We start from the raw sequence: 230,686 nt of genomic DNA, 5'->3' as shown, positions 1-230,686 counted from the left end.
GAATGCCAGGAGGAATGCCGAGATAATAAAATTAAAAGTTTCAAGTTTAAGGTTTCAAGTTAAGAGACCAAAACTTGAAACTTTTTTAATTACATAAATATTTAAGTTTCGCAAGTAACGTGAAACATGAAACTTTAAACCTGAAACAATAAAAATGCAACTACTAGACGGTAAAAAAACATCTAACGACATTAAAAACGAAATTGCAGCCGAAGTTCAATCCATAAAAGCAGCCGGAGGAAAAGTACCTCATTTAGCAGCCGTTTTAGTTGGAACAAACGGAGCAAGTTTAACTTACGTAGGAAGTAAAGTAAAATCATGTCAGGAAATCGGATTTGATTCAACTTTAGTAAGTCTGCCGGAAACAATTACCGAAGATGAACTGCTTGCTAAAATTAAAGAGCTAAACGAAGACGATAACTTAGACGGGTATATCGTGCAACTTCCTTTACCAAAACATATCGACGAGCAAAAAATCTTATTAGCAATCGATCCAGATAAAGACGTAGACGGATTTCACCCAACAAATTTTGGAAGAATGGCACTTGAAATGGAAAGTTTCATTCCGGCAACACCATTCGGAATTATGGAATTGTTAGAACGTTACAAAGTAGAAACTTCAGGAAAACATACCGTTGTAATTGGAAGAAGCCACATTGTAGGACGTCCAATGAGTATTTTAATGAGCCGTAAAGGAAATCCGGGAGATTCGACAGTTACCTTAACACACAGCCGTACTAAAAACTTAGAAGAATACACTAAAAATGCCGATATCATTATCACAGCTTTAGGTGTTCCTGAATTTTTAAAAGCAGATATGGTAAAAGATGGAGTAACGATTATCGACGTTGGAATTACTCGCGTAGATGATGCATCAAACCCAAAAGGATACGTTATAAAAGGAGATGTTGATTTTGACGGAGTAAGTAAAAAAGCATCGTTTATTACACCAGTTCCTGGTGGAGTAGGACCAATGACAATTGCAATGTTACTAAAAAATACACTTTTAGCACGTAAAATGAGAAGCCAAAAAAACAAGTAATTTGTTTCTAATATATTACAAAGCCTGTTCAAACGAACAGGCTTTGTTGTTTTTAATATATAATTAATACTTTAAAGTTTTGGTTCTTAAAAATAAAGGATACTTTTGCCACACTTAAAAAACACTTCTCCAAATGGACGATTATTATTCGTTAGTATTAAATTAAAAAGCAGCTTTTGAAATCTTTCAAAATGCTGCGTTAAAACCCTGTATTTTGAAATGAAAGCCTTTTACACAAACAACAACGGATTACTAGAAATACCAAAATGGACTCCAAACTGCTGGATCAACATTGAAGATCCATCAGAAATAGAAAAAAAATACTTACTAGAAGAACTTCAAATTCCCGAAGCTTTTTACAATGATATTGAAGATATCGATGAAAGACCCCGTATCGAAATCGAAGACGGCTGGACGCTTATCATCATGCGCGTTCCTATAAAAAGTAACGATATTAAACTCCCTTTTCAAACCATTCCGCTAGGCGTAATTTTTAAAAACGATGTCTGCGTAACCATAACTTTTTACAAAACAGAAATCATATATGATTTTATGTTGTATTCCCGACGCAAAAACATTCAGGTTAAAGACAATTTCGACTGGGTTTTGAGATTGCTTCTTTCATCAAGCGTTTGGTATTTGAAATACTTAAAACAAGTCAATCAAAAGATAAAACTGGCAGAAGATAATTTGGAGAAATCCATAAAAAATGAAGAATTGCAGGCATTGCTTCAAATCGAAAAATGCTTGGTTTTCTTTATTACATCATTAAAAGCAAACGACGTTTTGTTTCATCGAATAAAAAATCTAAGAGCATATAAAGCGAGCTACGACCCGGACTTGTTAGAAGATGTCGAAATCGAATTAAGCCAGGCGCAGGATACAGCCAATATTTACAGTAACATCTTAACCGGAATGATGGATGCTTACGCTTCTGTAATTTCGAATAATATGAATAATATCATGAAGCAAATGACTTCAATTTCTATCATATTAATGATTCCAACCCTAATTGCCAGTTTGTACGGAATGAACGTACCAAACGGTCTGGAAGAAAGTAAATACGGAATCTGGATTCTACTTTTAATCTCTGTAATCTTATCGACTTTCGGAGTCTTTTTATTCAAAAGAAGAAGATGGTTTTAAATTGAAATTTCACAATAATATAAAAGCCTGTTCATTACGAATGTTTTTTTTTGTTTCTATACTTTGGTCGGGCTATCCGCGCTACTTCGGTAGCCAGCTTCTATCCCTCACGCAACACTCAGGTAACGACAAATCCCGTTCCTACAAGGTTTTCAAAACCTTGTAGGTATTATTTCAAGATTGATTAAATGGTAGTCCCTACAGGACAAAAATTCGTGGCATATGTTTTTATCTACCGATATTTAATCTCTCCGAGATAATTCGCTATGAGTTGTAATATTTGTGAATGGAAAAAATTAATGTCAATAATTCGCATTTAATATTTAATTTCAGGGGAATACTCCGTTAGGAGTTATATATCGGTAGCAAAAAATATCGGTAGCATAATATTGATGCCTCCAGTAAAAATATCCCGTAGGGATTACACATTTCATCCCTATGAATCGCAATTCATTATTACACCCACAAATAAATTAAAATAAAAACTCATTTTTTTATTTGTCAATTCAAAATAAATAATAACTTTGTAATGCAAAGTACTTTAATTATGAATCAAAAGCACCAAGAAGATTTAGCACATATTCGTTCCATGATGGAGCGTTCTTCAAGATTTATATCGTTAAGCGGACTTTCAGGAGTTTTCGCAGGACTTTCGGCGTTAATAGGCGGATTATATGTCTATCAGCTTTTTAAAGTAAACGGAATAGAGTATTTTACTGATGAACATATAATATTATCTGGCAGCTTAGTTTCAGAATTAATCTGGATTGGCGTAATAATTTTAGTTTGTGCGTTTGTATTCGGAACCTTTTTTACGGTTAGAAAAAGCAAAAAATACAATTTACCAATTTGGACTTCTGCTACAAAAAACATGTTGTTTAATCTGGCAGTTCCGCTTGCAGCAGGAGGAATATTTTGTTTAGCATTAATATATCACGGATACTACGGTTTAGTAGCACCGTCTACTTTACTATTTTACGGACTAGCGGTTATCAATGCCGAAAAATATACATTTTCAGATATAAAGTATTTAGGATTTTCTGAACTTTTTCTAGGATGTATTTCGCTTTTTTATATTGGATATGGTTTAATATTTTGGATCTTAGGATTTGGTATCCTGCATATCGCATATGGATTGGTGATGTTCAAAAAATACAAATAACCCAATGGGAATTATTGATAAACTAAATAAAGATTTTGAAAGCCGTGTCAGACTGGGTATAATGTCCGTTCTGATGGTTAACGACTGGGTAGACTTTACCGAGATGAAAACGCTTTTAAATATCACCGATGGTAATTTAGCAAGTCATTCCTCTGCGTTGGAGAAATCTGAATATATCGAAGTTAAGAAAGAATTTGTTGGGAAAAAACCAAAAACATCTTATCAGGTAACACCGCTTGGCCGCGCGGCGTTCAAAGAACACCTTTCTTATCTCGAAAAATTAATGAAATCGTAATAACTATATTTTTTTACCTAAAAACTTTGAATTACAAAGTGCTTTTAAAAACTAAAGTCATGAAATTGCCGATAGTGTTTTTACAATTAGCAGATAAGGCAATTACATTTTTGACCAATAACAAATAAAAATCTACAAAAATGAAAAAACATCAAATTATTTTAGCTTGTACGGCGGTTTTTATACTGCTTTTTTACAATGAATCTGTCGGAATCAACATTTCTATTTTTGGAGTAATACTCACTCTGTTAATTAGTTATTTCTTTCAGGAAAAGTTTGTAAACAGATCACATCTTGTTCTTGTAATGACTTCTATTTTGTCTTGTTTCGCCTTTGCATGGTATGGAGACGCCGCTTCGTTTTTTGCTTTAGCATTATCAATTCTGTTTTTACAATTTAAAACGCAGGATGGAGAACTTAAAATCGTTCAGATTTTTCCCTTAATATTTCTAAACGGAATCACTACATTAGGACGTGTTTTTATATTTAACCAATGGCTTCCTGAACGAAAAATACACAATGACTTCGCTAAAAAACTAGTAGCGTTTGTAATTATTCCGTTAGTATTTCTTGGATTATTTTTTATCGTTTATTCTTTCGGGAGCAATCATTTCTCTTCATTATTTACTGATTATACATTAGATATCAATCTGCCGCAATTAATTGCGATGTGTATTTTGGGATTTTATATCTCATTCAGTTTTTGGAATTACTGGGTTCCGGATGTTTCTTATCAGTTCAACCCAAAACTAAACAATGAATTCACTAATATTTCTGAAGTAAAAAATCAAAGTACATTCTCATTTTTAGATTTAGATTTTGAAAGAAAGAGCGGCGTGATCACATTATTTATGTTGAATATTATGCTTCTAATTTTCATTGGAACATACAATTACGAACAATTTTTTGAAGTAGTCGAAAAAACTAATTTAAGCGCAGATACGCACGAACGTGTAAATGCAGTTATATTTTCAATTTTAATGGCAGTTGGCGTAATCTTATTTTATTTTAAAGGCGGATTTAATTTTGATGAAAAAGCAACAACATTAAAAAAACTGGCAAAAGTATGGATTATATTAAATGTAGTTTTAATTGTAAGTGCCATCGTTAAAAACTCAGAATATGTTTCTTTCTATGGTTTAACATACAAACGTCTCGGAGTTTATGCTTTTTTAATTTTGGCTATTATCGGTTTAGTTTATTCTTTCTTAAAAATAACGAAACAGAAAACAAATGCCTACCTTTTCAATCAAATGGTTTGGTATTTCTACGGAACAATTCTTTTATGTAGTTATGTAAATTGGGGAAATTTAGTAACCAGTTATAATATTTCGGTAAACAAAGGAGTAGAGCCAGTATTTTTAAGCGGATTAAATTTTAATGATGATGCTCGAAGAGACTATTTTGCAAAAAATAATCTAAGCGGAGGTTATGATGAAGGCATAAGAGAAGAATTAATTTCAAATTATCAAAATGCAGGTTTTTTATCTAAGGCTCTGTATTATGAATTTTTAGATAATAAGAAATAAATTAAAAAGTCCCATTTGAAATCTCAAATGGGACTTTTATTTAATTGTTATCACCTCTTTTTCTAAATCGGGGATCGTGTTTTGAAATAAATGTTGTTCTTCGATTAGAACTTTGACTTGGAGTTTCAACTTTAGGGAAACTCGCTTCTTCCGTTTTACTCGAAGGCTCAATTAACTGATTTAATTCTTTAATCTCAGCATCGGTTAAATCACGGTAACGCCCAACCGGAATATCCAAAGAAATATTGATGATTCGGATACGTTTAAGAGCCGTTACTTCGTAACCTAAATATTCAGACATTCTTCTAATCTGACGGTTTAAACCCTGAGTTAGAATTATTTTAAAAGTGTATTTGCTGATTTGTTCTACTTTACATTTTTTGGTAACGGTATCCAGAATCGGAACACCATTTCCCATTCGTTGTATAAAGCGATCTGTAATAGGTTTGTTTACCGTAACCGTATATTCTTTTTCGTGATTGTTTCTGGCGCGTAAAATCTTATTTACGATATCGCCGTCATTCGTCATAAAAATTAATCCTTCACTGGCTTTATCCAATCTTCCAATTGGGAAAATACGTTTCGGATAATTGATATAATCCACAATATTATTTCGAACTTCAAGATTGGTGGTGCATTCGATTCCAACCGGTTTGTTGAAAGCCAAATAAATCATTTTTTCGTGCTTTTCCACGATTAATTTTCCGTCTATGCGTACTTCATCATCTGGCGAAACTTTAGTTCCCATTTCCGGCACAGCGCCATTTATTGTTACACGTCCTTCTTCAATCAATTTATCGGCTTCACGACGAGAACAGTATCCCGTTTCACCAATAAATTTATTAAGACGTTTAAGATTTTCTTCCATACTGCAAAAGTAGGCAAAAAAATGATTTTAGATTTTAGAATTCAGATTTTAGATTTTTACAAGCAAAACTTAGAACCTTAGCAACTCAGAACCTCAGAACCTATAAAAGAACTTTGTCCCTTTGAACCTCTGCACCTTTGAACCTTTTCTCAGTCATGAAAAATCGAACTATCCTCAGGAGTTTCTTTTCTTTCAAACATTCCATAATCACGAACAACTGTTGCAATTCTTAAATGATAATCTTTAAAAACTTCATTTCGGCCTTTTGCCTGTGCAGCGCGATGCATTTCAAGATTTCTCCATTGCTGAATACTTTCTTCATCCCTCCAAAAAGATAAAGACAAAACTTTTCCGGGATCAGTAAAACTCTGAAATCGTTCTATCGAAATAAAACCTTCAATGTGGTCTAATTCAGGACGCAGACTTGCTGCGATATCAAGATATTCTTCTTTTTTTCCTTCGTTTGGAATAACTTCAAAAATTACAGCTATCATATTTTTATTTTTTTATTGTAATGAAATCCAGATTGTTTTTGGTAATCGGGTGTTAATCATTGGTTCGTATTGAATATTATTTTCTAAAATTTTTACGGTTTTAAATTCATTAAATAAAAACCATAAAGCTTCGGCAGCTAAATGAATGGAGAAATGTTTTGCCAGGCAAATATGTCCGCCAATTCCAAAAGTTAAGTTTTCGGCATTATTATTTCTTTCCATATCAAAATTGAACTCCTTTTCAAACTTTTTCGGATCTCGATTTGCCGATGCAAGTACAACCAAAATCGAATCATTTTTTTTAATTTGGCTTTCGCCGATAAAAATATCTTCAACAGCAATTCGTCTTGTATTATGAATTGGCGGATCGAACCGCAAAGTTTCAATAACCGATTTTTCAATTTCTCTTTTGCTGAAAAAAGTTTTATGATTAAGAATTTGTAATAATGAATTGCTCAAAATTCCTTTTCCGGCATCAAAACTCTGAATAAATAATCCGATTAAATTACTAATGCTTATTGTTTTAATTTCGCTAAACGAAAGAGAATTTGTTTCTGAAATTTTGGTTTGTATAGATTCGTAAAAATGCAATGAAGAGAGCTGTTTTTCAACAATTGAAAAGATTTCTGGCGTAGCTTCATTGATGTATTTTATCTGTTCTTCTGTTTTCTGCGGAAGCATTATTTTAACCAAAAACTCCATTTGGTTTGAGATAAAATCACAATCCTTTTCTTCAAAACCAAAACTTTTTAAAACAACTAAAACGGGCAGTTTTTTGCAAATAGAATTTACCCAATCCATTTTATTTTCGACTAAATTACTTTGTATTAATTGAGAAATGATTGAATTGATATCAACTGATTTCATGTTTGAAAATAATAGCATCGCGATTTCTTTTGAAATTTCATGCCGAATTCCATTTGATAATCGTGTCAGATTATTTAAAATTTCTAATGCCGTTTTATTCAGTTTTTGTTTATTGTCTGGATTTACTGGTGGAATCTCAGCTTTAGGATTTTTTAAAATCGAAACACAATCTTCATATGAATAAATCGCCCATATTTTATTTGTTTCATCCCAATAAACAGAGTTGTTTTCTAGCATGTTTTTATAGATCAAATAAGGATCGGCGGTATTAGATTGAAGAAATAAAGCAGAAATCATATGGAATGTTTTTAGCAAAGTTATTTAACTTTACAAAGCAATAGTTCATTCTGCACTTAACTATCGATATCAAAATGGAAGATCAATTTATAAAAACGGCATCTTTAATTGGCGACCCAACGCGTGCCTTAATTCTGTGGACTTTAATGGACGGAAGAGCTTTTACAGCGACAGAATTAGCAGTTAGTACAAATACTTCGCCGCAAAATATAAGTATGCATTTAGGAAAACTTCTCGATGCCGATTTGCTTTGTGTAGAAAAACAAGGCCGTCATAAATATTATAGATTTTCGAATAAGGAAGTTGCGTATGCGCTTGAAGCAATGGCAAATCTAGTTCCGAAGCCAGAAGTTTCTTCAAAAAAGAAAACCGAAAATTATCCTCCAATAAAATTCTGCAGAACTTGTTATGATCATTTAGCCGGAAAAATTGGAGTTGCTTTAACGGATAGTTTATTGGAACAAAAAATAGTTGTAGAAAAAAATAATGCGTTTGAAATTAGCAAGGAAGGAGAAAAATGGTTTTCTGATTTTGGAATTAATTTACAAGAAGCGCAAAAACAAAAAAGGATCTTTTTAAAACCTTGTCTGGATTGGAGTGAACGAAGAAATCACATTGCCGGTTCAGTAGGAACTTTGCTTTTCAACAAAATGATAAAGGAAGACTGGCTCAGAAAAACCGTTAATTCCAGAGCAATTACTATTACCGGAAAAGGAGAAAAGGAGCTGTTTAAGTATTTTAAAATTGTTGTTTAGATAATTTAGACTTCTTAGATTGTTAGAATTTTAGATTTTTCCGTAACGTTTGTCATTCCGAACGTGGACACGAGCGATAGCGAATTGGCGAAGCAATCTTCGCAAGAAACTCCCTTCCTAAAATCGCCAATCTTTGTAGAGCTACTTGTGAGTCCTTCGACTTCGCTCAGGATGACAAAAATGCGGTTTCAGTAAGAGAAACCTCTGAACCTTTGTCTCTTTGTACCTTCAAAAAGAAACTCAATCACTTTTTGATACAATTCATCATCATGCATTCCGTGGCCCAAGCCTTTGGTTTCAATAAACTGACTATTTTTCCAGTTGCTTGCTATTTTTTTTCCTTCTTCAAAAGCGACTATTTTATCTGAAGTATCATGTGCAATGAAACCAGGAATAGTAAATTGGGATGCAAATTTTTGCCCTGAAAAATCTTCCAGTTTAAAGTTGAAGCGATTTATGAATTTACTTTCTAAAAGAGGCAGCATTTTGGAATTCAAACTCAGCATTGAAATGTAATTGTCAATCAAAGTTTTTAAATCAGAAGGAGCGCCAAGAATAACCATTTTATTAATGCTCGTATTCGGAAATAAATATTGATGATAAACGCAGGCCGCACCTCCAATAGAATGTCCAATAATAATTTCAGGCTGATATTTTTCTACAGCTTTATTGATGAATTCGGCATAAAGCGGAACATTAAATTCTTTTCCGCTGCTTTGACCGTGGGCGGGAGCGTCAATTGCAATAATGGTACTTCCTGATTTTTGTAAATGGGGCAGTGTTTTTTTCCAGCGCGAGGCATTACTTTCCCAGCCGTGAACCAGTAAAATTTTGGTTTCATTTCCTTTCCAGATATAGGTTTGAAAATGATGTTCGTTATGGTGAAAAATTTCTGTTTCTGTATTTCTTAAAACTTTTGGAAGTGTTTCTTTTTTTAATCTCCCAATTCGGGGCTGACTAAAAAGAGCATAAGAAAGTTCCATGGCTTTTTGCGGACGCACATAACTCAAAAAGTTAATATAAGATCCAACGGATTTTAATGTAATAAAACGAATTCCTTTTTTAATTCCCAAAACTTAAAATTTTTTTCTAAAGGTAAAAAATGTTTTGCCACAGATTAAAAGGATTAAAAAGATTTTATTCAGCGTAAGAATAATTTAATCTGTGTTAATCCTTTTAATCTGTGGCAAAAAAATAATGGCAAAAAAAAGTCCCGATTAAATCGGGACCGTTTATTTAGAATTTTGAGAACAATTGTTCCATTTTTTCTTTTTCTTCTTCAGCTAATTGAGTATCAACTAAAATTCTTCCAGAGTGCTCATCAGTAATGATTTTCTTTCTAGAGGCGATTTCAACCTGAGTTTGTGGTGGAATCGTAAAGAAAGATCCTGCAGAAGCTCCTCTTTCGATAGAAACTACAGCTAATCCGTTACGAACACTGCTTCTGATTCTGTTGTAAGCAGCTAATAACCTGTCTTCGATTTGAGCTGAAAATTCAGCTGATTTCTCAGATAAGAAGATTTCTTCTTTTTGAGTTTCAGCCATAATAGCATCTAATTCAGATTTTTTATGTTTTAAATGAGAGCTTTTAGCATCAAGTTTTTCTTTTAAATTAGAAATAACTTCTTTTTTATGCTCGATAGAAGCTTTCATTTCTTTGATTTGCTTTTCAGCTAATTGAATTTCTAATTCCTGAAATTCAACTTCTTTTGTCAAAGAATTAAATTCTCTGTTGTTACGAACTGATTCTTGTTGTTTTGTGTATTTCTTGATAACCTCTTTATGCTCCTCAATAGCAATTTTCTTTGCTTTGATTTGCTCCTCAATCACTTCAAGTTCACTTTTCAGTTTCTCTGAACGAGTGCTCAAACCTGCAACTTCATCTTCTAAATCTTCAACCTCTAAAGGAAGTTCTCCTCTAACGTTTCTGATTTCGTCAATTCTAGAGTCAATAAGCTGTAAATCATATATTGCTCTTAACTTGTCCTCAACACTTAATTCTTTCGTATTCGTCATATTCTATAAGTACTTAACTGGATTTGTATTTTCTTCCGATAAAATGATCGCAAAATTAAGAATTTTTTTTCGAAGATAATCAACAATATAGTTTTTTGTATAGCGTTCGCTCTCAAAATGACCAATATCGGCCAAAAGTAACTTGTTTTCTGCTTCATAAAACTGATGATATTTTAAATCAGCAGTTAAAAAAGCATCGGCTCCAGCCTGAATTGCATTTTTTATAGCAAAGCTTCCTGAACCTCCCAGAACGGCTACTTTTTTTACTTTTTTCCCTGTAAAGGCAGAATGACGAATTCCGCGTGCAATCATAATTTCTTTTACATAAAGAAGAAACTCTTTCTCATCCATTTCATTCTCCAATTCCCCAATCATTCCTAAACCAATATTTTGATGTGAATTTTGAAGATCGTATATTTCATAAGCCACTTCTTCATAAATATGATTTGTTAAAAGAGCTTTTAAAACCTTAGATTGTAAATGTTTTTCAAAAATAACTTCGATTTTTATTTCGGTTCCGGTATGTAGTTTTCCTTTTTCTCCAATTACTGGATTGCTTTTTTCATTTCCTTTAAAAGTAAAAAAGCCTTCAGAATTAAAACTGCAGTTATCATAGTTTCCTATAGTTCCGGCACCGGCTTCAAACATGGCATTTCGAACTTTTTCCGAATTTTCAGGAACGGTATAAGTAACTAATTTTTGTAGAAATTGCTGTTTTGGAATTAAAATTTTGGTGTTTATTAAACCTAAGGTATTACAGAAAATATTGTTAACTCCCTGTGGATGATTGTCTAAAGCGGTATGAACGGCATAAATAGCAATATCATTTTTAATGGCTTTTAAAATAGCACGTTCGACATAGTTTTTGCCGGTAATTTTTTTAATTCCGGAAAATAAAATAGGGTGAAAGCAAACTACGAGATTGCAGTTTTTAGTTATGGCTTCTTCAATTACATTTTCCAATGCATCATGACAAACTAAAACTCCGTTACTTTCGTTTTCCGGATTTCCCACTAAAAGTCCCACATTGTCAAAATCTTCTGCATAGGCGAGAGGCGCCATTTCTTCTAGTACGGTTATGATGTCTTTGATCTTCATTTTTGTTTCAAGTTTTTTTGTTTCAGGTTTCAAGTTTTTTCAACAAGGATTAAACCTAAAACAAATTAACGAAGAAACATATCAACTTTAAAATATTTGATATTTTTTTGTAGAAATTAGTAATACTGGTAATACTTGAAATACGTGAAATACTAATTTTGTATCTTTGTATTTAAATCGATAAACATGACTACAATAACAATAAAAATTAACGAACGCACTAAAGCGGGAAAAGCTTTTATCGCTATGTCTGAATCTTTTTTTAAAAATGCAGATGGAATAGAGATTATTGAAACAGATTCAAAAAAAATTAAAAAAACAGAGAGTATATATAGTCCTGAATTTGTTGCGAAAATTAAAAAAGCAGAAGCAAATATTAAAAAAGGAAAAACGACAAGATTAAATCCTGATGATATATGGGGAAGTATTTTGTAGACTTTGAAGATATTGCTCGTAAGGATTTAAAAAATCACTATAAATCAGGAAATAAAGCTACTATTAAAAAAATTGAAAAAATACTTTTAGAATTAACGGAAAGTCCTTTTTCCGGAGAAGGACAGCCAGAAGAATTGAAATACAATTACGCAGGTTATTGGTCGAGAAAAATCAATAAAAAAGACCAACTAATTTATAGGGTAGAAGAGGAAATTGTGACTGTTATTATTGTTTCTGCAATGGGTCATTATTCAGATAAATAATTCTATGAACTTACTTCGAAAAATACTTTTCCCCTTCGCGATTCTATACGGATTCATTACCAGCATTCGCAATTTTCTTTTTGATAAAGGAATTCTAAAATCAACTTCATTTGATATTCCGGTTATTGCAGTTGGAAATTTAAGTGTAGGCGGAACTGGAAAAACACCCCAAATAGAATATTTGATTCGGTTATTAGCTGATAAATATAATGTGGCGACTTTAAGCCGAGGTTACAAAAGAAAATCGGAAGGTTTTGTTTTGGCAGATGATAATTCTAATGCTGAAATTCTAGGTGATGAACCTTTTCAGTTTTATCAAAAATTCCCAAATGTTCAGGTGGCGGTTGATGCCAATCGTACAAACGGAATTACACAATTGCTTTCGCAAAAAAATAAGCCACAGGTAATTTTATTAGACGACGCTTATCAGCACCGAAAAGTAAAAGCTGGATTTTATATTCTGCTGACTTCTTACGGCGATTTATATGCAGATGATTTTATGCTTCCAACAGGAAATTTAAGAGAAAGCAGAAGTGGATCTAACAGAGCTAATATCGTTGTGGTTACTAAATGCCCAAATACTTTATCAGAAGAAAAACAAGAAGAGATTCGTTTAAGGTTAAAACTAAATTGTTCACAGCAAATCTTCTTTACTTTTATTGATTACGATATTGTAATTTATGGTGAAAATGAAAAGCTTGCTGTTGATGAAATAAAATCAGAATCAAAGTTACTTTTAGCCGGAATTGCAAAACCAAAACCATTTTTTGATTATTTAAAAAATGAAAATGATGAATGTTTGACTTTTCCGGATCATCATCATTTTTCTGATGCCGATTTAGATTCCATTCAAAATAAGGCAAACGGAAGAAAAATTATTACAACTGAGAAAGATTATGTTCGTTTAAAAGATTCGAAACGGGTTTCTCAATTGTATTACCTGCCCATAAAAAGCACGTTCATCAATCACCAGCAAAATTTTGACGTTTCGATTTTAGAATATGTCAAAACAAACTAAGAACCTTAGCATCTCAGAATCTTAGTCCCTTTTAGATCAATCAAAAAACTTAGCAATTGTACTGTAAAATTCGTCAGGAACAAAAGGTTTTGTAATTACGTCGTTCATTCCAAAAGATAAAAGCATATCTCTGTTTTCGTCAAGCGAAATAGCAGTCAATGCAATAATAGGAGTTGTTTTATCGAAGTCTCTAATGTATTGTGTTGCAGTAGTTCCGTTAATTCCTGGTAAATGAACATCCATTAAAATCATGTCAAAACGTTTCACTTTTAAAAGCTCAACCGCATCTTCGCCATTGTCAATAATTTCACAAGTTATAGCTTTGTTTTCAAGCATTTTACGCGTAATCATTTGATTGATTTTGTTGTCTTCAATTAGTAAAATAGACTTGTGTTTTAATTGTTTGTCGTTATATGGTTTTTCTTCTGTAACAGCTTCCAAAGGTTCGTTATTAATTTTAAAATTTAATTTGAAAGTAAAAGTTGATCCTTTACCAACTTCACTTTTTAGTTTGATTTCGCCTCCTAAAAGTTCGATTAATTTTTTAACAATAGTAAGGCCTAATCCTGTGCCGCCGTATTTTCGGTTCACTTCAATAGAACCTTGAGAAAAACTTTCAAATACGGTTTGCAGTTTATCTTCGGGAATACCAATTCCGGTGTCGACTATCTCAAAATAAACGGTTGCATTTTCATCTTCCTGACCAAATAATTTAGCAATTACATTTACATTTCCGTTTTGTGTAAATTTTAATGCGTTGTTAATTAGGTTTAATATAATTTGAGATAATTTGGTTGGGTCGCCAATTAAATTGTCTGGAATGGCATCATCTATTTCCAGATTGAAATAGTTTTTATTAGCCGTTGCCAGTTCTTTTAAAGAGCTTTGAATATTAAAAAGCAATTCTTTTAAATTAAAACTAATGTTTTCGACTTCAACTTTAGTCGAGTCGATTTTATTAATTTCAAGAATTTCATTGATAAAAGTAGTAAGGTAATTTCCGGAGAATTTTAGAGATTCTAAATATTTTAACTGCGCTTTTTTCGGGTTATCTTCAAGAAGTAAATGCGTGATTCCGTTAATTGCATTTAACGGTGTCCGTAGTTCGTGACTTACAGTCGATAAAAATTCTGATCTTGCTTTTGATGCTTTTTCGGCTTTGTTTTTTGCCAAAATAAGTTCTTTATTTTTTTCTCTTAAAAGTAAATTATTCTGATTACGAATAATATTGTTTTTGTATAACGCCAGACTCAAAAGAGATAGAATCGAAATTAAGGCAATTGCTAAAATGCTGACTAATTTAGAATAGCGATACGTTTTAAGCTGGATTTTTTCTTCGCTTTCCCGCTTAAGTGTATTGTTTAAGGTTTGATTTTTTTTGAATTTTTGAAATTCGTTAAAATCTATTTTAGCATTTTTTAATTTTAGAATATAATTTTCTAATTGATAATGTTCATCTAAATAAGAATAAGCTAAATCAAAATTTTTGCTTTGTTTATAATATTGACTTATCGCTAAAGTTATTTTTGATTTTTGCGAAAGGTCGTTTGTTCTCTCCGTATAATCAAGAGCTTTTTCAAAATAAACCATGGCAGAATCATTCCGCTTAAGCTGCGTTTCAATTAATCCCAGTTGATAATAAGAATCACTTTTGGTTTTTAAGATTAATGGATTATCAGGCTCTCTGATGATTTTGCGGAAGGTCTTGGTCGCTTGATAAAAATTTTTATTTGTTTTAAATGCGATTGCTTTTTGATAGTCCAAGATTTCAGAACTATCAACAATACCAAGCTGTTTTAAAAGTTTTTGTGCTTTTGCATAATAAATATCTGCAGTTTTATAATCGCCTTTTGCGGTATTTACAGCGCCAATATATTGCAATGCTAAGATTTTGGTACAATTTGGTTTTACACTGTCAAAGGAAGAAACACTTTTGTGAAAGTTTTTTAACGCCTCGTCATATTTCCGCTGATTGTAGTAAATTTTTCCAAGCTTAAAAGTTTGGTTAGCTAAATTTTCAGGGATGTTATTAGTCTCACAAAAATCAATTGATTTTTTAGTGTAAAAAACAGCCTCATTGTACTCTTTGCTGTTAAGTTTTTTATTGGCCAGTTTATTATAATAGGAAATACTATCTGTATTCTGTTTGATTTGAGAATACAAAAATGAATTAAAAAAACAAACAACAGATAAAAGATAGTACTTCATGTATGGCAGTGCATTTACAATGAATTCTTATGTTCTTCTTATCAGTAAAATCAAATCAATTAATCTTGATGAATAGCCAATTTCATTATCATACCAACCCACAACTTTTACCATTTTATCAATGACAGAAGTTAATTGTGCGTCGAATAAGCACGAATGTGTATTGCCAATTATATCAACAGAAACGATAGGATCTTCTGTGTAATCTAATATTCCTTTTAAATTTGTTTTTGAGGCTTTTTGAAATGCAATGTTAATTTCTTCAATCGTAACAGCACGCTTAACATTGAACGTGATGTCTGTTAATGAACCATCTGGAACCGGAACACGAATGCCGCAGCCCCCGATTTTCTCATGCAATTTAGGAAAAATTTTTGTTAATGCCTTAGCTGCACCCGTAGTTGTTGGAACAATTGACTGACTTGCACCTCTGGCCCTGCGTAAATCCTTATGCGGCTGGTCATGAAGACTTTGGTCTGTTGTGTAAGAATGTATCGTTGTAATGTATGCTTGTTCAATTCCGCACAATTCTTCAATGATTTTTATCATCGGAGCGGCGTTGTTTGTTGTACAGCTTGCATTTGAAACGATATTTTCTGTTCCGTCTAATATATTTTCATTAACTCCAAGAACTACTGTTTTAATAGTGTCAACTTCTGATGGCGCAGAAAGTATCACTTTTTTTGCTCCGGCTTCAATATGTGCATTTAATTCTTCATGCGTTTTATATTTTCCGGTCGATTCAATTACAAAATCTATCGAATGGCTTTTCCAGTCCAGATTTGAAATGCTTTTTTCATGAAAAAATAAAATATGTTTTCCGTCTACAATAATTCCTGTTTCATCATAACTTACAGTAAAAGGCAGAACCCCATGTATACTGTCGTATTTTGTTAAATGCGACATGGTTTTATTGTCAGCAATATCATTAATCGCAACGACTTCAATTTCAGGATGGTTTATAAGGAGGCGGAATAAATTTCTTCCAATTCTTCCAAAACCATTAATAGCAATTCTTGTTTTCAATGTTTTGTTTATTTGTTTAACTGTTTAATCGTTAATTTGTTTAACCGTTATTCCGATTAAACGATTCACCAATTAAACAGTTAAACTTTTTTATAAAATATGTTTTTGTGCTTTGTATGAAGAACGAACAAGCGGTCCGCTTTCTACATGACGAAATCCTAATTCAAGACCAAATTTTTCGTATTTGGCAAATTGCTCTGGAGTAATAAATTCTTTTACAGGTAAATGTTTTTTACTTGGCTGTAAATATTGGCCAATAGTAACAACGTCAACATTTGCATTTCGTAAATCAGTCATAGTCTGGAAAACTTCTTCTTCGGTTTCACCAAGACCAAGCATGATTCCAGATTTAGTTCTGTTTATTCCTTTTTCTTTCAAATAACGTAAAACCTCTAAACTGCGATCATATTTTGCCTGAATACGAACTTCGCGTGTTAAACGACGAACGGTTTCAACATTATGAGAAACTACTTCAGGATTTGCTTCAACAATTCTGTCAATATTTCTTTCAATTCCCTGAAAGTCCGGAATCAAAGTTTCAAGAGTAGTATTTGGGTTCATTCTACGAATTGCTTTTACAGTTTCTATCCAAATGATAGAACCTCCGTCTTTTAAATCATCTCTGTCAACACTTGTAATTACAGCGTGTTTAATATTCATGATTTTTATAGAACGGGCTACTTTTTCAGGTTCGTCCCAATCTACCGTCTCCGGGCGTCCGGTTTTAACACCGCAAAAACCGCAGGAACGCGTGCAGACATTTCCTAAAATCATGAAAGTTGCTGTTCCTTCTCCCCAGCATTCTCCCATATTTGGGCAGCTTCCAGAGGTGCAGATCGTATTTAAGCTGTATTTATCAACTAAACCACGTAGTTCAGTATATTTTTGTCCAATTGGTAATTTTACCTTTAACCATTTCGGTTTTGCAGGCGGTATGTTTTCAATGACTGTTTCCATATATCATAAATCTGAATACAAAGATACGGAATGTTGTTTATTTGATGATTTGTTTGAAGTTTATTTTGATGATCTGAACTTTTGTTTTTTGTCTGGCAAATTGAAGATTATTTTATTATGAAGTTAAAAAGCTGCTTTTTGTGAAGTAAAACTGTTTTACATTGTGTTTTTTGTTTGTATTTTAAATCTTCACATATTAATAATCATAGTTGGTTGATTATTACTCGTTTAATTTTTATACCTTTAATTGTTATAAAATAAACTTAAAAGAATTTATTTTGAAATTTTATTTGTAATACATTTGGTGTTAAATTGTAAATTGAATTAGACATGAAAAAGAAAATTATCGTATTAGGGGTTTTGTTTGCCGCTTTTGGTTTTACAAAAATAAATGCACAGATTAATTTTGGTGAAAAAGCGATAGGAGCGGTTCAAAAAGGCGTAACGGCTTTCACATTGACAAATGCAGATGCAGCAACATTATCTAAAGAAGCGGTTAGAAAATTAGACTCTACCAATCAAGTAGCAGGACCAAATGATGGTTATGCTTTGCGATTAAACAGAGTTTTTGGAAAACATACAGCAGGCGATGGTTTTACTTTAAATTATAAAGTATATAAAGTAAAAGAAGTAAATGCTTTTGCAACCGCTGACGGAAGTGTTCGTGTATATTCAGGATTAATGGATATTATGGATGATAACGAATTATTAGCTGTAATTGGTCATGAAATTGGACACGTTGCTAATAATGACTCAAGAGATGCAATGCGTGCGGCTTACCAAAAAGAAGCTTTAATTGATGGTGCGTCATCACAATCTGCTAAAATATCTGCAGTAACAGACAGTCAGTTAGGGAAAATTGGAAGCGCTTTAATCGATAGCAAACACAGCCGTAAACAAGAAACCGAGGCTGATTTATACTCTTATAACTTCTTAAAGAAAAACGGTTATAATGTAAATGCCGAAGAATCTGCTTTTAGAATTTTAGCTAAAATGAGCGAAGGAGCAGAAGCTTCATTTATTGAGCAAATGATGAGTTCACATCCAGATTCTAAAAAAAGAGCAGATGATGCAAAAGCAAGAGCTGAAAAAGATGGAGTTTACAAACCATACGTTCAGCAAAAGATTGATAATACAGTTCCTAAAAAGACAACAACGAAAAAAACGACTACAAAGAAAACTACAACTAAGAAAAAATAGTTTTTGACATAAAATAAAAACGGCAGATTCAAATCTGCCGTTTTTTTATTCTATAAATTAACCTAAAACATGATGTGCTAAAACTTTTTGCACATCGTATACGTTTACAGATTTATTGAATTGTTTTACAATACTTGGATTTAACTCGCTTGAAACCCAGATTTTTAATTCAGCATCAAGATCAAATGTTCCCGCAGTTTCAACACTAAAACGAGTAATACTTTTGTAAGCAATAGATTTGTATTCAGTTTTGCTTCCTGTTAATCCTTGTACATCAACCAAGATTAATCTTTTATTGGTGAAGATAAAAGTATCTCGAATAAGTTTAAAACCCATTTCAATTTCTTCGTTATCCGTCAAAAGCTGACCGTATTTTTTAAGTAAATCTTCCTGACTTACTGTACCGGCATTGCCCATAAGAGCTGAAAATATTCCCATTTTATTGTTTTTAAAAGTTGATTAATTGTCTTTGAAATATCTTGTAAAAATAAGTAAAATGCAGAATAAAATTTTTTTCTAACCATTAAGAGATTAAGAAAAATTAAGTTGTACATTTAATATGAGTCTTAATTTCTCTTAATCTCTTAATGGTTAAATTTTATTTTTAATCATAAAAAAAGCAGAACCTAAATTCTGCTTTTCTTTTTCTATATTTTATTTTTATTCAGTTTGTCCTGTTTGTATTGTTATTGGAAGATTGTACGCTGTACGAACCGGTTTTCCAGCTAATATACCCGGAACCCATTTTGTTTTTAATGATTTTAAAACTCTAACAGCTTCTTTTCCCATTCCAAATCCTGGATCGTTTTTAACAATAATGTCAGTCATTGTACCGTCTTTTTCGATTACAAATGAAACATACACACGTAATGTTTTTTCTGCATCCAATTCTGGTTTTGTAAAGTTATTTCCAACATAGTTGTAAAACTTTTTAATTCCTCCAGGGAACTCTGGTAATTTGTCTAAAACGGCTACGTTAACAATTGTAGTTCCAGTATCTCCCGTATCAGCAATTGCAGGTTCTCCTCCAGTAGTCCCAGGTACTGCATTTACTACAGTTCCATCAGTTCCGTTAGCATTGTCAACATGAGGAGTGTTAGCTGTGTTAGGCGCAATGTCAGGTGTTGCCTGATTTGATGTAACCACAACCGGATTTACCAATTGACTTGATGTTACTGGTGCTGTTGCTGCCGGTGGAGTTGATTTCACAGGTGGAGCAACAGGATCCTTTATTTTTGGAACCACTATTGGATCAACATCTGTTAATACAGTAGGCACAAAAGGAACAGGTTCTTCAATGGGGTCAATTGTTCTAAATTTATTAAGCAACATCGATACACTTCCTATGGCGGTTAGTAACAACAAGGCCATAAATAATGCCGTAACTGTTGTTTTAGAATTTTCCTGGCGTAATTGGTACGCTCCGTATTCTTTGTTTTTGTTTTCGAAAACAAGATCGATCCACTTGTTTTCATAGATGCTTAATTTAGTCATGATTTTTGGATTTTAAGGTTAAGTAACTTTAAATCATACGCGATAGTGAATTGGGTTTAAGCAAACAACGTAGAAGTTGTTGTTTTAGTGTGTGAATAAATTATTTTTTTAAGAAAAAATATGATTATATCTTATTCTTTTCTTAAAGATAATAAATTATCTATTACGTTCAATGATTTCTGCCAATAATTTTTTAGCACGAAGTAATTTGACCTTTACGTTGCTTAAAGGCTCATTAATTTTGTCAGCAATTTCCTGATAGGACATTTCCTGAAAGTAGCGAAGGTGAATTACTTCCTGATAATGGGGTTTTAATTCTTTGATGCATAAAAGCAAACGGGAAAGGTTTTGCTCTTTAATTAATGCGTCTTCTGCAGATGGAGTAGTGTCGGCAATATTGTATGCCTGTTGGTCTTCAGTATCAGTGATCTCTATAAAAAGATTGGTTTTCTTTTTACGTAATAAATCAATATAAACATTTTTTGCAATGGCAATTAACCAAGTGTTAAACTGAAATTCCGGATTATAAGAACCTATTTTATCGAAAGCTTTTGAGAAAGTTTCAATGGTAATATCTTCTGCGGTAGTTTCATTTTCTGTACGTTTAAGCATAAAGCCATAAACTTCATTCCAAAAATAATCTAATAAAAAAGTAAAGGCGACCTGGTCACCTTTTTTTGCTTTTTCTATTTTAGAATTTATTTCCAATATACAGGTTTTGAAAAAATATTAGTTATAAAGATATTAATTTGCGTTACAATAAGCACAATTTCTAATACTGGAAACCAAATTTTAATATCATTTTCTTTAAGTTTTCCTGCAGAAAAACCAATTACAGTCCAAACTACAGTATAACGAGTTGCTAAAATTGCTGCAACAGCGATCCATTGAAATTGAAAAGCCAGCAGGATTATAACTGATAAAAAGAAAAATAATTGTGAAAAGAAGAAAAGTCCTAATTGAAATTTATCAAAAAACTTATAATGTTCAGCCGTAGAAACGTGTCTTCTTTTTTGTGTAAACCAGTCTTTAAAAGATTCTTTTGGTTTTGAATAAGTAAAACTTTCAGGTGTATACGATATTGCAGTATTCGATTTGTTTGCAGCCTGATTGATAAATAAATCATCATCGCCGGAACGAACCTGAATATGATCAATAAAACCATTTACATTAAAAAACTCATCTTTTTTATAAGCTAAATTTCGCCCAACTCCCATATACGGAAGTCCGGCTTTTGCCCATGAAAAATATTGAACAGCAGTTAATATCGTCTCAAAACGAATAATTTTATTTAATAAAGAATTTTCTATTTTTTCATAACCTCCGTAACCTAAAACAATAGTTTTTTCTGTATCAAATTGTGAAGTCATAGATGTGATCCAATCTTTTGAAGTTGGATAACAATCTGCATCTGTAAAAAGTAAATATTCTTTTTTTGCGGCTTTGATTCCTAAGGTTAAAGCGTATTTTTTATTTCCCCAAAAAGCTTCGTTATTTTCAACTTTAACCAAGCGAATGTTCGAATATTTTTGCTCAAATTCTTCAAAAACTTCAAGCGTTTCGTCGCTTGATGCATCGTCAATTAAAACAATTTCAAAATCAGGATAATTTTGCTCTGCTAATAAAGGAATAAATTTCTTTACGTTTTCTTCTTCATTTTTTGCACAGACAATAACAGAAACCGGAATATTCTTTGGCGTAACGTCTTGAGGTTTAGCAAAAGCAAATTTTCCAAAAATTCCTAAATAGTAGAAAAGCTGAATAAAAACAATGGCACTAAAAAAGTAAAGTAAAATTATAAGCATATGGTTTTAATGTCTGTTAATGTTCCAAATTTTGCGAGAACAAAGGTAGTTATGAATTCCTAATTTTCAATGTTTAATATCAATTTACTTTCGGCACTTTGACATTTCTTTTGCAATAGCAATAGACTGAGGGTTTTCAGTCTTTTCTAATTCCGAAATTATGTTTTTATAATTATGATCGTCGCGATTTTGAGACAATTTTTTAGTAGCCTGAATTTCATCAATTTCTATTTCAAAACCAAAAATCCCTCTGGCTTCGCGCATGGTTTTTTCAGATAAATTTTCAACACGAACAGGATTTTCAGAATTTGCTTCGTATTTGTCAACAAGCTTTTTTAGCTGTTCTACAGTTGAGCCGTAATCTACAATCTTGATTCTTCCGTAAACATGTACAGCTATATAGTTCCATGTTGGAACATTTTCATGATCGTACCAGGAAGATGAAATATAACTATGAGGACCTGTAAATACAGCCAAAACCTGATCGTTTTCTGCAAAACCTTCAGCTTGCGGATTCAGTTTAGAAATATGTCCCTGCAGGATTTCTTTTCCATCAGCATTAATTTCTAATTCTATCGGAATATGTGTTGCACATAATTTTCCGTTAGTCTGATTGATCAGGATTCCAAAACTATTTTCTTTTAAAAAAGTTCTGATTGATTCCGGATCTTCATCTTTATAGATTTCAGGTGTGTACATTTTGCGAATTTATTTTCAAGATTTCTTTGTTGCCGCATTCATTTTAGCATTAATATGAATTCTTGAAGTTTTCAAAACGAAGATAAAGATTTGCTGATAATTCAAAGGTACTTTCTATAACTTTTTCGGTTTTTGATGTGTTAATTTATAAGGAAAATTTTTTAATCTTCAATCTAAATTTCAGCTCAATTTTTTTGAGTTCAAATAAATCTGAATTACACTTAGGTATAAAATAGTAACTCCAATAAAAGTAAAAATTATTCCTTCGATCAAACACTGCGTTCCAAAGTCATCAGAGCAAAAAGTTCTGATGGGACGGAATAATTGAGAAATCATTTCTTTTCTGAAAAACTTAACCCTTAAGAGAATATATAATACAATTGCCACTATAATTGTATTTAAGGATGAAAGTTTGCTCTTCCAGTTTACAAAAGCAAGTATGCAGATTCCTATTAGTGAACCTAAAAATATCCAAACGTATACACTAGGCCAAAAGTTAAAAACGCCTTCATTTGCAGGTAATAATTTGTTCCAATATTGCGAATGTTGATATTGCGAATGAGTTTCTGCCCAGATGATTTTTTCAGATACAGTGTAAAATCTAAGCTGCAGAATACCATTAATCAGGAAAATCATTCCGAATATTTGGAGTAAAATAACTTTGATATTTAATTCTTTCATTAAGGTGTGGTTGGTAAGCTAGTAAAGTCTGAGTTTTTTTAAATCACATTCACTTCGGCTTCAATTTGAATGCCAAAGATTTCAAAAACGGTTTGCTGGACTTGTTTCGAAACATCTAAGATTTCCCGACCCGTTGCATTTCCGTAATTGACTAAAACCAAAGCCTGATTTTTATGAACTCCGGCATCGCCAAAACGTTTTCCTTTAAAGCCAGCCTGCTCAATAAGCCATCCTGCGGGAACTTTTACTTCGGTTGGAGAAACTTCGTAAAATTTCATTTCAGGGAATTTTTGATGAATTTTTTCAAAATCAGATTTCAATAAAATGGGGTTTTTAAAGAAACTGCCGCTGTTTCCTAATTCTTTAGGATCAGGTAATTTACTTTGCCTGATGGCAATTACAGCGTTGCTTACATCTTTTAAAGTAGGTTCAGAGATATTATTCTTAGCCAATTCAGCCAAAATATCTCCGTAAGATGTATTGATTTTATGATTGCGTTTTGTCAATTTATAAATTACCGAAGTAATAATAAATTGATCTTTAACTTCATGTTTAAAAATGCTTTCACGGTAACCAAAATTACATTCAGTATTAGTGAAAGTTTTTATTTGCTGCGTTTCAATGTTGATTGCCTCGCACGAAACAAAAGTATCTTTGATTTCAGTTCCGTAAGCACCAATGTTTTGAACCGGAGTTGTACCAACATTTCCCGGAATTAGGGACATATTTTCTAATCCGCCAAAATTATTGTCGATTGTCCAAAGTACGAAATCATGCCAGGTTTCACCAGCCTGACTTTCAACCCAAACAAAATCATCGTCCTCTTTAATGATTTTTTTTCCTTTTAAATCGATATGAATGACCAATGCGTCAATATCTTTTGTTAAAAGCATATTGCTCCCGCCGCCAAGAATAAATTTCTTCTCGTTTTTGTTTTCTTCTAAAATAGTTTTCAGTTCTTCAACTGAATGTACTGCGACAAAATTTTTGGCTTTGGCTTCAATACCGAAAGTATTGTAGTTTTTTAAAGAAAAATTGGATTGGATATGCATGTGTAAAAGGCTTTTTAATCTGAGGTCAAAAGTAAGGATTATAATTTATTTCAATTAAGTTTTAACCTTAGAAAGTCTTTTTAAGCGAATTTACTTTATCGCTTCAATAAATTGCTGCATTTCTTTCATTGTTCCAATAGTAATTCTAGTCCATTTTCCGTTTTCTTCATAGATTTTGGTTCCCTCAATATTATTGGCTTCTAATTGTTTAAAGAAATCCTTTTTATAATTTTCAAGAGAAAAATAAATAAAATTAGAATAAGACGGAATGCAGGTTAAGTTAAGCCGCGTAAGTTGGTCAATCGTATATTTCTTAACTTCTTCATTTAAAGAATAAACTTCCCTAATAAACTTGTCATCATTTAAGGATGCCATAGCAGCAGCGGTTGATACCACACTAACAGATAAATTGGGAGATGATTTTAAAGCACTGAGTTCGTCAATAGTTGATGAAGCTGCAATGGCATAACCTATACGTGCGCCGGCTAAACCATGCATTTTTGAAAAGGTTTTAGTGATAATTAAATTTTTGTTTTCAATTACAAGACAGCTTAGTGATTGTTCTTTTGTGAAATCGATATAAGCTTCATCTACAAAAACAATTGCATTTTTAGATGCTTCTTTTACAAAAGAAACTAACTCTTCGTGATCGCATATTGTACCTGTTGGGTTATTAGGATTGCAGATATAAATCATTTTTGTATCTGAATCCATTGCTTTTAACATTGCCGCTAAATCATGTTTTTTATCTATAGTTAACGGAACCGTAATTTTTTTTATCCCTAATTTTTCAGAAGGAAATGTCCAATAGTTAAAAGTTGTTTCGGCAAGTATGTAATTTCCCTTTTTTAAAGCAGTATGTTGAAGAACCAAATCTAAAATTTCTGTTGAACCTGCACCTAATAGAATATTATGATCTGAAACATTATTCTTTTTTGCAATAAGAGAAATTAATTCTCCTGAAAGATTCCAACCGTATCGATTACTGCTATTGATGCTTTTTTGCATTGCAATACGAGCGAGTGGAGAAGGACCATAAGGATTTTCATTTGATCGTAATAATATAGGAGATTTGTCTACATCCAAAGGAATATAATTTTCTGGCGAAGGATTTGCAAATGTTTCAAATGAAGTTAAACCTAATCCTATTGTGCCTAAACCTACTTGTTTTAACCAATTTCTTCTATTGCTCATATTACTTAAGAATTAAATTACACAATCCGTTATAATAGTATGTCGTGGAGATTGAGGAAAAGTTACGATGTGGTTTTTTAACCGCAAAGACACAAGGTTTGCGCAAAGTTCGCTAAGCTTGGTTTTTATTGTGTGAATGCCTGAAAGTTTTTTTGGTTAAAAACAGGCTTCTATAAAAATTACACCATTATAATTTGCTATACCGGCTTGGAAATCTTCTATTTTTGATAAAAGAGATTCTGCATTTTGGCTGAAATAATGAATTGAATCGCTGTACATTTTAGAATAATCACTATTCATGTCTTTTAAAGTCTCAAAAAATAAACATGCAGCTTCTTTTAGTTCTGTTTTTCCTTCTACACTTTCTAGCTTGTTAATTAATTCAAGCTGTTCTTTTGTATTAGTTTCTGTGTTAGAAATTATAAACTTAGTCATTAAGAAGGTTAAAAAATCTAATACTAAATTCATTTCTTCTGTATTTGAAGGAGTGTCTAATTCTTTCCAAAAATTGTCTTTTTTAATTGTACTATAGTAGTTGTTTATACCATTGGTACCAAAAAAGAATAAATCATTTTCGAATCTAGTGTTAAAAGATTCAATTTCTTCTAAGCCTAATTCAATAAGAAATTTATCAATGTCTTCATTATCATTATAATATTTATGTACCCAATCCATTATTGCCTCAAATTCAGAAGGGTTAATTTTGTAAAAATCTGTTTTTACTTTGAAAATTAATTGTTCAAATGAAATTTTTGTAAAAATTGAATTTTGGGTTATTTCAATTACATAATCTCTGAAGTTGGTAATTTGTTTGTCTTTAAAATGATATAATTGTTTAGGTTGCAATTTTATATCATTCAGTTTTGATAATAATGTAACGGATGTTTTATTCTTGTCGACTTTATAATAGTTGTAATGTCCACTCATTTATCTTGTGATTTTATATAGAAATAAGATTTTATTTGTTCAGCAACTCATGATATCGATCAGCAATAACTTTCATGTTAATATCATAATTAGCATTTTCCTCTACAAATTTTCTATTTCGAATAATGGCCTCATTTCGGGATTCAGGATTTTCAAAAGACCAAATTAATTCATTGGAAAGCATTTCAATATCGTCGATTGTAATTAATTGTCCGTTTTGTCGATGCGTAATCCAGCTTTGATTTCCCTCAATATCAGAAACTACAGGATAACAATTACAAGCCATGGCTTCAAATAATGATGCCGAAACCCCTTCGGTAATTGGCATGCTGATGTAAATATTCGATTGCTGTAATAATTTAGGAAGTTCAGTATTTGGGATTCTTCCTGTAAAAATTACTTTGTTTTCGATTTGCAGTTCTTTGGCTAAATCTTTTAAAAACTGCAATCTTGTTCCGTCGCCAACAATAGTCAGCGAAAAATCAATTCCCTTTTGGTGTAAAATGCCAAATGCTTTTAAAATAGAATCATGTCGGTATTCCGGCTGCAGCGAACGAGTGACAATTGCTTCAATTTTATTTGAATAGTTTGTTGAAGGTGTAAAAAGCGATAAATCAATCCCTTTCGGAAGAACCAAAACTTTGCTCATGTCAACGCCAATTTCTTTCATAGAAATGGTCATAACTGGTCCCCAAGCATGAATTAAATGCGCTTTTTTGAAAGCATATTTCTGAATAAACTTTTTAAATGGATATAAAATAGAATTTTCCGGCCATAAATCAGTTCGGCCCTGCTGTGCGATTGCTATAGTTTTTGAACCGGATAAAGCGGCAAGAAATCCATAACTTGTAGTTCTTTCGGCAATAACCATATCGGGTTTTTCATTTCTGATTATTTTTCGAATAGAAACAGGAGCGAAGAAATATTCTAAAATACGTTTGAATCGGTTGAGTTTTGAATTACTTGGAGATTGAAGCTCCCAGGTGATAATTTCAAAATTGCCAAATTCTTTCAGGCCTTTCATCCATGTTATAGCGTCGGCACGATACGATTCTCCAAGAAAAAGTATTTTTCTTTTCATTCATTAAGTTTTTTTGCCACAGATTAAAAAGATTAAAAGGATTTGTAGTAAAGTTGCCACGAATTGCACAAATTTCCACAAATTTTTAATTGTGATTGGTTTAATTTTGACAAAGTTTTAAACTTTGTCAAAGTCATTAATTTGTGCTAATTTGTGTAATTCGTGGCGAAAAAAAAATCATTTTAATCTTTTTAATCTGTGGCAGATAAAATTAAAATTCTTCCTCAGTGTCTAAAGCACGATTTATGAATTCGTTTAAAGGTTTTAAAGCAATCAGTTTTTTACTCATTTTTGAAACGAAATCTTTTTGAGTCACTTCAGAAATATCATATTTTTGAGACGCTGTAAAACTTTTCAGTTTTAAAAACTCAATTGCCGGATGATCTTTTTCATAACCTCTCGGCGGATTTTTAAGCGAATTATTTTCATCAACATCTAAACTTCCAAATTCTTTCTTAAAGTTTTTATCGGCTACAATTGCTTCCAAATCATCATGGAAAAAAGCAATTTCCTTGCGGACTTTTTTTAAATCTTCTGCTTCAGGCGAATAAAATCCTCCTGCTATAAAACTAGCTCCTTTTTCAATGTGAACATAATATCCAGAACGGTTTAAGCCTTTTGCGCCAGATGAAAGCCAGACACCTAAATGTGCTTTATAAGGAGATTTGTCTTTAGAAAAACGAATATCACGGTTAATTCTAAAAGTACAATTTTTAACTTCCAATAATTCCAGCGAAGGATCCAGAGGTTTCATTACATCCAGAAAATCACTCACTAACTGGTGATAATCTTTTTTGAAGATTTCATAACGTTTTTTATTGTCCTGAAACCAATCTCTATTGTTGTTCTTTTTTAAATCGTCTAAAAATTGCAATGATTCTTTCGTAAGCATATTATGTGTTTTTATTGCAGTTGTTTTAAGTTCGCCACTAATTACACGAATTTACACTAATTTTTTAATTGCTTATCGCTCAACTTTGACAAAGTTTTGATTCGTGAAAATTCGTGGAATTAGTGGCAAAAAAACTTTACAAATTAAATATCTTATAAGTTTGATGTGTCGATTTTACAATCGCTTCGGTTCTTTCCGGATGCGTATCTGAAATAAAAAGCTGTCCAAAAGTTTCACTGTTTACCATTTCGACAATTTTGGCAACACGGGTTTCGTCCAGTTTATCAAAAATATCATCAAAAAGTAAAATGGGTTTTACACCACTTTGTTTTTTTAAAAATTCAAACTGGGCCAGTTTCAGCGCAATCAAAAAAGATTTTTGCTGTCCCTGCGATCCGAATTTTTTTATAGGATGTGAATCAATTTCAAAAGATAAATCATCTTTATGAATTCCGGAACTTGTATAATGCAGCGCGCGGTCTTTATTGATATTTTCCTGTAAAAGCGTTAATAAATCTTTTTCGAACAAATGACTTTCATAAACCAGCTGAACCGTTTCTTCAGAACCCGTTATTGCTTGATGATGTATATTAAATATAGGTATAAATTGTTCCAGGAAATCTTTTCTCTTTTCAAAAATCGATTTGCCGTATTCATTTAACTGCTCATTATATATAGATAAGGTATCATTGTCAAAAGTATGATTGAGTGCAAAATATTTCAAAAGCGCATTTCGCTGTACAATTACTTTTTGATATTGAATAAGCTGATGCAGATAAGTAGAATCTAACTGCGAAATAACACTGTCCATAAACTTACGGCGTGTTTCACTTCCTTCAACAATTAAATCACGGTCGGCCGGAGAAATAATTACCAGCGGAATAAAACCAATATGATCTGAAAATTTATCGTAAGCCTTTCCGTTTCTTTTTAAAATCTTCTTTTGCCCTTTTTTTAAACTGCAGACAATTTGTTCTGTTCTGTCGTTTTTTTCTAATTCGGCATCAATAACAAAAAACTCCTCTCCGTGTTTGATATTTTGAACCGCCAGCGGATTAAAATAACTTTTTCCGTAAGCCAAATGATAAATGGCATCAAGGACATTGGTTTTTCCAATTCCGTTTTTTCCAACAAAACAATTGATCTTGATGTCGAAATCAAAACTGGCTTCAGAGAAATTTTTATAATTGAATAAAGAAATTTTGTTTAAATGCATTTTAAGAGACGCTAAAAAGATAAAATTTGATGTTGTTCCATGTAATTCTTTCGAACTTTTTTGTCTGCCACAGATTAAAATGATTAAGAAGATTTTTTGCATAGACTTTTAATCTGTGTTAATCTGTAAAATCTGTGGCTAAAACCAAGTTCTAGCTCAGAAAAGTATAATTTGAAATCATCAAAAATTTGAGGGTGCAAATTATCGAAAATTATCGATATAAAGGACTTTTGGTGCGTTTCAAGTTGATTTATTTTGGTGCTGAGGTGAAAGGAGTTAGCATTATTAAAAATATTTGTTTTAAAATAGTGATAAAATTGATTTTTTTTGCCTCAGTTTCAAGAAAAATTTTATTTTTGCCGTTCACTAAATTAATTTTAAATGGCTACTTACAATAAAAGAGGATATAAAGCACCAAAAGAGAAGGAAGTTAAAGAAGTAAATGAAGAACAACAGGTAATCATTGACGAAAAAGACAGCACAACAGCTGGTGTTTTTTCTAAATTAGACGAAACTGCTTCAAGAACTGAGGATTGGGTTGCTAAAAATCAAAAAATCATTATTGGTTTAGTTGCTGGTATTGCAGTTGCTACTATTGGTTATTTGGCTTACCAAAAATTTATTGAAAATCCTAAACAAGACGAAGCTGCAAACGAAATGTTTGTTGCACAACAGAACTTTCAAAAGGCTGTTGATGGTGTTGCAAGTGATTCATTATATAAATTAGCATTAAACGGATCTGAAGGTAAATTCGGATTTGTGAAAATCGCTGACGAATATTCTGGAACTGACGCTGGAAATTTAGCAAATTACTATGCTGGTATGGCATATTTAAATACAGGTAAATTTGATGATGCTATTAAGTATTTAGGAGAATTTAAATCAGATGATTTAATCTTAAGTGCTTTATCAAAAGGAGCAATTGGAGACGCTTACTCTCAAAAAAACAATCAAAAAGAAGCTTTAGACTATTATGTAAAAGCTGCTGAAGCTAACAAAAACGATTTTACAACACCTCGTTTCTTGTTAAAAGCTGCTAAAACTGCTATCGCTTTAGGTCAAAAAGAAGATGCTTTAAAATATTTAAACGATATTAAAGACAACTTCGATTCAACTCCAGAAGCTGGTGCTGTTGATGCTTTGATTGGATTAGCGCAATAATAAAATTTCTAGAGTTCAGATTTTAGATTTTAGATTCGTATTTTAGCAATCTGAAATCTATATTCAAAAATCTAAAATTTAAAGATGGCTACCGAAAATAAAAATTTATCAGAATACGATAAAAACACAATCCCAAATGCGAAAGACTTTCGATTTGGGATTGTTGTTTCTGAGTGGAACGATGTTATAACAGAAGGACTTTACAATGGCGCTTTTGACGCACTAGTTGATTGTGATGTTCCTGCGCAGCAAATTATTCGCTGGAATGTACCAGGGAGTTTTGAACTTATTTATGGCGCAAAAAAAATGCTGCAGACACAAAACGTTGATGCTGTAATCGTAATTGGATGTGTAATTCAAGGAGAAACCAAACACTTTGATTTTGTTTGTGAAGGTGTAACGCAGGGAATTAAAGATTTGAATGTTCAAACTGATATTCCGGTTATTTTTTGTGTTTTAACAGATAATAACATGCAGCAGTCAATTGACAGAAGCGGCGGCGTTCACGGAAACAAAGGAACAGAAGCTGCAATTGCTGCCATAAAAATGGCATACATTCGTCAGCAGGCCTCTATCTCGCATGCTTTCAAACAGCCTTTATTAACTTCTGGTGCACTTCAGATAGAAGATTCTCCAAGAAAGATAGAGAACGAGTAAAAACACATTTGTTTTAAAAATATTAAAACCTATACTGTGTCACAATAGTATAGGTTTTTTGTTTTTTTTATGATTTCACATATTCAAAAAGCCAATAGAAATTCACTAAATTTGTGCTGCTTGGTTTAGATTTAAATCAAAAATCTTAAATCGTTAATCTACAATCTAAAATTTTCAATGTCGAGTATTATTCAATTACTTCCTGATCACGTTGCTAACCAAATTGCTGCTGGAGAAGTGGTTCAAAGACCCGCTTCAGTCGTAAAAGAGCTGTTAGAAAATGCTGTTGATGCAAAGGCAACTGATATTAAATTGATTATAAAAGACGCCGGCAAATCATTAGTTCAGGTTGTTGATAATGGTGTAGGAATGACCGTTACAGATGCGCGTTTGTGTTTTGAACGTCATGCTACATCAAAAATACGTCAGGCCGAAGATTTATTTTCACTTGCTACCAAAGGTTTTCGCGGCGAAGCATTAGCTTCTATTGCGGCAATTGCGCATATGGAAATGAAAACAAAACAAGAACAGGACGAACTAGGAACACATATTATTATCGAGGGAAGTAAATTTGTTTCGCAGGAAGTGGCAGTTTTACCAAAAGGAACATCATTTGCGGTTAAAAACCTGTTTTTTAATATTCCGGCACGTCGTAATTTCTTAAAATCAGATACAGTTGAATTTCGCCATGTTATGGATGAATTTCAGCGTGTAGCTTTAGCACATCCAAATATTCATTTTAGTTTTTATCATAACGGAAGCGAATTGTATAATCTTCCCGCAGCAGGATATCGCCAGCGTATCGTTGGGATTATGTCTGGTAAAACCAATGAAAAATTAGTTCCTGTAAATGAAGATACAGAAATTATAAATGTTCAGGGATTTGTCTGTAAACCAGAATTTGCCAAGAAAAATAGGGGAGAACAATTCTTTTTTGTAAACGATCGATTCATTAAAAGCGGTTATCTGCATCATGCAGTTATGGCGGCTTACGACGGACTTTTGAAAGATGGTTCTCAGCCAAGTTATTTCTTATATCTGCAAGTTCCTCCAAACACAATCGATATCAATATCCATCCCACAAAAACCGAAATTAAGTTTGATGATGAACAAGCCTTATATGCTATTTTAAGAGCTTCGATCAAACATAGTTTGGGACAGTTTAATGTCGCTCCGGTTTTAGATTTTGACAGAGATTCAAATTTAGATACACCTTATCATTATAAAGATGTCGAAGCAGAAGTGCCAACAATTCAGGTTGATGGAACTTTTAATCCGTTTACAGATGATAAAACCAATCAGCATTATGCAAAAGCGGGTTCAGGATCAAGTTCTGGATATAGCTCTGGATCTTCTTCCTCTTCAAATTCATCTTCGTCTTATTCTGGCTACTCAAAAAGAGTAGAACCAACGGTAAGCTGGGAGAGTTTGTATGTTGGTTTAGATGTAGAAAATGCCGAAAGTACCGAAAGCTCGCCATTTACATTCGAAAATGAAGAAGTAACATCTTCTTTATTTAATGATGATGAAGTTGAACAGGCAACTCAGAAAACGTATCAAATTCATAAAAAATATATTGTTTCGCCAATAAAATCAGGAATGATAATCGTTGACCAGCAGCGTGCGCATCAACGTATTTTATACGAACAATTTTTGTTGAATATGACTGTGAATCAGGCTTCAAGTCAGAAATTGCTTTTTCCTTTAGATTTATTTTATTCTTCTACAGAAATGAAATTAATTGAAGAATTAAAACCTTCGTTAGAAACAACCGGATTTATTTTTGAAGAAGCCAAAACAGACCATATTGTAATTTCGGGAATTCCGGTAAACATTACCGAAAGCGAAGTTTCTCTTGTAATTGAACAATTATTAAGCGATTTGCAAGACGGAATTCCGGCAAGCAGTTACAGTCAAAATGATACCATTGCCAAATCGATGGCAAAAAGTTTAGCGGTTAAAACAGGATCTTATTTAACCGAAAAAGAACAAGATAATCTGGTAAACGGTTTGTTTGCATGTAAAGATCCTAATATTTCACCTTTTCAAAAACCTACCTTCATTACCATGCGTGTTGAAGATATAGATAAAAAGTTTGCCTTATGATGAACATGACTCCAGTGGTTAAACAACTGCTAATTATTAATATTATATTTTTTATTGGTGCTCAATTGGTGCCGGTTTCGTATGAATATTTCGCGCTCTTTTTTCCGGAAAACCCTGGATTTAAAGTTTGGCAGCCCATAACGCATATGTTTATGCACGGCGGATTTACTCACATTGCATTCAATATGTTTGCATTGTATTCATTTGGATCAACATTAGAACATTTTTGGGGAGCAAAGAAGTTTTTGTTTTTCTATATTTCTTGTGGTTTGGGAGCGGCTTTAGTAAATTTTGCTGTAAATTATTATTTCTATCAGGATGGTTTAAATATTTTATTGGCAAATGGTTATCAAAAAGTTGATATTCTTAATTTGTTAAATAGTGGTAGAATAGATACAAGATGGGAGCAGGTTTTAACAGTTTCAGAATTTAAGCATTTCACGAGTGCCTATGTGGGAACTGTTGTAGGCGCGTCTGGTGCTATTTATGGTTTACTTGTAGCATTTACTTTTATGTTTCCTAATGCTGAACTTGGAATTTTGTTTATACCTATTCCAATAAAGGCTAAATATTTTGTGCCAATTTATATGTTATTATTTGATGGTTTTTTTGGGATTTTTGGAAGTTCTTTTATGGGAATAGATTCTGGAATAGCTCATTACGCTCATATTGGTGGGGCTTTGTTTGGATTTTTGATTATGTGGTACTGGAAAAAAAATCAGTTTAATAACAATCGATGGAATTAATTTTTAACTTTAATTAAATTTAAAAACCAAAAGAAGACTTTATGAATATTCTTGACGATTTGAAACTTCAATATAAATTAGGCGGCATCGCAATGCAGGTTATTTATTGGAACATCGCCTGTTTTCTTATTTCGCTAATTTTTTTCTATCAGTTTTCTACCGGTCAGTTTGTTTTTCCAAATTGGCTTGCATTATCATCAGATCCTCAGGTTTTCATGTTTAAACCGTGGACATTTTTAACCTATGCATTTTTCCACTTCGGATTTTTGCATTTGTTATTTAATATGATGGTTTTAAACTTTGCAAGCAATTTGTTTCTGACCTTCTTTACTCAAAAACAATATTTAGGATTATATATTTTAGGCGCAATTTTTTCGGGAATTGTTTTTGCTTTAAGTTTTTACGTTTTAGGAACTTCTGCTTCAATAGTTGGTGCATCTGCCGCTATTATGGCAATTTTAGTTGCTGCAACAACTTATCAGCCATTAATGAATGTTAGATTATTTCTTTTTGGAAATGTTAAGCTCTGGCACATTACTGGTGTAATTTTACTTTTAGATTTAATGCAGCTGCGCCTTGAAAATATGGGCGGGCATATTTCGCATTTAGCCGGAGCTTTTTTCGGTTTCATTTTTATTAAACTGCTTCAAAACGGAACAGATTTAAGTATTATTGTTTCTAAAGTATTAGACTTTTTTGCTAATCTTTTTAGAAAATCCCCAACGACCCCATTTACAAAAGTTCATAAAAATTACAAAAAACCTACAGAAAAAGTTACATCAAGAATTGTTACAAAAGACAAAACGCAGCAGCAAATTGATGAGATTTTAGATAAAATCAGCCAGTCTGGATATGACTGTTTGACAAAAGAAGAAAAAGAGTTTTTATTTAAAGCAGGAAAATAATCCTTAGCAAGAAAATATGAAAAACCTTTCGTGGTTTAATAAAATAATGTTCTTTTTGAATATAGTACTGACTGTGCTTACATTTAGTGTCTATATTTTGCCTTTTTTAGCACCTAAGAGCTTTCCGCTTTTATCGGTGCTTACTTTGTTCATGCCGGCCTTTTTTGTGGCAAATGGACTCTTCTTTTTATACTGGGCAATTCAATTTAAAAAACGCCTTATTTTATCTGGTTTGGTTTTGCTTACCGGAATTACTTTTATCAGCAAATTCTATAAATTCTCTGCCAAAGAATATGTAAAAGACGAAAGAGATTTCTCTGTAATGAGTTATAATGTGCGTCTTTTTAATGTCTTTAAATGGCTGGATCGCGATGATATTCCAGAAAATATAAAAACATTTATTGATGAAAAAGATCCTGATATTTTATGTGTTCAGGAATATTCTAACTCGGCACATTTGGATTTAAAAGTCTATCCGCACCGTTATATTTTTATTGAAGGAAACCAAATTAAGACGGGACAAGCCATCTTTTCTAAATTTCCTATTATCGACGAAGGAAATATTATTTTTCCAAAATCAGATAATAATGTAGTTTATGCTGATATTAAACGAGGAAAAGACATTATTCGCGTTTATAATATGCACCTGCAGTCTATAAAAATTTCTCCGGATGTAAGTGAGATTTCTGATGATATTGATAAAGTAAACCAGCAAAAATCACAGCGTATTTATGCTCGAATCAGTAAAGGTTTTACGCAGCAGCAGGAGCAGGCTGAAATTTTTAAGGAGCATATAAAGAAATGCAAATACCCGATTATTATTTGCGGAGACATGAATAACAGTCCATTTTCATACGTTTACCGAAATATTAAGGGAAAACTCAAAGATGCTTTTGAAGAAGCAGGAGAAGGCTTTGGAGCCACTTATAAGTTTAAATATTACCCAGCCCGAATTGATTATATTTTTACCGATACTAAAATGAAAGTAAAGCAGTTTGAAAGCTTTTCCGATTTCGAAAATTCCGATCATTACCCAATAATGACGAGACTTTCGATTGATCAATTTTAGATTATTTTCTGCGTTTTTAAATAATCCATTGCAAATTTCCCTTCGTTAAAAAGCAAATCTAAAACACTTAAATTGTTGATAAAACCATGTTTGTCATCAAAAACCTGAGTGTATTTTTCAAAAGAATTTTGATCTTTTTTTCCGTTTGCCAAATATCTGAAATCAGAAATGTTTTCAACTACATGAAAATATTCAGCCGTTTTGCCAAATTCTATTTTCATTCGAAGACATTTTGTAACGATATCAAAAACTTCCATGTTTAAATCCATCAGGAAAGTATGTTTCTTTTCGAAAATAGGCACGATATCGTCTTCAAAATACTCAAAGAACGGCGAACTTCTATAAGCGGCTTCTAAGGATTTAAAATGCTGTTTCTGCCAGTCAAATTCGTTTTCAATCAATACATCTTTTGTCTTTTGATGCGCAGATTTAGAATGCTTAACAGGAATGTTTAATAATTGAATTCCATTCGGACTATAGATATAAGTTCTGTTTCTATTCGTCTGTTTTTGAAAATTATCTTCCATTTCAAAAGTTATACTCTCAGATTGAGCCATAACTGCAAAGTGGCTAATTGATGGGAAATAAGTAGGAAGTAATAAGGAATTCATAGTGTGTCTAAAGTTTTAAAGTCAAAAGTCAAAAGTCATAAAACAAGTTTTGAAGCTTGGCTTTATGACTTTAGACTTTTAAACGTTTGGCTATATTTGTTTAAAAGTTTCAGGTTTCAAGTTTCAGGTTGTGAGAACTTGAAACTTGAAACCTGAAACAAAAATAACTTTTTTTTAATTATGCTTTATTCTGTTTTCTTTTTCTCCAGAAGAATTCTCCAACAAAGTATAGTGCAAGAATAATTAGGAAATATTTGAAATACGATTGCGGTTGTCCTTCACCGTCAACAGTTGTGAAAACTCTGCTCCAGCGAATTTTGTTGATACCTTTTCCGTTAGTATCCCAGCTCATCCAGATGAAAACTGGTTTTCCTACGATGTGATTTTCAGGAACGTAACCCCAATAACGACTATCTTCAGAGTTGTGACGATTGTCTCCCATCATCCAATAGTAATTTTGTTTGAAGGTATAAGTATTAGTTTCTTTTCCGTTAATGATAAATTTAGAACCGCTTAACTCTAAAGTATTTCCTTCATAGTTGGTGATAATGTCTTTGTAAAATGGAAGAGATGTATTTGTTAAAGCAACTGTTTTACCAGCCTCAGGAATGTAAATTGGACCAAAATTATCCTGATTCCATTTGTTAATATGCGGGAAAAGAGCATTGTCATTTCCTTTGTCAATCTCTCTTTTTACAGCAGTAACGCCGGGAGTGTTTTTCAAACGCTCAGCACTTGCTTCTGTTAAAGCTCTAAAATAAAGCGTATCTCTTTTTTCAGTTCTAAAACCTGCCGGGTCTGTAATGTCTAATTCTTTAAATAAAGATTCAAAATCAATAGATGTTTTTCCGTCTAAAGCTACAGAATAAGAATATTGAGGTTTTGCTCTTTCTGGTAAAATAAGTTTTTTTCCGTTGATGAAAACAAAGCCGTCTTTAATTGATAAACTGTCGCCAGGAATACCAACACATCTTTTTACATAGTTTGATTTCTTATCGATTGGCTTAATAACGCCAGGTCTTCCTTTTGGTTCATAAAAATAATGTACCGTGTCAACCGGCCAGTTGAATACCACAATGTCATTTCTTTTTATCTGTTCAAAAGCAGGAAGCCTGAAATATGGTAATTGCGGCCAGCTTAAATAAGATTTTCTTTTTGTTAATGGAATAGAGTCATGAACCATTGGCAATGCAATAGTAGTCATAGGAACTCTTGGGCCATAATTTACTTTACTTACGAATAAGAAATCCCCAATTAATAATGATTTCTCTAACGAAGAAGTTGGGATTGTATAAGGCTGAATAACGTAAGTATGAACTAAAGTTGCAACAATAATTGCAAAAAGTAAAGAGCTTACAGTATCAGCTGTTTTGTTTTCAGGAGTTAATTTTCTGTCAGCGTTATATTCTAATTTCTGTGTGTAGTTTACATAATAGATATAAAAGCCAAGAGTAAAGATTCCTAAAATAGTATCTAAAGTTGATTTTTTACCAAAGGTTCTAAGTGTTTCAACCCAAACAACCGGAAACATAATCAAGTTAATAATTGGAATGAAAAGTAATAATGTCCACCAGGTTGGGCGGCTGATAATTTTCATTAAAATAATTGAATTATATACCGGAATTGCCGCTTCCCAGCTTTTTCTTCCTGCTGTTTGATACAATTTCCAAGTACCAACGAAATGAATAATTTGAACAGCTAAGAAAAATACGAACCAAGAGTAAAGAGTCATAATATAGTATTTTAAGTTTCAAATTCGGGATTGAATATTTGTTTAACCCAGAACTTTTATCAATTTATTGTAAGTTTAATACATCTTTCATAGTGAAAATTCCCTGCTTTCCAGCAAGCCATTCTGCAGCGATAACAGCGCCAAGGGCAAAACCTTCACGATTGTGAGCAGTATGTTTAATTTCAATGCTGTCGATAGCAGAGTCGTAGTTTACGGTATGTGTACCCGGAACTTCTCCAATTCTTTTAGCTTCAATATGAATTTCACCTTTTTTTGCTTCGTCTAATGTCCAGTTAGAATAATCACTGTTTTGAATAACGCCTTGTGCTAAAGAAATTGCAGTTCCGCTTGGTGCATCCAATTTGTGAATGTGGTGGATTTCTTCCATCGTAACTTTATAAGAATCAAATTGATTCATGATTTTGGCTAAATATTCATTTAACCCAAAGAAGATATTCACGCCCAGACTGAAATTTGAACTGGAGATAAAACCTCCTTTTTTCTCGTTGCAAAGCGCAATCATTTCATCATAATGTTCCAGCCATCCTGTTGTTCCGGAAACTACAGGAACATTAGCATTAAAAGATGCAGAAATATTGTCGACTGCCGCTGACGGAACACTAAAGTCAATCGCAACATTTGCAGTCGAAAGTCCGTCGTATGTATTGAATTCGTCTTTCTTTAAAACAATTTCATGACCTCTTTCTAAAGCAATTCGTTCAATTACTTTACCCATTTTTCCGTATCCTAAAAGCGCAATTTTCATTTTGTATGTATTTGTGAGTTTTTAAATAAAAGAAACTATTTAAAAACGATAATTAAAAGTTAGTCCGACATTTGGTTTAAATGTTACATCGGCGGGGTAAATTTCTGGACGAAGTGATAATCTTTCGTTTACGTTAAATTGAATCAAAGCCGCATCAACATTGGCATCGATAATATTTAAAACATAAAAACCAACAACAAATAAGGCAGATAAATCCCTGTTTCGCTGATAAAATTTCTGACCGGCAATAAGTCTGCTTTCGTCAAGAAATTGGTATTTATCATCATTATAGCCTTCAAGTCTTCGTTTGTAGGCATCGCGATAATCATGATATTTTTTATTGTTATCAATATAAAAGTATAAACTCGTACCAATTGCTCCGTAAACAAGCGGAACTTTCCAGTATTTTTTATTGTATACCTGACCCAAACCAGGTAAAATAGCCGAATAAAAAGCTGCTTTTGCAGGTGTAAGCGGATCTATTTCTATTAATGCAGTTGTGTCTTTAACGACTAAAACCGTGTCTTTTTTTACCTGGGCAAAAAGAGAAACGGTTCCTATGAGAAAGAACAATAGACTTATGGGGACAATTTTATTCACTATCCGTTTATTAATTTTATAATTCGATTAAAGTCGGCCTCAGAATTAAAAGGAATTGTGATTTTTCCTTTTCCGTTACCAGCGACTTTTATATCAACTTTCGAACCAAAATAATCATTGAAAGTATTTTTTTGTGTTTCTCTAACCACAAATGAAGATTCAGCTTTAGGTTTTCCTTCTGCTTTTGGCTGCTGACCTTCGTGATAATTTTTAACTAAAGCTTCAGTTTCACGAACAGACAAATTTTGACTTACGATTTTTTGGTAAATATCAGTCTGTACGTCTAAATCTTCAATATTAATAATAGCACGGCCGTGTCCCATACTAATGAAACCATCGCGAATACCAGTTTGAATAATTGGATCCAGTTTTAAAAGACGTAAATAATTGGCAATTGTAGAACGTTTTTTTCCAACGCGCTCGCTCATTTGCTCTTGTGTTAATTGAATTTCGTCAATTAAACGCTGGTAAGAAAGTGCGATCTCGATTGGGTCTAAGTCATGGCGCTGAATGTTTTCAACCAATGCCATAACAAGGGACTCATTGTCATTAGCAATACGAATGTATGCCGGAACATGAGTTAAGCCAACTAAAGTTGAAGCACGTAAACGACGTTCTCCAGAAATTAACTGGTATTTATTAAAGTCTAATTTTCGAACAGTAATAGGTTGAATTACACCAAGTTCTTTAATAGAAGTGGCTAATTCGCGTAATGATTCTTCATTAAAATTGCTTCTAGGCTGAAACGGATTTATTTCGATAGCACTTATTTCAAGCTCAATAATATTTCCAACAACCTTATCAGCATTTTTGTCTTCTACTGATGTAATGTCGTTTTCCGGATCTTTTAATAACGCTGATAATCCTCTTCCTAAGGCTTGTTTTTTAATTGCTTTTGTCATAAAAACTATTTACTGTTTTTCTTTATAATTTCTTGAGCTAAATTAATGTAATTAACCGCACCTTTACTTGTAGCATCATAATTAATGATACTTTCTCCAAAACTTGGTGCTTCACTTAATTTAACATTTCGCTGAATAACGGTATCAAAAACCATATCGTTAAAGTGTTTTTGAACCTCTTCAACTACCTGATTAGATAAACGTAATCTTGAATCATACATTGTAAGTAATAATCCTTCAATGTCAAGATCAGGGTTATGAATTTTTTGAATACTTTTTATAGTGTTCAATAATTTCCCTAATCCTTCAAGTGCAAAATATTCACATTGAATTGGAATTACTACTGAGTCGGCAGCTGTTAAAGCATTCAAGGTTAATAAACCTAATGAAGGCGCACAGTCGATAATGATGAAATCATATTCTTCTTTTGCTTCTTCTAATGCTTTTTTAAGCATATACTCACGGTTTTCTTTGTCGACCAATTCGATTTCGATAGCAACAAGGTCAATGTGAGCAGGGATCACGTCAACATTTGGAGCCGAACATTTTAAAATGGCTTCTTTGGGTGTTATTGTATGTTCAAGAATTTGGTAAGTTCCAAGTTCAACAGATTCTACGTCAATTCCAAGGCCAGATGTAGCATTAGCCTGAGGATCAGCATCGATCAATAATACTTTTTTCTCTAAAACACCTAATGAGGCTGCAAGATTTACAGATGTTGTAGTTTTTCCAACGCCTCCTTTTTGATTAGCAATCGCAATGATTTTGCCCATTTATTTTCTGAATTTTGAACCGTAAAAATACAATTATTTATGGTTTTTGAAAATCTATTTTGTTAACATTTATGAAACTTCGCTTAATCGTTGTTTCGTGCGTGTTCGGCAGAAATTAATTTGAGTTTTGAGTATAATTACAGACCAGATTTTGGTCATGATGAAAGTTGTTTTTGCAGTAAAAGCGAACGAATTTAAAATTTGCTTTGTAGAAATGATCTCATTCTGTTTTCTTTTCTAAAATATCAATAATAAAAAATAATGAACAGGGTTTTTATTTTATAATCTCAATTTTTACATAAACTAAGCCGCTTTTTATATTTGAAGCAATGTTCATAAAAGCCCTTTTGCTTAAGTCAATTTCTCTTCCTTTAATAAAAGGTCCTCTGTCTGTAACTACTAATATAACGCATTTGTTATTTTTTTCGTTTGTGACCCTGAGTTTTGTGCCAAAAGGAAGTTTTTTATGGGCAGCAGTCAAATCATCATTGTTGAATCTTGTACCGCTTGCTGTTTTTCTTCCGTTAAATTTATCATGATAATAAGAGGCATGCGCATTTTCTTTATATAAGATATATTGGTCGTTTTCAGTGCTTGGATCTGTATCAATTGAATTTTCTTGTGCTGCGGCTGCTGCTGAAAAGGCTAAAGCAATATAGAGTAGTATTATTTTCATTTTCTAATTTCTATTGGGGGGCAAAAAAAATCTATTATAAAAAAATGAGAATATGGTATACGGTTTATTTATGTTATTAAAAGGCATATTTAAGCTCGTTGTATAGTTTTTGATAAGAAAATTGAAAGATACAGGTTAAAGATTATGACTATTTTAGAAACCCTAAAAACTATTAAACCAAAAACAATTTTTATGATTAAAAAGTTAACCTCAGTATTTACTGCATTTGCGTTTATGCTGATTCTATGCAGTTTTGCACCATCCAATTCATCTAATAAAAAAGTACAAGAGAATAAAATAGAAGGTAAAATTGTTTACAACAAGAAAAAACATAACATAACATTATCGTGGCCGGCATTTGGCTCTTCGGGAAATTATGTGATTACAAGAGGAGGAAGTCGTCTGGCATCCCATTTTGTGTCTGTGAACTCAACTTCTAAATTAACCTTTACAGATAATAAACGGAATAAAGATAAATACGAGAACTATTATAAAATAACTCGTAACGATATAACAATACTGCTTTCGTTAGAGAATCAAATTTTTGGAAGTAATATGTATTTCTACGATCGAAAATATGAAAAAGCTGAAACCGCACGAATTGATATTAATTCACAATTTAGTGCTATTGGTTTGGGTGGAGCAAATGGTGAGTGGACAACAAAACGTCAGGCATATTATTTAAAAACAAATATTGATGGTCAGACTTACGATTCAGGCGGATCGGGTTCTGCATCATCGGCAGAGGCTAACTCAATAGAATTAGGGTTTTATTCTCACATTGGAGGTTTGGGCAAAGTGCCGTCAGACGTTAAATTGGGTTCTATTTTTACAAGGCCTCACCTTTCGGGCGGAGCAAATGCTACGTGTACATTTTGGCGTTCTGTAGAAAATGTAGAAGTAATGCGGGATTTTGCATGGACAGTTTCTCAATCAACCAGTGCACGAAGAATGCTGATTGAAAGTACTTCGAAATATATTTCAGATATTGGAAACACCAACTTTTGGGGCAGCGGTGGTTTTATTGCTGATACTCATTATACATCAAACAGACCAAATTGGGCTGGACAGCAGCAATGGTATACCAGAAATGCTATTTTTCCTTCTGGTTCCGGAGCTATGGGCGGTTCCTATAATATGGTTTGGCAAGGCTGCGTTAATCCTCCGCAAGCAGATGATACCAATTCTCCAATTCCTAATACGCCTATTATAAGAGAAAAACCTTTTCTTTTTATAGATAACGATGGTGAATACAAAGTGTTTGTTCCGGCATGGCAAAAAGATAGAGTAGGAGTTTCGTGGTCGTCAACAGACATGGGTAAAGGAAAAGTTCAAGATTTGCTTACTGATTGGTATGTTGCTAAAGAAGGCGACACCGATGTTGAAATCAATAATGCGTTAAAAGCAGGTAAAAATGTGTTTTTTACTCCAGGGCATTATGCGTTGAATGCTCCTATCCAAGTAAATAGAAAAGATGCGATTCTTTTGGGTGCTGGTATAGCTTCGGTAACATTAGAGCCTACTGAGAAAAATACTTGGGGATGTATTTATGCTGATGACAAGGACGGAATTATCATTGCCGGACTTCTTACAGATTCATTTAATAGTACAACGTATCAGGTTAGAATTGGTGAAGAAGGAGCAAAAGCAGACCATGCTGCAAATCCTATCTTGCTGTCAGATATTACTTGTAGAGTAGGCGGGGTTCAGTCAAAAAATATTCAAATACATACTGCTATGCAAATAAACAGCAGTAATGTTGTGGGCGACCATTTCTGGTTGTGGCGTGCTGATCATGGTTCGCAGAAAGGCGGAGATCTACGCTGGGTAAGAGACAGATGTAAAAACGGACTTATCGTTACGGGGAATGATGTTACGCTTTATGCACTGTTTACAGAACATTTTCAGGAATATGAAGTTTTATGGTTAGGAGAACGCGGCAGAACTTATTTCTTCCAAAATGAACCGCCATACGATGCTCCAAATCAAGCAAGCTGGAGCTGTCAAGGAGGTAAAGTTGATGGCTATGCAGCATTTAAAATAGCCAATACTGTAAAAGATTATCATAGTATAGGAATGGGGTCTTATGCCGTTTTTACAGGAACTGATGGCAATGTGAATAAAAAAAATGGCTTTGAAGCGCCTAATAACCCAAATGTGAAATTGGAGAAAATGTGTATTACTCGTTTTGCTGGTCCGGGAAATATTCAAAATGTTATTAATGGTATTGGCGGAAGCACAGCAACTGGTGTAAAGCGTGTGGCATTATACAATAATGGCGAAGGTACACAGCCTTTCGACGAAGAATTTAATTTGCCTAATCGTGAATCGTATCCTGCGTATATTGATATGGAGAAATAAATAAGATATAGATATTTGAAATAAAAAACCTCTGGAGGACGATTGTCTTCAGAGGTTTTGTCTTTTAATATAGTCCACGGTTTCAACCGTGGGGACGCATTATATTATTCATGATACGTTTCTCGTAGTTGAAACCACGGGCTATATTTTAAATGAGATAAATTTTAGAAATTAGGAATTTTGAGATTGATTTGGTTTTCAGTTTGTTGCAAAAAAAAAAGTCTTTCTAGTAAATGATTATGGATTATAAATGCCAAAATGCAAGATAGATTAAGCAATAACAAAACAAATTCCCCTGTTATTGATTGGCAAGTAAAAGCATCTTTTTTTCCTTACGTAACGTTTCACCCGTAAAATTGTCCGTTTGACTTTATTTTTTATGACTCTTAAGAAACTGTCCTATTACTTTCGCAAGCAATATCTTAAAATTTAAATAATGATTCAAATGAAAAAAAACGGTCTTTGATTTTAAGATTACTTTAAAAAATCAAAACAACAAAATTGCCATTAAGGTAAAATATATGTAATCGGATAAAAACAAAGTAAAACTTAAAATTATGAAAATTAAAACAATCTTTATTAAATTAATTCCTGTAAGGGTAATGGCTATTACATTCCTGATATTTTTATCATCTTGTGATAATAATGAAGTTGATCCTTTTGGTTCAGCACACCTTAAAGTTGTAAATGCTGCGCCCAACTCAGGTTCTCAAAAATTTGTTATGGCCAATATTCCTTATATTGGTAATCTGGATTATCTAGAGCATTCGGTGTCGTATCATGATGTAGCGGTGGGAAACAATCTGGTAAGCCAGTTTAGAGATGAAAATGATAATGATTTATATGCTTCAGAAGAACTTGATCTGGATGATGACAAAAGATATACAGTATATCTAACAGGTGAATCAAGAAATGATGCAGAAGTGAGGCTTTATGAGGATAATATAACCGCTCCAGCCAGTGGGAAAGCTAAGGTCAAATTTATTCATTTAAGTGGCGGTGCTCCTGCAAACGTTGATTTTATTGACGCTCAAGGCAATAACCTTGCTTTAAATGTTGCGCGTTACAGTCAAAGTGGTTACTCTGAAATTAATGCAGGTTTATTAGGTATTCAAGTACGCAGCAGCGGGGGATCTGAAAATCTGGCAACCCTACAAGCAACTGATTTTGTTGCTGGAAAAGTTTATACCGTTTTTATAGCAGGATCTTCTTCATCAGGATATACAATCAAACAGATTTCACATAATTAAAATAGTATGGACTAAAAACTAGTTCTTTCAACCATAATTGGGTGAGATAAAGAGAAACCCCTCTTAAATTATACGATTTAAGAGGGGTTGACTGTTTTTAGAAGACTTTTGTATGGCTGGCAGGATTCGAACCTGCGGCCTTCCCGATTTCCAATCGGGACGCGATAACTAGACTACTCTATAATTGATACTCGAAATCTATATCTTGAAGATATCTTTTTGCGCCTCGTTTTTTTATTTTAGTTTCTAAAGCCACTGCTTCAGATCTTGAATTTAGTTGAATTGTATAAATGATATTCCACGGTGCGCCACTTTTTGTAGATAATGATTGCCTGGCATTATGTCTTCTAAGTCTATTCTCGATGTCATTTGTCTGGCTAATATAGAATTTTTCTTTTGTAGCGCTTAAAGAATATAAACGAAAAACATAGAGAAATAAATTAAAGAAAACAAAAAAGCCGAACATTTCTGTTCGGCTTTGTCGGGGTGGCAGGATTCGAACCTGCGGCCTCCTGCTCCCAAAGCAGGCGCGATAACCGGGCTACGCTACACCCCGTAGCATTTGCTTATGGATCGTTACTGTGGTCTTCCCGCCTTAGAGCGGGACACGATAACCGGGCTACGCTACACCCCGAAGATGTATTTGTTGTAGTACCCGAAAGCGGATGCAAAGATATAAATAAAATTTGTTTACAAAAGGAAAAAATGAAAATAAATAAAACTTATTTTAACATAGCTATTTCAGATTTATTTTCGGTGTTATTTTTTATAATAAAGTTTACATTTGCATCACAAAAAAACAATACACATTATGTCAGATACAATCGAAAAAATTAAATGCCTTATTATAGGTTCTGGCCCTGCAGGTTATACTGCAGCTATTTATGCTGCCAGAGCAAACATGAATCCGATTTTATATCAAGGTATGCAGCCTGGAGGTCAATTGACAACGACTAATGAAGTAGAAAATTTCCCTGGTTATGTTGATGGTGTTACAGGACCAGAAATGATGGTTCAGTTACAAGAACAAGCAAAACGTTTTGGTGCTGATATTCGTGATGGCTGGGCTACAAAGGTTGATTTTTCTGGAGATATTCATAAAGTTTGGATTAACGATTCAATCGAATTGCACTGTGAAACTGTTATTATTTCTACAGGTGCTACAGCTAAATATTTAGGATTACCATCAGAGCAGCACTATTTAAATATGGGAGGCGGAGTTTCTGCCTGCGCTGTCTGCGACGGATTTTTCTACCGTAACCAAGAAGTTGTAATTGTTGGAGCAGGAGATTCTGCTTGCGAAGAAGCACATTACTTATCTAAACTTTGTAAAAAAGTAACAATGTTAGTAAGAAGTGAGAAATTCAGAGCTTCAAAAATTATGGAAGAACGCGTTCGTAAAACAGAAAATATTGAGATTTTAATGAATCACGATACTGTTGAAGTTTTAGGAGATTCAAATGTAGTGCATGCTATTAAAGCTTTAAATAAAACAACTGGTGAGACTATTGAAATTCCTGCAACAGGATTTTTTGTAGCAATTGGTCACAAACCAAACACAGATATCTTTAAAGATTACATCACTCTTGACGAAACAGGTTATATCATAAATACACCAGGAACTTCTAATACAAATGTAGCAGGTGTTTTCGTAGCCGGAGATGCTGCAGACCACGTTTACCGTCAGGCAATTACTGCTGCAGGGACTGGTTGTATGGCTGCACTTGACGCAGAACGTTATTTAGCTTCTAAGGAATAAGTTTTTTAGTTTCAGGTTTCAGGTTTTCTTTGTTTCAAGTTTTCTGGAGTCTATAAAACAGCAATAAAAAAATCCCAGTCTAAATTTTAGACTGGGATTTTTTTATAATTAAGGTTCCTAATTTCAACTTGAAACCTGAAACAAGAAAAACTTGAAACAAATTACTTAATCTTCTTAATCAGCTTAGCTTCTTCAGAGAAACGGGTTAATTCGATTTTTGGATTTCCAAATAAAGATAATTCCGCTTTATCTCCAACGGCAATAGAAACAGTAGTTTCGGCTAGGATACTTCCAACAGAACTACTTTCGGCAGTTACATTAGCATCTTTCAAAGTAAATTTTGTTCCGTTGAAAACCGAATTATTATCTAAACGTATTGTTGCTTTTTCGGCAATTCCTTCAATAGCAGCATTTGCTTTTTGGTACAAGTCACATTTAAATTTAATAGCAGAAACCAAAGTTTTAATAGAAGCACTTTTGCTCAATTGTAAACTTCCGTCGTCAGCTTTTAAGTTTAACTCTGTTTTTGATTTGTCATCAGCAATTAAATTGAATTTTTTTGAATTGACATTCAGATATAATCTGGAATAATCAAAACTACTAAAAGTGATGTCATCTAATTGAACTTCCTGAATGGCATAAATTTTTGCTTCATTTTTTGCAATTACTTTCGTTAGTGAACTCGTATAAGTGACTTTTACAGAAAGCTTTTTGAAAATTGTACTTTCTTTTGATGTATATAAACGAAGCGTTTTATCTCTTAAATCCATTCCAATGATTTCATGAAGATTATCATCTGCTTCAATTTTGATTTCGTTTTTCTCACCTTTTTCAAGATAAACTTCAATATTATCATCGGCTTCAAGAGCATCAAAACTTCCTACGTCCTTAATAGAGGTAGTTACAATTTTAGAACCTTTTACTTTTTCTCTTTTTTGAGCAAAAGTTAATGTTGTAACCAAAAGCAATAGGAATAGGGCTGTATTTTTTTTCATTTATTCTAGATTTGATTTTGGCAAATATAAAAAAATCATCCACTTTAGATGAATGATTTTTTTTATATTTAACAGTTTAGAGATTTTCACTTTGACTAACGGTTCCTCCGGAACTTGTCTCTTTATTGATCGTTTTTGGAACATTATTATAGTTAATATTTCCACCGCTGCTCGCTTGTGCTTTCAGACTTAAAATAGGATGAACGCTTGTCACTGACCCGCTTGAAACTTCTGCATCAACATCATTTGCTAATAATTTTCCGGCTTCGATTGAAGATCCGCTAGAAGCTGAAGTCTGCACTTTTAATGCTTTTCCTTTAATGTCGATTGAGCTTCCGCTGCTTGAATTACAAGAAATATTATCAGACTCTACATCTACATGCATAGACGCTGCACTTGAAGTTTCTAACTCTATGTTTTCTCCTTGAAGTGTATTTTTACTTAACACACTCGCAGCGCTCGATGCCTCGATTTTACCAACATGAGGCATTTTTACGGTTACTTTTTTCTGAGTTACATTACGGAAAGAACTGAATTTGCATTCAATGATCAAAGTCCCGTTTTCAACTTTTGTAATGATTTCTTTCTGCAGATTATCATCAGCTTCAACTGTAATGTCTACCGAATCAGATTGCTGAATAACTAAATCTATTGCATTGCTTACTTCGATGTTTTTAAAATCTCCCTGAACAATTCTTTTTTCAGTCGTTACATTGCCGCTCCCTTCAATTGTATTCAGGTTAAGGTTATTACATGAAGCAAACAATAGTGCAGTAATTGTGGCAATAACAAATTTCGTAATATGAATGATTATTTTTATCATGGCTTAGTTAATTTTAATTATAACTCCGTTTTTATCAGTGGTTAGCTTTCCGTTAGTTTTTTTACCGTTTAAAATTTCTTTTCCATTTACTTTAATAGAAACTTCGTTTATGGTATCTTTTTCAATATGATTTTCTTCATTATAATCTCCGTCATGATCTTCATCGCCCATTTCTTCTGCTGGACAGTTCAAACATTTAATTTTTGAACCTTCTACTTTATAGTTGTAATTTCCGCTAAAGTGCAAGTCAAAGAAATTATCGTCAGTATCATCATATTCTTGTATTGATGCATCTGGTTTAAATAATTGACCTTCTGGTAAATATAAGAACACATCAACTTCCTGACCTCTGAATTTGTTTTTAACATCTGTCAGAAAATAATTATCCAAAATTAAACGATTTCCACTAATCTGGTATTTAAAATTGATTTTTTCTGCTCTTTTTTTAGCGTTAGTTAATGAATTTCCTCTAGCGCTTTTTTCTATCTGAATATAAGGAGAAGCTTCGTCAGTACGTAAAACGTGTAAACGTACATCTGTTGAATAGATTAAATCATTTCCAGCTGAATCCTGTACAAATTGAAAATCTCCGTGACGATATAAATCTTTAGCGTAATAGTCATTGTATCTGAATTTTACATACAAAGTATCTTTTGGAGTAATGGCAATTATTTTCTTTTCTACCACTTTATTGTCGCGAGAGATCTCTGTAGCTTGTTTAATTCCAATACTAATTGCGATTGCAACAGCAATAATCCATACGGCTAACAAAGTATATTTTGTAATGTTACCAATTGATTTTAAGTTTGGAGACAACAATTTAAATCCTAATAATGTTAAGAAGAAAAACGGAATTCCAACGGCAAAAAGCATTAATAAACCAAAAGACCAAATAGGATATTCTGTAAAGTTTCCGGCTTCAATAAAGTTCTGCCAAGGGAAATCAACAAAAGCATTCGTTCCCAAGGTAAAAACCCCAACCATTAACATGATTAAAACTGCAATACCAGACATGATTAAAACTACTCCTAAAAATTTAGCGAAGATTTTAAAAACCGTCATGATAAAGTCTCCAAATGAACTACTTATTCTCTCAGCTCCCGACTTTACCTGGTTTCCCATTTTATCATAATCTGCATTTTTAAATTTCTCAGATAATGAATCTATTTCTTCGCGAACTTTTTTTTCGATGTTCGAAATCGTAACCGGTTCTCCTGTCATCTCTAATTTTTCAGAAGTTGTAACAGCCTCAGGCGTTACAATCCAAAGAACGAAATAAGCTAAAATCCCAGTTCCAAAACCTGCAAAAACAAAGATTAAGAATACGATTTTGATCCATACAGCATCAATTCCAAAATAGTGTCCTAATCCTGTTGCAACACCGCCAATCATACCATTTTCTTTGTCACGGTATAATTTTTTGTGACTTCTTCCTCTATAATTATTAAAAGACTGATTTGATTTTTCTTCCTCGTCAATGATATAGTCTTCAGGTTGTCCCATCACCGCAATCACTTCGTCAACGTCTTTCAGTCCAACAACATGTTTCTCGCTTTTTTGTTTTTCTGTTAATAATTCAGAAACACGCATTTCGATATCTTTAATAATTTCATCCTGTCCAGACGAGTTGTTAAGTGATCGTTTTATAGCGTCAAAATAGCGTGTCAATTTTAAATATGCATCTTCATCGATGTGAAAAAACATACCGCCTAAGTTAATATTTACTGTTTTGTTCATGACTTATTGATTTTGATTGGTGATTAGTTTTACGGCGTCAGATAATTCTGTCCAGGTACCGCTAAGTTCGTTTAAAAATGTTTGCCCTATTTCGGTTAATCCATAATATTTTCTTGGTGGTCCAGATGTCGATTCTTCCCATCGATAATTTAGTAAACCGTCGTTTTTCAATCTAGTTAAAAGCGGATAAACTGTTCCCTCAACAACTAGTAATTTAGCGTTTTTTAAAGTGTCTAATATTTCAGATGTATATGCGTCTTTTTCTTTTAGAACAGATAAGATGCAAAACTCAAGAACACCTTTGCGCATCTGTGCTTTTGTGTTTTCAATGTTCATAATTTCATTTTGTTTTTTTTAGATTGAACAATTCGTTTTTTGATTGATGATAATTGATTGATGATTGATTGTTTTTGTGCTATAACCTTTAATCTTTTTGTCACACTGAGCGAAGTCGAAGTGTTACTTTATAAAAGGAATCGTTAGCGGATATTTATATAATTCTCCGTTTGAAGCTTTTATCGAAGCATAAATCACTAAAAAGAATTCAACAAATTTTAAAAGTCCAAAAAGTACCACTGCCGTAGCTCCAATACTTAAAAGGCCAATGTTTCCTTCAAAATTGAAATTTCTGATGTAGAAATCTTCATTGTCATTAAAAACAGCTTCGATTGGAAGGTTTTGTAAAAAAACCGTAACAAAAACCGGGATTGCAATTAAAGCTAAGATTAACGTGTAAAGCAATAAACTTAACTGAAAGTTCAAAGCTTGTTTTCCGTGATGATCTACAAACTCCGATTTGTCTTTATAACTTGACCAAATGATGATTGGAAAAATATAATTTCCAAACGGAATAATGTATTGACTTAATGTACTTAAATGTGCGAATGCCGAAGTATTCTTTTCTGATGATTTTTCCATGATGAGTGGTTTTGATTGAATGATTAAAAGCATATAGTAATTTCTTATGCAAATATATATCTAAAAGACAGTATCTTGTTTTGCATAGTACTAATTATTAACAAAATTTTAACAAAGTTAAAATGAATTTTAGAAGTATAAATAATTGAAAATCATTGTAAAGCATTGATTTTACTGGCAGTTTTATAAAGTAATATCAATTTATTGTGCATGCATAGTTTTTTTGTATTTTTACATAAAAAATATATCAAATGGCAATATCTGTATCTAAACTTAACAAATTTGTATTATTCAAATTACCGTCGGCATACTTTTGCGGCGTACGTGTAAAAGCAATTGATAATGACAGATGTGTAGTAAGTGTAAAACACCGCTGGATTAATCAAAACCCTTTTAATTCGATGTATTTCGCAGTTCAGGCAATGGCTGCCGAGTTAACAACAGGCGCCTTGGTTATTTCACAAATAGAACAAAGCGGTAAAAAAATCTCAATGCTTGTCGCTAATAATAAAGGGAACTTCACCAAAAAAGCGACAGGAAGAATAACTTTTGTGTGCAATGACGGACATTTAATTGCCGAAGCCATTCAGCAGACCATCGCAACAGGCGAGGGACAGACTTTCTGGATGAAATCTATTGGAACTAATGAAGAAGGCGTTCAGGTTTCAGAAATGGATTTTGAATGGAGCGTTAGATTGAAATAATTTTTTACCACGAATTTCCCGAATTTCCACGAATTTTAAAGTTTTAAGTCTATACTGCATTCAATGTAGATAAATAATTCGTGGAAATTCGGGAAATTCGTGGCGAAAACAAACATAAAGAAAGACCTCAAGCAATTGAGGTCTTTTTTGTATTTATTTGTTTGTCAGTAAGCTTTGTTGTGTTTTGTTGTTTTTTTGAACTTTTTCTTTTATAATTTTATTTTATAATTTCTGCTCTATAAAAATTCAGTCTGCTAATTTTATCTTCATTTATCAATACTAGTTTTGTATCTAAATTAAATTACATTTGTAAGATAAATATTTCATAATAGAAAAGCGGAATTTTATCAAGTTGTTTAAATCTTCAGGATTTACAATTAATTTTTTGATTTATCTTTTTAATAGTATTTATCTAAAAAAGTAAAGTATATGGATGATAAAAAACAAATATTTCAGACGGTTACCCAAAAACGCTGGAAAACATTTCAATGGTCAAGCAGGCTTATTTTGTTTCTTCTTATTTTAATGGTTCCCATTTTCTTTATCACTTTAAAAAGAGGATTGAAACCGCCTTTGCCGCTTTTGGCCAACAGCAGTCGAGCCGGACATAGCCTTGAAAACCCCATTACACCAAAAGATTTAAGTGATAAAGAACTCAAAAAGTTTAAAGGCTTTGATTATTTTTTAAGAGAAAAAAAGAAAATAGAAAAATTACGAAAACAGCCAATTGCACCAAAAACAACTGAAGAAGTTCGGGCTGCTTTTTATGTCGACTGGGATCCGCAGAGTTTATTTTCACTCCAAAAAAATATTGACAAACTCAATATGGTGATTCCTGAATGGTTTTTTATTGATCCCAAAACCGATTTGCTGCGAACAGAAATTGATACGGCAGCATTGAAAGTAATGAAAAAAGGGAAAGTAAAAATCCTTCCGTTAATCAACAACATTAACGAATCTTTAGGTGAAGGCGAATTTGACGGTGATCTTATTCACCGCATTCTTCATGATAAAAATAAAAGAGAAAGGCTAATTAATGATATTGTAAAAGCATTAAAAAAATATGATTTACAAGGAATTAATATCGATTTTGAAGAGTTTAAAGAAAACAGCGATGAACCTATAATTGCTTTTCAAAAAGCCTTATACGAAAAACTGCATCCGCTGGGTTATCTTGTTTCGCAGGATATTATGGCATCAGACGATGATTTTAATGTAAAAGCATTGGCAAAATACAATGATTATATGTTTTTGATGGCTTATGATGAACATTATGCCGGCAGTGTTCCGGGAGACGTCAGCAGTCAGAAATGGATAGAACGTATCGTAGACAAAACGGCACAGGAAATTCCATCAGAAAAAATTATTCTTTGCTTTGCCGGTTATGGTTACGACTGGCAGGAAAAACAAGAAGGCGAAACCATAACTTACGATCAGGCAATTGCCATTGCAAAGCAGCATAATGCTGTGATAAAGTTTGATAATAACAGTTACAGTAATTCTTATAGTTATAAAGATAGTAATGGTAAAAAACATGTTGTCAATTTTGAAGATGCTGCCACTAATTTTAATACCATAAGGTTTAGTGACGAATATGGTTTGGGAGGAACTGCTTTGTGGCGCTTAGGAAGCGAAGATCAGCGTTTGTGGAGTTTTTATCAGCGAAGCTTAACAGACGAAAGCATCAATAAAAAGCCTTTCGATTTTAATATAATGAAACGTGTCGATACCCGAATCGAAAGTCCCGCTTATATTGGAGATGGCGAAATATTAAATGTTATTGCAGCTCCTGCAGCGGGGAAAATAGAATTAGAAATCAATAATGACGAAGACATTATTACGGAACAGAAATATGTAGAATTACCTACCAAATATGTAATCAGCAAATTTGGAAATGTAAACAAACAAGTCATTTTAACTTTTGATGACGGACCGGATCCTACTTATACGCCTCAGATTTTAGATATTTTAAAAAGAGAAAAAGTACCCGCAGTATTTTTTGTAATTGGTATTCAGGGAGAAAATAATATCCCGCTGCTGCAAAGAATTTATAAAGAAGGCCACGAAATAGGCAATCATACTTTTACACACCCAAATATTGCTTTGGTAAGTCCGGAACGAGCTGCCAAAGAAATGGAAACGACTCGATTATTAATCGAAGCTGTTACCGGAAAAAGTACAGTACTTTTTAGAGCGCCTTATAATGCAGATGCTGAGCCCACAACAGAAGCTGAACTAAAACCAATTGCCTTAAGCAAAGCACAAAATTATTATACCGTTGGAGAAAGTATCGACCCAAATGATTGGGAAAAAGGCGTAAGTGCCGATTCGGTTTACATTAGAACCATAAAACAATATGAAGCAAATCCCGATAAAGGAATTATTTTGCTTCACGATGCAGGCGGAAACAGAGAAGCTACCGTTATAGCGCTGCCGAGAATTATTAAATATTTTAAAGACAGACACATTCAGTTTACAACTGTTGCTCATTTGCTTGGTAAAACCAAAGACGAAATTATGCCAGAAGCAAAAGGTCCTTTTATTTCAGTCGATAATTTTATTTTTGATTTCGGATATTGGTTTGGACATTTTATTACGGCGACATTTTGGGTGGCTATTTTTCTGGGTTTTTTCCGCATTGCATTAATGGCAATTATGGCTTTTATTAAAAAATGGAAAGATCATAAATACCCGCCGGTTTATAAACCTTCAAATGGAGTTCTTCCAAAAGTGAGTATTATTGTTCCGGCTTATAACGAAGAAATAAATGCGGTTAAAACTATCGAAAATTTATTGGGTCAGGATTATCCGGATTTTGATATTGTTTTTGTAGATGATGGATCGAAAGACAAAACTTTTGCCATGATTAATGAAGCCTTTGGCAATAATCCAAAAGTAAAAGTCAATACCAAACCAAACGGAGGGAAGGCATCTGCCTTAAATTACGGAATTAAGTTAACCCAAAATGAGTATGTGGTTTGCATAGATGCAGATACGCAGCTAAAAACCGATGCCATTTCACAATTGATGAAAGGTTTTACCATTCAGTTAAAAAATAATGAGGAAATTGGTGCTATTGCCGGAAATGTAAAAGTGGGTAACGAAAATACAATGCTTACTAAATGGCAGAGTATTGAATATACAACCGCACAGAATTTTGATCGCAGGGCTTTTGATTTAATAAACGGAATTACGGTTGTTCCCGGAGCAATTGGTGCCTTTAAGAAAGAAGCAATTGAAAAAGCAGGAGGTTTTACAACCGATACACTTGCAGAAGACTGCGATTTAACAATTCGTATTTTAAGAAACGATTACCGCATTATAAATTGTATCGAAGCCGTTGCAATAACAGAAGCTCCGGAAAGTTTGAAAGAGTTTATGAAACAGCGTTTTCGTTGGAGTTATGGGATTATGCAGGCTTTTTTTAAAAACAGGGATGCGTGCTTTAATCCAAGATATAAAGGATTAGGAATGGTCGCATTACCAAACATCCTTCTCTTTCAAATCGTTTTGCCAATCTTTGCGCCTTTGGCAGATTTAATTCTTATTTTAAGTTTAATCTGGAATTTCAATGATCCGGATAGTCTTCATAAAATATTGGTTTATTATATCGCTTTTATGCTGGTAGATATGCTGGTTAGCGTGATTGCTTTTATTTTTGAAAAAGAAAAACTGACTAAATTAATATGGTTAATTCCGCAGCGATTTGTGTACAGACAATTAATGTATGTAATTTTATTTAGAGTATTAAGAAGAGCTATAAAAGGCGAAAGCCAAAGTTGGGGAGTACTTACCAGAACTGGAAATGTAGCAACGGTGAAATAGTTTTTTTGCCACAGATTAAAAGGATTAAAAAGATTTCTGAGTGAAGAACTTTGACAAAGTTGGACGAGTTTTTCGCCACGAATTACACGAATTTACACAAATTTTTAAAGTTTGAATCTAAAAAAATTAATTCGTGAAAATTCGTGTAATTCGTGGCGAAAAAAAACACCATAAAAAAGGCCTCAAATATTTGAGGCCTTTTAAATTTAATGCATGTTGCGATTATTTCTTAGCGCAGCATTTTTTGTCTTTTTTTGAATCTGTTTTTTTACAGCAAGATTCTTTTTTAGCTTTTTCTTTCTTAGCAGGCGTAGTATCCTGAGCTTGTAATCCAATTGTAAATAAAGCGATGGCTAAAACGGTAAATAATTTTTGCATTTTTTGTATAATTTAATTGTTAGTATTTTTCGTTTTTTGATTGAAGATGTTAGTTCAAATATAATACGATTTAGTTTTGGAAATTGTCAACAATAAGTTAATGTAGAAATGTTTATGTAGTCCCTACGGGACAATTTTAAAAGGGTTTATTTTTTCTACCGATATTTTATCTGTACGAGATATTTTCTAGTAAACACTCCGTTAGGAGTATGATATTGTGAGAAAAGGAAATAGTTTTACCAATATCTTATCTGCAGCAGATTGTTAATAGATTTCTAATAAATACTCCGTTAGGAGTATAAGGTCGGTAGAAAAATAAAATCCCTAAAAAATGTCCCGTAGGGACTACACCTCTTTAATAATTCAAATTAACCCCAAAACCAATTCCCATATCGCTGTCATAATGCGTCGTGATTCCAAAGTTTCGACCAACAATATATTTCAATCCCGCCATATATTCTTTATCGGTATTCCACATCAAATTCATTCGTAAACGTTTGGAAAGCGGAATATCTTTTCGTTCAAACTGCACTCTCACATTTCCATCGGTATACATTTCAACTTGGGCTTTTACAAGCATTGGCAAAGTATATTCAATACCTGCGCTAAAAACCGAACGATTGTCTTTGGTGTTACTTTGCCCAAAGAGATTTTGTTCCTGTTCGTCCATTCCCATTTTTCGGTATCGCCAGTCAAAACCTATAAAAGGCATAAACCATTGCATTTTACCAATATATCGGCCAACATGCGTTTCCGTTTCATAACCGTGTTTATCGTTATAACCCAATCTCCATTCTGTTCCAATGCTCCAGCGCGTGTTGCTGTACATCGCTTCTCCGTCATTTCCGTTGGAAGCAAAATCATTTTCGGCCATAAAATGAAACATTCGATCGTCCATTTTTAGCATTTTATAAGCCATTTCAGGATGATGAATCAACGGATTTGGAGCCGAATTTTCATAAGTAAAAATACGTCCCATTCCGGCCATCATGTGATATAAGATGTGACAATGAAAAAACCAGTCGCCATCGGCATTGGCCTGAAACTCGATTGTATCGGTTTCCATTGGCATAATATCGATCACATTTTTTAGCGGAGAATAATCGCCATGTTCGTTTAAAATCCTAAAATCATGTCCGTGTAAATGCATTGGGTGGCGCATCATCGATCCGTTGTATAATACAATCCTGACGTTTTCTCCTTTTTTAATTAAAATTTTATCCGTTTCAGAAACTACTTTATTATCTAAACTCCAAACATAACGGTTCATATTTCCAGATAATGTAAAACGTAATTCTTTTACCGGAGCGTCTTTTGGAAGTGTTGTTTTGGTTGGAGATTTTAACATTCCATAATTCAAGGTCGTGATCTGGGCCGTTTCTGTGGTATCGCTGGACATTTTCATATCGTCGTCCATTTTCATGCCTTCCATATTATGCATCGAATGATCTTCAGTTTTTGCAGATTCTTCTTCGCCGGAAATTTCAGGATACATTACAGCATTCATGTCCATTTTGTTCAGCGACATATTCATACCCATATCATTCATTTCGCCGTTCATCTTCATCATGTCATTCATCATTTTCATCCCTTCAAAATATTTTAATTTCGGGAGATGAGAAACAGATTGTTTGGTCCCTTCACCTAAAAATAAAGAAGCAGATCCGGTTCTGTCTTCGGCTGTAGCCAAAAAAGCAAAGGATTTTTTATCTTCAGGAATCGTAACCACAACGTCGTAAGTTTCAGAAACGGCAATAATTAAACGGTCCACTTCTACGGGCTCAACGTCGTTTCCGTCGCTCGCCACAACCGTTATTTTTCCTCCGCCATACGTCAGCCAGAAATAGCTTGAAGCACCTCCGTTTGCAATTCGTAATCGAACTTTCTCTCCCGCTTTAAACTGCGAAAGCTGGTCTTCATTTTTTCCGTTAATCAAGAACTTTTCATAATAAACATCACTCACGTCCATGGCATTCATACGTTTCCATTCGTTGGTGACTTTGGTCGAAAACTGGTCTTTTTTAATCGCCTCGGCATAACTCTGCGTTGTACCTTTTTTTATGGCAAACCAATCGTTGGCATTATGAAGCATTCGCTGAACATTTTCCGGTTTGAGATCTGTCCATTCACTTAAAATAACCGGAACAGTAGGCAAATCGTCAATACCTTTTCTAAAAGTCGAATCGTCTTTCTTTTTATTAATAATGAAAAGTCCGTATAAACCAATTTGTTCCTGCAATCCCGAATGGCTGTGATACCAATACGTTCCGTTCTGGATAATTGGGAAAGTATATTTGTGTGTAGTTCCTGGTTTTATAGGCATTTGCGTTAAATATGGAACACCGTCTTCTTTATTCGGAAGAAATAATCCGTGCCAATGCAAGGCTGTATCTTCATTTTTTAAATCGTTATGCACATAAATTTCGGCAATATCGCCTTCCGTAAAAGTTAATGTCGGCATCGGAATTTGTCCGTTAACGGTAAGTGCGCGTTTTTCTTTTCCCGAAAAATTCACAATAGTATCACGAACGTGTAAATCATAACGAACTACTTTTTGAGCTTTTGCACTAAAAGCAATTAAAAAGACAAGTAAAATAGTATGTAGTTTCATATCGATTTTTTAAAGGTTGAGGTTTCGCAATCGCAAAGCATTTACAATTACCGAAACTGAACTTAAACTCATAGCCAGCGCCGCTAACATTGGCGAGAGCAAAATCCCAAATACAGGATATAAAATTCCCGCTGCAATGGGTACTCCCAAAACATTGTATATAAAAGCAAAAAATAGGTTTTGCTTAATGTTTTTCATAACTGAAAAGCTCAGTTTTTTAGCTTTTACAATTCCGTTTAAATCGCCTTTTACAAGCGTTATTTTGGCACTTTCAATAGCAACATCAGTTCCTGTTCCCATTGCAATTCCAATATCAGCTTTAGCTAAAGCCGGAGCATCGTTAATTCCATCGCCGGCCATCGCCACCACTTTTCCTTCGGCTTGCAAACGTTCAATTTCTCTCAGTTTATCTTCTGGAAGACAATCCGCTTTAAAAGAACTTAAATGAAGCTGATCTGCCACTGCTTTGGCTGTATTTTTATTATCACCCGTAAGCATGATAACTTCAACACCCTGATCAATTAAATCTTTAATTGCTTTTGCGCTGTTTGTTTTTATGGCATCTGTAATAGTTACGTAACCCGAAACAATATTGTTTACCGCGATGTATGAAACTGTCTTTCCCAGATTTTGTTCGGCTGTAATTTTACTTTCAAAATCATCAGAAATCAAAGCGTTTATCTGCTCCATTAGTTTTTTATTTCCTAATGCAATTTTTGAATTATTTACGGTTCCTAAAACTCCTTTTCCGGCAACAGCTTCAAAATCGGGAACTTCAAGTAAAGATTGATTTTTGTCTTTGGCAAAATTTACAACGGCTTGCGCCAAAGGATGTTCGCTGTGCTGATTTAGCGAAGCAATGTTTTGCAATAGAATATCTTCGTTATTATCAATTGCATAAATTTTTTCGACAGTTGGTTTTCCTTCTGTAATTGTTCCGGTTTTGTCGGTAATTAAAACATCGATTTTATTCATGTTTTCAAGCGCTTCGGCATTTTTAATTAAAATCCCGTGCTGAGCACCTTTTCCAACTCCTACCATAACCGACATTGGAGTCGCCAATCCTAAAGCACAAGGACAGGCAATAATTAAAACGGCAATCGCATTGATTAATCCGTAGATATAAGAAGGTTCAGGGCCAAATTTTGCCCAGACAATAAAAGTCAATATAGAAATGGCAACAACCGTTGGAACAAAATATTTGGCAACACGGTCAGCTAGTTTTTGAATTGGCGCTCTCGAACGGCTGGCATCATTAACCATTTGAATAATCTGCGAAAGCAAAGTTTCTGAACCTACTTTTTCGGCAGTCATAACAAATGATTTTGTTCCGTTTATAGTTCCCGAAATTACAGTATCGCCCGTTTTTTTGTCAACCGGAATAGGTTCTCCGGTAATCATGGCTTCGTCAATACTGCTTTCGCCAGAAGTTATTTTTCCGTCAACCGGAATTTTTTCTCCCGGTTTTACTCGTAATAGATCCCCCTTTTTAATATCGTGAATGGAGATGGTTCTGTCAGTTCCGTTTTCTACCAAAGTAGCTTCCGTTGGCGCTAATTTTAGTAATGCTTTAATCGCACCATTGGTTTGTCCGTGCGCTTTGGCTTCTAATAATTGCCCCAATAGAACCAAAGTTATAATAACGGTCGCAGCTTCAAAATAAAGATGAATGGTTCCGTGATGCGATTTAAATTCGGACGGAAAAAGATCCGGAAAGAACATTCCCGCAACGCTGAATATAAATGCGACGCTGGTTCCAATACCTATTAAGGTAAACATATTGAGATTCCAAGTAATAATTGATTTATAAGCGCGAACAAAAAACATCCATCCGGCATAAAACAAAACCGGAATTGAAAACAGAAACTGAACCCAGTTCCATTTTTCAATCGACATGATTTTAAAAAGCGGATTATCTGGAATCATTTCTGACATTGAAATAATGAAAATAGGAAGTGTGAACAATGTCGCAATTTTCATTTTCCTTAGTAAGTCAGTATAGGTTTTGTTTTCTTCAGATTCAGATGCCTGCATTGGCACTAAATCCATTCCGCAGATTGGACAGTCACCGGGTTCATTAGAAATAACTTCAGGATGCATTGGGCAGGTAAATTGTGTTCCAATAGCAATTTGAGGCACCAAATCCATTCCGCAAACCGGACAATCCCCAGGTTTGTTATAGGTTTTATCGCCTTCGCAATGCATCGGGCAGTAAAAAACTCCGGTTGTATTATGAGGAATTACTGTTTTTTCTTTTTTATGTGAATGTGCCGAATGATCTTCTTTTTTATGACTTGAACAACATGATTTTACTTCAGACTCGTCTTTTTTAGGAGAATCCATTTCTATAGTATATTTTCCAACGGCAGATAAAACTTCCTGAAATTTTTCAGTTGGAACATGTTTTTCCATCGTTATGGCTGCCAATGGCGGATCTAACGTTACTTCGGCGTGAATTCCTTCTACTTCATTTAGCGTTTTTTCGACTTTGGTTCGGCAGCCATTGCAAGACATTCCTGAAATTATATATTGATGAGTCATTGTTTTTCGTTTTTAAGGTATTACAATGCAAATTTCCGAAGTAAGATTTACAACGGTTTGTATAATTTTGAGAATGATTTGTAAGATTTACTAAAAGGGTTTTTTTAACGCAAAGAGCGCTAAGGTTTTTGGATATGTTGGGTTTTGTAAAAAGTGCAAAGTTCGCAAAGCTTTGTTGGAATAACTTTGCGAACTTTGCGGTTAAAATTTTTGCTATCGAAGAAAACTGCATGATTTTTGTATCTTTGTAATAATAAAATTAAGATTATGACAACTATAACTATAAATGAAAAAACAAAAGCTGGCAAAACATTGCTTGAGCTTGCGAAGTTGTTAGCTGTTACAAATAAAGGGGTAAAAATAGAAGAGGATGAAAGTCCTTATAATCCTGAGTTTGTGGCTGAGATTCAAAAACGATATGCAGATTATAAAAGTGGGAAATCTAAAACAATAACGGTTGATCCGAATGATATATGGGGAAGTTTAGGGTTGAAATAATTCCAGAGGCTAAAGAAGAAATTTCTAAACATTTAAAATCAGGAAACCAAGCGAGTATAAAAAAAATTGCAAAAATTTTAGAAGAACTTAGTGAAACTCCATTTGAAGGAGTCGGGAAACCAGAAGCATTAAAGCATCAATTTTCAGGATTTTGGTCTAGGGAAATAAATAAAAAAGACAGACTTGTATATAGTGTCGAGGAAGAAATTGTAACAGTTGTTGTGATTTCGGCAATGGGACATTACTCAGATAAATAAAAAAACGTGCTAAAACTTTTAGTGCGTTTTTTTTTTCACCGCAAAGTTCGCGAAGTTTTTTAAATATGCTGGGCTTTATAAAAAGCGCAAAGTTCGCAAAGCTTTGTCTAAAATAACTTTGCGAACTTTGCGGTTAAAAAAATTACAAATTCTCTATTTGAATACGTTTTTTATCTTTCAACTGTTTGAAATAGGTAGGAGTAAAACCCGTAATTTTCTTGAACTGATTGCTTAAATGCGCTACGTTGCTGTAGTTTAAAAGATCTGCGATTTCACTTAAAGACAATTCATTGTAAATCAATAACTCTTTTACCTTTTCTATTTTCTGACTGATAAAATACTTTTCAATTGTAGTATTTTCAATTTCAGAGAAAAGATTGCTTAGCGAATTATAATCCTGATGAAGGTTTTCGACTAAATAATCAGATAAATTGATTTTGAGTTCGTTGTTTTTATGATGAACCAAATCGACAATAAGATTTTTTATTTTCTCGATGGTTTTGGTTTTTTTATCATCCAGTAAATCAAAGCCCAGAGTCTGCAGATTTTTAAGCAAAACCTCTTTTTGAGAATCGTTGAGGTCATCTTGCAGTTCAACTTCGCCTAATTCGACAGAAATAGTCTGAAGTCCGAGTTTTTCAAACTCAGACTTCACAACCATTTTACAGCGGGCGCACACCATGTTTTTGATGTAGAGCTTCATATTTATTTGATGGTTTCTACCACGTTTCCGCAAGTTAACATCGAAGAACCGTAATATGGATTCTTAACTGCTTTTTCTTTGCTTAACCAGTCGGCATCGGCCATTGGGCAATATTGTTTGTAGACAACATCAGTTGATTTTGAAACTTTAATTAAAGTATACGTGTTTTTTGAAAGCGATTTAAAAGTCTCACGCTGCTTTTTTAAATCCGTTGTAGTCGAAATACTTTTAGCATCGGCAGTTAGTTTTTTTACCACTTTCATCCAGGCCGTATGTTCGTCAGTTTTTAATTTGTCCATTTTTATGGCAGTGATCGCGTCTAATAAATCTTTGGCTTTCGCCGAAGTTGTTTTTGCATCGCTTTTAATTAAAGCATCTTTTACAGTAAAATAAGCATCATAAACAGATTGCAATTGACTTGAATCAGCGATTTCAATTCCTGTTTCTGTTGTTTTTATTGTATTGGGCTGAATTGTATTTGCAGTAAATAATAATGTGATTATTGCTGCTATAGTTGATATTGAATTTTTCATTGTATGTAAATTTTGATAGAGAATTTAATTTTTCTCTAAGTTAAATAATTTAGGATGTTTTAATCTCGCAAAGTCGCAGAGACGCAAAGTTTTGTATTTCTTCGAGCCTTTGTGCCTTAGCGGCAAAACACTATTATGGCTGTCAGAAATAGAATTAGTTTATTTTAGGAATTAACCAAATAGAGGTAAAACCATCAGAAATGCTGGCGGTTTTATAGTAAGATATAGATCTCTCAGGCGAGAAATTAAAGAGGTTATTTTCGAATTCAAATTCGTTTGTGGTAAGCAGACTAAATTGCAAAGCAGTAGTTGTACAGCTCGAATGATCGCATTTTCCGCTGCAGCCGTGCTGATCTTTAGAATCATGACCTTTCTTGCAGCAACCTTCCTGACAAGAATGGGATTTTTCTTTTTTAGAAGCAGCTTTTTTTTCGCATGAAGTTTTTTCAGAAGATTTTCCACACGCATAACCTGAATTGGACATCAAAAAGAAGCCAAGAGTTAAAAGGAAAAATAATATGTGAATTTTTTTCTTCAATGAAAATGCTTTGGAATTACAAATTTAGATATTTTTTTTAAGAGCTGTTACTTATTTAAGATTTCAAATTTTATGTTTTCTTAAAATCAGTCGGTTTCATGTTTTTCTTCTTTTTAAAATAATTAGAAAGATGGCTTTCGTCAGTAAAACCAAATTCGTAAGCAATTTGTTTTATAGAAAGTCTGTCGTTATGAATACGTTTTTCAATTAAACTTGTTCGCAGATTATTAATGTATTCGCGATAACTGATAGAAAAAGTCCTTTTGAAATAAGCGCTGAAATAACTTTGTGCAATATTAAAATGTGCTGCAATAACTTTTATCTGAACTAATTTTGGATGATAAATATTCTGATGTATATAAGAAGTGATTTGCTCATTATCAATAGAATTTCCTTTAACAACGAGATTCATACCACGCATGGTTTCTTTGATTAGTCCAAAAATCGAAAGAATCTGATAAAATACAATGGGAGAAGTCGAGACATCGGTTTTACAATTATAAGCAGCAATGTTCTCGATAGTATTTTTTAATATAGTTTTACAAGGATCATCTAATTTAAGAACCATTTCTTTGAGTGTTTTATCACGCATAAAACTTTCCGGAGTATGAATTAAAAAATCATCACAGGTAAGGTTCTGTTTGGAGTTAAAATAATTATCCGTAAACTTAATATAGAAAAATCGGGTACTTTTTTTAATGTCAAAATAATGCTCATCTTCGGGCGAAATCACAAATAAATCTCCTGCTTTGTACGGAAGCAGGTTTTTGTTGAGGTGATGAACGCCATTTCCTTTCTTAATATATATGATTTCATAATAGGTATGAGTGTGCGGCGGCAGATGGAATTTTTCATCTTCGAACTCATCAATTACGAGTGTTTTAAATTGATTTAATTTAGGCATGTCTTAATTTTACAATTTTATGTTGTAAATGTACAACTTTTTTAAAATTTAACGGTGTTAAATTTGCATCGTAGAAAGTCTTTCCCTTTCTCATGAAATCAAAATGAAAAAAAGTCTTATTGCACTCTCTTTTGGAGGTTTAACAATCGGTATAACCGAATTTGTAATGATGGGTCTTCTTCCTGATATCGCTTCAGATATGAAAGTTAGTATTCCTGTTGCCGGATATTTAATTTCTGCTTATGCACTTGGAGTCGTTATTGGCGCTCCTTTATTAGTAATACTTGGAAGAAATTTTCCACCTAAAAAAATGCTTTTAATTTTAGCTTTAATGTTAACGGTTTTTAACGCGCTTTCGATTATTGCACCTTCTTATAATTTTTTATTTGCTTCGCGATTTTTATCGGGATTACCGCATGGAGCGTTTTTTGGAGTGGGTGCGGTAGTTGCAAGCCGCTTGGCTGATAAAGGAAAAGAAGCACAGGCGATCGCGATTATGTTTTCGGGTTTAACCCTGGCTAATTTAATTGGAGTTCCAATCGGAACTTACATTGGACATAATTTTATCTGGCGTTATACTTTTGTATTAATTGCCATTGTGGGTCTGTTAACCTTTTTGCTTATTTCTTTATGGATGCCAAAGCTGGATAAAGGTGAAACGGTAAATATGAAAAAACAGTTAGAGTTTTTCAAAAGAACCGAAGCTTGGCTGATTATCGGAATTACTGCCATTGGTTTTGGAGGATTATTTGCCTGGATTAGTTATATCGCTCCTTTATTAATTAATGTTTCGAAATTTGGCGAAGGCGATGTTTCGTATATTTTAATTCTTGCAGGTCTTGGAATGGTAGTTGGAAATTTTGCCGGAGGAAAACTGGCAGATAAATATTCGCCTGCACCAACCACTTTAGCATTGTTGTTTGTCATGTCAATCGATTTGGTTTTGGTTTACTTCTTCTCATCAAATCAATATGTTTCTTTGTTTTTAACATTCTTAACGGGTGCTATTTCTTTCTCTGTTATTGCGCCAATTCAAATGTTGATGATACGAACTGCAAAAGGAGCAGAGATGATTGCTTCGGCTTCTTTGCAAGGAAGTTTTAATATCGGAAACGCTTTAGGAGCTTTCTTAGGCGGATTACCTTTAACAGCCGGATACAGTTACGAATCTCCAAATCTTATAGGAGTTGGAATGTCTATTGTTGGAATGCTGATAACAGTAACATTAATCAAAATACGCAAGAACGATTTGAGGCTTCAAAGTGCATAAATTTTATATCTCTATAAATATCAAACCCTTAGATTATTTCTAAGGGTTTTTTTATGCCCAAAATTTATTTTAGGATTTGTTTAGGGTTTTGAATGCTTGTTTTAGAACTGTAATAGATACACAAAAACAAGTTGTAGATTCCTTTTTTGAAAGAAAAACTTGTTAAAAATGATGTCTGTTAAAAATTTTATTTGATTTTTTCAGCCACATTAAATGTTGAAAATACACTTAAAAATTTATTAAATTGTAAGCTTGTAATCGATTGTTTTTTTAGATAAAATCGTAACAAATCATTGAATTAAGATAATATATTTAATATTTATATATCGATAAAATTACATAAGTCGTATAAAAAAGCTATTTTATTCTTGATATATAATTCTATTTATGAAATTTTTATGAATTTTAATTTTTTATATTAAAAAAATATCTATGTTTGTGTAATCGATTACAACTTTTTTAAACATAGTTAATGAAAGTTTCTATTCTTACAAAAATAGAATGATTAAAATTCCAAAATAGTATAGACATACTCTTTGTTGTTAATGGCAGAGACTGGGCTTGCAAACAAAAAAAGAAACCACAAAAACCACTTTTAAACAATTTACTAACTTAAACAAACAACCATGAATTTTAAAGATTTATTAAACAAGGGAGCAAATCATTGCTTTGCATTTGTTTTTTTATTGTGCTTGCTGTTGAGCAATCGAGCGAATGCTCAGACAGTGACAATAGAAGGAACCGTTAAAGATGCAGCAGGACTTTCTTTACCAGGGGTTAATGTACTGGAGAAAGGAACGAAGAACGGAACTTCTACAGATTTTGACGGCCACTATAAATTAAAATTAACCAATCCAAAAGCGGTTTTAAGCTTTTCATTTATAGGATTTAAAAGTATTGAAATACCTACAGAAGGGAAAGCCAAAGTAAATGCAACAATGTCTGAAGACTCAAATAACCTAAACGAGGTTGTTGTAATTGGATATGGGACTTCAAAAAAATCTGATTTAACGGGTGCGGTGGCTACATTTTCTGGAAATGAAATGCGTAAAATTCCTGTTCCTAACGTAGCAGAAGCTTTAACAGGACGTATAGCAGGGGTTCAGGTAACTTCTTCTGAAGGTTCGCCAGATTCAAACGTGCAGATTAGAATTCGTGGAAACGGATCTTTAACGCAGGATGCTTCGCCGTTATACATTGTAGACGGTTTTCCGGTAAACAATATTAATGACATTTCTTCTTCGGATATTGATACGATGACCATATTAAAAGATGCATCATCTACAGCAATTTATGGTTCAAGAGGAGCTTATGGGGTTGTTATTGTTACGACTAAAAAAGGTAAAGATGGTAAAGTCACCGTAAACTATAACATGTTTTACGGTATGAAAAAAATAGCCAATACGATTGATGTTACAGCTCCGGAAGATTATGTGAAATGGCAGTATGAGTACGCTTTACTTAAAGATAACACTGATTTAAGTTCGTATGAAAAATACTTTGGATCATGGCAGGATTATGACATGTACAAAGGCATGAAAGGTAATGACTGGCAAAGACAGGTTTTTGGGCGTACAGGAGAAGTTCAAAGCCGTGACTTATCTATTCGCGGTGGTTCAGACAAAATGAACTATAATTTCAATTATGCTCATTATGATGAAAAAGCGATCATGAACGGGTCAGATTTTAATAGAAATAACTTATCGCTGGCTTTAAACAGTAAAGCTTCTGATAAAGTTGATTTGAGTTTTACAATGCGTTACTCAGATACTGAAATTAATGGCGGAGGAATGAACGAGCAAAATGAGGTTTCATCTGCAGATTCGCGTTTAAAAAATATTGTGGGATACGCTCCAATTCCGGTTCCGGGTTTAACAACTGATGATACAGATGAAGCAGTTTCTGATAATCTCGTACATCCTTTTGTGGCTATTGCTGATACGGATCGCCAGCAGTTTAGAAAAAACTTTAATATGCTGGGAAGTTTTTCATGGAAACTTACTTCAGATTTAGTGTTTAAAACAGAATTAGGCTGGGATAATTACAATTATTTAGACTATCGTTATTTTGGACGCTCAACTTATTATGTAAAAAATAATCCGGCGGCAGAAAGACAAGGTATGCCTGCTATGATAATGGGAGACAGAAAAGATACTCGTTTTAGAAATGTCAATACGCTGAACTATGATTTGAAAAAATTCGTTGGAGAAAATCATAGTTTAAAATTACTTTTTGGTGAAGAGTCTATTGAATATAAAAGAAATGATGTAAACACTGCCATTCATGGATATCCATTAACTTTTGGTTTAGATCAGGCGAAAAAATTAACGACTCAGGGAACACCTGTTTCAGTGGATAATTTCTATTTCCCGGATGATAAATTACTTTCATTCTTTGGTCGTGTAAATTACGATTATAAAGATCGTTACCTTTTTACAGCAACATATCGTGCCGATGGTTCAAGTAAATTTTTAGGCGATAATAAATGGGGATTTTTCCCGGCGGCTGCGGCAGCGTGGAAAATTTCGGGAGAAGAATTTATGAAAAATGCTTCATGGGTTAATTTGCTTAAACTTAGAGTAAGTTATGGTGAAGCAGGAAACAATAATATTCCAACTGGACAAATGGTTCAGAGTTTTACTTCAACCACATCTACATGGATTAATGGTGTTGATAATTACTGGGCACCTTCTAAAACAATGGCCAACCCAGATTTGAAATGGGAAACTACTGTTACTCAAAACTTAGGTTTAGATTTCGATTTGTTTAAAAATCGTGTTACAGGATCTGTTGAGGTGTATAAAAACATTACAAAAGATTTATTGATCAACTTTCCAATTTCTGGAGGATATGATTTTCAGTTCAGAAACATGGGTGAAGTTCAAAACAGCGGAGTTGAAGCCACTTTAAATCTTAACCTAATTGAAAGAGAGAAATTCGGCGTAAGCTTATCGCTTAATGCTGGATTCAACACCAATAAAATTAACTCACTTGGTGTAATGAGCAACTTTGGTGCAAGTTCTGGATGGGCTTCAACGGCTATTGGAAATGATTATTTAGTAAACGTAGGTCAGTCAATAGGTGTTATGTACGGATATAAAAGTGACGGACGTTACGAAGTATCTGATTTCAATTATAATGCAGGAGCTTACACTTTAAAAACCGGAGTGCCAGATGGTACTACAATTGTTGGGCCTATGAAACCAGGTGCAATGAAATTGAAAGATATTGACGGCGATGGTAAAGTAAATGCAAACGACCTTACTGTTATAGGAAATGCTAACCCAAAAACTACAGGTGGTTTTGTACTGAATGCAAATGCGTATGGATTTGATCTTTCTGCAGCATTTAACTACAGCATTGGAAATGATGTCTATAATGCAAATAAAGTTGAATTTTCTACTTCAATTCCAAATGGACAATATAGAAATTTAGATACTGAAATGGCTGACGGGACAAGATGGACAAACTTTGATCCTAACACAGGACAATTAGTAACAGATCCTGCAGCACTTACTGCCTTAAATGCAAATACTACAATGTGGTCTCCTTATATGCCGCGTTATGTTTTTAGTGACTGGGCTGTTGAAGACGGGTCTTTTTTAAGACTTAATACTTTGAGTTTAGGTTATACTACACCAAATGATTTAACTTCTGCTTTAGGCATTTCTAAGTTAAGATTTTACTTAACTGCCAGTAACGTATTTGTCTGGACAAAATATACCGGACAAGATCCTGAAGCTTCAACAAGAAGAAATACACCGTTGACTCCTGGGGTTGATTATTCAGCTTATCCAAGAAGCAGACAGTTGATATTTGGTTTAAACCTTAATTTTTAATTCAGTAAAACTTTCACAAGATGAAACATAAAATAGTAATCGCAGGAATGTTTGTTGCAAGTCTTTTTTGTTCTTGCTCAGATGACTACTTAGATGCTCCGGCACAATCAACATTAGACGAATCAGTTATTTTTTCCAGTCCTGATTTAGCTGCAGGAGCAGTAGACGGAATTAAAATTCCGTTTGCAGAAACTAACTCTTACAGAGGTCGTTTTCTTCCTTTTTATGGATTAAACACCGATGTAGAATGGTATAACTCTTCACAAACCGTAAGTGATGCATCAGATTTATGTACGTATGATGCAAAGGCAAATAACTCTCAAATGAATACAACCAACAATGCATGGGCAATGATGTATTCAGGAATTGAGCGTGCCAATCTTTGTGTTCGCGGTTTACGTACTTATGGCAACCCAACACCGGGATCAGACTTAGGGTATTTATTAGGTGAGGCTTTAACATTGAGAGCTATTTATTATGCTGATTTGGTAAAAGCTTTTGGAGATGTTCCGTATCGATTTGAGCCATTAACAAATGAAACACTTTATATAGGAAAAACAAGCCGTGACGAAATTTACAAGCAGTTGCTTAAAGATTTAGCTGAAGCTGCAACATTAGTACCGTGGCCTGGAGAAACTACAGCAACAAGCAGTGTAGAAAGAATCAATAAAGCATTCGTAAAAGGATTCCGTGCTCGTTTAGCAATGGCTGCGAGCGGTTATCAGCAATATCCTGACGGAGTAAGAAGAAGTACAGATCCGCAGCTTTCTGTTGCCAATATGTACGCATTGGCATTAGCAGAATCCCGTTCGGTAATTGAAAGCGGATCTGCACATTTAGAATCTTCTTTCGAAACATTTTGGAAAAAATACAATCAGGAATATTTAGTAGCAGGTGGAGAGTCATTGTGGGAACTTCCATTTTCAGAAGGTAGAGGACGTATGTTATTTACATTTGCTGTTCGCCATACTACAAACGATCAATTTCATGCTAATGGACCAAACCGCGGAGGAACTGCCGGACCGCTTCCTTTCGTTTTTTACGATTATGATCAGGCAGATACACGTAGAGATGTAACCTGCGTTCCGTACAAATATGGAACAGCTGTAAATAATATTGCAAAACAAGAATTAGGGACTTTAAATACATGGTATTTTGGAAAATACCGTTATGAGTGGATGACACGTTTTGTGACTTCAACAAACGATGATGGTGTAAACAAAATTTATATGCGTTATGCCGAGGTTCTTTTAATAGCGGCAGAAGCAGCAAACGAATTAGAAGGTCCAAGCGCAGCAGCTCCGTATTTAAAAGAAATCCGCAGAAGAGCATTTCCTGCAGCAGCTCAGCCAGTAAAAGTTGATGCTTATGTAAATGCCCTAACAAGCAAAGATGCTATGTTTAAAGCATTGGTAGAAGAAAATAAATTTGAGTTTACAGGAGAAATGGAACGTAAACAAGCTCTTATTCGCTGGAATCTTCTTAAAACAAAATTAGACGAAGCTAAAGTTAAAATGACAAACTTATCGCAGCGTTTAGGAGAATATGCCACAGTGCCAACAACCTTATATTATAAATTTAAAGCCGATAACGTGAGCTTAGATATTTACGGATTAAACCGTGGAGAAACTGTTGATCCGGGAGCGGCTTACTCTTCTGTTGCATGGACATGGACAGGTGCCGCTACAGATACAAAAATCAATAGTTTGTATAAAGCCGGCGTGAATCCTGATAACAAACAATTCTGGCCAATTTGGCAAGTGTTTATTGACGGAAGTAACGGCAAATTAACTAATGATTAGGGTTATTAATCTCATACAATTATTTATTAATTATAAGGCATCATGTTTATGAAAACAAAATATATAATAAAAGGATTAATAGCTTCAATCGTATTGACAGCTGTTATTTCAGGCTGTGAAAGTTATAACGAAGAAGTTATAGACAGCATAAATGAAAGCAGGGAATTTTCTCCAATTGGTTTAACAGCAAAAGTGAGAAACCAGACTACAGTTGAATTAAACTGGTCAGTAAAAGAAGAAGAAAATCCAGATCATTATGTAGTAGAATTTAGCGCAGATGATCCGGACTTTAAAACCATTTTTAAAACCATTAAGGTTACACCTGAACAATTACCAATTCAGGTAGCTTTAGAAGGAGAAACAGTTTATTCTATCAGGGTAAAAGCAGTTGGTTCAACAGGATTAGAAGACTCAAAATGGTCTGTTGTAACCGCAACTACGCTTTCAGAACAAATTTTCTTCCCGGTTCAGGATGCTGATATCGATGCTAAATTTGTTACCTTGAGGTGGACACCAAATAGCAATGTTACACAAATTTCTGTTGCTCCGGGCAATATCATCCATACTATAACACCTGCAGAAAAAACGGCAGGAGCCGCAACAGTAAACGGACTTACTGGTGAAACAGACTATACAGCAACATTGTTAAACGGAACCAAAACGAGAGGAACGGCGACTTTTACAACTGGAATCGATATTACGAATGGAATTGTAGTGAATCCGGGAGATGATTTAGAAGCAAGCATTGCAGCCGCGCCTGCAGGTTCAAGATTATTGTTAATGCCGGGAACTTTTAGTACTACTGGAGAAATAATTTTAAATAAATCACTTATTATAAGAGGATTAAAAACAGGTGATAAGCCAAAACTAAATGTCAAGTTTACAGTCAATCCGGGAGTTGCAAACCTTTCGTTGGTAGATTTAGATTTGAATGGAACAGGGATGACAAATGCAGCTGTAATAACAATTGCCGGAGCAGCATCAACTTATGGAGATATTTTAATTAGTAAAAGTACTATTCATGACTATACCCGTGCATTAATTGCTGCCAACGTAACAAATGCAAAAGTGACATCATTTACGGTTGATAACAGTATTGTTAAAAATGTAAATACAAATGTTGGTGCTGATTTTATCGATTTCAGAAATACCTACATTGCAAGCATAGTGCTTAAAAACAGCACATTCGACAGTTGTTCTACAGGTCGTGATTTTATTAGAGTCGATGCAGCAGCTAATGTGTCTGGAACAGGTTTAGTAACCAATACTTTAATTGATAAATGTACATTGTATAACGTATCAAATACTGCAGCTCCAAAAAGAATCTTATACATTAGATTCTTAGATAATGCTTCAACAGTAAAAAATACTTTGATAGCCGGGACAACAGCGATTTATACCAATCAGGCGAATACAGTTCAACCAGTTTTTAGTAAAACCTATTATTACAACGCCCCAAGTTTTATGGATGCAACGATTCCTTTAAATAAAATCGATGCCTCAGGAACTACAGCAGATCCGCAGTTTGTAAATGCAGCAGGAAGTGACTTTACAGTAAAAAATCAAACCCTGATCGACAACCAAATTGGAGACCCACGCTGGTTAGATTAATATTCATTTTTTTCATATTTAGTTTAAAAGGGATGCCAAAACAGCATCCCTTTTTATATAAAATAAACCCGTTCCAATCTGCGAAAATCCGCGTGCCAATTACACACAAACCGAGACTGAAAACTGCGACTGAAAACTCATTCAATCTCCAAGTCAAACTTTTCCAGCAAACCCGCAAGAGCAATATGCGAAACCTTAGTTCCTTTAATTTTATTTTCAGAAGGATCAAAAGCGTAATTTTGAGACGATCTAAAATCAGTCTTTTCCAGAATACATTCCACGAAAGTGGCATTCGATAAATCACAGTTTTTAAAAACCGCAAAAGACAAATCAGTATTCGAGAAATCAACATCTTTAACAGAGCAGTCAATAAAGCTCGTTTTCTTTAATTTCTTATAAATGAAAGTCGAATAATCTAAAAGGCAATCCTGAAAACTCATGGAAAACAAAAAGCTGTTACTCGCGCTGAAATCCAAACCCATCAGTTTACAGCCAATAAACTTGATATTTTTTAATCCCGTGTTTTTCAGAATCGCCAATGAAAGATTGCAGTTTTTAAAAGTAGAATCCAGAAAATCATTATGACTTAAATCGCTTTTAGAAAAGTTGCAATTGATGAATTCGCAGTTTACAAATTCAGTATTCGATAAACTCTGATCAGCATAATCTACCGTGTCAAAAGTTCGGTTTTGATATAATTTTGTTTCCATTAAATGGTATGAAGAAATTGAAAAACGGGAGAAATGAACTTGATTTTATTCTAATTCGATACAATCAAAAATGCCGTTGTTTTGAATTAAATTAGGAATATCAAGTTCGCTGTCGATTCTTAAAATATTATCGCAGTCCTCGAGATCAAAATTCCATAAAGAATTTGGGAGTAATTCCTGAAGCAGGGCAGAAGCCGACTCAAACTTGGATCGACTGTCAACGGAAGTTTTAAAAACATAAATCATAATATGCATTTTTTGAGATGCAAATTTCAGAAAAATGTATTGTTATTTATTAGGATGCAATAATCAATAATTAGGATTTATCAATCATTTTTCGATATTGAATAGGACTAATTCCTTCATGTTTTTTGAAAAACCGACTAAAGTACGATTGGTCTTCAAGTCCCACTTGTATGGCAATTTCACTTACAGAAAGTGTAGTTTGAAACAATAGATATTTAGCTTCCAGCAATATGGTCTCGTCAATCCATTTTGCTGCCGATTTTCCGGTAACCGTTCGAACAGATTTATTCAAATGATTTGGCGTAACACTGAGCAGTGAAGCATAATAATGAACAAAATGATGGGTTTTAATATGCTCATGAATCAGTTCTTTGAACTTATTGGTAATAACCTCTGCGGCCAAAATACTTTTAGCACTCTTAACCGAATTTTTATTCATTTCATAAAACAAAGCAATCAAATACGACTGAACAATATTCAAATTTGCAGTTGTTGTTTCAGAATATTCTCTTTGAAGACGTTCTAAAACAGCAGTAACATTTGCTACATCTTCTGAAGCTAAAGTAATTTTTGGGTTTCCGGAAATTTTCATGAAATCAAATTCATTAAGCATTTCGCGGCTGCCGTATTTTCCAATTAAAATATCGGGATGAAACTGGCAGATGTAGCCTTTGTGTATACTATTTACATTGTCAAGGGAAAAAATCTGACCAGCTGGAACCATAATCATTTCGTTATCGGTAGTAATGTATTCCTGATAACCCAATTTCATAACATGCTGACCCGAAGAAATAAAAATTAAAGTATGACAAGAATGTTTTGATGGCGGCACCGGATATTGCATCTGCATAATTTCCTCAATCTCCAAACAGAAAAAATGATCTGAATTTGATTTGAAAAGCAAATGAATAGGATTGTCCTCTCCCAGAAACTTCTCTCGAAATCTTGAAGGATTATAGGTTTTTATTTTCTCAGTTGTCTTGGCGCTCATACTTAATAATACAATCTAAAATCAAGTAATTTGCAAAGCGCATAATGTTTTTGGTACAAATCTTCTACCACTTCCGTAAGATCATCGTTTTCCTGATACAAACTAAAAAATGCTTTGTCGATTGTACTGCAGCTGGCGATTTTATTATAAGTTGATCCGTAACCCGAAATGGCACGCGCGCCGGTAATATCCAGAAAGTATTGCGCTTCTTCGTTGTTGAGGTCGAGTCTTTTTTTATTGGCAAAATGAATAATTTTTCCTTTCATCTTTCCTTCAAAAAGTTCAGCTATTTCTTCGAGGCTGTAATAATAATCATGAAGACAAATGTTGTTTTCCTGCCCCGGCATTACAAGATAAATGATTTCATAATCCTTAAAATTATGATCGTCATAAAGCAGGGTATTCAAGCTTTCCTCCAAACCTTCAATCGTATCGCAGGCTTTATAAATACTTGCAATTCCCTGGTCAATAGCAATTTCTTCCAGATTTTTAACCACATCAGTAGTTATAACGGTATCTACGTCCTGTACGCCTTCAAGGCAGAAAATAAATTTTTCATTATCCATACAAATGTCTTTTCGGTTCTTGGGGAAACTGCTTTTGACAAATATATTTTTTTATATGGAAAAACCGCTATTTGATTGGGATTTTAACGTGGTTTTTAGAATTAGAAGAAATACATTAAATAGAAAAAGTTTTTAAATGTATTTTTGCTGACTGAAAATCCAAATTAAACATGATCAAAATTAATCAAAACCAATCTTTTACCATCGACGATATATTATTCTCTTTTGCTCTTGAATCTGAAGCGGCAGAAGTTTTTAAAAACTACAATACATTGATTACAGGAATTGGAAAAGTTAATGCAGCGTATGAATTGTCTAAAGCTATTCAAAATAAAAAGCCTTCATTAATAGTTAATTTAGGATCTGCTGGAAGCAGCTTTTTCCAAAAAGGAGACGTTATCTGCTGTACTAAATTTGTACAAAGAGATATGGATGTTCAGGGATTAGGTTATGCACAATATGAAACGCCATTATCTGGACTGCCTACAGTTTTGGAATATGGTTTGAAAATGGATAACCTGAAAGAAGGAATTTGCGGAACTGGCGATAATTTTGAAATGGGACATTGCTCAGATGCCTATAATGTTGTAGATATGGAAGGCTATGTTTTAGCCATGATTGCAATGAAAGAGAATATTCCGTTTTTATGTCTCAAATACATTTCTGATGGTGCCGATGATAATGCTGCCGAAGACTGGTTTGTTCAGGTGCATAAAGCAGCCGTAGCTTACGGTAAGATTTTGGGATTGAATAATGAAGAGACTTTAGTATAGTTTTAAATTAAAGATTAGTCTTTTTAAAAATGCAAAGTTGTTGATTGTTTAATGTAGCTCATTACAAAAGAACTCTGAACCTTACTAATATTTGGAATCGTCGAAAGCTTTTGAATAAAAACATTAAAAGCCTCGGGGTCTTTGACTACAACTTTTAATATGTAGTCGAAAATTCCTCCCGTAACATATCCTTCTACAACTTCATCGAGTGCAGCAACTTGTCGGGAAAACTCTTCTACGAACTCTAAACGCTGGCTGATTAATGAAACATTGATAATTACGGTGAAGTTTAAGCCTACTTTCTTTGGATCAACAATAGCAACGTAATCTTTAATATAACCTTCATTTTCCAGTTTTTTTATCCGGTCGTATACAGAAGTACGGGACATGTTTAATCTTTCTGTTAAGTCAGTAATGTCAAATCTTGCATTTTTTTGAAGGATTCGAAGTAATTCAATTTCTTGTTTGCTTAATTCTTGCATTGGATTTTTTCCAGTTAAATTATAAAAAATAATCTAATTTAGAACAAAATTCGAAATTATAAATACTTTAAAGGAATTAATACATATTTATTTGTAAAATATATATCATTGTTCTGTAATTAATACTTTTGTCAGGACAAAACAAAATTTTACTTTAAAAATGAATAAATATATTATCATCGTAGCATTGGGTGCATTAAGTTTTGGAATGCTTTCTTCTTTTGCTAAAATTGCCTACGGACAAGGTTATACACCTGGTGAAATAACATTGGCACAAGCTTTTTTCGGAACATTAATTTTATGGACAATTGTATTTTTTAGAAAAATAAAAAATGGACAGAAGCTGCAGTTAAACTGGAAATTACTTTTGGCCGGAACTTCAATGGGATCTTCAGCTTATACATATTATCTTTCGGTAGCTTATATTCCTGCATCTTTAGCAATAGTTTTATTAATGCAGATTACCTGGCTTAGTATTTTAATTGAATGGATATTTTTCAAAAAGAAACCAAGTGCAGTAGAAATTTTTTCAGCAGTTTTTATAATTTTCGGAACTGTTTTGGCTGGCAACCTTATGGATTTAAAGAATTTGAATATTTCGATTACAGGAGTTCTACTAAGTTTGTTATCAGCAATACTTTACACACTTTATATTGTTTTTACAAGTAAAATTGGAAAAGAAACGCCTATGTTTGAGAAAAGTGCTCTAATGACAAGCGGTTCGGCGATGATTATTTTTCTAATTAATTATGAGTCAATTACAACAAGTACACATTTAGATTTCGGGTTATTGCAATGGGGAACTTTTTTAGCAGTATTTGGAACTGTAATTCCGCCAATTTGTTTTACAGTCGGAATGCCAAAAATTGGTGTCGGATTAAGTTCTGTATTATTAACTTTAGAGCTGCCTGCGGCGGTTTTTTGTGCACATATTATTTTGGGTGAAAAAGTATCTTTTATGCAAATCATAGGTATTGCAATAATGCTTGGTGCAATTGTGTATCTTAATATATCCAAAGCAAAAAAAGAAAAAGCAATTCAAAAACAAACTATCACATGTTGATTGATATAAACGGAAGTAATCTTTATGTTGAGTTTCATAATAATTTTGAAAATCGACCAGTAATTGTCTTTTTGCATGATTCTTTAGGCTGTGTTGAACTCTGGAGAGATTTTCCAAAGCAGCTTGCCGAAATTTCTAAATGTAATGTTTTAATCTATGATCGTTTGGGTTATGGAAAATCTGATTCGATGAACACTTATATCAGACCCGTAAATTATTTAGAGTTAGAAGCCGATATTTTAAATGATTTACTAGAAACTCTAAAAATAGAAAATGCTGTTTTGTTTGGACACAGCGATGGAGGCTCAATTGCATTAATCGCAGCCAGTAAATATAAAAACAGAGTTAAAGCATTAATCTGCGAAGCTGCACATATTTTTGTTGAAGATATTACGCTGCAGGGAATTCGGGAAGCTGTTCATACTTATGAAACTACAAATCTGCCTTTAAGGCTTGGGAAATACCATGGCAAAAAAACAGAAACAATATTTAAGGCTTGGACAGAAACCTGGCTTCGAAATGATTTTAGAGATTGGAATATTGAATATTTACTGCCAAAAATCGATTCGCCTCTTTTATTTATTCAGGGTGAAAGTGATGAATATGGAACTTTAGAGCAGGTCAATAAAACTATAAATTTGGCAGGCGGAAAATCTGAGAAATATATTATTCCTGAGACTGGACACACACCGCATAAAGAAGCAGCAGAATTGGTTATAAACAAAGTCACATTATTTATTAAAAACAGCTATTAAGCCGCTTTTTTCACACATTGTTTTTGTTCTAAAAGCTTAATCTGCTCCACTGAACAAAGAATTTGTTCCCTAAGATCATTTCTATAGACTTCAATCAAATAATGAAAAGTCATTTCTTTCATTGCAGATTTTTTGATAAGCCCTTTTTTAAAATCTAATTTTCTTTCTAATACAATAGCCCTGTAAGATCTCCCGCTTAAAGTTGTGTAGGATACATCTTGTCCTTTTTCAAAATTCATTGCTTTAGCTTTTTTGATTCTTTTAATTTTATTCGCTAATACAGTAGTCTCAATTTTATCAAAAAAAGAATTGAAAAATAATCTTAAGGGGGTTATAAAAATTTTTCATAACTGTTAGTGCAATGTATAAATATTCAAAAATTTTGGACCAGGTATTTATACCTGTTTTTAAACTTTAACTCATTTATTTTGAGCGAGATAATTATTAAGAAAAGCTTTGTTATTGTTAGCTTTAGCCTGAAAATTTGATACAATTTAGAACAGTGATTTTCAACTCTTCTCGATGCCAAATTCCTAATTTTGAAATGATGAAATTTCATTCCAAAAACAAAAAAACGTCAAAATGGTACACGAAAGAGTGATGGAGAAACTGGCTATTTTAGCCGATGCAGCAAAATATGATGTTTCGTGTTCGTCCAGTGGCAGTAAGCGAGAAAATAAAGGCAAAGGACTTGGCGATGCAATGGGAAAAGGAATCTGCCATGCGTATACCGAAGACGGTCGCTGTGTTTCGCTGCTTAAAATTTTACTGACCAATCATTGTATTTTCAACTGTGCGTATTGCGTGAGCAGAAAAAGCAATGATGTAAAACGCGCTGCTTTCACTGTTCAGGAAGTGGTGGATTTGACGATTGGTTTTTACCGAAGAAATTATATCGAAGGTTTGTTTTTGAGTTCGGGTATTTTTGATAATCCCGATTATACAATGGAACGTTTGGTGAGAATCGTAAAGAAACTTCGGTTAGAAGAAAACTTTAATGGATACATTCATTTAAAAGCGATTCCGGGCGCGAGCGACGAATTACTAAAAGAAGCAGGACTTTATGCAGATCGTTTAAGTGTAAATGTCGAAATGCCAACAGAACAAAGTCTTAAACTATTGGCTCCCGATAAAAATCATATTGATGTGATTAAACCAATGGAATATCTCAAAAATGAAATTGTTGGTTATAAAGAAGAAAAAAAGCTAAACTACAAAGCGCCGCTTTTTGCTCCGGCGGGCCAAAGTACGCAAATGGTAATTGGTGCAACCAAAGAAAATGACATGGAAATTCTAGGAATGGCCAATTATTTCTACGAACAAATGAACATGAAACGTGTTTATTATTCCGGATATGTGCCAATAAGTTATGACAATCGGCTTCCGGCAATTGGTACGCCTGTTCCCATGATTCGGGAAAATCGATTGTATCAGGCCGATTGGCTACTTCGCTTTTACGGATTTAATGTCAATGAAATTGTAGGTTTCGATCAGCCGAATCTTGATTTGGATATTGATCCAAAACTAGGCTGGGCTTTGCGAAATCTGAATCAATTTCCAGTTGATATCAATACCGCCGATTTAGAATTGATTCTCCGAATTCCCGGAATTGGAGTTTCAAGCGCGCATAAAATTGTCTCCGCGAGAAAATTTAAAAGATTGCAACCCGAAGATTTACAGAAATTAGGAATCGCTTACAGCAGGTCAAAATACTTTTTGGCTTTTGCTTCGCCTTTTCAATTACAGCGGGATTTAACTTCTATTCAAATAAAAGATCATATTTTGAATACACAGAAAAGCAAATACAAAAATGATTTCTCAAATCAGCTTTCTTTATTTTAAACGAAATGACACAAATAATTTACGATAGTACTTTTGAAGGCTGGCTTTCGGCTGTATTTGAAATTTACGAACTTAAACTCGATGATATTGTTTTTGCTAAAAGCGAAGTCTCAAATGCGTTGCTTTTTTCGAATAAACATTTGGTAACAACAGATTTAGTAAAAGCAAAACGGGTTTTAAACGGATTAAAACAAAAGCTTTCAAAAGAAGGTTTTGCAAATATTTACAGAGCATTTTTATCTGAAATTGATAAAATTGACGAAACCTTATTTCAATACGTAAAATATATTTTTTCGAGTTCCATAAATGTGGAAAGGGATTTATCTAATTTACCAGTTTTAGAAGTTAGAAAAGCCGCTCATTTAACGGGAAGAGAAAGCCACCGAATGGAAGCGTTTGTCAGGTTTAAATTGACCAAAGACAATTTGTATTACGCAATTGTCGAACCCGACTGCGATGTTTTGCCTTTGATAGAAAGTCATTTTAAAAACCGTTATGCCGATCAACGCTGGTTAATTTATGATGCCAAACGCAAATACGGCATTTATTATGATCTCGAAAATACAACATCGGTACAATTGGAGTTTAATGCTGATACCAATTCCTCTAAATTTTTAGCCGAAATATGCGACGACAACGAGGAGTTTTTTCAGAATTTATGGCGCCGTTATTTCAGCAGCGTCAATATCGAATCCAGAAAAAATACCAAACTGCATTTACAGCATATGCCAAAACGTTATTGGAAAAATTTGACGGAGAAAATTCCGAATTTAAAAAGATAATAATTTGGACGAATTTAATCTTCTAAAGGCAAAACTATCTTACAATCCATAAACGAAATTTCCGGATTCCATTGAATCGTCCAGTCGCACATTTGTTTTAAAACCGGAAGAAAAGATTTTCCTTTTTCTGTTAAGGAATATTCTACTCTTGGCGGTACTTCTCCAAATTTCTGTCTCAAAATAAAACCATCCTCTTCAAGTTCACGAAGCTGATCGGTTAATACTTTTCTCGAAACACCTTCCATAAAGAAAAGTAGTTTTCCAAAACGCACACTTTTATTAGCCAATAAGTATAGGATAAGAGGCTTCCATTTAGTGCCAATTATATTTATGGTGTGAAGCATTGAGCAAGAATCTTTGTTCTCAAGTAGTTTTCGTGCCATAAGTTACTTTTTAGTTACCGCAATTTTTCTTAAATCAATTTACATTAGTTGCAAATATAAACTATTGATAGTTTATTTGTAGAACTATTGGAAACAAAAGTAGTTAAGAAATAGTAATAAGCCATTTTTCTGCAGAAAAAACGACTGAAAAACATGAAAAATTATGGAGACAAATAATGAAGAAATGGTCAAAGGATTAACAACATCCGAAATAGAATCAATCAAAACCTTTTATGCGCTTTGGGGAACAAAACAGCCGGAATTATTAGATAAAATCTGTACGCCGGACTGGAAAGATATGCCGCTTTTACCCAATCAGGCAGCAGGTCCAAAAGGTTTACAAGATATTATTAAAGGTTTTACAACTGATTTTCCCGATATCGAAATCAATATTTTAGAAATTTTCGGAACGCATGAACGTGCGGCGGTAAGAGCTGAAATTGTATTTACACATAATAAAGAATTGATAGGTATACCGGCAACGAGCAAAAAAGTGTCGGTCGCAATACATGAATTTCATTATTTAAAAGATGGAAAAATAACACATACCTGGCATTTAGAAGACTGGTTTGGTTTACTAATGCAAAGCGGCGGATTTAAACCCAATAATTAATTTAAGATAAAAACGAAATGAACAAGTTATATAAAACAGCTGTAATAACAGGAATTAGCAGCGGAATAGGTTTAGCATTGACTAAAAAATTACTAACTGAAAATTTTAATGTAATAGGAACAACAAGGTCAGGAAAGTTAGATGATTTTTCGCATTCGAATTTAAAAGTAATTCCATTAGAAGCGACAAATCAGGAAAGTAGAGAGAACGCTATTAAAGAAATTTTAGCCATTACAAAAGATATTGATTTACTGGTAAATAACGCTGGAATTGCTCCCGATGCTTTTTCAAATCAACCTGATTTTGATTCCTTTACCGAAACCATTAATACAAATGTGACGAGTGTAATTTTCTTTACAGAATCATTATTAAAAAATATTAAAACGGGCGGAAAAATTGCTTTTATTTCAAGCAGTATGGGATTATTAAAAAATGCAGCTCCAAACGGAACAGCTTATCGATTATCAAAAAATGCGATCAATATGTATGCAGCAATGTTGGCAACCAGAGTAATTGATGAAGAAATTACTGTAACACCAATTCATCCGGGCTGGGTCCAAACTAAATTAGGAGGAAACCAAGCGCCATTTACTACACAAGATTCTGCAGACGGAATTTATAATGCCATTCTTTTAAACACAGCATCAGGTAAATTTTGGGATATTACCATTCCTGGTTTAGATTAATTATTCTGAGTTTTAAAACTATAAAGCCCTTAAACAAATCAATGTTTAAGGGTTTTGTTTTTCTGAGTTAAGACTTTATAGTAATTGTAATTTCTTTTCTTTTTTTCTGTTTATAAGCGAAGGCTGTTCAAAATAAGAGGTTAGTTCTAAGGAATAAATGACGCTGGTAATTTTCCATTTGCCGTCTCTTTTTATTAGAGTTAAATATTTACCTCCAAAATTGGTCATTTTATTATCGGCCCAAAAACTATAATCCATTGTTACGGCGGCGACAGTTCCATCTTCAATAATATGAATGTTGTTAAATTTATCTTCGGTAGATTGGTGGCGGAATAAACTTCTCATAAAACCTTTATAACTTCCGGAAAAATAATTCGATCGGGCTTTTTCTTTTCCGTTTGTTTCTATTTCTTTATTTTGTGATTTATCCATAAGCGCAGCGCACCAAGTAACAGTTCCGTCATTAAATAAATCGTAAAACGCGATAGAATCTCTTTTAATCACGCTTTCGCTGTACTTTTCTATAATGACATTTATTTCTTTTTTGTTATCTGTTTTTTGCTGTGCGTTTGTATTTTGAATTAGAATCAAACAACCAAAAATCAATGGTTTTATATGTTTCATTTTTCTAATTTTATACGATTATGAATCAGTTTGTATTCAATAGTTAATCCTTCATAACCGTACGCATCAGCTTTCATTTCTTCGATTGCCGTATAACTTACGGGATGAATCCCACCTAATCGAAGTGCCAACGCCTTGTGAACAGCATCGATATAATTGGCTTTATCGTTTTTTAGATTAGTAGAATCGGAAATTTTAATCGTAAGATGAAAACTTTTTGTTTGTAAATCTCCCAGCGATTCAGAATTAATAAACCAAAAATTCTCTGGAACAAATGATACCGTTACAACCGTAACTTCGGGTTTTTTATTCAGCACCTTTTTGGTAAGGCCGCTAATAATTACCGCTAATTCTTTTGCTAAAGCAGCATCTTCCTTGCCGCTGACTTTTAAACTTATAATAGGCATACTTCAAATATTTAATAATTAATGAAGTACAAAGCTCATTATAACAGCAGACTTATTTATTGATGTATGTTAAGAGTTTTATTCGGCTTAAAGACTCCGGTTTAATTCCTAAATAGGAGGCAATATGGTATTGCGGTACTTTTTGCTCAATTTCGGGATAAAGCTTTCTGATCATTTCTAATCTTTCGGCAGCAGAATTTTTTAGGAAAGATGTTTCTCTTTTACATTTTCTGATGAAATAATTATCAGAGATGTATTTAGCAAGTTTTAAATAATTAGGGTCTTTTTCGATCAACGAATGAAACTGCTTATGTGTGATGTAATATAATTCAACATCGGTTAAAGCTTCTATATTACAGTTTGTTGGCATTTGTGTTAAAAAACTCGTATATGCACTGGCAAAACTATTTTCGAGATAAAAATCGTTATTAAATTCTCCGTCATTATTTTGCACATACGATCTCAAGGTTCCCGAAATCACGATAGCAATAAAATCACAAACAGAACCTTCCTGAATTAAATGTTGTTTTTTCCTGAGGGTTTTAAGATGCAATTCTTTTAAGAATTCTTCAAAATGATCGGAACTTAATCCTAAGGTTTCGGTGAAAATAGCGCGTAGTGATTCCATTACTAATTGGTATAGAATAATCTGGGTAAAGATAAAGTAATCTCACTTTAGTGCTGATTGAATAAAAGAAAAATTTGTTACTTACTCTTCTTCAAAGCATCCAGCAATTCCACCATATCAACCACGCCATAAGTAGACGAATAATCAGAAACAGCATAAGGTAATATCAAACTATTATTGTGAATAATAGCCCCGCAGGAATACACCACATTCGGAACATAACCTTCGCGTTCGTCTTCAAGCGGAGAAAGCAAAGGCTCGCTAAGTCTTCCAATTTCTTTTGACGGATCATCAAGATCAAAAAGTGACGCGCCAATGCAATAACGGCGCATTGTACCAACACCGTGCGTAATAACAAGCCAGCCTTCTTCTGTCCAAAGCGGAGAACCGCAATTTCCTATTTGGGTAAGTTCCCAGGTGTAACGCGGCTGCTGTAATAAAACGGGATTGTTCCATTGCGTTGCGCGGTTCGAATACATAATGTAATTGTTTACACCGTCGATTCGGGCAAGCATGGCATATTTTCCTTTTATTTTTCTTGGAAACAAAGCGAGGTTTTTATTTTGGGCGCCTTCTCCGTGTAAAGGCATTACTCTAAAAGAATAAAAGTCTTCTGTAGAAATCAGTTTTGGTAAAATAGCATGACCATTGTAGGCAGTATAAGTTGCCATTACACGAACAGAATCATCATCATCCGTAAAACGGACAAAACGCGCATCTTCAATTCCGCGGCTTTCAGAGTCGGATATTGGGAAAATAACACGTTCGGTAATATCAGAATCGTGTTTGAATTGCAAATCATAAAATGAATTGGCTAACCAAAGAATTTCTTCGAGCGCAACTCTTCTTTCCTGAAGAATTATCGGATCGCTTAAAGCCGTAGTCAGTAAATTTTTAAGAATAGCAAACTCAAATTCATCCGGCAAACCCTGCATGATTTGATCGATATATTTGTCCTGCGTATGCATTTCGATCAGCTTAGTCAAAAAGCGCTCTTTATTGAATAAAGTTTTATGTTCAATTTCAGCCTTGTCAATATGATGGCCAATTTTCATGATCTGCAAATTGTTGTCTCTGTCCAGAATTCCTCGTCTAAAAACAATAGATGAAATATGGCCTTCGCCCGTAGCACGAAAAGAAATAATAACTCGTTTTTCGCCAACTTCTAAACCCGACTGATCAAAATCTTCTACAATGGAGGGATTAAAAATGGCTGCAGATTCTATCGCATATTCCATAGTACAATAAGAACCAATAAGCATTTTTCGATTCAAAGACATCGCTTCATAATCGACCTGCATGGCTTCGATAATAGGCCTGATTTTTTCGCAGTGTCTAAAAAATATAGCCGAAATATTGCGATGACGTCTGGCAAATTCACGAAGCGTCTGCTCTAAAGTTTCCAACACTTGTTTTTCATCCAATGTCATAATCCGAAGTACCATTTGCTGGGTTCGTTCATAACCGTTCATAAAATATCGGGCAACAACTCTTCTGGAATCTGGGGTGAATTTTATACTTTTTCGGACTACTGATACTCGCATAGTTTTGTTTTTTTAGTACAATGAGTAAGTGGATTTTCTAGTGTTAGAAAAATTACTTCGGGTATAATTTGTTTTGAAAAATCTAGAAATAAACCGCATAAATACGGTGGTATTAGTTCTAATTCTATAACAAGTTAATGATTTTGGTAACTAAAAAAAACTTTTTTATGAACTATTTGGCTGTGTTTTCTTTCTCTATTTATTTTAAAAGGATATCAGAGTTCAAAGTTTAAACTACAGATGGCTCTCTGTATTGCTCTATAAAAGCATTTAGTGCTTTAGAATGGAGTTCTTCATTTCGGTAAACTAATAAAGTTGTCATTGTGTTCAACTCTTTGCTTACCGGAAAAGTTTTTATATTCCTGCCGCTGTAATACGTATTAATTACTTCTTCTGGGAGAATGCTGATTCCTAAACCTGCTTCAACAAAATTGATAATTCCTTCAATTGAATTAAGCACGGTGCTTTTGTAGCGCGTGATTCCTTTTGAACTTAACCAGGTTTCAAGTCTGGATCTAAAAACACAGCCTTTTTCAAAAACTACAATTTTTAAAGGATCTTCGTTAAGAATATCTTCCAATTTATTTGTTCCAGATGGAGAAAGTATAAGCAGCTTTTCGTTGCGCACGACTACTTGTTCCAGTTCGGGAATATTTATTGGCGCTATAACAAACGCAGCATCCAATTTATAATTTAATACATCATGAACAAGTGTCGATAATGCTGCCGAATGAAACTCAAGTTCAACCGCAGGATAATTTTCGCTAAAACTATTAATAATATCAGGCGCTTTTAATGCCATCGTAGTTTCAATACAGCCAATACGTACCGTTCCTCCAATCTGATCTGAATTCTGAATATCATTTTTTGCGTCATTCAACAGATTTCCTATTTTCTTGGCATATTTTAATAATGTTTCGCCGGCTTCCGTAAGTACAACTTTGCGGGAAACTCTTTTGAAAAGTTCGGTTTCAAATTCTTCTTCCAGACTTTTTATGCGCGCCGTAACATTCGATTGTACGGTAAAAGTAGCTTCTGCAGCTTTTGTAAAGCTTCCGAGTGTTGCGGCAGCTTCAAATATTTTAAGATCATTACTATTCATAACATCATTATTAGTGATTAATATGATCACAACATATCATATTTAGATATCAAAAATACAAAGTAAATTTGTGTCAAACAATTGAAAATATGAAAAACACAATTAAGTCTGCAGTGCTAATATTGACTTTAACAGCGCTGCCCGGAATAGATGCAAATGCACAAGAAAAATCTTCTGCAGCAAAAAGTAATACTGAAATTCAGGCAGTACATTTTAATACCACAAAGGTAGACGGCCTGAATATTTTTTATCGTGAAGCGGGCCCAAAAGATGCGCCAGTTGTATTATTGCTTCATGGATATCCAACTTCATCGCATATGTATAGAAACCTGATTCCTATTTTAAGTAAAAAATACCGTGTGATTGCTCCAGATTTACCTGGATTTGGTTATTCTGATGCGCCAGATCATACGCAGTTTGCCTACACTTTTGATAATTTGGCTAAAACAATGCAGGGCTTTATCGATCAGCTTGGTTTAAAACGTTTTGCGATTTATGTATTTGATTACGGAGCGCCAACGGGTTTTAGACTTGCTTTGGCAAATCCGGAAAAAATTACGGGAATCATCTCTCAAAACGGAAATGCGTATGAAGAAGGTTTAAGCAGCGAATGGAATCCAATTCAGAAATATTGGAAAGAGCCAACACAAGCCAATCGTGACGCACTTAATATTTTTGTTTCTAAAGAAGTTACCCAGTTTCAATACTTTCACGGAGTAGCGGATAAAAGTCTTATTGCTCCAGAAACTTATATACTGGATCAGCACTTTTTAGATCGTCTGGGAAATATTGAAATTCAGCTTGATCTTGTAAAAGATTACAGAACTAATGTGGCACTTTATCCAAAATTTCAGGAATATTTTAGAACTAAAAAACCAATGATTCTGGCTGTTTGGGGAGATAAAGATCCTTATTTTTTACCTGCCGGAGCAAAAGCGTATAAAAAAGACAATCCAAATGCTGAGGTAAAATTTTATGATACCGGACATTTTGCGCTTGAAACACATGTAAACGAAATAGGAAATGATATTTTAAAATTTCTTGCTAAACTTCCTAAATAAGACGAAAACTTTTTAGTCTTAATAAAAAAACAGCCCCAACTAGGGGCTGTTTTTTTATTGTTAAATCTAAAGATATCGCAGTTTTTCTTCTTCAATATCCAGATAATGCATCTGCCTGCGAATAATAGATTCATCTAAAGTCTGGTCTTCTTTATTTCTATTGATGAGCCATTGTCTCTGCTGATTTAATAAATCAAGATAAATATGTTTAAGATCCTGACTTATCGATTCATCATCGATTCCTTTAATATGCTGTTCCCATTTTTGAATAAGATGCTGCAATGAAGTGTTATTTTCTACCTGACCGTCATAATTCGTTTTTAAATAGTGTAAAGCAAATTCAGCTAATTCTTGTCGTATTTGATGATAAGCTTCTTCACGAGGTACATCATAGATATTAGGGAGTTTAATTTTTCGGATAAAATAAGGAAGCGTTAATCCCTGAATTAATAAAGTCAAAAGAATAACTATAAAAGTGATAAATAAAATAAGATTTCGCTGCGGAAACCCATTGCCATTATTCAAATAAACGGGTATAGATAATGCCGCTGCCAATGATACAACGCCACGCATTCCCGTCCAGCCGAGAATAAAAGGCGTTTTGTAACCGGGATGTCTTCTGTCGGCAACTGTGATAAAATTTCGGGCAATTAAGGTGACAATTACCGCACCGTAAGAAGATATCATTCGGCTTACAATTAAAACAACCGTAATTAGTACGCCATATCCAATTGCTGTTAAAAGACTTACACCTTCAAGTCCTTTTGTAATTTGGGGTAAATCTAAACCAATCAGCATAAAGACCAATCCGTTTAAAATAAAACAAAGACTTTCCCAAACATTTACGCCTTGTATCCGCGATCTGCTGCTCAAAAAACGATGTCGGTTATTAGACAAAAGCAATCCGCAGCTTACAACTGCTAAGACTCCTGAACTATGAACTTCTTCAGCCGCCAGATAAATAATGTATGGCGTTAATAAGGACAGCACAATATCGGCATTAGCATCTGTTGGCAGGTATTTGTGCGCTTTCATAAAAAGCCAGCCAATTAATAAACCAATGGCAACGCCGCCAAAAATCATCCAGCTAAAACTAATTGCTGCTTTATAAAATATAAACTGCTCGGTCGCTACGGCAATCATCGCAAATCTGAAAATAATCAGGGACGAAGCATCATTCAATAAACTTTCGCCTTCTAATATGGACGAAATGGTTTTGGGTACCTTAACAAATTTTAAAATCGCTCCGGCACTTACGGCATCCGGCGGTGAAACAATTCCGCCCAAAACAAAACCTAGCGCTAATGAAAATCCGGGAATAATATAATTAGCCACTAATGCGACTGAAAGGGCCGAGATAAAAACGACAATAAAAGCAAAACTTGTAATAATTCGCCGCCAGCGCCACAACTCTTTCCATGAAATTGTCCACGCTGCTTCGTATAATAGAGGAGGAAGGAAAATAAAAAAGATAAGTTCCGGCTCAATATTTATAGCGGGAATGCCCGGAATAAAACTGATCACCAATCCTGCCAATACTAAAAGTACAGGATAAGCTACTTTTATTTTATTGCCCAGCATAATGAGCAATAAAATGATAATTAAAAGACCGAGATAAAATGGAAAGTCGTCCAGCATTCGTTTAGTTTAGGTTTCTATATTCAATTGGTGTGTAACCGGTATTCTTTTTAAACATTCGGTTGAAATGCTGCGGATATTTAAACCCTAATTCTGAGGCAATCTGACTAACTGATTTTTCTGCATCGAAAATTCGTTCTTTGGCCAGATTTATCAACTTAAGATGAATGTGTTCCTGAGCCGATTTCCCTGTTTCTTTTTTGATTAAATCTCCAAAATAATTAGAAGAAAGATGCAAATGATCTGCAAAATAGCCAACAGAAGGCAGTCCTGAATCTTGTGCCATTTCTGATTGAAAATAATCGTTTAACAAATTCTCAAATTTTGATAAAATATCAGAATTGATGTTTTCGCGGGTTATAAACTGTCTGTCATAAAAACGCACGCAATGATTTAAAAGCAAATCAATTGTATTGCTTATAATATTTTTGCTGTGTTTATCAATAGACTGGCTTAATTCATATTCTAATTTACTAAATAAATCTTTTATGATTTGCTGTTCTTTTAACGATAAATGAAGCGCTTCATGCGAATCATAAGAAAAAAACGAATATTGATTTATATTTTTAGCCAGAGCAGTTCCCTTTATCAAATCAGGATGAAAAAGTAAGGTCAAACCTGTCGATTTATAATTGTCTGTATTATTAACCTCAAGCACTTGTCCGGGTGCTACAAAAACCATTGTACCATCATCGTAGTCGTAATTATTACGTCCGTATTTTAATTCGCCGCAATGACCTGCTTTTAAAAATACAGCATAAAAACCGAAGTGCAGGCGCGTATTATTGGGTAATGCGTTACTATTAGAATTATCAAAAACACTAATTAAAGGATGCTGCGTTTCAACACCTTTTAACTGATTGTACTGTGTAACTTGTTCTAGTTTTAATTGGTCCATGATCTATTTAAAAAAAATATCTACACAAATATACTATTCAGATTCTTAATAACTTAGCGTGATTATTCAAATCAGTAAAAATGGTAATAATAGCAGTAATCTGTATTATATACGACTGGTTTTATTAAAGGAAATTTGTACTGTTAAAAATAACAATAAACTTTTATATAAATAAAATCATGGAAAAGAGAATATTAGGAACACAAGGATTAGAGGTTTCTGCATTAGGATTGGGCTGTATGGGATTAAGCTTTGCTTACGGTACAGCGATAGATAAAGAACATGGGATAAAATTAATTAGAGAAGCATACGAACAGGGAATTACTTTTTTTGATACTGCTGAAGCTTATGGTATTGCCAATGAAGAACTGGTAGGAGAGGCTCTGGCCCCGTTTCGAAAAGATGTTGTTATTGCAACCAAATTTGGTTTTAAAGGCGGACAGGCTTTTAACGGACAAGACAGCAGACCAGAAAATATCAGGGCTGTTGCCGAAGAATCTTTAAGACGTTTAAAAACGGATGTTATTGATTTGTTTTACCAGCATAGAGTCGATCAAAATGTGCCGATTGAAGATGTTGCTGGAACGGTTAAAGATTTGATCCAAGAAGGAAAAGTAAAATACTTTGGAATGTCTGAAGCAGGTGCAGCATCAATTAGAAAAGCACATGCCGTTCAACCGGTATCTGCTTTACAAAGTGAATATTCTATTTGGTGGAGAGAACCAGAATTAGAAGTTTTACCGGTATTAGAAGAATTAGGAATTGGTTTTGTACCGTTTAGTCCGTTGGGAAGAGGGTTTTTAACTGGAGCAATAACTGAAAGCACCAGTTTTGAAGCTACAGATTTTAGAAATAATTTACCTCGTTTTAGTGAAGAAAACCGAAAAGCGAATCAAAAGTTAGTTGATTTATTATCTGTAATTGCTTCTCAAAAACAGGCAACTCCTGCACAAATCGCATTGGGCTGGCTTTTGGCACAAAAACCTTGGATTGCTCCAATTCCGGGAACAACAAAATCACACCGATTAACAGAAAACATTGGCGGAGCTTCCATTAATTTATCTGTAGATGATGTGAAAAAAATTGATGATGCTTTTGCTCAAACTACCATTCAGGGAGATCGTTATCCTGCTCAGTTGCAGCAAACAGTAGGGAAATAATCATTTAAAAACATAAAAGTGCTAAATTGAAAAATTTAGCACTTTTAAATAACTAACAACCATGAACTAAAAAAAGTATTACATTTTTGTAAGCGACAGGTTAAAACTTACATTTACTTTATCTGCAACTTTTTTAGAAACCAGTTTTGGAATTTCAATATCAAAGTCTTCTGCTTTTGCCTCAAAACTTCCTGTTACTGTAATCTTATCATCAGATTTTGAAATTTTGGCATTTGCAGTAATTTTTTTTGTTTTTCCGTGCAGCGTTAAATCTCCCGAAATTTTAACTGCTTTAGCTGTTGATGAAAGTTTTGAAGCATCAAAATCTTCGATTTTTCCTTTAAATGATGCTTTTGGAAACTTATCCGATTCTACATAATTTTCATTAAAATGTTCTTCCATTAAGGCCACTTTAAACCGAAATCCTTTCATAAGTGTTAACACTGCAATATCTCCCGTTCCTGAATCTAAAATGGCTGATGTGTTTTTGTTTTCTGCAGCAACTTCCTCAAAAGAAGCAACAGAAGCTTCAAACTTTAAGTTTCCTGTTTTTGTCGCATATTTTTGTGCCGAAACATGAAATATTCCAACAAATAAAAATAGCAGTATAATTTGTTTTTTCATTTTCTATTGATTTAATTTTCACTTTCTAATAATCCATCCGTATTCCATTGCAGAATTGTATTTATTTTATCCTGAGGCATTCTGCCTCCTTTTGGCATTTGTCCAGAAGCTCCGTTTGGACGCTGGATTCTGTCTAATAAATCTGTATTTAATACGGCGTTTTTAACTTGCGCATAAGTTACTAAAGGTGTAAAACTTGCTTCACCACTTGGGCTGTGGCAGGCAATGCAGTTTGCATCAATAATAGATTTAACATTAGCATTGTAAGTAACTTTGCCTACTATTACAACCGGGTCTTCCTGCAGACTTTCATAAGTGTTCGATTCACAGCCGTATAAGGATAATATAATACCAGATAAGAAGATATATTTTTTCATATTGTATACTTTTTAAAAAACTCTATATAAATTAAATCCAAAGAAAAAATCGCCTTTTCCCCAATCGCCGGCTGCATTTGTCAAATAACCGCTTTCAGTCATAGATTGCGAATTCGTAAAAATTAATTGAAAAACGTGGCCACCGGTTTCTATGTCCAGGCCAACAGATAATGGATTGTTATAAAAAGAAGGTTTATTGAAATTCGCACCGTATTCAAGATTTAGAGAAAGTCTTTTGGTTAATTTTAATCTTCCGCCGGCGCTTAACGTAAATTGATCATCGTTTTCATTATCCGGATTGTATAAGTTTTTATGGATGAATGAAGGTGCCAGTTCCAGAGATAATCTATTAGAGAATTTTCTTGAAATCAAAAGCTGATTGATATACGTTAATCGGTCAGAAAACCCAATTTTAGGATAATCGTCTTTTTTTAATCCGCTGTTAATATCGATTGTATTGTAGCCCACAATGTCAAACGGAAATTCGTCGTTTTGTCTGGCAAGTCGATATTTAACCGATGTTTCGTAAATTTTTAGCAAAGTATGGCGTGATGCGCTTACAGAAAGCCAATCGGTTACACCATAAATCCCACCAATTTTTGTAGTGGCATCATCAAAACCAAAAAATTCAGAGATTCCGCCTTTTACCGAACCAAATCGATGCGATATAACAATATAGAGCTCTTTTTTGGCCGCTAGTTTTGTCGATTGCAGTGTAATAATCTGCAGCGCTTTAAAAGTGGCAGTTGCGTTTTTATCAACTACTTGTGTCGAGTCCAGACTGTTAAGTAAATCTTCTTGAGCATTAGCATATAAGCAGATTAAAAAGCTGGCAATTAAGAATATTTTTTTCATATTTAGTGTTGTTGTATACTGCATTGATCTAATTTTACGACTCCGAATAAATCATCATAACCTATACATCTTCCTTTTATATTGATTTGTTTATTCATGTAATTTGTTTTTACTATTTCATTCATTTTACAAAATGCTTTTCCGTCAATTACCATCGAAGAATCAGTAACTTCTGTAGCTGTTCCTTCAATTTCAATTGTTTTATTTAAGTATTTTGAATCTGCCAGCGAAGCATTTTTCGCATACTGGCTTTCTAAATTTTTAGCAGAAATAGTAACTATTGATTTTTCATTATTGATGTCCCTGGCATCTTTGTAAATAATGTTTTGATAGATGTAATAGGGGCCAAAACTTATTACTAACAACACTACCAAAATTGTGATTTTTCTTTTTGTACTCATGTCAATTTTATTATTTTAAATTTTACAGCAGTGTATCAGAATTTCTTTTTATTATTTCAAATTAGTTCAATTTCAATTGGATTAATTTGAAATTAAATGTCCATTATAAACACAATTAAAGAATGTTAAGGTTCTTATATCGCAAGCGGTATGTCTTTTACAGGAACCGGCCAAACACCAGGAGCAGGGAAACTGATTCCTTTGTTAGCGCCTCTTACGTTTGCATCTTGTCCAAAATAATACAAAGGCCAGCCGTTGTAAACCAATTGTGATTTTCCAAATACGGTAATAACAGAAAATTTAGATTTGTCAAGAACAGAAGGAACTACAATTTTGTCTGTTTCATATATCGGCCAGACTGCATTGTTTGAAAAATCTGCATTTGTGAAATTATTTTTCTTGAAATTATCATTTTTAAAAGTATACAGTGTAATTCCTTTAGCATCAGTAAAGTATGTTGTAACACCATCTCCAACCGTATAATCTGATTTGTAGTTTTTACCGTCATGCCCAACAAGCTGGCTTCTTACAATCATGATAGAATAATCTGGTTTTGCAATAAACCAAATACCGCCAATTCCGTCTCCTCCTGTTTTTCCGGCAGCTTCTGGTGTATTGGTTACGTTTCCATATCCATCATCTCCAGAACTTGGTGAGTAATAGTATAAAGGCCATCCTTTGTAAGTAACTTGTTTTTGTGTACCAACACTAACAGTTCCAAAATCTGATAATGATAATCCTGCACCCAATTTATCTGCAGTTAAATTATCTACAAAAAATGGAGGCCAAACTTTTAGACAGTCACCAGTACAAGATACTTGTCCATTTGCATCTGTTGAGAAAAAATATAGAGATCTTCCGTCTTTATCTACAAGGTAAGAGCCTAATGTAGTACTTGCAGCAAGGCTAACAGCTTTTTTGACTTCTGGAGTTGGAGGATTATTATTTCCACCATTGTCCCCACTGTCTCCACTGTCACTACTGCAGCTTAAAAAGAAGGTTGTAATTACAAGAGCTGCAGCGAATTTAAGTTGTTTTAGTTTCATTGTTTTTAATTTAAGTTATTTCGAAAAAGAAATAAAAAACTTTACAGAAATAGTAAAGTGATTTGTTTTAATGATTGTACATCAAGATGCTGCTCATGTTTTTAATGAATCTCGTTCAATAAATTGTTTACTGCTACGAACTGTCATAAAAAATATAACCTTGATGGTACGGTATCAAGTTTTTTAAGAGAATCATTTTTTACTCTTTTGATAGATTCAATAGTAAAACAGTTTTGATAAAGATTACCCTACCAAAAAAATGATGTTTTTGTGAAAAAAAATGAAAAGAAGTACAGGATTTTTTAGAATCCCTGTCTGAATAAAGTTAAAATGAAACCCTAAAACTCATGTTTGGAGTTCTTTGCAGTGAAAAAGTTTCGACTTCTTCTATAGAATTTGTCAGCGAACTTATTCTGTAATATTCGCTGATTTCATTTTTTCTGTTTAGGATATTTAAAATAGAAATACCTAATTTGTATTGAATGCCATTGGCAGTTTCCCATTTGTAGGTTGAGGAAAAGTTAACCTGCGAAAAAATATGCACGTTGCTGCTGTTGGGTCTGTTATAAACCAATATAGGATTTGAATGGTCAATTTGAGAATTATCAGGCGGAGTTTTTGGTCTGCCCGAAGTCCATTTTGTTCCCAAAGCAATTTTAAAATTGTTTTTCTCATAAATTCCTGCCCATGATGCGGTATGCATTAGCTCAAAATTGTTAGGAAAAATTGGGTATTCGTAAGTAGAAAATTTATAATTATTATGATTATACGTATAGCTTAACCAAGTCAAAAAATGGTTCATTTTTTTTTGAATAAGCATTTCTGTTCCCCATACTTCATAGTCGCCGGTAATTTTAACAAACTCTAACTGGTTTTGAAAACCCTGGCTGGAAGTTGTAATTCCGACTACTTTTTTATAAAAATTTTCAATATCAAAAAGCCAGCTATTTTTTGTATAAGATAAGTTTAAAGATATTTGTCTGCTTTTTTGGATAGGGATTGTTGTGTTATTAGAGATAGTCCAGCGCCTTTTTTCAATTCCAAAATAATCTTTTTGTAAATTAATGATTTGTTGTGAATTTTGGCTTTTTAGTTCGCCCAGCAGTTCTGCATTTAGACTTTTGGTTATACCATAGCTAAACTGCATTCGCGGCTCTACAATATATTTTTTAAATTTTTCAATATAATTAATACGGGTTCCTGCCGTAAAATATATTCTGGAAATTGTATCGTTGTATTTTCCTTCTAAAATTAAGGCATGGGTTCTCAGTACTTCTTTCACTCTGCGATAAAAATCAGGATTAGTTACCTGCTCTAGGTTAGTAACGCCAATTTCGTTAAATTGATACCCATCGTTAAAGGTAAATTTAGGGTTAATGATATGGTTGTTCTCTAAATTAAAACCATTATTATATACAGTATTTTCCTGAACAACAATTTGATCTTCAAGGGTCGTTCTTTGATTGGCGCGAAGTTCGTAAGCTGAGTTATAGATGTTAATTTTAGTTGTATTGAAGCTGTTCCAGTTTCTTTTCCATGCTAAATTCCCGCCATAATTCTGCTGGCGTAAAATATTATTTTCAGATCTGTTTATGTCATTTAAAGTTGCACTTTGAAAAACTTCCAGGTTGTCTTTAATCGTAATAAGATCTAATACTATTTGGTCTTTAGTTCCTATTTTCTGAACATATTTTAGTGTAGCATCGTAAAAACCAAATTTCTTGTCACTTTGATAATCGACATTTTGTTTATTTGAAAAATCAGTAATTGTAGTGTTTTGAAATACTTTATCGAAATATTCTTTATACGTAGGTGTTTCTACAAAATCAGTAATCGATTTACGTGCCGAAATTTCGATATAACTTTTTTTCGAAAGATTGTATTTTCCATAAATATCAGCATTAATCATATTGATTCCTGCGCTAAACGAGTTTTTTTCAGCCGTTTCAGGAGTAGACGAAATAGCCACAACGCTGGAAACACTTTCTCCGTAAAAAGCAGAACTTCCGTTTTTATAAATAGAAATAGTATGTGCCAAATTAGGATTGAATGCCGATATTAAACCAAAAAAATGTCCCGTTTGAAACATTCGTATACCATTCCATAAAAATAAATTCTGGTCGTGTGTACCGCCGCGAACGTTAATGCTCGAAACGCTTTCATCAATACTGTTTACACCCGGAATTTGCTGCATAGTTTGCAAAGCATCGGGTTCGATAAGCCCGGGAAGAATACCAAATTTCTTAGGTTTAATTTCAAATGATCCATCTTTGCTTTTTGAAATCCCCGAAGCCAGAATGGCGTTGGTTTTAATTTCCTGAAGCTGCGTGATTTCCGGTTCTAAAAATAGTTGAAGACAATCTTTAGAGTCGGTATTGTCTGCGGTCATTTTTTTAGTTTCAAACCCTACGTGGCTGATTAAAAATATGTTTTTGTCTTCTTTTTTAAATTCAAAATAACCGTTTGCATCCGATGAAACCTGAGTTTTATTAGAGAGACTAATATTAGCGTTTTCAATTGGTTTTTTATCCGTATTAGAATAAACATAACCACATATTAGTGATTCTTCATTTTCTTTTTTATAAACATTAATGAATTTATTGCTTATGTTTTCAAAAGATAAATGGGTTTTTTGAGCCAGATATTCCAGTTTTTCTGTTAAAGAAAGTGATTTTTTTGGTGGAACTAATTCCAGTCCGGCGATATTATCCTCAGTATAATTAAAGCTAACCTGATGCTGTTGTTCAATCTCAATTATTATTTTTTTAAAAGGCACAAGTTTCCCTTTGTCCTGAGCAAAAACGTTTAGGACAAGGAAAAATAGACAAAACAAAAAATGAAATCGTTTTGAGAGCAACATTTATTTTTCGTCAAAAATTATTTTATTTTTTGAGACTTGTTTTGCCTCTAAATGATAAGTTGTACTAATAATCTGCAATGTTGTGTTTAAATCTTTAGCGGGTAACTTCCCTGTAAATAATGATGTTGTATCTTTTGTATTTAATTCGATTGTAATATTATATTGTCTTTCAACTTCGTCTAAAAGGCTTCTGATATTTTCTTTATAAAAACATAGTTGATTGCCAATCCATTCCGGCTGCGTTGAACTTACGTCTATTTTAACTTGTTTTCCGTTTTCAAAACTAACGCTTTGTCCGTGAGTTAATAAAATTTGAGTATCAGCATAATTTACTTTTACACGTCCTTCATAACACACAACATCAAATCTGTTTTTTCTAGCTTTAACGTTAAATTGAGTTCCTAAAACCGTTACTTTTCCAAGATTGGTCTGTACTTCAAATTTTCGTCCTTTGGCTACTCTAAAATAAGCTTCTCCTTTTAATTCCAAATGTCTGTTGTTGTCCCAGTTCCATTTTTTATACTTTATTTCAGAACCGGAATTTAATACTACTTCAGAATTATCAGGTAATGAAAAAGTAGTCTTTTTTCCAAAATCTGCCGTCTCTGTTTGAGGTATTAAAACTTTCATCGCAAACGTAATACCAAGTGCCAGAACAAATACAGCAGCAGCTCTAAATGCCCATTTTTTGTATAGCGGAATTACTTTTGGAGCCGCTTTTTTCTGGCTCAAAATGTTCGACAACATCGCGTTTTGATCAAAATCACCTACTTCCAAATGAGCTGTATAATCTTTAATTTTTTGGTATTTTTCAAAATCGGGACTTGTCTCAAATTGAGTTAATTCATCCGGAGATAAATCATTGTTGAGCCATTTTGCTAATAAGCGATTTTTTTTCATTGTATTGTATTATATCATTAAAACAATTAAAACTAAATTTACCCTACTTTTTTTATAAATCAATTTCTTTGCGTAAACTTAACAAAGCTAGATGAATGCGTTTTTCTACAGCCTTTACACTAATATTTAAGTCTGCGGCAATTTCGCTGTATTTTTTTCCGTCAATTCTATGCATTAAAAAAGCTTCACGCTGTTTTTCGTTTAAGTTTTCAATAGCTTTCAAAAGTTTAGTCTGAAATTGTTTTTCTTCCAGGATATATTCGGGACTTTCATTTGTTTTATCTAAACCTGTGAAATTTTTTTCATACTTTAAAACCACTTTCTGATGTGCAATTTCGTTGAGACTGTTGTTATTGGCAACTGTATAAACATATGATTTTGCTTTTTCCAGCGGTATAGATGCACAGTTTTGCCAAAGTTTTACAAATGCTTCCTGTGCTACATCTTCTGCCTGATTGACATTGCCAAATTTGTAAAAAAGAAAATTTCGAAGTGCTACTATATGACTTTTGAAAAAAGACGAAAAAATTATTTCATCGCAGGTATTTAATTGGTTTTTAACTGGCATTTATATTTTCAATTGGTTGGTACAAAAGTATTTCTTTTTAGTATAAGTAGGGTAAAAGCAATGCGGATTGTTTTATAGAAGAATAAAATGTTATTGGCTTTTGATAATTTAGTATTAAAAGCGGCCGAAACCCTTAATATTAATTTATTTAAAACCAGTTTCTTTAAATTTATTACCTTTGTAAAAATATAAATATGCTCCCTTTTAAAAAATATTTATCAATAGCAGTTTTCTTTTTTTTATTGTCTTGTCAACACGAATCTGATGATCAGGATGATAATAATGCGCAAGGAACAATTACGAATGCTTCTCCTCTTACTTCGTATATGCAAAGAGTTGCAATGGTTCAGACGGTGCAGGATAATGTAATTGACGGATCTACTTATTGTATGATAAAGTTTCCTTACACCGTTACGGTTAACAACGAACAAATTGCAGTTAACAGTGCTGCTGATTATCAAAAAGTAATAGATAATATTAATGCAAGTAATACTGATGATGATATTGTAAATATAACTTTTCCGGTAACGATGGTATACTATAATTACTATGAAAAGTTTATTCCTGACCAAGCAGATTTTGATTCTTTAATTGATTACTGGAATCAATATCCTGATCTTTTATCTAAAATTAACGGACTAAATATCAATTATCCGATAACAATAAATATTTATAACAGCGCTAATCAAATAGGAAGTTCTCAAACGATTATAAGCGATCAGGCCTTTTTTAATTTTATTAAAAATTTGAATGCCAGTCAGTATATTTCTTTAAAATATCCAATTTCGATAGTAGATTACCATGGCCAAACGAAAACCATTAGCAATAATCTGGATTTCGAAAATGCTATAAAATATGCAATTGATTACTGCCCGGAAAACAATATTGTAACGCTTGATTTGAATGAAGTAATTACGAAAGGTTCCTGGGATATTCCGTATTATTTTGATGATTCTGAAAAAACTTCCTCTTACAGCGGTTATTCCTTTGTGTTTAAAAGTGATAACTCTGTAGTAGCTACAAAAGCAGGAACTTCAGAAACGGGTCAATGGGAAAGTACCGTACAAAATAATGTTAGAGAATTAAAACTGACTTTTAGTTCAGCGTTACTGAGTAAATTGAATAACAGCTGGAAATTGTTTGAATTTAATAACTCGCAGATTAGATTGCGCGATATAAGCAGCAGTACCAATTATCTTTACTTTGAAAAGATATAAATTCTTATTCAATCTCAATTTTAAATAGAGTAGATCTTAAATTTACTTTACTTGTATTAAGTATAAAATAATACTAAGATTATTTTATACTTAATACAAAGTTGAGCCTATAAACTTATGCTTTTGTCAAAACAAAAAGAGCCAGACTTTTAAAACATAAATCTACAAACTACACCCCCAATTAATAATTAAAATTTTAAAAACAAATGAAAAAAAAGCTTTTGACAATGGCCTTAATGGCAGTATTTCTAATTTCTTGTAATCAAGGTAATAAACAAGAAGAAAAAACACAGCCTGTATCTCATGTAATGACGAAAGAAGAACAAATAAGACTTACACCTGATGAAGTTTTACAACAATTTATCGATGGTAACAAAAGATTTCGAAGAGGTATTACAACAGTAAGGGATCATAGTGAACAGGTTCGTAAATCTGCCCCGGGACAGTTTCCAAAGGCTGTTATATTAAGCTGTTTAGACAGCCGTGTGCCGGTCGAAGATGTTTTTGATCAGGGTCTGGGTGATGTATTTGTAGGTCGCGTGGCAGGAAATTTTGTAAATGAAGACCAGTTAGGCAGTATGGAATTTGCCTGTAAATTAGCCGGAGCTAAACTCGTTTTAGTTATGGGACACCAGCATTGTGGTGCAATAAAAGGAGCTATCGATGATGTAAAACTTGGAAACATAACTGCTATGCTGGCAAAAATTAAACCGGCTGTAAAGATGAGCCAAGATTTTCAAGGCAAAAAAATATCTAAAAATGATGAATATGTAAAGTACGTTGCAGAAAATAATGTAAAATATGCGATCCAGCAAATCAGAGAAAAAAGTCCTATTCTAAAAGAAATGGAAGATAAAGGAGAAATAAAAATTGTTGGGGTATTTTATAACCTTACTGACGGAACTTTAGAGTTTTTAAAATAATGAAAAGAAATACAATACTATTTTTCACGGTTATTTTGTTCATTTTTGCTCAATACACATTTGGGCAAAATACTCGCTTGAATACCAAAAACACTATTGGCTGGTACAACTATTTTGGTACTTTCAAATTGTCTGAGAAATTTGGATTGCATACCGAGTATCAATGGCGCAGAGATAACGTAATAACGGATTGGCAGCAAAGCCTTTTAAGAGTTGGTATTAACTACAATTTAAATCCGCGTGTTTTATTTAGAGTTGGTTATGCATGGATTGAAACCTTTCCTTACGGAGAATACCCAATTAATGGCTTAGGCAGAGATTTTACTGAACATAGAATTTTTGAAATGATACAATTATCCTATAAGGAAGGTATTGTCGATTTTTCTCATCGCTTTATGCTGGAACAAAGATTTGTAGGAAGATATAGTTCTCCAGATATTACAAATGAAGATGAGTTTCCTTTATTCAATAGAATGCGTTATATGATAAGAATGCAGGTTCCTTTAAAAGGAAATGAAATTAAAGACAAAACGCCTTACGTTGCGCTTTATGATGAAATTTTTGTTGGTTTTGGAAAAAACGTAACTAACAATGTATTTGATCAAAATAGATTAGGGGTATTATTAGGATATCGCTTTAATAAAACCGTTAGGATAGAAGCTGGATACCTTAATCAAATTTTACAGTTTGGACGACAAATTAATTCACAAAATGTATTTCAAACCAATAGCGGTTTAATTGTAAATGCAAATTTCAATATAGATTTGACTCATAATACTAAATAAGCTCCTAAAGTTTATTTATTGCGAATAAAAACTAAAAATCTCCATTAGCAATAATGGGGATTTTTTAGTTATAAAAAAAGGACCACACAATTTGGTTTGAATCGTGCGGTCAAATCAAGTTAACTAATCAGAAATTATTATTAATTGGGCGTAAAGGTCAAATAATCTAAATTCATATTACCGTTTTCTACGATATGTAAAGTGAGCAATTGCTTTCCTTTTTCTAATTTAATTGTACCAATATTTTGAGAACTGTTCCAATGATGCCATTGTCTCCAGGCAACAGGATCTTTATCATCGTGGGTAGAAACAATTTTCATGTTTCCGGTAGCGTCTTTTCCGTTTACAGCAATAGAAATTGTTCCGTCTCCGTTTGCCGTATATAAAACACCAATTTTATAAGTGCCGGATTTTTTAACCTCAACCGTATAATTAATCCATTCCGTTGGCTGCGTCCAGCCCACATAAAGCTGTTTCATTTTAATCGGAACTTTGGTGTAAGGCGTATCGTCAATACTGTCTGTTTTGGTATACGAAATATCAACACCTTCTTTTAGTCGGAACTCGTTTAAAGGATTTCCGTTTACCGGATTCAATTTTCCGCTTCCGTTATTAACGGCATCAGTATCGTGATACGAAACGCCTTCGCCTCCCAAATCATAAAACTCACATTCTATTTTTCCGGGAATTTGCTGCGTTTTAAAAGGTTTTGGCTTTTCAGCCGATGATTGAGCAAACGTTGAAAAACAATTTACCAAAACAAAAACATTCAGAAAAAATAATACCTTTTTCATAGTAGTCAATTTAGAACTAACGTATTTCTAAAGTTGCGATAGAATGCGCAAGGCTCGTTATTTTTGAAGCTTTTCCTTTTATCCATAGAAAATATTCTACGTCATTATCAGTTTGGTTCATTACCACAACTTCAAGATTATTATCCTGATTTACAAAAGCTGTAGACAAAAGTTTATTGCTGCTCGAATTACAAGCCACACGTTTTGCACCCGGTTTAATGAATTTAGAAAAATGCCCTAAATAGTAATATCCGTTCGTGTAAATCAATTTTCCGGTTTTTAAATCAGCGTGAATAGGAGACATGCAAAAGTTTTGAACGTGATTTGGTCCGCCTCTTTCATCCAGCAAAATATTCCAGTCTGTCCAGGCAACCGTTCCAATGTTGAAATCGTTTATCATCGACATTCCGTATTTTTCACCGTAACTCCATTCCGTTAATAATTTTTGATCAAAATCTGCCGCGCAGCCTTCCGTAAGAATAAGTGGTTTGTCTGGAAAAGCTTCTGCAACGCGGCGTTCGCCTTCAAAGTTCATTCCGTTTTTCATCCAGTCTTCGTACCAGTGATATCCAACTCCCCAAACATATTTTGCAGCATCTTTATCTTCTAAAACAGTACTAACACGCTGATACATTAAATCACGATTGTGATCCCACATAATCAGTTTCTTTTTAGATAAACCTGCTTTTTGCATCGTTGGTCCAAGAAAGTTTTTTATAAAATCACGTTCTTCCTCCGCAGTAAAAATGCACGACTCCCATTTTTGAATCGCCATTGGTTCATTTTGAACAGTATAACCCCAAATAGGAATTCCTTCTTTTTCGTATTCATTAATAAACTTCACAAAAAAGTTAGCCCAGCTTTGGTGGTATTCTGGTTTTAAAGTTCCGCCCTGTAAAACATTATTGTTGGTTTTCATCCACGCCGGCGGACTCCAAGGTGAAGCATATAAAGTTAATTTTCCTCCGGCTTTTGCAATAGCTTCTTTAATCAAAGGAATCCTGTATTTTCTGTCGTGGCTGATATCAAAGGTTTTTAAATCTTTGTCGCCTTCCGCAATATAACTGTAAATATCACTTGAGAAATCACAGCTTTGCATATTCGTACGGGCCAAAGTATAACCAATTCCTTTGTCTTTATCGTAATAAGCCATCAGGATTTCTTCTTGTTTATCTTTTGGAAGTGCGTAAAAAACTTCTGCGGAAGCGTCAGTAAGTGCGCCGCCAATTCCTAACAAAGTTTGATACGTTTTTGAAGGATCAACAAAAACAGAAGTTTCTTTTTCTGTTGGCTGGGGTTTATCAAAAAACGATAAAGTTTCGGTTTTTGTTAGTTTATTCTCGGTGTTTTTTGCCGTTACAAAAACGGTTACACTCTTATAATCGGGTGCTTTAGTCTGCTTTTTCTGCGCCGTTAAACTTGCCGCCAGAAAACTGGATAACATGATGGTCAGGCATGTGTTGAATTGGTATGTTTTCATAATTATGGTTAAATAGTTAGTATCGTTTTAGGCTAGAATGTTATCAATTTTCTGAAGCTCATCTGCAGAAAAAGCAGTGTTTTTAAGACAGCCAACAGAATCTAAAACCTGTTCTGGTTTGCTTGCGCCAATGATAACCGAACTGATACGTTTGTCTTTTAAAACCCATGACAATGCCATTTGCGCCAAGCTTTGTCCGCGCTCTAATGCCATTTCATTTAGCAGACGAACTTTTGCAATATTCTCCGGCGTAATTGCGTCTTCTTCAATTGCTCCGTTTCCACGGTGTGCATTTGCTCGTGAATTTTCAGGAATTCCGTTTAAATATTTATTGGTAAGAAGCCCTTGTGCCAAAGGCGAAAAAGCGATGCCGCCAACTCCGTTAGTTCCCAAAACATCCAGTAAACCGTTTTCGATAGTACGCTCCAGCATCGAATATTTAGGCTGATGAATTAAACAAGGCGTTCCTAATTCTTTCAGAATTTTAATTGCATTTTGAGTTTCTTCAGGATCGTAGCTCGAAATACCCACATAAAGTGCTTTTCCCTGACGTACAATTATGTCAAGTACTGCCATAGTTTCTTCTAATGGCGTATTTGGATCTGGTCTGTGATGATAAAAAATATCCACATAATCTAATCCGAGGCGGGAAAGACTCTGATCTAAACTCGCAACTAAATGTTTTTTTGATCCCCAATCGCCGTAAGGGCCATCCCACATAGGCCATCCAGCTTTGGTAGAAATCACAAGTTCATCACGGAAAGGTTTGAAATCTTCTTTAAATAATTGACCAAAAGTCTGCTCTGCAGATCCCGCCGGCGGACCATAATTATTGGCCAAATCAAAATGACTTATACCATTATCAAATGCAGTGTGCAATATTTTACGGGCGTTTTCGATATTGTCAATCGCGCCAAAGTTGTGCCACAAACCAAGAGAAAGGGCAGGCAGCATTAATCCGCTTTTACCGCTGCGGCGGTATTCCATTTTTTGATATCGGTTTGAATCAGGTATGTAACTCATATTTTTGTGCTGAATTTTTATATTTTTTTAAATGCTTTAATTACAATTTCTAAATCGCTAGTGCCTCTAAAGCCGCTAAAACCAACAGAAAGTTTTGTTCCGTCGGATAAGGTTAAAGGTTGTCCGCCCTGCCAGCCAATAAGATCTGGAGCGTCAATTCCGTTCGCATTTTCATCTACAATATTATTAAAAACCAATTTTTCATAATCTCCCGTTTTTACTCCGGTAAGCCAAACCTGACTCGCTTTTGTCCACGCAATTTTATACGATTGTCTTTTTCTGGCTTTATCATTTCCGTACATGCGGCCATAAACGGTTCCTTCTTCGTCAATAATACATACGGCTACATTTCCGTTTGAAATTACTTTGTCTTCCTGAACGTCCATGTAGCTGGGGATCAGATCTTCAATAGCCAATAAAGCTAAAGCAATTCTTAAGTGTAGAATTTGATCATTCATTATTTTGATTTATAAAATGTTAGGGATTCAAAGATGAAATAATTTGTTTCCTCATTTCTTAAACTAGATCAAGAAATATTAATAAATAAATCATCTTATATTTACATCTTGTAAATCAGTAAAACAATGTTTCAAAGAATACGAGAATATCTTTCAAGGTCTGTCCGCCTTTCTGAAAAAGAGATTAAAATTTTTGAAAACAGTCTGGAATTGAGACTGATTCCAAAAAAAACAATCTTATTACAGGCTGGCGAAGTATGCAATTTTGAAGCTTACATTAATAAAGGCTGTATTCGTGAATATTTTATTGATGATGCAGGAATTGAACTTACACTGCAATTTGCAACCGAAGATTGGTGGGTAAGTGATATTACCAGTTTTGAAGATCAGATTCCGAGTGATATGTATATTGAAACGCTTGAAGATTGCGAATTATTGGTTTTAACCCGTCAGTCTAAAGAGAATTTGATAAACGAAGTTCCGCAATTAGAAAGAATGTTTCGTTTGATGATTCAAAGGCATTTATCGAAATTGCAAAAACGATTGTTTAAAACCGTTTCTTCAACGGCAATGGATCAATATATTGAATTTGTAACGCGTTATCCAACAATTTCGCAAAGAGTTTCACAGCAGTATATCGCTTCTTATTTAGGAATTACACCTGAATTTTTAAGCAGATTGCGTGCGAAGCATTTAAAGAATGGCTAGAGTAGTTAGGATTTTTTTTAATCTGAATTTATTTTGGACGATTTGTAAGGTATTCGAACTTTGTTTTTCCACGTAGTTTAAATACCTTTTCACTTAGTATTCTTCCAGATTTCCTTATTTCAACAACCGAATCGTTTTTATCATAATAGTATTCAGTAAGGAATTCAATATATTCATTTGGATCATTTGTTTTGGAATAGCTACTGTCTCTTTTGCTAAACAGTTTATTATTGGAATAATATTTATAAAATACTTTCATTTTGTTTTTCTTGCTGAAAACGTAAACGTCTGTATTCAATTTTTTTGATTTATCGTAAGCGTAGTTATGAACTTCCAATGTGTCGCCATCTTCAATAATTGTTTTCTTAGAGATTAAATTGTTTTTATACTCATAAAATATTTCCTGGCGAGGGTAAATTTCTTTAATAAGTTTTTTGTCCCGATTATAGGTAAAATAAGAAGTCGTGTCATTTTCATCCAATATAAAACGAAGATTTCCATTTAAGTCATAAATGCGTTTTTCATTTATAACTTTTGCTAAACCTTTCCCTTCTCTTTTATAGACTGATTTTATATTTATAAGTTTATTATTCTGGTCATAAAAAAGAAATGAATTATTGTCAATATTTATTATTCTATTGTATTTATCAAAAACTTTAAACTGTTTTCTCTCTAAGTGTAAATGATTATTTTCATCTAAGTCTTTTTCTGTTGTTGTAATTCTAAAGTTTTCGTTCTTTTGAGATTCAGAAATGAGATTGTTTTCTTCAATGTTACCACAAGAAATAAAAAGGATGCAAAAAATAACAAAGACTATATTTTTGTTCATTGTATATTAATAAGCCTTAATTCCAAATCTCATTCATTTCTGTCAAAATAATAGGTTTTCTATCAGTAACAATAATCGTATGTTCGTGCTGCGCCATAAAACCACCTTTATTTCCAACCATTGTCCAGCCGTCTTGCAGAGTTTCGGCAATTGTAGAAGTTGTTGAGATAAAAGTTTCAATGGCAACTACAGAATTTTTCTTAAATCTGGTTAAGTTAAATTTATCTCTGTAATTGGCAATTTCGTGTGGTGCTTCATGAAGACCTCTTCCAATACCGTGACCAGTTAAATTTTTGATGACTTTGTAACCTCTTTTCTTGGCTTCGGTTTCCATTATAAAACCAATATCAGAAATACGAACGCCGCCTTTTATATTGTGAATTGCTTTATGCAGAATTTCTTTTGAAGCTTCAATCAATTTTTGATGACGGTTTATATCTTCTCCAATAACAAACGAACCTCCATTATCTGAAAAAAAACCGTTTAATTCTGCCGAAACATCAATATTGATTAAATCGCCTTCTTTCAATATTCTTTTATCAGAAGGAATTCCGTGGCAAAATTCTTTGTTTACGCTGATACAAGTCCAGCCGGGAAATCCATATGTTACATATGGTGCCGATTTTGCGCCTAAATCATTCAGGATTTTTCCGCCGTAATCGTCTAATTCTTTTGTTGAAATTCCGGGTTTGGCATAATTTCTCATTTCTCTTAAAGCGTATGCTACAGCTTCGCTTGCCTTTTTCATTCCGATTAATTCTGCTTCTGTTGTTATGGACATGGTATTTTAAGTTAAGCTCCCGCTAAGATACAACTATTTTTATTTGTTGCTTATTCCGGCTGATAAGTCAATTCTACAACTCCAGATTTAAAAACTCTGGTATCAATTAGTTTTAAGCCAATACGTTTTGATAAATTTTCAAATAAAGGCTTTCCCGAACCTAAAGCAACCGGATGAACAGAAATTTTGTAAATATCAATAAGGTTTAAGTTTATAAAGGTCTTGATAAGACTTGCCCCGCCATACAGCCAGATATCTTTACCTTCCTGATTTTTTATTTCGGCTACTTTACGGGCAATATCCGAAGAAATAAAAACTGCATTTTCATCATTTCGATTTTGGCTCGAAAAAACAAATTTGGTTTTAGAATGAATGCTCTTCCATATTTCTTTTTCATCAGGATCAGCATTTTCATCTGCCTGAAAATTTCCCCATGCATCATAACTTATTCTTCCGTAAAATATAGTGTCGATGCTATTGAGGAAGGCATCAAAATTCATGTCGTCATCCATTATACACCAATCAATTTCTCCATTTGGACCTTCAATAAATCCGTCTAATGTAGCCGCAAGGTTTAGAATTACTTTTTTCATATGTACAGGTTTATATACAAAAGTAAAAATAGAATTCTAGACTTTCTTCATCGATTTTAAAATGCTGAAAATTTTTTAGTTTTGTTTTTTTACACCAGGTATTTTCCATTTCCCATTCACCATTTCTTCTTTCGGCCAATAAACCCTCAGCATTAAATTAAAACTAGCTTTTGGGGCAGGCAGCCAGTTGTTTTGCTTGTCATTACCGGGATTTTCGTTTTGGATATAAATATCTATAGAACCATCACTGTTTTTCTTTAATGGATTTCTGTCGCCAATGGAGTAACGATTTATAGAATTGTCATAAAAAAATCCTGTAGCATCATAAAGTGTTAAACTCCAAAAAGCATTGGTAGGTGGAGTCTGGTCTTTATCAAAATGTAAAATGTATTTATTTTTGGTACCATCATAAGGATTGTTGTTGATGTCAACAGTCGAAGAAGGATACATTGCATCTTTATCGAGATTAGCGCCCCAGCCTGTATAGGCGACTCCGGCACGAAATTTATAATTTGTACCATAATTCCCTAATCCACGTTCTAATGACCAGCCATTAACAGCTTTGCTTGAACCAAAACCATTTTTAAGCATTTCTGTTTTTGCCCAATCTGAGATTACATTTATAGAGTCCTGTACCGCTTTTGAGAATTTTGAAATCTCAAACTTGGCGCCGGGAGCAATACCAACAAGGGCTAGCTTTTTTACAATTACTGAGTCTGCAGCGGCAGGCGGATTAGTAACGAGTAATTTGTTGAATGTATTAAAGAATTCTTCTGCAGACATATCCATTACGGCATCTCCGGGAGCTTTACGGTGAATTGCAGGATCGATTGTTCCTTTTGGTGGAGTATAGGGTTTCCCGTAGGCACTTAATGGTGTAATTTTGTATCCTTCTTGTATTTTTCTAACAATATCTGCTCCATCTTTTGGACTATTAACTTGTGTTCGTCCAAGCAATACAATCATATTTGTTGGAGCTTTTACCTGCTGCATTCCTGAAGGGACCTGACCATTCCATCCAGGTCCTGTAATTAAATAAGTTTGGGCTTCAGTACCGGTGCTTCTTTTTCCCGGTGAAAAAAATACGTTTGACCATGCGTCCAGCATTGGTACGAGGTAATATCGATTATTTGTATTGGGAATCTGGAATACTAACGGTTCTTTTTCTAAATTCATCCAGGATGAGGTGTAATAAGTATCGACATTCATTCTAATAACGGTATGATCCTTAGCATCCGGAAAATGACTTGCACTCACCAATTGATTTATAGGAGCTCGCATAGGTCCATTATCAACGACAATTTTTTCAGTATTAGTCATTACTCGCTGAGTGGCATAAAATAGTATAACAGGATATGCAAATTCATAGCCTCCTCTTACTGTTTGAATTATTTGCTCATCACTTAGAGTTTCATTATTTTTTTCGGAGATAGATTTTTTTTCTGTTTTGTTGCAGGCGATAAAAGCTATCATGCAAACTGATAAAAGAATTTTTTTGTTCATAAATATGGTTTTTAAATTTATAAAGCATTTTAAAAATTTCTATTCTCTTTTTAAAACCGTTGTAATTTTTTAATTCATTTTATGGGGTGTATTTTCTTGTAATTATCTGCATAGTAGTTCTTTGTAAGAAGAATAGTATTAGCTAATTTAGGAAATAATTATGAGGAATCGATGGATTAGTATTATTTTTTTTGGGAAGTATGGTGTTGTCTATTAGTTAGTTAAGTTTATATTTTCTTCATCGATTTTAAAATATCAGATGGCGAAAACCCATATTTCTTTTTAAAAGCAAAAGAAAAATGGGAGAGATCTTCAAAACCAAGATCAAGATAAATGTCCGAAGGTTTTTTGCCTTTCTTTTCCATTAAAAAATAACCTTCTTTTAGTCTACGCTGAATGAGCCAGCGGCTTGGAGTATCTGAAAAAATGGAAGCAAAATCACGTTTGAAAGCCGAAATACTTCTTCCGGTTAAATACGCAAAACGTTCCATGCTGATATTAAACTTATAATTACGGTTCATATAAGCTTCTAAATCTATTTTTTCCGGCGGCGCAAAATCAAATAAAATGTCTGTCAATTGCGGATTTTCTTTTAGAAGAATCAAAAGCAATTCTTCCCGTTTTATATTCGAAAAAGTCTCGTCGATTTCGCCGCCATCATTATAATAAGGCATTAAGGAAAGAATGAAATTCGGAACCAGATTTGTTTTCTTTAAAGCAAAAAATGCCGCTTCATCTTCACTTTTTTGAGCTTTGGTTTTATGTTTTGCGGCAAAAGTTTTTAAAAACTCAGTATCAAAAATTACCACGACTTTTTCAAATTCTCCGTTTTGTTTTTGTTTGTTGTATCGTGCGAGATGATTTTTTCGGGCAATGCAGTATTCGCCTGGTTTTAAGTTGTATTTACTAACTCCGTCATAACCTTCAATAGTGCCTTTTGCCAGATACAAAAAGAAATGTTCTGCAATAAAATGTTCCGGCGATATTTCGGGACCTATATAACAACTTTTGATTTCTGTATATTTCATAAAGCGTTTATTTTTCAGGATTAGTTTTCCACCATTGTTGGAATACTTTAGGACTATCAAAATTAACGATTTCTCCCATAATAGGCGTAATCAGCGGAATGTGATATTTTTCATTTAAACGAGTGATCTCATTTAACGGTTCGTTCCATCTATGTTTAGCCAATGCAAATTTCGAATTATGAACCGGAACAACACTTTTGGCGTTTAGATCTTTCGCGGCTTGAAGAGTTTCTTCGGGAAGCATGTGGATATAATGCCAAGCTTTATTGTATTGTCCGTTTTCCATAATGGCAACATCGATTGGACCAAATTTCTTTCCGATTTCGGCAAAATGTGTATCGTAACCGCCATCGCCGCTGTAAAATACTTTCATTTTGGGAGAACTAATTAAATATGACGCCCATAAAGATTGGTTTTGTGTGAATCCGCGACCAGATTTATGTCTTGCCGGAAGTGTATGAATCGTGAAATCTTTTCCAACCGTGATGGAATCGTTCCAGTCTTCTTCTATAATCTTATTTTTAGGATATCCCCAGCGTTCAAAATGCGCGCCAACACCCAAACCGCAAATTACAGTTTTGACTTTATCTTTTAATGCCAAAACAGTTTCATAATCAAGATGATCGTAATGATCGTGAGAAATCAGCAGATAATCAATTTCGGGTAAATCCTCAACATGATACGAATTTGTTCCTGCAAAAACGGTTACACTATTCGGAATAGGCGATGCATTATCGCTAAAAATAGGATCGATTAAAATTTTCTTACCATCAATTTGCAAAAGGGTAGAAGAATGCCCAAACCAAACCAACAAATTCTGATCTGCCGGTAAATGTTTCAAATCTCTTTTTACCGACGGAATTTTGCCGGTAGGTTCAGTTGGAACTTTTTTATCAAAAAGCTGTTTTCGTATTACGCCCCAAAAAGTATAACCGGGCGCAAATGTTGGTGTGTAAGTATTATTTTGAAATTCTCCATTTTTATAATGAGATGATTTTTCAATTCGAGCCATACTTTCGTCTGAAGGTAAACTTCCAAATGTTGCTTTTTGCATATACAACCAAGTACTGAAACCAAGAATCAGAATTAGTATTACGAGAACAATTAGTATTCTTTTGATAATTTTTAGAATTCGCTTTTTCATTTTTAGTTCGCGGCTTTTTTAATGTCAATTGCTTCCAATATTTTTTGAGAGAATCCGAATCGTGCTGTCGAAATCATGGCGCGGCCAATTTCTCTGGTTTCGCAGCCTGTGTAAAATAATCCCATAATCGGGTACAGGAATTTGATGTATTTATTAAATCCTTTTAAGTGAATTTGCGTTGGATCCGGTTTCATTAATCCCGGACGGAAATTGTATTGTGCTTTGAAAGACATTTTTTGCAAAGCATTTTCTGTTTTTCCTTTTACACGCGCCCACATTACTTTTCCGTTTTCAGAACTATCGGTGTGCGATCCCGAAATAAAATTGAAAACAAGATTCGGATTTTGGTTGAGAACAACTTCTGCAAAATGTATTGTTGTATCATAAGTAATATAAGTGTATTGGGCTTCATCAAGTCCTACGCTGCTAATTCCGGCGCAATAAAAACACGCATCATAACCAGAAAGCTTGGTATCATCGCTTTTCAGCGAAAGAAAATCAGGAACAAGATATTCCGTTAGTTTAGGATGCGATTTTCCGCTTGGTTTTCTTCCCACATATAATATTGATTCTACTTGATTATTTTCAAGGCATTCTATTAAAACGCCTTCGCCAACCATTCCGGTGACACCGGTAATAATTACTTTCATCTTTTATATTTTAAGAGATTTCCATTTTATTAAACTTATGACTGTGGCGGTTATCGCTTCTTCATTGCTTCGGGGTTTCCAGCCTAATATTGTTTTTGCTTTTTCGTTGCTGGCATTCCGATAAACACCAACTAAAGGCAAAATCGCTTTTGCCTGATCGTTAAATAATGCCGTTATACGTATTATAAAGGTAGGTAAAGATTTTGTCGATGCCTTTTCGGTTACATACGGCATTTTTTCTTTCAGCAGTTTTACTATTTCCATTAAGGACATCGTGCCGCCGGATAATGCCAGAAATCGCTGTCCTTTTGCATCGGGGCTTTCCATTGCCAAAATGTGTAATTCGGCAGCATCTCTTACGTCGACAATTCCTAATCGAATATCCGGAATTGCTTTCATCGAACCGTCTAATATCTTTTTAAGCAATTCAAAACCACTCGATAAATCAGGATATAAGGAAGGTCCAAAAATTCCCATAGGGTTTACTACAGAAAGCTCTAATGCACCGCCTTCATTTTTCATAAAATTCCAAGCAGCTTGTTCTGCCAGAACTTTAGATTTATTGTATGTTGAAAGTCCTTTTTCGTTAGGGTTTGTCCAGCTTTCTTCAGTAATAAGTGAATTTTTATCTTTATGACTGTAGCCGACAGCTCCAAAGTTAGAAGTCATTACAACACGTTTTACACCTGCGTTTCTTGCAGCTTTTAGTACACGTAAAGTGCCGTCAACGGCTGGGCGAATCATTTCGTCTTCGTTTTTGGGTAATCTTAAAAATATAGGCGAGGCGATGTGCAAAATGTAATCGCAATCGATCATAGCTTCTGTCCAGTTAGTATCACTGGTTAAATCAGCTTCAATAAATTCTAAATCACTAAAATCTGTAATGCCGCCGTTTTCGAGCATTTCAAAAATCTTTTCTTTGCCTTTTAGCGAGCGAACAGTTGTTCTCACTTTGTAACCACGATTGAGTAATTGCAAAATGCTGTGTATAGCAACAAAGCCTGTTCCGCCGGTAACTAATACTTTTTGATTGGAATTTATCATCGATTGTATTTTTATAGGGCAAATTTCAGGAGAATGCAGAGAAGTTATTTTGTTGAAAAGTCCAAAGTTATTTTGTTGAGAGGTTCAGAATGCTGAAAACGAAACGAATGGGCTTTTGTGAAAAAATCTTATATTCGCTTGAACTTACAAAGAGGAACCAATGTCTAAAGAAATAATTTTATTTAAAAACTTACACGAAACCTATAAAAATATGGGACTTCCTGTAAACGAAATTATTGACAATGATGGTTTAACAATCAACAATTTAAAAGATCTGCATCCGGTACTGCCTTTTAAATCGATTGGATATAGGCCGAGTTATTTTTCTTTTTTATTTGTAAAAGATGCAAAAGGAAAATATACAACAGATGATGTTTCGTTTACGACAGAACAGGGAACGGTATATTTTACAAATCCGGGGCATTTTAAATCTTTTGAATGGGATGAGATTACTGATGTTTATTTGATAACGGTTACAGAAAGCTTTTTAAAAGAAAATGTTCATACGGATATCTTCAAAGAATTTCCTTTTTTATTGTCGGAAACAGTTTATCCGAGAAACTTGAATGAAACCGATTTTAAAGAGTTTGAAACAATTTATCTTCAAATGGAAAAAGAATTTGCTTCGACATCTTCCATAAAAAATAAAGTAATTGGCAGTTTTTTGGTCATTTTACTTTTGAAGATAAAAGAAGCTTTTTGGAACAATTATAACCCGATATACGAAGGAAATAAAAGTTCTCAAATTGTAAAAAACTTCAAGAAAAACCTCGAACAGCATTTTAGGGAATTGCTGGACGGAAAAACGGATAAACAGCTTCGGGTAAAGGATTATGCTTTGGCACAAAATCTTCATGAAAATTATCTTAACAATGTTATTAAAAGTAAAACCGGAAAATCAGTTAGTAACTGGATTTCGGAAAAATTGATTGCAGAAGCAAAATCGCTTTTAAAAAATTCCACGCTTTCCATTAAAGAGATTGCCTATAAATTGGGTTTTATAGAAACTTCGCATTTTAGTAATTACTTCAAAAAAAACACTAAAACCTCGCCTGAGGAATATAGAAAGTCTGCCGATTTATAGCATGCTTTGAAATTTGCATTTCAATCTGTAATCTTCGCAACAGCCACCTTCCTGTCTATTTGCAATTTTGTACTGTCGATAATGACATAACAAAATTTATAAATAATCATGGAAAATTTAAAAGACAAAGTAGTTTTAATTACAGGTTCATCAAGAGGAATTGGAGCCACAATTGCATTAAAAGTATCTCAGGCCGGAGCAAAAGTTATTATCAATTATGCAGGAGGTAAAGAACCTGCCGAAAAACTGGCTCAGGAAATCATTTCTAACGGAGGCGAGGCTTTGGCCATTAAAGCAGACGTAAGCAATTCTGCAGAAGTTAAAAATCTTTTTGACGAAAGTATCGCGCATTTTGGCAAAATCGATGTTTTGATTAACAACGCTGGTATTATGATTACCAAATTAATCAAGGATACTACAGATGAAGATTTTGACCGTCACTTTAATATCAATGTTAAAGGAACTTTTAATACGATGCGTGAAGCGGCTACAAAACTGGCTGATAACGGAAGTATTATCAATTTTTCGACTTCTGTAAATCGTATTATGCTTCCGGGTTACGCGACTTATGTAGCCACAAAATCTGCTGTGGAGCAATTGACAAGAGTTTTTTCTAAAGAAATTGGTTCAAGAGGAATTAACGTAAACTCCGTTTCGCCCGGACCAACAAACACAGAATTATTCACAAACGGAAAATCGGAAGAAGTGATCGCAAGATTAGCGTCATTATCAGCATTCAACAGAATTGGAGAAACAAATGATATTGCAAATGTTGTGGTATTCCTTGCTTCTGACGATGCAAAATGGATCAATGCGCAAAATATTGGTGTTAACGGCGGAATGGCTTAATCTTAAAATTAAAAATTATGAAAACATACATAAACGCAATAATATTAGGATTGTTTGGCGCTGCTGCCGTTACGGTTTCATTCATGTTACAATGGCCAACGTGGACGATGTTCCTGGCTTGGGTAAGTTATTATTTATTCGGAAAATCAATTAAAACTTCTATTCCGGTCTTCGTACAAATAATCTTCGGAATACTGATGGGAGTTGGAATAATGGTTTCGGCGAAATTTTTTGAAAGCTTCATTGGAGTTGCAGGTTTTCAACTGGCTGTATTTTTATTCATTGGTTCATTAGCTTTTTTATCCAAAATAGAAGGTTTAAAAAGTATTCCGGCTTGGTTTATCGGATTGATTATCATTTTCGGAGTACATCCGGAACTTGAATTTGTGGCTATTGTCAGCCTTCTGATTCCGGTAATTGCAGGATTTACATTTGCCTGGCTCAATGATTCTTCACTTCAAATCGTATCAAAATCATTCAACAATTAAAATTTAAAAATCATGAAAATATTAAATAATAAAGTGGCAGTAATTACAGGTTCTGCCAGAGGTTTAGGAAAAGCTATTGCAGAAAGATATGCATCATTAGGTGCTAATATTGTAATTAATTATTCAAAAGACAAAGCTTCTGCAGATGAAGTAGTGTCAAACATTACGGCTATGGGCGTAAAAGTAATTGCTGTTCAGGCCGATGTAAGTGTAGTTGCCGATATCGAAAGATTATTTGAAGAAGCTATTAAAGCTTTTGGAAAAATTGATATTGTTGTTGCTAATGCCGGAATCGAAATGGTAGAAACTCCGGTTGCAGAATTTACAGAATCTCAGTTTGATAAGCTTTTTTCTATCAATACAAAAGGAGCTTATTTCACAATGCAGCAAGCCGCGAAAAAAGTAGAAAACAACGGAAGGATAATTTATATTGCTTCAAGTACAACAGCTTTTCCAATTCCGGGAATGGCGATTTATGGCGGAAGTAAAACTACGCCGCGTTATATGGTCGATGTTTTATCTAAAGAAATTGGACATAAAGGAATTACGGTTAATACGATTATTCCGTTTGCTGTAGATCATTCGGGAATTTTTGCAGATGAAAACAGTTATCCTGAATTAAGAAAATCATTAATCGACAGCTGTCCAATGGGAAGATTGGCAGAAGTGGAAGATGTAGCTAATATTGCTGAATTTTTTGCAAGTGATTTATCTTCTTTCGTAAACGGCCAGCATTTACTGGTAAACGGCGGGGCAAATCAATAATAAACTTTGATTGAGGAATCTTCAAAGTGTTTTAAAAAAGTCAGATTTTTTGTTTATCAAAATCTGACTTTTTTATTTTTATTCTAATTACAGACTTAAATCCAAAAATCTATTCTATTTTAGGAAGAAATTTGGCAGAAATTAAATACATGTAAAATTCTACATTCGCCAAGTCAAAATTCAAACTATGGAGTACTTTATACTTTTTATCTTATTTGTCTGTGTTATCGTCCTGTTTAATAGTCTTTCGAAAGTAAAGGAAGAAAACGAACATCTGGATTCTCTTTATAGAAAAAGCAGAGAAGATTACAATTCTTTAAAAAATGAAATTAGTGAGATTAAAAAACAGATTTCCCAATTTGGTTTTACTGCTGATTTACCGCAAAAAATTGAAATTGAAGAAATTCCTGCACCAGTAGTTGAAATTTCACCTCCAATTCCAGATCCTGTTAATAGTCTTGATGTTCTTCAAGATGAACAAAATAGGATTAATGAAGAAGCTTTAGAGAAAATTGCTTTAAGCTTTGATTCGCAAGGAATTCCTGTTCGTGACACCAACAAAATTGTTGAAGAGAAAGAAACTCCTGCCCCGATAGAAAATATCGAAACACAGTCAATTCCTGAATTTGAAAAACAAACGGAACCTCAGCATAAGGAAGAAGAAGTGTATGTAGAAAGTGCTTTTTCAATTTTTATAAAAAAACTAGAACAGCAGTTTGCCGAAAACTGGACAGGAATTTTAGGAACCGCCATAATGGTTTTAGGAATTGGTTATTTAAGCATTTATACAGCTTTGAAGGTTTCGCCAATGTTTAGGGTTTTAATTCTTTGGCTTTATTCTGGAGTTTTAGTGGGTTCTTATTTCTTTTTAAAGAAAAAAGAAAAATGGTTTAAAACGGGACTTTGGCTTCGCAGTGCCGGAGCAAGTTTGTTTTTGTTTGGATGTTTTGGCGCTTCGCAAATTCCCGCGCTTACTTTTATAGAAAGTATTCCGCTCGCTTATTCACTCATTGGGGTTGGAATTGCCATAAATTTATATGTAGGGTATATTATAAAACAACAAACCTTTTTATCGCTTCATGTCATTTTAAGTATTTTGGTTTTATGCGTTATTCCCGAAAAACTTCTGATTAAATTTTTGCTGGCAGCTTTAACCGCGACGGCGGGAATTATTTTAGCGTATAAAGAAAAATGGGAATATCATTTATTGATCGTTATTTCTGCCTTTATAATATTTGATATTTGGTTTACACAAGGAGTACATAGTCTCAGTCCGTCTCAAAATATATTTGCGATATTGGGCATTATTTTGGTTTCAGTAAGTTGTATGTACATGCAATACCGAAGCATTTATGCGAATACACGCTTTGACCGAATTGCTTTTATAACACATCTTACGAACTGGATTTTATTTGCTTTAGGTTTAATTTTGCATTCAACCGGAAGTAAAATCAAAATATTTGTTTTGTTTGCTGCGGGAATTCTTTGCCTTTTTGCTGCTCTTTTTGCCAGAAAGAAAAAGATTTTCTGGCTGTATCATTTAGACGGAATGGTTTCATTTTTACTTTTCTCATTAAGTATTATTATGCTTAACGACTGGAAAGTAGGTTTTGATGTTATTGCTTGCGTATTATACTTTTTGGTTATCACTTGTTTATTTATCGTTTACAAAAGCGGAGAAACTTTGCTGCATAAAATATTTTTAGGGCTTAATCACATTTTAGGTTTAATCATTTTTGGATTCTTTATTGTGCAGGTTAATGCACCTTTTGAGCAAACGAATAGCACCAGTACTTTTGTGTCGTTGATTGTTATGACTTTAATTACATTAATCGTTCCTGTTTTCTGCGCTGTAAAAAAGGAGTTCTTAGAAATTGATTCTTTAATTGTTAAGAAAGATTTGAGCTTAAACGGAATTTTCTCTGTGCTGTTCTCTGCATTGTTTTTTGTAAGCTGGTATCATACGATCGAAATTTCGTTTTATTATCCTCTTGTGTTTTTTGCTTTATTATGGTGTTTATTACGATTCAAATTCAAAACCAATACTTTTGATTTAGGACGATTCCTATTTTTAAACACAACTATAATTGCAGGTTTACTATTAATTTTCCAAAACTCTAAATCTAATTTAGACCTGGTTTTTGCTTTAGGAATTATTGCTGTGATAACCTTTAACTGGTTTGTAAAATTATTTTATACAAATGAGCATACCATAAAAACCATTGGGATTATTGGTGTAAATGCTTTATTAGTTTTGTTTAATTATAAATATTTAGCGGGTTATGATATTATTCAAATTTTCGGATTATTTACTGCTGCGCTGCTAAATCACGAATTTCTTTGGATTCAGTTTAAACGAAAATCACTTTCTAATGACAATCAAGTATTGTTATATCTTTTTTGTCTTGCTTTTTCAATATTCGGAAGTGCCTTGTTTTTATACAATACCCAGTTTTTAAATAATACCGAAATTGCTCTAACCGCCGTTGGGCTTTCTGTTATCGAAGTTTACATTTTGTTTGCAGATAAAATCAGGAATAAATCGAATGAAGAAATTTTAGACTGGAAAAATTTCGGCACACTAAATTCTGAATTCATTCTTTTTAATGCATTGGTTTTTGGATTCTCTTGTATTCAAATAGATTATATTCCGGTTTATTTAGGAAGTTTAGCGTTGGTCACTTTTTGGATTTTCCAAAAAACCGAAAAAATGAAACGCTATAATATCTATTCTTTTATACTGTTGATAGGCTGCGTGCTTTTAAGTATTTATTTAGCTGTTTTTGATGCAGATAAAGGGTTGAATAAAAATATACTTTATATCACACAAACAATAAGTGTTTTGATATCTGCCGCTTATAGTTATCTGCAGATGAAGAGTCAGAAAGAACAAGGGAAAATGTTTATTGCAATTTTACCTCTTATTCAAAACTTATGGATAATTGCTTTATTATTTATTCAGGTAGAAATAGTCTATCTGCCTTTACTATTTATGTTTTTGGCAATTCTTAATTTTGGTTTGATTTTATACAAAAAAATAGAATTGGTTTCAGAATCAATATTGGTTATTGGGCTTTTATCTATTTTAACTTCTGTGTATTACAGTATCAAAGTACTCAATCATTTTACTTTGCAGGATTGGGTTTTACAACTTTCGGCAATTGTATTATTGATTGTTTTAGTTTTTCTGACAAAGAAAAAAGAGTTTATTAAATCCTTGCTGCTAGATTACCAAATAGCGGTAAATATCTGGCTTTCTATTATTATGTTTTCCCAGTTGGAACATAAATGGCTTCCTGTATTTTGGGCGGCGACAGCTATTGTGAATCTATTGCTTTATTATAAAAAAATAGGGAACAAAAAAGAAATCAGCATTGTTTACTATTTGCTGGCTAACTTTCATTTAGCTTTTGTAAGCTTTAATTATTTCGAAGCTAAATTTGAATTCGTTTATTTGATCATATTTGCTCTGCTTGCTTTGTATATTTTTATCATTTACAAATACATTGAAGATTTCAAATTAAGAAATAGTATTATTATTTATCCGGCTACTTTTAGCATCGGATTGTTTTTATTTCTTTCGTTTGATAAAGGAATCTTGACCTTCTTCTGGATTTTAGAATCTTTAGGATTGCTGATCCTCGGAATTATCCTGAAAGAAAAATATTTCCGTTACGTTTCACTTTCCTTAGTTGGTGTCTGTGTAATTCGATTAATGTTTTTCGATTTATCAAATGCCGATTTCCTTATAAGAGCATTAGTTTTACTGGGCGTTGGAGTAGTGCTTTTAGTAATGAATACATTATTTAAAAAATACAAAGAACGATTTGATTAAAAATAATACTAAAAAGAAGCCCTTAAATAGAAATATTTAAGGGCTTCTTTTTTATAGGGAACTTTATTTATTCTTCGTTTTCTAAATTATCAACAGCCGAAATCTGATCCAGAATATTAGTCTGATTCGGCGAAATGTAATTTTTATTTTCCGGAGGAGTTTCTTTCTTAAACAAAAGATCTAATGCGTGGTAAAGTTTTAATAAAACATCTTTGTCTTCTTTTGCAATATCTAAGGCAGTATTAAAATTAAAAACATAATTATTCGAATTGCGTACTTCTACTTTTATCGTTTTTGATGTAATTTTAAATTTAACTATGTCCATGCTGTTTATTTTGCTTAATGAAATTGCAAAGTTATTGTAATTAATTGTATAAATAAAAATATGAATAATTTAAAATAACAAGTTGAGGTTCTGATTTGCAAAATAAAAAATCCCGATTTTCATTTTGAAGTGAAAATCGGGATTTTTTTAAGAAGTAACTATTTATTTTTTCACAAACTTAAAGTTTTGAACCTTATTATCTGCCGATGAAACTTTTACCACATAAACACCTTTTGCAAGATTGTTTACCGGAATTTCAGAACTAATCATATCTTCAGCAGCCAAAGATGTTTTTGATACTTCTTTACCAGATATATCGTATACTGAAATAACAGCAGGTCCGCTAATCGTATGATCAAATTTAATCCTGAAAGTTGTTGAAGCAGGATTAGGGAAAATATAGTTTGTAGCAGCAATTCCCCAGTTAAAGTCAGGAGTGCTCAAAATTGGGCCGTCATAAATAGCATACAAAGCAGCATCGGCCTGAGGAAGCTGAGCACTTAATGTACCTTGTGCCGTACTTACTGTCCCGGAATATAGTTCTTTAACGTTATAAGTTCCAGAACCTAAGCCAATTCGGCTTAAACTAATATTGTTTGTTGTCGCAGCATTGCTGTAATTAAATACGGCAACATAAGTAACATTGTTGTGTGTTGCGTAGAAAATATTCGCGGCATTGTATCCCGTATTACCATCAGACGGAATAAAATGCATATCATTACGGGCTGCATCCATAACATCATCATTTTGTAAAAGATTCTGTCCTGTAGCTTTCCATGCACCTGCAACAGAAAAATCATCACCCGTTGTAACAGTTCCTGTTACCACACTGCTTAATAATCTCGCACGATTTTGCCCGATAGAAGAATTACCAAACACAACATGATCTGCATCCAGATAATCATAAATCTGATTTTGCCACCAGCCATAAGTTGTACTGTTTAAAGTATACTCAGTATCGCTGATTGTGCTGTACGCATCACAAGCAATACGACGCACATGAACAAACGGACCGGTTGCTAAATTTGGAGAAATCGCAGCCTCAACCAGCATTGTTCCGTTAATTTCATCAACTAAATATTTCATACCTTCTTGATACGCTTCCATACCCGTATGAATTTGGTAATTTACAAAGCTGTCTGCTTCGACACTAGCGTGAGTCAAAAAGTCAATTTTAACCATTTCAAAACCTGCTGCTTTAAAGCGATTTATAAAATATTTTATTCTGGCTTTAGTTCCCGGACTTGTCGGGTCCATTGCATACGCACCATCCAGTTCAAGTGGAGCTCCGTTAACCATTGTCCAACATTGATTGTAATTGTATGAACTTCCTTCAACCTGACGATTGTATTTTCCCCAATCCACAAAAGGAGCCCAATAAATACCCGCTTTAAAACCTTTGCTTTTTGCATACGTAACAAACTGTGCAAGTTGAGCATCGGTCATATTATCCCAATAAGAATCAAGATCTATAAATAAAGTATTGTCTTGCGTTTTGAATGCAGGGCAGTCATCATGAAAATAATCTACAACTGCTTTTGCTTTCGTTAAATTTATACTAGTCTGCATGGCGCCCCAGCTATTCCAGCCGATAGGTTTTGGTGCCGTCCAGTCAAAAATATATTTGGGCTGCAATGCGGCATTTGCCTGAGCAAATTCTTCAAAACCTGTTCTCCAGTCGTCACCCGCATTTATCATTACTTTAGGCGAAGGACAGCTTGTTTGACCCACATTTACCCAGCCATGACCACGTTTATCCCTTGTTATATCTTGCTTTGTCCATCCTGCTATAACCGAAACATAAGCAGATGATGCACCGCCGCCATTTACTGTAATACCTGTTTTCCATTTTGTATGTTCAAGAGAGCCAATAACCAAACCTTTACGATTGGTATTATTGTAGATATTCGTAACCTCAGATGCAGTAAAATCAGCCGAGTTTAAAGCGTTAGCATTATAGCGAATCCAGGCATCATTATCATAAGGAACAAATACAGCTCTGGTATCGCCTGTACCAAAATTTGGCGTTACCTGATAACTTGTTAAAGGAGACATTCTATAACAGTTCGATCCATTTCCGGTAAGTACAACTTGTACCGCTACATATTCTTTATTAGTATATGTATAAAATATTTGCTGCATACCTAAAGTATAATTACCGCTTAACGTAAAAATATGTTTTGTTCCGCTTCCAATATTATCTGTAAATGGTGCTGATGTGTAAGCAGCTGTAGCAAAGTTACCGCTCAAATACTGCTGATCACTATTTGCGTAAGCAGATGCATTCGTAATAACCGTAGCTCCATTAAATTTTACACTATATGTTTTCGTAGCTAAATTGTAAACGATACTATTGTTTGTACCAAAAGTAATAGTTTGAAGACTCGAAGAACTAAGCGGCGTTAAAACAAACTTATCTAAATTGGGCGCCCATGAATTTGTATTGTCCCAAAGCAGTGTTGTGGTTCCGCTGTTTAGATAAACGCTTATGTTTTTAGACGCGGCAGTACTCCATCCGCCGCTTGGATCACACGGAATTGATATTGCTGAAGCTGAACCGGCCGTTAATCGAATGGTACGCGGATCTCCGGTACAATAAAATAATTGAAGATTGTACAAACCCGCAGCCGAAACCGTAACATTTGTAGATACACTGCTGTTGCCTCCCAAATTGCCGACAATTTTGCCGGAACAGGAATCGCAGTTTTGTATGTCAGCGCTATTAGTACGTGTACCGTTTTCAAACTCATAAGTCTGAGCTGAAGTATATAACGCTATAAAGAGCATTGCAGTGGTAAACAATGCCTTAATAAATAATCTTTGTTTTGTAATTTTTTCTTGCATAATAATTTTGGTTTAGACAGTTAGAATGCAGTACTATACTATACTGTGCTACAATGATAAGAAAAATAATAATATATTGTTAAAAATTTGAGGTATTTTATTTTTGAAGCTGCCAGAATTATGTTTTTCGTTTTTAAATAATCTTTAAAATAAGTATGGATAAATTGAATAATCAATTTGGTGAAAAATAGAAAACAAGCATTGAAGTTGGAATATTTTGACCAAAGAGAAGCGTAATATTGTGGATATCTATCGTGCTATTTTTTGAAATTATTTGAAAAAATTGTAAAATTTACAATTATTCAGGAAATAAAAATTTCTTTCGGCTGCGTTAGCTGCAAATTGAATACATTAGTAGCTATATGCTTTATTTTTAAGGGGAAAGCAAGATTGAAATGCTAATTTTTTAATCGTATAAATTATTTTTTAATGCCTTTTCAAAAGAAGATTTAGTGAAATATTTTTTGAAGTGCTTGCGAAATAAATTTTAATTTGTATCATTGTAGTATAGAATAGTATAATAACCAAAATAACCATTTAATGAAATCCAATTTTTTTCTGTTCAAAAATGTGTTTTTGTCCATTTTGTTTGTGGCATTTTTCTTTAATTCGGCTTTAGCTCAAAAAGACATTAAAATGATTTTTGGGAAAAACGGAATCATAACTTATGAAGCAAAACAAAAAACAATTGCCGTTAGCCAATCTGGGAAAACTATTTTTTCAGATGCCAAAGCTTCAGTTATTGTAAATGGTAAAACAATTTCGGTTACTGATTACTCAGAGGCAGTTTTATCAAAAGAAACTTTGAATGATAATTTAGGAAAAGGAACAAAATACTCACTTACTTATACGGATAAAAATAACCCAACTCTAATCCAAAACTTCTATACTTATAACAATCAGTCCTATTTTATAACTCAAATCGAAATTTTAGGCGCAGGGCAGCAAATCGCAGCCAATTATATTTCGCCATTAGATTTAGGGAAAATCAGTTTTGATAAAATAGAAAATCTGCAAACTGTTTTTGTTCCTTATGATAATGATGCCTTTATCAGTTATAATTCAAAAAAGTTAGATACAATTTCGAATAATACAAGTGCCGAAGTTGGAATTTTATTCAATAATACTTCCAGAAATGGTTTTATTATAGATTCTCTGGAACATACGGTTTGGAAAAGTGCCGTAAAAACTACCAATAAAAAACCAGAAACTTTATTTTCTGCATGGGCAGGATATGCTGAAAAAGAAATTACACGCGACAGTATTGCACACGGTTTGGTAAAAGGCAATAAAGTTTTATCTCCAAAATTCTTTGTGGGTTATTATTCAGATTGGCGAAATGGTATGGAAGAATATGCTAAAACGAACCGCATTGTAGAAAAGCCTTATGTTTTTGAGTGGGACAAACCAACTCCGGTCGGATGGAACAGCTGGGGCGTTTTGATGGAGAAAATTAATTTTGAAAATACGACAAAGGTTGCAGACTTTTTTGCAAAAGAAATCCCGCAGTTTAGAGTAGGAAATACGGCTTATATCGATTTAGATTCTTTTTGGGACAATATGGTAAAAGGCGGTTTTACGGGAGATTTCAGCAAATTAAAAGAATTCGCAGATTATTGTAAAAGTAAAGGTTTAGAACCGGGAGCATATTGGGCGCCTTTTACAGATTGGGGATGGAAAGATGGCCCAAACCGCAAAGCCGAAGGAAGTGATTATACTTTTGGAGAGATGTGGACCAAAACCGGAAACACCTATTTTGATTTTGACGGCGCCAGAGCGATTGACCCAACACATCCGGGAACATTGAAGCGTGTTGATTATGTCATTAATAAACTAAAAGCGTGCGGTTTTAAAATGATCAAAATTGACTTTTTAGGTCACGCTGCCGCAGAATCTACTTCGTTTTACGATAAAAATGTTACTACAGGAATGCAGGCTTACAAAGTGGGAATGGAACATTTGGTAAATGCATTAGACGGACAAATGCTTATTTATGCTGCTATTTCCCCAAACATGGCAACATCTCGTTATGCCCACGTCCGTCGTATTGCATGCGATGCCTGGAAAACAATCGAACATACTCAATACACGCTGAATAGCGTAAATTATGGCTGGTGGCAGACTTATTCCTATGATTATATTGATGCCGATCATGTGGTTTTTGCAGATGTAACAGAAGGAGAGAACCGCGCCCGATTAATTTCGGCAGTTATTACAGGAACTTTAATTACCGGAGACGATTACAGTAAAGATGGAATTTGGAGCGTACGTGCAAAAGAATGGCTTCAAAATAAAGAACTGCTTAAAATTGTTTCTCACGGAGTCGCTTTTCGTCCGGTAGAAGGAAATACAGGAAAACATACCACAGAAGTTTTCGAACAAAAAATAGGAAACGATTGGTATATAGCGGTTTTAAATTATGGTAGCACACCTAAAAATTATTCGCTTTCTCTGGAAAGATTGGGTATAAAAAAGGGTAATTATCAACTGCAGAATCTTTTTACAAATCAAAATACTAATGTAAAAAATAATATAAATGTAAGTCTTGGTTCTAAAGATGCTCATTTGTACAAAATCATAAATCGTTAATTGAATGTATATGAAAAGACATTTTTTTAAGAAAACCATTTTAGTTGTATCGTTGGTGATACTTTCGGTAAATGCAGTAAATGCTGCCGTAACACTGCCTTCTTTTTTTACAGATAATATGGTATTGCAGCAAAAAAGCGCAGTTCCGTTTTGGGGAGAAAGTGATAAGCAATCCGTTTCGGTTACAACTTCTTGGGATAAAAAAACATATAAAGCCAATGTTGTAAATGGCAAATGGAATGTGGTTTTAAAAACGCCTGTTTACGGCGGACCGTATTCTATTGCTATAAATGACGGAGATGTAAAAGCGCTTCAAAATATTTTAATTGGTGAAGTCTGGCTGTGTTCCGGGCAAAGCAATATGGAAATGCCTCTTGAAGGATGGGGAAAAATAGATAATTATAAAGAAGAAATTCAAAACGCTGATTTCCCTCAAATACGATTATTACAAGCCGAACATATTGAAAGTACTTTACCATTAAATACATTAAAAGTACAGCACGACGGCTGGAATGTATGCAGTCCAAAAACAATTGCCGACTTTAGCGCAACAGCTTATTTTTTTGCCAGAAAGATTTACAAAGAAAAAAAGATTCCGATAGGATTAATTCATTCTTCGTGGGGAGGAACGCTTATAGAAGCCTGGACAAGTTCTGGAGCGTTAAGTACAATTCATGATTTTGATACCGAAATCGAAGCCATGAAATCTGAAACGAACAGAGAAGCTTTACAGCAAAAATACAATGCTGATTTAGCTATTTGGGAAAAACAAGTTGCAAATGCCGACAAAGGAATGCAGCAGGAAAAAGCAATTTGGGCAACAGAAAACTTTGATGATACATCTTGGAAAATCATGAAACTGCCTTCTTTTTTTGACAGCAACGGATTAGCCAATTTTGATGGAATAATCTGGTTTAGAAAAAAGTTTACAATCTCTGATAATAGTAAAGATTTTAACCTGAGTTATTATGCAGATGATGATGATATACTTTGGATAAATGGAAATTATGTTGGCGAAACCAAAGGTTATAATGTAGAGCGTCGTTATACAATTCCGGCTAAGTTTCTGAAAAAAGGCGAAAACACCATCACAATCAGAGTTTTTGACGGAGCAGGAAACGGAGGAGTTTATGCCGATGAAAAAATTACATTAAAATCTGAAAATGAAACTCTTTCGTTAGCCGGAGACTGGAAATATAATATTGGTGCAGACAGTAAAGATTTACCGGAAAAACCGTATTTGGCGCAAGGACAAAACAGACCAAGTGCGATTTATAATGCGATGATTTCACCTTTATTAGATTATAAAATAAAAGGAGTAATCTGGTATCAGGGAGAAAGCAATGCGGAAAGAGCTTTTCAATATCAAAAATTATTACCGCTATTGATAAACGACTGGAGAGCTAAATTTAAAGATAAAAACCTTCCGTTTTTGTTTGTCCAGCTGGCTAATTATAAACAGCAAAAACAACAGCCGGATAATTCAGATTGGGCAGAGTTACGAGAAGCACAATTCATGGCTTTGAAACTGCCAAATACTGGAATGGCTGTAACAACCGATATTGGAAACGGAGAAGACATTCATCCAAAAAATAAACAAGATGTAGGCGGACGTTTGGCAAATATTGCTTTGGCAAAAGTTTACAATACTAAAATTGATTATTCGGGGCCGCTTTATAAATCGTATTCTGTTAAAGCAAATGTGATTACGATCGATTTTGATTTTAATGAAAATATAAAAGCAAAAGACAATTCTTTAAAAGGATTTTCAATTGCAGGAGCAGACCAAAAATTTCATTGGGCAGAAGCCAAAATTGTCAACGGAAAAGTAGAAGTATATGCACAGGAAGTTCCGAATCCGGTTTCGGTGCGATACAATTGGGCAGACAATCCAAACGGAAATTTAACCAATGCCTCGGGATTGCCGGCTTCTTCTTTTAGAACCGATAACTGGGAAGGAATTACACAAAAAAAGAAATAAGAAAATAACACATAATAAAATGAAAAAACACATTATCACTTTAAGGCAGTCTTTTGCGATAGCATTTTTTATTCTCTCGAGTTATTGTTCAGTAACTGCACAGCAGATTATTACAGTAAAAACAAAAAACAACGCATTGGTTTTACAAGTAACTCCGGGAAAAGAAATAAACACTATTTATTTAGGAGAAAAACTGGCAAACGATTCAGATTACACAAAAATACAAGCTCAGTTTCGTCAGGGAACAGATTACTCGGGTATTTATAATGCAGCTTATACGGCATCGGGATCTAAAAATTTGTTAGAACCTGCCATTACCGTAACGCACGCTGACGGAAATACTTCGCTTGATTTGTTATACGTAAGTCATGAAACAAACAAAATTAGTACAGGAGTTTTTCAAACTGATATTACGCTAAAAGATCCTGTTTATCCGGTTGAGGTTCATTTGTTTATCCAGTCTTATTTTGACAATGATGTAATCGAGCAGTGGACAACCATTCAGCATAACGAAAAAGCAAGTATTACTTTAAATAAATATGCTTCGGCTAATTTATATCTTAAAGGATATAATAACTTTTACCTGAACCAATATCATGGCGATTGGGCAAAAGAAATGCAGCCGGAAGAAACCAAGTTAACGCACGGAATCAAAGTGTTAGATTCTAAATTAGGATCTCGTGCTAATTTATTTCAACCTTCGGTATTTATGGTTTCTTTAGATAAACCAGCTTCAGAAGATGAAGGAAAAGTTTTGTTTGCAGGTTTAGAATGGTCAGGAAATTTTAGAACCGATTTAGAATTAGATCCGCTGAATAATCTTCGTGTTATTTCAGGAATTAATAATGCTGCGGCAGCTTATAAATTAGCTAAAAGTGAAGTATTTACAACGCCTAAATTTTGGTACACTTTTTCATCAAAAGGAAAAGGAACTGCAAGCCGTAATTTGCACGATTGGTCAAGAAGTCATAAAATCCTTGACGGAAAAGGAGATCGTTTAACTTTATTGAATAACTGGGAAGCGACTTATTTTAATTTTGATGAAGAAAAGCTTAAAGTGCTTATCGCCGATAGTAAAAAACTGGGTGTTGATATGTTTTTGTTAGATGATGGATGGTTCGGAAATACTTATCCACGTAATAATGATGACGCAGCTTTAGGAGATTGGGACGTGAACAAAAAGAAATTACCAAACGGAATTGGAACTTTGGTAAAAACAGCGAAAAACAATCAGGTAAAATTCGGAATTTGGATTGAGCCTGAAATGGTAAATCCAGCGAGTGATTTGTATAAAAAACATCCGGAATGGGTTATTAAACAACCGGGAAGAGCAGAACATTATTTCCGTAATCAATTGGTTTTAGACTTATCAAATCCAAAAGTTCAGGATTTTGTTTATGGAGTTGTTGATAATCTTTTTACTCAAAATCCAGAATTGGCTTATATCAAGTGGGATTGTAATGCAGTGATTTATAACGCCTATTCAGGTAATTTAAAAGACAATCAGAATAATTTTTATACGGATTATGTAAACGGACTTTATAAAGTTTTAGAACGCATTCGCGTAAAATATCCAAAAGTGCCAATGATGCTTTGTTCTGGCGGCGGCGGAAGAGTGGATTATGGAGCTTTAAAATACTTTACTGAATTCTGGCCAAGTGATAATACAGAGCCTTTAGAGCGTGTATACATGCAATGGGAATACTCGTATTTTTATCCGGCACTTACTATTGCTGCGCACGTTACAGACTGGGGAAAACAGTCTATAAAATACCGTACAGATGTTGCCATGATGGGAAGATTAGGTTTTGATATTGTGGTTAAAGATTTAAACGAAAAAGATTTAGCATTTACACAACAAGCCATCAAAAACTACAATGCATTAAGCGGAACAATCTGGCAGGGAGATCAATATCGTTTGCAAAATCCGTGGGGCAATGATGCAGCATCGGTAATGTTTGTGAATAAAAACGGAAACGAAGCCGTAATGTTTAGTTATTCGGTTAATTCAAGATACGAAGCCGGAACACATCTTCCGATAAAATTAAAAGGATTGCAAGCAGGACAAAACTACAAAGTAGAAGAAATCAATGTGTATCCAGATAAAAAAGCTTCTGTAGAAACAGCAGTTTATTCTGGTGATTTTTTAATGCAGGTTGGAATTAATCCAAATGTAACAGTATCAAATAACAGCGTTGTTTTAAAAATCACGAAGGCCTAAAATAAATTTCAAACATTAGTATATATTTGTACTATATATTTTCTAAATAAATACCTATTAAAACGTTTATGAAGCAAATTATTCAACAGATAAAAAACCTTGAATCAATTAATTCCCTATCCAAACACGAGCAGCTGGTTCAGGGAATAATTAATGCCATTGATGAAAAGGTAGTAACAAAAGGTGATCTGCTTCCATCTGTAAATACTTTTATAAGCGAACTGGGTTTTGCAAGAGAAACTATTGCCAAAGCTTATAAAGAACTTGTTCACAGAGGAATTATCGAATCAAAAAACCGACTTGGATATTTCGTTGCTACAAACGATGTAAAGCAAGAGTTGAAAGTGGCGCTGCTGATATTTGCATTTGATATTTTTCAGGAAACGTTTTATGAAAATTTCAGAAAAGGGCTTGGAAAAAATGTACAATTGGATATCTTTTTCCATCACAATAATTTTGATACGTTCGAAAATATTATTCAAAGTATAAAAGGAAAATACGGAATGTTTGTTATCGCTCCGATTCCGAATAAAAAAACACCGGATGTTTTAAAACAGCTGCCAACAAACAGAGTATTGCTGGTTGACCGTTTTATAGAAACAGATGAAGATTACAATTATGTTGCACAAGAGTTTGGAGATTCGTCATACAACGCTTTTGTGCAGCTTAAAGATAAAATTAAAAAGTACGATGAACTTGTTTTCTTCTTCAAGCCTTCGTCTGCAGAACCTAATGAAATTTTAAATTCATTTAAAAGATTCATGAAGGATTATGATATCAAAGGAGTTATAAAAGAAGAATACACCGCAGGTTCTCTGGAAAAAGGAAAAGTGTATTTTACGATTCACAATCTCGAACTTTGGGAAATGCTGAAAGACTCTAAAATAAAAGGACTTAAGATTGGTACAGACATTGGTTTTATTTCGCACAACGATGATATTGTAAAAGAAATCATCTTTGACGGTGTAACCACATTTTCTACAGATTTCTCTGAAATGGGAAAAAGAGCAGCTGATTTTGTGTTGAACAGAAAAAAGACACAAGAGATTATTCCAACAATTCTTATTGATAGAAATTCGTTGTAATTTATGAATGTTTTATCCATTGTTAGTTTTTTACTGATTACAGGTTTAGTCGCTGTTATTTCAGTCATAAAAACACGAAAAAGAAAGGTACAAACCACAAGCGGACTTTTTTTTGCAGATCATAACAATAACTTTTTTATAGTTGGAGGCGCTTTATTGCTCAGCAATATAAGCGCCAACCAATTTATAGGCGAAAACGAATCCATCTACACTAACAACATGAGCGTTATGGCTTGGGGCGTAAGTTCTGTGTTGGCCATGCTTCTTGTTGCCGAGTTTTTTCTGCCTATTTATTTTCGTACCGGAGCCATGACAATTCCGGATTATCTGGGAAAACGGTATGACGATTCGACTAAAAGACTCGTGTCGATTATCTTTTTATGCAGTTATATTGTCAATTTACTTCCGGCAGTATTATATGGCGGTGCAGTCGCTCTAACCGGAATGTTCAATTTTTTATATCCTTTAGAATTAACCTACTGGCAGAATATCTGGGTTATGGTTTGGCTGATAGGCCTTACAGGCTGCGCTTATTCGGTTTTAGGAGGTTTGCGAGCCATATCGATTAGTGATACCGTTTTAAGTATTGGCTTATTGACGATTGGTATTGCTTTTCCTTATTTTGGATTTAAATTTTTAGGAAATGGAGATTGGTTCAAAGGGCTTCATGTTTTACTTTCAGAACATAAAGAACATTTAAATTCTATTGGCGGACCAAAGGATGAAATTCCGTTAAGTACCATTTTTACAGGAATGTTTATAATGAATCTGTACTATTGGGGAATGGAGCAGTTTATTGTACAGCAGGCACTTTCGGCAAAAAGTTTATCACACAGTCAAAAAGGAATGGGACTTGCCTGTTTAGGAAAACTACTATGTCCTTTTATCATTAATATTCCCGGATTAGTTGGGGTTCATCTTTACCAAAATCTAGAAAATACAGCCGAAGTTTTCCCACTTGTTATCAAAGACACACTTCCCGGAGTTATGATTGGTTTAACGGCCGCAGTTGTTTTGGGAGCAGCAATTAGTACTTTTAATGCTGGACTTAATAGCAGCAGTACATTATTTGTGTTGAATCTTTATAAACCGTGGTTAGAGAAGAAAAACAAAGAAGTAACAGAGAAACATTTAGTTTATACCGGACGTAAATTCGAAATCATTGTATCGGCTTTAGCCATGTTTTCGGCTCCTTTTATATTGTTCAGCAAAGCTGGTTTTTATACTTATTTACAGCAATTGAGCGGTATGTTCTGCCTGCCTATTTTTACCATTATTCTGATTGGTTTTGTATTCAAGAAAGTACCGCCGCAGGCCGCAAAAATGGGAATGATATTTTTTATTTTAGGCTATATTACTTTTAACTACATATTCGATATTAAATTACATTATCTGCACATGCTGGCACTTTTATTTGTGCTTACTTCTGTATGCATGCTGCTGGTTTCTAAGTTTTATCCGAAATATAATTATGTCGAAATAAAATTAGAATCGGTTGAATTGTCGCCTTGGAAAAATCGCTATTGGTACTTTACTGCTTTAATAATTGGTATGGTGAGTATTTTTGTTTTGTTTTCGAAATGGGGGATAGCTTAGTTTTTAGGTGCTGAGGTTATAAGATTCTAAGGTTCTGAGTTTTTAGGGACAAAGCGACAAAGGTCCAAAGGGACAAAGGTTTATGTAGAGACGCACAGCAGTGCGTCTTGCGTAACGTAACCACAATATTTGATATACTTGACGTAGACGCACTGCTGTGCGCCTCTACGGATATGCGTTGTGGATATAATTAATTATAAAATTGACAATTCAAACATCCCAATTTTTTGTAGAGACGCACAGCAATGCGTCTTTTTTTATTCATATTTGGGTTGAAATATCTTGAAAATTGTTCAAAAAGGCCTTTTTGATTTTGCAGGTAAATTATACCTGTTTTCTTTGTTTTAGATTAAAACGCTATTCGGTTTTGTCTGAGATTTCTTTAAATTAATTATTCCTTTATTTTCTTTTTCCTTTTTAAAGCTTGGTATTTCTGTTAAAGCCGAAATAAATCATCAAAAAAAATATGAAATTCTTAAAACATAAATTTGGATGTAATGAAAATATTTGTATGTTTGTAATGTTGTAGTATAGTATAGTATAAGTCAATTCGTTTTCTCATATTTTAATGCTCAATAAAAAGAATAAAACTAACTCACTAATTTATTAACTAAAAAACCAAATTATTATGAGAATTGCAATAAGATACTTATGCTTCTTAGTAGTTATGATGTCAGTCGGGACACTTTACTCCCAAACCATAACCGGTAAAGTTACAGATAATGAAAATTTACCATTGCCGGGTGCCACAATTCTGGTAAAAGGTACACAGAATTCTACAGTAACAGACATAGATGGCAGTTATAAATTGTCAAACGTTAAATCCGGCTCAACTTTAGAGTTCAAGTTTATAGGATTTAATACGCAGACCGTTGCAGCCAATAAATCGGAAATTAATGTCTCTTTAATTCCAAGTCCACAGGAATTAAATGAAATAGTAATAGTTGGAGCCTCAATGAAAAAAGGAGATTTAACGGGTGCAGTAAGCAGCGTTTCTGGCGATAAGCTTAGAGAGGTTCCTACTCCAAACGTAGTGCAGGCGCTGCAAGGACGTGCCTCTGGAGTATATGTGCAGCAAAGTGCTGTGCCTGGTCAAACAGGTTCAATAAGAATTAGAGGTAATAACTCTTTGAACTTTGGCGGTAACCCAATATTTGTAATCGATGGTTTAGTTACCGACAGTAATTTTGAAAACATTAATCCTGACGATATTGCGAGTATGGAAGTTCTTAAAGATGCTTCTGCTACTGCACTATATGGTTCAAGAGCAGCTAATGGAGTAATCGTAATTACGACAAAAAAAGGTTCAAGATCGGGTGAAGCAAAAATACAGTATGATACATGGACAGGTGTATCTGAATTTGCAAAAACTATCCCGTTGATGAATGGCCAGCAGTTATTTGATCTAAGAGTTGATGCTTATGCAAATCGTTATATGGATGAGAATCCTGGAGCTGATCGTGCTGCTTATGTTAATCAAATTAAATCAGATGGTTCGACTGTATTTGCACCTTATGAACTGGAATCTTACAGAACTGGTAAAAGTTACAATTGGCTGGATCAGGTAACGCGTTCAGGTTTTCAAACAAATCATAATTTAAGTTTTAGCGGCGGGGGAGAAAAGGGAACTTATTTCGTAAGTTTTAATTATGTTAACCAGGAAGGACTTCTTAAAAATTCTGATTTTAAAAGATATAATGGAAAAATTAACCTTACGCAGGATTTAAAATCATGGCTGCAGTTTGGTACCAATACTACTTTTTCAAGAAGTAAGAGTGATTATCAGGAAGGCAGTGCTTTTGGTGTGGCATTGGGAGCAAATCCATTATTGCCTATAGACCCTAAGGCTACTTATCTTAGATACGGTGAAGTATTTGACCAAAACCTTTATAATCCGATAAAAAGTCTTGATATCATAAATACAAGTACACGTAATAGAATTACAAGCAGTAATTTTTTAAGTGCAAAACCAGTAAAAGGACTTGATATCAGAACCAATTTATCTGTAGATATTACAGATCAGGCAAATTTTGATTATGTACCAAGTTACACAGGACAGTCACTTAGAAATTCTATGAATGGGGAAGCGCACCACTATAGATATTCACAATTTAATTATCAGTGGGATAATACCGTAAGTTATAGCAAAGTTTTTGTTGCAAAGCATGACGTAAGTGTAATGGGAGGATTTTCTGTAATGAGTAATTCAGGAAATACTACTGATGTTAGAGCTCGCGGATTTGTTAGCGATGATTTGACCTATATGGCATTATCAGGAGCATATCAAAAAGATAATGCACAGTTAGGTTCGAATTTTACAGATTATTCAAACCAATCGTATTTTGCAAGAGCGAACTATACTTATGATGGCAAATATAATATTACAGGTACAATAAGAAGAGATGGTTCTTCTAAATTTGGTCCAAATAATAAGTGGGGAACTTTCCCTTCAATAGCAGGAAGCTGGGATATTGCTAAAGAAAATTTCCTTTCAGGATTTGAAAAATTAAATCAGCTTAAATTTCGTGTAGGTTACGGTATGGTGGGTAATCAAAATGTAGATGCTTACAGATATTTTGCCTTATATAATGCACAAGTTAGTAATAATTCTGGGACTTATGTGTCTGATAATTATATTGATAATTTTGATTTAAAATGGGAAAAACAAAAACAATTCAATGTTGGATTGGATGCTGGTTTCTTTCAAAACAGACTTACTGCAAGTGCTAATTATTTCCATATAAATAATGACGATCTTTTAATGCTGCGTAATATGCCGGTTTCATCTGGATATAAATATAAGCTGGATAATATTGGTTCTACAACTAATGAGGGTATAGAATTAGAACTTAGCGGTGACATTATTAAAAACAAAGATTTTAAATGGAATGTTTCTGCCAATATATCATCGGCAAAAAATAAGGTTACAAAACTTTATGGAGATGCTACAGAGATATACAACTTGGGTGGTTATAGTAACAATGAGATTCAGCGTACTGGAAACTTTTTCTTAGGTCAATCGGTAAACACAGTTTATGTATTTCAATATGATGGTATTGCACAGCAGGGAGAAAACCTTAGTGGAGTAAATTATGGAAGCCGAACTGTTCAGGCTGGGGATATTAAAATTAAAGACCGTAATGGTGATGGTGTAATAAACGATAAAGACAGATACGTGGTTGGTGATTTGAATCCTGATTATTATGGAGGTTTTTCTACAGATCTTAATTATAAAGGTTTTGCATTAAATGCAGTATTTGCTTATTCAATAGGAGGTAAAAGGCCAAGTGGTATTTACGAAAGTTATATGAACTCAGGAGGAATGAGTGCTGCACATACAGATCTTTTGGATCGTTGGACTCCAACCAATACCAATACAGATGTACCAAGAGCTTATTATGGAGGAGGAAGATACACTTTAGGTGAGACAGATAAGGCAATACAAGATGCTTCATTCCTAAGATTAAATGCACTTACATTATCGTATACATTACAAGATAAAGTTGCAGATAGTGTTTTTCTTAAAAATGTAAGGTTTTATGTAACGGGATCTAATCTATTTATTATAACTAAGTATAAAGGTTATGATCCTGAGGGAGGAGATTCTTATCCTTTATCTAGAATGGTAGTTATGGGATTAAATGTATCTCTTTAATCAAATTAATTTTAAAAATTATTTTTATGAAAGCAAAAATTATAGCCTTTATGGCCTTAGCAATATTATCAGCTTCCTGTTCTTCAGATTTTTTAGAAGAAGAGCCTAAAAGTTCACTTACTGCTGCACAGGCATATGGCAGTTTAGGTAAAATAGAGCCTGTTCTTTTGGGAGCTATAACGAATTGGAGAAATATGCAAAAAGACCGTGCAGGACTTTATGCTTCTCTAGGTACAGACGAAGCACAACAAGGAGCTTTGCAGGTAACCGGAGATGCAAACCAGGCGGGACTTGATTTATACAATGGTTTTTTAAGCCAGGAAAATCAGCCAATTGGGCAATTGTGGAATGACAGATGGCCAGTAATTGAAGTAGCTGCACAATCTGTTAGAGCATTATTGATCAATACCGAAGAAGATAGTGCAAAACGTGACCTTTTAATGGGCGAAGCTAGTTTTTTAAGAGCAACGTTAATGTTTGAACTTACGCAATATTGGGGCGAAATACCTATTAATGATAAAGCAAAAACTGCAGAATATGGTTTAAAACGTCAGCCTCTGAATTTAGTTTATTCTACTATAGTTGCCGATTTAGAAAGAGCAATTCAAAAACTTCCTGTAACACAAAGCAATCCTGCATTTCCTGCAAAAGGTGTAGCTCAGGCACTTTTAGGAAAAGTATATCTATATGCTCCAGAAGCGTCAGGATACCGTGATTTTACTAAAGCAAAGCAATGGTTTGAAGAAGTTATTAAATCTGGCAAGTACAGTTTACTGCCTAATTACGCAGATGTTTTTAGTCCGGATCATGCTAATTCTTCAGAATCTTTATATGAATGGCAGTATAATAATAACTGGCCTGATAACAACCAGATACAATGGCAGACAGGTTCAAGAGTTTTGGCAAATATGGACCAATATGCTTATTTTGGAGGTTATGACCTTATACTTCCTACTCAATATTGTTATAAAGACAAAACTGACGGAGGATTATGGGAAGCTGGTGATGTACGTAAAGCGGCGAGTATCCGTTATGATTTTACTTATAAGGGAGTTAAACCAACACTTCCTGCTGGTTTTGGCGGAGACGAATTGGATCCACACATTAAAAAATACGAAGATATTCGTGTAGATGGAAGACAATCGTTTTGGAATTCAGGAAAAAATAAAGCATACATCAGATACTCGGATGTATTACTTAACTACGCAGAATGTTTAAATGAATTAGGAAGCACACCAGAAGCCGAAGGATATGTTAATCAGGTTCGTACAAGAGCTTTTGGAGGAACATTACCTGCAGCAATGAAGTGGAGCGGACTTTCTCAATCTCAGTTTAGAGATCAAATTCTTGATGAACGTATGCGTGAATTAGCATTTGAAGGCTGGAGAAGAATGGATCTTATTCGTACAGGAAAATTGGTAGAATTAGTAAGTGTCCGCAACAAATGGGCAAAACAAAACGGTACAATTGCCGCATTTCATAACCGTTATCCTATTCCTATTGGAGAAATCAAGCTTAATGATGAGATAAACCCAGAAGATCAAAATCCTGGTTATTAATATCATTCAGACAAGTTTTTAAAATAGTTTTTATCGTTTGGTTATGTGATTTTTTGGTTAATAATCACAGTTTTTGATTTGTAATGCCATTTTGGGTATAGGTAATAAAACAGTCCTGAGAATTCTGTTAGAAAAACTTATTCCAAAATGGCATTCTTATTTTTAGTTACAATTTTTCATCATTCAAATAACAATATGAAATTCAATACAATTCAGGTTTATATCACTTTATTTGTTTTAAATGCCTTATCGTTCCATTTTTATGCTCAGAATAAAGTAAGTCTAAATTCTTCAGATATTGTCTGGAAAGTAAAACCGCAGGCAGAATTAGGAAAAGACAGCCTTAAAATAACTGCTGCAGATTATTCAGATAAAGACTGGGTAAAAGCAGTAGTTCCGGGTACGGTTTTTAATTCTTATGTAGTAAGCGGTTTAGAAAAAGACCCCAATTTTGGCGACAATATTTATCAGGTCGATAAATCAAAATACGACCGCAGTTTTTGGTATCGTTCAGAATTTAGTATTCCCGAAAATTTTACCAAAGAAATTATCTGGCTCAACTTTGAAGGAATCAATCGCGAAGGTGATATTTACCTCAACGGAAAAAAACTAGCCACGCTCAGCGGAATGATGCAGCGTGGTAAATTTGATGTTACAAAATTGGTGCATCGTAAAGCAAAAAATGTGCTGACGATTTTAGTAAGTATTCCAAAACAGCCTTTAAACAATTACGGAAGCCCAACATATATTTCAAGCGCCGGCTGGGACTGGATGCCGTATGTTCCGGGATTAAATTCAGGAATTACAGATGATGTATTTTTAAGCAATACAGATAAAGTAACAATTGCAGATCCTTGGGTTCATACAAATCTGCCAACTAACGCCCGTGCAGATTTAGATGTAAAAGTCGACCTTAAAAATTCATCTGCACAAAATCAGGAAGGAGTTTTAACAGGCGTAATAATGCCTGGAAATATTACTTTTTCTAAAAAAATAAGTCTTGATGCCAATGCAGTTACAAGTGTAAAATTAAGCAAAGAACAGTTTCCGGAACTTTCGATTCAAAATCCTAAATTATGGTGGCCAAATGGTTACGGAGATCCTAATTTATATACCTGCCAATTCACTTTTAAAATTGGAGATGTAGTTTCTGATTCCCAAAAAATAACTTTCGGAATCAAAAAGTATACTTACGATACAGAAGGCGGTGTTTTGCATATTTCGATTAACGGAAAACGCGTTTTTCTTAAAGGAGGAAATTGGGGAATGAGTGAGTATATGCTTCGCTGCAGAGGTGAAGAATACGACTTGAAAGTCAAACTTCACAAAGAAATGAATTACAATATTATTCGTAACTGGTTAGGATCAACAACAGATGATGAATTTTATCAGGCTTGTGATAAATATGGAATTATGGTTTGGGATGATTTTTGGCTAAATGCAAATCCGAATCTTCCTTTAGATATTCACGTTTTCAACAGCAATGTAATTGAGAAAATAAAACGAGTTAGAAATCATGCGAGTATCGCTATTTGGTGCGGTAACAATGAAGGTTTACCACAGCCTCCGCTTAATGGATGGATTGCTGAAAACATTAAAACTTTTGACAACAACGACCGTTATTATCAGCCTTGTTCTAATACAGGAAACTTAAGCGGCAGCGGGCTTTGGGGTAATAAAGATCCAAGGTTTTATTTTACAAAATATCCGGAACCTTATGTGGGAACAGGAGACGGCCCAAGCTGGGGTTTAAGATCAGAAATTGGTACAGCCGTTTTTCCGAATATAGAAAGTTTCAAAAAATTTATTCCCGAAAAAGACTGGTGGCCAAGAAACGATATGTGGGATAAACATTTCTTCGGACAAAAAGCCTTTAATGCTTCTCCCGATAATTATGATAAAAGCATAACAGAACGTTACGGCAAGCCAAATAATCTGGAAGAATACACCAGAAAAGCCCAATTATTAAATATCGAAACCAACAAAGCCATGTACGAAGGCTGGTTAGACCATATGTGGGAAGACGCTTCGGGGATAATGATCTGGATGAGTCAGTCCTCTTATCCAAGTATGGTTTGGCAGACTTACGATTATTACTATGATTTAACAGGAGCTTATTGGGGCGTAAAATCGGCTTGTGAACCTATGCATATTCAATGGAGTCCGGTAAATAATTCGGTAAAAGTAATCAATACCACCGGAACTGATTTCAAGAATTTGACTGCCGAAGCAACGGTTTATAATTTAGATGGAAAATCTGTAGCGAAGTTCAATCAAAATGCCATTGTAGATTCTTATTCAAATACAGCGACAGAAAGTTTTGTAATTCCGTTTTACTCTAATCAGAAAGATTTAGCGTTTCAAAAAAATGTTATTGCATCTTCAACAGATGGCGGAAACACTAAAGATATTACAGACGGCGATTCAAATACCCGCTGGGCAAGTAAATCAACAGATGACGAATGGGTTTATGTCGATCTTGAAAACGAATATATCATCAATCGCGTAGTTTTAAACTGGGAAAATGCATTCGGAAAAGAATATAAAATTCAAATAAGTACAGATGCCAAAAACTGGACAGATGTAAGTACGATTAAAGATGGAAAACAAGGACTTCAGAATATTTCGTTTGATGAAACAAAAGGCCGTTATGTTCGAATGTTGGGAATAAAAAGAGGTTCAGGCTGGGGATATTCCTTGTATGATTTCAAAGTTTTTGGAGCAGAAACTAATGCCGATACTTCAAGTTTAAGTCCGGTACATTTCATCCGATTAAAACTAAAAGATGCACAGAATAAAGTAATGAGTGAGAATTTTTATTGGAGAGGTTCTAATATGAAAGATTTCACAGAATTAAATAAATTGCCAAAAGCAAACGTAAATGTTTCCAGTAAAGTGGTAAAACAAAACGGGAAGTATGTTATTAAATCGAAGATTTCAAGCCCTTCAGGAATTGCATTCGGAATCCAGATACAAGCAGTAAATGAAAAATCCGGAACTCAAATATTACCCGCAATTGTAAGCGATAGTTACTTTACCTTGTTAAAAGGAGAGAGCAAAGAAGTTACAATAGAATTTGATGAATTAGCTTTAAAAAATGGAGAAAAACCAGTTGTAAAAGCGACTCCTTATAATAAATAATCAGTCTTAAATCCTGCAAGGTTTCCAAAACCTTGTAGGTATTTTTTAAGATTAGCACAAACAAAGCAACATGAATATCAAGAAATACAAAGCATTACTATTTATACTAATCCCCATTTTAGGTTATTCGCAAAATAATCCGTTAGAATTATGGTATAAAAAACCAGCCTCTCAATGGGAAGAAACATTACCCTTAGGAAACGGACGTTTAGGAATTATGCCCGACGGCGGTGTTACAACCGAAAAATTGGTTTTAAATGATATCACCCTTTGGAGCGGATCACCACAAGATGCCAACAATTACAAAGCATTTTCATTTCTGCCTCAAATAAGAGAATTGCTTTTAGCAGATAAAAATACTGAAGCCGAGAAATTGATCAATGAAAATTTTGTCTGCACAGGTCCGGGATCAGGAAGCGGAGACGGTGCAAATGTACAATTTGGGTGTTATCAGATTTTAGGAAATATGACCCTGAAATTTGATTACAAAACTAAATCGGAAGCCACAAATTACAGCCGAAACCTAAACATACAAACCGCAGCCTCAGCAACACAATTTACCATTGACGGAGTTACTTACAAACGTGAATATTTTGCAGGTTTTGGTGATGATGCCCTTTTTGTAAAACTGACTTCAAGTAAAAAAGGAAAACTAAATTTTACCGTACAGTTAGACCGACAAGAACATTTTAAAACGGCAAATGAAAACGACAATTCTCTTGTTATGACAGGGCAGCTGAATAATGGAATTGACGGAAAAGGAATGAAATATAAAGCCAAAGTAAAAGCTAAAACAAGAGATGGAACAGCTTTATATACCAATAATTTAGTTGAAATAAAAAACGCAACAGAAGTGGTGCTTTACATATCCGCAGGAACAGATTTTAAAGATAAAAGTTTTGAAACTTCTGTAGATAAAATTTTAGATACAGCAATTCAAAAGAAATATCAGGATCAGAAGAAAATTCACATTCAGAATTATCAGAAACTATTCAATCGTGTGGCTTTAAATTTTGGAAAATCAGATAAAAAAATACTGCCTACAAATGAACGTCTGGATGTCTTTTTAAAAGAACCAGATTTAGATACGGAACTTCCGGTTTTGTTTTATCAATACGGACGTTATTTAAGTATCAGCAGCACAAGAGTTGGATTATTACCTCCAAATTTACAAGGATTGTGGGCGTATCAGGTGCAGACACCATGGAACGGAGATTATCATCTTGACGTAAATGTTCAGATGAATCATTGGGCATTGGAAACCGGGAATCTTTCAGAATTAAATCTTCCATTAAAAGATTTGGTAAAAGGAATGGTTCCTTACGGAGAAAAAACAGCGAAAGCTTACTATAATGCAGATGGCTGGGTTGCGCATGTAATTACCAATGTCTGGGGATTTACAGAACCGGGTGAAAGTGCTTCATGGGGAATTGCAAAAGCAGGTTCAGGCTGGCTTTGCAACAACTTATGGAACCATTATTTGTATACAAACGATAAGGCTTATTTAGCAGAAATTTATCCAATCATAAAGGGTGCTGCTCAATTTTACAACAGTATGCTCGTAAAAGATCCAATAACGGGCTGGCTGGTAACTTCGCCATCAGTTTCTCCAGAAAATTCATTTTTCTTGCCAAATGGTCAGGATGCTCACGTTTGTATGGGGCCAACAATTGACAATCAAATTGTTCGCGAATTATTTAATGATGTAATCACGGCCTCTCAAAAACTGGGAATCGATAAAAATTTGAGCAATGATCTTGAACAAAGATTAAAATTATTACCGCCGCCGGGAGTTATTAGTCCTGACGGAAGAATTCAGGAATGGCTAAAACCTTATAAAGAACCAGACGCGCAGCATCGTCACATTTCTCATTTATACGGATTATATCCGGCCTCTTTGATAACTCCAGAAAGCACGCCGGAACTTGCCGAAGCAGCTAAAAAAACTCTTGAAGTTAGAGGAGATGACGGGCCAAGCTGGTCAATTGCTTATAAAATGCTGTTTTGGTCTCGTTTGAAAGAAGGAAACAGAGCGTATAAATTATTAAAAACAATTTTGAGACCAACATTAGCTACCAATATTAATTATGGAGCAGGAGGAGGAGTTTATCCAAACTTACTTTCGGCAGGTCCGCCATTTCAAATTGATGGCAATTTTGGAGCCACAGCAGGAATTGGCGAAATGCTGATTCAAAGTCACGCCGGATTTATTGAATTATTACCTGCTATGCCAGATGTTTGGTTAAAGGAAGGCGAAGTAAAAGGGCTTAAAGCCGAAGGAAATTTTACCATTAATATGAAATGGGAAAAAGGAAAAGTCATCAAATATGAAATATTATCTCCTATACCAGCAAAAGTAAAAGTGAAAGTAAATGGAGAATTGAAAGAGATAACTTCTTCCAAACTATAGAGCATGATTCCTGCAAGGTTTTCAAAACCTTGTAGGTATTAAATTGTAAAGTGAGATAAAAAACTAGACCTACAAGGTTTTAAAAACCTTGCAGGACTCAGAAATATCAATAAAAAGATATTTAAATCAAGTTCTAAATTAATTGCCTCCAGCTTTAGCTGGAGGTTTAAAAGAGTTTATTAGCAAAGGGCTTTAGCCAAAATAATAGTGTTTTGGCTAAAGCCCTATTTGAATCTAATTTCAATAACCTCCAGCTAAAGCAGGAGGCAATTAAAAAGGAAGAATGAAATTATCATGTCATTAATTTTTATCTTAAAAAAAATGAATTTCAATAAAATAATAATCTGTGGTGCAATGCTAAGTTCTATACTTCTAACAGCGCAGACAACAGAAAAAATAACCTCATACGTAAATCCGTTTATTGGAACGGGAGCAGCACACGGATCACCGCTTTCAGGTAATAATTATCCCGGAGCGACAGTGCCGTTTGGAATGGTGCAGCTTAGTCCCGACACCCGAAATACACCAGATTGGAGCGTTGCCTGCGGTTATAATTATAACGATAATACCATTGCAGGTTTCAGTCACACGCATTTAAGCGGAACTGGTGTTGCAGAATTATTTGATGTAATGCTAATGCCTTTTAGCGGTGCAATAGTGAAAGAAGCAGAAGGACAAAATGCCTATCAATCTAAATTTACACATGATAAAGAATGGGCAAAACTGGGTTATTACAGCGTAGAACTTTTGGATTATCAGGTAAAAGCAGAATTGACGGCAACAACACACGCTGGTTTTCATAAATACAGCTTTCCTAAAAATAAAGAAGCTCATATTATTATCGACCTAGATCATTCTATGAAAAAATCAGATTGGAATACACGTATTATTGCTTCGCAATTGTCGTTTCCTAATGATCATACTGTTGAGGGATATCGCATTATTACAGGCTGGGCGCCAATGCGAAAAGTATATTTTCATGCTGAATTTTCACAGCCCATAATTCATAATCATATAAAAGACGGAAGTAATGTTTATGAGAATGCAAAAATCGTTAATGGAAATGCAATCAGGGCTATTTTAGATTTTGATACTTCAAAACAACAGGAAGTTTTGGTGAAAGTTGGAATCTCTGCGACAAGCATAGAAAATGCACGTTTGAATGTACAAGCAGAAATTCCGACTTGGGATTTTAACGCAGTCGTAAACTATGCAGATGCTGTTTGGGAAAAAGAACTCGGCAAAATAAAAATTGATGGGACAAACGAGCAAAAACAGATTTTCTACACCGCTTTGTATCATACTTTTATTCAGCCGAATACCTTATCAGATGTAAACGGAGATTATCCATCGGCTGATTTTACAGTTAGAAATTCTTTGGAACCTTATTATTCAACATTTTCTTTGTGGGATACGTATCGTGGCGCACATCCTTTGTATACCATTTTGCAGCCGGAACGTTCTGCTGATTTTGTAAACAGTATGCTGGAGTATTATAAAGTCTTTGGCTATTTACCAATCTGGCAGTTATGGGGTCAGGAAAATTATTGTATGATAGGCAATCACGCTATTCCAGTTGTGGTTGATGCTGTGCTTAAAAATCTATCAGGTATTAATACAGACTTAGCATTTGAAGCTGTAAAGAATTCGGCGACTCGTGAACATCCGGGATCACCATTTGACATTTGGGAAAAGTACGGTTACATTCCCGAAAATTTAAAATCACAATCGGTTTCCTTGACTTTAGAAATGGCGTATGATGATTGGTGTGTGGCAGAATTAGCTAAGAAACTCGGAAAAACAGATGATTACAATTATTTTACAAAACGCTCTCAATTCTACAAAAATCTTTATGACAAACAAATAGGTTTTTTCAGGGCCAAAGATGACAAAGGCAATTGGATCGAACCGTTCAATCCGTTAAAATATGGTGCAAACGGGGGATATCCTTTTACCGAAGGAAATGGCTGGCAGTACTTTTGGTATGTTCCTCAAGATGTAAAAGGACTTGTAAATCTAGTTGGAGGAGATAATGTTTTTACGAAAAAGCTAGATACTTTTTTCACTTTAGAAGATAAACCGGAAGAAGTAAATGATAATGCATCAGGTTTTATTGGTCAATATGTGCATGGAAACGAACCAAGCCATCATATTGCTTATTTATACAATTATGCAGGTCAGCCTTGGAAAACGCAGCAATATACAGCTGAGATTTTGAAGAAAATGTACAACACAACTTCATCGGGTTATTCGGGAAATGATGATTGCGGAGAACTTTCGGCCTGGTATATTTTTAGTGCAATGGGATTTTATCCTGTTAATCCTGCGAGCAGTATTTATGTTATTGGTTCTCCATTATTAAAAGAAGCTTCAATTGAATTGAAAGATGGTAAGGCTTTTAAAGTTGTGGCAAAAAATGTTTCAGATAAAAATATTTATATCCAAAGTGCCAAGCTAAATGGTAAAACATATACTAAGACTTTTATTCATCAATCTGATATTGATAATGGCGGTGTTTTAGAATTTAGTATGGGATCAAAACCTAATAAAAAATGGGGAATTAAATTAGAGGAGAGACCGGTTAATTAGAAATTGCCCGCGGATTTTGCGGGGTAAACGGGTTTTAGCAGATTTTAATTTATTATTGTACGCATTATTATCGTCTTGACAGAGCTCCTGCAAGGTTTTCAAAACCTTGTAGGTTTCTAATATTCATTTTTTTACGTCTCTAAAATTTATACCTGCAAGGTTTTGAAAACCTTACAGGATCAAAACCACAAGCCCCGACAGGTTTTTAAAACTTGTCGGGGCTACTACTTAAACTTAAATGACCAATACTAACTTAAACAAAAACTGATTCTTCATTTTTCAATAAAGACAAATGTATTGTAACGCCTGAATGACTTTTTTCTTCATCAAGAACGGTGTTGAATGTTTTTTCTGCTTGTGGGTTTTTCTCAAGACCCAAAAGCCCTAATCCCTGCATGTATAGACAGTGAATTTTGTTTCTTTTATCTAAATCATCTTCCCAAATCATAAGATCTGGCAGCGATACAGCAAAATAATCGATTGTGATAGTATCGTTTACATGTTTTTGGGCATAAGCAACTAACTTTTCAAAACGTTTACCAGCTTCGGCAGCATTGTTTAATTTTAGGAAAGCTAAACCTTGATAGAAAATTTTGTCCGGCTGCTGATCGTTATAGAAAATAGCGGCCGTTGGTTCGTCTAATCCTAGTGTGGCACTTTGCCACCAATTATTAGCTTCTTTCAAATCATTTTTCTTTTCATAAGCAACACCAAGCCAGTAATGAATATCATTTTCCTGTACACCCGGCAGTTTTCCTTCACCTAAATTATCAGGATAAATTTGAGCCTGTTCCAAAAGTTCTATGGCTGTGTCGTAATTTCCTTGTGAGATCTGTTGTTTTGCAATTTCAGTTAAAGAAATAAGATATTGTCCGCTTACTTTTCCTTCGCCGCCTTCCCACGGATGGAAAATTCGGTTTTGTAATAAGGTTAACGCTTTATCATGTTTTCCTAAAAGATTATAAATAGCAGCTCTTTCTAAATAAACATCATCACGCTGAATTACTAATTCTAAATGTTTCTCTAAGAAAGCAAGTCTGAAAACCAAATCTCTGTTCAAACGTTTGTACAATTGATCTAATTCCATTAAGATTCTTGAATCTTCTAAATCCAATGAAAATGCTTTTTCTAAACTCGAAAGCGCTTTTTGTTCGTCGCCCAATTTGTTGTAATATGCCAATGATAAATTACGGTGTACAGTAGGGAAACTATTGTCTATCTCGATAGATTGTTCCCAGCAGAAAATAGCATCATCATAAAACTTCGAAGCGTACCAAAAGTTACCTAAATAATACAAAGCTTTTGCATCATTGGTTTGTTTCTCAATTACATTTTGAAGTACCAGCGCAGCTTCAACCTGATTTGGGAAACAATAATCTGGTTTTGCCTCAGAAGCCATTTTGAAACATTTTTCGGCTTGACCGAAATCATTTAATTTTTCATAAAAAGAACCTGCAAAATACCACGCCATTGGGTATGTATTTTCATCTTTTAAACCTTCATTTAATAATTCGGCAGCTTCTTCATAAAAACCTGCGGCATTATAATCTAAAGCATATTCGATATACGTATGAATATTGTTTCGGATTAGCGAATTAAAATAGCTGAGGTCTTTTTTGTCACTGCTTAAAAGATATTTCTCATAAAGCAATCCAAAATTAAAACAGTCGTCTTGTAAATAACCGTTTGTAAGTGCAAGAGCCTTTTCTTTTTGATTTAATTTTCTCAAAAGTGCCACTTGTAAATGCAATGCTTTATGATCCTCAGTATTTTTAGAAATCGCTTTTTTAATATGCGTTAATGCCAAATCATAATCACCTTTTAATGCATCAAGCTGTGCAACATAAAAATAGCCCTGATTTTGCCAAGCCGCATTCCATGTTGATTTATAGAATGCACTGTAAGCATCTTCATTTTTATTTTGATATTTAAGACATAAACCTAAATTGAAATAAGCTTCGCCTTCATACGGATTTGGATTTCGCTGTGTCAGCGTTTTTATGGCTGCTCTAAAATAAGGTTCAGCTTCTTCAAATTTTGCTCGGCGCATTAACCATAATCCCATTGCATTGTTCGAACGAATATCTCCCGAATCACGTTTTATTGCTTCTTCGTAATACGGAATCGGACTGTAAGTAGCATGTCTGTATTGTTCTAAATGCTGAGCCGTTAGAAACAATTGTTCGTTATTCTCGATATCTTCCGGAGCAAGAGCAGGTTTTGCAGCTTCGGGAATTTCGTCTTCGTTTTGACCTTCGTAATTCCAGTCTACCAAAACTTTGTTATCAGCATCGGTTACAGCAATCGATAAACCTTCTAAACCAAAATTAAAATCAATTGTTTCTTCGAATGAATTGTATGGCGATGCATCATATTGTTTTTGGAATACAACAACATCATTATTTTTTAAACTGACAGTAGTTTTAGGATAAACGCCTGTTGTATAAGCTTTAATGACTAATTTATCATCAATACTTTCTAAATTAACCATCGCATTTTTGGTCGCATTTTTTACAATACCCAAATCACGATACGGCATAAAATACTGTGTAAAATCCTTTTGTTCGCCTGGCATAATCCACGTAAAATCCGGCTGGTTATCCGTATAAACACCACACATTAATTCAATATACGGGCCATCTTCATCCGTAAGGTTACGATCCCACGCACGGCCGAAATCGCCGTGTCCCCAAGTCCATTGTTTTTTTCCCGGAGAAACATGATGATTCGCTACGTGAAGTAACCCGCCTTTAGAATCATTTTCGTATCCGCCCACAAAATTATATTTCGAAGCAATCGCCATATAAGATGTTGGAACCGGAATATTTTTATAACGGGAAATATCTGTTCCCGGTGAATAATCGACTTTATAATATGTTCCTTTTGCAATTGGGAAAGAAGAAACATCGCGTTTTCCATGATCAAAAACAGCATTTACATCTGGCGGAAAAACCGATTGATAATCATCGTTTACTTTAACTGCCGGATTTGCCCACCATAAAAATGTCTGTGGAAACGATGTTCTATTGTACAACTGCGCTTTGATTTCCAAATAAGCTTTATCAGGATATAATCGGAATCCAGCCATACCTTTGGTTCTAAACATACGTTCTACTTCGCTGCACCAAACTGTTGCGCTTCCGTCTTCGTGTTCTTCTATCGTAAAATCAACCGGATCAAAAGTCGTTGGTCTGTGATGCTGCGGCCAGTTAAACTCGATTCCGCCCGAAATCCACGGACCTGTAAGTCCAACCAGAGCAGGTTTTACAACCTGATTGTAATAAACAAAATGACGATTTTTAGTTTTATCGTACGCCATATGAACTCGTCCGCCAAGTTCAGGCAAAATCATTATTTTAATAAATTCATTTTCAAGATAAACCGCCTGATATTCTTTGTTGGTTTTTTCATCTGCTATTTTTTCAATAACCGGATACGGGTATACAGATCCGTTACTTCCTTGATACACTCTTTTCTCAATAAATACAGGATTTTTTTCAGGTTTGCCCACCTCATAAGTTGGCAGGATTATTTTTTCCTTCCAAACATTTACTTTTTGCATGATGTAATGAAATTTAGATTATTGAATATTCTTCGATTGACGATCAGAAACCATTAGTTCCTCAATCTCTTCAAGACTTTTGTTTTTAGTTTCAGGGAGTTTTCTGAAAACAAAAACAAATCCTAAGGAGCAGATAATACCATACACCCAGAAAGTTCCTGACGTGCCGAGGTATTCGTTAAAAATTGGAAATGTTTGCACCAAAAGAGCAGAAGCAATCCAAAGTGCAAATGTGGCAATTGACATCGCAACACCTCTGATTCGGTTAGGGAAAATTTCAGATAAAATAACCCAGGTAATAGGAGCGAGTGACATTGCGTAAATGGCAATGGCTAATAATACCAGTAATAATAAAGGAAAACCGGTAACATTGGTATAATAAAAATAGCCTAATAAAGCATAAATTATCGCCAATGCAGCAGAGCCAAAAAGCATTAATTTTTTACGCCCAATTTTATCTACAGTTCCCATGGCAACCAAAGTAAAAACTAAGTTGATGCTTCCGGTAATAACGATATTCATAAATAAATCGTTGATGCTGTAACCTGCGGAAACAAAAATTTCCTGAGCGTAATTAAAAATGATATTAATACCGCACCATTGCTGAAAAGCTGCCAGAACAATACCAATTGTCAATATTGGTAAAGCTTTTTTGTCAAGCAGCATTTTGAAATCGGTTTTCTCGGTTTCGTCTGTAAAAGTTTCTTTTATTTTTGTGATAGCTTCTTTTCCGTAAGCTAACCCGCCAATTTTGGTAAGTGTTGCTTCTGCTGTATCGTTTTTTCCTTTTTTAGCCAGATATCTAGGGCTTTCGGGAATTAAAAACATTAAAAGAAAAAATAAAACTGCCGGAAAAAATCCTGCCCAAAACATCCATCTCCAGCCTGTTTGTCCATTCCATGAAACCAGAATTTGAGCGTGTGTATATCCTGCAGGAATAACTTCGGTAATCAGCATATTGGTAATTTGTGCGGCCAGAATTCCTATAACTACAGTAAGTTGGTTAATTGATACAAAAAGACCTCGGGTTTCCTGAGGTGCAATTTCTGCGATATATAAAGGTGATATTGTAGAGGCAATCCCAATTCCGATTCCTCCAATAATTCGCCAGATAATAAATATGGTAAAAGTTTCTGAAGCTCCCGTACCAATGGCACATAAGGAGAATAATACGGCGGCAACAATTAACATAGGACGTCTTCCGTAAGTGTCTGCCAGTTTTCCGGCAACTGCTGCTCCCGCCACACAGCCAACAAGAGCACTGCTCATTGCCCAGCCTTGAAGAGCCGGAGAATCTGAAATGCCAAAATAAATTTCGTAAAATGGTTTTGCACCACCTATTACAACCCAGTCGTAGCCAAAGAGTAAACCACCCAATGCTGCAACAAGGCTAATCGATAGTAAAAAGGTATAATTATAATTTTTCATAAAAAGGGTTTAATAGCTTTTGTAAAATTAGCGGAATAGAAACCTTTGATTTATGGATATTTTTTTTGAATAGATGGATTATAATCTGATTTTTTGATGCAGTGTGTTAAAATACGAAAACCATTGCGTTACTGTTTGTATTCTGTACGATATTGTATAGGCGAAGTACTCATTATTTTTTTGAACAATCGGGAGAAATACAACGGATCATTGAAGCCGAGATTAAAACTGATTTCTTTTATACTCATCGTAGTAAAACTGAGATACTGGCAGGCTTTCTGCATTTTTAAATAATTGAAATAATGTATGGGAGAATAGCCTGTCTGCTTTTTAAATAAGGTAAAAAAATGAGACGAGGAATAATTAAAATAAGCAGCAACATCATTGATTTTTAACGAAAGATCCAGATGTTTTTTCATATAGTCAATTGCGGATTCAATAGTATTATCCTCTGAAAATTTTCGGTTCTTCTGGATGAAAAATTTCTCATATAAAAAAGCATTCAGCAATTGCCATAACGAAAGATTGGCAAATTCGAGATTATTGGCACTGTAACCGTCTTCCATAACATCAAGTATATTTTCAAAAAGTTTGATACGTCTTTCTTCAAGTGAAAGCTGCGGTGCAGAATCCGGAAATTCCGTTATGAACTTCTCATAAAAATGTGGCGCCTGCGGTCCGGTAAAATGAATCCAGAAAATACTCCACGGGTTTTGTTTTAAAGCATAATAATCATGCGCAACTTCTGGAGGTATAATATAAAAGGTATTCGCTTTGAGCGTTATGGTTTTGTTTTCTTTGCTAATAATGCCTTCTCCTTTATAACAATAAATCAGGATATATTGTTTACTTCCGTGTTTTCGTTTCATGGAATGATGGCTTGCATTGGGGAAAACTCCAATATCTGTAAAATACAAACTCGCAATAAGAGGATTCTTTTTGATGTTTGAAAGAATGTTTTTAGGAATCACAATCATACGCTGTCCTAAGAAACCTTCTTTGACTTTTGTTTTTTCTTTTTGAGATGAATTTTTCATTTTCAGGATTGTCTTTTCCAAATATCGTAATTTAATCCATGCTTTTAAAAAAAATGTCCATTTTGAGACGAATAATCAAAAGTACATTTGAAACACTATTATAACCTTGGTGTTTTCAATCCTTTTTTAAAACAATATGAATCCTTTAAATACAATTGTATATAAGCCTTTTGGCTGGTATGCAGAAAAAGAAATTTTTAAATTCACACTTACAAACGTTCACGGGAATTATGTAGAACTGCTTAATTATGGAGCCATAGTAAAATCCATAGTAGTGCCGGACAAAAACAGAAATAAAGAAAATGTAGTTTTAGGATTTCCAACTTTAGAAGGATACATAAAAGATCAATCTTATATTGGAGCAACTGTTGGTCGTTTTGCCAACCGAATTAATAATGCCGAATTTTCTATTGAAGATAAAACCTATTATTTAGATAAAAATGACGGGAAGAACAATAATCACAGCGGTTCGGCAGGATTTAACAGCAAGGTTTTTGATTTTATTATAAAAGAGGATGCTGTAATTTTTACTTTAGAAAATGAAAGCGGCGACGGCGGTTTCCCCGGAAATTTAAAAACGAAAGTGATTTACAAATGGACGGATAAAAACGAACTTAAAATTGAATTTTTGGCTGTAGCTGATGAGCCAACACCAATAAACTTTACAAATCATTCTTATTTTAATTTATCGGCTTGTACTGAAAAAATACAAAATCATTATCTAAATATTCAAGCTGACAAAATAGTTGAAAGTACAGAAGATTATATTCCGACAGAAAGAATTATACCTGCAGAAAACTGTTCTTTTTACCATTACAAATTAGGAGATGTTATGAAAGATGGCGGACTGAATACGTATTATATTTTTAATAGAAATAATGTTGATGAAGATTCTGTTTGTGAATTATTTGAAGAAATATCAGGAAGAATAATGCGTGTGTTTACTTCTTATCCGGGATTACAATTGTATACGGGAGATTATTTAAACAGTGCCGAAATTGGGGAACATTCTAAGTTTTATGGACCTTTTGACGGTCTTTGTTTAGAATGTCAATATTATCCGGATAGTCCTAATCATGGACATTTTCCTAATACAATATTCAAAGCAGAGCAGGTTTATAATGAAACGATTACTTATGCTTTTGATGTTATGACTCTTGAAAATTAAAAATATTTATGCCACAGATTATGGGGATTAAAAAGGATTTTTTTTTGCCACTAATTACACAAATTTTCACTAATTAATTCGTGCTAATTCGTGTAATTCGTGGCAAAAAAACTTTACAATCTTTGCGAAAATCTATGCTTTAAAATAACAAATTTGAATTATCACCTTTAAAAATTATATAATGAGAAAAATGTTTATTCATCGAACATTGAGCTTACTGATACCCGCAGTGTTTTTTGTACTGACAAGCGGTAAAGCTCAAAACAAAGACCTTTACCTGAAGTCTAAGGATAATTTAAATAAAATTACTTTGTCTTTAACCGAAGATGGAAAGTTGTTTTATAAAGTTACCCGCAGAGATAAAACAATAATTCTGGATTCGCCGCTGGGATTGAATCTTGAAAATAATGATTTTACATCTGGTTTATCGGTTGTGAAAGTTTCGCCTATTGAAGAAAAGCGTGAAAAATATGAGCTTAAAGTCGCCAATAATAAAGTTGCCGATCATGTTTTTAAAAGTAAAAGCATAACGTTTAAAAACAAACAAGGAGCTTTAATTACAATTGATTTAATTGCTGGTCAGGAAGGTGTTGCTTTTAGATATAAGTTTACTGAGAAGGAAGAGAAAACCAGAGTGGTAAAAAATGAAATTACCGGATTTCATATCGATCAAAATGCAAAAGGCTGGCTTCAGCCCTACAACAAGGCTGGAGATTATACTCCGGGTTATGAGGATTTTTATGTGAATGTAAAATCAGGAGATCCAATAAACGGTGCTCGAAATGTTTCGGTTGGATGGTGTATGCCGGCGCTTTTTAATGTAAACGATGCTAAAAATTGGGTTTTAATTGCAGAATCGGGAGCAGAAGGCGTATTTCCGGGCTGCCATTTACAGCCGGATTCTAATGGTGGAATGTATAAAATTGCTTTTGCTGAAAAAGATGAAAAATTCACTTTGCCTTTACCGGACACAAACGCTTATCCTGAATCAAATTTACCGTGGACAATGCCTTGGAGAGTTATTTTGATTGGCGATAAAGCGGGAGATATATTATTATCAACTTTGATTACAGATTTGGCCCCGGCTTCTAAAATTGAAGATACTTCATGGATTGTACCTGGAAAAGCAGCCTGGTCATGGTGGTCGCATCCTGATGATTTTACACCAGAAATGTATAAAAAGTTTACTGACGTTTCGGCTTCATTTGGTTTTAGATACACGCTTTTTGATGCAGGATGGGAAAAAGCTAATAAAGAAGGAAAAATTATTGATCATGCTTTGTCAAAAGGAGTTCAGCCATTAGTTTGGGGATATTCAGCAGAATATTTTAATCCTGAAAAAAGGAAAAAAAGATTTAAGGAACTGGCGGATATGGGTGTAAAAGGCGTTAAAATCGATTTTTGGTGTTCAGACAGACAAGAGGTTATGAGCACGCTTCAATCGGTTTTTGAAGATGCTGCAAAAGAACATTTATTGGTGAATCTGCACGGGACAACAGTTCCAAGAGGCTGGCATAGAACATGGCCAAACTTTGTAACGGCAGAAGCTATTTTAGGAACTGAAAGTTATTTTTACGAACCAAGATTTCCTGAAATGGCAGCGCAGCAAAATACAGTTTTGCCTTTTACAAGAAACGTTGCGGGACCTGCAGATTATACTCCGTTTGCATTGACGTTTAGAAAGTTTACCCGTTTAAATACAGCAGTTCATGAATTGGCAATGGCAATGATTTATACATCGGGAATTATTCATTTTGCCGATTCTGAAGAGGTTTTTAATTCACTTCCTAATGAACTTAAGGATTTATTAAAAGAGATGCCGGCGACTTGGGATAAAACAGAATATGTAATTGCAGAACCGGGAAAAGAAATTGTTTTATCTCGCAAAAAAGATAATCTGTCTTATATTATTGGAATAAATGGTACTAATTCAGTATCACCAATTTCAATTGATTTGGCGAAATATGGTAAGGGTTTTTCTAAATTCAGGGTTATTTCTGAAGGTGCGGATCCGTTAATGGAATTTAAGATTTCAAATTATCCTATAACTTCAAAATGGCAGTATAATTTAGCTCCAAAAGGAGGATTTATTATTCAGTTTATAAAATAATTTGAAGATATTAAAAGTAAAAAAGCCTTTAAACGTTTGTGTTTAAAGGCTTTTTATTTCTATTGGCTGAAGGTTTTTAAGCTTTAATCTTTTTAGTTTTTTTCTTTCCTTTTTTCCACCAAATAATAAATCCGGTTATAGGAAGAGAAGCTCCAATCAAACTTACCAGACTCCAGATTATTTTCCCTGTAAGACCAAAGAAAACTCCTGTGTGTAAATCATGATTACTGGCTTCGTATACATCTGCAGCATTGTTGTCTTTGTAAAGTTTTGTGCGAAGCATTTGGCCCGTTTTTCCGTCAAAGAAAAGGGTGTTTTGATTTCTTGCCCAATCATTCGGATATGTCATTCTAACTCTCAATTCTCCCGTTTTTCTAATCGAAAATGAAACAGAAGTTGCTCCCGGATATTTTGAGTTGGCATTTTCGTATATGTTATTGTATCGAACCGGAATTGTGGTTGAATCAATTTTTTCTTTAGATAAAACTTCATCTCCTTTTCTAAGTTTGCTTCCGGTTACTATACTAACCGATTTTTTAACCGTATCAAATTTAAAGTACGTTCCTGAAAAAGCGATTAAAAGCAAAATAATAGAAGCATAAAAGCCTAAAACCTGATGCAGATCGTAGTTAACTCTTTTAAAAGAACCACTCCACTTTATTTTGAGAGACTGCTTTAATAATCGTTTTTGATTCGGAAACCATAATACAAGTCCGGTAATCAGCATGATGATAAAAATCACTACCGACCAGCCTTGAATAAATTCGCCAACGTCTCCAAGTAATAAAGTACGATGTATTTCGAGAACAATATTCAGCCAGTCTGAACTTTGCTTGTTAATTAAGCTTCCGTCATACGGATTAAAATAATAGGTCTTTTTCTTTTTGGTTGAAATTTGAACCGCTGCATTGGGTTCTTCTCTGTTTACTTTTAAAGCTGTAATTTTCTGTTTAGGTTCCAGTTTTTTATAATTTTCAATTATAGTTTTTAATCCTATAAATGATTTTTCCTGAACCGGAACATGCAGATATTCTTTCTGTGAAAAATCACGGATTTCTTCTTCAAAAACATAAAGAAATCCAGTGATGCTCACTATAAAAACAATGAGGCCCGATGCTAAACCGAGCCACAAATGTATTTGTCTTATTGTCTTTTTAAAACCTTTGGTCATAACTTATTGTAAAAGCCAAATGTAAATAATATCAGTCGAAATAACGAACTGAGAATGTTAGAATTTAAAGGTAATATTTCCGGTAACTCTCGTTGGATTTTGAGCCGCTAAACGGTATGACCAGTATTTTTCGTTTGTTAAGTTATCTACTTTTAAACCTAATCTGTATTTTGGTCTGTCATAAAAAACAGAAGCATCTAAAACAGTGTATTCAGGAATTTGGAATTTAAAAGCAGCTGTATTAGTCTGGAAATATTTGCTTCCGTAAATTCCTCCAACACCAAATCCAAGACCAGATGCAGCACCTTGGGTTAATCTGTAACTTGCCCAAAGATTGGCAGTTGTTGGCGAACCAGCAGTTGTTGGTCTTAATCCGTTAGTAGTTGGATTTGATTTCGATAATCTACTGTCGTTATACGTATAACCAGCCACAATATTTAAACCTTTAATTGGGTTTGCAATAAGTTCAGCTTCAAAACCTTTACTCAATTGTGTACCATCCTGAATTTGAAAATTTGCATGATCTGGGTCATTACGCGTTACGTTAGTTACTTCAATATTATAATAACTCAAAGTAGCACTAATTTTACTAAAGTCGAATTTAACTCCTCCTTCTAACTGATTCGCATGGTTTGGTTTAAAAACATCTCCGTTAAAATCTGAACCGCCGACATTATTAAATCCGTTCATGTAATTAGAGAAAACAGAGATTTTCTCTTTAACAATTTGATAAACCGCTCCAAATCTGGGAGAAAATGCGGTTTGGTTGTAATTCCCCGTAGTAAGATTAGTAGCTGGATAATACAATCCTTTATTAATATAACGGTCAGCTCTAAGACCAGCCATTACAATTAATCGATCAGTAATATTCAATACATCAGATATATATGCGCTGTATGTTCTTTCGTTGTTAGATGTATAATTTGTGTAAGTAGCTGTTGCAAATAATGGCTTTATTTTATCGATGGTAAAGTTATTATAAGCATCTCCCGGTGTTCTAAAATTGATAGCCGGCATATTTACCGTTGCATCATTACGCGTTGCACGTACGCTGTAGAAATCTAAACCTGCTACAACTCTGTTGCGTAAGCTTCCAATTTTGAAATCACCATTAAAGTTTTGCTGAATATCTGTACCGTAATAAGGAAAGTCTTGATTTGTAACTTGTTGTCTTAATGTTTCGTTGCTCATAGCTGTCAATGCTACAGTATATCCTTCTGATGATGATCTTGTACGCGAAACAATTGTTTGTGACGTCCATTCATCTGAAATTTGATATTTTAACTGTGCAAATATATTATACTGCTGAGCCGTGTAATTTACAGTATTGTTAGCAAATGAAAGTTTATAAGGAATTTCCATTTCTTCAATGCTGTGTGCAGTAGCACCAGCTCCGGTAAAAGGAGCTAATCTCGTTGGTGAAACTCCTTTTGATGCACTAAACTCAGCATCAATAAGTAAAGTAAGTCTTTCGTTTACCTGATAAGAAAAACTTGGAGCTATAAAAAAGCTTTTATTAAAACCTGCATCCTGAAAACTTCTTTCGCTATGCAAAGCTGTATTAATTCTAAAAAGAGCTGTTTTATCATCATTAATTGGTGTATTAATATCGGCTGTAAAACGATTTAAATCCCAATCACCTGCAGAATACGATACTTCACCTTTAAAGAAATCAAAAGGTTTTTTTGTTACCCTGTTAAACAAGCCACCAAAAGAAGAAATCGTGCTTCCAAACAATGTTGCCGATGGCCCTTTGATAACTTCAATACGCTCTAAGTTAGAAGGATCAATTGAATTATAAGTAAAACTTCCAACTCCGTTTCTTACTAACTGAGGTGTTACAAATCCTCTCGAAATATTAGTCGATCTTCCCTGGTTTCTAACCTCAGAAATACCTGCACCCGGAATGTTTTTAAAAGCACTATTATAATCCGTGATTACCTGCTCCTTCATAAGTTCTTTACTTACAATGCTGTAAACCTGCGGATTTTCCATATTTTTAAGTTTCATTTTAGAAACCTCTTCACTTTCTTTTCTTGCAAATCGGTTTCCTCCAGAGCTTACAATAACTTCCTCTAATTTTTGTGAAGTATAAGCAAGTTCAAAATCAAGAGTTGGATTTGAATTGTTTTGATCAACCAAAACAGAAGCCGGAGTAGACTCATAACCGTTTAGTTTTATTTCAACTAAATACGTTCCAAAAGGAATGTTTTTTAGTAGATAAGTACCATCAGAATCTGTTGTTGCTATTTTATTTAATTCTGAAATTTTTACCGTAGCACCTTGTAAAGGATTTCCGTCTTTCAGGATTGCTTTACCTGAAATAGTTCCCAAAGTTGACTGAGAAAAAGCAGTTTCTGAACACAAAAAGATAGTCAGGAACGCTAGAAACACTCTTGTTAAAACATTGTTTTTAAGTGTTTTAAATGTTGTTTTCATGTGAGATTTAGTAATTTATTCTTATTTAGACTGATTACAAATATATAAATAGAAGTATAAAATCATATAGCAGCATTAAAATTTTCTTAAAATAATATTAAAAATAGTAAGGCGAAAAATTCAGAAACTTAAAATTGATAGTCAGGAATATATAAAAAGAAAAAACCTCATTGTAAAATGAGGCTTTAATTTTAGCGAAGAAAGTAACTAATGCTAATTTTGAGCGTTAAATTTTGCGATAGCTTCTGCCGTGACTGGTGTAAATAAATTCACAAGATTACCGTCGGGATCACGAAATAAGAATGATTTATTGCCCCACGGCATTGTAGTAGGTTTTTGAACGATATTATTTTGAAGATAATCTTCTAGTCTAATATAATCTTGTTCTACATCTTCTGATCTAAATTCTATAATAACACTGCTGTTTTGAGCTGGTTTTGCAACCTCATCGCCGCCAAAAAAAAGTAAAGTTTTGGTACTTCCTATTGCTAATGTTGTGGTAGGTGTTTTAAGTTCGGCAAAATCTGGGGTATATTGTATTGCAGTTACACCAGTAACCTGCTCATAAAATTTCACTAGTTCCTCTAAACGGGCAGTAATAATGCGAATCGATACTAAATTCATATCTTTATTTTTTTAAGTTATAGGACAAAAGTAATGGGGCATTATGACAGCTGTTTGTCAGGAGTCTTGAACTTTTTTCCAAAGAAGATAAATAAAATGATATGATAAACGATTATAAAAAACACGATCTATATGGCAAGACGCTAATTCAGAAAATTGAATTAACGCCACCGTTTAATTTTGATTTTCCGGTTACGGAGCAGGCTTGTTTTTTATATATAAAAGGAGGAGATGTTGAATATCAAATCGATGATGAACAAATTCACGTTGCTACAAATTATTCGTTATTACTGAACTGTATAAATTCGGGAAAGCAAATACACAATTCAAAATCAAACAGTAATTGTGAAATCGTGATTGTTACGTTTTATCCGGAAATATTAAAAAAAATATACGACAGAGAACTTCCGTTATTGCTTCAAAAACCTAAGAATGTAATATCGAATAAATCAAGTGAAAAAATAAACAACGATTTTCTAATTCAAAAGTACATTGAAGGATTATTGTTTTATTTTGAAAATCCTTCATTGATCAACGAAGATATTTTGGTGCTGAAAGTAAAGGAGATTATACTTTTGCTTTCTCAAACACAAAATTCAGAATCAATACAACTGATATTGTCTCAGCTTTTTTCTCCTACGACTTATACTTTCAAACAAATAATTGATGCAAATTTGTTTTCGCAGTTAACAATTGAAGAACTGGCGCAGCAAAACAATTTAAGCGTTTCATCATTCAAACGTGAATTTGCAAAAATATACCACGACACACCAGCCAATTATATTAAGGCTAAAAAGCTGGAAAAAGCTGCCGAATTGCTGCAAGTTTCTGATCAGCGTATTACTGAAATAGCATTTGACTGCGGTTTTAATGATCTGGCAAATTTCACTAAAAGTTTTACCAGCAAATACAATGTAAGCCCAACAAATTACCGCCAAAAACTGAATAACAAAGAGTAATTGTAAAACTCATTTTTATAATATTTAAGCATCTTTCATTTATTTGAAGGATGCTTTTTTTGTGAACCAAATTGCCAAATAGTTGAACTAATTGACAAAACCATTCTCCTTGATCTATCGGAAGTTTGCTATGTATTTTAAAACAAATTTAAATCATAAAACATGGGATTATCAAGCTTAGGAATTTTTCACACCATTATAGGTGTTGCCGCAATTGTAGCGGCAATAGTAGATTTTATCAAATATGGTAAAATCAATTTGAACACATTATCCGGTAAAATATATTTTTACGGAACAGTCGTAACCTCACTAACTTCATTAGGAATCTCAAAACATGGCGGATTTAATCCGGGACATGTCTTTGCTATTTTTATTATCGTTCTAGTATTAGCAGCTTATTTTCTAAATTCAAAAAGAAAAAACAGCGGAAGAGCGCGTTATTTTGAAAATTTCTGGTTGTCTTTTAGTTTTTTTCTTTCACTAGTTCCAACGGTTAATGAAACTTTTACCAGAGTTCCGGTTGGGCATCCGCTGGCTAAGGATATAACAGATCCGGTAATTGGGAATACACTTCTTGTTTTATTGTTACTCTTTGCAGCCGGTTCAATTTATCAGTTTAAAAAACAGAAATCCATCAATAAAGCATCAGGACTTTAATTAAGAGAGATATTTTTATTGAAAAGAAAATCTAATCTTTTTGATTTTATACCAATAAAAAACCCTTAAACATTTCTGTTTAAGGGTTTTGCCTTTTTCTAAAAGTATCATTAATTAATTTTAACCAAATGATTTTCGATAGCAGCTCTATGAGATTCGTATTGAGCAGGAAGTTTTAAGTTTTGACCTAATTCTTCTAAGCTTTCATCTACAGTAAATCCAGGATTATCTGTAGCAATTTCAAATAAAACTCCTCCCGGTTCTCTAAAATACAAAGAATGGAAATATTGTCTGTCTATCTGTGGTGTAATTGACAATCCGTAAGCTTCGATTTTTTCACGGAAGTGCATTAAAATTTCATCATTTTTTACTCGGAAAGCAACGTGATGAACAGTTCCATTTGCGTTTAAACCGCGTTTTTCATCAGCCAATTCTACCAAGTCAACAATTGCAGCATTTTCTACAGTATCTGTAGCATAACGGTAACGGTTTACATCCTGATCGATCAATTTGTAACCAAATATTTCCGTTAAAATTGCAGCGGTTGGTTTAATATCGTTTAAAGTCAGCGTAATGTTATGAAAACCTTTTGTAGCCACATCTGCTTTTACTTCATCTGTTTCCCAGGCTTTTCTGTTATCGTCTGTTTTAGATTCGATTAATTCTAATTTTAAACCATCAGGATCTAAGAAAGTAAGATATTTTTCTCCGAATTTTTCAGCTGGTTTATTATAAATTACATTGTATTGTTCGAAACGTTTCTGCCAAAAATCCAAGCTTCCTTTTGGAACAGAATATCCTATTTCTGTAGCCATTCCAGAACCTTTTCTTCCTTGCTGAATTCCTTCTCCCCAAGGGAAAAAAGTTAAGATTGTTCCGGCACTCCCAACCTCGTCGCCAAAGTAAAAGTGATACGTTCCCGGATCATCAAAATTTACTGTTTTTTTTATGAAACGTAATCCTAAAATATTGGAGTAAAAGTTGAAGTTTCTTTTTGCGTCACCTGCAATTGCAGTTATATGGTGTAAGCCTAAAATTTTATTTTCCATGGTATTGTATTATTAAATTGTTATTGATTTCTTATACAAATTTACCTCCATTATCGCTCTGGATCGATTAACCTAGATTAAGAAATAAAAGCCTCTTTTTATTATTCGTAAACCAATAACCAAATAGCATTCCAAGTGTGCTATTTGTTTGTTTATTAGTGTTTTACTTGTGTTGTGGTTTTTTGTTTTTACGATATATCGCAATTTTATAAATGAAGTTGTTTTATTTAGAAAATCGATAATAATCTAGGGAAGACTATTTCTTAAATTTTTGTAATTGCAACATAAAATACCAAACTAAATAGTGGTAAATAAAAAAGCCGACAGAATGCCGGCAGTTTATAATTTTATAAATATTGATTTTCGAAGTTTGAGTTCAATATTTTTTGTTTTGTGTCCTTTTCCGGTGGTATCTTCAACCAAGAGAATAGATCCAGTCTCAAACTTTCTTTTTTCTCCTAAAGAAGTTTCGATTTCTACACCGCCTTCCAATAAAACAATGTACTGACGGTCTGGCGCATTGTGAAAATCATAGTCATAAGAAGGTTTGACTTCTCTAAAAACGATAGATTTTACAGGTTCATCATCAGATAAAAATCCGATATCGCCATTGTTTTTCAACGGAATTTCAAAATCTTCAAAATGACTTTCGCCATTATTATCGCTGTAAACTCGTGTTATCGTAATCATTATCTTTTATTGAAAATCAATGCATTTGCACAATCTACTTCGTCCTGACTTATGGTATGTCCCATATTTGGATAGATTTTTTTAGTAACGTCAGCTCCTAATTTTTGAAGAAGTGCTTCAGATTCATTTACTCTTTCAACAGGAACATGAAAATCAGGATCACTTGTTCCAATGAAAATTGGTGTATTTTCGAAGTTTCCGGCATAATGATTTTCATATACTTTATCGCCAATAAGCCCGCCTGTAAAAGCGACAACGCCTCCGTATTTAGCAGCATTTCTGGCTGTAAATTCTAAAGCAAGACAAGCACCCTGCGAAAATCCAAGAAAATAAATGTTCTCTTTTTCGATTCCGTTTTGCTGAATTGCCACCACCACCTGATGAATAGCTTCTAATGATTTTGAAAAAGAAGGTTCATTTTCATTAAGAGGAACTAAAAAAGAATGTGGATACCAGGTTCTGTTTTCGGCTTGAGGTGCTACTAATGCAAAGCCATCAACTTTAAGATGTTTTGCAATTGATAATATATCATGAGCGCCCGCACCACGGCCATGAATCATAATCAAAGCTTTTTTAGCTTCGTTTAAAGGAATACCATCGGTTAAAATTTCTGTATTCATAATGTTATATTTTTAAAATTATGAGGCTGATTAAAGTGAATTTTTTCGCCACAGATTATAGAGATTAGTACAGATTTTTTAATCTATATAATCCGTATAATCTGTGGCCTATAAAAAAAAATAATTATTTTTTCCAGATATCCTGATATTCATCCGGATGTCTTGTGAATTGCGCATGAACATAAGGACAAAGCGCTAAAACCATTAAATTATTAGCACGAACATAAGATACCATTTCGTCCAAAAGTTTTTTTGCATAACCTTTTCCTTCAGCTTCCGGTTCAACTCCTGTATGATAAACTGTCAATAAATCAGGCTTAATACTTACCGTCATTTCACCTTGTTTTTTGCCATCAACATAAAGATTAAAAGCCCCATGTTTTTTCTCGTCTAATTCTAGTTTTATCGTTTCCATATTATTTCAGTTATAATTTGATGTTGTTAATTTCTTTTACAAACTTAGGCAATACACAAAAGTTTGTTGATTAATCTAGATTAAGAAAAACTTCACTAATCATATTTAAAATAGATTCTATTTGTTCATTATTTATATTTCACTATCAGCAAAATTTTTTAGCGAAATATAGTTATTAAAATAATTTTTTAAAAGTATATTTATTTGATTATCAATAAATTAGTAAATTAGCATAGTGCTTGCTTTATCTGTTTCCATGATTAGGCACAGGAAAGAAATCAGAATACTTCTAAAGTATTGGAATTCTTAAATAAAATGATTGAAATCTGATTTTTACTAGGTGCTTTGCCCGGATTATACTGCTAATTTAGAAGTAAGGTACGTCATATTTTATAAATCTCAATTACTCATTAAATATTAATCTTATGACAAAATCAAAATCTATTATTCTGATACACGGAAACTTTGTAAACCAAATTAGCTGGGAAAAGTGGAAGGACCGATATGAACAAAAAGGCTATACGGTTTACACGCCGGCTAATCCCGGACATGATGGAATTCCTTCTGACTTAAGAAAACAAGTCCATCCTGATCTTACCAAAACGGGTTTTATAGATGTGGTTGGCAATATTATTAAACTGATTGAAACCCTGCCCGAAAAGCCATTAATTATTGGGCATTCAATGGCAGGAATGGCAGCAATGAAATTATTAGAATTAGGTAAAGCTGCTGCGGCTGTAAGTATTGATGGTGCTCCTCCAAAAAATGTATTCCCTCCTTTTACAACATTAAAGTCAGTTATACCGGCATTTGGTTTTTTTTCATCCAAAAAATATTTCATGGGCAGCCGCGAATGGTATGACAAATGCTTTTTCAATACACTTCCGGAAAGAGACAGAGCAAATGCTTTTGATAGTATTGCCGTTCCGGAAAGTTATAAAGTAAGCCGTGAACTGGTGTTGAATTCTTTTTCTAATATTGATTTTAGCAAACCTCATAATCCCATTTTATTTATTGGCGGCGGCAGTGACGCTATTTTTCCTTCATCACTTACCACTACACTAGCCAGAAAATATAAAGACAGCAACAGCAAGGTTGACCTGAAGATTTTTGATGGCAAAAGTCATTTTATATGTGGTGAACCAGGCTGGGAAGCTGTAGCAGATTATATTTTGGACTGGTACGAACAATTATAAATTTCGATAATGCATACTAACAATTAAAACATAATACAATGAGCAAGATTACAGTTAAAGACGGAACAGAGATTTATTATAAAGATTGGGGTACAGGAACACCTATTTTTTTTCATCATGGCTGGCCATTATCAGCAGATGATTGGGATGCACAAATGCTATTTTTCTTAGATCAGGGATTTAGGGTAATTGCACATGACAGAAGAGGACACGGAAGATCTACACAAACTTATGCAGGAAATGAAATGGATACTTATGCTGCAGACGTGGCAGAACTTACGGAGTTTTTAGATTTAAAAGATGCTATACATATAGGACATTCTACAGGCGGAGGAGAAGCGATTCATTATGCCGCAAAATACGGTAAAAACCGTGTATCAAAGGTAATACTTATTAGTGCGGTGACGCCGTATATGATCAAAAACGAAGGCAATCCGGGCGGAGTACCAATAGAAGTATTTGATAATATTCGTTTTAATACGGCTAATAACAGACAGCAGTTTTATCACGATATTACTTTTCCGTTTTATGGATATAATAGAGAAGGAGCAGATATAAAAAAAGGAATTCAGGACAATTGGTGGCGTCAGGGAATGAATGGCGGGATTAAAGCACATTATGACTGTATAAAAGCATTTTCTGAAACAGATTTTACCGAAGATCTAAAAAGTGTTGATTTCCCTGTGCTTATATTACATGGTGAAGACGACCAGATAGTGCCTTATAATGTTACTGCACTAAGAGCGATTAAATTGGTGAAAAACGGAAAAATAATTACGTATCCGGGACTTTGCCACGGAATACCAACAACAGATGCTGATAAAGTGAATGCAGACATTCTTAATTTTATTAAGCCTTAAGTATTTTATTTAAAGATTTTCTATCAAAAAAAGGAGAACTTTACCCACTTACACATTCAGAGATTTATTTTATTTATAAATTTCTGAATGTCTTTTTTTAGATATGCTTTTTCTGGTTTGTTAATTTTTTCAAGAATATAAATCCAACTTTTTTAAATGTTTATTTGTTTAAGAGTGTAACTGTCAAATTTTCAATGTTTTATATTGGTTTTGTGTTGAGATTTTTTACCTTTGATGACTTCTGAATAAAAGAATCGCTTAACGCTTAGCCCCGAAACGTTTGCAGTAATGATTAAGAATTGAATTATTAATTAAAATTACAAACATTAAACAATAGGAGCTATGGAACAACATCTTCAGGAAATTCGGGAACAGCAAAAAACTTCATGGAATAAATTTTCTCCAGGCTGGAAAAAATGGGATAAAGAAATGATGGATTTTCTTAAACCAATGGGAGAAAAAATGATTGATCTGCTTGATTTGAAAGCAACAGATCATGTTTTGGATATTGCATCCGGAACAGGTGAGCCGGCACTTAGTATAGCCAGTTATGCTAAAAAAGTAACCATTACAGATTTATCTAATGATATGCTGATAATTGCAAATGAGAATGCTGAAAATAGAGGTATAAAAAACGTTGATTTTCTTAATTGCGACGTTTGCGAACTTCCTTTTTCTGATGAATCTTTTGATGCAGTCAGCTGTCGTTTAGGTTTTATGTTTTTTCCGGATATGGATCTAGCTGCAAAAGAAATTTTTAGGGTTCTTAAACCCGGCGGCAGAATTGTAACTTCTGTTTGGGATATTCCCGAAAAAAACTTTTGGGTCACTGCTATTGGAGGGGCAATTAACAGGAATATGGAATTACCTCCTCCCAATCCAGATGCTCCGGGTGTTTTTAGATGTGCAAAATCTGGATTAATAGAAGATTTATTTCATAATGCAGGTTTTAAAGAAATCAAGGCTTATGAAGTACAGGGAGAATTAAATTGTCAAACTCCGGAAAGATACTGGAGCATGATGACTGAAATTGCAGCTCCTGTAGTGGCAGCTTTAAGCAATGCAGATGATCAAATGCGGCAAAAAATTAAAACTGAAGTTTTAGAAATCGTTCAAAAAGCTTATCCGGATAAAGTTATTATTGATGGTAATTCTTTTGTGATCCTGGGAGTAAAATAATCTTTTCGAAACATTAGTCATCAAGTAATAAATGTTTTCTATGAAAAAATTCTGGATTAACCCAAATAAAAAACCCTTAAACATTTCTGTTTAAGGGTTTTGCCTTTTTGTAGCGAGGACGGGAGTTGAACCCGTGACCTCAGGGTTATGAATCCTGCGCTCTAACCAACTGAGCTACCTCGCCTGGACTGCAATTATTGAATTCCTGATTGCGGGTGCAAAGATAGAAATAATATTAAAGCTTACAAGAATAAAATGAAGAAAAAAAAATATTTTTAAAAACGCATTGTTTTTGGACATATATTCTTATATTTCGAAAAAATTAAAAGTAGCACATGGATTCAAAAATACGTTACGAAATCGAGTTTCCGATCAATTCTTCGCCACAATTATTGTATCAATATATATCAACTCCGTCAGGTTTATCAGAATGGTTTGCTGACAATGTTAATTCAAGAGGTGAATTTTTTACTTTCATCTGGAACGATTCGCAGGAAAAAGCACGTCTTGCTTCTAAAAAAACAGGTGAAAAAGTAAAGTTTAAATGGGTTGATGAAAGCAGTAAGGATACTGAATACTTTTTTGAACTCCATATTTTAGTTGATGAATTAACTAAGGATGTATCATTAATGGTAGTTGATTTTGCAGAAAAAGAAGAAGTAGGCGAAGCTAAACAATTGTGGGAGAATCAAATCTCAGACCTAAAACATCTTATAGGATCTGTTTAGTAAAAGTCTATTTTATGCCTTATATTTGCCCTGAACAAAATTCAGGGTTTTTTTATGATCAATTTTAACGGAAACATTGCACAAGAAGAAAATATACTAACTCAAAATCGTGCCTTTTTATACGGAGACGGCGTTTTTGAAACAGTAAAAATAATCAACAATAAAATCTTGTTTCTCGAAGATCATTATTTCAGGTTAATGGCTTCAATGCGTGTTGTTAGAATGGAAATTCCGATGAATTTTACAATGGAATATTTTGAAGAGCAGATTTTAAATCTTGTTCAGCAAAAAAACATTGCTTCATCGGCAAGGGCCAGAATAACTGTTTTTAGAAACGATGGAGGTTTATATCTGCCAAAAACTAACGAAGTTTCTTTTTTAATTCATGCAACACCGCTTGATAATACTTTATACGCTTTAAATACGGCCGAATACGAAGTTGATTTGTATAAAGACTTCTATGTGACAAAACAATTATTATCGTCGATTAAAACGACTAATAAAATGATTAATGTTACGGGAAGTATTTTTGCTCATGAAAACGGATTAGCGAATTGTATTTTAGTAAATGACACTAAAAATGTTGTCGAGGTTTTACAGGGAAATTTATTTATGGTTTCGGGTAAAAAACTAATTACACCTCCAATCTCTGAAGGATGTTTAAACGGAATTATGCGTAAGCAGATTTTAGCCTTAGCGAAGAAAGTGGAAGGTATAGAAGTAGTTGAAGAAATAATTTCACCGTTTGATCTTCAAAAAGCAGATGAATTATTTCTAACAAATGTAATCACAGGGATACAACCGATAAGCAAATATCGAAAAAAAGAGTTTACAAGTAATCTGGCTCATTTATTAGTACAGAAACTAAATGAATCCATATCCGAAAATTAATTCAGATATGGGTTTTCAGGTGCATTTGACCAAATAACATAATCACCGCCAAGTTCAATAATCTGCTCTTTCCAGAAATGGGTAGTAGATTTTCCAATAATTTTGTTTTTGTAATTATTGTCAGCAATGATCCAGGAGTTGCCCTGCATTTCGTTTTCAAGCTGATTTTCGTCCCAACCGGTATAACCTAAGAAAAAACGAATATTGTTCTTATTGATCGATCCGTCGTTAATTAAGTCTTTGGTTGATTCGAAATCTCCTCCCCAATAAATCCCGTTTGAAATCTCGACACTATTCGGGATTAAATCAGGAATATTATGAATGAAGTACAGATTGTCTTGTTCAACTGGGCCTCCGTTATATATTTTAAAGCTGGCTTCAATTTCAGGTATTAAATCATTAATAGTGTATTTTAATGGTTTATTAATGATAAAACCTATTGATCCTTCTTTGTTATGGTCTGCTAATAAAATTACCGATCTGTTGAATGATAAATCTCCAATTATTGAAGGCTCGGCAATAAGCAGGTGTCCTTTTTTTAATTTTTCTGAAATCATACGGCTACAATTTTTATTAAATTTAATCATAAATTTTTTAAATTCACAAAAAAAATCGTTAAACCGCACAAAAAAACCCTCCATAAGGAGGGTCTTAATTATATTATTTAGTTTAGAGAACTTTCTTACTTAGTTCACTGCACCTTCTAATTCAGCTCCAGCTTTGAATTTTACTACATTTTTTGCAGCAATTTTGATAGTTTTTCCTGTTTGAGGATTTCTACCGTCTCTAGCAGCTCTCGCAGATACTGACCAAGATCCGAAACCTACTAATGAAATTCTTCCGCCTTTTTTCAAAGTAGTTCCTACATTTCCTAAAAATGACTCTAAAGCTAATTTAGCCGCAGCTTTTGTAATTCCTGCATCAGCAGCGATAGCATCGATTAATTCTGATTTGTTCATAATAATTAGTTATTAATTGTTGGTTAAAAAAAATTGTTAATACACAAATTTAGTAGGAAATCCGTTGCGTGCAAGTGTTTTCTTTAATTTTAGCAATAATTGTTGATAACTTGTTTTTTTTGTTCATAAAGCGTGTTGTTTATCGATCAAAAACAGGTAAAAACCCCTGTTTTACTGACCTTAATAGACTTTTGCGCTATCAGAAAATGTTATCCCATTTAATAATTCTGCTACTTGCATTCGTTTCTTACCAGGTAATTGTAGACTTAATAACTGAATGAAGCCCTCTTTTATTGCAATTTTGATTTCTTTTTTATTACTGATTAAAGTTCCCGCTTCATAAGAATGAACCTCTAAAACCAGTTTGGCTTCATATATCTTTATATTTAATTCTTCATTTTTATCTTTCAAAAAGCACCAAGCTGCAGGATAAGGACTTAAGCCACGAATCAAATTATTGATTTCATCTCCAGATTTTGTCCAGTCGATTTTACAATTTTCCTTATTTAGTTTGTAAGCCGTTTTGATATCGTTATTATCTTCCTGAATTGTAGTAGTGACATTTCCGTTTTCAATCACTTTTAAAGTATCAATAACAGTTGTGCTTCCTAAATGCATTAATCTGTCGTGCAGCTGCCCGGCATTTTCTGTTGGTTCAATAACAATTTCCGAATTTAAAATCATGGCTCCGGTATCAATTTTATCATCAATAAAAAATGTTGTAACACCAGTTTTGGTTTCTCCATTAATAATAGCCCAGTTTATTGGAGCCGCGCCGCGATAATTTGGTAACAATGAAGCATGAAGATTAAAAGTTCCTAAACTTGGCATTTCCCAAACTACTTTTGGTAACATTCTAAAAGCAACAACAATTTGTAAATTAGCGTTCAAAGCTTTTAATTCTGCCAAAAAACTTTCGTCTTTTAAATTTGTTGGCTGTAATAAAGTAAGATTATTTGCCAGAGCATATTCCTTAACAGCCGAATATTTTATTTTTTGTCCGCGTCCAGCTGGCTTGTCTGCCGCTGTAATAACGCCAACAACTTCGTAATTGTTTTTAATAATGGTGTCCAGAATGCCAACTGCAAATTCTGGAGTTCCCATAAATATAATTCGTAATTTTTCCATTATGATTTTAAAGCGTATTTATTATTGGCCAAAATAATGATATGATTGTTTTCAAGTAATTCCTGAAGAACCTCAATAACATCTTTAGCATCTAATTTTATTTGATTCTGAATTTCGCGCGAAGTTAGTGCAGTTGCCTTTAATAAGTGAAGAATTTTATCGGCAATTGAATCAGCTTCGGTGATTTTTCCTTTTTGAGTAATACAGAAAGAGCAAACGCCGCAATTCGATTTAGTTTCTTCTCCAAAATAATCCAAAACCAATCGGTTCTTGCACGTTTTATCTTCCTTTATATAATAAAGAACAGATGAAAGCTGATCGCGTTTTAGTTTGTTTTGTTTTTCCAGATATTTTGAAACTCTGTTTATTGTCAAATCATCTTCGCGTACTTCATTAAATAAAATCGTTGCATCGTTGTTTTTAGATTTGTATTCAATAATATCTTTCTCTTTTAATTTTTCTAAAAGATTCGTAACCTGTTCTTCGGTGTGATTTGATTTTTTTGCAATCAGCGAAAGATTAAGCGGTGTTTTCATTTCATGAATTCCCGGATAGGTTCTTAAAATAGCCAGAATAATTTCTTCATCATTCGGATTCAGGCTCATGTATCGAATTACTTCTTTCGATTCGATTAAAAACTGCATTGAAACTTTTTCTGAAAATTCCTGAGACATTGTGATGATCCCCTGCTGATTTAAAAACTGCAAAGCATTATACGTTTTCAAAGTAGGGAAGTCGTATTTATGGCAAAAATGATTCATTTTAAAAGAATACGAATCGTCTAAACCTTCGCCGTAAGCAATCTGAAAATAATTACACAATTTAATGTACATCGTTTTCAGAAACTTTTTATCGGGAAGAACACTTATAAATTGCTGTTCTGTTTGATTTGCATCTGAATTATTAAATAATAAAACCGAAAATGATTTTTCGCCATTTCGTCCCGCACGTCCAGATTCCTGATAATAGTTTTCTAAGTTTTCTGGCAGTTGCGTATGAATAACCGTTTTTACATTGTCTTTGTCAATTCCCATTCCAAATGCATTGGTGGCTACAATGACCTGCGCTTGTTCTGACATCCACAATTGCATATTCTTATCTTTTTCCTGAGCCGAAAGTCCTCCGTGATAATATGTTGCCCGAAATCCCAACGATTGCAATTGCGTTGACATATTCAAACACGATTTTCTGTTTCGGACATATATAATAGACGGCTGCGGATTTTTCTTCAAAATCTGTTCAACACGATATAATTTGTCTTCAACTTCAAAAACCATGTACGCAATATTCTTTCTTTCAAAAGACTGTTGAAAAAGTTTGGTGTCTTTTAATCCCAATTCGGTTTTAATATCTTCGACAACTCTTGGTGTTGCAGTTGCTGTTAAGGCTAAAAATGGAATTTTAGGAAAGTATTTTTTAAGTTCTGAAATTTTTAAATAAGCCGGTCTAAAATCGTGACCCCATTGCGAAACACAATGAGCCTCATCAATAGCAATTAAATTTATAGGAAGATTTTTAATGCGCTCTAAAATCCAGTCAGACTGTAAACGCTCTGGTGAAAGATAAAGGAATTTATAATTTCCGAATTGGCAATTATCCAGAAGATCAATAATTTCTTCTGTGTGAATTCCGCCTGTAAGGGCAATCGCTTTAATATCTCTTTTCTGCAAATTCGCTACCTGATCCTTCATCAGGGCAATTAAAGGAGAAACTACCAGACAAATTCCATCTTGCATCATCGCCGGAACCTGAAAACAAATCGATTTTCCGCCTCCAGTTGGCAGCAGTGCAAAAGTGTCTTGCCCTTCTAAAACCGAATCAATAATTTCTTTTTGCAACGGTCGGAAACTTTGGTGTTTCCAGTATTTTAAAAGAATTTCCTGTGCGTCCTGCATGGCCTGTGTTTTAAAGTTAAAAATGTAGAAATCAGTTTCTAGTTTTGCAACTTTAAAACCGGCTGCTAAATTTTGTCTAAGATATAAAGAATTCTGTTTTCAACCGTATCTTTCGGAACCTCAATTAAATCGTAACCATATTTTTTATACGTTTCAATTAAGTGCTTCTGAATCGTAAGTGCCTGCTCGAAATTTTCATAACGCTCAGTGTCGCTCTGATAAATTTCTTCCCAAGGCGGTAAAATAAAAGTTTTAGAATATTTATAATTCTCACATGCTTTTACAAAATCTTCGGGATATTCATCGCCAATATAATCCATATAAGCCACAACATCAGGAATACCGCGATCTATAAAAACGATAGTATCGGGTTCTTTTTTAGCGTTTTTAAATTGCTGAATACGCCCTTCTAAAAGCATTTCGCTAAACAATAAAGGCTGTTCCAGAAACAATTGTTCGACGCCTCTTTTTTGGGCTTCGAGTGTAACTTCTCTGGAAATTTCAGGGTAACAACAATAGCCACGAGCGACTAATTCGTTTATAAGCGTAGATTTTCCTGTACCAGGACCGCCAATGAGAACTATGATTTGTTTTTGCACTATTCTAAAAATAAAGCGCAAATTTACCTAAACTTATTCGTATTTAAAAAGAATATTTATCAAGAGCGAATAAATTAGCATTTTTGTTAGGTAAATATTCCTGCTGTAAGCTTAGGTTCGATATATATATTCTGGTAAACTGGACTGAAGTCCAGCTCTACAATATGGATCGTTCCTTCGGAACTGAATTGTGAAAAGAGCTGTGGGCTTGCTAAATATTGGGGTAACTGGACTGAAGTCCAGTTCTACAATATGGATCGTTCCTTTGGAACTAAATTATGAAAAGTATTTGGTCAATACTGTAATCATTACTGTAATCATTGGACTATGTGCATCTCTATAATATAGATTGTTCTTCTGGAACTAGATTGAAAAGAGAGCCATAGGCTCGCCAAATATTGTAGGGCTGGACTTCAGTCCAGTTTGAGAATGTTTGTTTTAGATACCTAGCCGGAAACAGAATAATAATTTTGACATGATCAAATTTTTCTAATCACAAAACAAATATTTCCCAGAAGCATTTCCTTTTTTAGAAGGAACAATCAAATGCGATTCAAATTTCTTTCCTTTCAAAACATCATTCACAAAATCCAGAACATATTGTTGACCGTCATGAAAAAGATAGCCAGAGAATTCATGTCCGCCGCCACAGAAAGTAATCAACTCAACATCTTTATGTAAATCCTGCATGTGATTGTAAACCGCATATGAACCAAATAAAATTAACCAGCCCGAAGCATTTGTTGGACAAGATCGGTGTGAACCAGCACTGTAAGGAACCGTATCGTCATTACTGCCATGTGCTAATAACATCGGAATTGCTTTTTCTTTGGTAATCAAATTGATATCCTGAATAGCGCCTGAGCCTCCAATAAATCCGGCATACTTAAAATTTTCCGGCAAATTGTTTTTGTATAAATTCATGAGTTTATAATCCCAAAATGAAGCGTGAAAACCAATTTCTGCCCCGGCACTAATTCCCGAAATAAAGATTTTCGAAGAATCAAGATTGTATTTGTCAGCGTTTTCAATTAAAAAGGAAGTAGCCTGCCACATATCGCTCACGCCAATTTGAATCGCTTTTATCTTTTCGGTTAAAACACCTTTGCATCCAAAATCTTTCCCTTTCATATATAAACTATACGAAATACTGGCAACCGCATAACCGTTTTCGGCCATAAACATTCCGAAGTTTTTTTCGCTCGTACGTTCTCCGCCAGAAAATCCACCGCCAAAAGCAAACATAATCAACGGGATTTTTTCGTTAGATTTTTTCTTTGGCAGATATAAATCTAAATCTAGTTTTAAAGTGTCATTTTGAAAATAGGTTAAAGTTTTAATTTCTTGTGCATGAATATTGTTGAATATGAGTATTATAAAAAGTAAAAGATTCTTTTTCATTTGTAATGGGATTTAGTCTCGTAATTTCGATAATTATGGGAAGCGAAGTAGCAAAGTATTTCAAATATAAAGGTTTGCCACGAATTCCACGAATTTTCACGAATTTTAATTTTAAAATTAATCAAAAGTCAGTAAAATTTATGAAGATATTCACCACAATATAATTAGTGTAAATTAGTGAAATTCGTGGCAAAAAATCTACAGTTTCTCCAATGAAAAAAATCTAAAATCTAAAATCTGAAATCTGAAATCAAAACCGTATATTTGCGTTTATTTTTAATTACGAATGGAGAACGATAAAGAAAAAAATACCGCCGAATTTTTCGAAAGATTAAAAGTCGAATTAGACAACGCAAATACTTGGCCAGCAGAATATTTGTACAAATTTATTGTGCCTTCTGTAGGCGATAATGTTGAACGTGTTGAAAAAGCTTTTGACAGAATGGGCGCGGTTATTAAAACAACAAAATCTAAAACTGGTAAATTTACCAGTGTTTCTGTAGATGTTACCATGAACAGCTCTGACGAGGTGATTGGTAAATACAAAGAAGTTTCTACAATAGAAGGTATAGTTTCATTATAAACTTATGGTCGAAAAATATAAAAAAGAAGTCGCAAATGACGTTGTGTATAATTTAGAATACAATTCTGAAAGACAGCGTTTGATTATTCCGGAGTACGGTCGTCATTTACAAAAACTGATCGATCAGGCTACTGCAATCGAAGATGATGAAACACGCAACAAAGCTGCGAAATATATCATTCAGGTTATGGGAAGCTTAAATCCGCATTTGCGTGATGTGCCGGATTTTCAGCATAAATTATGGGATCAGCTTTTTATCATGTCTGATTTTAAACTGAATGTTGAGTCTCCGTACCCAATTCCTTCAAGAGATGTACTGCAGTTAAAACCAGATGTTTTACAATACCCTCAGAATTTTCCAAAATACAGATTTTACGGAAACAATATCAAATACATGATTGATGTTGCCAATAAATGGGAAGATGGTGAAATGAAAAATGCATTGGTTATGGTAATTGCCAACCACATGAAAAAATCATTTTTGAGCTGGAACAAAGACACAGTAAAAGACGATGTTATTTTTGAACATTTATACGAGTTGTCCGGAGGAAAAATAAACTTGCTGCACAGTACAGAAGAGCTGTTGAACACAACAGATTTAATGCGTACAAACAAACGTGTGTCAAACAAAATCACGCCTGCAGGACAGCCTAAAATTCAAAATAACAAAAACAATAATAAAGGCGGTAAACCTAAAACTTTTCAAAAAAACAATAATCAGAAATAAAAAAGGGGCTAAGATGCTAAGTTACTAAGATGCTAAGATTTTAGCTCAGAACCTTAGAATCTCAGAACCTTAGAACCTAAAAAGAATCTATGGGAATTTTTAAAATCGAAGGAGGAACTCCTTTAAAAGGAGAAATCACTCCGCAAGGAGCAAAAAATGAGGCATTACAAATTTTATGTGCCGTGCTTCTAACAGGAGAGAAAGTAAGAATTAATAACATTCCTGATATTATAGACATCAATAAATTAATCACTTTGCTGGGTAATTTAGGTGTAAAAATTCAACGCAATGAACCGGGTTCCATTACGTTTCAAGCCGATGAGGTTAATGTTGGATATTTAGAAACCGAAGCTTTCAAAAAAGAAGGTGGAGCGCTTCGTGGTTCTATTATGATTGTTGGACCGCTTTTAGCACGTTTCGGAAAAGGATATATTCCAAAACCGGGAGGAGATAAAATTGGCCGTCGTAGATTAGATACTCACTTTGAAGGTTTTATTAACCTTGGAGCAAAATTTAGATATAACAGAGAAGATCACTTTTACGGAGTAGAAACTCCAGAAGAAGGACTGCAAGGAACAGATATGCTTCTAGACGAAGCTTCTGTAACAGGAACTGCAAACATTGTAATGGCTGCGGTTTTGGCAAAAGGAAAAACAACAATTTACAACGCTGCATGTGAGCCTTACTTACAACAGTTATGTAAAATGTTGAACTCTATGGGAGCTAAAATCACCGGAGTTGGTTCTAACTTATTGACTATCGAAGGTGTTGAAAGTCTTGGAGGATGTGAACACAGAATTCTTCCTGATATGATCGAAATTGGTTCTTGGATTGGTCTTGCGGCTATGACAAAAAGCGAAATCACGATCAAAAATGTAAGCTGGGAAAATTTAGGTTTGATCCCGAATACCTTTAGAAAATTAGGAATTACTATCGAAAAACGTAACGATGATATATATATTCCGGCTCACAAAGACGGATATGAAGTAAAAACAGATATCGACGGATCTATCTTAACAATTGCTGATGCACCTTGGCCAGGATTTACTCCTGATTTATTAAGTATCGTTTTGGTTGTGGCAACACAGGCAAAAGGAGATGTTTTGATTCATCAAAAAATGTTCGAAAGCCGTTTGTTTTTCGTTGACAAATTAATTGACATGGGAGCAAAAATCATGTTATGTGACCCGCATAGAGCTGTGGTTATGGGACATAATTTTGAATCTCAATTAAAAGCAACTACAATGTCATCTCCTGATATTCGTGCAGGAATTTCATTATTGATTGCGGCACTTTCTGCAAAAGGAACAAGTACAATTCAAAATATCGAACAAATTGACCGTGGATACGAGCGTATCGATGAGCGTTTAAGAGCTATTGGAGCAAAAATTGTAAGAGCATAAAAATATTTGCTACTCCTGATAGCGATCGGGAGTGGCGAAAAAAAATGTCTTTAAATGACAGATGAACAAAAAGCTATAAAAGCTACTATTTTTAGTATAGCCGGAAACACCTGCTTAGCCTTGATAAAAGGGTTGGCAGGTTTTTTTGGCAATTCATACGCCTTGATTGCAGATGCAATCGAATCAACAGCAGATATATTTTCGTCCTGTTTGGTTCTATTTGGGATTAAATATTCTAATAAACCGGCAGATGAAAATCATCCTTACGGTCACGGTCGTGCAGAACCTTTAATTACTTTTTTGGTTGTTGGTTTTTTAATTACTTCAGCAACGATTATTGGATACGAAAGTATTGCCAATATTCAATCGTCGCATGATTTACCAAAATCCTGGACATTATATGTTTTAGGAACCATAATTATTTGGAAAGAATACTCGTATCGTTTAGTTATGAAACGAAGTAAAGAAACCAATAGTTCGTCTCTTGCAGCAGATGCCTGGCACCATCGCAGTGATGCTGTAACTTCTGTTGCGGCATTTATCGGGATTTCGATCGCACTGATTATGGGAAAAGGTTATGAATCTGCAGATGATTGGGCAGCTCTTTTTGCCGCTTTTTTTATCTTATATAACTGTTATAAAATTTTCAGACCTGCGCTTGGCGAAATCATGGATGAAAACATGAACGATGATTTAGTCGAAGAAATTCGTGTAAAAGCTTTAACAGTACCCGGAATTCTTGGAACTGAAAAATGTTTCATCAGAAAAGCCGGAATGCGTTATCATGTCGATCTTCATGCCATTGTATCAGCTGAAATTTCAGTAAAAAAAGGACATGATTTATCGCATAAATTGCAAGATACTTTAAAAGAAAAAATTCCACAGTTAGGAAATGTTTTGATTCATATTGAACCAGATGATTATCATTGAGATTCTAAGTTACTAAGGTTCTGAGATGCTAAGATTCTAAGTTTTCTTTTAGTAGGATCTAATTTTTTTGTCAGGCTGAGCGAAGTCGAAGCCCTTCAAAGTTTATCAAGTTTCAAATAAAAATCCGCTTTATCTGCCAAATCTGCGAGAAACAAGATTGCAGATAAGCGGATTTTTTTATTATTTAAGATGTTATAATTCAAAAGAAAAAAACTTAGAATCTTAGCATCTCAGAGCCTTAGCACCTTAATTAAGAACATTCAAAATCTTCAACCCAAACACAACACCATTTTGCTGAATTCCGCCTTGGTAAGAGTGCACATAATCAACCCTGAATAATTTAAATTTTCCGAAACCTAGATTATCTAAACCAACTGTAAATTCAGTATACGGTTTACGATCTGGAATTGCCAGCGAATGAAAACCAAGATTCATTGTTGATTTTAAAAGATTCAAAAGCGGAATTTTATTCGTTACAAATCCCATATCGTTATGTTCTAAATGCATTTCAAAATAACTATCGTTTGTACTATTGTCATAATACGGCATTAAATTGAAAACATTCAAATAACGATCGCTGGTGCCAATGTGAGTTTGGTTTCCGTTAAAATGTCTGTAATCTATAAAAGAAATATTTTCGGCATTAAAGAATTTACCCGCTCTAAAATTCATTCCTAAAATACCTTTGTTATTCAATGATAAATCATATTGAACAGCAGCGCCGATTCTTTCAAATTCATATTTTTTTTCACTTGCAGCAAATGCCTTTTCAAAAGCTAAAAATACAGTTGGATATTTTTCATCTTTAAAATTATACCTTCCGTCTGGTCTTGAAATGTATTTGTTTCCAAAATTAATTCTGGCAGTCAAATTAGCTTTCATTAAATGATGTTCATCAAAAGCAGGCGTATTGAAATCATTCGGCGCCAGCGGATTATTTGATGAATAAATATCATCTCTTTTAAAGAACGAATAATCGGTAGTGTTAAAAAGAGGCTTTCTTTGTTCGTAAGCTATTCTTGCGTTTAAATTTAGTCCGTTTGCAACATCTTGTGCATAATTAATTTGAGCAAATTCCAAATTATACAACTTCATATAATTATCTTTAAAGAACAACGAACTTACAGAATTGATTAATTTGCTAATAGGTTCAGTACTATTAAACTGTGCAGTTTTTGTTCCACCGGAAGCCGAAATTGTTGCGTAATTTATAGTGTTAAATCGGTGGCTGAATTCACCAATAACGCGAAGACATTCGTCAGAAAAACCATAATTGAAATCTGTACTTATTGAAGTGCTTTTTCCATTTTCTTCATTCCATTTTTTAAACGAAAATCCGGTTCCCAAATTAAAACCCTGAACCGTATTAAAACTCAAAGAAGTTGGACTTAGTAAACCGTCAAATTTAAAAGAGTATTTCTTAAACGTATTTTTATAATCGTAACCGCCAAGAATATCTAAAACCTTAAACTTATTATCTTTTGCATCAATAGAATCGGTATATTTTTTAGACTTTCTGATAACCTGTAAACTGTCTTTTTTGGTATAATCGGTACTTTCTTCTAGGGTTAACGGAATCGGACGAATTTCATTCCAAAACGAATCGTCTTTTTTATTGGCATTTAAATCAAAAGCTACGATTTCGTTTCCAAAAGTTTTTTTAGCAAACGATTCCGGAAATTCATAATTGGAATAAACATAATTAAACTGACCCGAAAATTTTATTCCAAGGCCACCCGCATTAAACGAAAGCGTTTGTGCATTTTTTGACCAGATTTTGTTTTTTGCATTGTAACTAAAGCTTTGTTTTAAATTCATCACTTCAGTAAATTCATTTTTCATTCGATAACCTTTAATGTCGAAATCAACGGCATAAATGGCAAAACTGTCATCGACAATGTAAATGTAGCCTTCAAAAACAGGTTCTTTATCTCGTTTTGGAATTACTTTAATTTTGTAAATCTGCTGTTTATTATCATCATAAAAACTTCCTTCCAGTTTGTATTTATAATAACTGAAAGCATTATTAGCAATAGGAGAGATGAGGTTTACATCAAATTCTAATGTATTATCATAGAAATCATAAGTTGATAAAGCGGCAGTATTATAGCTGAAACCTTTATTGTTTCCAGAGATTTTAGAAGCAATTATAGTCTCCTTTAATTTATCTGGTTTTTGATAGGAAACTTTCGAAATGGTTTCGGATAAATATAAAATTCCCGTTCCGGTTGAATCTAAATTAGAAGATAAATCCGGGCCAAGATCTACTTTTTGACCTAATATTTTCTTCGGAAGATCTTTTACTTTTAAGATTCCTTTCGAATAAAAATCGGCAGTAAAGCGAGCCGTTTTTTCAGAGTTTTCTTTTCTGTTTGCAATCGCGTTTTTAATGATGGCATTCGCAGGATTGTTTTTTGCATCAATAACAACTTCGTTTAATGCAAAACTTTCTTCCTGCATTTTTACATCTAGAGTTACTATTTTTGAATCTGCAGAAACGGTTATTTTCTGAGTCTTAAATCCCAGATATTGAAAAACGATTCTGTTTTTACCAATTTCTTTTACCTGCAATTGATATTGTCCTTGTTCGTTTGAAGTTGTTCCGCGATAGGTATTCTCTTCAAAAATAGAAACAAACGGCAGTGGATTCCCTTTCTCATCGGTTATGGTTCCTTTGATTTGGGCAAAATTGGAAAGCGAAAAAAATAAAAAGGCGAATAAAATAAAGTTTTTCATGAAAGTGGTTTCTCTCACAAAAATAAAAGAAGTTGAAAATGAGCTTATTAATAATTTGTTAAATTGTAATCAGGAAAATCAAAGTCGTTTGTCAGGCTGAGCGAAGTCGAAGCCCCTCACACACTATAAGCCCTTCGACTTCGCTCAGGGTGACATTCGTATAAAGTTTTTATAAAAAAGACTGAATCGCCAGTTCGTAACTTTTTAATCCAAATCCTAAAATAACACCTTTTGCATTTCCAGACAAATAGGACTGATGTCTAAAACTTTCGCGGGCATAAGTATTCGAAATATGTACTTCGATAACTGGAGTTGTAACTGCTTTTATAGCGTCGCCCAAACCTATAGAAGTATGAGTATAAGCGCCAGCATTTAAAATAATTCCGTCAAATGAAAAACCAACATCCTGAATTTTTCCAATCAATTCTCCTTCAATATTACTTTGGTAATAAGAAAGCTCAATGTTTGGAAATTTTTGTTTCAACGTTTCAAAGTAATCTTCAAAAGTCTGACTTCCGTAAACTTCAGGTTCACGTTTTCCTAAAAGATTCAAATTTGGTCCGTTGATAATGCAGATTTTCATAGTTTAAAATTATTTATTGAAATATTGATATTGCTATTGATTTTTGCAATTGCAATTGAATTCTGTAAAAATAAAAAAACCGATCTAATTAATAGACCGGTTTTTATTAAAGTATGTGATATTTTCTAGAACAAGAATCCTGCAGATACTTGAACAGTTGAGTTTTTAACGTCAGCATTTTTTGAAGCTTCAGTAAGTCCTAAACTATAACGACCTTGTATGAAAATATTTTTAGTTATTTTTAGACCTAAACCTGCGTTTACTGCAAAATCAAATGTACTGGCATCATCAAATCTTACATCATCTTTTTGGCTTAATAAAAACGAAGCCTGTGGTCCAACCTCTAAACTTAATGATTTTGTCATATAGATTTTAGCCATTACAGGAACTGATAAATAAGCTAATTCATTTTTAAAATCTTCTTGAGCATCGGCAAATTTATAAGTTGCTCCTTGTGTAGAATACAAAAGCTCTGGCTGAATTGAGAATTTCTCTAATAATTTAATTTCTGCAACTAGACCTGCATGGAAGCTGGTTATTCCATCTTTGTTAAAATTTTGCTCTGGAAATGCATCTCCGGTTTGGCTTGCAAAGTTTACCCCCGCTTTAACCCCAATTTGTAATAATTGTGCCTGGATTGTAGCTGTTGTTGCAATGAACAATACAGCTGCTAAAAGTATTTTCTTCATAAAAAATGTTTTTAGTTTGGTATTTAAATGTTATTCTATAGTTCAAAACTACATTATTTTGATTTTATTGTTTTATATACAGGAATATAAATTTATTAAAATTCTCACATTTTTTCAACTTTCCTCTATTTAAACTATTGTTGTTTGTACAAATGAACTGAAAATTAATAGGTTATTCGGAAATCCATTTTGCCTTATTTTAATACTTTAATTACTTTTAGGGTTACTTTTTAGTAAGTATAATCTTGGTTTTAATGTCTGGAAAAATGATAAACAATATTTTGGCTAGTTTTTAAAAAAGGCTTCTTCATCTTTGAACTGCCCCCAAATAGTGTCTAACTTTTTGGGGGCAGTCTACTTTGAGGGGCCTTTTTTATTTTTTTAAAAGGACATTGATTTTCACTTAAATAATTTGTGCTCTTTTTTCTTTTCATTTAAAGGCAAATTGACCTTCAGTTAACAATTTGTATGCTTATTACTATTTTTTTTGTTAAATTCCAAATTAGTTTTTGTGAAGAATTTTTTTATATTTGATTATTAATTTTAACCAAAATAAATAAGATGAGAAAAATTATTTTATCAGCAATTGCTATTCTTGCATTTGGATTTACTAATGCACAGCAAACTAGATTTGGAGTAAAAGGAGGTCTTAATATCACAAGTTTTAGTGGAGATAATGACTCAAATGCATTAATAGGTTTTCAGGTTGGCGGTTTTGCAGAAATAAAAGTTATTGAAAGATTATCGATTCAGCCAGAGCTTTTATTTTCTACACAAGGTGCATCGTTTGATGCTATTGGAAGTAATAATGATATTGATTATAAATTGAATTATATTAATATTCCAGTATTGGCAAAATTTTATATTACAAAACAATTTACTGTTGAAGGAGGTCCGCAAATAGGATTTTTAGTTTCTGCTAAAAGAGATGGTAATGATGTAAAAGGCGCTTATAAATCTACTGATTTAGGTTTTAACTTCGGGGCAGGGTATAATTTTACAGATAATTTTTCTGTTGGTATACGTTATACAGTTGGTTTATCGAATGTTGGAGATTATGATACAGATGATATCGATGACTATATTGATAGCCCAAAAAATAGCGTTTTAGCTTTAACAGCTGCATATAAATTCTAATCTGAATTTTAAAAATATTTAAAAAACCTTCCGGAAATGGAAGGTTTTTTTATGCCCAAAAATGTTTTACTTTGTAAATATGAAATGGAACAATTATATAAAAGACTATCAATCGTATCTGCGAATAGAAAGAGGTTTGTCTAAAAATACAATTGAAAACTACAGCTTTGATATTGAGCGGTTATGTCTTTTTTTAGAAACCAATCAAATTGATGTTTCGCCTATAAAAATTACGGATGAAACCGTTCAGCAGTTTATATATTCAGTTTCAAAAGAAGTAAATCCACGTTCGCAGGCGAGGATTATTTCTGGTTTGAAAAGTTTTTTTAATTATCTGGTTTTTGAAGATTATCGAAATGACAGCCCGCTCGAATTAATCGAAAGCCCAAAAACCGGACGAAAACTTCCTGATACATTATCGATCAAAGATATTGATGCGCTTATCGCTGCTATTGATTTAAGCAGTAATGAAGGGGAACGAAATCGTGCCATTTTAGAAACATTGTATGGCTGCGGACTTCGGGTTTCTGAGCTGGTTTCACTTAAAATATCAGATTTGTTTTTTGATGAAGGTTTTATAAAAATTACCGGAAAAGGAAATAAAGAGCGTTTTGTGCCCATTGGAAAATTAACTAAAAAATATATTGAAATCTATCAGGACGAGATTAGGGTACATCTCAATATTAAAAAAGGCTGTGAAGATACTTTGTTTCTAAACCGCAGAGGAAATCAATTAACCCGCGCCATGATTTTTACTATTATAAAAGATTTGGCAGTAAAAATTGGTTTAAATAAAAATATAAGCCCGCATACTTTACGTCATTCTTTTGCAACACATTTACTGGAAAACGGCGCCGATTTAAGATCTATACAATTAATGCTGGGACATGAATCTATTACAACAACAGAAATTTATGTGCATCTGGACAGAAGTTTCCTTACAGAAGTAATGCATTCGTATCATCCGCGGAAGTAATTTTTTGGAAAGAGTCTGGTTTTTTTACGTCAAAAGTTATAACTTGGTATCACATTTGTATTCAAAGGAAGTAAATTAAAAGGATTTTGAGGATTTTTTTAACCCAGATCCAATAAGATAATTATTTACTTAAATAGCGATATATGATTTTTGACTTATACAGTAATGAAGACTGCCTGGAAGTAAATAATTTTTACAGAAAATTATTTGCCGAAATGCCAGATTTGCTTTTCCAATTTGTTATAGATCCTAATAATCATTATACTTTTCCCCTTGTCAGCAAATCAGTTGATGAGATTTTCGAACTTTCCTTCAAAGAATTTACAGACGATACTAAGGATATTATTTACGAACGGGTTTTTGAACAGGACAGAGAAATTTTTTTTCAGTCCCTGGTAAAAGCGCGTAAAGAAATTGTGCCTTGGAAATTAGAGTTCAGATCTGTTTTACCGAAAAAAGGACTGCGATGGTTTAAGGTTTCTGCAAAAACAGAATTATCTCCTGATGGAAAAGTTAGTTTTTTTGGACATATTTCTGATATTACTGATTTAAAAGACAAAGAAGAAAAACTCCGAATTTCTGAAGAACGTTTTCAATTTGCACTTGAAGCATCAACAGTAGGGATTTGGGATTGGGATATGGTAACTAATAATGTTTTTTATTCTTCGCTATCATTAAAAATCTTAGAATTAGAATCGGCAGATATTTTTGATGACCCGGAGCGTTGGGATAAAATTGTGCATCCTGATGATCTCCCAAAATACTATTCAGACATTAAAGAGCATTTTGATAATAAGATTCCGTATTATGAAAATTACCATCGTGTAATGACGTCAAGCGGTAATTATAAATGGATTCTGGACAGGGGTAAAGTAATAAAACGCGATGAAAACGGTAAACCATTACGCGTTATTGGAACCCATACGGATATTTCTCTTCAAAAAGAAAAAGAGCTGGAACTTTTAAGAACGATGAAATTGTACAGCGATCAAAATAGCAGGTTGTTGAACTTTTCACATATTGTTTCGCATAATTTAAATACACAGGCAGGAAATATAAAATCGATTTTAGATTTTATTGATGAAGATGGAGATAAAGGAACTGTTGGCGAAATGCTGGAACACCTTAGAACCGTTTCAAATGATTTAAATGAGACGATTTCTAATTTAACGCAAATTGTAAAAACACAGAGCAATATTAATATTGCAGTTGAGCCTTTAAAGCTTTGTGAATATATAGAGAAAACAGTTTCGGCTATAAAAGGATATGATAAACAGAAAAAAGTTACGATTGTAAATAATGTTCCGAAATACTTGACCATTAATTTTAATCCGGCTTATCTTGAAAGTGTCTTGCTCAATTTTACCACAAATGCTATTAAATATGCACACCCGGATCGGGATCCTCTTATTGTATTTGATTTTGGAATCGAACCTGAAGGGTATAAATCTTTAAAAATTACAGATAACGGTTTAGGAATCGATTTAAAAGTTTACGGTGAATTATTATTCGGAATGTATAAAACGTTTCATAAACATGACGAAGCACGCGGAATTGGTTTGTATATCACCAGAAATCAAATAGAAGCGATGAAAGGAACAGTTTCTGTAGAAAGTGAAGTTGGAGTAGGAACGAGCTTTAAAATTGTTTTTAACGATCTTTAAATAATTAAAAAGGCTGTCATTTGACAGCCTTTTTAATTTTATATAAATAAAAGAGAATTATTTAGCAATGTTAACCGCTCTTGTTTCTCTAATTACAGTAACTTTTACCTGACCTGGATAAGTCATTTCTGTTTGGATTTTTTGCGAAATCTCAAATGATAGATTTGCAGCATTATCATCAGAAACTTTTTCGCTTTCTACAATAACACGTAATTCTCTACCGGCCTGAATTGCATAAGCATTTTTTACACCGCTAAATCCGTAAGCAACATCTTCAAGATCTTTCAAACGTTGAATGTATGAATCTAAAACCTGACGTCTTGCACCTGGTCTTGCACCTGAAATAGCATCACAAACCTGAACGATTGGTGATAACAATGATTTCATTTCAATCTCGTCATGGTGAGCACCAATAGCGTTACAAACTTCTTCTTTCTCGCCGTATTTCTCAGCCCACTGCATACCTAATAATGCGTGTGGTAAATCACTTTCCGTATCTGGAACTTTCCCAATATCGTGAAGTAAACCAGCTCTTTTTGCCAGTTTTACATTTAAGCCTAATTCAGCTGCCATGATACCACAAAGTTTAGAAACTTCTCTCGAGTGCTGTAATAAGTTTTGTCCGTAAGAAGAACGGTATTTCATTCTACCCACAACTTTAATCAATTCAGGGTGTAAACCGTGAATTCCTAAATCGATCACAGTACGTTTACCAACTTCGATAATTTCGTCATCGATTTGTTTAGCCGTTTTAGCAACAACCTCTTCAATTCTTGCAGGGTGAATACGTCCGTCAGTAACTAATTTGTGTAAAGACAAACGGGCAATTTCTCTACGAACCGGATCAAAACAAGAAAGGATAATAGCCTCTGGCGTATCATCAACAATAATTTCAACTCCAGTTGCAGCTTCAAGAGCTCTAATATTACGACCTTCACGGCCAATAATTCTACCTTTTACATCATCAGATTCAATGTTGAAAACAGAAACACAGTTTTCAACTGCTTCTTCCGTTCCAACTCTTTGAATAGTGTTGATAATGATTTTTTTAGCTTCTTGCTGAGCTGTAAGTTTAGCCTCTTCAATAGTTTCCTGAATGTGAGACATAGCCTTGGTTTTAGCTTCGGCTTTTAAGCCTTCAACTAATTGCTCTTTTGCCTCTTCTGCAGAAAGCCCTGAAATTACTTCAAGCTGTTGTAATTGACTTTTGTGTAATTTGTCAACTTCAGCTTGTTTTTTGTCTAAAACTTCAATTTTGTTATTGTATTCTTCTGTTTTAGCTTCAAAATCGTCGTTTACTTTTTTAGCTTTAGAAAGTTCATTAGAAACCTGAGATTCCTTATCACGTACACGTTTTTCTACTTCGGCTACTTTTTTATCACGTGCCAGAATAACTTGTTCGTGTTCAGATTTTAATTCGATAAAACGCTCCTTTGCCTGAAGGATTTTATCTTTTTTTATGTTTTCAGCTTCTAAATTAGCATCTTTTAAAATGGAAGCTGCTTCTTTTTTAGCATTTTTGATTAGGTTTGAAATATTGCTTTTCTCGATGATTTTAGCTATTGCAAAACCTGCCGCAATACCTACAATACCTGAAATAATGATCGTTATGATGTCCATGTTTGTTAGGGTTTATATATAAAAAAAGCCTACATTAATTGCTTGTATAAACTCGTAAAGACAAGTTTTGAGCTAACTCACTGTTCAAGTTTCCCGGTCAAAGCTGGGCATACTATAGTAGCGACGATTTGCTCATTCTAAATTGTTAGTGTTGAGTTTACCAATTGTGAACTAATGTAGGCAGTATCTTAGTTTATGTAAAGAACGTTTAATTTTCGAGATATTGATCTAAAAGCGAATTTAATCTTTTAATCCTTTCAATGGTTTCTTCGCCATCGATTGCGTTATCAATTTGTTTTTGTTCCACCTGCGATGCAAATTGCAGTGCGCACATGGCTAATACATCTTGTTTGTCGCGAACTGCGTAACTTTCTTCGAATTGCTTGATCATAGCATCAATTTTTTTTGAGGCGCTTCTAAGGCCTTCTTCCTGACTTGGTTCAACCGTTAAAGGGTAAACGCGGTCGGCAATTGATATTTTAATTCTAAGCTTTCCGTCCATGTTTTCTAATCTGATAGTTGTGCTATACAGTAATCAATTTCGCGAATTAATGAATTTATTTTAAGCTTTGTCTCTCTCTTGTTGTTGTCGCTGCCAAGCAACGAATTGGCTATCTTAAGTGTTTCATATTGCTTTTTCAAAGCTTCCATTTCTTCAGATTGTTTCTGGATAATTTGCACCGCTTTGTCTAATTCTAATCGTAATTCCTGATTGTTTTTTTCGAGGCCTTTTGATTTTTCAAAAAGCTTCTCGACTTTATATTCAAGAGTATCAATTATTTCGGCAATTACACTCATTATAAATCCTATTCATTACTTAATCATACAAAGTTAGTATTCCTTTTTATTAATGCAATTTTTTCTCGATTTTTTTGCATTAAAAATAGACAAATAAATGAATTTCAATCAATTGTGTTTTTGTAAGTTTTTCTTCGGTTTTTACCTGTTAATTTTTTACCTTAGCAAAAATGTTACCTATGAAATTTTCAATATTTGCCTTTTTATTTTGCCCATTTCTATTCGCCCAGACACAATATCCTAAAGATTACTTTCGACCGCCGCTGGATATCCCCATGCAGCTTTCGGGGAATTTTGGCGAGTTAAGACCTAATCATTTTCATGCAGGTTTTGACTTAAAAACGAATCAAAAAGAAGGATTAAATGTGTATGCGATTGCTGATGGCTATATATCAAGGATTAAAATTTCGACTTTTGGAAACGGAAAATGTATTTATATCACGCATCCAAATGGGTATACTTCTGTATACGGACATTTGCAGACAACCGTTGGGCCAATTCAGGATTATGTAAAAAAAAGACACTATCAGGAAAAAGCCTATGAAATTGAAATGCTGCTGAAACCAGATGAACTTCCGGTTACAAAAGGACAATTAATCGCGCTTTCGGGAAATACAGGTTCATCTGAAGGGCCGCATCTTCATTTTGAAATTCGTGATACCAAAACCGAGTTTGTCATCAATCCAATATTCTTTGGCTTTGACCAAAATATTAAAGATACTAAGAAACCAACATTATCAAGTTTATATGTGTATCCGCTGGATAATGCAACGGTTAATCAGTCTAAACAGCCGCTGCTTGTAAATATGACGCTTCAAAAAGACGGAACTTATCTGGCTGCAAAAGTAAAAACAAACGGAAAAATTGGTTTTGGAATTAATGCATCTGATACTGATGATGTTTCTTTTAATAAAAATGGCGTTTTTAATGTTTCAACATTTTTAAACGGAAACCAGAATTATAATTACCAATTCAATACGTATTCCTTTGATGAAATGCGTTATATCAACGCTTTTATCGATTACCCGCGATATAAAAAGACGAGCCAGCGCGTGCAGAAACTTTTCATGAAAACGCCTTTTGCGTTGAGTATTATTAAAACAGATTCATTGAGAGGGATAATTTCGGCTGTGCCAAATCTGACTTCCAATTATAGAATCGAAGTTTCTGATTATTTCGGAAATTCAAATTCGATTTCAGTGCCGATTGAATATGATTTGGAAACACCGCTTGTTCCAGCAGAACCTGTAACATCAAAATATTTTGTTCGTTACAACAAAGATTCCAATTTTGAGAAAGATAACATGTCCGTTTTCTTTCCTGCCGGAACTTTCTACGATGATTTTAATTTGAATTTTGATGTAAAAAACAACAAAATTTATATTCATGACGATACCGTTCCCGTGCATTCTAATTTTACAATTACGATAAAAGATACCGTTTATCCGGAATCTTTAAAGGATAAACTTTATATAGGAAAAGGTACAAGCTATAACGGAACTCTTAGAAAAGGTGACATTTTTACTGCCAAAGCCAAAATATTAGGAACGTATGGTTTGGTTCTCGATACGATTGCTCCGGTTATAAAAATTGCAAAACCTGTTGAAGGAAAATGGATCAGCGATCAGAAAAAAATTGAGTTTACCATTAGTGATTCTTTGTCTGGAATAAAGTCGTACAACGGATATTTAAACGGAAGCTGGGTTTTATTTGAATATGAAAATAAAAATAGAAAAATTACACATACTTTTGATGATCAATATTTGACAGAAGGAGAAAACTTTTTAAAAATTGAAGTAGTTGACAATGTAGGAAATTCTACTATCTTTGAAACTCATTTTTTTAGAAGTCAACAAAAATAAAATCCAAATCTTTGAATAAAAACAGGTTAATATTCGCTTTACTTTTCTTGTGCTTTACTTGTATTTCATTTGCTCAAAATGCTCATGTAAAAGGTATTATTTTAGATAATGAAAATCATCCTGTTTCGAATGTCAATATAACTTCGGGTAAAAACAACACACAATCTGATGCGAATGGTTTTTTTGAAATTGATGTGATTTCGAATAAAAAGGCTTCGATCATTTTTACACATATTTCGTTAAAAATGATTAGCCTGACGGTTACTTTAAAACCTGATGAAGTTTTTGTTTTTAATCCTGTAATGAATAATTCTCAGGAACAAATGGGAGAAGTTTTTGTTTCTTCCCGAAATAAAAAACGTGTTCAGGGAATTACAACTATTGATGCTGCCACTATAAAAAAGATTCCGGGAGCAAATGCCGGTATCGAAAATATTCTAAAAACACTTCCCGGCGTAAATTCAAATAATGAATTAAGTACGCAATATGCCGTTCGAGGCGGAAATTATGACGAAAATTTAGTTTATGTAAATGAAGTCGAAGTTTACCGTCCGTTTTTAATTCGTTCAGGTCAGCAGGAAGGATTGAGTTTTACCAATACAGATTTAGTTCAAAATGTTGATTTCTCAGCTGGAGGATTTCAGGCAAAATTTGGAGATAAACTTTCATCTGTTTTAGATATTACCTATAGAAAACCAACTCAGTTTGGAGCTTCGTTTGAGGCAAGTTTTTTAGGTGGAAGTGCGTCTGTAGATTTAGTTTCTAAAAATAAAAAATGGTCGGCCGTAACCGGAGTTCGTTACCGAAATAATAGTTTATTGGTAAACAGTCAGGATACACAAACGAATTATACACCAACTTTTGCGGATATTCAAACCAATATAAATTATGATATTTCTGAAAAATGGCAGGTTAGCTTTTTAGGGAATATTTCGCAGAATAAATATTTATATCAGCCCTTAACCCGCGAAACCAAATTTGGAACCATCGATCAGCCAATGGCTCTGGCGGTTTATTATGAAGGTCAGGAAAAAGATCAATACGATACTTATTTTGGAGCCTTTAAAACAACGTATAAAGTTTCGCCTTCGCTGACTTTAAAATTTATCGGTTCGTTATTTCATACCACAGAAAAAGAACATTTTGATATTTTAGCCCAATATCGTTTAGGAAATGTGAATGCCGAAAATCCAACAGATGCATCGTCAATTGATTTTACACGTGGAATTGGTTCGCAGTTGAATCACGCCCGAAATGATTTAGATGCTTTAATCGCAAATGCTGAAATTAAAGGTTTTAAAGACTGGAAAGAAAGTCAGCTAGAATTTGGATTAAAATATACCAGAGAATCTATTCGAGACAGAATAGTAGAATGGGAGATGATCGATTCTGCAGGATTTTCTATAAATCCGCCTTTGGTGATTCTGCCAGAAAATAATCAGCCGTATTCGCCTTATACAGGTCCGCTTTTGCCTTATCAGGATATTCGTGCTGCGAATTTTAATACAATCAATAGATTTTCCGGTTATGCACAATGGAACAAACAGTCTGAATTGGGTTCAAGCCAAATTTGGTATCATGTTGGAGCACGTTTTCAAAGCTGGAATGTTACTGGAGCCATAGAAGAAGGAAAAAATCAGTTTGTAGTAAGTCCGCGTGCGCAATTTGCCATAAAACCAGATTGGGATCGTGATATGGTTTTCAGGATTTCTGGAGGATTATACCATCAACCGCCATTTTATCGAGAACTTCGTGATCTTGATGGCGTTGTAAATCCAAATGTAAAAGCGCAGGAAGCAGTTCATGTTGTATTAGGGAATGATTATAATTTTAAAATGTGGAACCGTCCTTTTAAATGGGTGACGGAACTTTATTATAAATCCCTTTCTGATGTAAATGTATATTCGATCGATAACGTCCGCATTCGATATGTTGCCAATAACAATGCAAAAGCTTATGCACAAGGTCTTGATTTTAGATTGAACGGAGAATTTGTGCCGGGAACAGAATCGTGGGTAAGTTTTGGATATTTAAAAACAGAAGAAAACTACGAAAACAAAGGTTATATTGCTCGTCCGACAGATCAGCGTTTAAAATTTGCGATGTTGTTTCAGGATTATATGCCAAATATTCCAAGTGTAAAAGTTTATCTTAATGTAGTTTACAATACTGGTTTGCCAGGCGGCGCGCCAGCATATTCTGATCCGTATTTATATCAAAACAGATTAAATGATTATAGAAGGGCTGATATTGGTTTTGCTAAAGTTTTTGTAGACAGCAGCACACAAAGTTCTAAAACAAGCTGGTTGAAAAACTTCAAAGAATTAGCTGTTGGACTGGAAATTTTCAATCTTTTCAATAATCAAAATGCAATTACAAATACCTGGGTTCGCGATGTGTATTCTAAAAGCCAGTACGCGATTCCAAATTATATGACTTCGAGAGTTTTTAATATAAAACTGAATGCGAGACTATGATCGCAAAACGTGAGAAGAGAAAGAAGATTTTTTACGTTCCAGGAATGATTTCTTTGGTTTTAATCCCTTTGTTTTGTTTTTATCATTTTTATAAAGTAGATGCTTTTAAGATTGAAGGCAGTATAGATATAAGTTTACCAGATTCTAGCCAGAAAGAGGCGCTTTTAGCAATCAAAAGGAATTATCATGTGTTTATTTTAAATAATACTGAAGATCTAGAAAAACCAAAATTGAATGATCTTCAGTTTGCTTTAAGAAAAATGAAGCGAGAACACGATACTATAAATGGTATTAAGATTCATTTAGGGAATGAAATGCGCTATGAAGTATACATTAGGCTTTTAGACTTTTTTGCAATAGAAAAGATGCCTATATTTATTCAAAATGATAATGATTTTTTGGTTTTTATGATGCCAAAGCCTAAACCTAGAAAAGACTTAAAGACAATAGTTCCTTTTACGTGTTCTTATGGAGAAGTTAATAGAGAATATTTCTTAGAGCAAGCGCGAAAAAGAAAATTGCAACATAATTTGTCTTTGTATAAAAAGAATTGGATTTTATTTTTTGCTTATTTCGGAATAGTGCTTTTAAATATCTTCGCACTAGTAAAATTCAATAAAAACCAAAATTACAATCAAAAATAGTATATTTGATAATTGAATATAATTTGTCGATGAAAAAGTACTTTAAATATATAGCCTTAGCAATTGTTGGAACATTAATTAGCTGTCGTGAAGAAGTTAAAAAGCCAAAAGTAAGTTACGATGTGTCAAATAAAGTAAGTGTTGCGAAAACAGATTCGACTCAGATTGAAGTTGCTGATCTGCCTATTCAAATGGAAGGAACAGATTATTTAATTCATCCGGTTGGGGATTTAAGAGTTTTTGAAAAAGGCTCAAAAGCACGTTACGGATCTTCAAGTGTAAATGATGTAAGTTTTACAATTTCTAACTTAGGGGAATATGAAATTACAGGATATTTACAAAACCTTAAATTTCAAAAAACAGATTCAGATTCCATTCATGCTTTATCAGATAAACCTGTTTTGATTTTAACGGCAACGTATTTAAAAACGGTTGCAGATAAAACTAAAAATAAAGTTATGGTGTATACTCTAACAGATTCAGATACCAACAAAGACGGAAAAATTGATACCAGTGATATCAAAACTTTATATTTAAGCGATATCAGTGGAGAAAACTTTACAAAAGTCTCAGCAGATCTTCAGGAATTAGTTGACTGGAGCTTGATTGAATCGAAAAACCGTCTGTATTTCAGAACAATCGAGGATACCAACCAAAACGGTCAATTCGACAAAAATGATGTACTGCATTACAATTATATCGACTTAGCTTCTAAAAAATGGGAAGTTAAAAGTTACAAGCCTATCTAGGATTTTAGATTGTTGATTTTAGATTGAAGAATTGCAAGATTATATTATTAATTACAATATCAATAATTTCGAAGAAATTAAAAAAAAGAGCCGTTAGGCTCGATCAATTTTGTAGGGCTGGACTTCAGTCCAGTTCAAATGTAATTAAGATTCGCAGGTAAAAAATCAAATCAGAATGTCGCTTTCTAAATCAGATTTTTCTATTTCAAAACCAAAGTCTAAGCGTTCAACCAATTCGATTACCAGTTTTTTATACCAGTTTTCAGATTTTGGGTGAATGTATATTTTCTCAATTAATTGATTGATATCAACATTGATTTTTATTCCGTCATTTAGTTTGATGCCGCTTTTTGAAGTATCGGTTAGAATACGGACTTCGCGTTCGTATTGAAAGCTTTTTCTTTTGAATAAAAAAGGAAAGAACAAATCCTCAAACGGAATATATTCTTTTTTATAATCGATGTAGTTTACTTCGCCAATATACTGATCAAAATTATTCTCAGGCTTTAAAGCTTTTTGCAATCTTCCAATTGTAGACTGAATAGCTAAACCTTCGCTGTTTTGAGTAAATATCTGCCACATAGCAAACGATTCGTATTCGTTAATATGCCAGCTGCTTACGGCAACCTGTTCGCGATGCGTTTTATAATAATTTAAAAAGTCAGGATTGTCAACCGCAAGCTTTTTAATCTCTTCATAAGTAGGCTCGCTAAAAGTACCCTCATATTGATCTTCAAATTTATCAGACCGCGACATGAACAGTTTTTTAGAAAGCAGTAAATCAAGAAATTTAGATAGGTCAAGATATTTCCAAACAATAGTATCAGGATCGTCTGGCAGTTTGATGTTAGGGCTGCTAAGATACATTTTCCATAAGAATTAAATGATTTTAATCTTTACTACCTAAAGTTATAAAATAAAACACAGATTAAAGAAATTAAACTGAGTTTTAATATTTCCTTAATCTGTGTAGATTTTTTAGTTATGATGTATAAGTCTTAAGATTCGAAAGACTGCATGGTAACCAGTTTATTATAAGTTCCGTTGAGTGCAATTAATTGGTCATGCGTTCCCTGCTCAACGATTTTTCCTTTTTGCATTACCACGATAACATCTGCTTTTTGAATCGTCGAAAGTCGGTGTGCGATCACAATCGAAGTTCTGTTCTGCATCATGTTTTCAAGCGCCACCTGAACAAATTTCTCGCTTTCAGTATCCAATGCCGATGTTGCTTCATCCAGAATCATAATCGGAGGATTTTTCAATACCGCTCTGGCAATAGATAAACGTTGTTTTTGTCCGCCGGAAAGTTTGTTTCCACTGTCACCAATGTTGGTGTAAATTCCTAAAGGAAGGTCTTTGACAAACTCATACGCATTTGCAATTTTAAGTGCGTCGATAACTTCATCATCTGTGGCATCTAATTTCCCTAATGCAATATTAGCTTTGATCGTATCATTAAATAAAATACTGTCCTGAGTTACTAATCCCATTAAACTACGAAGCGACTGCAGGTTCATGTCTTTAATATTGACATTGTCAATAGAAATAGAACCTTCGTTTACATCATAAAAACGGGTTAATAAGTTAGCAATGGTACTTTTTCCACTTCCAGACTGTCCAACAAGAGCAACAGTTTGTCCTTTTTTAATGTCAAGAGAAAAGTCTTTTAAAACATTTTCATTTTCATATTTAAAGTTGATATGCTGAATGCTTATGTCATTATCAAAAGTTGTTTTTTCAATCGCATCAACTTTGCTTGTAATAGGGTTGTGCTGATCTAAAATTTCCAAAACGCGTTCTGCAGCAGCATTTCCTCTTTTTACTCCGTATGAAGCTTTAGAAATCGCTTTTGCAGGAGTTAAAATATTATAAGCTAATCCCATGTAAGCAATAAATGCAGCGCCGTCTAATGTTTTATCAATTAAAACCATCTGACCTCCGTACCAAAGTAAAACGGCAATTACCGTAATTCCCATAAATTCACTGGCTGGCGAAGCTAAGTTCTGGCGATTACCGATGCTGTTTGATAAATTGAAAAAACGCTCTGTAGAGTTTTGAAAAACAGTACCGAAATAATTTTCAGAATTATAACCTTTTACCACTTTCAATCCGCCAATAGTTTCTTCGATAGTAGATAAAAAAGTACCTTGTTCCTGTTGTGCTTTTGTCGATTGTTTTTTAAGTTGTTTCCCAATTAATGAAATAATGTAACCAGAAACCGGAATAAATATAAAGACGAACAAAGTTAATTTCGGGCTGATAATTAACATTGTAACGATAGTAAAAATAATAGTCAGTGGTTCTTTTACAATAAGCTCCAAAATTGCCAAAAAGGAAGTCTGAACCTCATTTACGTCGGCAGAAATTCTGGAAATTACATCTCCTTTTCTTTTTTCAGAATAAAAAGACAAAGGCAGTTCAAGCGTTTTTTTGTACATCGCATTTCGCATATCTCTCAAAACACCATTTCGTAAAAAAGTAATAAAAAACATTGCAGCATAATCGGCTAAGTTTTTTAATAAAAAGATAGAGATTATAATAGCCACCATTATCGATAAAACATACCCGGATTCGTGTGTGCCTTTTGTTGTTGTAATGTAGTAACTTAAATAATCTTCTCCGTATTGCTGGATTTTCATAATCCCGTGAAATACCGGTTTTACTGTGTTTTGCTTTGTTTTGTCAAATAAAACCTGAAGCATTGGTATTAAAGCAACGAATGAAAGTGTGCTGAAAAGTGCATACAAAACATTGAAAAAGATGTTTAAGAACGCATATTTTTTATATGGATATATAAAAGGAACTATTTTTTTGAAATTACTCATTTATTTTTGAATGTTATTTTTCTGCTATGGCAATGCTCTTACGAGTTTTTAGCAATATAATTTTGTGGTTATAACTTAATTTGTTCTGGCGGTTTTTCACAGCACAAAATTAATCCAATTGATTAGTTTTCAATTTTTTTTTAGTTTTTTTTATTAAAAAACTCTGATTTGCATTTGTTCTAAATGTAAACCAGAGTTCTAAATATCAAAATTTAATCAACTGTGCAGAGAATGTCTGCACAGCTGTAATAGGTATTTAAAGAGCTTATCACTCGTTTTTTTATTTCAATTGCATGTCTGCAATGATATTCTGTATTTTTCCGTCTAAGAAACTTTCGGCAGCATCAAAATCTAAAACCGATTCCAATTCAGCATTTACGCTGATGTAGAATTTAATTTTAGGTTCAGTTCCACTTGGTCTTGCACAAATTTTAGATCCATCTTCTGTATAGTAAATCAATACATTCGATTTTGGAATATCCATCGTAGATACTTCATCTGTCAATAAATTCAATGCCGTTGATGATTGATAATCTTCCACCATAATCACACGCTGACCGTTGATTTCTTTTAAAGGATTTTCGCGTAAATCAATCATCATTTGGTTAATTTCCTGCAAACCTTCCATTCCTTTTTTAGTTAGTGAAACTAAATATTCTTTGTAGAAACCATTTTCAACATAAAGTTGTAAAAGTTCTTTATAAACAGAGCTTCCTGCAGCTTTTGCCTGAGCAGCAACTTCACATATTAATAAGGTAGCCGCAACTGCATCTTTATCTCTAACCGCGTCGCCAACCATAAAACCAAAACTTTCTTCACCTCCGCCAATAAACTGAAGTTCAGGAAAATCTTTGATCATTTTAGCGATCCATTTAAATCCTGTTAATCCAACTTTGCACTCAACGCCGTAGCTTGTAGCCAGTTCCATCATCATTGGGGTCGAAACAATAGTCGAACCTACAAATTGTTTTCCGTTAATTTTTCCTGCTTTTTTCCATTGTTTTAAAAGGAAAGAAGTCATTAAAATCATCGTTTGATTTCCGTTAAGCAAAATCATTTTACCGTCGTTATTTCTAACCGCAACACCTAAACGGTCGCAATCAGGATCTGTACCCACCACGATATCAGAATTTGTTTTATCTGCCAGGGCCAAAGCCATTGTTAAAGCCTCAGGCTCTTCCGGGTTTGGAGATTTTACAGTTGGGAAATCCCCGTCTGGAACCGCCTGTTCCGGTACAATATGAACATTTTTATAACCTGCCTGCGATAAAGTATCAGGAACAGATTTTATAGAAGTTCCGTGCAATGAAGTAAAAACAATATGCAGATTATCTTTGGCTTCAGCCGGAGTATTAAAACTTGCGTTTTCGATAGATGATTTTACAAACGCTTTGTCAATTTCAGTATCGATATATTGAATTAAACTTTCGTTTGAGTTGAATTTAATTTTATGGTACTCTAAATTTTCGATTACATTAATTATAGCATCATCTTGTGGAGGAACAATTTGTCCGCCATCTTGCCAGTATACTTTATATCCATTGTATTCTGGCGGGTTGTGCGAAGCCGTAAGAACAATTCCGCATTGGCATCCCAAATATTTAAGTGCAAAAGACAATTCCGGAGTAGGTCTTAAATCTGAGAATAAGTAAACCTGAATTCCGTTTGCCGAAAAAACATCAGCAACCACTTTTGCTAAAGTATTACTGTTATGACGACAGTCGTAAGCAATAACAACTTTTAATGGCTGGTTTGGAAAAACCTCATGTAAATAATCAGATAAACCCTGAGTATTTTTTCCAAGTGTATATTTATTAATTCTATTGTTTCCTACGCCCATAACGCCGCGCATACCGCCGGTTCCAAATTCAAGGTTTTTATAAAAACTTTCCTCAAGTTCCTTTGGCGAAGTAGTCATTAATTCTTTCACCGCAGCCTGCGTTTCCTGATCAAATGTTGGCGTAAGCCATTCGTTTACTGCGTTTAATATATTAGGTGCAATATTCATGTAAATTTTCTTTTATGTTTTAAATAAAGATAGTTTTTCTTCAAAGGTTAATTTGATTCAAAAGGATTTTTTTTTCCTGATTTGTGTCAAAAATTCACTTCTCGTGCTACTTTATATCTTGCTTCGTTGCTTTTAGTTCTCAAAATGATTTCGCCTAAAAATCCAGCTAAGAAAAGCTGAGTTCCCAGAATCATTGTTGTTAATGCTATATAAAACCACGGATTATTAGTTACCAGGCTGTATTTTACTCCGCTATACATATGGTATAGTTTTGAAACTCCAATATATCCGGCAGATAAAAATCCAATAATAAACATAATCGAACCCATTGCACCAAATAAGTGCATAGGTCTTTTTCCGAATCTTGATAAAAACCAAATCGTAATTAAATCAAGGAATCCGTTAATAAAGCGTTCCATTCCAAATTTGGTTTCTCCGTATTTACGAGCTTGGTGAATTACCACTTTTTCTCCAATTTTTCCGAAACCTGCATTTTTTGCTAAAACAGGAATGTATCGGTGCATTTCGCCCGAAACTTCAATGTTTTTTACAACGGCATTTTTATACGCTTTTAACCCGCAGTTAAAATCATTTAACTCCACACCAGAAGTTTTTCTGGCAGCCCAGTTAAATAATTTTGAAGGTAAATTTTTAGCTACAACAGAATCGTAGCGTTTCTTTTTCCATCCCGAAACCAAATCGAATCTCTCTTTGGTAATCATTTCATACAATTCTGGAATCTCATCCGGACTGTCCTGCAAATCGGCATCCATAGTAATGATAACGTCACCTTTTGCTTTAGCGAAACCAGCATGTAAAGCCTGAGATTTTCCAAAATTCTTCATGAAACGAATTCCTTTTACATTTGGGTTTTCGTTAGAAAAACTTTCAATAATATTCCAAGAATCATCCGTACTTCCATCATCTACAAAAATGATTTCATAAGAGTAATTGTTAGACTCCATCACTTTAATAATCCATGTGTAGAGTTCTTTAAGCGATTCCTCCTCGTTTAGAAGCGGTATAAGTATAGATAGATTCATTTATAATTTTTATTCTTGTGTAGATTTGCTTTTAAAAAATGCTGCTAAAATTAATCCTAAAATAGAGTAGCCAACAATACTAAAAACTAATGCTTTTAATTGTTCCGTAGTCGAGAAAGGGCTGTTTTCTTTCATTTTAGCTAAAGCTTCGTTGATAGCTGCAGCCGGAGTTCCAAATTTTTGTAATGTCTCGGCCATATATTTAATAAGTAACTGGTTTACCGTTTCTTTTGCTTCCGGATCAATTACGTTAAATAATACGATACTGAATAAAGTAGAAATTGCTATAGCAATTATTGTAGTTATAAAAAAAGTGGTAAAGGCATCTTTAAAAGAGAAAAAACCAATCTCTTTTTTTGTTTTTGTAAGTAATAAAATACCAACTACTAAATAAATAACAAATGACAGACCGCCAATCCAGCCCGAAACAAACAATTTTAAATCAACGGCATATATTGTTGCCGTAATCAGCGCCAAAATAACACCTAAGATAATTCCGTATGTAACTCCATTCTTTTTTATAACTTCATTAATCATATTTATATATGTTTTAAAATTAATCCACAAATATAGCAATTCCCAATATAATCAAGGAGAAAAAAAGCTTTTTGAATTTAACTAAAAAAAAGTACGCTAAGTATTTGTTTATTAAAAAAGAATTGTAAATTTGCAAACTCAAAATTAATTAAAATTTTAAACAAAAAGAGCATCGTTTGTTTATACCTTTTTCTAACCATGAAAAAGCTTCAAAATGAAAATGTTCTAAACAATAAATAAAAAGAAAAGATGAAAAAAGGAATTCACCCAGAAAATTACAGATTAGTTGCATTTAAAGACATGTCAAATGATGACGTTTTTATCACTAAATCTACTGCAGATACAAAAGAAACAATTGAAGTTGACGGAGTTGAGTATCCAGTTGTAAAAATGGAGATTTCTAGAACATCTCACCCTTTTTATACTGGTAAATCTAAACTTATCGATACTGCAGGACGTATTGATAAATTCAAAACTAAATATGCAAAACACGCTAAAAAATAATAGCTGTTTAAAATTATATAAGAAGCCTTCCAATTTGGGAGGCTTTTTTTATGGGGTTATTTTTTGTTAGCCACGACTCGACCAAAGGGACAGATGAAGTAATTCACGAATTTTCTTTTTCAAATTTAAAATATTGCCTGTGGTTTCAACCACAGGGTGCAAAGAGATAAGGATTGTGAATATATTGTGTTCCAGCGGTTGAAACCGCAGGCTATGTTTTTCTTGTTGTTGAGATTGTTTATCCCATATGGAGAAGATTTGGCTAAAGCCGTAGCAATGTTGATTAAGTTACCAACATCTAAAGATGTTGGCAATTGATTATTCAGGAAACATTTTTTCAATTGCCTTCAGATTTATCTGAAGGTTATAAAATCAAAACCCAAAATAGGCTTTAGCCAAATAATCACAATCTAAATCAATTAAAATTAAGAGAATGTAAAAATTCGTGATTTCGTGCCTATCAGAAAAAACATATATTAATGAAACACATAAATATTTGTAACTTTGGCCTCGGTAACCAAACAAATTTTAACACATTAAATTAATTTTATGAATTACATTCTTTTTGACGGTCCCGTCCGGAATGCTCTCTTACCTTTTACTTTTACCAGGCCCGTGGCTGATATTTTAATCGGAATTATGACGATTCGCCAAAAATGGGAAACTCGTTTAGGTTCGACTATAACAACAATTACGGAGGATTACCTTTCTGCTAAATTCCCAATGGTAGAAATGGAAGAAAACGTAATGATAAATGCTGCGTATTTGCCAAATGATACGCTTGCAGAATTAGTTTCGGACTTAAAACCTAATCAGGCAATTTTTAAAGGAGAAGATGTAATTGCTTTTTTTACAACAGAAAACCAAGAAGAAGTTGATTTCGATTCGTATGAAATCATTCAATATAATGATGAATGTTTGACAGTAGAGCACACTTGGGATATTTTCTCAAAGAATGATGCTGCTATTCGTGCCGACTTCGCTTATTTGACTGAAGACAGAAAATCACAGCCAATTCCTAAAAGTGTAAATACAATTGCGCCTGAAAATATTTTTATTGAAGAAGGGGCAAAATTAGAATTTGTAACCCTAAATGCATCAAACGGTCCTATATATATAGGTAAGAATACCGAGATCATGGAAGGAACTGTAATTCGCGGCCCTTTTGCTTTGTGTGAAAATGCACAGGTAAAACTAAATGCAAAAGTTTACGGAGCAACAACAGTTGGTCCGGGATCAAGAATAGGAGGAGAGGTTAAAAATTCTGTCCTGTTTGCTAATTCAAACAAAGGGCATGACGGATTTCTTGGAGATTCTGTTTTAGGCGAATGGTGTAATATTGGAGCTGACAGTAATAACTCAAACCTGAAAAATAATTACGAAGAAGTGAAATTGTGGAGTTACGAAACAGAAGGTTTTGCTAAAACCGGGCTTCAGTTTTGCGGTTTAATGATGGGTGACCACAGCAAATGCGGAATCAATACAATGTTTAATACCGGAACTGTTGTTGGAGTAAGTGCCAATATTTTCGGATCTGGTTTTCCTAGAAATTTTGTTCCGAGTTTTTCCTGGGGTGGAGCTGCAGGTTTCACTACGTATATTACCAAAAAAGCTTTCGAAACTGCAAAGTTGGTAATGGGAAGACGTAATATTGATTTTGATGAAATAGAAGCTTCAATATTAGAACACGTTTTTGAAGAAACTAAAAAATGGAGAAAAGATTAATTAGATAATTAGTCAATTTGATAATGAGATAATTTCAACCCGACTGGTTTTAAAAACCAGTCGGTTTTTTTTTTTACATATTAGCCAAATAAGCCTACTCCAACAATATAGAGCCCCAAAAATTCTCAATTAAAGTTCCGAAGGAACGAATTATATTGTAGGGCTGGACTTCAGTCCAGTTAAGAGCGGCAATATAGAATTTGATGAAACAGAGATAATTTCAACCCGACAGGTTTTTAAAACCTGTCGGGTTTATTTTTTTTACAGATCAGCCAAATAAGCTCACCCCAACAATATAGAGCCCCAAAAACTCTCAATTAAAGTTCCGAAGGAACGAATTATATTGTAGAGCTGGACTTCAGTCCAGTTAAGAGCAGCAATATAGAATTTGACGAAACAGAGATAATTTCAATTCGACAGGTTTTTAAAACCTGTTGTTTTATTTATTTTACATATTAAACTGGACTGAAGTCCAGCTCTACAATATAATTCGTTCCTTCGGAACTTTAAAGAGCCTTCGGCTCGATCTATGCTGTAGGGCTGGACTTCAGTCCAGTTGAAAAAATAATTCGTGAAAATTCGTGTAATTCGTGGCAAAAAAAGAAAATCTTCTAATCGTCACATTCTCAAAATTATCTAATTATCAAATTGCCACATTTTCTAATTGCCTAATTATCTAATTAATCTATCTTTGCAGCACGAAAAAAATGGGTAGTCAAATAAACGATTAACCGATAAAACAAATTCACAGAAGATAATGATTACAGTTAACGATATTTCGGTTCAGTTTGGTGGAACTACACTTTTTAGCGATGTCTCTTTTGCTATCAATGAAAATGACAAAATTGCTCTTATGGGTAAAAATGGTGCGGGAAAATCGACACTTTTAAAAATTATAGCAGGACAGAGCAAACCATCTACCGGAAGTATTTCTACACCAAAAGATGCTGTTGTAGCATACCTGCCTCAGCATTTATTAACAAAAGACGGTTCGACCGTAATGGAAGAAGCATCTAAAGCCTTTGGTGAGATTTTTAGAATGAAAGCCGAAATTGACGAAATCAACGAGCAGTTAACCGTTCGTACAGATTACGAAAGTGACGAATATATGAAATTGATCGAAAGAGTTTCGGACTTAAGCGAGAAATATTATGCTATTGAAGAAGTAAATTACGAAGCTGAAGTAGAGAAAATTTTAGTTGGTTTAGGTTTCGAGCGTGAAGATTTTACAAGACAAACTTCTGAATTTTCAGGAGGATGGAGAATGCGTATCGAACTGGCAAAAATCCTATTGCAAAAACCAGACTTGATTTTACTGGATGAGCCAACCAACCACATGGATATTGAAAGTATCCAATGGTTAGAAGAATTTTTAGTGAATTCAGCAAAAGCAGTTGTAGTAATTTCGCACGATAGAGCGTTTGTAGACAATATTACAAACCGTACAATCGAAGTAACAATGGGAAGAATTTACGATTACAAAGCAAAATATTCTCATTATTTAGAATTAAGAAAAGACCGTCGTATTCACCAGCAGAAAGCTTACGACGAGCAGCAAAAAATGATTGCTGATAACAGAGCGTTTATCGATCGTTTTAAAGGGACATTCTCAAAAACAGATGCCGTTCAGTCTCGTGTAAAAATGCTGGAAAAGCTTGAAATCGTTCAGGTTGATGAAGTAGATACGTCAGCATTACGACTAAAATTCCCGCCCGCAGCACGTTCTGGACAATATCCGGTTATTGTAAAAGAAATGGCGAAATCATACGGAGATCATGTGGTTTTTAAAGATGCTAATATTGTAATCGAAAGAGGTCAAAAAGTAGCTTTTGTTGGAAAAAACGGAGAAGGAAAATCAACGATGATCAAAGCGATTATGAAAGAAATTGGCGTTGATTCAGGAAGCGTTGAAATTGGACATAATGCACAAATTGGATACTTTGCACAAAATCAGGCTTCATTATTAGATGAAAATGCAACTATTTTTGAAACAATCGATGCCATTGCAGTAGGAGATATCCGTACGCAGATCAAAAATATTTTGGGAGCATTTATGTTTCAGGGTGATGATATTACCAAAAAAGTAAAAGTACTTTCAGGGGGAGAAAAAACACGTTTGGCAATGATTAAATTATTGTTAGAGCCCGTTAACTTGTTAATTCTGGATGAGCCTTCGAATCACTTAGATATGAAAACCAAAGACATCATTAAAGATGCCTTACGTGATTTTGACGGAACTTTGATTCTGGTTTCTCACGACCGTGATTTCCTTGACGGACTGGCGACTAAAGTATTCGAATTTGGAAACAAACGAGTAAAAGAACATTTTGAAGACGTAGCAGGTTTCCTTGCCCACAAAAAAATGGACTCGATGAGAGAGATCGAAAAATAATTTTTTCTCATAAAAAATATAAAGGCTGCTAAAATTTAGCGGCCTTTTTTAGTCTTTACCATTAAGATATTAAGTTAATTAAGCTGTTCTTTATAAATAAAAACGTTACTAACTTAATTTTCGACCCATTAATAACGCAAAGCTTAATACTCTTAAAGATAAAAACACACTAAGCTTAATTACCTTAATATCTTAATGGTAAAAAAAACTCAGCGTAGAAATGTGATTTTAGTGCAATAATTTTTACAAGACATTACTATTTTTCTTATTTTCGTAAGATATTTCTAATTACATTTTAGTTATTTTTAGGTTTTTTCAAACAATTAGCTAAATTCATTTTTTATTTCTGGAGCGTATGAATACACCTTTACTAATAAGAATTGCTTTTATCCTTTTTTTAATACCACTTATCACGAATGCACAAACTGCCGAAACTCAAAAAGCAGCCGATTCTGAAGATGGTGTTAAATATCCCCAATTTCAGTTTAAAGGGCTTTTTCAGGCACGATATCTCGAAAGTTTTGGAGATAATGTGGATGTTATGGGCGTTCACCATTCTACGGGCGACGTAACCCAAAGTTCCTTTGACATTAAAAGAATGCGTGTTGGGTTAAATACAAAATTAAGTGAAGCTACAGAAGTTGTAATTCTGGTAAACCTTGCCGATTTTAAATCAGATACAAAAGGTAAAGTTCTCGAAAATGCCTACGCAAAATACACCTTCAATAAATACATTGCTGTTTTAGGAGGGCAGTTTCGACCGGCTTTTGGTATTGAGGAATTAGTTCCCGTTGATATTATAAAATCATTTGATTTCTCGAATCAGTATTATGAATTTGGAAAAAATGGCTGGACAAGCTTTCAAATAGGAGCTTCTGCAACCGGAAATTTTGATCTTGGTAAAATCCCTGTAAATTATTCGGTTTCGGTTTTAAACGGAAACGGAAAAAATCAGGAAAAAGACAACGATAACGGAAAACAATATTCTTCGAGACTGGTTTTCGAATTATCAAAAAAACATAAAATAAATCTCGGTTTAAACGGCGGTATTGGTAAATATTCTAAAGAAAAAGTATTTGCCTTTGGTGCAGATATTACCAGTGATTTCAGACTTACAGACCGTTTTACTTTTGATTTGCAGGTAGAATACAAACAAGGAACAAATCACAACTTATATTTTTCTTTACCTGTTGATACCAGAACAGCCGATGTGGCAGATTATCAAATGCGCGGAATTTATTTCCTGCCCAATGTGCGATATCAAATCGATTATAAAAAATTAACCTCTTTAGAAGTATCCTGTCGTTATGAAAGATTTGATCCTAGTTTTAAAATCGATTCAAATGTTAGACAGACTTATACTCCTATGATAAGTCTTGAATTTGGAAAAAACTATACAGGTCGTATAGAAATGGGATTTGAGATAGACCATTTCGACCGAAATATCCCGGATACATCAACCTATAACGACAATTTATTTTTAATTCAGTTTCAATGCAGGCTGTAGTTTAATTTAATTCCAAAACCATGAAAGAAGTACAAATTCCTCAAACCCTGATTACACTTGCCGTTGGAACAGCAATTTGGTTTATTCCTGCGCCAAACGGTGTCGTACCCGAAGCCTGGCATTTGTTTGCCATATTTGTTGCAGCCATTTTAGGAATTATTCTAAAAGCCGCCCCAATGGGAACTATGTGTATGATTGCCATTGCCTTAACCGCTTTCACACAGGTTTTAGCGCCGGGCGATCCGGGAAAATCAATTACACTGGCCTTAAAAGGTTTTGGGGACAAAGTAATCTGGCTTATTGGGATTTCATTTTTTATAGCCCGCGGATTTATAAAAACAGGTTTAGGAAACAGAATTGCTTTTCTGTTTATTCGATTATTCGGAAAAAGTTCTCTTGGATTAGCTTACGGTTTAGGTCTTGCCGATTTAGTTTTGGCACCAGCCGTACCAAGTAATACCGCTCGTGGCGGAGGAATTATTTATCCTATAATGAAATCAATGTCAATGAGTTTTGGCTCTCTGCCGGAAGAACCTGAAACACATCGAAAACTAGGCTCGTATTTAACATTGAACTGTTATAATATGAATTTAATTGCGTCCTCAATGTTTCTTACCGGAACAGCGAGTAATCCTATGTGTCAAAAATTTGCCCTTAATCTCGGAATAAAAATAACCTGGATGTCCTGGGCTGCGGCGGCAATCGTGCCAGGTTTGTGTGCCTTTTTTGTTATTCCATTTGTGTTGTACAAGATTTATCCGCCGGAACTTAAAAAAACCGGAGATGCACCACAAATAGCTTCTCAAAAACTAAAAGAAATGGGACCAATCACCAGAAACGAATGGATGATGCTCTTGACTTTCTTTATCTTATTATTTCTTTGGATGACAGGAGATCTGTTTTCTATTGATGCCACCACAACAGCCTTTATTGGTTTAGTGATTTTACTGCTTACTTCCGTTTTAACCTGGGATGATGTAAAAGCCGAAAAAGGAGCATGGGATACCATCGTATGGTTTTCGGTATTAGTAATGATGGCAAGTTCCTTAAACGAATTAGGTTTTATTGGCTGGTTTAGTAATGTGGTTAAAGCCGAAATTGGCGGACTAAGCTGGCAGATGGCTTTTCCTATTATTATATTAGTATATTTTTTCAGCCATTATCTCTTTGCAAGTGCAACTGCGCATGTGGCGGCAATGTATGCGGCACTTTTAGGCGTTGGGGTTTCGCTGGGAATTCCGGGGTTGCTTCTCGCTTTTATGCTTGGTTTTGTGGGATCAATTTACGGAACATTAACGCATTACGGACATGGTCCGGCTCCCGTTTTCTTTGGGAGCGGATATGTCGATTTAAAAAGCTGGTGGGTCAAAGGTTTAATAACCGGACTTATAATGCTTTTTATTTATATGGTAATTGGCGGATTATGGCTTTGGGTAATTGGCGATTTTTAAATCCTGATTCCCGGCGGCAGTAAATCTTTGTATTTTGGATTTTTTTTGAAAAAAGCCGCGATTTTTGGATGAATCGGCACAACTCTAAATTTTTTCTCAGTACTTAATTCTAAAATGCTTTTAAGTAAATTGTCAAGTACAGGCTGGTTTTCAAAGTTTTCGGGCGTATTGATTTTGGTTAAAAAAATCTTTTTTTCCTGAAAAGAATACTCAACGCTTAATAATCCTTCAGGGACCACGGTTTCAAATTGTCTTGCAAAAGTGTTGTCTTTGATTTCCATAGTTTCGGTAGGTTCCATATTTGTCATGTTTTGGGGTAGGTTAAAAAATATTAGAAAAAGAACGAAAAATATAGTCAGCTAAAATCTTTTTAAAAGACGTTTAGCTGCGGCTGATTTGGAATGCAAAGGTAATCATTTGATTTTCAATATAAAATTATTTTTTGGCGGTTAAGTTCATTGCAAAATCGTTTGTTTTTACAACTCAATTTGTTTTAATATGCAATTAAGGTCTTCTATTTGCTGTAGATATTATTAAAAAAAGTAAATTTAGCTTGAAATAAAAGCTGTAGTTGTAATTCTATTTTAAACAAATGAGCAAAATTCCTGTATATTTTATGCCTGGTCTGGCGGCTAGCCCTGCTATATTTGAAAGAATCAAATTAGATGAATCTATTTTTGAAACCTGTTTATTAGAATGGGAAATCCCGCATCCAAAAGAAGCTTTATCCGATTACGCACTCCGAATTTCAAAAAATATCAAACATGAAAACCCTGTGTTAATTGGCGTTTCTTTTGGAGGAATTTTAGTGCAGGAAATTGCAAAACATGTTCAGGCCAAAAAAGTAATTATTATTTCGAGTGTAAGAAGTAATGCCGAATTTCCTAGAAGAATGAAAATAGGGAAGACAACAAAAGCTTACAAACTGATTCCTATGAAGCTGATTTTGAATATCGAAAGTCTGGCTAAATACTCTTTTGGAGAAAAAATCAATAAACGAATTAAATTATACGAGAAGTTTTTAGCCGTTCGCGATCTTAATTATCTGCAATGGGCTGTAGAATCGGTTATTTTATGGGAGAGAAATATAGTAGACAAAAATGTGATCCATATACATGGCGATCAGGATGAAGTTTTTCCTATAAAATATATCAACAGCTGTATAGTAGTAAAAGGCGGGACCCATATTATGATCCTCAATAAATACAAATGGCTCAATGAGAATTTACCGTCTATTATATTAGAGGAATGAGTGATGAATTAAAAATTATGAATTAAAAATTCTGATTCTTTGTTTACCACAATCATTGTCAGCCTGAGCGAAGTCGAAGGGCGCAAAGTAACTCCGCAATACAACCCAGACCCGACAGGTTTTAAAAACCTGTCGGGTCTCTTTGCGTTAAAACTATGTGGTTAGGTAATTTGGTCAAAGTTTAAAACTTTGACAAAAATCTGCACGCATTGTCATTGCGGGGAACGAAGCAGCGGCACTAACAAGGAACAACTTTAGTGATAAATGGAGTGAGATTGCTTCGTTCCTCGCAAACATACAATAGGTTTAAACAATCCTTGTCCTCTTGAGCGAAGTCGAAAGATTGCACTACAAACCCTTCTTTTTTTTTAGTTCTTTGTTGAGCCACTCAATCTTTTCATCTTTAAGACTAATAATTTCAAGTCTTGCTTCGGCTAATTCTTTGTAATTAATATTGATTTCAATACTGCTATTCTTTATCATAGACCCCTCACCAGTTAAAAGCCAGTTTGCATCAATGTCTTTATATTTTTTTATTAAATTCTGTATAGGAATCATTCCTGCATTGGTTCTTTTTTTACTGATTTCTGTAAAAAGAGAAGTACTGATATTCAATTCATTAGCAAAATCTCTCGAATTCTTAACAATTTTTTTTGTTTTTAAATATTCGTAAACATCTAGAAATCTGGAAGTTGCATCGTTCATTTCGAAAAAATTACAGATTATTGTATTTTTGTAAGGTTTTTATGCAGAATTCTGCATATATTTGCATATTATTCAGCATTCAAAGATAAACCTTTTGTTATGACAATCGAACAAATTAAAGAGAAAACGCTGTATGGTGACTACACTTTACTTGGTCAGGTAATGGGTATTAATGCACCTGCAGCGAAAATGAGATTTTTTAGAGGAGATGAAATTGCGAAAAAAGCTTTGCTTAAAATAATTGCAAACCGCGAGGCATTAATCAAAGAATTTCAAAAGAAAACAAAAATAGGCAGTATAGACTAACTTCTCCCAAAAAGTACTGCCGTCAGGGTAAAATTAAGATCATTAATAAATGAAAATAAGTAAGACAATGGGTAAAAGTAAGACAAAAGTTTATGGCTCCTATGATGCGAATATTTTGGAAGCCTTGTTTGTAAAGTATGGGCTGTCAAAATATTACATCCGTCAATGTGTAAACGGAACGGTACATGGAATAACGCCGGACAGCATTAAAAAAGATTATGATACTATGCAGAAAGCACACAAAGATGTTATTATGAACCTTATTCAGACAACACTTAAATAAGCAAGCCAATATACCAGAAAAACCAAAAAATTATTACACTCCTTTATCAGCCTTAAAGCCCCAAGTTTTATAAGCAGATTATAATAAAATATGTCTCGTTAAATTAATAAACAGGCAGACCTTTCATCTTTATAAGCCGTATTGACAAGATTCAATAGCGCCTATTTTTTACTCAACAATACCACAAATACCACAAAATATATACGAATATCCCAAAAGGATATCGCTCAGGTATGTCTTTTACGCTGTTATTCTATGAATAGCAGTTAGAAGTCTGCCGCCTAAAATAATTAAATAATTTAAAAAATGAAGAAAAATCTATTTTGTATGTGGCTTTCCCTACTAGCCATATTATTTTCGGTAAACATGCAGGCCCAAATGACCATTGGGGGCAAAAAGGAGCCTGAGGCTTTCTCTGTGCTTGAACTGCTTAACAAAGGCGGACTTCGACTGCCTCAAATGACTACTGCAGAACGTGATGCTTTTGCAGTAAAAGCTACTGACAAAGGAAACGGACTTACTATTTATAACAAAACTACTGACTGTGTCGAATATTGGAACGCCTCACGCTGGGTAAGTTTATGTGATGGAACATCCCAGACAACGATTAGCCCGCAGCCATGTGTAGATGTAGCGGCTGATGGTACAGGCTGCGACTAAACATTTAATGTTAAGGATCCTGACTGCCCTAATGGGCCATTTACGATCAGTATTACGGCCGGTTCAGAATATGCAGCATTGACTGATGTAGATAATGTTAATGGAAGCTTTAAAATTAACTTTTTCCCAAATGAAACGGTAAACATCCATACCGTTTTGGTACGTGTTACCAGTAGTTGTACCAGTTTGTACAAAGAGTTTTTATTCTCTCAAAAAGGGGTAGACTGCAGCTCTATGTCTTATGCCGTACCTACAATGACGGCATCTGCAACAACTTTATGCGCAGGCGGTGCCGTATATTTGTCGGTTCCGGCAAATACAGCTAACCTTGATAAATTAATCTGGACGCGTAACGGTAAAGAAGTTGCTCGTGGCATTAATTATTATGTAGCCACGCTAACAGGAAACTACAATATTTCTATGGGAGCTGTAGGTTGTAATACGAATGCAGCAAATGAAAAAAACATTACATCAGGTGGAACTATAACACCAATTACTCTTTCTGCATTAGCATCTAATAATGGTGTGATTTGCGGCACGGGCAAAGTAACGCTTTCGGTATCAGGAAACGGTACTGCTTCTGTTGTTTGGTTCCATAATGGTAAAGAAGAGAAAACAGGGGAATCTATACAAATAAGCGGTGACAGCAGTGTGGGTGAATGGTTTGCAGCTGTAAAAGACGGAAGCTGTTATTCTAAACCTTCAAACAGTATTCAGGTTACTAAAAGCGAAGCAACAGGACAAGTGCCTCTTGATCCTAGTGATGTATTGGTAAATGGCGTGCCGTTAAATACCTTTACAAAATTTTGTTCTGGAGGAAGCTTATATTTAAGTATTAAAAATCAGCAAAGCGGAGTTGCCTATACATGGTATAATGGCAATGATGTGATAACTGCTAATCCATTTACTGTTCCGGCTTCTCAGTCAACCATTTCACTTCGTATGGTGGCGACCGATAACAGCGGGGCTAAATGTGCTGCAGAGCAAAGTGTTTTAAAGGCCGATATAACTCAGGGCAGCACTCCGGAAAACCCAAATATTAATACCACTAGTACACTTTGTAAAGGCAAGGCAACTTTAACTGTTTTAAATCAAGGAAATTATACCTACACCTGGTACAAAGGCGGTGCAATAATAGAGGGGGAAAGCAGTAATGAACTTAATGTAACGACTGAAGGAACTTATGGGGTTACTATAACTAATACAACTGGCTGTTCAAGCCCAATGATAGAAAAAACAATTTCTGGAAACTCAGACGGACCTAATGTTTCGTGGGATCCTCTGGTAAATCCTCCTGCTGATCAAACTTTTGGTTCATCAATTACTCTTACCGTTACTAATTCATACGATTCCTCTTATATCTGGACTATGGATGGAGTTGTAGTTCCAAATGCTACCGGAAAGACTGCAACAATAGATCTTCCAAAGACTGGAACTGAAGGTCAAAAAGTAAAAATTGCAGTAACAGCAAAAAACGAATGCGGCGAAAAAACGATAGAGAAGGAAATCACGATGAACAATGGATGTCCTACGCCTGTTATTCTTTCAATATCATCTGCGCAGACTATAGTAGCAAAAACAAGCGTTACTGTAAGTGTTTCAGTAGATAAAACTAATACAGAAACCTATGCATGGTATCAAAATGCAACTGACAGTACGACAGGAGGTACTAAGGTAGGTAATGGAGCTTCGTATACTACAGCCAGCCTTACAGAAGGTACTTATTATTTTTACTGTATTGTAACAAACGGCTGTACAGGTAACCCAAAAGCAACTTCGGCAACAACAGCTAAAGTTACAGTAACCAAAAATCCAGGCGATATCTTGCCAGGTGGCGGTAGTTTAAGCGGTAAAACTTGTTTTGATGTTGTACAAATAAACAACACTGATCAGTGTGGTACGCTGGCATCCCGTTCATCTATGAAAGCAGATTTTGCTCCAACTTATACTTATACTTTTACCCCAAGTGGTGGTGCAATAAGTAATTTTCATTTTCAATTTGTAGAATCATTGGGTACAGGTAAAATTGTTGATTCATATACAACTAACAATTACAATATAACGATAAAATATAATGCAGATTTATACAATACAGCAAAAGGTACGACTAATGCAGATGCGGTTAAACTAGACATATATGCCATTTTTAATGACGCAGCCGGCGAAAAAGCAGTAAAACTAACAGTACAAATAAAAGACTGTATGTGCTGTGGTGCAAAAATTAATGCTACAGAATGGAGAGAGTTTATGTGTCATAACTTAGGTGCAGATACATCCTTGCCTCCGTTATCGCCTGATCCTAAATTAGTTGGAGTCTATTATTACTTTGGGAATTCAAGCCCTGATGCAACTACAGCACTTACAGGAAGCAACTGGAAACCAGAGAATAATCCATGCCCTGGAGGTTACCACATACCTACTCAAGCAGAATGGCAGGCGGTCCTAACTTATAATGCCAAAAATCCAGCAAATAATAAAACAAGTATAGGAGATGGAGGGGTGTTAATTGGTACTTCTTTGATGCTTCCAAATGCTTCAACGTTACTTAGTAGTTCTTGGCAGTACCTCTATTGGTCTTCTACTTCTGTTTATTCAGGTGGTTATAATTATGGTGTAGCTTTATTTGGAGGTAGTCCTTCGTCATTACAAGTTAATACTGCTGGAAGCTATAAAGCACCTATACGCTGTATGGCAAATAAATAGAAAAACTATTGTTTTAAATAGTTTTTAATAAAGATTCGTTTAAAAAAATCCTGAGAGAAGTTTTTTTTCTCAGGATAAAATAAAAGCGACAGTTGTATTCGCAGCTAAAACAATATGATTACCAAAAAAGACTGCAACGTTTTTCATTTCCTGCCATGAGTAGGAATGAAAGACGTTTCGGTATTTTATAAAATTTTCAATTAATTGTTTAAAACAGATAAATAAAACATGAAAAATATACTTTTAAGAAGCCTTGCTGTTTTTGGGGTAATGACTTCTGTGCATTCGCAAACCATAAACGTTAACTTCTCTCATTACGGAGGAAAACAATATGTGTATGTGCTCGAGAGAGGCAGTAAAAAAGACACTATTGCCACAGGCAAACTGGATCCGGCTGGTAAAGCCGTATTGGTTATTCCGCAGGCAAAAAAAGGCTATGCCGGTATTTCGCATTTTGTCCTTACAGATGGCGGCGGTATGGATTTTATTGTAAACAAGGAAAATTTCTCAATTTCCTGCCTTGAAGAACAGCCCAATTTTGAAAACACCAAATACACAGGCTCACCAGAGAATGAGTTTTTAAACCAAAAAATACAGCAGCAAAAAGCAATTCTTGACAAAGCCGGTTTTGTGCAGTATGGTCTTAATTTATATAAAAAAGAAGAACCTCTTCATGCTGCTTTTCAACAGGAAAACGAAAACCTGCAGGGTCAGTTTACGGCACTTAGAAACGAAACGGCAAAAAGTACTTTATATGCCGCACGCTTTATAGAAATATACCGTTTTTTAATGGGTATAGGCAGCATTTTTAACCAGCCCGAAGAAGAAAAAGCAAAAGAACTTAACCTTTTTATAAAAGAAAAACTCGATATGCAGGCACTTTACAACAGTGGTTTCTGGAATCAGACCATAGAAGGCTGGGTCAATTTGCAGCAAAGTGTAATAAAAGAGGATACTGCTTTACTGGCAGATACCAAACAAATTCTCTCACGCATCAAAAGCAATGAAATCTATACCGCCTTTACAGAAAAAATCGTGGCCGTGTTTACCAAAGAAGGAAAAGATGAAATGGTAACAGCCATAAGCCAGTATACTGCAAAATCAGGAAGGCTTGAAAAACCGGCCAAACAATTAACAAATGCAATTAATGCCCCTGTAATTGGCGGTTCGGCGCCCGCTTTACAAACCGCTGCAGGCAAAAAAATAATCAATAAAAAAACCTTATTATTCTTTTACGAATCGGGCTGTAACAACTGCGAAAACGAAATTCACCAGTTATTAGGCAATTACGAAATCGTAAAAAACAAAGGCTACGAAATCATAAGCGTCGCCGCAGACATGACCAAAGATGCCGGAGACGGCCATGATCACGCCTTTCCGTGGAAGGAACAATTATGTGACTATAAAGGTTTCGCAGGACCAAACTTCCAAACCTACGCCATAATAGGGACCCCGACTTTTTTCACCATAGACGAAAAAGGCAAAATCACAGGAAAATATGCGAGACTTATCGACACTAAAATAATTAACAATTAATAATTCACAATTATTTTGTCACCCTGAGCGAAGTCGAAGGGCGCAAAGTAGCTCCGTAAAGTTAATCAGACCCGACAGGTTTTAAAAACCTGTCGGGTCTCTTTGTGTTGAAACGGTGTGGTTATATAATCTTTGTAGAGTTGCTTGCGAGTCCTTCGACTTCGCTCAGGATGACAAACTGTACGGTTACACAATCTTCGCTCAATCTTGTCATTGAGAGGAACGAAGCAGCCGCACTAACAATAAGCAGCTTTGGTAATAAACTATGTGAGATTGCTTCGTTCCTCGCAAGGACAAACGGTGTGGTTAATACTATCAGTGTCACCCTGAGCGAAGTCGAAGGGCGCAAAGTAAAGACGCAATACAAATCAGACCCGACAGGTTTTTAAAACCTGTCGGGTCTCTTTGTGTTGAAACTATGTGGTTATACAATCTTTGTAGAGTTACTTGCGAGTCCTTCGACTTCGCTCAGGATGACAAACTGTACGGTTACACAATCTTCGCCCAATCTTGTCATTGCGAGGAACGAAGCAGCCGCACTAACAAGAAGCAATCTTTATGTTATACTAAGTGAGATTGCTTCGTTCCTCGCAAAGACAAACGGTGTGGTTAATACTATCAGTGTCACCCTGAGCGAAGTCGAAGGGCGCAAAGTAACTCCGTAATAAAAGTCAGACCCGACAGGTTTTTAAAACCTGTCGGGTCTCTTTGTGTTGAAACTATGTGGTTATACAATCTTTGTAGAGTTGCTTGCGAGTCCTTCGACTTCGCTCAGGATGACAAACTGTACGGTTACAAAATCTTCGCTCAATCTTGTCATTGCGAGGAACGAAGCAGCCGCACTAACAATAAGCAGCTTTGGTAATAAACTATGTGAGATTGCTTCGTTCCTCGCAAGGACAAACGGTGTGGTTATACTATCGTTGTCACCCTGAGCGAAGTCGAAGGGCGCAAAGTAACTCCGTAAAGTTATTCAGACCCGACAAGTTTTAAAAACCTGTCGGGTCTCTTTGTGTTGAAACGGTAGGGTTATAGAATCTTTGTAGAGTTACTTGCGTGTCCTTCGACTTCGCTCAGGATGACAAACGGTATGTTTTGGGGGATAAAAAAATCTAAAATCTAAACTCAGAAATCTAAAATAAAAAAATCCCAAACTCTTTTTGGGATTTGGGATTTTTAATATTGTAATTTAAAGAAGATTTAGATTTTCTTCATTTGTTCTTTCATCATAGAGATTTGCTCTTTCAGCATTCCCTGCTTGTCTAATTTTTTAGCTTCGGCTAATAAATTAGTAGCTTCCAGTTTTCTGCGGCGTGACATTGCAACTCCGGCAAGGTTTAATTTTGCTACGGCAAGATCCATATCCATTGATAGTCCAAGTTCGATCGCTTTTTTGAAATGTTTTTCAGCCTGAATTAAATTAGTCTGCGAAAGCATGATACCGTGAAGGTAATTAAAATATCCTTGTTGTTTTCTTACTAAAGCAGTTTCCGGATTTTTGATGTATGCTAACCATTTTTTAGCGCCTTCGAAGTCTTGTTTTCTCAATTTAAGAAAGGCTAAAAGGATAAATTCATTTTTAAAATAAAGAAAAATAGGAATTGCAGACAATAATATAAGGAAGATACCATTACCGGTTTCTTTATCTACAATTTGCCAAACGCCAGCTATAATAAGAAGTCCGGCCAGAATAAGTTTGATAATTTTGTTAAACATAATAGATGTATATTTGTGATTGCAAAGATAGTAAAAGGAATTAAAAATATTTTTATAAAACTACTTGCCAGAAAAAAAAGTCTTTGTATATTTGCACTCGGTTTTTGAGTAACGATATCCAAAACCAAGAAAGAGTTAATTAGATACCATTTTTAAAGATACAAAGCAATGAGCAAAAGAACATTTCAACCATCGAAAAGAAAAAGAAGAAATAAGCACGGATTTATGGACAGAATGGCTTCTGCGAATGGAAGAAAAGTTCTAGCGCGTAGAAGAGCAAAAGGAAGACATAAATTGACTGTATCTAGCGAGCCTAGACACAAAAAATAATGTTTGTATAAACATACATAAGGCGATTACTTTTTTAGTATCGCCTTTTTTTATACCTTGTCGGTAAAAATTTTCTCAACATTCTAGTTTTTAGTACACTAAGAATGTTTTTTAAAATACTTATATAACTACACAATACATACAAAATGCCTAAAGACACATCAATTAAATCAGTTTTAATAATAGGTTCGGGACCTATTGTTATTGGTCAAGCTTGCGAATTCGATTATGCGGGATCTCAATCTGCACGTTCGATTCGTGAAGAAGGAATTGAAGTTATCTTGATTAACTCAAATCCAGCGACAATTATGACCGACCCATCTATGGCCGATCATATTTATTTGAAACCATTAACTACAAAATCGATTATTGAAATTCTAAAAGCACATCCGCAAATTGATGCAGTTTTGCCAACAATGGGAGGGCAGACCGCTTTAAACTTGTGTCTGGAAGCTGAAGAAAAAGGAATTTGGCAGGATTTCGGAGTAAGATTAATAGGGGTTGATGTAAACGCCATTAATATTACCGAAGACAGAGAGCAGTTTAAACAGCTTTTAGAAAGAATAAAGGTGCCAACTGCACCTGCAAAAACAGCTACTTCATATTTAGAAGGAAAAGAAATTGCACAAGAATTTGGTTTCCCGCTTGTAATTCGTCCTTCGTTTACACTAGGAGGAACCGGAGCAGCAGTGGTTTACAAAAAAGAAGATTTTGATGAGCTTTTAACACGCGGACTTGAAGCGTCTCCAATTCACGAAGTTTTAATTGATAAAGCTTTAATGGGATGGAAAGAATACGAATTGGAGCTTTTAAGAGATAAAAATGATAATGTTGTAATTATCTGTTCTATCGAAAATATGGACCCAATGGGAATCCATACCGGAGATTCGATTACCGTTGCGCCGGCAATGACATTATCAGACACAACTTTCCAAAAATTACGTGATTACGCCATCTTAATGATGAGAAGTATCGGAAATTTTGCAGGAGGATGTAACGTACAATTTGCAGTTTCACCAGACGAAAAAGAAGATATCGTAGCGATCGAGATTAACCCTCGTGTATCTCGTTCATCAGCATTGGCATCAAAAGCAACAGGTTACCCAATTGCTAAAATTGCTTCTAAACTGGCTTTAGGTTATAACTTAGATGAATTACAAAACCAAATTACAAAATCGACTTCGGCTCTTTTTGAACCAACTTTAGATTATGTAATCGTAAAAATACCACGTTGGAACTTTGATAAATTTGAAGGATCTGACAGAACTTTAGGTCTTCAGATGAAATCTGTAGGTGAGGTTATGGGAATTGGACGTTCTTTCCAGGAAGCACTTCACAAAGCAACCCAATCTTTAGAAATTAAAAGAAACGGTTTAGGAGCTGACGGAAAAGGATATAAAGATTACGAACAGATTATCGAAAAGCTTACGTATGCAAGCTGGGACAGAGTTTTTGTAATTTATGATGCTATTGCAATGGGAATTCCGTTGAGCCGTATTCATGAAATTACAAGAATCGATATGTGGTTCTTAAAACAATACGAAGAACTTTATGTTTTAGAGAAAGAAATTTCAAACTATAAAGTTTCAAACCTTCCTAAAGAATTATTACTGGAAGCAAAACAAAAAGGTTTCGCCGACAGACAATTAGCTCACATGATGAACTGTCTGGAAAGTGAAGTACATTCTTTGCGTATGGAGAAAAACATTAACCGTGTATTTAAACTGGTTGATACGTGTGCTGCTGAGTTTAAAGCAAAAACACCTTATTACTACTCCACTTTTGAGGCAGAAATCGAAAAAGCAAACGGAGAGCGTTATGTAGATAACGAAAGTATCCTGACAGATAAAAAGAAAGTTATCGTTCTAGGTTCCGGACCAAACAGAATCGGGCAGGGAATTGAGTTCGATTACTCTTGTGTACACGGAGTTTTAGCAGCAAAAGAATGCGGTTATGAAACAATCATGATTAACTGTAATCCTGAAACAGTTTCGACAGATTTTGATACTGCGGATAAATTATACTTCGAACCAGTTTTCTGGGAGCATATTTATGATATTATCCAACACGAGAAACCAGAAGGTGTAATCGTTCAGCTTGGAGGTCAAACTGCTCTTAAATTAGCTGACAAATTATCTAAATACGGTGTAAAAATCATCGGAACTAGTTTTGATGCACTTGACTTAGCCGAAGACAGAGGAAGATTCTCCGATTTATTGACAGAATTACATATTCCTTTCCCAAGATTCGGAATCGCTGAAACGGCAGACGAAGCTTCGAATTTAGCAGATACTTTAGATTTCCCGCTTTTAATTCGTCCTTCTTATGTATTAGGAGGTCAGGGAATGAAAATTGTAATCAACAAAAAAGAGCTTGAAGAGCACGTAATCGACTTATTGAAAACAATTCCAGGAAACAAATTGCTTTTAGATCACTATTTAGCCGGAGCAATTGAAGCTGAAGCGGATGCGATTTGTGATGCTGACGGAAATGTGTACATCATAGGAATTATGGAGCATATCGAACCTTGCGGAGTTCACTCTGGAGATAGTAACGCAACATTGCCTCCTTTTAACTTAGGAGAATTCGTAATGCAGCAGATAAAAGACCATACTTTTAAAATTGCAAGAGCTTTAAAAACAGTTGGTTTAATCAACATTCAGTTTGCGATAAAAGATGATACAGTTTATATTATCGAAGCAAATCCAAGAGCTTCAAGAACGGTTCCGTTTATAGCAAAAGCTTACGGAGAGCCTTATGTAAACTACGCTACAAAAGTAATGTTAGGACATAATAAAGTAACGGACTTTGATTTCAATCCGCAATTAAAAGGATATGCAATCAAACAGCCGGTTTTCTCTTTCAGTAAATTCCCGAACGTAAACAAAGCATTAGGGCCGGAAATGAAATCAACAGGAGAAAGCATCTTGTTTATTGATGACTTAAAAGACGATCAATTCTACGAATTGTACTCTAGAAGAAAAATGTATTTGAGTAAATAAGCTCAGATTCTATTATAACAAAAAAGCTCCAATGAAAATTGGAGCTTTTTTTTGTTTTTTACTTTGCGCATAAGACGCACTGCTGTACGTCTCTACAATATGCTTTGTGTGATTTGCTGATCGAATAAAATAGAAATAAATTCATCCCAATTTTCTGTAGAGACGCACAGCAGTGCGTCTACGTCCAGTATTTACGATGGTTATTTTACTTTGCGCATAAGACGCACTGTTGTGCGCCTCTATGATATGCTTTGTGTGATTTGCAGGTTGAAAAAAAATAAATAATTCACCCCAATTTTCTGTAGAGACGCACAGCAGTGCGTCTACGTCCAGTATTTACGATGGTTATTTTACTTTGCGCATAAGACGCACTGCTGTGCGCCTCTACGATATGCTTTGTGTGATTTGCAGGTTGAAAAAAAATAAATAATTCATCCCAATTTTCTGTAGAGACGCACAGCAGTGCGTCTACGTCCAGTATTCACACGTGTTTTGAAATATACTTTACGCATAAGACGCACTGCTGTGCGTCTCTACGATATGCTTTGTGTATTTGTTTGTCGAATAAAATATATATTCATCCCAATTTTCTGTAGAGGCGCACAGCAGTGCGTCTACGCCCAGTATTCACAATATGATTAAAAATAAAAAAAGCTCCCATTAAAGGAGCTTTTCTCGTTTAAAAGTAAGATGTTTTATTTAACCAACTGCTGTAAAGGTTTCAATTGTTCCATATCTATTTTTGATTCTTTCAAAACAGACATTAACGTCATAATGTTATTTGGGTTCATATTGTTTCCTAAAACGCGAACCACGGCAAAACCATTTTCTTTTCGGTTTGCAAAAACTATGAATTCTTTGATGTTTTCATCAGAGCCGACATAACTAATTGATGCACCGTCTTTACCGGAACCAACTTTCATTAATTCCTGATATTTTGGGTCTTTTAATATTGCCTTAACTTTATTTCGTTCTGCTTCAAATTGCACCTGATTTTTATCATTTGCTTTAAAGGCTAATATGTTCATTTTGTCGAATGAATTTATCGCTTCTTTTTGCTCTGCAGACAATTTAGTATTGTCGAGGTTTAAAATAGTAGACGAAACATCGAGTGCAATAAAGTCTTTTTTATCTGTGTTTTCGACAAAATACTTTTGCAGTGAAGGCTCAGAATTACAACTTACAAAAGTTAGTAATGCTAAAATGGCTGTGGTAAAAACGCTGATTTTCATAATTATTTTTTGCCTTTAGAAGCTTTTTTCAAATCAGTTCCACCAGGAAGCTGCATTTTGTCTGTAAGCACTGAGATTTCATTTAAATCGAAATTACCTGTAAGTGATAACAAAACAGATTCTTCGCTTTTTGCACCGTCAATAAACATTAGTAATTCTTTTACCTGCGTATCTGTAGCGCCAGATTTTACTAATATTTTTACGTTTCTTCCGCTGTCATTTACTCGCATTAATTCTTCTAAACCGGCAGATTTTACATATTTGTCGGCAGAAGCTTTCATGTCTGCTTCGATTTTAGGGTTCTTTGTTGTAAACACTTTTAAGTAGTCTAATTTTTTAATCAGATTAATGTATTGCTGTGTTTCTTTGTCAGAAGCATCAACTTTTACTTTACTCATTAAATCAAACATTTTTTTGTTTACAATTACTGATGTTACATCGTCCTGACCGTCATATTTGTCAAAGGCACTTTGAGCATAAAAAGCTTGTGTAACGAATGCGAAAACTAGTGTTATGATGAAATTTTTCATTTTATTTTTGTGTTTAATTACTGTTTAAAAATTTTGTTTTTTGATTGTTCATATTCGCCAATGTATTGTACACTTTCAATACCTACATTAACATTGTTTGACAATAGAGCCAAAGCTTTTTGCGTTGCTGCAAGGGCTTCTTCAGGATCGTCGTAGGTTCCTAATTCTGACTGCGCGACAACCGGAGTTGTTTTTTCGCCTGCAAAATAATAGGTTCCAATTCCTAGTAAAACAACAACCGAAGCTGCAATCGATAACCACGCCACTTTTCGTTTATTAGTTTTTAGTGGGATCTCCTGCGTTGATTTTTGTTGTTTTACCTGAGAGAAATAACCAAAAATTGGTTTGTACTGCTCCAAATGCTGCGCAACATTTGATGAAGAAAAATATTCTTTTAATTGATTTTCTTCGGCAATAGAGGTTTCTCCCTGAAAGTATTTTTCTAATATATTTTCTATTTTATCTAATTCCATAACTGTGTGCATTTACCATTGATTCTCTTATTTTTTTTCTCGCTCTCGAAAGCGCTACCCGAATTGCTGTTTCGTTCATGTTAACGATTTTTGCAATTTCTTCAAATTCATATTGTTCAACATCCCGTAACTGAATTAATATTTGAAGCTGTTCCGGCAGCTGATTTATAATTTTTCCAACCCATTCTAAACTATCAGCATCCTCTAATTTCCGGTCTAACTGCGGCTCACGATCTGTAAAATTATTATGCACAATCTGGAGGTTTCCGGCTCTTTTAGATTTTAACTGATCTAAACAATAATTTTTTGTCATCGTCATCGCCAGTGCTTCAACATTATTGTAAGTGTCCAGATTCTCTTTTTTATTCCATAATTTTACCATTACTTCCTGAGTAGCATCTTCGGCTTCTTCGGTACTGGTAAGCAATCGTTTTGCCAGACGAAAAACTTTGTCTTTAAAAGGATTAACTAATTCTATAAACACATTCTGGTTCATAAATTAAAAGGTTATTCGTTAGCTTATATAGTCAAGACGAGCCACAATTATTTTTGTTACAGGAATAATGTAAAATTTTTTTAGGTAAAAAGAATACTACTTAAAACTAAAGGTAGTATTTTTACGTTAATAGAATACCAATACACCGAAACCTAATTTCTATGAAACCAATTTTAAAGTCAATACTATTTTTATTTGTATTAACATTTGCCCTGCAATCTTGTGAAGATGAGGATGATGTTAGAGCTCCTGCGGAGTTACAGGTAAACGATTTTGTTTGGAGAGGATTAAATACGTACTATTTATGGCAGGCAGATGTGCCTAATTTAGCCGATGATCGTTTTGGTACAAAAAGTGAATTAAATTCTTTTTTAGCCGGATATTCGGCTCCTGAAGACTTATTTCAGGATTTATTAAATAAACCGGTAAGTAAATATCCCAGTAATGCTATTGATCGTTTCAGCTGGATTGTAGAAGATTATACCGTTTTAGAACAAGAACTTAATGGGATCACTAAAAATAATGGTGTTGATTTTAAACTGACCAGAGTTGCCGAAGGATCTAATGATTTAGTAGGTTATGTTCGTTATATTATTCCAGGTTCTGATGCTTCTGGTAAAGATATCAAAAGAGGGGATTTATTTACAGCTGTAAACGGAACTAAATTAACCGTTTCAAATTACCAGTCGTTATTATTAGGGCCTGATACTTATACTTTAAATTTTGCCAGCTCTAATGGCTCTTCTTTTGTTTTGAATGGAAAATCACTTTCTTTAACTAAAACAACTTTAGAAGAAAATCCAATTTTAATTAATAAAGTAATTACTTCAGGCAGTCATAAAATAGGTTATTTAATGTATAACGGTTTTTATCAGGAGTATGATGGTCAATTAAATGAAGCATTTGGAGAATTAAAAGGGCAGGGTGTTACAGATTTTATTTTAGATTTAAGATATAACGGAGGAGGTTCTGTACGTACTGCAACACGTTTAGCAAGTATGATTACGGGACAGTTTGACGGCGAAATATTTTCGAAAAGACAATATAATTTTAAACTAATGGCTGGTTTGAGCGCCGAAAGATTAGAGGAGTTTAATGAAAGATTTGTTACTAATTTTGGCGGTAATTCTGTAAATAGTTTAAATATGGCCACGGTTTATGTTTTGACAACTTCAAATACGGCATCTGCAAGTGAATTGGTTATAAATGGATTAAAACCATACATCAACGTTGTTCAAATTGGCGAAACCACTATTGGTAAAAATGTTGGATCTATAACTCTATATGATTCAAAAAGTTTTGATAAAATAAATGTAAACCCAAATCATAAATATGCGATGCAGCCTTTAGTATTTAAAATTTCTAATGCTGCAGATTTTGGAGATTATACAGGAGGTTTGGTTCCAACGTATGTTCAGTATGAGTATATTAATAATTATGGTGTTTTAGGCGATCCTTCTGAGCCATTGCTGAATTTGGCAATCTCTAAAATTACAGGTTCTGCTGCTAAGAAAATCCAAACAGATCATAACGCAGTTTTACCATATATAAGCGATTCTAAAAAAATCAATGGATTACGAAATGAAATGTATTTGTAAAATGATCTAAAAGGGTTTTAAAAATATAATAGACAGAAATAAAAAAAAGGCTTTCAGAAATGAAAGCCTTTTTTTTGCCAAAAACAAATAAAAACTAATTCAAAAATAAATTAATTATTAAAGTAAAAACCGTTTGGACCTACTCCAACAGTTAATTCTTTTGTGAGACTCCTTAAGTTGTATAACCAAGCTTTTTTCTTATTGTGAATTATCGAGTATATTTAAAATCGCAACTTGCTGTTAAAAAAGGTGCAATTTTTGTTCTAAAGAGTGCATTAATATAGCCACCTTCTGTTTGGTATGCTGTCCATTTTTGCCCACCAGTATTTCGTACTGTAGTTCCTTTGCCTGAAGGATATTCCATTGTAAATGCAAAGTCACTTAATGGGTTACTTCCAGTTTGTGAAAAACCAGCGTACGAATTACTGATTATAATAAAATCCACAGGATAAGGGATGTATTGCCCTGTTTTAGTATCTAATAAATACGCATTAAATTCAGTAAAATATCTAAAAAAAGTTTTTCCAAAATCATCCTTATGTTTTTCTCTTCCTGTTGAATAGTCAACTCTCAAACCCATATTAGTTGAATATGCAGCTACACCAGTTTTGACACTTTCATCGCCTATATATTTACCATTTTTTGAAATATTGATTTTGAAATCTTCAATTTTGCCATTAATCAAAACTTCTCCTTTTGTGTTAATAACATTTGCTGTTCTATTTTCAAAAATGGTTTTGACTTGAAGTTCATTTTTTGTTAGTAAATTCTTGTAAGTTTCAAATAATTCATTCGATTTGATTGGATTTATTATTACTAGAGAATTAATTTCATCTGCAATGCTTTGAATGCTAGTGAAATTTAGTTTCTTTCTTAAACTATATATATTATTTATTCGGTCAGTATGGTAGACTTTTAAACCCTCTGAAATTGTATTTCTAGAAGTGTTTTTATCACTAATTTGAGTATATTTATCTACTGTTGCTGTTTCCATTTGCTCTTTAATTAGAGAAATTTCATCTATTTTTTCATCCATTTTGGAATAAGATGAAAAGTTAAAAGTTTCAATTTTTTCTTGTGTTAATGATGCTGTTTCTGAAGAAGAATCATCTTTGCTGCATGAAATAAAAACTATGGATGTAATAAGAAGTAATAAATAAATTTTTTTCATTTAATTGGTTTGATGTATTTATATTAGGTTTTTCTTTTAGTGAATTAATTAAAGTAAAAGCCGTTTGGTGCTACACCAACAGTTAATTCTTTTTGTAACGCTCCAGTCAAATTATAGATGTAAGCTTTACTATCTGCCTTATAATCTCCACTATCCGCTAAATAAATTTTATTATCATTAACAGCAAATCCGTATAGATTAGCAACTGAAGAAGCTGTAAATATTGCAGAAGAAGAAATTACAGTTGCAGAAGTGTTTATAGAATAAACTGAACTGCCAACAGTATAATATATTTTGTTGTCAGAAATGTCTAAAAAACCTGCACTATCTAAAGATTCCGGAAATGTAAGTTTAGTAGTTGTTTTGTCAGAGATCTTAACTTTTACTATTTCACTGATTTCTCCATATGGTTTTCTTAAAATATATATAATACCATTTTCCTCTTCTAAAGAATCTGCGCCAGAACCAATAACGATTGGTGTTTCTAAAGCTTTTGTGATTGTATTTACTATTAATAGTTTATCACTGTTGTATTGTTCTGTAATATACAGTTTACCATCTTCTAAAATAAGTCTGTCAGCTGTTGCGTTTAGATTAATTTTAGACTCATATGTATTTGTAGCTAAATTGATTACAGCAACATAATCATCAGTATTTCCGTTTGGATTACTTGCAGAGAAATAAGTATTTGCATTGGTAACATAAGCTTTACCATCTTTTACAACACCATATCTTGGATTTGCAAGTCCAGTATCGATTTTAGCAATCAATTTAAATGTGTATTTGTTTACCACATTTATAACATTTGAACCACCTGCAATAATATAAGCCCTGTCTCCGTCAAAAAAGATATTTTGAGCATATTTTCCAAGTAAATCCGATCCGTTTGCAGCAGTGTAAGTGTCTTTTTCAAAAACGTTGAAATCATTGCTTGAAAAAGAAACACTTCCTTGTCCTGCGCTTCCTTCATTTAAAATAAGGAATCCGTTTTTATATTCTACCTGGTCATTATCGTCATCACTTGAACAAGAAACGAATAACGAAACGCTAAACGCTATTAAAAGTAATTTACTAAGTTTCATAATTATTAAAATTTTAGAGTTAAATACATATTGAAATTTCGACCCGGCATTGGTCTGTCTTCCAGACTTTCATAATTTTTATTGAAAATGTTTAAAACCTGAAAACCAAGTTTGAAAGAGTCTAGGAATTTAAAATCATAATCGATCCCAAGATTTGAAATGTTATAATCGTTTATAATTTCGTCCGGATTATTATCGGCTCTTGTGTAAACAAAACCGTTGTATAAAAATTGGTAATAAGCAGAAATTCTGTTTCGTGAATAAGCAACAGAAGCCGTTACTTTATTATAAGGGACAAAGAAAAGCTGCTTTTTAGTGGCTTCATCTTTTGAAGCTGTATAAGCATAAGAAGCATTGGCACTGAAGTTATTTTTACCATATTGTTTTTTCCAGTTTAATAAAGTTTCTGCACCGTAACTATTAACATTGTCTTT

At 33.9% G+C, this 230,686-nt stretch carries 204 protein-coding genes and 2 tRNA genes (2 of these 206 only partly in view); 90 read left to right on the top strand and 116 right to left on the bottom strand.

The window, feature by feature from the left end; genetic code table 11:
• From ffh to BUE10_RS15455, 6 genes are all read left to right on the top strand, one after another.
• Positions 1–26 carry the final stretch of a signal recognition particle protein gene (gene ffh / locus BUE10_RS15480; RefSeq protein WP_073486561.1) on the top strand. It extends 1,327 nt beyond the left edge of the window, so only the last 26 of its 1,353 coding nucleotides appear in the window; its start codon lies beyond the left edge, outside the window; its stop codon occupies positions 24–26.
• Positions 27–154: 128 nt separating this feature from the next.
• Positions 155–1,042: a bifunctional 5,10-methylenetetrahydrofolate dehydrogenase/5,10-methenyltetrahydrofolate cyclohydrolase gene (locus BUE10_RS15475; RefSeq protein ID WP_073486560.1), complete on the top strand. Its 888-nt coding sequence runs from the start codon at positions 155–157 to the stop codon at positions 1,040–1,042.
• Between the two features lie 219 nt (positions 1,043–1,261).
• Positions 1,262–2,188 (top strand): magnesium transporter CorA family protein, encoded by a 927-nt coding sequence (locus BUE10_RS15470; protein ID WP_073486559.1) that lies wholly within the window; start codon positions 1,262–1,264, stop codon positions 2,186–2,188.
• Between the two features lie 547 nt (positions 2,189–2,735).
• Positions 2,736–3,350, top strand: coding sequence for a hypothetical protein (locus tag BUE10_RS15465; protein ID WP_073486890.1), 615 nt, complete (start codon positions 2,736–2,738; stop codon positions 3,348–3,350).
• Positions 3,351–3,354: 4 nt separating this feature from the next.
• A complete protein-coding gene (locus BUE10_RS15460; RefSeq protein WP_053472423.1) occupies positions 3,355–3,645 on the top strand; it encodes a winged helix-turn-helix domain-containing protein in 291 nt (96 codons plus the stop codon).
• Between the two features lie 140 nt (positions 3,646–3,785).
• The gene (locus tag BUE10_RS15455; protein ID WP_073486558.1) at positions 3,786–5,174 is read left to right on the top strand and encodes a DUF4153 domain-containing protein; all 1,389 of its coding nucleotides are present in this window, start codon (positions 3,786–3,788) and stop codon (positions 5,172–5,174) included.
• Positions 5,175–5,214: 40 nt separating this feature from the next.
• On the opposite strand, the gene rluF is transcribed toward BUE10_RS15455, so the two are convergent.
• From rluF to BUE10_RS15440, 3 genes are all read right to left on the bottom strand, one after another.
• Positions 5,215–6,042 (bottom strand): 23S rRNA pseudouridine(2604) synthase RluF, encoded by an 828-nt coding sequence (rluF, locus tag BUE10_RS15450; protein WP_073486557.1) that lies wholly within the window; start codon positions 6,040–6,042, stop codon positions 5,215–5,217.
• Positions 6,043–6,191: 149 nt separating this feature from the next.
• Positions 6,192–6,536: an antibiotic biosynthesis monooxygenase family protein gene (locus BUE10_RS15445; RefSeq protein WP_073486556.1), complete on the bottom strand. Its 345-nt coding sequence runs from the start codon at positions 6,534–6,536 to the stop codon at positions 6,192–6,194.
• A 12-nt stretch (positions 6,537–6,548) separates the two neighbouring features.
• A complete protein-coding gene (locus BUE10_RS15440; RefSeq protein WP_073486555.1) occupies positions 6,549–7,700 on the bottom strand; it encodes a cytochrome P450 in 1,152 nt (383 codons plus the stop codon).
• A 74-nt stretch (positions 7,701–7,774) separates the two neighbouring features.
• Here BUE10_RS15440 and BUE10_RS15435 point away from each other — a divergent pair, with 74 nt between their 5' ends.
• Entirely contained in the window at positions 7,775–8,455 is a 681-nt protein-coding gene (locus BUE10_RS15435) for an ArsR/SmtB family transcription factor (RefSeq protein ID WP_073486554.1), read from the top strand.
• A gap of 188 nt (positions 8,456–8,643) precedes the next feature.
• Here the strand turns inward: BUE10_RS15435 and BUE10_RS15430 are convergent, their stop codons facing one another.
• The 3 genes from BUE10_RS15430 to BUE10_RS15420 form a co-directional block, all read right to left on the bottom strand.
• Entirely contained in the window at positions 8,644–9,528 is an 885-nt protein-coding gene (locus tag BUE10_RS15430; protein ID WP_073486553.1) for an alpha/beta fold hydrolase, read from the bottom strand.
• A gap of 163 nt (positions 9,529–9,691) precedes the next feature.
• Entirely contained in the window at positions 9,692–10,471 is a 780-nt protein-coding gene (locus BUE10_RS15425) for a zinc ribbon domain-containing protein (protein WP_056200919.1), read from the bottom strand.
• Between the two features lie 3 nt (positions 10,472–10,474).
• Positions 10,475–11,569 carry a Nif3-like dinuclear metal center hexameric protein gene (locus BUE10_RS15420; protein ID WP_073486888.1) on the bottom strand — a complete coding sequence of 365 codons (1,095 nt, stop codon included), beginning with the start codon at positions 11,567–11,569 and terminating at the stop codon, positions 10,475–10,477.
• A 186-nt stretch (positions 11,570–11,755) separates the two neighbouring features.
• Between BUE10_RS15420 and BUE10_RS15415 the strand changes: the two genes are divergently transcribed.
• From BUE10_RS15415 to lpxK, 3 genes are read left to right on the top strand one after another with little or no spacing between them, the layout of a single operon-like run.
• Positions 11,756–12,004: a DUF2683 family protein gene (locus tag BUE10_RS15415; RefSeq protein ID WP_073486552.1), complete on the top strand. Its 249-nt coding sequence runs from the start codon at positions 11,756–11,758 to the stop codon at positions 12,002–12,004.
• Positions 11,986–12,267, top strand: a complete 282-nt coding sequence (locus tag BUE10_RS15410) for a Txe/YoeB family addiction module toxin (protein WP_073486551.1) — start codon at positions 11,986–11,988, stop codon at positions 12,265–12,267. Before BUE10_RS15415 ends, BUE10_RS15410 begins: the two co-directional genes overlap by 19 nt.
• A 4-nt stretch (positions 12,268–12,271) precedes the next feature.
• Entirely contained in the window at positions 12,272–13,285 is a 1,014-nt protein-coding gene (gene lpxK / locus BUE10_RS15405) for a tetraacyldisaccharide 4'-kinase (RefSeq protein WP_073486550.1), read from the top strand.
• A 36-nt stretch (positions 13,286–13,321) separates the two neighbouring features.
• Here the strand turns inward: lpxK and BUE10_RS15400 are convergent, their stop codons facing one another.
• The 3 genes from BUE10_RS15400 to lipA all read right to left on the bottom strand — a co-directional run bounded on the left by BUE10_RS15400 (position 13,322) and on the right by lipA (position 17,476).
• A complete protein-coding gene (locus BUE10_RS15400) occupies positions 13,322–15,493 on the bottom strand; it encodes a tetratricopeptide repeat-containing hybrid sensor histidine kinase/response regulator (RefSeq protein WP_073486548.1) in 2,172 nt (723 codons plus the stop codon).
• A 27-nt stretch (positions 15,494–15,520) separates the two neighbouring features.
• The gene (gap, locus tag BUE10_RS15395; protein ID WP_073486546.1) at positions 15,521–16,519 is read right to left on the bottom strand and encodes a type I glyceraldehyde-3-phosphate dehydrogenase; all 999 of its coding nucleotides are present in this window, start codon (positions 16,517–16,519) and stop codon (positions 15,521–15,523) included.
• Between the two features lie 90 nt (positions 16,520–16,609).
• Positions 16,610–17,476, bottom strand: coding sequence for a lipoyl synthase (lipA, locus tag BUE10_RS15390; protein ID WP_073486544.1), 867 nt, complete (start codon positions 17,474–17,476; stop codon positions 16,610–16,612).
• 330 nt (positions 17,477–17,806) lie between these two features.
• Here lipA and BUE10_RS15385 point away from each other — a divergent pair, with 330 nt between their 5' ends.
• Positions 17,807–18,676 carry a M48 family metalloprotease gene (locus BUE10_RS15385; protein WP_073486542.1) on the top strand — a complete coding sequence of 290 codons (870 nt, stop codon included), beginning with the start codon at positions 17,807–17,809 and terminating at the stop codon, positions 18,674–18,676.
• A gap of 57 nt (positions 18,677–18,733) precedes the next feature.
• Here the strand turns inward: BUE10_RS15385 and BUE10_RS15380 are convergent, their stop codons facing one another.
• The 12 genes from BUE10_RS15380 to recF form a co-directional block, all read right to left on the bottom strand.
• Positions 18,734–19,114, bottom strand: coding sequence for a PH domain-containing protein (locus tag BUE10_RS15380; RefSeq protein WP_012022332.1), 381 nt, complete (start codon positions 19,112–19,114; stop codon positions 18,734–18,736).
• A gap of 222 nt (positions 19,115–19,336) precedes the next feature.
• Positions 19,337–20,170: an energy transducer TonB gene (locus BUE10_RS15375; protein WP_073486540.1), complete on the bottom strand. Its 834-nt coding sequence runs from the start codon at positions 20,168–20,170 to the stop codon at positions 19,337–19,339.
• Between the two features lie 156 nt (positions 20,171–20,326).
• Entirely contained in the window at positions 20,327–20,878 is a 552-nt protein-coding gene (locus BUE10_RS15370) for an RNA polymerase sigma factor (protein WP_056200936.1), read from the bottom strand.
• A complete protein-coding gene (locus BUE10_RS15365; protein ID WP_073486538.1) occupies positions 20,869–21,975 on the bottom strand; it encodes a glycosyltransferase in 1,107 nt (368 codons plus the stop codon). Before BUE10_RS15365 ends, BUE10_RS15370 begins: the two co-directional genes overlap by 10 nt.
• A gap of 84 nt (positions 21,976–22,059) precedes the next feature.
• Positions 22,060–22,674 (bottom strand): FMN-binding negative transcriptional regulator, encoded by a 615-nt coding sequence (locus BUE10_RS15360; RefSeq protein WP_073486536.1) that lies wholly within the window; start codon positions 22,672–22,674, stop codon positions 22,060–22,062.
• Between the two features lie 180 nt (positions 22,675–22,854).
• Positions 22,855–23,355, bottom strand: coding sequence for a hypothetical protein (locus BUE10_RS15355; RefSeq protein ID WP_073486534.1), 501 nt, complete (start codon positions 23,353–23,355; stop codon positions 22,855–22,857).
• Between the two features lie 38 nt (positions 23,356–23,393).
• A complete protein-coding gene (murB, locus tag BUE10_RS15350; protein ID WP_073486532.1) occupies positions 23,394–24,407 on the bottom strand; it encodes a UDP-N-acetylmuramate dehydrogenase in 1,014 nt (337 codons plus the stop codon).
• Positions 24,408–24,497: 90 nt separating this feature from the next.
• Positions 24,498–25,601 carry a pyridoxal phosphate-dependent aminotransferase gene (locus tag BUE10_RS15345; RefSeq protein ID WP_073486530.1) on the bottom strand — a complete coding sequence of 368 codons (1,104 nt, stop codon included), beginning with the start codon at positions 25,599–25,601 and terminating at the stop codon, positions 24,498–24,500.
• A 156-nt stretch (positions 25,602–25,757) separates the two neighbouring features.
• Entirely contained in the window at positions 25,758–26,528 is a 771-nt protein-coding gene (locus BUE10_RS15340) for a hypothetical protein (RefSeq protein ID WP_073486527.1), read from the bottom strand.
• Between the two features lie 31 nt (positions 26,529–26,559).
• Entirely contained in the window at positions 26,560–27,609 is a 1,050-nt protein-coding gene (locus BUE10_RS15335) for a glycosyltransferase (protein ID WP_073486525.1), read from the bottom strand.
• Between the two features lie 211 nt (positions 27,610–27,820).
• Positions 27,821–28,501: a DUF2461 domain-containing protein gene (locus BUE10_RS15330; protein WP_073486523.1), complete on the bottom strand. Its 681-nt coding sequence runs from the start codon at positions 28,499–28,501 to the stop codon at positions 27,821–27,823.
• A gap of 136 nt (positions 28,502–28,637) precedes the next feature.
• Positions 28,638–29,717 (bottom strand): DNA replication/repair protein RecF, encoded by a 1,080-nt coding sequence (gene recF, locus BUE10_RS15325; RefSeq protein ID WP_073486886.1) that lies wholly within the window; start codon positions 29,715–29,717, stop codon positions 28,638–28,640.
• A 381-nt stretch (positions 29,718–30,098) separates the two neighbouring features.
• Here recF and BUE10_RS15315 point away from each other — a divergent pair, with 381 nt between their 5' ends.
• The 6 genes from BUE10_RS15315 (at position 30,099) to BUE10_RS15290 (ending at position 36,361) form a co-directional block, all read left to right on the top strand.
• The gene (locus BUE10_RS15315; RefSeq protein ID WP_073486519.1) at positions 30,099–30,878 is read left to right on the top strand and encodes a tetratricopeptide repeat protein; all 780 of its coding nucleotides are present in this window, start codon (positions 30,099–30,101) and stop codon (positions 30,876–30,878) included.
• An 84-nt stretch (positions 30,879–30,962) separates the two neighbouring features.
• Positions 30,963–31,535, top strand: coding sequence for a 6,7-dimethyl-8-ribityllumazine synthase (gene ribH / locus BUE10_RS15310; RefSeq protein ID WP_073486517.1), 573 nt, complete (start codon positions 30,963–30,965; stop codon positions 31,533–31,535).
• Positions 31,536–31,712: 177 nt separating this feature from the next.
• A complete protein-coding gene (gene mutL, locus BUE10_RS15305; RefSeq protein WP_073486515.1) occupies positions 31,713–33,641 on the top strand; it encodes a DNA mismatch repair endonuclease MutL in 1,929 nt (642 codons plus the stop codon).
• Positions 33,638–34,387, top strand: coding sequence for a rhomboid family intramembrane serine protease (locus tag BUE10_RS15300; protein ID WP_073486513.1), 750 nt, complete (start codon positions 33,638–33,640; stop codon positions 34,385–34,387). Before mutL ends, BUE10_RS15300 begins: the two co-directional genes overlap by 4 nt.
• Before the next feature lie 41 nt (positions 34,388–34,428).
• Positions 34,429–35,292 carry a rhomboid family intramembrane serine protease gene (locus tag BUE10_RS15295; RefSeq protein WP_073486511.1) on the top strand — a complete coding sequence of 288 codons (864 nt, stop codon included), beginning with the start codon at positions 34,429–34,431 and terminating at the stop codon, positions 35,290–35,292.
• 46 nt (positions 35,293–35,338) lie between these two features.
• Positions 35,339–36,361, top strand: a complete 1,023-nt coding sequence (locus BUE10_RS15290) for an endonuclease/exonuclease/phosphatase family protein (protein WP_091290680.1) — start codon at positions 35,339–35,341, stop codon at positions 36,359–36,361.
• On the opposite strand, the gene BUE10_RS15285 is transcribed toward BUE10_RS15290, so the two are convergent.
• The 7 genes from BUE10_RS15285 to BUE10_RS15255 form a co-directional block, all read right to left on the bottom strand.
• Entirely contained in the window at positions 36,358–36,972 is a 615-nt protein-coding gene (locus BUE10_RS15285) for a WbqC family protein (RefSeq protein WP_073486507.1), read from the bottom strand. The genes BUE10_RS15290 and BUE10_RS15285 overlap by 4 nt on opposite strands.
• 178 nt (positions 36,973–37,150) lie before the next feature.
• Positions 37,151–38,704, bottom strand: coding sequence for a signal peptidase I (gene lepB, locus BUE10_RS15280; RefSeq protein ID WP_073486505.1), 1,554 nt, complete (start codon positions 38,702–38,704; stop codon positions 37,151–37,153).
• Positions 38,705–38,768: 64 nt separating this feature from the next.
• Positions 38,769–39,470 carry a 4-hydroxy-tetrahydrodipicolinate reductase gene (gene dapB / locus BUE10_RS15275; protein WP_073486503.1) on the bottom strand — a complete coding sequence of 234 codons (702 nt, stop codon included), beginning with the start codon at positions 39,468–39,470 and terminating at the stop codon, positions 38,769–38,771.
• Between the two features lie 39 nt (positions 39,471–39,509).
• Positions 39,510–40,070, bottom strand: coding sequence for a DUF5683 domain-containing protein (locus BUE10_RS15270; protein WP_053472387.1), 561 nt, complete (start codon positions 40,068–40,070; stop codon positions 39,510–39,512).
• Positions 40,070–40,972, bottom strand: coding sequence for a ParB/RepB/Spo0J family partition protein (locus BUE10_RS15265; protein ID WP_053472386.1), 903 nt, complete (start codon positions 40,970–40,972; stop codon positions 40,070–40,072). Before BUE10_RS15265 ends, BUE10_RS15270 begins: the two co-directional genes overlap by 1 nt.
• Before the next feature lie 5 nt (positions 40,973–40,977).
• Positions 40,978–41,745, bottom strand: a complete 768-nt coding sequence (locus BUE10_RS15260) for a ParA family protein (protein ID WP_053472385.1) — start codon at positions 41,743–41,745, stop codon at positions 40,978–40,980.
• A 274-nt stretch (positions 41,746–42,019) separates the two neighbouring features.
• A complete protein-coding gene (locus tag BUE10_RS15255) occupies positions 42,020–42,421 on the bottom strand; it encodes a septal ring lytic transglycosylase RlpA family protein (RefSeq protein ID WP_073486501.1) in 402 nt (133 codons plus the stop codon).
• A 192-nt stretch (positions 42,422–42,613) separates the two neighbouring features.
• Between BUE10_RS15255 and BUE10_RS15250 the strand changes: the two genes are divergently transcribed.
• Positions 42,614–44,782, top strand: a complete 2,169-nt coding sequence (locus BUE10_RS15250; RefSeq protein ID WP_073486884.1) for a hypothetical protein — start codon at positions 42,614–42,616, stop codon at positions 44,780–44,782.
• A 557-nt stretch (positions 44,783–45,339) separates the two neighbouring features.
• Positions 45,340–46,032, top strand: coding sequence for a DUF4397 domain-containing protein (locus BUE10_RS15245; protein WP_073486499.1), 693 nt, complete (start codon positions 45,340–45,342; stop codon positions 46,030–46,032).
• Between the two features lie 178 nt (positions 46,033–46,210).
• On the opposite strand, the gene BUE10_RS15240 is transcribed toward BUE10_RS15245, so the two are convergent.
• Both BUE10_RS15240 and BUE10_RS15235 read right to left on the bottom strand, forming a co-directional pair.
• Entirely contained in the window at positions 46,211–46,498 is a 288-nt protein-coding gene (locus BUE10_RS15240) for a GIY-YIG nuclease family protein (protein WP_073486497.1), read from the bottom strand.
• Positions 46,499–46,513: 15 nt separating this feature from the next.
• Positions 46,514–46,588 (bottom strand) — tRNA-Pro (locus tag BUE10_RS15235).
• Positions 46,589–46,843: 255 nt separating this feature from the next.
• On the opposite strand from BUE10_RS15235, the gene trxB reads away from it, so the two are divergent.
• Positions 46,844–47,791: a thioredoxin-disulfide reductase gene (gene trxB / locus BUE10_RS15230; RefSeq protein WP_073486495.1), complete on the top strand. Its 948-nt coding sequence runs from the start codon at positions 46,844–46,846 to the stop codon at positions 47,789–47,791.
• A gap of 161 nt (positions 47,792–47,952) precedes the next feature.
• On the opposite strand, the gene BUE10_RS15225 is transcribed toward trxB, so the two are convergent.
• The 5 genes from BUE10_RS15225 to BUE10_RS15205 form a co-directional block, all read right to left on the bottom strand.
• A complete protein-coding gene (locus BUE10_RS15225; protein WP_073486493.1) occupies positions 47,953–48,786 on the bottom strand; it encodes a GIN domain-containing protein in 834 nt (277 codons plus the stop codon).
• A gap of 76 nt (positions 48,787–48,862) precedes the next feature.
• Positions 48,863–49,609, bottom strand: a complete 747-nt coding sequence (locus BUE10_RS15220) for a head GIN domain-containing protein (protein ID WP_073486491.1) — start codon at positions 49,607–49,609, stop codon at positions 48,863–48,865.
• A gap of 3 nt (positions 49,610–49,612) precedes the next feature.
• Complete coding sequence (locus BUE10_RS15215; RefSeq protein ID WP_073486489.1) at positions 49,613–51,346, bottom strand: PspC domain-containing protein; 1,734 nt, start codon at positions 51,344–51,346, stop codon at positions 49,613–49,615.
• A 3-nt stretch (positions 51,347–51,349) separates the two neighbouring features.
• Positions 51,350–51,682, bottom strand: a complete 333-nt coding sequence (locus BUE10_RS15210) for a PadR family transcriptional regulator (RefSeq protein WP_017498072.1) — start codon at positions 51,680–51,682, stop codon at positions 51,350–51,352.
• A gap of 123 nt (positions 51,683–51,805) precedes the next feature.
• On the bottom strand, positions 51,806–52,264 hold the full coding sequence (locus tag BUE10_RS15205; RefSeq protein WP_073486882.1) for a DUF4870 domain-containing protein: 459 nt from the start codon (positions 52,262–52,264) through the stop codon (positions 51,806–51,808).
• 251 nt (positions 52,265–52,515) lie between these two features.
• Between BUE10_RS15205 and BUE10_RS15200 the strand changes: the two genes are divergently transcribed.
• Both BUE10_RS15200 and BUE10_RS15195 read left to right on the top strand, forming a co-directional pair.
• Positions 52,516–52,968 carry a DUF4442 domain-containing protein gene (locus BUE10_RS15200; protein WP_073486487.1) on the top strand — a complete coding sequence of 151 codons (453 nt, stop codon included), beginning with the start codon at positions 52,516–52,518 and terminating at the stop codon, positions 52,966–52,968.
• A gap of 429 nt (positions 52,969–53,397) precedes the next feature.
• Positions 53,398–56,793: a polysaccharide deacetylase family protein gene (locus tag BUE10_RS15195; RefSeq protein ID WP_073486485.1), complete on the top strand. Its 3,396-nt coding sequence runs from the start codon at positions 53,398–53,400 to the stop codon at positions 56,791–56,793.
• A gap of 222 nt (positions 56,794–57,015) precedes the next feature.
• On the opposite strand, the gene BUE10_RS24130 is transcribed toward BUE10_RS15195, so the two are convergent.
• From BUE10_RS24130 to BUE10_RS15185, 3 genes are all read right to left on the bottom strand, one after another.
• Positions 57,016–57,171, bottom strand: a complete 156-nt coding sequence (locus BUE10_RS24130; protein ID WP_177178044.1) for a hypothetical protein — start codon at positions 57,169–57,171, stop codon at positions 57,016–57,018.
• Between the two features lie 355 nt (positions 57,172–57,526).
• Entirely contained in the window at positions 57,527–59,782 is a 2,256-nt protein-coding gene (locus BUE10_RS15190; RefSeq protein WP_073486483.1) for a multicopper oxidase family protein, read from the bottom strand.
• 9 nt (positions 59,783–59,791) lie between these two features.
• Positions 59,792–62,323, bottom strand: coding sequence for a heavy metal translocating P-type ATPase (locus BUE10_RS15185; RefSeq protein WP_073486481.1), 2,532 nt, complete (start codon positions 62,321–62,323; stop codon positions 59,792–59,794).
• 267 nt (positions 62,324–62,590) lie between these two features.
• Here BUE10_RS15185 and BUE10_RS15180 point away from each other — a divergent pair, with 267 nt between their 5' ends.
• Positions 62,591–62,821, top strand: a complete 231-nt coding sequence (locus BUE10_RS15180) for a DUF2683 family protein (RefSeq protein ID WP_073486479.1) — start codon at positions 62,591–62,593, stop codon at positions 62,819–62,821.
• Complete coding sequence (locus BUE10_RS15175; RefSeq protein WP_073486477.1) at positions 62,797–63,078, top strand: Txe/YoeB family addiction module toxin; 282 nt, start codon at positions 62,797–62,799, stop codon at positions 63,076–63,078. Before BUE10_RS15180 ends, BUE10_RS15175 begins: the two co-directional genes overlap by 25 nt.
• Positions 63,079–63,220: 142 nt before the next feature.
• Here BUE10_RS15175 and BUE10_RS15170 read toward each other — a convergent pair whose 3' ends face one another.
• The 4 genes from BUE10_RS15170 to BUE10_RS15155 form a co-directional block, all read right to left on the bottom strand.
• Positions 63,221–63,781, bottom strand: a complete 561-nt coding sequence (locus BUE10_RS15170; RefSeq protein WP_073486475.1) for a helix-turn-helix domain-containing protein — start codon at positions 63,779–63,781, stop codon at positions 63,221–63,223.
• Positions 63,782–63,783: 2 nt separating this feature from the next.
• Positions 63,784–64,314 carry a DUF3347 domain-containing protein gene (locus tag BUE10_RS15165; RefSeq protein ID WP_073486473.1) on the bottom strand — a complete coding sequence of 177 codons (531 nt, stop codon included), beginning with the start codon at positions 64,312–64,314 and terminating at the stop codon, positions 63,784–63,786.
• Between the two features lie 154 nt (positions 64,315–64,468).
• Positions 64,469–64,852: a hypothetical protein gene (locus tag BUE10_RS15160; RefSeq protein WP_073486471.1), complete on the bottom strand. Its 384-nt coding sequence runs from the start codon at positions 64,850–64,852 to the stop codon at positions 64,469–64,471.
• A 70-nt stretch (positions 64,853–64,922) separates the two neighbouring features.
• Positions 64,923–65,756, bottom strand: a complete 834-nt coding sequence (locus BUE10_RS15155) for an AraC family transcriptional regulator (RefSeq protein WP_073486469.1) — start codon at positions 65,754–65,756, stop codon at positions 64,923–64,925.
• 103 nt (positions 65,757–65,859) lie between these two features.
• On the opposite strand from BUE10_RS15155, the gene BUE10_RS15150 reads away from it, so the two are divergent.
• From BUE10_RS15150 to BUE10_RS15135, 4 genes are all read left to right on the top strand, one after another.
• A complete protein-coding gene (locus BUE10_RS15150; protein ID WP_073486467.1) occupies positions 65,860–67,026 on the top strand; it encodes an MFS transporter in 1,167 nt (388 codons plus the stop codon).
• Positions 67,027–67,652: 626 nt separating this feature from the next.
• On the top strand, positions 67,653–70,865 hold the full coding sequence (locus tag BUE10_RS15145) for a SusC/RagA family TonB-linked outer membrane protein (protein WP_073486465.1): 3,213 nt from the start codon (positions 67,653–67,655) through the stop codon (positions 70,863–70,865).
• A 20-nt stretch (positions 70,866–70,885) separates the two neighbouring features.
• On the top strand, positions 70,886–72,667 hold the full coding sequence (locus BUE10_RS15140) for a RagB/SusD family nutrient uptake outer membrane protein (RefSeq protein WP_073486463.1): 1,782 nt from the start codon (positions 70,886–70,888) through the stop codon (positions 72,665–72,667).
• Positions 72,668–72,715: 48 nt separating this feature from the next.
• Positions 72,716–74,278 carry a DUF5123 domain-containing protein gene (locus BUE10_RS15135; RefSeq protein WP_234984752.1) on the top strand — a complete coding sequence of 521 codons (1,563 nt, stop codon included), beginning with the start codon at positions 72,716–72,718 and terminating at the stop codon, positions 74,276–74,278.
• Between the two features lie 137 nt (positions 74,279–74,415).
• On the opposite strand, the gene BUE10_RS15130 is transcribed toward BUE10_RS15135, so the two are convergent.
• The 4 genes from BUE10_RS15130 to BUE10_RS15115 all read right to left on the bottom strand — a co-directional run bounded on the left by BUE10_RS15130 (position 74,416) and on the right by BUE10_RS15115 (position 76,791).
• On the bottom strand, positions 74,416–74,988 hold the full coding sequence (locus BUE10_RS15130; protein WP_073486459.1) for a pentapeptide repeat-containing protein: 573 nt from the start codon (positions 74,986–74,988) through the stop codon (positions 74,416–74,418).
• Positions 74,989–75,033: 45 nt separating this feature from the next.
• Positions 75,034–75,234, bottom strand: coding sequence for a hypothetical protein (locus tag BUE10_RS15125; RefSeq protein ID WP_073486457.1), 201 nt, complete (start codon positions 75,232–75,234; stop codon positions 75,034–75,036).
• Positions 75,235–75,304: 70 nt separating this feature from the next.
• Positions 75,305–76,225 carry a helix-turn-helix domain-containing protein gene (locus tag BUE10_RS15120; RefSeq protein WP_073486455.1) on the bottom strand — a complete coding sequence of 307 codons (921 nt, stop codon included), beginning with the start codon at positions 76,223–76,225 and terminating at the stop codon, positions 75,305–75,307.
• Between the two features lie 2 nt (positions 76,226–76,227).
• A complete protein-coding gene (locus tag BUE10_RS15115; protein WP_073486453.1) occupies positions 76,228–76,791 on the bottom strand; it encodes a DUF6642 family protein in 564 nt (187 codons plus the stop codon).
• A 170-nt stretch (positions 76,792–76,961) separates the two neighbouring features.
• Here BUE10_RS15115 and BUE10_RS15110 point away from each other — a divergent pair, with 170 nt between their 5' ends.
• Positions 76,962–77,564, top strand: coding sequence for a 5'-methylthioadenosine/S-adenosylhomocysteine nucleosidase family protein (locus BUE10_RS15110; protein WP_073486451.1), 603 nt, complete (start codon positions 76,962–76,964; stop codon positions 77,562–77,564).
• Positions 77,565–77,587: 23 nt separating this feature from the next.
• Here the strand turns inward: BUE10_RS15110 and BUE10_RS15105 are convergent, their stop codons facing one another.
• Positions 77,588–78,046 carry an Lrp/AsnC family transcriptional regulator gene (locus tag BUE10_RS15105; protein WP_073486449.1) on the bottom strand — a complete coding sequence of 153 codons (459 nt, stop codon included), beginning with the start codon at positions 78,044–78,046 and terminating at the stop codon, positions 77,588–77,590.
• Between the two features lie 160 nt (positions 78,047–78,206).
• Between BUE10_RS15105 and BUE10_RS15100 the strand changes: the two genes are divergently transcribed.
• Positions 78,207–79,109: an EamA family transporter gene (locus tag BUE10_RS15100; RefSeq protein WP_073486447.1), complete on the top strand. Its 903-nt coding sequence runs from the start codon at positions 78,207–78,209 to the stop codon at positions 79,107–79,109.
• Positions 79,103–79,864 (top strand): alpha/beta fold hydrolase, encoded by a 762-nt coding sequence (locus BUE10_RS15095; protein WP_073486445.1) that lies wholly within the window; start codon positions 79,103–79,105, stop codon positions 79,862–79,864. The genes BUE10_RS15100 and BUE10_RS15095 overlap by 7 nt, the downstream gene beginning before the upstream one ends.
• Here BUE10_RS15095 and BUE10_RS15090 read toward each other — a convergent pair.
• On the bottom strand, positions 79,861–80,103 hold the full coding sequence (locus BUE10_RS15090) for a hypothetical protein (RefSeq protein ID WP_073486443.1): 243 nt from the start codon (positions 80,101–80,103) through the stop codon (positions 79,861–79,863). The genes BUE10_RS15095 and BUE10_RS15090 overlap by 4 nt on opposite strands.
• Positions 80,104–80,446: 343 nt before the next feature.
• On the opposite strand from BUE10_RS15090, the gene BUE10_RS15085 reads away from it, so the two are divergent.
• Positions 80,447–81,706 (top strand): putative DNA modification/repair radical SAM protein, encoded by a 1,260-nt coding sequence (locus tag BUE10_RS15085; RefSeq protein ID WP_073486441.1) that lies wholly within the window; start codon positions 80,447–80,449, stop codon positions 81,704–81,706.
• Positions 81,707–81,711: 5 nt separating this feature from the next.
• Entirely contained in the window at positions 81,712–82,488 is a 777-nt protein-coding gene (locus tag BUE10_RS15080; RefSeq protein WP_073486439.1) for a TIGR03915 family putative DNA repair protein, read from the top strand.
• A 14-nt stretch (positions 82,489–82,502) separates the two neighbouring features.
• On the opposite strand, the gene BUE10_RS15075 is transcribed toward BUE10_RS15080, so the two are convergent.
• Positions 82,503–82,871, bottom strand: a complete 369-nt coding sequence (locus BUE10_RS15075; RefSeq protein WP_053472352.1) for a winged helix-turn-helix transcriptional regulator — start codon at positions 82,869–82,871, stop codon at positions 82,503–82,505.
• 163 nt (positions 82,872–83,034) lie between these two features.
• On the opposite strand from BUE10_RS15075, the gene BUE10_RS15070 reads away from it, so the two are divergent.
• Together BUE10_RS15070 and BUE10_RS15065 are read left to right on the top strand one after the other, a co-directional pair.
• Positions 83,035–83,484, top strand: a complete 450-nt coding sequence (locus BUE10_RS15070; protein WP_073486437.1) for an ester cyclase — start codon at positions 83,035–83,037, stop codon at positions 83,482–83,484.
• A gap of 17 nt (positions 83,485–83,501) precedes the next feature.
• Positions 83,502–84,170, top strand: coding sequence for an SDR family NAD(P)-dependent oxidoreductase (locus BUE10_RS15065; RefSeq protein WP_073486435.1), 669 nt, complete (start codon positions 83,502–83,504; stop codon positions 84,168–84,170).
• Between the two features lie 75 nt (positions 84,171–84,245).
• Here BUE10_RS15065 and BUE10_RS15060 read toward each other — a convergent pair whose 3' ends face one another.
• From BUE10_RS15060 to BUE10_RS15040, 5 genes are all read right to left on the bottom strand, one after another.
• Positions 84,246–84,794: a Cif family virulence factor gene (locus tag BUE10_RS15060; RefSeq protein ID WP_073486434.1), complete on the bottom strand. Its 549-nt coding sequence runs from the start codon at positions 84,792–84,794 to the stop codon at positions 84,246–84,248.
• Entirely contained in the window at positions 84,791–85,201 is a 411-nt protein-coding gene (locus BUE10_RS15055) for a tautomerase family protein (RefSeq protein WP_073486432.1), read from the bottom strand. Before BUE10_RS15055 ends, BUE10_RS15060 begins: the two co-directional genes overlap by 4 nt.
• A 52-nt stretch (positions 85,202–85,253) precedes the next feature.
• Positions 85,254–85,829 carry a Crp/Fnr family transcriptional regulator gene (locus BUE10_RS15050; protein WP_073486430.1) on the bottom strand — a complete coding sequence of 192 codons (576 nt, stop codon included), beginning with the start codon at positions 85,827–85,829 and terminating at the stop codon, positions 85,254–85,256.
• 77 nt (positions 85,830–85,906) lie between these two features.
• Positions 85,907–87,373, bottom strand: a complete 1,467-nt coding sequence (locus BUE10_RS15045) for a glycoside hydrolase family 130 protein (RefSeq protein ID WP_073486428.1) — start codon at positions 87,371–87,373, stop codon at positions 85,907–85,909.
• Positions 87,374–87,602: 229 nt separating this feature from the next.
• Positions 87,603–88,505: a LysR family transcriptional regulator gene (locus tag BUE10_RS15040; protein WP_234984751.1), complete on the bottom strand. Its 903-nt coding sequence runs from the start codon at positions 88,503–88,505 to the stop codon at positions 87,603–87,605.
• A gap of 59 nt (positions 88,506–88,564) precedes the next feature.
• Between BUE10_RS15040 and BUE10_RS15035 the strand changes: the two genes are divergently transcribed.
• On the top strand, positions 88,565–89,536 hold the full coding sequence (locus BUE10_RS15035; RefSeq protein WP_083598109.1) for an alpha/beta fold hydrolase: 972 nt from the start codon (positions 88,565–88,567) through the stop codon (positions 89,534–89,536).
• 66 nt (positions 89,537–89,602) lie between these two features.
• Here BUE10_RS15035 and BUE10_RS15030 read toward each other — a convergent pair whose 3' ends face one another.
• Both BUE10_RS15030 and BUE10_RS15025 read right to left on the bottom strand, forming a co-directional pair.
• Positions 89,603–91,174: a Na+/H+ antiporter gene (locus tag BUE10_RS15030; protein ID WP_073486426.1), complete on the bottom strand. Its 1,572-nt coding sequence runs from the start codon at positions 91,172–91,174 to the stop codon at positions 89,603–89,605.
• A 4-nt stretch (positions 91,175–91,178) separates the two neighbouring features.
• Positions 91,179–92,072, bottom strand: coding sequence for a helix-turn-helix domain-containing protein (locus tag BUE10_RS15025; RefSeq protein ID WP_073486424.1), 894 nt, complete (start codon positions 92,070–92,072; stop codon positions 91,179–91,181).
• A 179-nt stretch (positions 92,073–92,251) separates the two neighbouring features.
• On the opposite strand from BUE10_RS15025, the gene BUE10_RS15020 reads away from it, so the two are divergent.
• The gene (locus tag BUE10_RS15020; RefSeq protein ID WP_073486422.1) at positions 92,252–93,232 is read left to right on the top strand and encodes an aldo/keto reductase; all 981 of its coding nucleotides are present in this window, start codon (positions 92,252–92,254) and stop codon (positions 93,230–93,232) included.
• A 78-nt stretch (positions 93,233–93,310) separates the two neighbouring features.
• Here BUE10_RS15020 and BUE10_RS15015 read toward each other — a convergent pair whose 3' ends face one another.
• From BUE10_RS15015 to BUE10_RS14980, 8 genes are all read right to left on the bottom strand, one after another.
• Positions 93,311–93,856, bottom strand: a complete 546-nt coding sequence (locus BUE10_RS15015; protein WP_073486420.1) for a YceI family protein — start codon at positions 93,854–93,856, stop codon at positions 93,311–93,313.
• 11 nt (positions 93,857–93,867) lie between these two features.
• Entirely contained in the window at positions 93,868–94,233 is a 366-nt protein-coding gene (locus tag BUE10_RS15010; RefSeq protein ID WP_073486418.1) for a hypothetical protein, read from the bottom strand.
• A 12-nt stretch (positions 94,234–94,245) separates the two neighbouring features.
• The gene (locus BUE10_RS15005; protein WP_073486877.1) at positions 94,246–95,088 is read right to left on the bottom strand and encodes a DUF5777 family beta-barrel protein; all 843 of its coding nucleotides are present in this window, start codon (positions 95,086–95,088) and stop codon (positions 94,246–94,248) included.
• Positions 95,089–95,090: 2 nt separating this feature from the next.
• Complete coding sequence (locus BUE10_RS15000; protein WP_073486416.1) at positions 95,091–95,489, bottom strand: OB-fold protein; 399 nt, start codon at positions 95,487–95,489, stop codon at positions 95,091–95,093.
• A gap of 134 nt (positions 95,490–95,623) precedes the next feature.
• A complete protein-coding gene (locus BUE10_RS14995; protein ID WP_073486414.1) occupies positions 95,624–96,535 on the bottom strand; it encodes a COG4315 family predicted lipoprotein in 912 nt (303 codons plus the stop codon).
• Positions 96,536–96,860: 325 nt separating this feature from the next.
• A complete protein-coding gene (locus BUE10_RS14990; RefSeq protein WP_234984750.1) occupies positions 96,861–99,368 on the bottom strand; it encodes a TonB-dependent receptor in 2,508 nt (835 codons plus the stop codon).
• 27 nt (positions 99,369–99,395) lie between these two features.
• Positions 99,396–100,295: a FecR family protein gene (locus tag BUE10_RS14985; RefSeq protein WP_073486410.1), complete on the bottom strand. Its 900-nt coding sequence runs from the start codon at positions 100,293–100,295 to the stop codon at positions 99,396–99,398.
• Positions 100,296–100,347: 52 nt separating this feature from the next.
• Positions 100,348–100,863, bottom strand: coding sequence for an RNA polymerase sigma factor (locus BUE10_RS14980; protein WP_073486408.1), 516 nt, complete (start codon positions 100,861–100,863; stop codon positions 100,348–100,350).
• Between the two features lie 194 nt (positions 100,864–101,057).
• Between BUE10_RS14980 and BUE10_RS14975 the strand changes: the two genes are divergently transcribed.
• From BUE10_RS14975 to BUE10_RS14965, 3 genes are all read left to right on the top strand, one after another.
• Complete coding sequence (locus tag BUE10_RS14975; protein ID WP_073486406.1) at positions 101,058–102,080, top strand: hypothetical protein; 1,023 nt, start codon at positions 101,058–101,060, stop codon at positions 102,078–102,080.
• A 206-nt stretch (positions 102,081–102,286) separates the two neighbouring features.
• Positions 102,287–103,003: a carbonic anhydrase family protein gene (locus BUE10_RS14970; protein ID WP_073486404.1), complete on the top strand. Its 717-nt coding sequence runs from the start codon at positions 102,287–102,289 to the stop codon at positions 103,001–103,003.
• A complete protein-coding gene (locus tag BUE10_RS14965) occupies positions 103,003–103,788 on the top strand; it encodes a DUF2490 domain-containing protein (protein WP_073486402.1) in 786 nt (261 codons plus the stop codon). Before BUE10_RS14970 ends, BUE10_RS14965 begins: the two co-directional genes overlap by 1 nt.
• Positions 103,789–103,928: 140 nt before the next feature.
• On the opposite strand, the gene BUE10_RS14960 is transcribed toward BUE10_RS14965, so the two are convergent.
• Genes BUE10_RS14960 through BUE10_RS14945 form a run of 4 tightly spaced genes read right to left on the bottom strand, consistent with a single transcriptional unit; the run spans position 103,929 to position 107,543 of the window.
• The gene (locus BUE10_RS14960; RefSeq protein WP_143055977.1) at positions 103,929–104,582 is read right to left on the bottom strand and encodes a delta endotoxin C-terminal domain-containing protein; all 654 of its coding nucleotides are present in this window, start codon (positions 104,580–104,582) and stop codon (positions 103,929–103,931) included.
• 16 nt (positions 104,583–104,598) lie between these two features.
• Positions 104,599–106,062, bottom strand: coding sequence for a glycoside hydrolase family 30 protein (locus BUE10_RS14955; protein ID WP_073486400.1), 1,464 nt, complete (start codon positions 106,060–106,062; stop codon positions 104,599–104,601).
• A 27-nt stretch (positions 106,063–106,089) separates the two neighbouring features.
• The gene (gene mgrA, locus BUE10_RS14950) at positions 106,090–107,085 is read right to left on the bottom strand and encodes an L-glyceraldehyde 3-phosphate reductase (RefSeq protein ID WP_073486398.1); all 996 of its coding nucleotides are present in this window, start codon (positions 107,083–107,085) and stop codon (positions 106,090–106,092) included.
• Between the two features lie 17 nt (positions 107,086–107,102).
• Positions 107,103–107,543, bottom strand: coding sequence for a GlcG/HbpS family heme-binding protein (locus BUE10_RS14945; RefSeq protein WP_091290668.1), 441 nt, complete (start codon positions 107,541–107,543; stop codon positions 107,103–107,105).
• 126 nt (positions 107,544–107,669) lie between these two features.
• Between BUE10_RS14945 and BUE10_RS14940 the strand changes: the two genes are divergently transcribed.
• Positions 107,670–108,251, top strand: coding sequence for a Crp/Fnr family transcriptional regulator (locus BUE10_RS14940; RefSeq protein ID WP_073486394.1), 582 nt, complete (start codon positions 107,670–107,672; stop codon positions 108,249–108,251).
• A gap of 28 nt (positions 108,252–108,279) precedes the next feature.
• Here BUE10_RS14940 and BUE10_RS14935 read toward each other — a convergent pair whose 3' ends face one another.
• The 8 genes from BUE10_RS14935 to BUE10_RS14900 form a co-directional block, all read right to left on the bottom strand.
• Complete coding sequence (locus BUE10_RS14935; protein WP_073486392.1) at positions 108,280–109,080, bottom strand: hypothetical protein; 801 nt, start codon at positions 109,078–109,080, stop codon at positions 108,280–108,282.
• A 16-nt stretch (positions 109,081–109,096) separates the two neighbouring features.
• Positions 109,097–109,861, bottom strand: coding sequence for a type I methionyl aminopeptidase (gene map / locus BUE10_RS14930; protein ID WP_073486391.1), 765 nt, complete (start codon positions 109,859–109,861; stop codon positions 109,097–109,099).
• A 50-nt stretch (positions 109,862–109,911) separates the two neighbouring features.
• Entirely contained in the window at positions 109,912–110,454 is a 543-nt protein-coding gene (locus BUE10_RS14925; protein WP_073486389.1) for a dihydrofolate reductase family protein, read from the bottom strand.
• 75 nt (positions 110,455–110,529) lie between these two features.
• Positions 110,530–111,957: a DUF1254 domain-containing protein gene (locus BUE10_RS14920; RefSeq protein WP_073486387.1), complete on the bottom strand. Its 1,428-nt coding sequence runs from the start codon at positions 111,955–111,957 to the stop codon at positions 110,530–110,532.
• A 227-nt stretch (positions 111,958–112,184) separates the two neighbouring features.
• Positions 112,185–112,985, bottom strand: coding sequence for a helix-turn-helix domain-containing protein (locus tag BUE10_RS14915; RefSeq protein WP_073486385.1), 801 nt, complete (start codon positions 112,983–112,985; stop codon positions 112,185–112,187).
• A 7-nt stretch (positions 112,986–112,992) separates the two neighbouring features.
• Positions 112,993–114,129, bottom strand: a complete 1,137-nt coding sequence (locus BUE10_RS14910) for an MBL fold metallo-hydrolase (RefSeq protein ID WP_073486383.1) — start codon at positions 114,127–114,129, stop codon at positions 112,993–112,995.
• Positions 114,130–114,131: 2 nt separating this feature from the next.
• Complete coding sequence (locus BUE10_RS14905; protein ID WP_073486381.1) at positions 114,132–114,779, bottom strand: Rossmann-fold NAD(P)-binding domain-containing protein; 648 nt, start codon at positions 114,777–114,779, stop codon at positions 114,132–114,134.
• Positions 114,780–114,782: 3 nt separating this feature from the next.
• On the bottom strand, positions 114,783–115,823 hold the full coding sequence (locus BUE10_RS14900) for an SDR family oxidoreductase (RefSeq protein WP_073486379.1): 1,041 nt from the start codon (positions 115,821–115,823) through the stop codon (positions 114,783–114,785).
• A 160-nt stretch (positions 115,824–115,983) separates the two neighbouring features.
• Between BUE10_RS14900 and BUE10_RS14895 the strand changes: the two genes are divergently transcribed.
• The 5 genes from BUE10_RS14895 to BUE10_RS14875 all read left to right on the top strand — a co-directional run bounded on the left by BUE10_RS14895 (position 115,984) and on the right by BUE10_RS14875 (position 122,844).
• Entirely contained in the window at positions 115,984–116,907 is a 924-nt protein-coding gene (locus tag BUE10_RS14895; protein ID WP_073486377.1) for a helix-turn-helix domain-containing protein, read from the top strand.
• A 108-nt stretch (positions 116,908–117,015) separates the two neighbouring features.
• On the top strand, positions 117,016–117,756 hold the full coding sequence (locus tag BUE10_RS14890) for an SDR family oxidoreductase (protein ID WP_073486375.1): 741 nt from the start codon (positions 117,016–117,018) through the stop codon (positions 117,754–117,756).
• Between the two features lie 17 nt (positions 117,757–117,773).
• Positions 117,774–118,244, top strand: a complete 471-nt coding sequence (locus BUE10_RS14885; protein WP_073486373.1) for a DUF1097 domain-containing protein — start codon at positions 117,774–117,776, stop codon at positions 118,242–118,244.
• A gap of 12 nt (positions 118,245–118,256) precedes the next feature.
• The gene (locus BUE10_RS14880) at positions 118,257–119,009 is read left to right on the top strand and encodes an SDR family oxidoreductase (protein WP_073486371.1); all 753 of its coding nucleotides are present in this window, start codon (positions 118,257–118,259) and stop codon (positions 119,007–119,009) included.
• A 187-nt stretch (positions 119,010–119,196) separates the two neighbouring features.
• A complete protein-coding gene (locus tag BUE10_RS14875) occupies positions 119,197–122,844 on the top strand; it encodes a DUF2339 domain-containing protein (protein ID WP_073486369.1) in 3,648 nt (1,215 codons plus the stop codon).
• A 67-nt stretch (positions 122,845–122,911) separates the two neighbouring features.
• On the opposite strand, the gene BUE10_RS14870 is transcribed toward BUE10_RS14875, so the two are convergent.
• Both BUE10_RS14870 and BUE10_RS14865 read right to left on the bottom strand, forming a co-directional pair.
• On the bottom strand, positions 122,912–123,169 hold the full coding sequence (locus BUE10_RS14870; protein WP_053474453.1) for a hypothetical protein: 258 nt from the start codon (positions 123,167–123,169) through the stop codon (positions 122,912–122,914).
• 162 nt (positions 123,170–123,331) lie between these two features.
• A complete protein-coding gene (locus tag BUE10_RS14865; protein WP_073486367.1) occupies positions 123,332–126,013 on the bottom strand; it encodes a T9SS type A sorting domain-containing protein in 2,682 nt (893 codons plus the stop codon).
• 540 nt (positions 126,014–126,553) lie between these two features.
• Here BUE10_RS14865 and BUE10_RS14860 point away from each other — a divergent pair.
• From BUE10_RS14860 to BUE10_RS14815, 10 genes are all read left to right on the top strand, one after another.
• Positions 126,554–128,602: an alpha-galactosidase gene (locus BUE10_RS14860; RefSeq protein WP_073486365.1), complete on the top strand. Its 2,049-nt coding sequence runs from the start codon at positions 126,554–126,556 to the stop codon at positions 128,600–128,602.
• 10 nt (positions 128,603–128,612) lie between these two features.
• On the top strand, positions 128,613–130,583 hold the full coding sequence (locus tag BUE10_RS14855) for a sialate O-acetylesterase (RefSeq protein ID WP_073486364.1): 1,971 nt from the start codon (positions 128,613–128,615) through the stop codon (positions 130,581–130,583).
• Between the two features lie 19 nt (positions 130,584–130,602).
• Complete coding sequence (locus BUE10_RS14850) at positions 130,603–132,804, top strand: alpha-galactosidase (protein WP_073486362.1); 2,202 nt, start codon at positions 130,603–130,605, stop codon at positions 132,802–132,804.
• 68 nt (positions 132,805–132,872) lie between these two features.
• A complete protein-coding gene (locus BUE10_RS14845; RefSeq protein ID WP_073486360.1) occupies positions 132,873–133,889 on the top strand; it encodes a GntR family transcriptional regulator in 1,017 nt (338 codons plus the stop codon).
• 3 nt (positions 133,890–133,892) lie between these two features.
• The gene (locus BUE10_RS14840; RefSeq protein WP_073486358.1) at positions 133,893–135,485 is read left to right on the top strand and encodes a solute:sodium symporter family transporter; all 1,593 of its coding nucleotides are present in this window, start codon (positions 133,893–133,895) and stop codon (positions 135,483–135,485) included.
• A 628-nt stretch (positions 135,486–136,113) separates the two neighbouring features.
• The gene (locus tag BUE10_RS14835) at positions 136,114–139,140 is read left to right on the top strand and encodes a SusC/RagA family TonB-linked outer membrane protein (RefSeq protein ID WP_073486356.1); all 3,027 of its coding nucleotides are present in this window, start codon (positions 136,114–136,116) and stop codon (positions 139,138–139,140) included.
• 26 nt (positions 139,141–139,166) lie between these two features.
• Complete coding sequence (locus BUE10_RS14830) at positions 139,167–140,699, top strand: RagB/SusD family nutrient uptake outer membrane protein (RefSeq protein ID WP_073486354.1); 1,533 nt, start codon at positions 139,167–139,169, stop codon at positions 140,697–140,699.
• Positions 140,700–140,846: 147 nt separating this feature from the next.
• A complete protein-coding gene (locus BUE10_RS14825; protein ID WP_234984749.1) occupies positions 140,847–143,840 on the top strand; it encodes a discoidin domain-containing protein in 2,994 nt (997 codons plus the stop codon).
• Between the two features lie 70 nt (positions 143,841–143,910).
• Entirely contained in the window at positions 143,911–146,250 is a 2,340-nt protein-coding gene (locus tag BUE10_RS14820) for a glycoside hydrolase family 95 protein (protein WP_073486352.1), read from the top strand.
• Between the two features lie 321 nt (positions 146,251–146,571).
• Entirely contained in the window at positions 146,572–148,839 is a 2,268-nt protein-coding gene (locus BUE10_RS14815) for a GH92 family glycosyl hydrolase (protein WP_073486350.1), read from the top strand.
• Positions 148,840–149,092: 253 nt separating this feature from the next.
• Here the strand turns inward: BUE10_RS14815 and BUE10_RS14810 are convergent, their stop codons facing one another.
• From BUE10_RS14810 to BUE10_RS14800, 3 genes are all read right to left on the bottom strand, one after another.
• Positions 149,093–152,401 (bottom strand): DUF5107 domain-containing protein, encoded by a 3,309-nt coding sequence (locus BUE10_RS14810; RefSeq protein WP_073486348.1) that lies wholly within the window; start codon positions 152,399–152,401, stop codon positions 149,093–149,095.
• Positions 152,402–152,419: 18 nt separating this feature from the next.
• On the bottom strand, positions 152,420–153,829 hold the full coding sequence (locus BUE10_RS14805; RefSeq protein ID WP_073486346.1) for a sugar porter family MFS transporter: 1,410 nt from the start codon (positions 153,827–153,829) through the stop codon (positions 152,420–152,422).
• A gap of 128 nt (positions 153,830–153,957) precedes the next feature.
• Complete coding sequence (locus BUE10_RS14800) at positions 153,958–154,866, bottom strand: AraC family transcriptional regulator (protein ID WP_073486344.1); 909 nt, start codon at positions 154,864–154,866, stop codon at positions 153,958–153,960.
• Positions 154,867–155,002: 136 nt separating this feature from the next.
• Here BUE10_RS14800 and BUE10_RS14795 point away from each other — a divergent pair, with 136 nt between their 5' ends.
• Together BUE10_RS14795 and BUE10_RS14790 are read left to right on the top strand one after the other, a co-directional pair.
• The gene (locus BUE10_RS14795) at positions 155,003–156,034 is read left to right on the top strand and encodes an aldose epimerase family protein (RefSeq protein ID WP_073486342.1); all 1,032 of its coding nucleotides are present in this window, start codon (positions 155,003–155,005) and stop codon (positions 156,032–156,034) included.
• A gap of 181 nt (positions 156,035–156,215) precedes the next feature.
• Positions 156,216–158,144 (top strand): glycoside hydrolase family 97 protein, encoded by a 1,929-nt coding sequence (locus BUE10_RS14790; protein WP_073486340.1) that lies wholly within the window; start codon positions 156,216–156,218, stop codon positions 158,142–158,144.
• A 76-nt stretch (positions 158,145–158,220) separates the two neighbouring features.
• On the opposite strand, the gene BUE10_RS14785 is transcribed toward BUE10_RS14790, so the two are convergent.
• The 3 genes from BUE10_RS14785 to BUE10_RS14775 all read right to left on the bottom strand — a co-directional run bounded on the left by BUE10_RS14785 (position 158,221) and on the right by BUE10_RS14775 (position 162,378).
• Positions 158,221–159,237, bottom strand: coding sequence for a PepSY-associated TM helix domain-containing protein (locus tag BUE10_RS14785; RefSeq protein WP_234984748.1), 1,017 nt, complete (start codon positions 159,235–159,237; stop codon positions 158,221–158,223).
• Between the two features lie 135 nt (positions 159,238–159,372).
• Positions 159,373–161,754, bottom strand: a complete 2,382-nt coding sequence (locus BUE10_RS14780) for a TonB-dependent receptor (protein ID WP_073486338.1) — start codon at positions 161,752–161,754, stop codon at positions 159,373–159,375.
• Between the two features lie 213 nt (positions 161,755–161,967).
• Positions 161,968–162,378 carry a VOC family protein gene (locus tag BUE10_RS14775; RefSeq protein ID WP_073486336.1) on the bottom strand — a complete coding sequence of 137 codons (411 nt, stop codon included), beginning with the start codon at positions 162,376–162,378 and terminating at the stop codon, positions 161,968–161,970.
• 101 nt (positions 162,379–162,479) lie between these two features.
• On the opposite strand from BUE10_RS14775, the gene BUE10_RS14770 reads away from it, so the two are divergent.
• Positions 162,480–163,337: an AraC family transcriptional regulator gene (locus tag BUE10_RS14770; RefSeq protein WP_073486334.1), complete on the top strand. Its 858-nt coding sequence runs from the start codon at positions 162,480–162,482 to the stop codon at positions 163,335–163,337.
• Between the two features lie 162 nt (positions 163,338–163,499).
• Positions 163,500–163,994 (top strand): hypothetical protein, encoded by a 495-nt coding sequence (locus BUE10_RS14765; protein ID WP_073486332.1) that lies wholly within the window; start codon positions 163,500–163,502, stop codon positions 163,992–163,994.
• A 110-nt stretch (positions 163,995–164,104) separates the two neighbouring features.
• Here the strand turns inward: BUE10_RS14765 and BUE10_RS14760 are convergent, their stop codons facing one another.
• The 4 genes from BUE10_RS14760 to BUE10_RS14745 form a co-directional block, all read right to left on the bottom strand.
• On the bottom strand, positions 164,105–165,043 hold the full coding sequence (locus BUE10_RS14760) for a ring-cleaving dioxygenase (protein ID WP_073486330.1): 939 nt from the start codon (positions 165,041–165,043) through the stop codon (positions 164,105–164,107).
• Between the two features lie 339 nt (positions 165,044–165,382).
• Entirely contained in the window at positions 165,383–165,733 is a 351-nt protein-coding gene (locus BUE10_RS14755) for a cupin domain-containing protein (RefSeq protein WP_073486328.1), read from the bottom strand.
• Positions 165,733–166,353 carry an alpha/beta hydrolase gene (locus tag BUE10_RS14750; protein WP_073486326.1) on the bottom strand — a complete coding sequence of 207 codons (621 nt, stop codon included), beginning with the start codon at positions 166,351–166,353 and terminating at the stop codon, positions 165,733–165,735. The genes BUE10_RS14755 and BUE10_RS14750 overlap by 1 nt, the downstream gene beginning before the upstream one ends.
• A gap of 124 nt (positions 166,354–166,477) precedes the next feature.
• A complete protein-coding gene (locus BUE10_RS14745; RefSeq protein ID WP_073486324.1) occupies positions 166,478–166,768 on the bottom strand; it encodes a GNAT family N-acetyltransferase in 291 nt (96 codons plus the stop codon).
• Positions 166,769–167,193: 425 nt separating this feature from the next.
• On the opposite strand from BUE10_RS14745, the gene BUE10_RS14740 reads away from it, so the two are divergent.
• From BUE10_RS14740 to BUE10_RS14730, 3 genes are all read left to right on the top strand, one after another.
• Positions 167,194–167,964, top strand: coding sequence for an alpha/beta hydrolase (locus BUE10_RS14740; RefSeq protein ID WP_073486322.1), 771 nt, complete (start codon positions 167,194–167,196; stop codon positions 167,962–167,964).
• Between the two features lie 38 nt (positions 167,965–168,002).
• Positions 168,003–168,824, top strand: coding sequence for an alpha/beta fold hydrolase (locus BUE10_RS14735; protein ID WP_073486319.1), 822 nt, complete (start codon positions 168,003–168,005; stop codon positions 168,822–168,824).
• A gap of 342 nt (positions 168,825–169,166) precedes the next feature.
• A complete protein-coding gene (locus BUE10_RS14730; RefSeq protein ID WP_073486317.1) occupies positions 169,167–170,003 on the top strand; it encodes a class I SAM-dependent methyltransferase in 837 nt (278 codons plus the stop codon).
• A 110-nt stretch (positions 170,004–170,113) separates the two neighbouring features.
• On the opposite strand, the gene BUE10_RS14725 is transcribed toward BUE10_RS14730, so the two are convergent.
• Positions 170,114–170,187 (bottom strand) — tRNA-Met (locus BUE10_RS14725).
• Positions 170,188–170,338: 151 nt separating this feature from the next.
• Between BUE10_RS14725 and BUE10_RS14720 the strand changes: the two genes are divergently transcribed.
• Positions 170,339–170,731, top strand: coding sequence for an START-like domain-containing protein (locus BUE10_RS14720; RefSeq protein ID WP_026727620.1), 393 nt, complete (start codon positions 170,339–170,341; stop codon positions 170,729–170,731).
• 54 nt (positions 170,732–170,785) lie between these two features.
• Positions 170,786–171,622 (top strand): aminotransferase class IV, encoded by an 837-nt coding sequence (locus BUE10_RS14715; protein ID WP_073486315.1) that lies wholly within the window; start codon positions 170,786–170,788, stop codon positions 171,620–171,622.
• Here BUE10_RS14715 and BUE10_RS14710 read toward each other — a convergent pair.
• The 6 genes from BUE10_RS14710 to BUE10_RS14685 form a co-directional block, all read right to left on the bottom strand.
• Positions 171,619–172,179, bottom strand: a complete 561-nt coding sequence (locus BUE10_RS14710; protein WP_053472839.1) for a YqgE/AlgH family protein — start codon at positions 172,177–172,179, stop codon at positions 171,619–171,621. The genes BUE10_RS14715 and BUE10_RS14710 overlap by 4 nt on opposite strands.
• A 129-nt stretch (positions 172,180–172,308) precedes the next feature.
• Complete coding sequence (locus tag BUE10_RS14705; protein WP_012022249.1) at positions 172,309–172,581, bottom strand: HU family DNA-binding protein; 273 nt, start codon at positions 172,579–172,581, stop codon at positions 172,309–172,311.
• 180 nt (positions 172,582–172,761) lie between these two features.
• Complete coding sequence (fmt, locus tag BUE10_RS14700) at positions 172,762–173,709, bottom strand: methionyl-tRNA formyltransferase (protein ID WP_073486313.1); 948 nt, start codon at positions 173,707–173,709, stop codon at positions 172,762–172,764.
• Positions 173,709–175,604, bottom strand: a complete 1,896-nt coding sequence (locus BUE10_RS14695; protein WP_073486311.1) for a RecQ family ATP-dependent DNA helicase — start codon at positions 175,602–175,604, stop codon at positions 173,709–173,711. The genes fmt and BUE10_RS14695 overlap by 1 nt, the downstream gene beginning before the upstream one ends.
• A gap of 65 nt (positions 175,605–175,669) precedes the next feature.
• Positions 175,670–176,203, bottom strand: a complete 534-nt coding sequence (locus BUE10_RS14690) for an AAA family ATPase (protein ID WP_073486309.1) — start codon at positions 176,201–176,203, stop codon at positions 175,670–175,672.
• Between the two features lie 489 nt (positions 176,204–176,692).
• Positions 176,693–177,604 carry an alpha/beta hydrolase family protein gene (locus tag BUE10_RS14685; RefSeq protein WP_073486307.1) on the bottom strand — a complete coding sequence of 304 codons (912 nt, stop codon included), beginning with the start codon at positions 177,602–177,604 and terminating at the stop codon, positions 176,693–176,695.
• 286 nt (positions 177,605–177,890) lie between these two features.
• Between BUE10_RS14685 and BUE10_RS14680 the strand changes: the two genes are divergently transcribed.
• The 4 genes from BUE10_RS14680 to BUE10_RS14665 all read left to right on the top strand — a co-directional run bounded on the left by BUE10_RS14680 (position 177,891) and on the right by BUE10_RS14665 (position 181,247).
• A complete protein-coding gene (locus BUE10_RS14680) occupies positions 177,891–178,187 on the top strand; it encodes a DUF493 family protein (RefSeq protein WP_053472805.1) in 297 nt (98 codons plus the stop codon).
• Positions 178,188–178,191: 4 nt separating this feature from the next.
• A complete protein-coding gene (locus BUE10_RS14675; protein ID WP_073486305.1) occupies positions 178,192–178,914 on the top strand; it encodes a DUF4290 domain-containing protein in 723 nt (240 codons plus the stop codon).
• 89 nt (positions 178,915–179,003) lie between these two features.
• The gene (gene murA, locus BUE10_RS14670) at positions 179,004–180,317 is read left to right on the top strand and encodes a UDP-N-acetylglucosamine 1-carboxyvinyltransferase (protein WP_073486303.1); all 1,314 of its coding nucleotides are present in this window, start codon (positions 179,004–179,006) and stop codon (positions 180,315–180,317) included.
• Positions 180,318–180,371: 54 nt separating this feature from the next.
• On the top strand, positions 180,372–181,247 hold the full coding sequence (locus tag BUE10_RS14665) for a cation diffusion facilitator family transporter (RefSeq protein WP_073486302.1): 876 nt from the start codon (positions 180,372–180,374) through the stop codon (positions 181,245–181,247).
• A 246-nt stretch (positions 181,248–181,493) separates the two neighbouring features.
• On the opposite strand, the gene BUE10_RS14660 is transcribed toward BUE10_RS14665, so the two are convergent.
• The 3 genes from BUE10_RS14660 to BUE10_RS14650 form a co-directional block, all read right to left on the bottom strand.
• A complete protein-coding gene (locus tag BUE10_RS14660; protein WP_073486300.1) occupies positions 181,494–183,983 on the bottom strand; it encodes a DUF5686 and carboxypeptidase regulatory-like domain-containing protein in 2,490 nt (829 codons plus the stop codon).
• 169 nt (positions 183,984–184,152) lie between these two features.
• Positions 184,153–184,566 carry a type II 3-dehydroquinate dehydratase gene (gene aroQ, locus BUE10_RS14655; protein WP_073486298.1) on the bottom strand — a complete coding sequence of 138 codons (414 nt, stop codon included), beginning with the start codon at positions 184,564–184,566 and terminating at the stop codon, positions 184,153–184,155.
• A gap of 125 nt (positions 184,567–184,691) precedes the next feature.
• Positions 184,692–185,255 carry a porin family protein gene (locus tag BUE10_RS14650; RefSeq protein ID WP_073486296.1) on the bottom strand — a complete coding sequence of 188 codons (564 nt, stop codon included), beginning with the start codon at positions 185,253–185,255 and terminating at the stop codon, positions 184,692–184,694.
• 561 nt (positions 185,256–185,816) lie between these two features.
• On the opposite strand from BUE10_RS14650, the gene BUE10_RS14645 reads away from it, so the two are divergent.
• The 3 genes from BUE10_RS14645 (at position 185,817) to BUE10_RS14635 (ending at position 189,032) form a co-directional block, all read left to right on the top strand.
• A complete protein-coding gene (locus tag BUE10_RS14645) occupies positions 185,817–186,392 on the top strand; it encodes a porin family protein (RefSeq protein WP_073486294.1) in 576 nt (191 codons plus the stop codon).
• 79 nt (positions 186,393–186,471) lie between these two features.
• Positions 186,472–187,368, top strand: coding sequence for a site-specific tyrosine recombinase XerD (gene xerD / locus BUE10_RS14640; RefSeq protein ID WP_073486292.1), 897 nt, complete (start codon positions 186,472–186,474; stop codon positions 187,366–187,368).
• Between the two features lie 143 nt (positions 187,369–187,511).
• Positions 187,512–189,032: a PAS domain-containing sensor histidine kinase gene (locus BUE10_RS14635; protein ID WP_073486290.1), complete on the top strand. Its 1,521-nt coding sequence runs from the start codon at positions 187,512–187,514 to the stop codon at positions 189,030–189,032.
• A gap of 57 nt (positions 189,033–189,089) precedes the next feature.
• Here the strand turns inward: BUE10_RS14635 and rny are convergent, their stop codons facing one another.
• From rny to BUE10_RS14620, 3 genes are all read right to left on the bottom strand, one after another.
• Positions 189,090–190,652, bottom strand: coding sequence for a ribonuclease Y (rny, locus tag BUE10_RS14630; protein WP_073486288.1), 1,563 nt, complete (start codon positions 190,650–190,652; stop codon positions 189,090–189,092).
• 208 nt (positions 190,653–190,860) lie between these two features.
• On the bottom strand, positions 190,861–191,154 hold the full coding sequence (locus BUE10_RS14625) for a cell division protein ZapA (RefSeq protein WP_056246511.1): 294 nt from the start codon (positions 191,152–191,154) through the stop codon (positions 190,861–190,863).
• Positions 191,155–191,159: 5 nt separating this feature from the next.
• Positions 191,160–191,450, bottom strand: a complete 291-nt coding sequence (locus tag BUE10_RS14620) for a hypothetical protein (protein WP_053472792.1) — start codon at positions 191,448–191,450, stop codon at positions 191,160–191,162.
• Positions 191,451–191,629: 179 nt separating this feature from the next.
• Here BUE10_RS14620 and BUE10_RS14615 point away from each other — a divergent pair, with 179 nt between their 5' ends.
• The 4 genes from BUE10_RS14615 to BUE10_RS14600 are packed head-to-tail and all read left to right on the top strand — an operon-like array spanning position 191,630 to position 197,182.
• The gene (locus BUE10_RS14615) at positions 191,630–193,312 is read left to right on the top strand and encodes a M23 family metallopeptidase (RefSeq protein WP_073486286.1); all 1,683 of its coding nucleotides are present in this window, start codon (positions 191,630–191,632) and stop codon (positions 193,310–193,312) included.
• 11 nt (positions 193,313–193,323) lie between these two features.
• The gene (locus BUE10_RS14610) at positions 193,324–195,789 is read left to right on the top strand and encodes a TonB-dependent receptor (RefSeq protein WP_073486284.1); all 2,466 of its coding nucleotides are present in this window, start codon (positions 193,324–193,326) and stop codon (positions 195,787–195,789) included.
• Complete coding sequence (locus BUE10_RS14605; protein WP_073486282.1) at positions 195,786–196,433, top strand: hypothetical protein; 648 nt, start codon at positions 195,786–195,788, stop codon at positions 196,431–196,433. Before BUE10_RS14610 ends, BUE10_RS14605 begins: the two co-directional genes overlap by 4 nt.
• A 29-nt stretch (positions 196,434–196,462) precedes the next feature.
• Positions 196,463–197,182, top strand: coding sequence for a CREC-EF hand family protein (locus BUE10_RS14600; protein ID WP_073486280.1), 720 nt, complete (start codon positions 196,463–196,465; stop codon positions 197,180–197,182).
• 165 nt (positions 197,183–197,347) lie between these two features.
• Here the strand turns inward: BUE10_RS14600 and BUE10_RS14595 are convergent, their stop codons facing one another.
• The 5 genes from BUE10_RS14595 to BUE10_RS14575 all read right to left on the bottom strand — a co-directional run bounded on the left by BUE10_RS14595 (position 197,348) and on the right by BUE10_RS14575 (position 203,598).
• Complete coding sequence (locus tag BUE10_RS14595; protein ID WP_056201320.1) at positions 197,348–198,049, bottom strand: DUF2971 domain-containing protein; 702 nt, start codon at positions 198,047–198,049, stop codon at positions 197,348–197,350.
• 131 nt (positions 198,050–198,180) lie between these two features.
• Complete coding sequence (locus tag BUE10_RS14590) at positions 198,181–200,010, bottom strand: ABC transporter ATP-binding protein (protein WP_073486279.1); 1,830 nt, start codon at positions 200,008–200,010, stop codon at positions 198,181–198,183.
• Between the two features lie 280 nt (positions 200,011–200,290).
• Positions 200,291–202,018 carry a phospho-sugar mutase gene (locus BUE10_RS14585; RefSeq protein ID WP_073486277.1) on the bottom strand — a complete coding sequence of 576 codons (1,728 nt, stop codon included), beginning with the start codon at positions 202,016–202,018 and terminating at the stop codon, positions 200,291–200,293.
• 86 nt (positions 202,019–202,104) lie between these two features.
• Positions 202,105–203,061, bottom strand: coding sequence for a glycosyltransferase family 2 protein (locus tag BUE10_RS14580; protein ID WP_073486275.1), 957 nt, complete (start codon positions 203,059–203,061; stop codon positions 202,105–202,107).
• Between the two features lie 9 nt (positions 203,062–203,070).
• The gene (locus tag BUE10_RS14575) at positions 203,071–203,598 is read right to left on the bottom strand and encodes a DUF4199 domain-containing protein (RefSeq protein ID WP_073486273.1); all 528 of its coding nucleotides are present in this window, start codon (positions 203,596–203,598) and stop codon (positions 203,071–203,073) included.
• Between the two features lie 249 nt (positions 203,599–203,847).
• Here BUE10_RS14575 and BUE10_RS14570 point away from each other — a divergent pair, with 249 nt between their 5' ends.
• The 5 genes from BUE10_RS14570 (at position 203,848) to BUE10_RS14550 (ending at position 211,177) form a co-directional block, all read left to right on the top strand.
• Complete coding sequence (locus tag BUE10_RS14570; RefSeq protein ID WP_011921626.1) at positions 203,848–204,102, top strand: type B 50S ribosomal protein L31; 255 nt, start codon at positions 203,848–203,850, stop codon at positions 204,100–204,102.
• Positions 204,103–204,651: 549 nt separating this feature from the next.
• Positions 204,652–205,827 (top strand): GlmU family protein, encoded by a 1,176-nt coding sequence (locus BUE10_RS14565; RefSeq protein ID WP_073486271.1) that lies wholly within the window; start codon positions 204,652–204,654, stop codon positions 205,825–205,827.
• Positions 205,828–206,584: 757 nt separating this feature from the next.
• Positions 206,585–208,219 (top strand): ABC-F family ATP-binding cassette domain-containing protein, encoded by a 1,635-nt coding sequence (locus tag BUE10_RS14560; protein WP_073486269.1) that lies wholly within the window; start codon positions 206,585–206,587, stop codon positions 208,217–208,219.
• A gap of 355 nt (positions 208,220–208,574) precedes the next feature.
• Positions 208,575–209,726, top strand: coding sequence for a porin (locus BUE10_RS14555; protein ID WP_073486267.1), 1,152 nt, complete (start codon positions 208,575–208,577; stop codon positions 209,724–209,726).
• 20 nt (positions 209,727–209,746) lie between these two features.
• Positions 209,747–211,177, top strand: a complete 1,431-nt coding sequence (locus BUE10_RS14550) for an anion permease (RefSeq protein WP_073486265.1) — start codon at positions 209,747–209,749, stop codon at positions 211,175–211,177.
• On the opposite strand, the gene BUE10_RS14545 is transcribed toward BUE10_RS14550, so the two are convergent.
• Entirely contained in the window at positions 211,174–211,485 is a 312-nt protein-coding gene (locus tag BUE10_RS14545) for a GNAT family N-acetyltransferase (RefSeq protein ID WP_234984747.1), read from the bottom strand. The genes BUE10_RS14550 and BUE10_RS14545 overlap by 4 nt on opposite strands.
• A gap of 284 nt (positions 211,486–211,769) precedes the next feature.
• Here BUE10_RS14545 and BUE10_RS14540 point away from each other — a divergent pair, with 284 nt between their 5' ends.
• Positions 211,770–212,429 carry an alpha/beta hydrolase family protein gene (locus BUE10_RS14540; protein ID WP_073486263.1) on the top strand — a complete coding sequence of 220 codons (660 nt, stop codon included), beginning with the start codon at positions 211,770–211,772 and terminating at the stop codon, positions 212,427–212,429.
• Positions 212,430–212,777: 348 nt separating this feature from the next.
• Here BUE10_RS14540 and BUE10_RS14535 read toward each other — a convergent pair whose 3' ends face one another.
• Positions 212,778–213,134, bottom strand: a complete 357-nt coding sequence (locus BUE10_RS14535) for a hypothetical protein (RefSeq protein WP_073486261.1) — start codon at positions 213,132–213,134, stop codon at positions 212,778–212,780.
• Positions 213,135–213,233: 99 nt separating this feature from the next.
• On the opposite strand from BUE10_RS14535, the gene BUE10_RS14530 reads away from it, so the two are divergent.
• The 5 genes from BUE10_RS14530 (at position 213,234) to BUE10_RS14510 (ending at position 218,622) form a co-directional block, all read left to right on the top strand.
• Positions 213,234–213,440 (top strand): hypothetical protein, encoded by a 207-nt coding sequence (locus BUE10_RS14530; RefSeq protein ID WP_073486259.1) that lies wholly within the window; start codon positions 213,234–213,236, stop codon positions 213,438–213,440.
• Between the two features lie 49 nt (positions 213,441–213,489).
• Positions 213,490–213,723, top strand: a complete 234-nt coding sequence (locus BUE10_RS14525; protein WP_143055975.1) for a hypothetical protein — start codon at positions 213,490–213,492, stop codon at positions 213,721–213,723.
• 306 nt (positions 213,724–214,029) lie between these two features.
• Positions 214,030–214,383 (top strand): hypothetical protein, encoded by a 354-nt coding sequence (locus BUE10_RS14520; protein WP_143187739.1) that lies wholly within the window; start codon positions 214,030–214,032, stop codon positions 214,381–214,383.
• Positions 214,384–214,461: 78 nt separating this feature from the next.
• Positions 214,462–217,086 carry an Ig-like domain-containing protein gene (locus tag BUE10_RS14515; protein WP_073486253.1) on the top strand — a complete coding sequence of 875 codons (2,625 nt, stop codon included), beginning with the start codon at positions 214,462–214,464 and terminating at the stop codon, positions 217,084–217,086.
• A gap of 228 nt (positions 217,087–217,314) precedes the next feature.
• Positions 217,315–218,622: a peroxiredoxin family protein gene (locus tag BUE10_RS14510; protein ID WP_073486251.1), complete on the top strand. Its 1,308-nt coding sequence runs from the start codon at positions 217,315–217,317 to the stop codon at positions 218,620–218,622.
• Positions 218,623–219,822: 1,200 nt separating this feature from the next.
• On the opposite strand, the gene BUE10_RS14495 is transcribed toward BUE10_RS14510, so the two are convergent.
• On the bottom strand, positions 219,823–220,338 hold the full coding sequence (locus BUE10_RS14495; protein WP_053474518.1) for a hypothetical protein: 516 nt from the start codon (positions 220,336–220,338) through the stop codon (positions 219,823–219,825).
• Positions 220,339–220,506: 168 nt separating this feature from the next.
• Here BUE10_RS14495 and rpmH point away from each other — a divergent pair, with 168 nt between their 5' ends.
• Together rpmH and carB are read left to right on the top strand one after the other, a co-directional pair.
• Positions 220,507–220,668: a 50S ribosomal protein L34 gene (gene rpmH, locus BUE10_RS14490; RefSeq protein ID WP_008464848.1), complete on the top strand. Its 162-nt coding sequence runs from the start codon at positions 220,507–220,509 to the stop codon at positions 220,666–220,668.
• A gap of 146 nt (positions 220,669–220,814) precedes the next feature.
• Entirely contained in the window at positions 220,815–223,670 is a 2,856-nt protein-coding gene (gene carB / locus BUE10_RS14485; protein ID WP_073486245.1) for a carbamoyl-phosphate synthase large subunit, read from the top strand.
• A 695-nt stretch (positions 223,671–224,365) separates the two neighbouring features.
• Here carB and BUE10_RS14480 read toward each other — a convergent pair.
• From BUE10_RS14480 to BUE10_RS14465, 4 genes are read right to left on the bottom strand one after another with little or no spacing between them, the layout of a single operon-like run.
• Positions 224,366–224,902: a DUF4252 domain-containing protein gene (locus tag BUE10_RS14480; protein WP_073486243.1), complete on the bottom strand. Its 537-nt coding sequence runs from the start codon at positions 224,900–224,902 to the stop codon at positions 224,366–224,368.
• Between the two features lie 2 nt (positions 224,903–224,904).
• Positions 224,905–225,432 (bottom strand): DUF4252 domain-containing protein, encoded by a 528-nt coding sequence (locus BUE10_RS14475; RefSeq protein WP_073486241.1) that lies wholly within the window; start codon positions 225,430–225,432, stop codon positions 224,905–224,907.
• Positions 225,433–225,449: 17 nt separating this feature from the next.
• Positions 225,450–225,905, bottom strand: coding sequence for a hypothetical protein (locus tag BUE10_RS14470; protein ID WP_073486869.1), 456 nt, complete (start codon positions 225,903–225,905; stop codon positions 225,450–225,452).
• The gene (locus BUE10_RS14465) at positions 225,892–226,401 is read right to left on the bottom strand and encodes an RNA polymerase sigma factor (RefSeq protein WP_053474321.1); all 510 of its coding nucleotides are present in this window, start codon (positions 226,399–226,401) and stop codon (positions 225,892–225,894) included. Before BUE10_RS14465 ends, BUE10_RS14470 begins: the two co-directional genes overlap by 14 nt.
• Before the next feature lie 161 nt (positions 226,402–226,562).
• Between BUE10_RS14465 and BUE10_RS14460 the strand changes: the two genes are divergently transcribed.
• Entirely contained in the window at positions 226,563–227,999 is a 1,437-nt protein-coding gene (locus BUE10_RS14460; RefSeq protein WP_073486239.1) for a S41 family peptidase, read from the top strand.
• Positions 228,000–228,207: 208 nt separating this feature from the next.
• On the opposite strand, the gene BUE10_RS14455 is transcribed toward BUE10_RS14460, so the two are convergent.
• The 3 genes in view from BUE10_RS14455 to BUE10_RS14445 are tightly spaced (at most 44 nt apart) and all read right to left on the bottom strand, a layout consistent with a single transcriptional unit that may run on beyond the window.
• Entirely contained in the window at positions 228,208–229,170 is a 963-nt protein-coding gene (locus tag BUE10_RS14455) for a hypothetical protein (protein ID WP_073486237.1), read from the bottom strand.
• A 44-nt stretch (positions 229,171–229,214) separates the two neighbouring features.
• Positions 229,215–230,252, bottom strand: a complete 1,038-nt coding sequence (locus BUE10_RS14450; protein ID WP_073486236.1) for a hypothetical protein — start codon at positions 230,250–230,252, stop codon at positions 229,215–229,217.
• A 5-nt stretch (positions 230,253–230,257) separates the two neighbouring features.
• On the bottom strand, positions 230,258–230,686 hold the end of the coding sequence (locus BUE10_RS14445) for a TonB-dependent receptor plug domain-containing protein (protein WP_073486868.1). Its footprint extends 1,422 nt past the window's final position; 429 of the gene's 1,851 nt are visible here — the last part of the coding sequence; its start codon lies beyond the right edge, outside the window; its stop codon occupies positions 230,258–230,260.

The sequence above is a fragment of the Flavobacterium sp. CF108 genome, from assembly GCF_900129795.1.
Classification (GTDB): Bacteria; Bacteroidota; Bacteroidia; order Flavobacteriales; family Flavobacteriaceae; genus Flavobacterium.
The sequence above is the reverse complement of the archived record's forward strand: the minus strand, read 5'-3'. Positions and strand labels throughout refer to the sequence as shown.

Bases quoted from the DNA above. Each gene is read 5' to 3' on its own strand.
- BUE10_RS15250 (WP_073486884.1), top strand. From the start codon at position 42,614: ATGATTAAAAAGTTAACCTCAGTATTTACTGCATTTGCGTTTATGCTG.
- lipA (WP_073486544.1), bottom strand. From the start codon at position 17,476: ATGGAAACAGTCATTGAAAACATACCGCCTGCAAAACCGAAATGGTTA.
- BUE10_RS14840 (WP_073486358.1), top strand. From the start codon at position 133,893: ATGAATGTTTTATCCATTGTTAGTTTTTTACTGATTACAGGTTTAGTC.
- BUE10_RS15195 (WP_073486485.1), top strand. From the start codon at position 53,398: ATGGATGATAAAAAACAAATATTTCAGACGGTTACCCAAAAACGCTGG.
- BUE10_RS15145 (WP_073486465.1), top strand. From the start codon at position 67,653: ATGAATTTTAAAGATTTATTAAACAAGGGAGCAAATCATTGCTTTGCA.
- BUE10_RS24130 (WP_177178044.1), bottom strand. From the start codon at position 57,171: ATGCAAAAATTATTTACCGTTTTAGCCATCGCTTTATTTACAATTGGA.
- BUE10_RS15265 (WP_053472386.1), bottom strand. From the start codon at position 40,972: ATGACAAAAGCAATTAAAAAACAAGCCTTAGGAAGAGGATTATCAGCG.
- BUE10_RS15365 (WP_073486538.1), bottom strand. From the start codon at position 21,975: ATGCTTATAATTTTACTTTACTTTTTTAGTGCCATTGTTTTTATTCAG.
- BUE10_RS14715 (WP_073486315.1), top strand. From the start codon at position 170,786: ATGATCAATTTTAACGGAAACATTGCACAAGAAGAAAATATACTAACT.
- BUE10_RS15110 (WP_073486451.1), top strand. From the start codon at position 76,962: ATGATCAAAATTAATCAAAACCAATCTTTTACCATCGACGATATATTA.
- mutL (WP_073486515.1), top strand. From the start codon at position 31,713: ATGTCGAGTATTATTCAATTACTTCCTGATCACGTTGCTAACCAAATT.
- BUE10_RS14765 (WP_073486332.1), top strand. From the start codon at position 163,500: ATGGGATTATCAAGCTTAGGAATTTTTCACACCATTATAGGTGTTGCC.
- BUE10_RS14540 (WP_073486263.1), top strand. From the start codon at position 211,770: ATGAGCAAAATTCCTGTATATTTTATGCCTGGTCTGGCGGCTAGCCCT.
- BUE10_RS15205 (WP_073486882.1), bottom strand. From the start codon at position 52,264: ATGGAAAAATCATCAGAAAAGAATACTTCGGCATTCGCACATTTAAGT.
- BUE10_RS14585 (WP_073486277.1), bottom strand. From the start codon at position 202,018: ATGAATATTGCACCTAATATATTAAACGCAGTAAACGAATGGCTTACG.
- BUE10_RS15475 (WP_073486560.1), top strand. From the start codon at position 155: ATGCAACTACTAGACGGTAAAAAAACATCTAACGACATTAAAAACGAA.
- BUE10_RS14545 (WP_234984747.1), bottom strand. From the start codon at position 211,485: ATGACAAATATGGAACCTACCGAAACTATGGAAATCAAAGACAACACT.
- murA (WP_073486303.1), top strand. From the start codon at position 179,004: ATGGGAATTTTTAAAATCGAAGGAGGAACTCCTTTAAAAGGAGAAATC.
- BUE10_RS14625 (WP_056246511.1), bottom strand. From the start codon at position 191,154: ATGGACGGAAAGCTTAGAATTAAAATATCAATTGCCGACCGCGTTTAC.
- BUE10_RS15035 (WP_083598109.1), top strand. From the start codon at position 88,565: ATGAAAAACACAATTAAGTCTGCAGTGCTAATATTGACTTTAACAGCG.
- BUE10_RS15420 (WP_073486888.1), bottom strand. From the start codon at position 11,569: ATGAAGATCAAAGACATCATAACCGTACTAGAAGAAATGGCGCCTCTC.
- BUE10_RS15240 (WP_073486497.1), bottom strand. From the start codon at position 46,498: ATGTTCGGCTTTTTTGTTTTCTTTAATTTATTTCTCTATGTTTTTCGT.
- BUE10_RS15060 (WP_073486434.1), bottom strand. From the start codon at position 84,794: ATGAAACATATAAAACCATTGATTTTTGGTTGTTTGATTCTAATTCAA.
- BUE10_RS15120 (WP_073486455.1), bottom strand. From the start codon at position 76,225: ATGAGCGCCAAGACAACTGAGAAAATAAAAACCTATAATCCTTCAAGA.
- BUE10_RS14865 (WP_073486367.1), bottom strand. From the start codon at position 126,013: ATGCAAGAAAAAATTACAAAACAAAGATTATTTATTAAGGCATTGTTT.
- BUE10_RS15385 (WP_073486542.1), top strand. From the start codon at position 17,807: ATGAAAAAGAAAATTATCGTATTAGGGGTTTTGTTTGCCGCTTTTGGT.
- BUE10_RS14940 (WP_073486394.1), top strand. From the start codon at position 107,670: ATGTTTCAAAGAATACGAGAATATCTTTCAAGGTCTGTCCGCCTTTCT.
- BUE10_RS14470 (WP_073486869.1), bottom strand. From the start codon at position 225,905: ATGGAATTAGATAAAATAGAAAATATATTAGAAAAATACTTTCAGGGA.
- BUE10_RS15330 (WP_073486523.1), bottom strand. From the start codon at position 28,501: ATGCTTACGAAAGAATCATTGCAATTTTTAGACGATTTAAAAAAGAAC.
- BUE10_RS14895 (WP_073486377.1), top strand. From the start codon at position 115,984: ATGTCTAAAGAAATAATTTTATTTAAAAACTTACACGAAACCTATAAA.
- BUE10_RS14910 (WP_073486383.1), bottom strand. From the start codon at position 114,129: ATGAAAAAGCGAATTCTAAAAATTATCAAAAGAATACTAATTGTTCTC.
- BUE10_RS14945 (WP_091290668.1), bottom strand. From the start codon at position 107,543: ATGAATGATCAAATTCTACACTTAAGAATTGCTTTAGCTTTATTGGCT.
- BUE10_RS14695 (WP_073486311.1), bottom strand. From the start codon at position 175,604: ATGCAGGACGCACAGGAAATTCTTTTAAAATACTGGAAACACCAAAGT.
- BUE10_RS14605 (WP_073486282.1), top strand. From the start codon at position 195,786: ATGATCGCAAAACGTGAGAAGAGAAAGAAGATTTTTTACGTTCCAGGA.
- BUE10_RS15175 (WP_073486477.1), top strand. From the start codon at position 62,797: ATGGGGAAGTTTAGGGTTGAAATAATTCCAGAGGCTAAAGAAGAAATT.
- BUE10_RS15335 (WP_073486525.1), bottom strand. From the start codon at position 27,609: ATGAAAAGAAAAATACTTTTTCTTGGAGAATCGTATCGTGCCGACGCT.
- BUE10_RS14820 (WP_073486352.1), top strand. From the start codon at position 143,911: ATGAATATCAAGAAATACAAAGCATTACTATTTATACTAATCCCCATT.
- BUE10_RS15000 (WP_073486416.1), bottom strand. From the start codon at position 95,489: ATGAGTACAAAAAGAAAAATCACAATTTTGGTAGTGTTGTTAGTAATA.
- xerD (WP_073486292.1), top strand. From the start codon at position 186,472: ATGAAATGGAACAATTATATAAAAGACTATCAATCGTATCTGCGAATA.
- BUE10_RS14620 (WP_053472792.1), bottom strand. From the start codon at position 191,450: ATGAGTGTAATTGCCGAAATAATTGATACTCTTGAATATAAAGTCGAG.
- BUE10_RS14885 (WP_073486373.1), top strand. From the start codon at position 117,774: ATGAAAACATACATAAACGCAATAATATTAGGATTGTTTGGCGCTGCT.
- BUE10_RS15155 (WP_073486469.1), bottom strand. From the start codon at position 65,756: ATGCCTAAATTAAATCAATTTAAAACACTCGTAATTGATGAGTTCGAA.
- BUE10_RS15470 (WP_073486559.1), top strand. From the start codon at position 1,262: ATGAAAGCCTTTTACACAAACAACAACGGATTACTAGAAATACCAAAA.
- BUE10_RS14985 (WP_073486410.1), bottom strand. From the start codon at position 100,295: ATGAAAAAAAATCGCTTATTAGCAAAATGGCTCAACAATGATTTATCT.
- lpxK (WP_073486550.1), top strand. From the start codon at position 12,272: ATGAACTTACTTCGAAAAATACTTTTCCCCTTCGCGATTCTATACGGA.
- BUE10_RS14800 (WP_073486344.1), bottom strand. From the start codon at position 154,866: ATGAAAAATTCATCTCAAAAAGAAAAAACAAAAGTCAAAGAAGGTTTC.
- BUE10_RS15200 (WP_073486487.1), top strand. From the start codon at position 52,516: ATGGCAATATCTGTATCTAAACTTAACAAATTTGTATTATTCAAATTA.
- BUE10_RS14845 (WP_073486360.1), top strand. From the start codon at position 132,873: ATGAAGCAAATTATTCAACAGATAAAAAACCTTGAATCAATTAATTCC.
- BUE10_RS15185 (WP_073486481.1), bottom strand. From the start codon at position 62,323: ATGACTCATCAATATATAATTTCAGGAATGTCTTGCAATGGCTGCCGA.
- BUE10_RS14455 (WP_073486237.1), bottom strand. From the start codon at position 229,170: ATGAAAAAAATTTATTTATTACTTCTTATTACATCCATAGTTTTTATT.
- BUE10_RS14775 (WP_073486336.1), bottom strand. From the start codon at position 162,378: ATGAATTTAGTATCGATTCGCATTATTACTGCCCGTTTAGAGGAACTA.
- BUE10_RS14795 (WP_073486342.1), top strand. From the start codon at position 155,003: ATGAATCCTTTAAATACAATTGTATATAAGCCTTTTGGCTGGTATGCA.
- BUE10_RS15070 (WP_073486437.1), top strand. From the start codon at position 83,035: ATGGAGACAAATAATGAAGAAATGGTCAAAGGATTAACAACATCCGAA.
- BUE10_RS14780 (WP_073486338.1), bottom strand. From the start codon at position 161,754: ATGAAAACAACATTTAAAACACTTAAAAACAATGTTTTAACAAGAGTG.
- BUE10_RS14510 (WP_073486251.1), top strand. From the start codon at position 217,315: ATGAAAAATATACTTTTAAGAAGCCTTGCTGTTTTTGGGGTAATGACT.
- BUE10_RS15170 (WP_073486475.1), bottom strand. From the start codon at position 63,781: ATGAAGCTCTACATCAAAAACATGGTGTGCGCCCGCTGTAAAATGGTT.
- BUE10_RS15345 (WP_073486530.1), bottom strand. From the start codon at position 25,601: ATGAGCAATAGAAGAAATTGGTTAAAACAAGTAGGTTTAGGCACAATA.
- BUE10_RS14580 (WP_073486275.1), bottom strand. From the start codon at position 203,061: ATGAATCTATCTATACTTATACCGCTTCTAAACGAGGAGGAATCGCTT.
- BUE10_RS14555 (WP_073486267.1), top strand. From the start codon at position 208,575: ATGAATACACCTTTACTAATAAGAATTGCTTTTATCCTTTTTTTAATA.
- BUE10_RS15455 (WP_073486558.1), top strand. From the start codon at position 3,786: ATGAAAAAACATCAAATTATTTTAGCTTGTACGGCGGTTTTTATACTG.
- BUE10_RS14850 (WP_073486362.1), top strand. From the start codon at position 130,603: ATGAAAAAACACATTATCACTTTAAGGCAGTCTTTTGCGATAGCATTT.
- ribH (WP_073486517.1), top strand. From the start codon at position 30,963: ATGGCTACCGAAAATAAAAATTTATCAGAATACGATAAAAACACAATC.
- aroQ (WP_073486298.1), bottom strand. From the start codon at position 184,566: ATGAAAATCTGCATTATCAACGGACCAAATTTGAATCTTTTAGGAAAA.
- BUE10_RS15050 (WP_073486430.1), bottom strand. From the start codon at position 85,829: ATGGAATCACTACGCGCTATTTTCACCGAAACCTTAGGATTAAGTTCC.
- BUE10_RS15180 (WP_073486479.1), top strand. From the start codon at position 62,591: ATGACAACTATAACTATAAATGAAAAAACAAAAGCTGGCAAAACATTG.
- BUE10_RS14740 (WP_073486322.1), top strand. From the start codon at position 167,194: ATGACAAAATCAAAATCTATTATTCTGATACACGGAAACTTTGTAAAC.
- BUE10_RS14675 (WP_073486305.1), top strand. From the start codon at position 178,192: ATGGTCGAAAAATATAAAAAAGAAGTCGCAAATGACGTTGTGTATAAT.
- BUE10_RS15115 (WP_073486453.1), bottom strand. From the start codon at position 76,791: ATGGATAATGAAAAATTTATTTTCTGCCTTGAAGGCGTACAGGACGTA.
- BUE10_RS14735 (WP_073486319.1), top strand. From the start codon at position 168,003: ATGAGCAAGATTACAGTTAAAGACGGAACAGAGATTTATTATAAAGAT.
- carB (WP_073486245.1), top strand. From the start codon at position 220,815: ATGCCTAAAGACACATCAATTAAATCAGTTTTAATAATAGGTTCGGGA.
- BUE10_RS14805 (WP_073486346.1), bottom strand. From the start codon at position 153,829: ATGAAAAATTATAATTATACCTTTTTACTATCGATTAGCCTTGTTGCA.
- BUE10_RS15210 (WP_017498072.1), bottom strand. From the start codon at position 51,682: ATGAACATTGAAAACACAAAAGCACAGATGCGCAAAGGTGTTCTTGAG.
- BUE10_RS15030 (WP_073486426.1), bottom strand. From the start codon at position 91,174: ATGCTGGACGACTTTCCATTTTATCTCGGTCTTTTAATTATCATTTTA.
- BUE10_RS14935 (WP_073486392.1), bottom strand. From the start codon at position 109,080: ATGAACAAAAATATAGTCTTTGTTATTTTTTGCATCCTTTTTATTTCT.
- BUE10_RS15005 (WP_073486877.1), bottom strand. From the start codon at position 95,088: ATGAAAAAAATATTCTTAATTGCCAGCTTTTTAATCTGCTTATATGCT.
- BUE10_RS14980 (WP_073486408.1), bottom strand. From the start codon at position 100,863: ATGCCAGTTAAAAACCAATTAAATACCTGCGATGAAATAATTTTTTCG.
- BUE10_RS14520 (WP_143187739.1), top strand. From the start codon at position 214,030: ATGAAGAAAAATCTATTTTGTATGTGGCTTTCCCTACTAGCCATATTA.
- BUE10_RS14705 (WP_012022249.1), bottom strand. From the start codon at position 172,581: ATGAACAAATCAGAATTAATCGATGCTATCGCTGCTGATGCAGGAATT.
- trxB (WP_073486495.1), top strand. From the start codon at position 46,844: ATGTCAGATACAATCGAAAAAATTAAATGCCTTATTATAGGTTCTGGC.
- BUE10_RS15055 (WP_073486432.1), bottom strand. From the start codon at position 85,201: ATGCCTATTATAAGTTTAAAAGTCAGCGGCAAGGAAGATGCTGCTTTA.
- BUE10_RS14870 (WP_053474453.1), bottom strand. From the start codon at position 123,169: ATGGACATAGTTAAATTTAAAATTACATCAAAAACGATAAAAGTAGAA.
- BUE10_RS14450 (WP_073486236.1), bottom strand. From the start codon at position 230,252: ATGAAACTTAGTAAATTACTTTTAATAGCGTTTAGCGTTTCGTTATTC.
- BUE10_RS15080 (WP_073486439.1), top strand. From the start codon at position 81,712: ATGACACAAATAATTTACGATAGTACTTTTGAAGGCTGGCTTTCGGCT.
- rpmH (WP_008464848.1), top strand. From the start codon at position 220,507: ATGAGCAAAAGAACATTTCAACCATCGAAAAGAAAAAGAAGAAATAAG.
- BUE10_RS15375 (WP_073486540.1), bottom strand. From the start codon at position 20,170: ATGACTAAATTAAGCATCTATGAAAACAAGTGGATCGATCTTGTTTTC.
- BUE10_RS15165 (WP_073486473.1), bottom strand. From the start codon at position 64,314: ATGAAAAATTCAATATCAACTATAGCAGCAATAATCACATTATTATTT.
- BUE10_RS15140 (WP_073486463.1), top strand. From the start codon at position 70,886: ATGAAACATAAAATAGTAATCGCAGGAATGTTTGTTGCAAGTCTTTTT.
- BUE10_RS15360 (WP_073486536.1), bottom strand. From the start codon at position 22,674: ATGTACACACCTGAAATCTATAAAGATGAAGATCCGGAATCAATCAGA.
- BUE10_RS15465 (WP_073486890.1), top strand. From the start codon at position 2,736: ATGAATCAAAAGCACCAAGAAGATTTAGCACATATTCGTTCCATGATG.
- mgrA (WP_073486398.1), bottom strand. From the start codon at position 107,085: ATGAGTTACATACCTGATTCAAACCGATATCAAAAAATGGAATACCGC.
- BUE10_RS14480 (WP_073486243.1), bottom strand. From the start codon at position 224,902: ATGAAAATCAGCGTTTTTACCACAGCCATTTTAGCATTACTAACTTTT.
- BUE10_RS15380 (WP_012022332.1), bottom strand. From the start codon at position 19,114: ATGGGAATATTTTCAGCTCTTATGGGCAATGCCGGTACAGTAAGTCAG.
- BUE10_RS15440 (WP_073486555.1), bottom strand. From the start codon at position 7,700: ATGATTTCTGCTTTATTTCTTCAATCTAATACCGCCGATCCTTATTTG.
- BUE10_RS15065 (WP_073486435.1), top strand. From the start codon at position 83,502: ATGAACAAGTTATATAAAACAGCTGTAATAACAGGAATTAGCAGCGGA.
- BUE10_RS14830 (WP_073486354.1), top strand. From the start codon at position 139,167: ATGAAAGCAAAAATTATAGCCTTTATGGCCTTAGCAATATTATCAGCT.
- BUE10_RS14615 (WP_073486286.1), top strand. From the start codon at position 191,630: ATGAAATTTTCAATATTTGCCTTTTTATTTTGCCCATTTCTATTCGCC.
- BUE10_RS14685 (WP_073486307.1), bottom strand. From the start codon at position 177,604: ATGAAAAAGAATCTTTTACTTTTTATAATACTCATATTCAACAATATT.
- murB (WP_073486532.1), bottom strand. From the start codon at position 24,407: ATGCATATCCAATCCAATTTTTCTTTAAAAAACTACAATACTTTCGGT.
- BUE10_RS14650 (WP_073486296.1), bottom strand. From the start codon at position 185,255: ATGAAGAAAATACTTTTAGCAGCTGTATTGTTCATTGCAACAACAGCT.
- BUE10_RS15090 (WP_073486443.1), bottom strand. From the start codon at position 80,103: ATGAATTTTGAAAAAGGACAAGATGTATCCTACACAACTTTAAGCGGG.
- BUE10_RS15215 (WP_073486489.1), bottom strand. From the start codon at position 51,346: ATGAACAAAACAGTAAATATTAACTTAGGCGGTATGTTTTTTCACATC.
- BUE10_RS14460 (WP_073486239.1), top strand. From the start codon at position 226,563: ATGAAACCAATTTTAAAGTCAATACTATTTTTATTTGTATTAACATTT.
- BUE10_RS15245 (WP_073486499.1), top strand. From the start codon at position 45,340: ATGAAAATTAAAACAATCTTTATTAAATTAATTCCTGTAAGGGTAATG.
- BUE10_RS14495 (WP_053474518.1), bottom strand. From the start codon at position 220,338: ATGTTTAACAAAATTATCAAACTTATTCTGGCCGGACTTCTTATTATA.
- BUE10_RS14745 (WP_073486324.1), bottom strand. From the start codon at position 166,768: ATGGAAACGATAAAACTAGAATTAGACGAGAAAAAACATGGGGCTTTT.
- BUE10_RS14855 (WP_073486364.1), top strand. From the start codon at position 128,613: ATGAAAAGACATTTTTTTAAGAAAACCATTTTAGTTGTATCGTTGGTG.
- BUE10_RS14835 (WP_073486356.1), top strand. From the start codon at position 136,114: ATGAGAATTGCAATAAGATACTTATGCTTCTTAGTAGTTATGATGTCA.
- BUE10_RS15100 (WP_073486447.1), top strand. From the start codon at position 78,207: ATGAATAAATATATTATCATCGTAGCATTGGGTGCATTAAGTTTTGGA.
- BUE10_RS15355 (WP_073486534.1), bottom strand. From the start codon at position 23,355: ATGAAAGAATTAAATATCAAAGTTATTTTACTCCAAATATTCGGAATG.
- BUE10_RS14750 (WP_073486326.1), bottom strand. From the start codon at position 166,353: ATGAATACAGAAATTTTAACCGATGGTATTCCTTTAAACGAAGCTAAA.
- BUE10_RS15190 (WP_073486483.1), bottom strand. From the start codon at position 59,782: ATGAAACTACATACTATTTTACTTGTCTTTTTAATTGCTTTTAGTGCA.
- BUE10_RS14920 (WP_073486387.1), bottom strand. From the start codon at position 111,957: ATGAACAAAAAAATTCTTTTATCAGTTTGCATGATAGCTTTTATCGCC.
- BUE10_RS14880 (WP_073486371.1), top strand. From the start codon at position 118,257: ATGAAAATATTAAATAATAAAGTGGCAGTAATTACAGGTTCTGCCAGA.
- fmt (WP_073486313.1), bottom strand. From the start codon at position 173,709: ATGGAAAAATTACGAATTATATTTATGGGAACTCCAGAATTTGCAGTT.
- BUE10_RS15460 (WP_053472423.1), top strand. From the start codon at position 3,355: ATGGGAATTATTGATAAACTAAATAAAGATTTTGAAAGCCGTGTCAGA.
- BUE10_RS15015 (WP_073486420.1), bottom strand. From the start codon at position 93,856: ATGAAAAAACAAATTATACTGCTATTTTTATTTGTTGGAATATTTCAT.
- BUE10_RS15025 (WP_073486424.1), bottom strand. From the start codon at position 92,072: ATGGACCAATTAAAACTAGAACAAGTTACACAGTACAATCAGTTAAAA.
- BUE10_RS15125 (WP_073486457.1), bottom strand. From the start codon at position 75,234: ATGATTTATGTTTTTAAAACTTCCGTTGACAGTCGATCCAAGTTTGAG.
- BUE10_RS14720 (WP_026727620.1), top strand. From the start codon at position 170,339: ATGGATTCAAAAATACGTTACGAAATCGAGTTTCCGATCAATTCTTCG.
- BUE10_RS15400 (WP_073486548.1), bottom strand. From the start codon at position 15,493: ATGAAGTACTATCTTTTATCTGTTGTTTGTTTTTTTAATTCATTTTTG.
- rny (WP_073486288.1), bottom strand. From the start codon at position 190,652: ATGGACATCATAACGATCATTATTTCAGGTATTGTAGGTATTGCGGCA.
- BUE10_RS15085 (WP_073486441.1), top strand. From the start codon at position 80,447: ATGGTACACGAAAGAGTGATGGAGAAACTGGCTATTTTAGCCGATGCA.
- BUE10_RS14645 (WP_073486294.1), top strand. From the start codon at position 185,817: ATGAGAAAAATTATTTTATCAGCAATTGCTATTCTTGCATTTGGATTT.
- BUE10_RS14970 (WP_073486404.1), top strand. From the start codon at position 102,287: ATGAAAAAAAAGCTTTTGACAATGGCCTTAATGGCAGTATTTCTAATT.
- BUE10_RS15445 (WP_073486556.1), bottom strand. From the start codon at position 6,536: ATGATAGCTGTAATTTTTGAAGTTATTCCAAACGAAGGAAAAAAAGAA.
- BUE10_RS14575 (WP_073486273.1), bottom strand. From the start codon at position 203,598: ATGATTAATGAAGTTATAAAAAAGAATGGAGTTACATACGGAATTATC.
- BUE10_RS14730 (WP_073486317.1), top strand. From the start codon at position 169,167: ATGGAACAACATCTTCAGGAAATTCGGGAACAGCAAAAAACTTCATGG.
- BUE10_RS14535 (WP_073486261.1), bottom strand. From the start codon at position 213,134: ATGAACGATGCAACTTCCAGATTTCTAGATGTTTACGAATATTTAAAA.
- BUE10_RS14530 (WP_073486259.1), top strand. From the start codon at position 213,234: ATGACAATCGAACAAATTAAAGAGAAAACGCTGTATGGTGACTACACT.
- dapB (WP_073486503.1), bottom strand. From the start codon at position 39,470: ATGAAAATTGCGCTTTTAGGATACGGAAAAATGGGTAAAGTAATTGAA.
- BUE10_RS14860 (WP_073486365.1), top strand. From the start codon at position 126,554: ATGAAATCCAATTTTTTTCTGTTCAAAAATGTGTTTTTGTCCATTTTG.
- BUE10_RS14760 (WP_073486330.1), bottom strand. From the start codon at position 165,043: ATGGAAAATAAAATTTTAGGCTTACACCATATAACTGCAATTGCAGGT.
- BUE10_RS14680 (WP_053472805.1), top strand. From the start codon at position 177,891: ATGGAGAACGATAAAGAAAAAAATACCGCCGAATTTTTCGAAAGATTA.
- BUE10_RS15135 (WP_234984752.1), top strand. From the start codon at position 72,716: ATGAAAACAAAATATATAATAAAAGGATTAATAGCTTCAATCGTATTG.
- BUE10_RS14955 (WP_073486400.1), bottom strand. From the start codon at position 106,062: ATGAAAACATACCAATTCAACACATGCCTGACCATCATGTTATCCAGT.
- BUE10_RS14570 (WP_011921626.1), top strand. From the start codon at position 203,848: ATGAAAAAAGGAATTCACCCAGAAAATTACAGATTAGTTGCATTTAAA.
- BUE10_RS15300 (WP_073486513.1), top strand. From the start codon at position 33,638: ATGATGAACATGACTCCAGTGGTTAAACAACTGCTAATTATTAATATT.
- BUE10_RS14465 (WP_053474321.1), bottom strand. From the start codon at position 226,401: ATGAACCAGAATGTGTTTATAGAATTAGTTAATCCTTTTAAAGACAAA.
- BUE10_RS15130 (WP_073486459.1), bottom strand. From the start codon at position 74,988: ATGGAAACAAAATTATATCAAAACCGAACTTTTGACACGGTAGATTAT.
- map (WP_073486391.1), bottom strand. From the start codon at position 109,861: ATGTCCATAACAACAGAAGCAGAATTAATCGGAATGAAAAAGGCAAGC.
- rluF (WP_073486557.1), bottom strand. From the start codon at position 6,042: ATGGAAGAAAATCTTAAACGTCTTAATAAATTTATTGGTGAAACGGGA.
- BUE10_RS15150 (WP_073486467.1), top strand. From the start codon at position 65,860: ATGAAAAAAAGTCTTATTGCACTCTCTTTTGGAGGTTTAACAATCGGT.
- BUE10_RS14525 (WP_143055975.1), top strand. From the start codon at position 213,490: ATGAAAATAAGTAAGACAATGGGTAAAAGTAAGACAAAAGTTTATGGC.
- BUE10_RS15415 (WP_073486552.1), top strand. From the start codon at position 11,756: ATGACTACAATAACAATAAAAATTAACGAACGCACTAAAGCGGGAAAA.
- BUE10_RS14815 (WP_073486350.1), top strand. From the start codon at position 146,572: ATGAATTTCAATAAAATAATAATCTGTGGTGCAATGCTAAGTTCTATA.
- BUE10_RS14975 (WP_073486406.1), top strand. From the start codon at position 101,058: ATGCTCCCTTTTAAAAAATATTTATCAATAGCAGTTTTCTTTTTTTTA.
- BUE10_RS15285 (WP_073486507.1), bottom strand. From the start codon at position 36,972: ATGAATTCCTTATTACTTCCTACTTATTTCCCATCAATTAGCCACTTT.
- recF (WP_073486886.1), bottom strand. From the start codon at position 29,717: ATGCATTTAAACAAAATTTCTTTATTCAATTATAAAAATTTCTCTGAA.
- lepB (WP_073486505.1), bottom strand. From the start codon at position 38,704: ATGACTCTTTACTCTTGGTTCGTATTTTTCTTAGCTGTTCAAATTATT.
- BUE10_RS15290 (WP_091290680.1), top strand. From the start codon at position 35,339: ATGTTCTTTTTGAATATAGTACTGACTGTGCTTACATTTAGTGTCTAT.
- BUE10_RS14710 (WP_053472839.1), bottom strand. From the start codon at position 172,179: ATGATTTCAGAAAAATTAAAAAAAGGACACCTGCTTATTGCCGAGCCT.
- BUE10_RS15105 (WP_073486449.1), bottom strand. From the start codon at position 78,046: ATGCAAGAATTAAGCAAACAAGAAATTGAATTACTTCGAATCCTTCAA.
- BUE10_RS14755 (WP_073486328.1), bottom strand. From the start codon at position 165,733: ATGATTACGATAACACGAGTTTACAGCGATAATAATGGCGAAAGTCAT.
- BUE10_RS15010 (WP_073486418.1), bottom strand. From the start codon at position 94,233: ATGAAAAAATATATCTTCTTATCTGGTATTATATTATCCTTATACGGC.
- BUE10_RS14590 (WP_073486279.1), bottom strand. From the start codon at position 200,010: ATGAGTAATTTCAAAAAAATAGTTCCTTTTATATATCCATATAAAAAA.
- BUE10_RS15045 (WP_073486428.1), bottom strand. From the start codon at position 87,373: ATGCGAGTATCAGTAGTCCGAAAAAGTATAAAATTCACCCCAGATTCC.
- BUE10_RS14665 (WP_073486302.1), top strand. From the start codon at position 180,372: ATGACAGATGAACAAAAAGCTATAAAAGCTACTATTTTTAGTATAGCC.
- BUE10_RS15095 (WP_073486445.1), top strand. From the start codon at position 79,103: ATGTTGATTGATATAAACGGAAGTAATCTTTATGTTGAGTTTCATAAT.
- BUE10_RS15225 (WP_073486493.1), bottom strand. From the start codon at position 48,786: ATGAAAAAAAATACAGCCCTATTCCTATTGCTTTTGGTTACAACATTA.
- BUE10_RS14790 (WP_073486340.1), top strand. From the start codon at position 156,216: ATGAGAAAAATGTTTATTCATCGAACATTGAGCTTACTGATACCCGCA.
- BUE10_RS14475 (WP_073486241.1), bottom strand. From the start codon at position 225,432: ATGAAAAATTTCATCATAACACTAGTTTTCGCATTCGTTACACAAGCT.
- BUE10_RS14905 (WP_073486381.1), bottom strand. From the start codon at position 114,779: ATGAAAGTAATTATTACCGGTGTCACCGGAATGGTTGGCGAAGGCGTT.
- BUE10_RS15315 (WP_073486519.1), top strand. From the start codon at position 30,099: ATGGCTACTTACAATAAAAGAGGATATAAAGCACCAAAAGAGAAGGAA.
- BUE10_RS14600 (WP_073486280.1), top strand. From the start codon at position 196,463: ATGAAAAAGTACTTTAAATATATAGCCTTAGCAATTGTTGGAACATTA.
- BUE10_RS14565 (WP_073486271.1), top strand. From the start codon at position 204,652: ATGAATTACATTCTTTTTGACGGTCCCGTCCGGAATGCTCTCTTACCT.
- BUE10_RS14635 (WP_073486290.1), top strand. From the start codon at position 187,512: ATGATTTTTGACTTATACAGTAATGAAGACTGCCTGGAAGTAAATAAT.
- BUE10_RS14890 (WP_073486375.1), top strand. From the start codon at position 117,016: ATGGAAAATTTAAAAGACAAAGTAGTTTTAATTACAGGTTCATCAAGA.
- BUE10_RS14560 (WP_073486269.1), top strand. From the start codon at position 206,585: ATGATTACAGTTAACGATATTTCGGTTCAGTTTGGTGGAACTACACTT.
- BUE10_RS14875 (WP_073486369.1), top strand. From the start codon at position 119,197: ATGGAGTACTTTATACTTTTTATCTTATTTGTCTGTGTTATCGTCCTG.
- BUE10_RS15340 (WP_073486527.1), bottom strand. From the start codon at position 26,528: ATGAGTGGACATTACAACTATTATAAAGTCGACAAGAATAAAACATCC.
- BUE10_RS14995 (WP_073486414.1), bottom strand. From the start codon at position 96,535: ATGAAACTAAAACAACTTAAATTCGCTGCAGCTCTTGTAATTACAACC.
- BUE10_RS14595 (WP_056201320.1), bottom strand. From the start codon at position 198,049: ATGTATCTTAGCAGCCCTAACATCAAACTGCCAGACGATCCTGATACT.
- BUE10_RS15220 (WP_073486491.1), bottom strand. From the start codon at position 49,609: ATGATAAAAATAATCATTCATATTACGAAATTTGTTATTGCCACAATT.
- BUE10_RS14900 (WP_073486379.1), bottom strand. From the start codon at position 115,823: ATGATAAATTCCAATCAAAAAGTATTAGTTACCGGCGGAACAGGCTTT.
- BUE10_RS14770 (WP_073486334.1), top strand. From the start codon at position 162,480: ATGATAAACGATTATAAAAAACACGATCTATATGGCAAGACGCTAATT.
- BUE10_RS15260 (WP_053472385.1), bottom strand. From the start codon at position 41,745: ATGGGCAAAATCATTGCGATTGCTAATCAAAAAGGAGGCGTTGGAAAA.
- BUE10_RS14810 (WP_073486348.1), bottom strand. From the start codon at position 152,401: ATGCAAAAAGTAAATGTTTGGAAGGAAAAAATAATCCTGCCAACTTAT.
- BUE10_RS15425 (WP_056200919.1), bottom strand. From the start codon at position 10,471: ATGACGAATACGAAAGAATTAAGTGTTGAGGACAAGTTAAGAGCAATA.
- BUE10_RS15435 (WP_073486554.1), top strand. From the start codon at position 7,775: ATGGAAGATCAATTTATAAAAACGGCATCTTTAATTGGCGACCCAACG.
- BUE10_RS14660 (WP_073486300.1), bottom strand. From the start codon at position 183,983: ATGAAAAACTTTATTTTATTCGCCTTTTTATTTTTTTCGCTTTCCAAT.
- BUE10_RS14550 (WP_073486265.1), top strand. From the start codon at position 209,747: ATGAAAGAAGTACAAATTCCTCAAACCCTGATTACACTTGCCGTTGGA.
- BUE10_RS14925 (WP_073486389.1), bottom strand. From the start codon at position 110,454: ATGAAAAAAGTAATTCTAAACCTTGCGGCTACATTAGACGGATTTATT.
- BUE10_RS15020 (WP_073486422.1), top strand. From the start codon at position 92,252: ATGGAAAAGAGAATATTAGGAACACAAGGATTAGAGGTTTCTGCATTA.
- BUE10_RS14825 (WP_234984749.1), top strand. From the start codon at position 140,847: ATGGCATTCTTATTTTTAGTTACAATTTTTCATCATTCAAATAACAAT.
- BUE10_RS15410 (WP_073486551.1), top strand. From the start codon at position 11,986: ATGGGGAAGTATTTTGTAGACTTTGAAGATATTGCTCGTAAGGATTTA.
- BUE10_RS15255 (WP_073486501.1), bottom strand. From the start codon at position 42,421: ATGAAAATAATACTACTCTATATTGCTTTAGCCTTTTCAGCAGCAGCC.
- BUE10_RS14960 (WP_143055977.1), bottom strand. From the start codon at position 104,582: ATGAAAAAGGTATTATTTTTTCTGAATGTTTTTGTTTTGGTAAATTGT.
- BUE10_RS14965 (WP_073486402.1), top strand. From the start codon at position 103,003: ATGAAAAGAAATACAATACTATTTTTCACGGTTATTTTGTTCATTTTT.
- BUE10_RS14915 (WP_073486385.1), bottom strand. From the start codon at position 112,985: ATGAAATATACAGAAATCAAAAGTTGTTATATAGGTCCCGAAATATCG.
- BUE10_RS15075 (WP_053472352.1), bottom strand. From the start codon at position 82,871: ATGGCACGAAAACTACTTGAGAACAAAGATTCTTGCTCAATGCTTCAC.
- BUE10_RS15295 (WP_073486511.1), top strand. From the start codon at position 34,429: ATGAATATTCTTGACGATTTGAAACTTCAATATAAATTAGGCGGCATC.